This is a genomic window from Streptomyces sp. NPDC031479, from assembly GCF_055581065.1.
Window position 1 is genome coordinate 1 of sequence record NZ_JBVIKC010000012.1, and the last position, 211,015, is coordinate 211,015.

The 211,015-nt window shown below is 71.2% G+C and carries 210 protein-coding genes, 1 tRNA gene, 10 pseudogenes and 1 riboswitch; of the genes and pseudogenes, 106 read left to right on the forward strand and 115 right to left on the reverse strand.

Annotated features, from left to right (window positions below):
• Positions 1–187 precede the first annotated feature (187 nt).
• Positions 188–535, forward strand: coding sequence for a hypothetical protein (locus ACZ5D2_RS15505; protein WP_468929542.1), 348 nt, complete (start codon positions 188–190; stop codon positions 533–535).
• 115 nt (positions 536–650) lie between these two features.
• On the opposite strand, the gene ACZ5D2_RS15510 is transcribed toward ACZ5D2_RS15505, so the two are convergent.
• From ACZ5D2_RS15510 to ACZ5D2_RS15520, 3 genes are read right to left on the reverse strand one after another with little or no spacing between them, the layout of a single operon-like run.
• A complete protein-coding gene (locus ACZ5D2_RS15510) occupies positions 651–2,186 on the reverse strand; it encodes a hypothetical protein (protein ID WP_468929545.1) in 1,536 nt (511 codons plus the stop codon).
• A complete protein-coding gene (locus ACZ5D2_RS15515) occupies positions 2,183–2,518 on the reverse strand; it encodes a helix-turn-helix domain-containing protein (protein ID WP_399984336.1) in 336 nt (111 codons plus the stop codon). Before ACZ5D2_RS15515 ends, ACZ5D2_RS15510 begins: the two co-directional genes overlap by 4 nt.
• Entirely contained in the window at positions 2,515–3,252 is a 738-nt protein-coding gene (locus ACZ5D2_RS15520; protein WP_468929549.1) for a tyrosine-type recombinase/integrase, read from the reverse strand. The genes ACZ5D2_RS15515 and ACZ5D2_RS15520 overlap by 4 nt, the downstream gene beginning before the upstream one ends.
• 339 nt (positions 3,253–3,591) lie before the next feature.
• On the opposite strand from ACZ5D2_RS15520, the gene ACZ5D2_RS15525 reads away from it, so the two are divergent.
• Both ACZ5D2_RS15525 and ACZ5D2_RS15530 read left to right on the forward strand, forming a co-directional pair.
• Complete coding sequence (locus ACZ5D2_RS15525; RefSeq protein WP_468929552.1) at positions 3,592–4,185, forward strand: helix-turn-helix domain-containing protein; 594 nt, start codon at positions 3,592–3,594, stop codon at positions 4,183–4,185.
• Positions 4,186–4,218: 33 nt separating this feature from the next.
• Positions 4,219–5,486: pseudogene (locus tag ACZ5D2_RS15530) on the forward strand (MFS transporter).
• Between the two features lie 387 nt (positions 5,487–5,873).
• Here ACZ5D2_RS15530 and ACZ5D2_RS15535 read toward each other — a convergent pair.
• Positions 5,874–6,173: an HNH endonuclease gene (locus ACZ5D2_RS15535; RefSeq protein ID WP_468929555.1), complete on the reverse strand. Its 300-nt coding sequence runs from the start codon at positions 6,171–6,173 to the stop codon at positions 5,874–5,876.
• A gap of 1,166 nt (positions 6,174–7,339) precedes the next feature.
• On the opposite strand from ACZ5D2_RS15535, the gene ACZ5D2_RS15540 reads away from it, so the two are divergent.
• From ACZ5D2_RS15540 to ACZ5D2_RS15570, 7 genes are all read left to right on the forward strand, one after another.
• The gene (locus ACZ5D2_RS15540) at positions 7,340–8,440 is read left to right on the forward strand and encodes a tyrosine-type recombinase/integrase (RefSeq protein ID WP_468929558.1); all 1,101 of its coding nucleotides are present in this window, start codon (positions 7,340–7,342) and stop codon (positions 8,438–8,440) included.
• A 47-nt stretch (positions 8,441–8,487) separates the two neighbouring features.
• Complete coding sequence (locus ACZ5D2_RS15545) at positions 8,488–8,976, forward strand: hypothetical protein (protein ID WP_468929561.1); 489 nt, start codon at positions 8,488–8,490, stop codon at positions 8,974–8,976.
• A 326-nt stretch (positions 8,977–9,302) separates the two neighbouring features.
• Complete coding sequence (locus tag ACZ5D2_RS15550; protein ID WP_468929564.1) at positions 9,303–9,746, forward strand: hypothetical protein; 444 nt, start codon at positions 9,303–9,305, stop codon at positions 9,744–9,746.
• Positions 9,747–10,895: 1,149 nt separating this feature from the next.
• Complete coding sequence (locus ACZ5D2_RS15555; protein ID WP_468929567.1) at positions 10,896–11,126, forward strand: hypothetical protein; 231 nt, start codon at positions 10,896–10,898, stop codon at positions 11,124–11,126.
• A gap of 29 nt (positions 11,127–11,155) precedes the next feature.
• Complete coding sequence (locus ACZ5D2_RS15560) at positions 11,156–12,268, forward strand: zeta toxin family protein (RefSeq protein WP_468929570.1); 1,113 nt, start codon at positions 11,156–11,158, stop codon at positions 12,266–12,268.
• Between the two features lie 145 nt (positions 12,269–12,413).
• Positions 12,414–12,683, forward strand: a complete 270-nt coding sequence (locus tag ACZ5D2_RS15565) for a hypothetical protein (protein WP_468929573.1) — start codon at positions 12,414–12,416, stop codon at positions 12,681–12,683.
• Positions 12,680–13,954, forward strand: coding sequence for a zeta toxin family protein (locus tag ACZ5D2_RS15570; RefSeq protein ID WP_468929576.1), 1,275 nt, complete (start codon positions 12,680–12,682; stop codon positions 13,952–13,954). The genes ACZ5D2_RS15565 and ACZ5D2_RS15570 overlap by 4 nt, the downstream gene beginning before the upstream one ends.
• Positions 13,955–14,171: 217 nt before the next feature.
• On the opposite strand, the gene ACZ5D2_RS15575 is transcribed toward ACZ5D2_RS15570, so the two are convergent.
• A complete protein-coding gene (locus tag ACZ5D2_RS15575; protein ID WP_468929579.1) occupies positions 14,172–14,741 on the reverse strand; it encodes a GNAT family N-acetyltransferase in 570 nt (189 codons plus the stop codon).
• A gap of 9 nt (positions 14,742–14,750) precedes the next feature.
• Positions 14,751–16,037, reverse strand: coding sequence for a hypothetical protein (locus tag ACZ5D2_RS15580; RefSeq protein ID WP_468929582.1), 1,287 nt, complete (start codon positions 16,035–16,037; stop codon positions 14,751–14,753).
• A 196-nt stretch (positions 16,038–16,233) separates the two neighbouring features.
• Here ACZ5D2_RS15580 and ACZ5D2_RS15585 point away from each other — a divergent pair, with 196 nt between their 5' ends.
• From ACZ5D2_RS15585 to ACZ5D2_RS15595, 3 genes and pseudogenes are all read left to right on the forward strand, one after another.
• On the forward strand, positions 16,234–16,653 hold the full coding sequence (locus ACZ5D2_RS15585; RefSeq protein WP_468929585.1) for a hypothetical protein: 420 nt from the start codon (positions 16,234–16,236) through the stop codon (positions 16,651–16,653).
• Between the two features lie 17 nt (positions 16,654–16,670).
• Positions 16,671–16,991: pseudogene (locus tag ACZ5D2_RS15590) on the forward strand (DUF6415 family natural product biosynthesis protein); the annotation flags it as partial.
• A gap of 442 nt (positions 16,992–17,433) precedes the next feature.
• A complete protein-coding gene (locus ACZ5D2_RS15595) occupies positions 17,434–18,183 on the forward strand; it encodes a hypothetical protein (protein ID WP_468929588.1) in 750 nt (249 codons plus the stop codon).
• Here ACZ5D2_RS15595 and ACZ5D2_RS15600 read toward each other — a convergent pair.
• A pseudogene (locus ACZ5D2_RS15600) lies at positions 18,168–18,651 on the reverse strand (transposase); the annotation flags it as partial. The gene ACZ5D2_RS15595 and the pseudogene ACZ5D2_RS15600 sit on opposite strands and share 16 nt — an antisense overlap.
• 63 nt (positions 18,652–18,714) lie before the next feature.
• Complete coding sequence (locus ACZ5D2_RS15605; protein WP_331738524.1) at positions 18,715–19,296, reverse strand: TetR/AcrR family transcriptional regulator; 582 nt, start codon at positions 19,294–19,296, stop codon at positions 18,715–18,717.
• Between the two features lie 59 nt (positions 19,297–19,355).
• On the opposite strand from ACZ5D2_RS15605, the gene ACZ5D2_RS15610 reads away from it, so the two are divergent.
• The gene (locus tag ACZ5D2_RS15610; protein WP_331738522.1) at positions 19,356–19,835 is read left to right on the forward strand and encodes an SRPBCC family protein; all 480 of its coding nucleotides are present in this window, start codon (positions 19,356–19,358) and stop codon (positions 19,833–19,835) included.
• A gap of 388 nt (positions 19,836–20,223) precedes the next feature.
• Here the strand turns inward: ACZ5D2_RS15610 and ACZ5D2_RS15615 are convergent, their stop codons facing one another.
• Positions 20,224–20,982, reverse strand: coding sequence for a trypsin-like serine peptidase (locus tag ACZ5D2_RS15615; protein ID WP_331738520.1), 759 nt, complete (start codon positions 20,980–20,982; stop codon positions 20,224–20,226).
• Positions 20,983–21,638: 656 nt separating this feature from the next.
• On the opposite strand from ACZ5D2_RS15615, the gene ACZ5D2_RS15620 reads away from it, so the two are divergent.
• The gene (locus ACZ5D2_RS15620) at positions 21,639–22,172 is read left to right on the forward strand and encodes a hypothetical protein (RefSeq protein ID WP_331738517.1); all 534 of its coding nucleotides are present in this window, start codon (positions 21,639–21,641) and stop codon (positions 22,170–22,172) included.
• Between the two features lie 174 nt (positions 22,173–22,346).
• Here ACZ5D2_RS15620 and ACZ5D2_RS15625 read toward each other — a convergent pair whose 3' ends face one another.
• On the reverse strand, positions 22,347–22,853 hold the full coding sequence (locus ACZ5D2_RS15625) for a hypothetical protein (RefSeq protein ID WP_468929594.1): 507 nt from the start codon (positions 22,851–22,853) through the stop codon (positions 22,347–22,349).
• Positions 22,854–23,197: 344 nt separating this feature from the next.
• Here ACZ5D2_RS15625 and ACZ5D2_RS15630 point away from each other — a divergent pair, with 344 nt between their 5' ends.
• The 4 genes from ACZ5D2_RS15630 (at position 23,198) to ACZ5D2_RS15645 (ending at position 26,749) form a co-directional block, all read left to right on the forward strand.
• On the forward strand, positions 23,198–24,112 hold the full coding sequence (locus ACZ5D2_RS15630; RefSeq protein ID WP_331738513.1) for a phosphatidylinositol-specific phospholipase C: 915 nt from the start codon (positions 23,198–23,200) through the stop codon (positions 24,110–24,112).
• A gap of 49 nt (positions 24,113–24,161) precedes the next feature.
• Positions 24,162–24,347, forward strand: coding sequence for a DUF6207 family protein (locus ACZ5D2_RS15635; RefSeq protein ID WP_371681490.1), 186 nt, complete (start codon positions 24,162–24,164; stop codon positions 24,345–24,347).
• 265 nt (positions 24,348–24,612) lie between these two features.
• Positions 24,613–24,701: riboswitch (ZMP/ZTP riboswitch) on the forward strand.
• Between the two features lie 30 nt (positions 24,702–24,731).
• Complete coding sequence (locus ACZ5D2_RS15640; RefSeq protein WP_331738506.1) at positions 24,732–25,889, forward strand: phosphoribosylaminoimidazolecarboxamide formyltransferase; 1,158 nt, start codon at positions 24,732–24,734, stop codon at positions 25,887–25,889.
• 359 nt (positions 25,890–26,248) lie between these two features.
• A complete protein-coding gene (locus tag ACZ5D2_RS15645) occupies positions 26,249–26,749 on the forward strand; it encodes a hypothetical protein (protein ID WP_468929598.1) in 501 nt (166 codons plus the stop codon).
• On the opposite strand, the gene ACZ5D2_RS15650 is transcribed toward ACZ5D2_RS15645, so the two are convergent.
• Positions 26,664–27,242, reverse strand: coding sequence for a potassium channel family protein (locus tag ACZ5D2_RS15650; RefSeq protein ID WP_468929600.1), 579 nt, complete (start codon positions 27,240–27,242; stop codon positions 26,664–26,666). The two genes, ACZ5D2_RS15645 and ACZ5D2_RS15650, sit on opposite strands and share 86 nt — an antisense overlap.
• A gap of 618 nt (positions 27,243–27,860) precedes the next feature.
• Between ACZ5D2_RS15650 and ACZ5D2_RS15655 the strand changes: the two genes are divergently transcribed.
• Both ACZ5D2_RS15655 and arr read left to right on the forward strand, forming a co-directional pair.
• Positions 27,861–28,934: a YihY/virulence factor BrkB family protein gene (locus ACZ5D2_RS15655; protein WP_468929603.1), complete on the forward strand. Its 1,074-nt coding sequence runs from the start codon at positions 27,861–27,863 to the stop codon at positions 28,932–28,934.
• A gap of 171 nt (positions 28,935–29,105) precedes the next feature.
• Positions 29,106–29,447: pseudogene (gene arr / locus ACZ5D2_RS15660) on the forward strand (NAD(+)--rifampin ADP-ribosyltransferase); the annotation flags it as partial.
• A gap of 568 nt (positions 29,448–30,015) precedes the next feature.
• Here arr and ACZ5D2_RS15665 read toward each other — a convergent pair.
• Genes ACZ5D2_RS15665 through ACZ5D2_RS15675 form a run of 3 tightly spaced genes read right to left on the reverse strand, consistent with a single transcriptional unit; the run spans position 30,016 to position 32,143 of the window.
• Positions 30,016–30,150: a hypothetical protein gene (locus ACZ5D2_RS15665; RefSeq protein WP_331738494.1), complete on the reverse strand. Its 135-nt coding sequence runs from the start codon at positions 30,148–30,150 to the stop codon at positions 30,016–30,018.
• A complete protein-coding gene (locus tag ACZ5D2_RS15670; protein ID WP_468929607.1) occupies positions 30,147–31,472 on the reverse strand; it encodes a sensor histidine kinase in 1,326 nt (441 codons plus the stop codon). The genes ACZ5D2_RS15665 and ACZ5D2_RS15670 overlap by 4 nt, the downstream gene beginning before the upstream one ends.
• Positions 31,469–32,143 (reverse strand): response regulator transcription factor, encoded by a 675-nt coding sequence (locus ACZ5D2_RS15675; protein ID WP_331738489.1) that lies wholly within the window; start codon positions 32,141–32,143, stop codon positions 31,469–31,471. Before ACZ5D2_RS15675 ends, ACZ5D2_RS15670 begins: the two co-directional genes overlap by 4 nt.
• A gap of 194 nt (positions 32,144–32,337) precedes the next feature.
• Here ACZ5D2_RS15675 and ACZ5D2_RS15680 point away from each other — a divergent pair, with 194 nt between their 5' ends.
• Together ACZ5D2_RS15680 and ACZ5D2_RS15685 are read left to right on the forward strand one after the other, a co-directional pair.
• Positions 32,338–34,296 (forward strand): glycoside hydrolase family 9 protein, encoded by a 1,959-nt coding sequence (locus ACZ5D2_RS15680; protein ID WP_331738486.1) that lies wholly within the window; start codon positions 32,338–32,340, stop codon positions 34,294–34,296.
• A gap of 922 nt (positions 34,297–35,218) precedes the next feature.
• The gene (locus ACZ5D2_RS15685) at positions 35,219–36,160 is read left to right on the forward strand and encodes an RICIN domain-containing protein (protein ID WP_331738483.1); all 942 of its coding nucleotides are present in this window, start codon (positions 35,219–35,221) and stop codon (positions 36,158–36,160) included.
• Positions 36,161–37,654: 1,494 nt separating this feature from the next.
• Here ACZ5D2_RS15685 and ACZ5D2_RS15690 read toward each other — a convergent pair.
• Positions 37,655–38,503: an SDR family NAD(P)-dependent oxidoreductase gene (locus ACZ5D2_RS15690; RefSeq protein ID WP_331738480.1), complete on the reverse strand. Its 849-nt coding sequence runs from the start codon at positions 38,501–38,503 to the stop codon at positions 37,655–37,657.
• A 104-nt stretch (positions 38,504–38,607) separates the two neighbouring features.
• Here ACZ5D2_RS15690 and ACZ5D2_RS15695 point away from each other — a divergent pair, with 104 nt between their 5' ends.
• From ACZ5D2_RS15695 to ACZ5D2_RS15705, 3 genes are all read left to right on the forward strand, one after another.
• On the forward strand, positions 38,608–39,219 hold the full coding sequence (locus ACZ5D2_RS15695) for a CGNR zinc finger domain-containing protein (RefSeq protein ID WP_331738477.1): 612 nt from the start codon (positions 38,608–38,610) through the stop codon (positions 39,217–39,219).
• 439 nt (positions 39,220–39,658) lie between these two features.
• Positions 39,659–40,120 carry a hypothetical protein gene (locus ACZ5D2_RS15700; protein ID WP_468929614.1) on the forward strand — a complete coding sequence of 154 codons (462 nt, stop codon included), beginning with the start codon at positions 39,659–39,661 and terminating at the stop codon, positions 40,118–40,120.
• 658 nt (positions 40,121–40,778) lie between these two features.
• Positions 40,779–40,852, forward strand: a tRNA-Met gene (locus ACZ5D2_RS15705).
• A 274-nt stretch (positions 40,853–41,126) separates the two neighbouring features.
• Here the strand turns inward: ACZ5D2_RS15705 and ACZ5D2_RS15710 are convergent.
• Positions 41,127–41,531, reverse strand: a complete 405-nt coding sequence (locus ACZ5D2_RS15710; protein ID WP_331738471.1) for an STAS domain-containing protein — start codon at positions 41,529–41,531, stop codon at positions 41,127–41,129.
• Positions 41,532–41,850: 319 nt separating this feature from the next.
• Between ACZ5D2_RS15710 and ACZ5D2_RS15715 the strand changes: the two genes are divergently transcribed.
• Both ACZ5D2_RS15715 and ACZ5D2_RS15720 read left to right on the forward strand, forming a co-directional pair.
• The gene (locus ACZ5D2_RS15715; protein WP_331738466.1) at positions 41,851–43,371 is read left to right on the forward strand and encodes a sensor histidine kinase; all 1,521 of its coding nucleotides are present in this window, start codon (positions 41,851–41,853) and stop codon (positions 43,369–43,371) included.
• Positions 43,368–44,063: a response regulator transcription factor gene (locus ACZ5D2_RS15720; protein WP_331738463.1), complete on the forward strand. Its 696-nt coding sequence runs from the start codon at positions 43,368–43,370 to the stop codon at positions 44,061–44,063. Before ACZ5D2_RS15715 ends, ACZ5D2_RS15720 begins: the two co-directional genes overlap by 4 nt.
• 84 nt (positions 44,064–44,147) lie before the next feature.
• Here the strand turns inward: ACZ5D2_RS15720 and ACZ5D2_RS15725 are convergent.
• Positions 44,148–44,741: pseudogene (locus tag ACZ5D2_RS15725) on the reverse strand (phosphatase PAP2 family protein); the annotation flags it as partial.
• Between the two features lie 353 nt (positions 44,742–45,094).
• Between ACZ5D2_RS15725 and ACZ5D2_RS15730 the strand changes: the two are divergent.
• Positions 45,095–46,618, forward strand: a complete 1,524-nt coding sequence (locus ACZ5D2_RS15730; protein WP_468929620.1) for a serine hydrolase — start codon at positions 45,095–45,097, stop codon at positions 46,616–46,618.
• A 314-nt stretch (positions 46,619–46,932) separates the two neighbouring features.
• Here the strand turns inward: ACZ5D2_RS15730 and ACZ5D2_RS15735 are convergent, their stop codons facing one another.
• The gene (locus ACZ5D2_RS15735) at positions 46,933–47,601 is read right to left on the reverse strand and encodes an HSP18 transcriptional regulator (protein ID WP_331738457.1); all 669 of its coding nucleotides are present in this window, start codon (positions 47,599–47,601) and stop codon (positions 46,933–46,935) included.
• A 129-nt stretch (positions 47,602–47,730) separates the two neighbouring features.
• Between ACZ5D2_RS15735 and ACZ5D2_RS15740 the strand changes: the two genes are divergently transcribed.
• The 5 genes from ACZ5D2_RS15740 (at position 47,731) to ACZ5D2_RS15760 (ending at position 52,197) form a co-directional block, all read left to right on the forward strand.
• The gene (locus ACZ5D2_RS15740) at positions 47,731–48,165 is read left to right on the forward strand and encodes an Hsp20/alpha crystallin family protein (RefSeq protein ID WP_468929624.1); all 435 of its coding nucleotides are present in this window, start codon (positions 47,731–47,733) and stop codon (positions 48,163–48,165) included.
• A 122-nt stretch (positions 48,166–48,287) separates the two neighbouring features.
• Positions 48,288–48,683 carry a DUF2267 domain-containing protein gene (locus ACZ5D2_RS15745; protein ID WP_331738451.1) on the forward strand — a complete coding sequence of 132 codons (396 nt, stop codon included), beginning with the start codon at positions 48,288–48,290 and terminating at the stop codon, positions 48,681–48,683.
• Between the two features lie 70 nt (positions 48,684–48,753).
• Positions 48,754–49,200 (forward strand): DUF2267 domain-containing protein, encoded by a 447-nt coding sequence (locus tag ACZ5D2_RS15750; RefSeq protein WP_331738447.1) that lies wholly within the window; start codon positions 48,754–48,756, stop codon positions 49,198–49,200.
• Between the two features lie 1,005 nt (positions 49,201–50,205).
• The gene (locus ACZ5D2_RS15755) at positions 50,206–50,544 is read left to right on the forward strand and encodes a MerR family transcriptional regulator (protein ID WP_331738444.1); all 339 of its coding nucleotides are present in this window, start codon (positions 50,206–50,208) and stop codon (positions 50,542–50,544) included.
• Between the two features lie 981 nt (positions 50,545–51,525).
• Positions 51,526–52,197, forward strand: coding sequence for an ASCH domain-containing protein (locus ACZ5D2_RS15760; protein WP_371681488.1), 672 nt, complete (start codon positions 51,526–51,528; stop codon positions 52,195–52,197).
• Between the two features lie 698 nt (positions 52,198–52,895).
• On the opposite strand, the gene ACZ5D2_RS15765 is transcribed toward ACZ5D2_RS15760, so the two are convergent.
• The 10 genes from ACZ5D2_RS15765 to ACZ5D2_RS15810 form a co-directional block, all read right to left on the reverse strand.
• Complete coding sequence (locus ACZ5D2_RS15765) at positions 52,896–53,459, reverse strand: dihydrofolate reductase family protein (protein WP_331738438.1); 564 nt, start codon at positions 53,457–53,459, stop codon at positions 52,896–52,898.
• A 144-nt stretch (positions 53,460–53,603) separates the two neighbouring features.
• Positions 53,604–54,812, reverse strand: coding sequence for a phospholipase D-like domain-containing protein (locus ACZ5D2_RS15770; protein WP_331738435.1), 1,209 nt, complete (start codon positions 54,810–54,812; stop codon positions 53,604–53,606).
• Positions 54,809–55,564, reverse strand: coding sequence for a restriction endonuclease (locus ACZ5D2_RS15775; RefSeq protein WP_468929631.1), 756 nt, complete (start codon positions 55,562–55,564; stop codon positions 54,809–54,811). Before ACZ5D2_RS15775 ends, ACZ5D2_RS15770 begins: the two co-directional genes overlap by 4 nt.
• 149 nt (positions 55,565–55,713) lie before the next feature.
• Positions 55,714–56,004, reverse strand: a complete 291-nt coding sequence (locus tag ACZ5D2_RS15780) for an ATP-binding protein (protein ID WP_331738430.1) — start codon at positions 56,002–56,004, stop codon at positions 55,714–55,716.
• Positions 56,005–56,034: 30 nt separating this feature from the next.
• Positions 56,035–56,397, reverse strand: a complete 363-nt coding sequence (locus tag ACZ5D2_RS15785; RefSeq protein WP_331738428.1) for an STAS domain-containing protein — start codon at positions 56,395–56,397, stop codon at positions 56,035–56,037.
• An 82-nt stretch (positions 56,398–56,479) separates the two neighbouring features.
• Positions 56,480–56,938, reverse strand: coding sequence for a response regulator (locus ACZ5D2_RS15790; RefSeq protein ID WP_331738425.1), 459 nt, complete (start codon positions 56,936–56,938; stop codon positions 56,480–56,482).
• Entirely contained in the window at positions 56,935–58,656 is a 1,722-nt protein-coding gene (locus tag ACZ5D2_RS15795; protein WP_468929636.1) for a sensor histidine kinase, read from the reverse strand. Before ACZ5D2_RS15795 ends, ACZ5D2_RS15790 begins: the two co-directional genes overlap by 4 nt.
• Positions 58,653–59,945 (reverse strand): PP2C family protein-serine/threonine phosphatase, encoded by a 1,293-nt coding sequence (locus ACZ5D2_RS15800; protein WP_468929638.1) that lies wholly within the window; start codon positions 59,943–59,945, stop codon positions 58,653–58,655. Before ACZ5D2_RS15800 ends, ACZ5D2_RS15795 begins: the two co-directional genes overlap by 4 nt.
• Before the next feature lie 186 nt (positions 59,946–60,131).
• Positions 60,132–60,656 (reverse strand): MarR family winged helix-turn-helix transcriptional regulator, encoded by a 525-nt coding sequence (locus tag ACZ5D2_RS15805; protein WP_331738415.1) that lies wholly within the window; start codon positions 60,654–60,656, stop codon positions 60,132–60,134.
• A gap of 52 nt (positions 60,657–60,708) precedes the next feature.
• Complete coding sequence (locus ACZ5D2_RS15810) at positions 60,709–61,866, reverse strand: PP2C family protein-serine/threonine phosphatase (protein ID WP_468929642.1); 1,158 nt, start codon at positions 61,864–61,866, stop codon at positions 60,709–60,711.
• 182 nt (positions 61,867–62,048) lie between these two features.
• Here ACZ5D2_RS15810 and ACZ5D2_RS15815 point away from each other — a divergent pair, with 182 nt between their 5' ends.
• A complete protein-coding gene (locus ACZ5D2_RS15815) occupies positions 62,049–62,552 on the forward strand; it encodes a MarR family winged helix-turn-helix transcriptional regulator (protein WP_331738409.1) in 504 nt (167 codons plus the stop codon).
• A 73-nt stretch (positions 62,553–62,625) separates the two neighbouring features.
• A complete protein-coding gene (locus ACZ5D2_RS15820) occupies positions 62,626–62,751 on the forward strand; it encodes a hypothetical protein (RefSeq protein ID WP_468929646.1) in 126 nt (41 codons plus the stop codon).
• Positions 62,752–63,087: 336 nt separating this feature from the next.
• On the opposite strand, the gene ACZ5D2_RS15825 is transcribed toward ACZ5D2_RS15820, so the two are convergent.
• On the reverse strand, positions 63,088–64,119 hold the full coding sequence (locus ACZ5D2_RS15825) for a hypothetical protein (protein ID WP_468929649.1): 1,032 nt from the start codon (positions 64,117–64,119) through the stop codon (positions 63,088–63,090).
• 616 nt (positions 64,120–64,735) lie between these two features.
• Between ACZ5D2_RS15825 and ACZ5D2_RS15830 the strand changes: the two are divergent.
• The 3 genes and pseudogenes from ACZ5D2_RS15830 to ACZ5D2_RS15840 all read left to right on the forward strand — a co-directional run.
• Positions 64,736–65,080 (forward strand): annotated as a pseudogene (locus ACZ5D2_RS15830) (transposase family protein); the annotation flags it as partial.
• A 72-nt stretch (positions 65,081–65,152) separates the two neighbouring features.
• Positions 65,153–65,851 (forward strand): ABC transporter ATP-binding protein, encoded by a 699-nt coding sequence (locus ACZ5D2_RS15835; RefSeq protein ID WP_331739011.1) that lies wholly within the window; start codon positions 65,153–65,155, stop codon positions 65,849–65,851.
• A 50-nt stretch (positions 65,852–65,901) separates the two neighbouring features.
• On the forward strand, positions 65,902–68,031 hold the full coding sequence (locus tag ACZ5D2_RS15840; protein WP_468929653.1) for a hypothetical protein: 2,130 nt from the start codon (positions 65,902–65,904) through the stop codon (positions 68,029–68,031).
• Between the two features lie 144 nt (positions 68,032–68,175).
• Here ACZ5D2_RS15840 and ACZ5D2_RS15845 read toward each other — a convergent pair whose 3' ends face one another.
• On the reverse strand, positions 68,176–69,588 hold the full coding sequence (locus ACZ5D2_RS15845; RefSeq protein WP_468929656.1) for a serine/threonine-protein kinase: 1,413 nt from the start codon (positions 69,586–69,588) through the stop codon (positions 68,176–68,178).
• 220 nt (positions 69,589–69,808) lie between these two features.
• Between ACZ5D2_RS15845 and ACZ5D2_RS15850 the strand changes: the two genes are divergently transcribed.
• Entirely contained in the window at positions 69,809–70,699 is an 891-nt protein-coding gene (locus ACZ5D2_RS15850; protein WP_468929659.1) for a DUF4232 domain-containing protein, read from the forward strand.
• Between the two features lie 50 nt (positions 70,700–70,749).
• On the opposite strand, the gene ACZ5D2_RS15855 is transcribed toward ACZ5D2_RS15850, so the two are convergent.
• The 5 genes from ACZ5D2_RS15855 to ACZ5D2_RS15875 all read right to left on the reverse strand — a co-directional run bounded on the left by ACZ5D2_RS15855 (position 70,750) and on the right by ACZ5D2_RS15875 (position 74,907).
• Positions 70,750–71,283, reverse strand: a complete 534-nt coding sequence (locus ACZ5D2_RS15855) for a DUF7822 domain-containing protein (protein WP_331738393.1) — start codon at positions 71,281–71,283, stop codon at positions 70,750–70,752.
• A gap of 398 nt (positions 71,284–71,681) precedes the next feature.
• Entirely contained in the window at positions 71,682–72,065 is a 384-nt protein-coding gene (locus tag ACZ5D2_RS15860; protein ID WP_331738390.1) for a VOC family protein, read from the reverse strand.
• 363 nt (positions 72,066–72,428) lie between these two features.
• Positions 72,429–72,854 carry a hypothetical protein gene (locus tag ACZ5D2_RS15865; protein ID WP_331738387.1) on the reverse strand — a complete coding sequence of 142 codons (426 nt, stop codon included), beginning with the start codon at positions 72,852–72,854 and terminating at the stop codon, positions 72,429–72,431.
• Between the two features lie 212 nt (positions 72,855–73,066).
• Complete coding sequence (locus tag ACZ5D2_RS15870; protein ID WP_331738384.1) at positions 73,067–73,462, reverse strand: cupin domain-containing protein; 396 nt, start codon at positions 73,460–73,462, stop codon at positions 73,067–73,069.
• Positions 73,459–74,907: an MFS transporter gene (locus ACZ5D2_RS15875; protein WP_468929665.1), complete on the reverse strand. Its 1,449-nt coding sequence runs from the start codon at positions 74,905–74,907 to the stop codon at positions 73,459–73,461. The genes ACZ5D2_RS15870 and ACZ5D2_RS15875 overlap by 4 nt, the downstream gene beginning before the upstream one ends.
• 57 nt (positions 74,908–74,964) lie before the next feature.
• Between ACZ5D2_RS15875 and ACZ5D2_RS15880 the strand changes: the two genes are divergently transcribed.
• The 3 genes from ACZ5D2_RS15880 (at position 74,965) to ACZ5D2_RS15890 (ending at position 76,843) form a co-directional block, all read left to right on the forward strand.
• Positions 74,965–75,633, forward strand: a complete 669-nt coding sequence (locus ACZ5D2_RS15880) for a TetR/AcrR family transcriptional regulator (RefSeq protein WP_331738378.1) — start codon at positions 74,965–74,967, stop codon at positions 75,631–75,633.
• Positions 75,634–75,986: 353 nt separating this feature from the next.
• The gene (locus tag ACZ5D2_RS15885; protein WP_371681484.1) at positions 75,987–76,664 is read left to right on the forward strand and encodes a hypothetical protein; all 678 of its coding nucleotides are present in this window, start codon (positions 75,987–75,989) and stop codon (positions 76,662–76,664) included.
• Positions 76,649–76,843: a hypothetical protein gene (locus tag ACZ5D2_RS15890; protein ID WP_331738372.1), complete on the forward strand. Its 195-nt coding sequence runs from the start codon at positions 76,649–76,651 to the stop codon at positions 76,841–76,843. The genes ACZ5D2_RS15885 and ACZ5D2_RS15890 overlap by 16 nt, the downstream gene beginning before the upstream one ends.
• A 322-nt stretch (positions 76,844–77,165) precedes the next feature.
• Here ACZ5D2_RS15890 and ACZ5D2_RS15895 read toward each other — a convergent pair whose 3' ends face one another.
• Positions 77,166–77,675 carry an NUDIX hydrolase gene (locus ACZ5D2_RS15895; RefSeq protein ID WP_468929670.1) on the reverse strand — a complete coding sequence of 170 codons (510 nt, stop codon included), beginning with the start codon at positions 77,673–77,675 and terminating at the stop codon, positions 77,166–77,168.
• A 121-nt stretch (positions 77,676–77,796) separates the two neighbouring features.
• Between ACZ5D2_RS15895 and ACZ5D2_RS15900 the strand changes: the two genes are divergently transcribed.
• Complete coding sequence (locus ACZ5D2_RS15900; RefSeq protein WP_331738366.1) at positions 77,797–78,306, forward strand: RidA family protein; 510 nt, start codon at positions 77,797–77,799, stop codon at positions 78,304–78,306.
• 85 nt (positions 78,307–78,391) lie between these two features.
• Here ACZ5D2_RS15900 and ACZ5D2_RS15905 read toward each other — a convergent pair whose 3' ends face one another.
• The 4 genes from ACZ5D2_RS15905 to ACZ5D2_RS15920 all read right to left on the reverse strand — a co-directional run bounded on the left by ACZ5D2_RS15905 (position 78,392) and on the right by ACZ5D2_RS15920 (position 82,890).
• The gene (locus ACZ5D2_RS15905; protein WP_468929674.1) at positions 78,392–79,174 is read right to left on the reverse strand and encodes an SDR family oxidoreductase; all 783 of its coding nucleotides are present in this window, start codon (positions 79,172–79,174) and stop codon (positions 78,392–78,394) included.
• Positions 79,175–79,317: 143 nt separating this feature from the next.
• The gene (locus ACZ5D2_RS15910) at positions 79,318–80,427 is read right to left on the reverse strand and encodes a C40 family peptidase (RefSeq protein WP_331738361.1); all 1,110 of its coding nucleotides are present in this window, start codon (positions 80,425–80,427) and stop codon (positions 79,318–79,320) included.
• 76 nt (positions 80,428–80,503) lie between these two features.
• Positions 80,504–81,358, reverse strand: coding sequence for an alpha/beta fold hydrolase (locus ACZ5D2_RS15915; protein ID WP_468929677.1), 855 nt, complete (start codon positions 81,356–81,358; stop codon positions 80,504–80,506).
• A 62-nt stretch (positions 81,359–81,420) separates the two neighbouring features.
• Positions 81,421–82,890, reverse strand: a complete 1,470-nt coding sequence (locus ACZ5D2_RS15920) for an MFS transporter (RefSeq protein ID WP_468929680.1) — start codon at positions 82,888–82,890, stop codon at positions 81,421–81,423.
• Between the two features lie 150 nt (positions 82,891–83,040).
• Here ACZ5D2_RS15920 and ACZ5D2_RS15925 point away from each other — a divergent pair, with 150 nt between their 5' ends.
• Entirely contained in the window at positions 83,041–83,607 is a 567-nt protein-coding gene (locus ACZ5D2_RS15925; protein ID WP_468929682.1) for a TetR/AcrR family transcriptional regulator, read from the forward strand.
• A gap of 84 nt (positions 83,608–83,691) precedes the next feature.
• On the opposite strand, the gene pspAB is transcribed toward ACZ5D2_RS15925, so the two are convergent.
• The 4 genes from pspAB to ACZ5D2_RS15945 all read right to left on the reverse strand — a co-directional run bounded on the left by pspAB (position 83,692) and on the right by ACZ5D2_RS15945 (position 89,527).
• Entirely contained in the window at positions 83,692–84,270 is a 579-nt protein-coding gene (gene pspAB, locus ACZ5D2_RS15930) for a PspA-associated protein PspAB (RefSeq protein ID WP_331738349.1), read from the reverse strand.
• A 15-nt stretch (positions 84,271–84,285) separates the two neighbouring features.
• The gene (gene htpX / locus ACZ5D2_RS15935) at positions 84,286–85,203 is read right to left on the reverse strand and encodes a zinc metalloprotease HtpX (protein WP_331739007.1); all 918 of its coding nucleotides are present in this window, start codon (positions 85,201–85,203) and stop codon (positions 84,286–84,288) included.
• Positions 85,204–85,436: 233 nt separating this feature from the next.
• The gene (locus tag ACZ5D2_RS15940) at positions 85,437–87,677 is read right to left on the reverse strand and encodes a S9 family peptidase (RefSeq protein WP_468929685.1); all 2,241 of its coding nucleotides are present in this window, start codon (positions 87,675–87,677) and stop codon (positions 85,437–85,439) included.
• A 62-nt stretch (positions 87,678–87,739) separates the two neighbouring features.
• A complete protein-coding gene (locus ACZ5D2_RS15945; protein ID WP_331738342.1) occupies positions 87,740–89,527 on the reverse strand; it encodes an N-acetylglutaminylglutamine amidotransferase in 1,788 nt (595 codons plus the stop codon).
• 564 nt (positions 89,528–90,091) lie between these two features.
• Between ACZ5D2_RS15945 and ACZ5D2_RS15950 the strand changes: the two genes are divergently transcribed.
• Positions 90,092–90,433, forward strand: coding sequence for a HopJ type III effector protein (locus ACZ5D2_RS15950; RefSeq protein WP_331738339.1), 342 nt, complete (start codon positions 90,092–90,094; stop codon positions 90,431–90,433).
• Positions 90,434–90,582: 149 nt separating this feature from the next.
• Here the strand turns inward: ACZ5D2_RS15950 and ACZ5D2_RS15955 are convergent, their stop codons facing one another.
• Positions 90,583–90,879, reverse strand: coding sequence for a hypothetical protein (locus ACZ5D2_RS15955; RefSeq protein ID WP_331738337.1), 297 nt, complete (start codon positions 90,877–90,879; stop codon positions 90,583–90,585).
• Between the two features lie 224 nt (positions 90,880–91,103).
• Here ACZ5D2_RS15955 and ACZ5D2_RS15960 point away from each other — a divergent pair, with 224 nt between their 5' ends.
• The gene (locus ACZ5D2_RS15960; protein ID WP_331738334.1) at positions 91,104–91,742 is read left to right on the forward strand and encodes a glyoxalase; all 639 of its coding nucleotides are present in this window, start codon (positions 91,104–91,106) and stop codon (positions 91,740–91,742) included.
• A gap of 194 nt (positions 91,743–91,936) precedes the next feature.
• On the opposite strand, the gene coaD is transcribed toward ACZ5D2_RS15960, so the two are convergent.
• The 8 genes and pseudogenes from coaD to ACZ5D2_RS16000 all read right to left on the reverse strand — a co-directional run.
• Positions 91,937–92,365, reverse strand: coding sequence for a pantetheine-phosphate adenylyltransferase (coaD, locus tag ACZ5D2_RS15965; protein WP_468929690.1), 429 nt, complete (start codon positions 92,363–92,365; stop codon positions 91,937–91,939).
• Positions 92,366–92,587: 222 nt separating this feature from the next.
• Positions 92,588–93,241: a DUF7691 family protein gene (locus ACZ5D2_RS15970; RefSeq protein WP_331738329.1), complete on the reverse strand. Its 654-nt coding sequence runs from the start codon at positions 93,239–93,241 to the stop codon at positions 92,588–92,590.
• A gap of 339 nt (positions 93,242–93,580) precedes the next feature.
• A complete protein-coding gene (locus tag ACZ5D2_RS15975; RefSeq protein WP_331738326.1) occupies positions 93,581–93,847 on the reverse strand; it encodes a metal-sensitive transcriptional regulator in 267 nt (88 codons plus the stop codon).
• Positions 93,848–93,911: 64 nt separating this feature from the next.
• The gene (locus ACZ5D2_RS15980) at positions 93,912–94,484 is read right to left on the reverse strand and encodes a rhodanese-like domain-containing protein (protein ID WP_331738324.1); all 573 of its coding nucleotides are present in this window, start codon (positions 94,482–94,484) and stop codon (positions 93,912–93,914) included.
• Between the two features lie 103 nt (positions 94,485–94,587).
• The gene (locus ACZ5D2_RS15985) at positions 94,588–95,334 is read right to left on the reverse strand and encodes a sulfite exporter TauE/SafE family protein (RefSeq protein WP_468929695.1); all 747 of its coding nucleotides are present in this window, start codon (positions 95,332–95,334) and stop codon (positions 94,588–94,590) included.
• Positions 95,331–95,690: a rhodanese-like domain-containing protein gene (locus ACZ5D2_RS15990; RefSeq protein ID WP_331738319.1), complete on the reverse strand. Its 360-nt coding sequence runs from the start codon at positions 95,688–95,690 to the stop codon at positions 95,331–95,333. Before ACZ5D2_RS15990 ends, ACZ5D2_RS15985 begins: the two co-directional genes overlap by 4 nt.
• Positions 95,691–95,778: 88 nt before the next feature.
• Complete coding sequence (locus ACZ5D2_RS15995; protein WP_468929699.1) at positions 95,779–97,149, reverse strand: MBL fold metallo-hydrolase; 1,371 nt, start codon at positions 97,147–97,149, stop codon at positions 95,779–95,781.
• Positions 97,150–97,307: 158 nt separating this feature from the next.
• A pseudogene (locus ACZ5D2_RS16000) lies at positions 97,308–97,490 on the reverse strand (hypothetical protein); the annotation flags it as partial.
• A gap of 252 nt (positions 97,491–97,742) precedes the next feature.
• On the opposite strand from ACZ5D2_RS16000, the gene ACZ5D2_RS16005 reads away from it, so the two are divergent.
• Both ACZ5D2_RS16005 and ACZ5D2_RS16010 read left to right on the forward strand, forming a co-directional pair.
• On the forward strand, positions 97,743–99,809 hold the full coding sequence (locus ACZ5D2_RS16005; RefSeq protein ID WP_468929887.1) for an alpha-galactosidase: 2,067 nt from the start codon (positions 97,743–97,745) through the stop codon (positions 99,807–99,809).
• Positions 99,806–101,068, forward strand: a complete 1,263-nt coding sequence (locus tag ACZ5D2_RS16010; RefSeq protein WP_331738314.1) for an MFS transporter — start codon at positions 99,806–99,808, stop codon at positions 101,066–101,068. The genes ACZ5D2_RS16005 and ACZ5D2_RS16010 overlap by 4 nt, the downstream gene beginning before the upstream one ends.
• Here the strand turns inward: ACZ5D2_RS16010 and ACZ5D2_RS16015 are convergent.
• Complete coding sequence (locus ACZ5D2_RS16015) at positions 101,065–101,715, reverse strand: TetR/AcrR family transcriptional regulator (RefSeq protein WP_468929704.1); 651 nt, start codon at positions 101,713–101,715, stop codon at positions 101,065–101,067. The two genes, ACZ5D2_RS16010 and ACZ5D2_RS16015, sit on opposite strands and share 4 nt — an antisense overlap.
• Before the next feature lie 64 nt (positions 101,716–101,779).
• On the opposite strand from ACZ5D2_RS16015, the gene ACZ5D2_RS16020 reads away from it, so the two are divergent.
• Entirely contained in the window at positions 101,780–103,114 is a 1,335-nt protein-coding gene (locus ACZ5D2_RS16020) for a GH1 family beta-glucosidase (RefSeq protein WP_468929706.1), read from the forward strand.
• A gap of 44 nt (positions 103,115–103,158) precedes the next feature.
• On the opposite strand, the gene ACZ5D2_RS16025 is transcribed toward ACZ5D2_RS16020, so the two are convergent.
• Positions 103,159–103,596: a glutaredoxin domain-containing protein gene (locus ACZ5D2_RS16025; RefSeq protein WP_331738304.1), complete on the reverse strand. Its 438-nt coding sequence runs from the start codon at positions 103,594–103,596 to the stop codon at positions 103,159–103,161.
• A 241-nt stretch (positions 103,597–103,837) separates the two neighbouring features.
• Here ACZ5D2_RS16025 and ACZ5D2_RS16030 point away from each other — a divergent pair, with 241 nt between their 5' ends.
• Together ACZ5D2_RS16030 and ACZ5D2_RS16035 are read left to right on the forward strand one after the other, a co-directional pair.
• Positions 103,838–104,245 carry a VOC family protein gene (locus ACZ5D2_RS16030; RefSeq protein ID WP_468929709.1) on the forward strand — a complete coding sequence of 136 codons (408 nt, stop codon included), beginning with the start codon at positions 103,838–103,840 and terminating at the stop codon, positions 104,243–104,245.
• A gap of 267 nt (positions 104,246–104,512) precedes the next feature.
• Positions 104,513–105,232, forward strand: a complete 720-nt coding sequence (locus ACZ5D2_RS16035) for a methyltransferase domain-containing protein (RefSeq protein WP_331738300.1) — start codon at positions 104,513–104,515, stop codon at positions 105,230–105,232.
• Between the two features lie 98 nt (positions 105,233–105,330).
• Here ACZ5D2_RS16035 and ACZ5D2_RS16040 read toward each other — a convergent pair whose 3' ends face one another.
• The 4 genes from ACZ5D2_RS16040 to ACZ5D2_RS16055 form a co-directional block, all read right to left on the reverse strand.
• Positions 105,331–105,492, reverse strand: coding sequence for a hypothetical protein (locus ACZ5D2_RS16040; RefSeq protein WP_371681482.1), 162 nt, complete (start codon positions 105,490–105,492; stop codon positions 105,331–105,333).
• 321 nt (positions 105,493–105,813) lie between these two features.
• A complete protein-coding gene (locus ACZ5D2_RS16045; protein WP_468929713.1) occupies positions 105,814–106,458 on the reverse strand; it encodes a phosphatase PAP2 family protein in 645 nt (214 codons plus the stop codon).
• Between the two features lie 11 nt (positions 106,459–106,469).
• On the reverse strand, positions 106,470–107,078 hold the full coding sequence (locus ACZ5D2_RS16050) for a phosphatase PAP2 family protein (protein WP_468929716.1): 609 nt from the start codon (positions 107,076–107,078) through the stop codon (positions 106,470–106,472).
• Positions 107,075–107,302, reverse strand: coding sequence for a hypothetical protein (locus ACZ5D2_RS16055; protein ID WP_468929719.1), 228 nt, complete (start codon positions 107,300–107,302; stop codon positions 107,075–107,077). Before ACZ5D2_RS16055 ends, ACZ5D2_RS16050 begins: the two co-directional genes overlap by 4 nt.
• A 121-nt stretch (positions 107,303–107,423) precedes the next feature.
• Here ACZ5D2_RS16055 and ACZ5D2_RS16060 point away from each other — a divergent pair, with 121 nt between their 5' ends.
• Positions 107,424–107,801: a BlaI/MecI/CopY family transcriptional regulator gene (locus ACZ5D2_RS16060; protein WP_468929722.1), complete on the forward strand. Its 378-nt coding sequence runs from the start codon at positions 107,424–107,426 to the stop codon at positions 107,799–107,801.
• Positions 107,798–108,070, forward strand: a complete 273-nt coding sequence (locus ACZ5D2_RS16065; RefSeq protein ID WP_468929725.1) for a hypothetical protein — start codon at positions 107,798–107,800, stop codon at positions 108,068–108,070. The genes ACZ5D2_RS16060 and ACZ5D2_RS16065 overlap by 4 nt, the downstream gene beginning before the upstream one ends.
• Before the next feature lie 223 nt (positions 108,071–108,293).
• Here the strand turns inward: ACZ5D2_RS16065 and ACZ5D2_RS16070 are convergent, their stop codons facing one another.
• Entirely contained in the window at positions 108,294–109,031 is a 738-nt protein-coding gene (locus ACZ5D2_RS16070) for an SDR family oxidoreductase (RefSeq protein ID WP_468929728.1), read from the reverse strand.
• 94 nt (positions 109,032–109,125) lie between these two features.
• Here ACZ5D2_RS16070 and ACZ5D2_RS16075 point away from each other — a divergent pair, with 94 nt between their 5' ends.
• Positions 109,126–109,989 (forward strand): LysR family transcriptional regulator, encoded by an 864-nt coding sequence (locus ACZ5D2_RS16075; protein WP_468929731.1) that lies wholly within the window; start codon positions 109,126–109,128, stop codon positions 109,987–109,989.
• A 37-nt stretch (positions 109,990–110,026) separates the two neighbouring features.
• Here the strand turns inward: ACZ5D2_RS16075 and ACZ5D2_RS16080 are convergent, their stop codons facing one another.
• Positions 110,027–110,503 carry a MarR family winged helix-turn-helix transcriptional regulator gene (locus ACZ5D2_RS16080; protein WP_331739003.1) on the reverse strand — a complete coding sequence of 159 codons (477 nt, stop codon included), beginning with the start codon at positions 110,501–110,503 and terminating at the stop codon, positions 110,027–110,029.
• Between the two features lie 187 nt (positions 110,504–110,690).
• On the opposite strand from ACZ5D2_RS16080, the gene ACZ5D2_RS16085 reads away from it, so the two are divergent.
• From ACZ5D2_RS16085 to ACZ5D2_RS16110, 6 genes are all read left to right on the forward strand, one after another.
• Positions 110,691–111,821 carry an NADH:flavin oxidoreductase gene (locus tag ACZ5D2_RS16085; protein WP_331738275.1) on the forward strand — a complete coding sequence of 377 codons (1,131 nt, stop codon included), beginning with the start codon at positions 110,691–110,693 and terminating at the stop codon, positions 111,819–111,821.
• A 231-nt stretch (positions 111,822–112,052) separates the two neighbouring features.
• Positions 112,053–112,262, forward strand: a complete 210-nt coding sequence (locus tag ACZ5D2_RS16090) for a hypothetical protein (protein WP_331738272.1) — start codon at positions 112,053–112,055, stop codon at positions 112,260–112,262.
• Between the two features lie 181 nt (positions 112,263–112,443).
• Positions 112,444–112,815 (forward strand): hypothetical protein, encoded by a 372-nt coding sequence (locus ACZ5D2_RS16095; RefSeq protein WP_468929735.1) that lies wholly within the window; start codon positions 112,444–112,446, stop codon positions 112,813–112,815.
• Between the two features lie 89 nt (positions 112,816–112,904).
• Complete coding sequence (locus tag ACZ5D2_RS16100) at positions 112,905–114,323, forward strand: cellulase family glycosylhydrolase (RefSeq protein WP_331738266.1); 1,419 nt, start codon at positions 112,905–112,907, stop codon at positions 114,321–114,323.
• Between the two features lie 130 nt (positions 114,324–114,453).
• Positions 114,454–114,852, forward strand: a complete 399-nt coding sequence (locus ACZ5D2_RS16105) for a hypothetical protein (protein ID WP_331738263.1) — start codon at positions 114,454–114,456, stop codon at positions 114,850–114,852.
• 388 nt (positions 114,853–115,240) lie between these two features.
• Entirely contained in the window at positions 115,241–116,842 is a 1,602-nt protein-coding gene (locus ACZ5D2_RS16110; protein ID WP_468929740.1) for a hypothetical protein, read from the forward strand.
• A gap of 217 nt (positions 116,843–117,059) precedes the next feature.
• Here the strand turns inward: ACZ5D2_RS16110 and ACZ5D2_RS16115 are convergent, their stop codons facing one another.
• A complete protein-coding gene (locus ACZ5D2_RS16115; protein WP_331738257.1) occupies positions 117,060–118,394 on the reverse strand; it encodes an alpha/beta hydrolase in 1,335 nt (444 codons plus the stop codon).
• A gap of 113 nt (positions 118,395–118,507) precedes the next feature.
• Between ACZ5D2_RS16115 and ACZ5D2_RS16120 the strand changes: the two genes are divergently transcribed.
• A complete protein-coding gene (locus ACZ5D2_RS16120; RefSeq protein ID WP_468929743.1) occupies positions 118,508–119,113 on the forward strand; it encodes a TetR-like C-terminal domain-containing protein in 606 nt (201 codons plus the stop codon).
• Positions 119,114–119,319: 206 nt separating this feature from the next.
• A complete protein-coding gene (locus ACZ5D2_RS16125) occupies positions 119,320–119,808 on the forward strand; it encodes a GNAT family N-acetyltransferase (RefSeq protein ID WP_331738250.1) in 489 nt (162 codons plus the stop codon).
• A 118-nt stretch (positions 119,809–119,926) separates the two neighbouring features.
• On the opposite strand, the pseudogene ACZ5D2_RS16130 reads toward ACZ5D2_RS16125, so the two are convergent.
• Positions 119,927–120,502 (reverse strand): annotated as a pseudogene (locus ACZ5D2_RS16130) (S1 family peptidase); the annotation flags it as partial.
• A gap of 152 nt (positions 120,503–120,654) precedes the next feature.
• On the opposite strand from ACZ5D2_RS16130, the gene ACZ5D2_RS16135 reads away from it, so the two are divergent.
• On the forward strand, positions 120,655–122,142 hold the full coding sequence (locus ACZ5D2_RS16135; protein ID WP_468929747.1) for a competence protein CoiA family protein: 1,488 nt from the start codon (positions 120,655–120,657) through the stop codon (positions 122,140–122,142).
• A 98-nt stretch (positions 122,143–122,240) separates the two neighbouring features.
• Here the strand turns inward: ACZ5D2_RS16135 and ACZ5D2_RS16140 are convergent, their stop codons facing one another.
• The 3 genes from ACZ5D2_RS16140 to ACZ5D2_RS16150 form a co-directional block, all read right to left on the reverse strand.
• Complete coding sequence (locus tag ACZ5D2_RS16140) at positions 122,241–122,501, reverse strand: hypothetical protein (RefSeq protein ID WP_331738242.1); 261 nt, start codon at positions 122,499–122,501, stop codon at positions 122,241–122,243.
• The gene (locus ACZ5D2_RS16145; protein ID WP_331738239.1) at positions 122,501–122,737 is read right to left on the reverse strand and encodes a hypothetical protein; all 237 of its coding nucleotides are present in this window, start codon (positions 122,735–122,737) and stop codon (positions 122,501–122,503) included. The genes ACZ5D2_RS16140 and ACZ5D2_RS16145 overlap by 1 nt, the downstream gene beginning before the upstream one ends.
• A 421-nt stretch (positions 122,738–123,158) precedes the next feature.
• Positions 123,159–123,896 carry a dienelactone hydrolase family protein gene (locus ACZ5D2_RS16150; protein ID WP_468929751.1) on the reverse strand — a complete coding sequence of 246 codons (738 nt, stop codon included), beginning with the start codon at positions 123,894–123,896 and terminating at the stop codon, positions 123,159–123,161.
• Between the two features lie 309 nt (positions 123,897–124,205).
• Here ACZ5D2_RS16150 and ACZ5D2_RS16155 point away from each other — a divergent pair, with 309 nt between their 5' ends.
• A complete protein-coding gene (locus ACZ5D2_RS16155) occupies positions 124,206–124,943 on the forward strand; it encodes a class I SAM-dependent methyltransferase (protein WP_468929754.1) in 738 nt (245 codons plus the stop codon).
• Positions 124,944–125,075: 132 nt separating this feature from the next.
• Here ACZ5D2_RS16155 and ACZ5D2_RS16160 read toward each other — a convergent pair whose 3' ends face one another.
• Positions 125,076–125,654 carry a TetR/AcrR family transcriptional regulator gene (locus ACZ5D2_RS16160; protein WP_331738233.1) on the reverse strand — a complete coding sequence of 193 codons (579 nt, stop codon included), beginning with the start codon at positions 125,652–125,654 and terminating at the stop codon, positions 125,076–125,078.
• A gap of 91 nt (positions 125,655–125,745) precedes the next feature.
• Here ACZ5D2_RS16160 and ACZ5D2_RS16165 point away from each other — a divergent pair, with 91 nt between their 5' ends.
• On the forward strand, positions 125,746–126,192 hold the full coding sequence (locus ACZ5D2_RS16165; RefSeq protein WP_331738230.1) for a DUF1772 domain-containing protein: 447 nt from the start codon (positions 125,746–125,748) through the stop codon (positions 126,190–126,192).
• A 103-nt stretch (positions 126,193–126,295) separates the two neighbouring features.
• On the opposite strand, the gene ACZ5D2_RS16170 is transcribed toward ACZ5D2_RS16165, so the two are convergent.
• From ACZ5D2_RS16170 to ACZ5D2_RS16190, 5 genes are all read right to left on the reverse strand, one after another.
• Entirely contained in the window at positions 126,296–127,204 is a 909-nt protein-coding gene (locus ACZ5D2_RS16170) for a hypothetical protein (protein WP_331738227.1), read from the reverse strand.
• A gap of 4 nt (positions 127,205–127,208) precedes the next feature.
• Positions 127,209–127,583 (reverse strand): hypothetical protein, encoded by a 375-nt coding sequence (locus ACZ5D2_RS16175; RefSeq protein WP_331738224.1) that lies wholly within the window; start codon positions 127,581–127,583, stop codon positions 127,209–127,211.
• Positions 127,584–127,603: 20 nt separating this feature from the next.
• Positions 127,604–130,612, reverse strand: coding sequence for a CHAT domain-containing protein (locus tag ACZ5D2_RS16180; RefSeq protein ID WP_468929760.1), 3,009 nt, complete (start codon positions 130,610–130,612; stop codon positions 127,604–127,606).
• Between the two features lie 279 nt (positions 130,613–130,891).
• Entirely contained in the window at positions 130,892–131,386 is a 495-nt protein-coding gene (locus ACZ5D2_RS16185) for a hypothetical protein (protein WP_331738218.1), read from the reverse strand.
• A 69-nt stretch (positions 131,387–131,455) separates the two neighbouring features.
• Complete coding sequence (locus ACZ5D2_RS16190; protein WP_468929763.1) at positions 131,456–132,271, reverse strand: alpha/beta fold hydrolase; 816 nt, start codon at positions 132,269–132,271, stop codon at positions 131,456–131,458.
• Positions 132,272–132,423: 152 nt separating this feature from the next.
• Here ACZ5D2_RS16190 and ACZ5D2_RS16195 point away from each other — a divergent pair, with 152 nt between their 5' ends.
• Positions 132,424–133,329, forward strand: coding sequence for a LysR family transcriptional regulator (locus tag ACZ5D2_RS16195; protein WP_331738213.1), 906 nt, complete (start codon positions 132,424–132,426; stop codon positions 133,327–133,329).
• Positions 133,330–133,488: 159 nt separating this feature from the next.
• On the opposite strand, the gene ACZ5D2_RS16200 is transcribed toward ACZ5D2_RS16195, so the two are convergent.
• Positions 133,489–134,487, reverse strand: a complete 999-nt coding sequence (locus ACZ5D2_RS16200; RefSeq protein ID WP_468929767.1) for a tyrosine-type recombinase/integrase — start codon at positions 134,485–134,487, stop codon at positions 133,489–133,491.
• 239 nt (positions 134,488–134,726) lie between these two features.
• On the opposite strand from ACZ5D2_RS16200, the gene ACZ5D2_RS16205 reads away from it, so the two are divergent.
• The 3 genes from ACZ5D2_RS16205 to ACZ5D2_RS16215 all read left to right on the forward strand — a co-directional run bounded on the left by ACZ5D2_RS16205 (position 134,727) and on the right by ACZ5D2_RS16215 (position 136,866).
• A complete protein-coding gene (locus ACZ5D2_RS16205; RefSeq protein WP_468929770.1) occupies positions 134,727–135,656 on the forward strand; it encodes a hypothetical protein in 930 nt (309 codons plus the stop codon).
• Between the two features lie 83 nt (positions 135,657–135,739).
• Complete coding sequence (locus tag ACZ5D2_RS16210) at positions 135,740–136,426, forward strand: TetR/AcrR family transcriptional regulator (protein WP_331738204.1); 687 nt, start codon at positions 135,740–135,742, stop codon at positions 136,424–136,426.
• 161 nt (positions 136,427–136,587) lie between these two features.
• Entirely contained in the window at positions 136,588–136,866 is a 279-nt protein-coding gene (locus ACZ5D2_RS16215; protein WP_331738201.1) for a hypothetical protein, read from the forward strand.
• Positions 136,867–136,976: 110 nt separating this feature from the next.
• Here the strand turns inward: ACZ5D2_RS16215 and ACZ5D2_RS16220 are convergent.
• Positions 136,977–138,005: pseudogene (locus ACZ5D2_RS16220) on the reverse strand (PEP/pyruvate-binding domain-containing protein); the annotation flags it as partial.
• A 331-nt stretch (positions 138,006–138,336) separates the two neighbouring features.
• On the opposite strand from ACZ5D2_RS16220, the gene ACZ5D2_RS16225 reads away from it, so the two are divergent.
• From ACZ5D2_RS16225 to ACZ5D2_RS16235, 3 genes are all read left to right on the forward strand, one after another.
• Positions 138,337–138,984: a CBS domain-containing protein gene (locus ACZ5D2_RS16225; RefSeq protein WP_468929890.1), complete on the forward strand. Its 648-nt coding sequence runs from the start codon at positions 138,337–138,339 to the stop codon at positions 138,982–138,984.
• A gap of 261 nt (positions 138,985–139,245) precedes the next feature.
• A complete protein-coding gene (locus ACZ5D2_RS16230) occupies positions 139,246–139,893 on the forward strand; it encodes a CBS domain-containing protein (protein WP_468929774.1) in 648 nt (215 codons plus the stop codon).
• A 296-nt stretch (positions 139,894–140,189) separates the two neighbouring features.
• Positions 140,190–141,005, forward strand: coding sequence for a hypothetical protein (locus tag ACZ5D2_RS16235; protein WP_468929776.1), 816 nt, complete (start codon positions 140,190–140,192; stop codon positions 141,003–141,005).
• Positions 141,006–141,219: 214 nt separating this feature from the next.
• On the opposite strand, the gene ACZ5D2_RS16240 is transcribed toward ACZ5D2_RS16235, so the two are convergent.
• Both ACZ5D2_RS16240 and ACZ5D2_RS16245 read right to left on the reverse strand, forming a co-directional pair.
• Positions 141,220–141,993, reverse strand: a complete 774-nt coding sequence (locus tag ACZ5D2_RS16240) for a class I SAM-dependent methyltransferase (protein WP_331738192.1) — start codon at positions 141,991–141,993, stop codon at positions 141,220–141,222.
• 336 nt (positions 141,994–142,329) lie between these two features.
• Complete coding sequence (locus ACZ5D2_RS16245; protein WP_468929779.1) at positions 142,330–142,641, reverse strand: universal stress protein; 312 nt, start codon at positions 142,639–142,641, stop codon at positions 142,330–142,332.
• A 409-nt stretch (positions 142,642–143,050) separates the two neighbouring features.
• Between ACZ5D2_RS16245 and ACZ5D2_RS16250 the strand changes: the two genes are divergently transcribed.
• The 3 genes from ACZ5D2_RS16250 to ACZ5D2_RS16260 are packed head-to-tail and all read left to right on the forward strand — an operon-like array spanning position 143,051 to position 147,303.
• Positions 143,051–143,767, forward strand: coding sequence for a hypothetical protein (locus ACZ5D2_RS16250; RefSeq protein ID WP_468929781.1), 717 nt, complete (start codon positions 143,051–143,053; stop codon positions 143,765–143,767).
• A gap of 27 nt (positions 143,768–143,794) precedes the next feature.
• Entirely contained in the window at positions 143,795–144,400 is a 606-nt protein-coding gene (locus ACZ5D2_RS16255) for a hypothetical protein (RefSeq protein ID WP_468929784.1), read from the forward strand.
• Entirely contained in the window at positions 144,397–147,303 is a 2,907-nt protein-coding gene (locus ACZ5D2_RS16260; RefSeq protein WP_468929787.1) for a CHAT domain-containing protein, read from the forward strand. The genes ACZ5D2_RS16255 and ACZ5D2_RS16260 overlap by 4 nt, the downstream gene beginning before the upstream one ends.
• A gap of 94 nt (positions 147,304–147,397) precedes the next feature.
• Here the strand turns inward: ACZ5D2_RS16260 and ACZ5D2_RS16265 are convergent, their stop codons facing one another.
• From ACZ5D2_RS16265 to ACZ5D2_RS16275, 3 genes are all read right to left on the reverse strand, one after another.
• Positions 147,398–147,844, reverse strand: coding sequence for a universal stress protein (locus ACZ5D2_RS16265; RefSeq protein ID WP_468929791.1), 447 nt, complete (start codon positions 147,842–147,844; stop codon positions 147,398–147,400).
• A gap of 230 nt (positions 147,845–148,074) precedes the next feature.
• Positions 148,075–148,368, reverse strand: coding sequence for a DUF1330 domain-containing protein (locus ACZ5D2_RS16270; protein ID WP_468929794.1), 294 nt, complete (start codon positions 148,366–148,368; stop codon positions 148,075–148,077).
• Between the two features lie 208 nt (positions 148,369–148,576).
• Positions 148,577–149,149: a carboxymuconolactone decarboxylase family protein gene (locus ACZ5D2_RS16275; RefSeq protein WP_468929795.1), complete on the reverse strand. Its 573-nt coding sequence runs from the start codon at positions 149,147–149,149 to the stop codon at positions 148,577–148,579.
• A 139-nt stretch (positions 149,150–149,288) separates the two neighbouring features.
• Between ACZ5D2_RS16275 and ACZ5D2_RS16280 the strand changes: the two genes are divergently transcribed.
• The 3 genes from ACZ5D2_RS16280 (at position 149,289) to ACZ5D2_RS16290 (ending at position 151,595) form a co-directional block, all read left to right on the forward strand.
• Positions 149,289–149,585 carry a winged helix-turn-helix transcriptional regulator gene (locus tag ACZ5D2_RS16280; RefSeq protein ID WP_468929798.1) on the forward strand — a complete coding sequence of 99 codons (297 nt, stop codon included), beginning with the start codon at positions 149,289–149,291 and terminating at the stop codon, positions 149,583–149,585.
• Between the two features lie 328 nt (positions 149,586–149,913).
• Entirely contained in the window at positions 149,914–150,186 is a 273-nt protein-coding gene (locus ACZ5D2_RS16285) for a hypothetical protein (protein ID WP_371681477.1), read from the forward strand.
• A gap of 326 nt (positions 150,187–150,512) precedes the next feature.
• Positions 150,513–151,595 carry a 1-phosphofructokinase family hexose kinase gene (locus ACZ5D2_RS16290; RefSeq protein WP_331738180.1) on the forward strand — a complete coding sequence of 361 codons (1,083 nt, stop codon included), beginning with the start codon at positions 150,513–150,515 and terminating at the stop codon, positions 151,593–151,595.
• Between the two features lie 59 nt (positions 151,596–151,654).
• Here the strand turns inward: ACZ5D2_RS16290 and ACZ5D2_RS16295 are convergent, their stop codons facing one another.
• Entirely contained in the window at positions 151,655–152,965 is a 1,311-nt protein-coding gene (locus ACZ5D2_RS16295; RefSeq protein WP_468929803.1) for an MFS transporter, read from the reverse strand.
• A gap of 377 nt (positions 152,966–153,342) precedes the next feature.
• On the opposite strand from ACZ5D2_RS16295, the gene ACZ5D2_RS16300 reads away from it, so the two are divergent.
• A complete protein-coding gene (locus ACZ5D2_RS16300; protein ID WP_331738174.1) occupies positions 153,343–153,759 on the forward strand; it encodes a hypothetical protein in 417 nt (138 codons plus the stop codon).
• A gap of 65 nt (positions 153,760–153,824) precedes the next feature.
• On the opposite strand, the gene ACZ5D2_RS16305 is transcribed toward ACZ5D2_RS16300, so the two are convergent.
• The 3 genes from ACZ5D2_RS16305 to ACZ5D2_RS16315 are packed head-to-tail and all read right to left on the reverse strand — an operon-like array spanning position 153,825 to position 157,341.
• On the reverse strand, positions 153,825–154,865 hold the full coding sequence (locus ACZ5D2_RS16305) for a ComEC/Rec2 family competence protein (protein ID WP_468929807.1): 1,041 nt from the start codon (positions 154,863–154,865) through the stop codon (positions 153,825–153,827).
• Complete coding sequence (locus tag ACZ5D2_RS16310) at positions 154,865–156,160, reverse strand: hypothetical protein (protein ID WP_331738167.1); 1,296 nt, start codon at positions 156,158–156,160, stop codon at positions 154,865–154,867. Before ACZ5D2_RS16310 ends, ACZ5D2_RS16305 begins: the two co-directional genes overlap by 1 nt.
• Positions 156,157–157,341, reverse strand: a complete 1,185-nt coding sequence (locus ACZ5D2_RS16315) for a caspase family protein (protein WP_331738164.1) — start codon at positions 157,339–157,341, stop codon at positions 156,157–156,159. The genes ACZ5D2_RS16310 and ACZ5D2_RS16315 overlap by 4 nt, the downstream gene beginning before the upstream one ends.
• 215 nt (positions 157,342–157,556) lie before the next feature.
• On the opposite strand from ACZ5D2_RS16315, the gene ACZ5D2_RS16320 reads away from it, so the two are divergent.
• Entirely contained in the window at positions 157,557–158,417 is an 861-nt protein-coding gene (locus tag ACZ5D2_RS16320) for an alpha/beta fold hydrolase (protein WP_468929811.1), read from the forward strand.
• A 5-nt stretch (positions 158,418–158,422) separates the two neighbouring features.
• Here the strand turns inward: ACZ5D2_RS16320 and ACZ5D2_RS16325 are convergent, their stop codons facing one another.
• Positions 158,423–159,820, reverse strand: a complete 1,398-nt coding sequence (locus tag ACZ5D2_RS16325) for an isopeptide-forming domain-containing fimbrial protein (RefSeq protein ID WP_468929814.1) — start codon at positions 159,818–159,820, stop codon at positions 158,423–158,425.
• A gap of 474 nt (positions 159,821–160,294) precedes the next feature.
• Between ACZ5D2_RS16325 and ACZ5D2_RS16330 the strand changes: the two genes are divergently transcribed.
• Positions 160,295–161,284 carry a glycerophosphodiester phosphodiesterase family protein gene (locus ACZ5D2_RS16330; protein ID WP_468929816.1) on the forward strand — a complete coding sequence of 330 codons (990 nt, stop codon included), beginning with the start codon at positions 160,295–160,297 and terminating at the stop codon, positions 161,282–161,284.
• Positions 161,285–161,407: 123 nt separating this feature from the next.
• Here ACZ5D2_RS16330 and ACZ5D2_RS16335 read toward each other — a convergent pair whose 3' ends face one another.
• Positions 161,408–162,001, reverse strand: a complete 594-nt coding sequence (locus ACZ5D2_RS16335) for a hypothetical protein (RefSeq protein ID WP_331738155.1) — start codon at positions 161,999–162,001, stop codon at positions 161,408–161,410.
• Positions 162,001–162,282 carry a hypothetical protein gene (locus tag ACZ5D2_RS16340; RefSeq protein WP_331738153.1) on the reverse strand — a complete coding sequence of 94 codons (282 nt, stop codon included), beginning with the start codon at positions 162,280–162,282 and terminating at the stop codon, positions 162,001–162,003. Before ACZ5D2_RS16340 ends, ACZ5D2_RS16335 begins: the two co-directional genes overlap by 1 nt.
• Before the next feature lie 261 nt (positions 162,283–162,543).
• Between ACZ5D2_RS16340 and ACZ5D2_RS16345 the strand changes: the two genes are divergently transcribed.
• Positions 162,544–163,584: a glycoside hydrolase family 26 protein gene (locus ACZ5D2_RS16345; RefSeq protein WP_331738150.1), complete on the forward strand. Its 1,041-nt coding sequence runs from the start codon at positions 162,544–162,546 to the stop codon at positions 163,582–163,584.
• Between the two features lie 52 nt (positions 163,585–163,636).
• Here ACZ5D2_RS16345 and ACZ5D2_RS16350 read toward each other — a convergent pair whose 3' ends face one another.
• The gene (locus tag ACZ5D2_RS16350; RefSeq protein ID WP_468929821.1) at positions 163,637–164,206 is read right to left on the reverse strand and encodes a hypothetical protein; all 570 of its coding nucleotides are present in this window, start codon (positions 164,204–164,206) and stop codon (positions 163,637–163,639) included.
• A 51-nt stretch (positions 164,207–164,257) separates the two neighbouring features.
• A complete protein-coding gene (locus ACZ5D2_RS16355; RefSeq protein ID WP_331738145.1) occupies positions 164,258–165,085 on the reverse strand; it encodes a hypothetical protein in 828 nt (275 codons plus the stop codon).
• A gap of 163 nt (positions 165,086–165,248) precedes the next feature.
• Here ACZ5D2_RS16355 and ACZ5D2_RS16360 point away from each other — a divergent pair, with 163 nt between their 5' ends.
• Positions 165,249–165,851: a TIGR03086 family metal-binding protein gene (locus ACZ5D2_RS16360; protein WP_468929824.1), complete on the forward strand. Its 603-nt coding sequence runs from the start codon at positions 165,249–165,251 to the stop codon at positions 165,849–165,851.
• A gap of 50 nt (positions 165,852–165,901) precedes the next feature.
• Here ACZ5D2_RS16360 and ACZ5D2_RS16365 read toward each other — a convergent pair whose 3' ends face one another.
• Entirely contained in the window at positions 165,902–166,510 is a 609-nt protein-coding gene (locus tag ACZ5D2_RS16365) for a DJ-1/PfpI family protein (protein WP_468929891.1), read from the reverse strand.
• A gap of 149 nt (positions 166,511–166,659) precedes the next feature.
• Complete coding sequence (locus tag ACZ5D2_RS16370; protein ID WP_468929827.1) at positions 166,660–167,154, reverse strand: ArsI/CadI family heavy metal resistance metalloenzyme; 495 nt, start codon at positions 167,152–167,154, stop codon at positions 166,660–166,662.
• 86 nt (positions 167,155–167,240) lie between these two features.
• Between ACZ5D2_RS16370 and ACZ5D2_RS16375 the strand changes: the two genes are divergently transcribed.
• The 6 genes from ACZ5D2_RS16375 (at position 167,241) to ACZ5D2_RS16400 (ending at position 170,698) form a co-directional block, all read left to right on the forward strand.
• Positions 167,241–167,621 carry an ArsR/SmtB family transcription factor gene (locus tag ACZ5D2_RS16375; RefSeq protein WP_331738135.1) on the forward strand — a complete coding sequence of 127 codons (381 nt, stop codon included), beginning with the start codon at positions 167,241–167,243 and terminating at the stop codon, positions 167,619–167,621.
• Positions 167,618–168,367: an aquaporin gene (locus tag ACZ5D2_RS16380; protein WP_468929831.1), complete on the forward strand. Its 750-nt coding sequence runs from the start codon at positions 167,618–167,620 to the stop codon at positions 168,365–168,367. The genes ACZ5D2_RS16375 and ACZ5D2_RS16380 overlap by 4 nt, the downstream gene beginning before the upstream one ends.
• A complete protein-coding gene (locus ACZ5D2_RS16385; protein ID WP_331738131.1) occupies positions 168,364–168,792 on the forward strand; it encodes an arsenate reductase ArsC in 429 nt (142 codons plus the stop codon). Before ACZ5D2_RS16380 ends, ACZ5D2_RS16385 begins: the two co-directional genes overlap by 4 nt.
• Before the next feature lie 32 nt (positions 168,793–168,824).
• On the forward strand, positions 168,825–169,328 hold the full coding sequence (locus ACZ5D2_RS16390; RefSeq protein WP_468929894.1) for a GNAT family N-acetyltransferase: 504 nt from the start codon (positions 168,825–168,827) through the stop codon (positions 169,326–169,328).
• Entirely contained in the window at positions 169,292–169,861 is a 570-nt protein-coding gene (locus ACZ5D2_RS16395) for a hypothetical protein (RefSeq protein ID WP_468929835.1), read from the forward strand. Before ACZ5D2_RS16390 ends, ACZ5D2_RS16395 begins: the two co-directional genes overlap by 37 nt.
• A 78-nt stretch (positions 169,862–169,939) precedes the next feature.
• A complete protein-coding gene (locus tag ACZ5D2_RS16400) occupies positions 169,940–170,698 on the forward strand; it encodes a hypothetical protein (protein ID WP_468929838.1) in 759 nt (252 codons plus the stop codon).
• 102 nt (positions 170,699–170,800) lie between these two features.
• Here the strand turns inward: ACZ5D2_RS16400 and ACZ5D2_RS16405 are convergent, their stop codons facing one another.
• Positions 170,801–172,825, reverse strand: a complete 2,025-nt coding sequence (locus ACZ5D2_RS16405) for a transglycosylase domain-containing protein (RefSeq protein WP_468929841.1) — start codon at positions 172,823–172,825, stop codon at positions 170,801–170,803.
• Between the two features lie 285 nt (positions 172,826–173,110).
• Here ACZ5D2_RS16405 and ACZ5D2_RS16410 point away from each other — a divergent pair, with 285 nt between their 5' ends.
• Positions 173,111–174,151: a HEAT repeat domain-containing protein gene (locus ACZ5D2_RS16410; protein WP_468929844.1), complete on the forward strand. Its 1,041-nt coding sequence runs from the start codon at positions 173,111–173,113 to the stop codon at positions 174,149–174,151.
• Positions 174,152–174,367: 216 nt separating this feature from the next.
• Here ACZ5D2_RS16410 and ACZ5D2_RS16415 read toward each other — a convergent pair whose 3' ends face one another.
• Both ACZ5D2_RS16415 and ACZ5D2_RS16420 read right to left on the reverse strand, forming a co-directional pair.
• Positions 174,368–176,275 (reverse strand): ABC transporter ATP-binding protein, encoded by a 1,908-nt coding sequence (locus ACZ5D2_RS16415; RefSeq protein ID WP_468929847.1) that lies wholly within the window; start codon positions 176,273–176,275, stop codon positions 174,368–174,370.
• Positions 176,276–176,483: 208 nt separating this feature from the next.
• On the reverse strand, positions 176,484–177,263 hold the full coding sequence (locus ACZ5D2_RS16420) for an NAD(P)H-dependent oxidoreductase (protein WP_331738120.1): 780 nt from the start codon (positions 177,261–177,263) through the stop codon (positions 176,484–176,486).
• A 137-nt stretch (positions 177,264–177,400) separates the two neighbouring features.
• Between ACZ5D2_RS16420 and ACZ5D2_RS16425 the strand changes: the two genes are divergently transcribed.
• Both ACZ5D2_RS16425 and ACZ5D2_RS16430 read left to right on the forward strand, forming a co-directional pair.
• Positions 177,401–178,252, forward strand: a complete 852-nt coding sequence (locus tag ACZ5D2_RS16425) for a helix-turn-helix transcriptional regulator (RefSeq protein WP_331738119.1) — start codon at positions 177,401–177,403, stop codon at positions 178,250–178,252.
• 219 nt (positions 178,253–178,471) lie between these two features.
• A complete protein-coding gene (locus ACZ5D2_RS16430; protein ID WP_331738117.1) occupies positions 178,472–179,176 on the forward strand; it encodes a hypothetical protein in 705 nt (234 codons plus the stop codon).
• A 130-nt stretch (positions 179,177–179,306) separates the two neighbouring features.
• Here the strand turns inward: ACZ5D2_RS16430 and ACZ5D2_RS16435 are convergent, their stop codons facing one another.
• Positions 179,307–180,449 (reverse strand): serine hydrolase domain-containing protein, encoded by a 1,143-nt coding sequence (locus tag ACZ5D2_RS16435; RefSeq protein ID WP_468929852.1) that lies wholly within the window; start codon positions 180,447–180,449, stop codon positions 179,307–179,309.
• Positions 180,450–180,766: 317 nt separating this feature from the next.
• Between ACZ5D2_RS16435 and ACZ5D2_RS16440 the strand changes: the two genes are divergently transcribed.
• Positions 180,767–181,543 carry a MerR family transcriptional regulator gene (locus ACZ5D2_RS16440; RefSeq protein WP_331738113.1) on the forward strand — a complete coding sequence of 259 codons (777 nt, stop codon included), beginning with the start codon at positions 180,767–180,769 and terminating at the stop codon, positions 181,541–181,543.
• A 48-nt stretch (positions 181,544–181,591) separates the two neighbouring features.
• On the opposite strand, the gene ACZ5D2_RS16445 is transcribed toward ACZ5D2_RS16440, so the two are convergent.
• The gene (locus tag ACZ5D2_RS16445; protein ID WP_468929856.1) at positions 181,592–182,386 is read right to left on the reverse strand and encodes an MBL fold metallo-hydrolase; all 795 of its coding nucleotides are present in this window, start codon (positions 182,384–182,386) and stop codon (positions 181,592–181,594) included.
• Positions 182,387–182,476: 90 nt separating this feature from the next.
• On the opposite strand from ACZ5D2_RS16445, the gene ACZ5D2_RS16450 reads away from it, so the two are divergent.
• The 3 genes from ACZ5D2_RS16450 to ACZ5D2_RS16460 all read left to right on the forward strand — a co-directional run bounded on the left by ACZ5D2_RS16450 (position 182,477) and on the right by ACZ5D2_RS16460 (position 185,055).
• The gene (locus ACZ5D2_RS16450) at positions 182,477–183,076 is read left to right on the forward strand and encodes an ABATE domain-containing protein (RefSeq protein WP_331738110.1); all 600 of its coding nucleotides are present in this window, start codon (positions 182,477–182,479) and stop codon (positions 183,074–183,076) included.
• A gap of 125 nt (positions 183,077–183,201) precedes the next feature.
• Positions 183,202–184,140 (forward strand): NAD-dependent epimerase/dehydratase family protein, encoded by a 939-nt coding sequence (locus tag ACZ5D2_RS16455; protein ID WP_331738109.1) that lies wholly within the window; start codon positions 183,202–183,204, stop codon positions 184,138–184,140.
• A gap of 18 nt (positions 184,141–184,158) precedes the next feature.
• Positions 184,159–185,055, forward strand: coding sequence for an aldo/keto reductase (locus ACZ5D2_RS16460; RefSeq protein ID WP_331738108.1), 897 nt, complete (start codon positions 184,159–184,161; stop codon positions 185,053–185,055).
• Between the two features lie 157 nt (positions 185,056–185,212).
• On the opposite strand, the pseudogene ACZ5D2_RS16465 reads toward ACZ5D2_RS16460, so the two are convergent.
• The 14 genes and pseudogenes from ACZ5D2_RS16465 to ACZ5D2_RS16530 all read right to left on the reverse strand — a co-directional run.
• Positions 185,213–186,067, reverse strand: a pseudogene (locus tag ACZ5D2_RS16465) (NAD(P)/FAD-dependent oxidoreductase); the annotation flags it as partial.
• A gap of 44 nt (positions 186,068–186,111) precedes the next feature.
• Positions 186,112–186,519: a nuclear transport factor 2-like protein gene (locus ACZ5D2_RS16470; RefSeq protein WP_331738106.1), complete on the reverse strand. Its 408-nt coding sequence runs from the start codon at positions 186,517–186,519 to the stop codon at positions 186,112–186,114.
• A 31-nt stretch (positions 186,520–186,550) separates the two neighbouring features.
• Positions 186,551–187,126 carry a MarR family winged helix-turn-helix transcriptional regulator gene (locus tag ACZ5D2_RS16475; protein ID WP_331738105.1) on the reverse strand — a complete coding sequence of 192 codons (576 nt, stop codon included), beginning with the start codon at positions 187,124–187,126 and terminating at the stop codon, positions 186,551–186,553.
• An 89-nt stretch (positions 187,127–187,215) separates the two neighbouring features.
• Entirely contained in the window at positions 187,216–188,136 is a 921-nt protein-coding gene (gene puuE / locus ACZ5D2_RS16480; protein WP_331738103.1) for an allantoinase PuuE, read from the reverse strand.
• 48 nt (positions 188,137–188,184) lie between these two features.
• Positions 188,185–188,469 (reverse strand): helix-turn-helix domain-containing protein, encoded by a 285-nt coding sequence (locus ACZ5D2_RS16485; RefSeq protein WP_468929863.1) that lies wholly within the window; start codon positions 188,467–188,469, stop codon positions 188,185–188,187.
• Positions 188,469–188,954 carry a DUF2975 domain-containing protein gene (locus ACZ5D2_RS16490; protein ID WP_331738983.1) on the reverse strand — a complete coding sequence of 162 codons (486 nt, stop codon included), beginning with the start codon at positions 188,952–188,954 and terminating at the stop codon, positions 188,469–188,471. Before ACZ5D2_RS16490 ends, ACZ5D2_RS16485 begins: the two co-directional genes overlap by 1 nt.
• A gap of 102 nt (positions 188,955–189,056) precedes the next feature.
• A complete protein-coding gene (locus ACZ5D2_RS16495; RefSeq protein ID WP_331738099.1) occupies positions 189,057–190,448 on the reverse strand; it encodes an FAD-dependent oxidoreductase in 1,392 nt (463 codons plus the stop codon).
• A 59-nt stretch (positions 190,449–190,507) separates the two neighbouring features.
• Complete coding sequence (locus ACZ5D2_RS16500; RefSeq protein ID WP_468929866.1) at positions 190,508–191,941, reverse strand: NAD(P)/FAD-dependent oxidoreductase; 1,434 nt, start codon at positions 191,939–191,941, stop codon at positions 190,508–190,510.
• Positions 191,942–192,080: 139 nt separating this feature from the next.
• Positions 192,081–193,262 (reverse strand): MAB_1171c family putative transporter, encoded by a 1,182-nt coding sequence (locus ACZ5D2_RS16505; RefSeq protein ID WP_331738095.1) that lies wholly within the window; start codon positions 193,260–193,262, stop codon positions 192,081–192,083.
• A complete protein-coding gene (locus ACZ5D2_RS16510) occupies positions 193,259–194,431 on the reverse strand; it encodes an MAB_1171c family putative transporter (protein WP_331738094.1) in 1,173 nt (390 codons plus the stop codon). The genes ACZ5D2_RS16505 and ACZ5D2_RS16510 overlap by 4 nt, the downstream gene beginning before the upstream one ends.
• A 3-nt stretch (positions 194,432–194,434) precedes the next feature.
• Positions 194,435–195,028: a toxin-antitoxin system, toxin component gene (locus ACZ5D2_RS16515; protein WP_331738092.1), complete on the reverse strand. Its 594-nt coding sequence runs from the start codon at positions 195,026–195,028 to the stop codon at positions 194,435–194,437.
• A 222-nt stretch (positions 195,029–195,250) separates the two neighbouring features.
• Positions 195,251–196,039 (reverse strand): helix-turn-helix domain-containing protein, encoded by a 789-nt coding sequence (locus tag ACZ5D2_RS16520; RefSeq protein WP_468929869.1) that lies wholly within the window; start codon positions 196,037–196,039, stop codon positions 195,251–195,253.
• Positions 196,040–196,221: 182 nt separating this feature from the next.
• Positions 196,222–197,499 carry an MFS transporter gene (locus ACZ5D2_RS16525; protein ID WP_468929871.1) on the reverse strand — a complete coding sequence of 426 codons (1,278 nt, stop codon included), beginning with the start codon at positions 197,497–197,499 and terminating at the stop codon, positions 196,222–196,224.
• Entirely contained in the window at positions 197,496–198,035 is a 540-nt protein-coding gene (locus ACZ5D2_RS16530; protein ID WP_331738086.1) for an ArsR/SmtB family transcription factor, read from the reverse strand. Before ACZ5D2_RS16530 ends, ACZ5D2_RS16525 begins: the two co-directional genes overlap by 4 nt.
• Before the next feature lie 325 nt (positions 198,036–198,360).
• Between ACZ5D2_RS16530 and ACZ5D2_RS16535 the strand changes: the two genes are divergently transcribed.
• The 6 genes from ACZ5D2_RS16535 to ACZ5D2_RS16560 all read left to right on the forward strand — a co-directional run bounded on the left by ACZ5D2_RS16535 (position 198,361) and on the right by ACZ5D2_RS16560 (position 203,713).
• A complete protein-coding gene (locus ACZ5D2_RS16535) occupies positions 198,361–198,990 on the forward strand; it encodes an HAD-IA family hydrolase (RefSeq protein WP_468929872.1) in 630 nt (209 codons plus the stop codon).
• A 136-nt stretch (positions 198,991–199,126) separates the two neighbouring features.
• Positions 199,127–199,582 carry an NUDIX hydrolase gene (locus ACZ5D2_RS16540; protein WP_331738082.1) on the forward strand — a complete coding sequence of 152 codons (456 nt, stop codon included), beginning with the start codon at positions 199,127–199,129 and terminating at the stop codon, positions 199,580–199,582.
• A gap of 216 nt (positions 199,583–199,798) precedes the next feature.
• Positions 199,799–200,269: a MarR family winged helix-turn-helix transcriptional regulator gene (locus tag ACZ5D2_RS16545; RefSeq protein WP_331738080.1), complete on the forward strand. Its 471-nt coding sequence runs from the start codon at positions 199,799–199,801 to the stop codon at positions 200,267–200,269.
• Between the two features lie 614 nt (positions 200,270–200,883).
• Positions 200,884–201,465 (forward strand): helix-turn-helix domain-containing protein, encoded by a 582-nt coding sequence (locus ACZ5D2_RS16550; RefSeq protein WP_331738078.1) that lies wholly within the window; start codon positions 200,884–200,886, stop codon positions 201,463–201,465.
• 462 nt (positions 201,466–201,927) lie between these two features.
• A complete protein-coding gene (locus ACZ5D2_RS16555; RefSeq protein WP_331738076.1) occupies positions 201,928–202,503 on the forward strand; it encodes an ImmA/IrrE family metallo-endopeptidase in 576 nt (191 codons plus the stop codon).
• On the forward strand, positions 202,496–203,713 hold the full coding sequence (locus tag ACZ5D2_RS16560) for a DUF6545 domain-containing protein (protein WP_468929876.1): 1,218 nt from the start codon (positions 202,496–202,498) through the stop codon (positions 203,711–203,713). The genes ACZ5D2_RS16555 and ACZ5D2_RS16560 overlap by 8 nt, the downstream gene beginning before the upstream one ends.
• Before the next feature lie 44 nt (positions 203,714–203,757).
• Here the strand turns inward: ACZ5D2_RS16560 and ACZ5D2_RS16565 are convergent, their stop codons facing one another.
• On the reverse strand, positions 203,758–205,077 hold the full coding sequence (locus ACZ5D2_RS16565) for an NAD(P)/FAD-dependent oxidoreductase (protein WP_331738072.1): 1,320 nt from the start codon (positions 205,075–205,077) through the stop codon (positions 203,758–203,760).
• A 335-nt stretch (positions 205,078–205,412) separates the two neighbouring features.
• Between ACZ5D2_RS16565 and ACZ5D2_RS16570 the strand changes: the two genes are divergently transcribed.
• On the forward strand, positions 205,413–205,670 hold the full coding sequence (locus ACZ5D2_RS16570) for a hypothetical protein (protein ID WP_331738070.1): 258 nt from the start codon (positions 205,413–205,415) through the stop codon (positions 205,668–205,670).
• 605 nt (positions 205,671–206,275) lie between these two features.
• On the opposite strand, the gene ACZ5D2_RS16575 is transcribed toward ACZ5D2_RS16570, so the two are convergent.
• Positions 206,276–206,407 (reverse strand): hypothetical protein, encoded by a 132-nt coding sequence (locus ACZ5D2_RS16575; RefSeq protein ID WP_371681472.1) that lies wholly within the window; start codon positions 206,405–206,407, stop codon positions 206,276–206,278.
• Positions 206,408–206,459: 52 nt separating this feature from the next.
• On the opposite strand from ACZ5D2_RS16575, the gene ACZ5D2_RS16580 reads away from it, so the two are divergent.
• On the forward strand, positions 206,460–206,912 hold the full coding sequence (locus ACZ5D2_RS16580; protein WP_331738067.1) for a hypothetical protein: 453 nt from the start codon (positions 206,460–206,462) through the stop codon (positions 206,910–206,912).
• On the opposite strand, the gene ACZ5D2_RS16585 is transcribed toward ACZ5D2_RS16580, so the two are convergent.
• From ACZ5D2_RS16585 to ACZ5D2_RS16595, 3 genes are all read right to left on the reverse strand, one after another.
• The gene (locus tag ACZ5D2_RS16585; RefSeq protein WP_468929881.1) at positions 206,852–207,289 is read right to left on the reverse strand and encodes a hypothetical protein; all 438 of its coding nucleotides are present in this window, start codon (positions 207,287–207,289) and stop codon (positions 206,852–206,854) included. The two genes, ACZ5D2_RS16580 and ACZ5D2_RS16585, sit on opposite strands and share 61 nt — an antisense overlap.
• Complete coding sequence (locus ACZ5D2_RS16590) at positions 207,286–207,840, reverse strand: RNA polymerase sigma factor (protein ID WP_331738064.1); 555 nt, start codon at positions 207,838–207,840, stop codon at positions 207,286–207,288. The genes ACZ5D2_RS16585 and ACZ5D2_RS16590 overlap by 4 nt, the downstream gene beginning before the upstream one ends.
• A gap of 422 nt (positions 207,841–208,262) precedes the next feature.
• Positions 208,263–208,631, reverse strand: coding sequence for a hypothetical protein (locus ACZ5D2_RS16595; protein ID WP_371681471.1), 369 nt, complete (start codon positions 208,629–208,631; stop codon positions 208,263–208,265).
• 178 nt (positions 208,632–208,809) lie between these two features.
• Here ACZ5D2_RS16595 and ACZ5D2_RS16600 point away from each other — a divergent pair, with 178 nt between their 5' ends.
• Positions 208,810–210,324, forward strand: coding sequence for an immunity 49 family protein (locus ACZ5D2_RS16600; RefSeq protein WP_468929883.1), 1,515 nt, complete (start codon positions 208,810–208,812; stop codon positions 210,322–210,324).
• Positions 210,325–210,389: 65 nt separating this feature from the next.
• Here the strand turns inward: ACZ5D2_RS16600 and ACZ5D2_RS16605 are convergent, their stop codons facing one another.
• Positions 210,390–210,671 carry a hypothetical protein gene (locus ACZ5D2_RS16605; RefSeq protein WP_468929885.1) on the reverse strand — a complete coding sequence of 94 codons (282 nt, stop codon included), beginning with the start codon at positions 210,669–210,671 and terminating at the stop codon, positions 210,390–210,392.
• Positions 210,672–211,015 lie beyond the last annotated feature (344 nt).

The following is a 211,015-nucleotide window of genomic DNA, read 5'->3' on the forward strand; positions in this document are numbered from 1 at the left end:
CCGGCCCCGCACCATCGCAAGCTCCCCAGCCCTCATACCGCCAGCGAACTACCGAACACCCAAGGTGACAAGACCGGCTAACAAAGCACTACTAGGCAGTTCCGTACTGACGTGTGCGGTGCGAGGTTAGGTTGCCGACCGGCGGGTTCGCGAGCCCCCGCCGAAACACGCAAAGAAAGGACCGCCCATGCGTCGCACCCTTGCCTCAGCCGCATCTGCGATCTTCGCCGCCTCGGGCTTCCTGTTGGTCGCCGCACCCGAGGCCAGCGCTGCAACCTGCCCCACCCACAGGACGATCAACGTCCCCGGAGCCGAGGCCGAGTACCGCCTGGCTTGCACCGGCGACAACCTCCGCGTCTACGGATGGGTCAACGACACCCGGCCCGACCAGCGCCACGCCAAGCTGTACATCGAAGCGGGCAACGGCCAGGGCAGGACCGTGATCAACGACGGATGGGCAACCAAGAAGACCAACTTCAGCTTCACCTTCAAGGGGACCAAGTCTGCCAAGGCCAAGCTGAGTGTCGCCGACTGACCAGCACGGCAGAGCCTGACCCGCCAAAGCACCGCAGAGGTCGGGTGACTGTTTCCGGCATAGGGCCTTGTCCCCGAGGGGTGGACACCTGTTCGGTACTGGTGGGCTCTCGTATTCAACCTTCGCGGGTTCCTCGGGGAGCCCAGCCCGCTGGTGACCGCCTGTGATCGCCAGCGGCATATCGGCTCCAGGTCCCACCGCTCTCTCTGAGGAGGCGACTGGTGGTCTTGTCGTGGTAGCCGAGGGGGTCCGCGACGACGGGGGCGGGAAGTTCGAGGAGTTGTTGCCGGATGGCGGCGCCGCGGGCGGCTGCGACCGGGATGCCGATCTCGCCCAGGAGTGAGGACATGTGGTCGGGACGGGCTGGCCGTCCGGCTCGGCGGCCAGGGAAGAGCCAGCGGGATGCCTGATTGGTTGCGGTGTTCATGTTGTCGCGGTCCGCGATGTATGCCAGTAGCAGGGCTGGTGCGGGGACGGGAGAGGCAGGCTCCCCGAGCCGCAGAAGCGTGGTCTCTCCGTCGTGGAACACGTCGTCGACCGTGAGCTGGACGATCCGGGTCATGGGTTGCGCATAGAGGAGGACGATGACGCCGGCAACACGGAGGCGCATCGGGGTGTCTGCGTCGGTCAGCAACCGGCCGAGCGCGGCCAGGCGCTCGTCCTCGCTCAGCGCGGGGCGTCGGGAGACCTTCATGGTGGGGACGGACAGGGAGCGTGGACAACGGCGGCTCTGCCTGGCCCAGTTGAGGAAGGCCCTCAGGCCGGTTCGGCTGTGTTCGGTGTTCTCGGCGAACCAGGCGTCGATGTCGAGCTGGCCGCAGGACGAGAGGGTGCTGTCCTGGGTGCTGAGCCATCGCAGGAAGGTGGTCGCGTGCTTGATCTGCTCGGCTGCGAAGCGGCGGACGCTCGGCGTGATGTGACTCCGATCGGCCCGTTGCCGTAGGTGGGGAAGGACGTGCCAGGTCGCGAAGAGCTTGATCGTCTTAACGTGCTCGGGATCGGCGATGTCTGCCAGGTAGCCGGGCAGCCATCGCTGGAAGGAGCAGATGTACTTGTCGACGGCGGGCAGGACTCCGCTGGCCATCAGGAGTTCTTCCAGGTGAGCTGCTGCCCGCCAGGGCTGGAGTTCGTGGAAGGCGTCGTGGGTCAGAGGGATCTCGCCGAGCCCGAGCCGCCGCAGTAGCTGCGAGGCGTTTCCCGGCTGGCCGCGGCGCATCTCCAGCCAAGCCAGGCCGCTTCTGGGCTTGTCCATAGCCACCAGCAGGGTGAGCAGGGGCGTCAGCGCGGGGCGAACGCGGCCTGTGTCGTCGTCCAGGAGGGCGGTCAGCCGGTCGGTGAGGGTGCAGCGTTCGCAGAGTCGGCCGCCGAGGAGTTTGCCCTCGAAGCCGCAGCGCGAGCAGTCGAAAGTCTGGGAGAAGCCGGCGCAGGTTGTGCAGATCGCGGAGCCGTCGACGGGGTGGATTCCGGGAAGGGCCCGGTCCTGGCCGCATCCGGGGCAGGTGCCTCGTGTTCGCACCGCGCGGTCCGAGCAGGTTCGGCAGACGTAGCCGTCCGGCCAGGTGCCGGCCTTGTGTCTGCGCTGGCCGCAGCGGCAGCACTCGGCCATGTACCAGCGTTCGTACTGCTCGTCGGTGGCGTAGGGGCGGCTCATGCGTCGGGCAGGATGCGGGCCGCGCGGGGCCGGAGCTTCGCGACGTTCGAGGGCGGGGTGGGCAGGTCGCCAGTGGCGGTCTTGCGGACGCCGGCGTTCTCGGCGGTGGTGGCCACCAGGTCGGTCGGGGTGCAGGAGAGGATGTCGCAGAGCGCGGACAGGACCTGCAACGACAGCCGCTCGGGGGTGCCGGAGACCATGCGGTGGACCTGGGAGGCGGACAGGTCGATGCCACGCTCACGCAGCAGCGGCACCAGCTCGGTCGCGGTGAAGATGCGGTGCTGGGCCATCACCTCACGCAACCGCCAGGCGTACCCGACCTTGCGCTTCATGCCTGCCTCCCATTCTGAGCCCGGAGGGCGGCGGCGACGATGGCGTCCGGGTGCTGGCGCAGGGTGCGGGTACGGAAGTCCGAGGAGACGCAGGTGTAGATGGACGTGGTGCTGGCGTGCTCGTGACCGACCTGTTCCTGGACGAAGCGGGGGTCCCAGCCGTCTTCGATCAGGTGGGTGACGTAGGACCTTCGGAAGGAGTGGTAGTCCAGCCCGTCGTCCAGGCCCAGAGCTTTGCGGTAGGTGATGAAGCGGGAGTTGATGCGCTGGCAGCCGATCCGCATCCCGCGCTCGGATGGCCAGGCCGCCGGGTTGCCGTCGGTGCCCAGCAACGGGCGGACCTCGGTGAACCACTCGTCCAGGACATCGGGGGTCCAGCCGAACACGGTCAGCACGCCGCGGCGCTTGGGCGGTGAGCCCTTCTTGGCCTTGCCTGACCGGACCTGGCAGCGGCCGAACTCGCCGAACTCGGCGCCGTGCGGGTTGCGGCCGAAGTCGGCGGCGTCGAGCATCCGCGTCTCGTTGCGCCGCAGCCCGTAGGCGTAGGCGGTCTTGAACAGGGTGGCGTCGCGGAACGCCGACAGCCAGCCCTTGCGTCCGAAGGCCCTGATCCGGGCGACCTCGTCGTCGCAGTGCTCGAAGAAGGCATGCAGCTCGGCCTTGGTGAACGCGCGCTTCTTCGCGTCGGCTCGTGCACGACCTGGACCGGGTGGGTGCCGAACCACTCCTCGCACGTGGCTTCCCAGCCTGCGGGCGGCACCCTGCGGCCGTTGCGTGACCCGGACGCGGCCGCCCTCGATGATGACGACGACGGCCAAGAGGAGTAAGCCGGGCCTGGACGGTCATCGGCCCGGCCGCGCACACAGAGAGGGCGAGGGTGTCGGTGCCGAGTCCGGACACCTAACGCGGGGTCAGCCCCGGGCGACCGCCGACGCTAAACGCGTCGTCAGCGTTCGCGGCAGCCGAGCCGGCCGGGATCGGCTGGCCCCAGATCCCTACTGCGGGATCGGGTCGCCCCGCATAATTCTGAAGTAGAAATTGCGAAACTTCTGCTTCATATCTATGTTGAGGGCATGCGCCCCAAGCATGAGCCCGAGCAGATCACTGACCTGTCCCGACTGAAGGCCTTCACTGTCCCCTTGCGGATGCAGCTCTACCGGCTGCTCTACGCCGCAGGTACAGCGACCGCCTCTCAGCTCGCTGAACATGTCGGGCAGACACCGTCATTGGTCAGTTACCACCTGCGCAAGCTGGCCGAGCACGGCTTCGTGACACAGGCGAGCGGAGAAGGAACCGACGGCCGTGAGCGGTGGTGGCAGGTGGCGTCCGAGGAAGGCTGGGGCTTTCGCGACTCAGACTTCGCGGACACGCCTGAGGGGGCCGCAGCCGTCGGGGCGGTGACCCGGGGCATCTTCGACACCCGCGCAGCCCAGTACCGCGCGTATCTGGACCAGGCGCCCGCCTGGGGCAAGGCCTGGACCGATGCCGCGTTCAGCTCCGAATGGATCTTCGACCTCACTCCGGCCGAAGTCGCCGAGATGAGCGACGAACTGGAGGCAGTGGCCCGGCGCTGGCGGGAGCGCGGGAAGGCGGCCAAGGCGGCCGGCGACACCGAGGACCGCGAGCACGTATCCGCCCACCTCTACGGCTTCCCCTTCCGGCCCTGACCGGGCTGTACCCCAACGTAACGGAGCCCCGCTATGGCAACCGCAGAGACAGCCTTACCCCAAAGCGCCTCCACACCGGCCTACCGCGACGGCAACGTGCTGCGGTGGCTCACCGCGTACACCGCCTCCCTCGTCGGCGACAGCGTGTACTTCGTCGCCCTCGCCTGGTCCGCCCAGAAGGTCGCCGGTCCTACCGAATTCGGTCTGGTCATGGCCGCCGGGGCGCTGCCCCGCGCGCTGCTCATGCTCGGCGGGGGCGTGCTGGCCGACCGAATCGACCCCCGCCGGGTGATTCTGGGCAGCGACACGCTGCGCTGCCTCCTCACCCTCTCGGTGGCCGCAGCCATCATGCTGAGCGCACCAGCCCTGTGGATCCTGGTCGCGGTGGCGCTCGTCTTCGGCGCCGTGGACGCGCTGTTCGTACCCGCGATCGGCGCCCTCCCGGCGCGGATCACCAACACCGGCCAACTCGCCCGGGTCACCGGCATGCGCTCCCTGTCCATGCGCCTCAGTCAAATCGCGGGGCCGCCCATCGGCGGCCTGGCCATGGGACTCGGAGGCGCTGGGGCCGCGTTCACCGTCGCGGGCCTCCTCTTCGCCCTATCCCTGCCGCTCCTGCTGACGATACGGATACGGCCCCTGGGGGAGCACGGCCAAAGCAGCCGGAACCCGGCACCGCATGGAAGGACCTCCTCGACGGCCTGCGCTACATCCGCCGCCACCGCCTCATCGGCCCGCTCGTCGCCGCCGGCGCCGTCTGCGAGCTCGGTCTCACCGGCACCCTCAACGTCGGCATGGTCCTCCTCAACGCCGAACGCGGCTGGGGCCCTTCCGGCTACGGCTGGATCGTCAGCAGCTTCGGCGCAGGAGCCGCCGCCAGCGCCGCGCTGCTCGCCATCGCCGGTTGGCTGCCCCGCGCCGGCCTGATGCTGGCCGGGACACTGCTCGTGGGCTGCATGGGCGCGGCCACCATCGCCTTGGCTCCAACCCTATGGATCGCGGTAGTGCTGGCCGCGCTCATCGGACTGAGCGCGGGCGTCTTCGGCAGCCTGGACAACGCCTTGATACAGACTGCGGCGGACCCCGCCTATCTCGGCCGGGTCACCTCCGTCGTCATGCTCACCATGGTCGGTCTCGCACCCCTCAGCTACCCACTGGTCGGCGCTGCCATCGGAGCCTGGGGCGCCGCCCCCGTGTTCATCGGCTGCGGCGCCTTCGCCAGTCTGGGCGTGGTCATGGCCCTGACCTCCCGCGCGGTACGCCAAGCCGAACTGCCTCGCCAGCGGCCAGATGTGAGCTGAGCTTGCCAGCCGTAGAAGCGGGTGGCTCAGCTTGGAGTCCAACCGGTGTTGCTGTCAGAGGTTTTGACAGTCGGTGATCCCCGGCCGTCGCCGTCCGTGGTCGAGGTGGTTCTTGCGGGGGCAGCTCGGCTGGCTCGGCCTGGTCCCGAAGGCCGTGGCACTCTGTTACCGCGAAGTCGGGGTCATCGAGTGGATCGACTACGTCAAGACCGCCGAACTGCCGCTCTTCCCGCCCACCGGGCCCGCCCTTGTCACCCTGCCCGACCTCCTCGCCGCAGCCGCCGACGCCGGCCGCTGGACGCGGTCACCGACGAAAACTACAGATGGGTCTGCTCTGCTTCCGAGCTGCCCGCCGGATCAGCCTCGCCAGCGGGCAGCAACATCGGCTCAGCTTGCGCTGTCCAAGTCGTTGTCTTGCTCCTCGGCCAGTTGGCGCGCGTATTCGGCGGCAACCTTTTCGGATACCTCGTAGGCATGTGCGACTCGGTCCGGGCGCCACCAGGTCAGCAAGCTGTTGTTCTTGCTCCGGTTGCAGTGCACGCAGGCCAGAACCAGGTTCGATACCTCGTGCCGCCCGCCCCGGGTGAGGGGACGAATGTGGTCAACGTCGGCTCGCTCCTTGGCGGCCCGGCCGCAATAGACACATACGCCGCCTGCCCGAATCTGCGCGTACTCTTCCTCAGACACACCATCAGTCCCCGAGGCCCCGAGGATCCGCGCGCGGCGTGCCTGATAGTAGGCGCGAGAGCGGTTGGTGCGGATTTCAGGCGGAGTGCTCCTCCACTTACACGGTCCGCAACGCGGCTCCCGTCCCCAGAACGGGCTCTCGCAGTCGACACAGATGCGGTCTGTTGCTTCGCAGCCCGGACAGCGGGTGCGCGTGCTGTGCATGCGTCGGCCGCACTCGGAGCACTGCCGTTCGCGGGCCCGGCAGGTGCTGCACAAGCGGTTACCTGCTGTGCGGTGACGCCGGCCGCACCCGTCGCAGTCCCGCTCCTCGACGAGACACTGATTGCAGCGCAGCCGGTGGCCCTGGAAGTTCGCGTTGCAGGCGACGCAATGCCGGTCCGACTTCCGGCACTCCCGGCAGTAGTTGGTCTCGCCCGTGAAGCGCTCCCCGCATCCGAAGCAGTCCCGTTCGACGGTGCGGCACGGTCGGCAGCGCAGCTCTTTCCCGATGAACACCGCGTCGCAGTCGACACACAACCGCTCGACCGCCTGGCATGAGCTGCACCGAAGCATGTCGCTGACGATTTCCCGGTCGCACTCGACGCACTGACGCTTTTCCTGGCGGCACGGCTTACACAGCTTGTTGGTGCCCTTGAAGATGCGCTCACACCCATCGCTGGCGCACTCCTTGACCTTGGACTGGCACCTCTTGCAGACCCGCCCACGCCCGTAGAACTGCTCGTGGCACTGACCGCAGGTGTGCCACGTAGCAAGGCAACGGCTGCACTTCATGTTGGTCCCGCGGAACTCCTTGCCACAGACACATACGCGATCCTCGACTGGCATGCACCCCGCCCTTCTATCTGACCCACGAAGGGTGAGATTTCTCAGGGTGGTGACACTACCGCCTCAACTGCGGTCTAGCGCTACGCAACTTGGGATCGACCAGGTCTCCGATCCACGTCCGGTAGTTCGACATGGCGGGCACCAAGGCCACCGGTTCGACGGAGCGACACCCTCACAAACGACCGATTGCATTGCCGCACATCAGGGGGGTGTGGAGTTGCGCGCCCGCAAGGCGTCGAAGTGAGGCCGCCCGAGCGCCTGAAACAAACCCACAGGATAATTACAGTTATCCTGTCAGGATGCTGACACCGGATCAGGATGTACCGCAAACAGGTGAATTGACCGACACGCCCGGTTCGGAAGCGGCCCGGTCGCCCCGCTCGACGCTCTCGACGCTGCGGAGCGATCCGCGGGACCTGTGGCCCGAGCACGCGCGGAAGCTGTACGACCATCTGCTCGCGCTGTATGGCGAGGGCGATCCGTTGCCGACGCTCGCCGCGTCCTGGATCGCACACCAGCGGTCGGTGAACACGATGAAGTCGTACGCCCGCGGCTTCCGCGTCTTCGACGAGTTCGCCCGGGAGCACGGCACCCACCCGATGGCCGTCAAGTTCACCCTGGCCGACGGCTTCCGGCTCTGGCTGGAGACCACCCCGCAGTGGGTGCGGGTCAAGGGCGGCCGGCGGGGCGAGATGGCCCGCACCGGCTCCCCGTACTCGGACGCCTCGCGAGCGAACGCCCTGTCGTCGGCCTCCTCGTTCTTCGGTTTCCTGGACAAGATCAGCGACGACGGGGTGAAGAATCCGTTCGACGCCGTCCAGCGCCCCTACCTCGACCCGGACTACTCCTCGACGCCCGGCTACACCGAGCAGGAATGGGCGAAGCTGCTGGTCACCGCCCGGGACGGGCATCGCATCGCGGCGTACCGCAGCCGCACATACGCGATGCTCCTGGTGCTTTACACCTGCTGCGTGCGCATCGACTCCCTGCTCAACGCCCGCGTGGAGGACCTCTCTGAGGACCAGGGGCATCACGTGCTGCTGCTGGCGAAGGTCAAGGGCGGTGGCCGGGCGAGGAAGCCGATCCCGCCGGCCGCGTGGAACGCGCTCCAGCGCTACCTCGACGGCCGGAAGACGGGGTGGCTGTTCTGCACCGCCAGCGGCGGGCAGCTCGACGAACCTGCCGTGTGGCGGACCCTCCAGGCCCTCGCCAAGCGCGCCAACCTGCCGCTGCGCGGGCCGCACGGCACCAAGGTCGACGCGATCACGCACGCGCTCGCGAAGCCTGACGCCCGCCCCGACAAAGTGCAGCGGTGGGCAGACCACAAGGACTCGCGCACCACCCAGCGATACAACTCCCGCAAGGAGCTCCTCGACGACAGCCCCGGCTACAGCCTCGCGGCCGACGTCGCCAGCGTGCTGGCCCACGGTGTGGATTGAGACAGCGGCAGCCCCATCGCGTCCAACCAGGGGCCTAAACTCCCGGCATGAACGCTCAGATATGGACCCTGGTCGGCGTCCTGGTCGGTGCCGCTGCAGCGCTCGGTGCAGCAGCAATGTCCTCCCGTGCGGCGCGGCGCGCGCCACTGGACGCGCAGAGGCGGGACAGGCGGAGAGAGGCTTATGCAGCGTTCGTCAGCGTGGCTGCAGACCTTGCAGTCGCCTCCGACCCCAACTCTGCTAACGGCTACCGGCTCAACGGTGCGCCCCCAGACCCGGAAGAGTGGGTCCAGGAGCTCAACCGGCTTCGGCGCCTACTCATGGCCAAGTACCCTCTCGTCCGGCTCGAAGGGCCTGAGGAGGTGGAGCGCTCCGGCATGCAGGTCATGAACGCGGCCATGTCCTTGGTCATGGCCGCGGACAACGTGACGGTCGCCGACTTTCCCCGGTTCGGAACCGTAGCCGAACAAGCGGGCAAGCTGTCCGATGCGATTGAGGCGTTCCTAGTGGACTGCCAGAAGACTCTGCGGATCTGAGACCACTGATGGACGGCCCGCTGACCAGCCACCAGCATCGCGAAGGGCTTCTGAGGTGCGAAGTTTCCGCAGTTCAGAGGACTTTCACAACGGATATCGCACCTTATCCGAGGCGAGACGCGCCGTTCCACCGCTTCACCCCAGACGATGCAGGGTTCCGTTCCGGACTCCAAACGGGACTGGGCCGGTCCGCATCCGAGGCCGTCGGAGACATCTCGTACCGGCAGACATCGACAAGACGAGGACAGAGAAGAGGGGTCTCCGCTAGCCTGACTTCACGTCATCGCAGCGTCTATCTACGTTTGTTGTAACGGGAGCCCTGAGCCATGCGCATCACTGTGACCATCGAAGAGCCGGACGACGCATTCCGCACCGAGCTCCTCGCCCTCCTCGCCAAGCACGCCGCCGTCGTCGAGCTCGACACCGAGTGGACCGTGGAGCGTGCCGGCCGCTTCTACCAGGCCGTGCCGCAGCGGGCCCAGCGTCTACTCCGGGAGGCCGCTGTCAGGGACGGCTTCGTGTCGGACGAGACGCTGCGCGAGGAGCTGGACGGCAAGAACCTGCGCGGTCACGCAGGTCCACTGAAGAGGGCCCTGGAACGCGGTGTCCGCGAAGGATGGTGGCCGGCGGGCATGCAGCCGCCTCTCGCCCCGCGGGGCCCCGGCTTCGGCAAGGTCAAGGGTTACAAGATGCCGCAGGAGCTGGTCAGCACCTTCTTCACCGCCATCACGAATCCGCCTCAGGTCAACGGCAGCACCACCGCGCCGTAGCCGCTGCGAGGTGCCTCTGGTACACGAGCACCACGCGCGTGGGCAGACGGCCACCCGGAGCGCCTCGGCGGCGGCCTCCCCTAAACGTTGCAGGGTGCTCTCCAGATCCGCGCGCCCGGGCACATACCGATTTCGGCATGTGGCCCCAACCCTCCTGGGGCGCGTTGCTGTTCGACCGGCACCCCACGACAGATTCCGCCGTCATCATTTCCAGCAATCCCGGGAGAGATTCGGCGGCACTGCTGAAAATTTCCGGGCCTAATTAGTGCATCAATCCATGTACTAGGGTGGGGTGCAGTGCAGTATCGTGGGTCACGTAACTTTCGGAGCATCCGGTGAATGTGTGCCGCGCCAAGCACACACCTGAGGCCCGTCGCAGCACCTACACCGCGACGGGCCGTCCCGGAAACAGCCCCCCGGACGTGTTACTGGCACGTCCGGGGCGGCTACCCCCGGAGTGCGCGCACCAGCTGCGCGCTGTAGGCCAGCAAGGCCACGATCGGGACGGCGCCTCGTACCGCCCACCGGGCCTGAGCCACCAAGCGGCGCACACGACTGCGCCTCGGTAGCCTGCTGCCTTCTTCGTCAGGGTCCTTCACGGCACCCCTTTCTTCACCTCGGGATAGGTCCGCGGCAGCGGACCTTCGGCACGTTGCGGCTCTGCGCAGCGCGCCGAAGGGCAGCAGCAGAACGCCACCAGCCCAGAGGGTGTAACAAGGAAACGATAGCCAGTCGCGGAGCTATAGGACAGCCGAAGCAGAGAATTACGGAATTTCCGTAAAATCCGAGGGGCAGTAGATTCGAACACCCGTGGTCTGCACGCCCACGGTTTCCCTAACGGGGCCGGAGAGGGTAGTCAGGTCGGGATGCTCGGCCCACAAGGAGGCCTGCCCGGCACGGCGGTCATGGCCACTCGATGGAGTCCGCGGAACACCCAGAGGCCGCACACCAGCATCCGCCTCTGCCCCCCCCAAGAGGTCCTCAAGGCGACCTGCGGCCCGCCTGTTCACTGACCCCGCTCGATGAACTACTTTCCGCCGCCGGCATCGGCTCCGTCGCCCGCTCGCAACGATGGCACAGACAATGAGATCAAGAACTCGCACCACCCTGGCCGGACCGTCCGGTCAAGAGACTGAAGGGACTTCCCCGATGAACTCACTGCGCGCATACCTGTCCAGCTATGCAGCTGGCGAACTCGACCGCCAGGAGATGATCGACACGGTCGCGGTCTGGCCGCTGGAGCAGCCGGTCATCGACCCGGCCCACACGCTGCCCACCCACCAGGACAACACGGCCGACGTGTTGGGCATGGCCGTGCTCAACGGACAGATCTCCGAGGCCGACTACCAGGAGATCATCCGCCGTCGCCAGCAGGACTGACAGGCCCGACCACAAGGGGGATGAGAACTATGGATGTACTGAGCGATCGCTACCGGAGTGTCTACCAGCACCTCCAGGACCGCTTCACGACGGGGGATCTGGCCACCGGGCCGGCCGACACCTACGGACAGCACCACGTGAACGGCACGTGGACATTGGAGCGCCTCCGGTTACATCGCGCGATTCTGGACGAAGCGAAGGCCGCCTGCGCGGGACTGCCCGGCAAGGCGGTGCTGCTGACGTCGGGCCCGCCCGGCGCAGGCAAAGGCGCCGCCCAGGGACTGCTCCGTACCCGGCAGGGTGACGGGACCGAACTCGGCCAGGCTCTGGCCCGTGCACACGCACTGGACCCCGACGAATACGTCGTGCTGGACCCCGACGTCTTCAAGGAGGCCATCATTCGCCACGGCGGAACCCCCGTCCTGCCTCCTGACGCTTACACGCTGCCCGGCGGTCTACGCCTGGCGCCGGCCGAGCTGGCGCCGCTGGTGCATCGCGAGAGCTCATTCCTCCGCGACACCTTCGAAAGCTGGGCACGCGCGGAGGGCTTCAACCTCCTGTTCGACGGGGTCATGGCAAAATTCGACTCCACGTCGGTGATGCTCGGGAACCTGGCCCGCGAGGGCTACGCCGACCGCGTCGTGCTGAGTGTCGAAGTCCCCATGCAGACCTCACTGGAGCAGAACGCCCTGCGCTGGCAGGAGGGCCGCATCCTCTTTGACGAGGGCAGCAGCCCCTACGGCGGCCGCATGGCCCCCGAGCCGCTGATCCGCAGGTTGTACCCGTCCGACTCACCCGAGGCTTCGCACTCCGCCGCCCGCTCCAATGCCGAGCGGCTCTTCGCTGAAGGCGCCCTGACCGGCCTCATCGAGATCGATCGCGGAAGGACCGAAGAGACCTCGTCGGGCCCGCACCCCCCCGTTTTGCAGCACCACAGCGTGGAGGGCGACATGCGTGTGAGCATCGCAGCGACGATCCCGTCCACCCGGCCCTCCAGTTCGGCTGCACGGTTGCGCAGTACCGCTGGTAGGCGCCCCTCCTCCCAACAGCAAGCAGCCACCCCGCTCACCGGCCGGGGCCCTTCAGCAGCACCACAACGCGCGCCGGACAGCACCACCCAGCAGCGCAAGCGCACCAAATAGAAAACCACCTGGAGTGGTCCCTAGGCCGGAGCACGGCACCGAAGCAGGGAGGGCACGGGAGACGGACAGGCCGTTTCACAGCGTGCGCCCTCGGTGTCGGCCTTCGCACAGACCACGCGAGCCACAACCGACCACAGGAGGCTTCATGCCCAGTACCACCGGCACCGACCCGTTCGAGAACACCCCGACCGCCATGCTCTACGACGTGTTCGCCGAGACCGCCAACGACCTGATCGGGCGCTACACCGGTCTGTCCGACGCGGCCCCCAGTCCGCGCGAGCGCGAGCAATGGTGGCACCAGGCCCTGGCCGTCCGCGACGCCCGGCGCCTCGTGCCCGCGCACGACCGCGAGCAGCTCATCGCGCACATCACCCGCTGGAAGGCGGACGTGGACACCCTGAAGAAGGCCGGATGAGTGATCCCAGCGACTTCTATCTGACCGAGGACCAGCTTCAGGCCCGGTTCGACGAGCGCGTCCGCGAGTTCGTCTTCGGCCCGTACTCCCCCTCGCCCTCCAGCCGCCCCACCCTGGTCCTGCTCGGCGGGCAGCCCGCCGCCGGGAAGTCGCAGGCCATGGCCGCGGTGGGGCAACGGCACCAAGGCGGCATCGTGCAGCTCACGGGAGACGAGCTGCGCCCTCTCCACCCGCGGTACCGCGAACTCCTCGATGAGGATGCCCAGACCCGGGAGACCGCGACGGCGCAGGCGTCGGGGGCCTGGGTGCGGATGAGTATCGAGTACGCCCTCCAGCACAGGTACAGCCTGCTGCTGGAGGCGGTGTTCCGCGATCCGCAGATGACGCTGGGGACCGCAGAGCGATTCGCCTCGGCCCGCTTCGATGTCGAGGTCATCGCCCTCGCGGTCCGCGCCGAGCGAAGTCGCCTCGACGCCGTCGACCGCTTCCTGGACGGAGGGCGCTGGACGCCTCCCGAGTTACAGGATCTTGCTTACCGCATGATCCCGGAAACGGTGGCGGCCGCCGAAGCTAGCCCTTCCGTCCGACGGATCCTCATCACCAACCGCGCCGGCGCCGACCTGGATCTCAACGAGCGGGGACCGGACGGTGCCTGGCTCCGGGATCCGGCTGCCGTCCGCTCGCTGGAGGACGAGCGGGCTCTTCCCTTCCTCCCCGAGGAGGCCGCCCGGTGGCTGGCCAAGTACCGGAGCGTGGTCGTCGAGATGGCCGCCCGCGGTGAGGTGAACGACGCGAGCCGCCCCGTCCTTCAGCAGCTGGCCATCGATGCCGACACGGTGGCCGCGATGGCACACCCAGAGCCCGGCGGCTTCGTGCGGGTGAGTCACCGGGCATCCGTGCCCTTGCTGTCCCTCCTCGTCGACCCGCGCTCCGACGGGCCGCTTCCGGTCCAGCTTCTGCCGACGCTGCCCGCGACCACGCCGGGCCGGGTCGAAGCCATCCGCCGCAGCCGTCTCCCGTCGGCCGAGCGGGCCGCCGAAGACGCTGTGCGAAGCGCGCTCTCGGCCGCGCGACTCCGGGAGAACAGGGCCAAGAACCCCGGGCCCGGCGGCGCGAATGAGCGGCCCAGGCGTCCGGACTCGGGGGCCGCTCGGTCTCGCTCCACCACGGCCAAGGGCCGGGCGCCGCGTGCCGGCGGCCCAGACACCGCCGCCAGACCCGGAGGGCCGGACACCACACCCCCTGAACGTCGCCGCGGCCGCGGCCTGTAGAGGGCGCCCGCCGTCATCCTCACCCTGCTCGACGAACATCCGGGCGACTGACACTCTGGCCTCCCGGCGGGTGCGTGGGCGTCGTCACCGCCCGCACCGGCGCCGCGCGTGCGGGTGCCGACCGGCACCGCCTTCGATCCTGACCCGCCAAAGGCCCCAGCCTGCACCATGGTGTGCTCGCCGGGAGGTGCAGCCACACAACCAAGCGGGCCCGGCATTACCCTCCGGCGACGTGGAGCAGTAGCAGGTCGAACGCAGGGCCCTTGGGGGTGTTGCGGTACGGGCCGGCGTACTGGTAGCCGAGGCGGGTGTAGAGCTGGCGGCCGCGGTCGTTGGTGGGCAGGGCGAGCAGGGAGGACCAGTTCGGGGCGATGGCGGTGATGAGGGCCTGGTGCATGCGGGTGCCGATGCCGTGGGACTGCCAGGGTCGACGGACGGCCAGCTCGCACAGTCCCATCAGCCGTTCGGTGCGGGCTGGTTCGGGGATCGCTGGGAGCAGCTCAGTGCCGAACCAGTACTCGGCGGCGCAGGGGAAGGCGTATCCCATGCCTGTGGGGGTGCCTCCGGAGTAGGCAATGACCAGAGTGAAGCCCTCGTGCCGAAGGTGGCCGGTGATCTGGCGGCGGAGGGCGGGAACGGACAGCCCGGCGGTGGCGGCCTCGGGGTTGTTGACCAGTTCGGGGTGGGCGTCGGCCCAGATGTCGGCGGCCACGTCGAGCAGGGCGGGGACCTGGCCCGGGCCGTAGGTGCGGATCACTGTGTCCGTACTGGTGCTGGGGGTGGTCACTTTGTCCTCCTAGCTGCTGGCCGTGGTGGTGCGGTACGCGTCGAGCCAGTCGGCGACGGCCGGGACGGCGGTGTGCCGCTGCAGGGCGCCGGCGACGTTGTGGAGCTGGCGGAGCAACCGGTCGGAGCGGACGTCAGGGAGGTAGCTCAGGACGCGGTGGGCTGCTTCGGCGGCGGCCTCGGGCTCGGGCCTTGTCCTGACGGCATGCTGGATCGCCACGTCGCCCAGGTACAGGGCGCGGTTTCGGGCGAACTGGTCGCCGTGGAGGAGTACGGCCTGTTCTGCCCCGGCGGCGGCGCGCTCGTGCTGGTCGAGGTCTGCGCGGGCCAGGGCTTCGAGGCCGGCGAGCTCCGCGGGGGTGAAGAAGGTGAGCCAGTCGGGATCGGCTTCGGCGGGGCCTTGGGCATAGAGGTGGTGGGCGCGGACGATGGCCCGGTCGGTGGCGCCGACGTCGCCGAGCAGTGCCCAGCCTCCGGCCTCGCGCATCGCCATGAGGGCGAGCATGCGGGTGGATCCGTAGGTGCGTACGGCGCTCTGGGCGCCTTGGGCGGCGGCGACGGCCTCGCGGGGGCGGCCGGATGCCTTGGCGACCAGGGACAGACAACCGAACGCGTGGCCTTCCAGGGCGCGGTCGTCGGCGATGCGGGCCGCGGCGAGGGCTTCGCCGTACAGGCTCCGGGCGTCTGCCGGGCGGCCGGAGTCGAAGGACAGCCATCCGGCGGCGACCGACAGGTGGCCGGTGGCGATGCGTAACTGTCGGCCGGTGCGTTCGGTGTAGGTCCCGTCTTGCAGCCACTGGTAGGCGGTGTGCATCGCGGTGGACGCGGATCGGCGTAGCTGCGCCGATCCGTGCTCGGTGTCGTGGGCGTAGATGGCGGTGACGGTCCGCGTGACGGTGCGGACGTCGGCGGCCCCGATCCGGCCGGTCCGTTCCGGGGGTAGGGGCAGCAGGGCCAGGGCGGCGCCGGCGCCGTCGAGCAGGAAGTCGCGGCGGTCCACCGAAGCCTGCGGCGGGTGGCTCATCACCGCGGTGGCTGGGGCCGAGGTGGTGGTGAAGCCCAGTTCGGACATCGCGCGGCCGCTGATCCGGGTGAGGATCCGGCGGTATACGGCCCGGGGCAAGGCCACGTCGCCGTCCTCCCAGGCAGCGACCAGCCGCGCGGTGCAGCCGACGTTCTCGCCCATGCTGGCTCCGGTGTCGACGACGAATCTGGCGAACTCGCTTCGGGACATCTGAAGGTCCAGCTCGCGTACGCAACGCAGCTGGGCGTTGGGGGGATGCCGTCTGCCGGCCATGCTCCGTCTCCCGAAACCAGGGCGGGTGGGTGCCGAGACCGTACCGGCCTCGCCCTGGGCATGCCCGCCAGTTGGGTCCATTTCACCCCGCCTGGGCGGCAATTGCATCGCTCTTGCATCACTGCGACGTCGTACGCGCCGCGCGGTGACTGCTTGCGTGGACCTGGGACACGAACGTCACCTTCAGGAGGCCCTCATGCCGGACACCTTCGCCGCCTTCAGCGCCCTCGTGCCGCCCGGGGCGGGGGCGGCGCCGATCGGCTCTGTAGCGGTGTACGCCGTCGTCCCGTCCGAGGCCAGCTGCGCACAGGTACTGGACGGGCTGCGGTCCTACGCCGCTGGACGCGGCTGGCATGTTCCGGCGGGCTGCGCAGCGACGGATGTCGGCCCGCTCGGCGCGGGTCTGAACCGGTCGGGGTGGCGGCGGGTGCGGCGCGCGGTCCAGGCTCAGGCGATCACCGGGCTCGTTGTGCCGTGTTTCGCACACATCGGCTACCGGTGGGCGGACTGGGACCGCGAGCGGACGTGGCTGCTGCGGCGCGGGCTCTTCGTCATGGCCGCCGATCCCACCGAGCTGCACGTCGGGGTCTCCCCGGAGGAAGTTATCCGCCCGTGAGCGGCTACTACGGCGTCGTGCACGATCCGGAGGGGCGACTCGGGCACGAGCTGCCACTCGACCGAGAACCGCACCTGCGGCTGGCCGCTTTGGCCCTGTCCTGGACTGCGCAGTCGGTGCCGCCGGCGGCAGACACCGCTCTGACCGTGCTGGAGCTGACCGGGCATGCGCGGCTGCTGCGCGACGAACTCGCGGGCCGGGTCGAGCGGCTGCCGGCTGACTGCGAGCTTCGCCAGCTGCTCGCCTACACCTTGGGTGAGGCACTGCGTCGGCTGTCGCCCGCGGCGTCGTCCCCGTGCGGTGACCTCGCCCACGCACAGAACCGCGCCCGCCTCGTCCAGGGCCTCTACGCCGCGCTGGACCGGTTGGAGGCAGAGCACCCCGTACGCGGCTCGTGCTCTCACCCGCGGTCCGAAGCCCAAGCCCCCAAAAATCGCCCCCTCGGCGGCGGCGCGCGAGCTACGCAGGTCCGAATCTCGCACCAGCCACCGGACAGCACGGAGGGCCCTGATCAGCACAGGCGCCGATCAGGGCCCTCCGGTCCGCAGCTGGCCGTACTCAGCCCGGAGGGCCTTGCAGCCTCGCCCGTTGAAGGCGTTGAAGGGAATCGTCTGGCGGCTCGGTATCTCGTACGCAACGCTGGTCCGCAAGCTCGATCCCGACCAGCAGACCCCGGCTTCGACAGGTCGAACAACACGATCGCCGTGGCCGATCCGTGGCCGGACACCACCATGTACACGTGGTGGAACTACAACGACCACGTGAGCGAAGCTCGTCCAAGTGGACGCACTCCCGCATCGGCATCTCCCGCTAGGGCAGGCGACATGCGCGACACCGAAATGTCCAGCAAGCGGACGGGCTCTCGCTTCTCCCGGCCTGTCCATCGTCATCGCACTGAGTGCATCCGCGCTGCTGTCCGTCGGCGGTCCGGCCCATGCGGTCCCGGCCAAGGACCCTCTCCCGGCCGACATCCCCGGCTATCAGGCCGCCCTCGACGCGGTGGAGTCCACCGATGTACGCAACGCGGTCTGCCGCTTCCTGCGCACTCCGGTGCCCGTCGGCGGTGCTGGCGGGCCGGTGCAGACGATCCCCGAAACGGCCGAGCCGTGCCAGGATCTCCCGGTCTTCACGATCAGGGACCCGGTGGCACGGAACGAGATCACCCCCGGGTTCGTAGCGGGCACCGCCAAGCCGCTGCCCACCGAGGCGGTCAAGCTGACGCAGTTGGTCTCCTCGCTCAGCACCACCGTCACCGGCCGCAACGCAACCGTCGTGCTCGCCCCCACCCAGGGCGGCGGCTGGCACTTGGCGGCCATCCGCGACGGCGACAGCGACGCCGTGTACGCCGGCAAACCCACCCTGGGCATGCTGGTCTTCACCGAGCCACAGATCCGCGGCTGGTACCAGCTCAAGCTCACCACCGTCGAACCACTCAACGACGAGGCCCGGCAGGGCCTTGGCGGGCCAGGCGTCGGCGTCGCTCAGCGACTACCAGAAACTGGTCAAGGCCCGTTACGCCGACAGCGGTGAGGAATCACGAGGCCGGTCCCTGGACAGCCGCCATCGGCGATAGTGACTGCGCCACCGACGGCGGCCTTGACGCCCGACTCCTCCCAGGCCTCCCAGGCCTCGCAGGCCTCGCAGTCGTTGCGGTTTCCCGGCAGCCGCCGGCCGACAACGACGACCCGGCGGGTGTCCGCGTCGACGACCACCTGGTGGTTGGTGGAGTAGCGGTGGTCCTCGGATCACTGGGCGGCGGTGTGATCGCGAGTGGGCACGAGCGTGCCATCCACGATGACAACGGTGCCCCTTGCGGAAGCGTTGCCCCTGGATCAATGCCAGACGCGGCCCCAGGGCATCGACAGCGCGGGCGCCCGTGGGCTCCGAAACGCCGGACAAGAGCGTGAGCTGCCGCGCCGTCAGGTCGGTCCACCGGTACGCGACGACCAGTAGCACGCGGTCTTCAAAGCAAAGCGTCCAAAGACGTCCCGCCCTCACTGGGTGGAACAGCAGGTCAGCGGCACATCAACCCTGACCGGGCCCAGCCCTCTGCCACACCCTTCAGCCGAGCAGGGCCGCAGCGGACTCCTCGGCAAGGTCCTCGGCGTGCGGGGGCAGCGGGAGGCCTGCCCGCAAGGGGCGGCGGACCACCCCGAGCGGCAGGTCGATCAGGGCCAGGGCGATCCGGTCCCGGCCCTGGGGCCCGGTCAGACCGACGGCCTCGCCGACCAAGCCGAGGCGGGCGAACACCCGCTCGTTGCCCCGATCCGCGCGTTCCCGGTACTCCTCGGGCCAGCCGGCCCGGCCGAACTCCTCGGCGCCGTACAGGAGCAGCGCCGCCTCCCGCGGGTGGGCCCGGCTCCAGGCCACGACGTGCCGGGCGCCGGCGCGGGCGGCCCTGCGGGGGTCGGGGTCGCCGGCGAGCGCGGCGAGGTAGCCCTCCTGGAAGCCCTCGACGGTACGCAGCCACACCTCGGCGAGCAGCGCAGGGCGCCCCGGGAAGCGGTGGTACACGGATCCGCTGGGCGCGCCGACGGCCTGGGCGACGGCGGACATGGTGACTGCGGCCGGGCCGCCGGTTGCCGCCAGCAGGACGGCGGCGTCGAGGAGCTCGTCGGCGTCGAAGCGGGGTGGTCTCGGCATGAATCAGAGAGTACCCTCCATTTCAATTAGAGGTCACTCTCCAATTGAAGGAGTTCGCCATGCCCGTCCACAACGTCCACGAACGCCTGCTCCCGATGAAGGCGGCCGAGGTCGGCGCCCTCCTCGACTCCCTCTCCGACGGGTCGGCCGACCGACTCTGGCCGCACCGGACCTGGTCTCCCATGGAGTTCGACCGCCCGCTGTCCGCGGGCGCGACGGGCGGGCACGGCCCGGTCCGCTACACGGTCGCCGCGTACGTCCCGGGAACCTGGATCCGCTTCGCCTTCAGCGGCCCTCGCGGCTTCCACGGCTTCCACGAGTACGCCGTGCTGCCGGTCGACGACGAGCGCACGGTGCTGCGGCACACCCTGTCGATGCGGGTCACCGGAATCGCCCGGCTGAGCTGGCCGCTGGCCTACCGCTGGCTGCACGACGCACTGCTGGAGGACAGCCTCGACCGTGCCGAGCACCCGGCGCGACGCGCCCGCTGGTCCCCGTACGTCCGGCTGCTCATGGCCATCGCCCCCCAGGAGCACTGAGCTCGTCGCTTGACGTTGCCGGCCGGACAGCTCGGCTGTCTCCCACCACCGACGCCTGACTCCCAAGGGTGAAAGCAGCGGGGCGCGAGGTCGCAATCAGTCCAACCGGAGGTGTGTGGGGACTCCTCGCGGGGTGACATCGGGCCCTGGATGAGTCGTGGAGCCCGACCTCACGGTCGCCCTCAAGCAGATGTACGGCACCTGGCCGCGGACACTCGGCCACCAGACCTTCCTCCTGCTGCCCAGGGTCTTCTTCACCGACCACGCCGACCGGCCCGGCCAAGCCCGTCGGCAACGGCCCGTACACAAGCGGACTCGCGCACCAAGGGCATCGCGATGGCGATCGATCGCGACGCGATCACCCGACGCCAGCGGTCGAGCCCCGCTTTCACGGGTGTTCGGACCGGGCGAAGAGCTTGCCGGCGAGGGGCCCCAGGGCCGTGCCGTAGCTGTAGGCGTCGTCACTGCTGACGTTCACGGCGACCACGGTCCCCACACCTGCCGGATCGAGGTCGACCATGTACGGGCCGCCGCTGGATCCGACGCCCATGAGGCACGGAATCCGGAAGAACTGCGGCGCGCGCCGCGGCTGCGTGCCGGGACCTTCGCAATGGAGCACCCGGCTCGTGTAGGGATACCCGAACTGGTGGACCGGGCTTCCTGGTTTCGCGCCGAAGGCGATCCTCTGGGCTCCGACCACCGCCGAGATGCTCCGCCCGTCCGCAGCGGGGTTCATCTCCAGCATCGCCACGTCGTTGCCGTCGGCCTGCCAGTCCTCGGCCATGTGCACCCTGCGTACGGTGAACCCGCCGTGGGGGCTCTGTCCGTCCCGGTAGCCGGGCACGAAGTACAGGTTCTTGTCCCATGTCGCGGTCTGCGAGGATCCGTCGGACAGGGGCGTGCGCACGCAATGGGCCGCGGTCACGACGGTGTTCGTGCCGACGACCGTCGCTGTGCAGGCCGCGTCCTCCCCGCCCGTGACGAAGATGCGGCCGACGGTGCGGGCGACGACACCGCCCTTGTCCCATTCCGGCTGCACGAAGGCGTCGGACCGGTCGGCCATCGCCATCCCTGCGATCCCGTGGCCCATCCAGTACTGCTCGATCCGCTGCTGCTCGGCCGCGTCGAGAGCCGCCTCACGCGCCATGCTCTTCGGCTCCGCCGCCCCACCCCCGGTCGTCTTCGACGCGTGCGAAATCGGTCCGCATCCAGCGACCAGAACGAGCAGCGCTCCAGCCGCTGCCCGACTCCGAGCTCGTCTCACGGTCGTCATCCCTTCTCCACTGAGGTCAGCGCACGGTACTTCAAGGCGCTGACCAGCCCGGACACCGGGTCTCCATCCCTTCAGCCCCCGGCGCCGGTGGCGGCGCCGAGGGCGGCGTGGGCACCGTCCGCCACGGCTTCCGGCCGGGAACGCTTGGGCGGGGACCATCCGGGCGCAGGCGGCTCTGCCCTGCCGGTATCCGGCTCGAACGGGCCCCGGGAACGGGGACGACGGGGGCATGGGACGCTGACGGCGCGGTCGAGTCAAGAACCAGCCGACGTCCCGCTGCCTGAAGGACAGCCCCGCCTTCGGCCTTCGCGCCTTCTCGTGTGGCACCCGTCCCCCATGGCCCGACGGTAGTCCCGGGACGGGGGAACCGGCACCGGTGGGATCCCCTCTTGATGAGTGACCGAGGGGGGAAGTGCATGGCGGGGAAGACCGTTCCGGCAGCCGGGCGCTTGGTGGTGGCGGGGTTCCTTTGCGCCCTGATGGCGGGGTGCGGCAGCACGGCACCGGGAGGGGCCTCAGGACCTGCACCCGTGCCCTCCCTCTCACCGACCGCCGACTGCGGCCTCGACACGACGACTGACGACCCGACCGGCGGGTACGCCGGCCCGCCGACGGACGAGGAGACCGGCGGGTACGCCGGCCCGCCGACGGACGAGGAGACCGGCGGGTACGCCGGCCCGCCCACCGACCAGGAGGCCGCCGACGGTGGCGCCGGTCCGCCGACCGACGGGGAGATCGGCAACGGGGGCGGCCCCTGCGGGCCTGCGGACTGGTTCGACATGACCCGGGACTTCCAGGCCTACCTCGGACAGCACCTCACCAAGGCGGACGACGGCACCGTCTCCCAGCAGTCCGTACGCGAGACCCGTGTCCGGAAGGTGAGCGCCGTCGGCGAGGCGAGGATCACCTTTTTCTCCTACTTCACCGACGACGCCCTCAGCCGCAACGCCGCGCTCCGCCTGGCCCGGCTGTTCGCCGACTGGCGGCGCGAGGTCTACGGCGACACGGGCAAGGTGTCGGTCCGTACCACCGAAGGGACCGTGCTCGTCACCCTGACCTGGTGAGCCCGGCCATCGCGCGTTCCATGCCGCGCAGTGGTGCACGGCTCCGGCGTCCACCGCCCGGAGCCGGCGAGGCGAGGCGCCGGGTGATGAAGGCGCGGTGGGCCTCGATGGTCTCGATCGGGTGGACGGCTCATGGCGGAGTCGGGCATTCGAACTGTCCGATTGCCTGGCGGGTCACTGCCCCTGTGCCCGTGGGGTCGCCGTGGCGAGGAGACCGGACAGGGCCTCCTGGAGATCTTCGGTCTGGCGGTAGTGAAGGGCGGTCATCCCCACGTCGCAGGCCGCGATGACGTTGGCGGCGGTGCCCACCCCGGCCCTCCACGAGCTCCGCGCCCCAGGGCAGCACGGCTGGGTGGCCGCGGTGCCGTTCGGCGTGCCGCCGGCGGCGGTCGAGGCACGGACGCGGGCCGACCGCGACCGCACGGAGCCCGTACGCATCGTGGGCGAGCACCACGCCGCGGCCGCGCAGAACCGGGTCCACACCAGCCGGCTCTTGGCGTAGGTGTCGAGGGTGTTGTCCGGGGTGATCTCGGCGGCGACCGCGTCGGCCAGGTCCTCGGCCTCGGCGAGCCGGCGGGCGGCGTCGATGCCGTGCCGCTGCGCCCACCGCTCGATCAGACTTTGACGTTCGGCGCTCGGTGCGGGGTCGGGCTGGTGCTCGCCGACGACGTCGGCCGGCACCAGCGGGACAGCGGCGGTGGTGAACCGCCGCCGCGTTTGCCACCCCGCATTGCCGTTGGCATGTCATGGGCGAAACCAGGTCAAACAAGACCGTTAGCCGGACGGCAGTAAAACGTTAGCGGCCCGGTTTACGGTAGGCATCTGAGGCCATCCACTGCTTTGCGCAGCGTGATTCGGTCGAGAATTCCAATCGTGGCCGCCGTACTGATCGGCCGGGACCGCAACGCATTGCCGGCCTCGCTGATTCATCAGCTCCGGGAGCCGTGAGCCGCAGAACCCGTGCGCCTCCATCGGCGATGAGAGTGCCTTCTTCCCCATTTTCCACCCTGAATCGGAGAACATGTATGAGCCCTAATCGTCGTGACGTCCTGAAGTGGGCCGCCGGAGCCGGTGGCCTGGCTGCTGCCACCGTGCTCGGCCTCCCGAGTACGGCAACTGCCGCAAGCTGGTCCGCCCGTTCCTGGATGGGGCAACTCTCCAACAGCCTTCCCGTCACGAAGCTGACGATCCCCGGAACCCACAACTCCTGCGCCAACAGCGGCATCAGCATCGCCAAATGCCAGGACTGGGACCTGCTGACGCAGCTCAACAACGGCATCCGCTTTCTCGACATCCGCCTGAACGGATTGCAGGGCTCCTCGAACGAGATGGGCCTCTATCACGCCAACGTATACATGAACAAGCGGTTCCAAGATGTCCTCAACGACTGCGACTACTTCCTGCGGAACAACCCGAAGGAAGTAATCATCATGCGCCTCAGGAATGAGAAATCGGGAGGCCAGGAGCTCGGTGCAGAGGAATTCAGGCGCCGCTTCAACTGGTACATGGATGATCCGTCGATGCATTTCCGTCCGCTTTTCTGGACCAACCCCGACTGGCCCACCCTGGGCCAAGGTCGCGGCAAGGTCGTGCTCCTCACCGACTTCAGCCACGACTGGACCACCCTCAAGTGGGACAAGCACTGCAAAATTCAGGACGATTACAACGTCCCGGACGATGAGAAGAAGAAGGCGATCATCGCCTGCTTCGACGCAGCGTGGTTTGACCAGACCACTTCTCAGATGTTCATCAACTTCACCAGCACCGCCAAGGGGCCCATCCCCGAACCTTCCATCGGGGCCCAGAAGATCTTCCCGAGTGTCTACGCATACCTGGAGCCCAGGAAGGCTCAGCGAGCCCGCTTCGGCGTCGTGGCCATGGACTTCCCCAACTACCGCCCCGACATCATGAACCTTTTGATCGACAAGAACTTCGTCTAGAAGCTCGTAACATGATCGCGGGCGAGCCCTCGTGAGGCGGCGGTAGCTGATGCGCCTGCCGGCGAGGGCGACGAAGGCGTCGTGGAGTTCGGTGCGGCGTTCCCGGCGTACGGCGGCCGAGCTCGGGCGGCGGTGGGCCACGCCGGCCACGCCGAGCATCCGCCGTGTGCCGGCAGAGCCCGGAGTGACCGCGCGGCTGTACGCCGACCTGCGCCGCAGCGGGGAGGACCTGTAGGCGCGCCCCTCCAGGGATTGGCGGGGTCCCGGGGTGTACACCCCGGGACCCGCGTGATTCGCCGCGACTCAGCCGCCAATGTGCTGGTGCGGCACTGGGGTGCCCACGCCCGCGCGCGTGCGCGGTCAGAAGCGGGCCAGGTTCCTGACCCGCCCCGCGGGTCACGGAGTTGCGGATGTCGGATTCGCTGCTCATCAGGCCGCCTTCCGCTTCGCCTGAAGTGCGTGGGCGCGCATTTCGCTGGACAGCCGGAGGCGGTAGAGTCGGGCTCGGCCGCGACTGGCGCAGGTGGACGACCACCGGGGAGCGGCCGTATCTGTTCCGATGAGAGCGTCGACCGCCTGGGCGTCTCCGTCAGCGATGTTCCGCTGAGGAGGCCATGACGTGAAACTGCGCTACGGGATCAATCCGCAACAGAAGACTGCGCACGCCGCACCAATGACGCCCGGCAAGTGGCCGGTTCGACTGCTGCACGGAGAACCGTCCTTCATCAACATGCTGGACGCGCTGAACGGATGGCAACTCGTCCGCGAGGCCGGCCGGGCGCTCGGCAAACCGGCAGCCGCTTCCTTCAAACACGTCTCACCCGCGGGTGCTGCTGTCTCCGGGGCCATCGACGAGGTCACCACAGAGCTCTACGGCGTCGCCAACGGGGAGGTCGGCCCGCTCGCCAGTGCCTACTTGCGGGCCCGCGACGCCGACCCGAAATCCTCCTACGGCGACTTCGCCGCCGTCTCCCATCCGGTCGACGACGAACTCGCCGAACTGCTGACCGGCATGGTCTGCGACGGCATCGTCGCCCCCGGCTACGCGCCCGGCACCGTCGAGCGGCTCAGCAAGAAGAAGAACGGCCGTTTCCTGGTCATGGAGACGGACGACGCTTTCACGCCTCCGCACCAGGAGGCGCGTGAGGTCTTCGGCCTGCGCCTGACTCAGCAGCAGGACGAGGTGGAGTTGTCGTCCACACTGCTCGACCCGGTCGTGGGTGATCCGCTCCCCGACACAGCCGTGGCGGACCTCGTGCTGGGGCTGGCGGTCCTGCGCTACACCCAGTCCAATTCGGTGTGCTACCTGCGGAACGGCATGACGCTGGGAATCGGCGCCGGCCAGCAGTCCCGAGTCGACTGCACCCGTCTGGCCGGCGCGAAAACCGACACCTGGTGGCTGCGGCGTCACCCCGGCGTCCGCGCACTGCGCTTCCGGCCCGGCATTCGGCGCCAGGACCGGATCAACTGGCAGATCCGCTTCATCGAGGGCGACCTCACGCCGGACGAGACCAGGCGTCTGACGGAGGCACTCTCCACACCGGCCCGAGAGCTCACCGCCGACGAACGAGCTCAATGGATGCAACGTCTCGACCAGGTGACTTTCGTATCCGACGGTGCCCTGCCGTTCCGCGACAACGTCGACCACGCCCACCGTCACGGCGTTCAGTACATTGCGGAGCCGGGAGGATCCATCAGATCCGGTGAGGTCGAAGAAGCCTGCCGTGAGCACCGGATCACGCTGGCACGCACCGGCCTGAGACTGTTCCACCACTGACGGTCGCGAAGACGCCACGACCACCGGCCCTGACCGGGAAACCTCCGAAGGCGGCCACAGAAGACCACCCCGCGCTGACCTGGCGGCTGGCACCGGGCGCTCGGAGCGCTCGCTCGGTATTCCTGCCCCTGGTGCCTGCGGAGAGGGTGGTCGGGTCCACAGCCAGAGGCGGCACGTGGACGTACGCCATCCCGGGTAGCGCGACGAGTTGCGGGCCGGGTTGGTGCCAATGGCTCGGCCATCCGGCTGATCGGACCAACGCGCGCTCCGACAGCGGGCCGCCTCGATCGGCCGGCAGGACCTACCGGGCCCGCAGAGCATGACACCGGTCAGGGGCCCTGCCGCCGTCCTGGCGCGCAGTGATCACGGGCCTGCTGATCGCCCTCGTGATGGCCACGATCATGGTCACGACCTACGTCGAGGAAGCCGCCAAGGCACAGGGCCGGCAACTCGCCCTGAAAGTTACCAACAAGCTGCCCGAACAGGACCCGCTCGGCGTCGTCCCCGGTATCGCCGTGTTCGTACTGCTCGTGGCCCGCTACCTCGGCTCGACCCTCGCCGTGCAGCCCACCGAGACCGCGGCCGCCCGCCGGCGCGTCCTGAGTCTCATCGGCTACGCGGTCATCGCCGGCCTCGTCTTCGACGTGATCATCGGCCCGGTCCTCGGCGCCTGTCCCGTCGTCCGCCACCCGTGCCAGCCGGACGATGGCGGGGGCGGTGTCCGCTGCGGTCAGGCAGGTTGGGCCCCTGGCCGGGCGTCTTCGTCGATCCGGCTCACCGCGCCCGGCCCCCGGGAGGCCCGCCCGGCGTGGTGTTCATGCGTTCCCGTCCGCGGTGAGCCGCATCCACGATGGTCTTGATGACCAGGCCGAAGACGGCCAGGTCCAAAAGCATCTGCCCGGTGACCAGCAGCTGAGCCACCCCGGACTTGGCCGTGATGTCGCCGAACCCGACGGTGGTGAACACCGTGACGGAGAAGTAGAGCCCACTGGTGTGGGAAAGGTGCGTGCCGAAGCTGCCCGGAGAATGCGCGGCCATGGCGACGTAGGCGGCCGCGAACAGCAACAGGAAGAACGGAATGCTGACGGCCACCGCCTCGACGGCCCGCAGCGCCGGGTACCGGGAGCGGAGAATGGACCGGACCTGCAGGGCCACCAGGACGACGAACCCCGCGAGACCTGAGAGCAGGATGGCGACGGCGGTACTCTTCGAGGAGTTGTCCAGGGGCCCGACGTAATACAGGGCCACCAGCGTGGCGACCGAGACCACTACACGCAGCACGGTCCAGACGAGCCGGCCGAACAGACGCCGTGCTCGATGGTGGCCGGGGAGAGCCGCCTCGTCGGCGGTCATGAGGCCCGCCCCGGCCCGATGACCAGGACCCGCAGGGACACGCGCCGTTCGTGCCGCGCCATGCCGGATGCCACGCTCAGGATGATCACCAGCCCCATCACACCGACGAACGACAAGAGAAGACGACACCGCGTGAACCGGCGCACACTCCGGCCGACACCGACAGTTCCTCCGCAGAAGACCGCGTGGTACGCCGTCCCCGTGCCGAGCCGGAACACCCCGGTGGTGACGACAGCTCGATGCGGCAGCCTCGCAGGCCGAGCCCGCCGACCAGCAGAATCCACATCCTGAACCAGAAGAAGCCGACGGGATGCGTCGGCGGACCGCGTTGACCCGGATGCCACGGCGGCTGAACCCGACCGGGCGAGGTGATCGTGTCGCCCGCTGTAGTCCGCGCACACGTTTCCCGGCGAGGTCCTCGCCGCTGCGTGTGCTGCTCCCGACCGACGGGTACGCCCTCGTCGGCCTCACCAGGTTGTGTCTCCTGTCGGCCTGTGGCGCGGACTCGCGGCCACTGGAGCGGGGCGCCGCGCGGCGGGTGGACCCGGCCGGCAGTTCCGACTCGTGGGTGAAGTGCCCGGCACGTTTGCGGAGGATTCGACGGGACACTCGCCTGGTATGGAGGACACCCCGGCTCCCTCGAACAGGGACATGTGCGATGACAGCCGTAGGCCCGGCCCGGAAGCGGGCCCCGAGCAGCCCGCCCACGGCCCCGGCCCCGGCCCCGAACCCGACGTCGAGCACGAGGCTCCCGACGACCCCACGGACCTCCCGAAGAAGTCCTGGTCAGCGGTGCTGAAGCGGACACTGAAGGAGTTCCAGGGCGACGAGCTGGCCGATCGGGCCGCCGCACTGACCTACTACAGCGTGCTGTCCCTCTTCCCCGCCCTTCTGGTGCTGGTGTCGCTGCTCGGCGTGGCCGGCGCATCCACCACCCAATCCGTCCTGGACGACCTCCAGCGGCTGGCCCCGGGCGCCGCGCGTGACGTCGTTTCGGGCGCGGTCCGCCAGCTCCAGGGCGGTCCGGGCACCGGGTCGGTGCTGGCGGTGGCCGGCCTGATCGCCGCGGTGTGGTCCGCCTCCGGATACGTCGCGGCGTTCATCCGTTCCTCGAACGCCGTCTACGACATACCCGAAGGCCGACCGGTGTGGAAGGTGCTGCCCCTGAGGCTGGCCCTCACCGCCGCCCTGATGGTCATGGCGACGGTCAGCGCCCTGATCGTGGTCTTCACCGGCAGCCTCGCCCGCCGCGCGGGAGGCGTCCTCGGGCTCGGCGAAACGGCGGTCACCGTGTGGTCGGTCGCGAAATGGCCCGTGCTGGTACTGCTGATCACCGTCATGATCGCCGTGCTGTACTGGGCGGCTCCGAACGCCAAGGGACGCGGCTTCCGCTGGGTCACCCCAGGCAGTTTCCTCGCGCTGGTGATCTGGTTGGCCGCCTCCGCCGGATTTGCCCTCTACGCGGCCAACTTCGGCTCGTACAACAAGACGTACGGCACGCTCGCAGGCGTGATCGTCTTCCTGATCTGGCTGTGGATCAGCAATCTCGCCATCCTCCTCGGCCTGGAATTCGACGCCGAGATGAGCCGCGAACGCGCCATCGTCGGCGGACTGCCCGAGCAGGAAGAGCCGTACGTGGAGCCGCGCGACACCCGCGAGTGGAACGAAAAGGAGAAGCGGCGTGCCATGTGACCGGCCCGGAGCCGCTCGCTCACCGTGTGGCCCGGCCGCGGGCGGCGCGTCGCCGCGCCGGGATCGGGGGCCTGGCCCGTATGGAGAGCGCGCAGGCTGTCGCAGGCCGCGCACGGGACCGGGCGCCGACCCGGTATGTGATCTTGCTGTCGCTGGTGTGATCACGGCCCCGGCACAACAGCCGAGCTACAGGTCGGCGATCGCCTCACCGCGGGTTTCCGTTCCAACTACCGGCCCGACATCGTGATGAACCACATCTACTTCACCGCTTTGCGCGATGGCGCGGGACTCGCCGCCGAACTCGCCTCCGGCGAAGGGACCCCGCGAGTGTATGCCGTCGAACCGACCGGGGAGTTCGAGAACGGCCCCAACGTCACCGACAAGAAGTTCCCTGGCAATCCCACCCGCTCCTACCGCAGCAGGGATCCGCTCCTGATCGTCGGCGAGGTCACCGACTGGACGCGACAGATGCCCGAAGCTCTTCAGATGTGGCGAGACCGGCTGGCCACGATCCTCGGGCTCGCGGTCCAGAGCTGGATGTCGTCCATATCCTGGCCGCCGCCGGTGTCGTCGGGCTCCAGGTGCACGAAGTTCGAGGGGGTGGCACTCCAGGTACCGCCGAAGTCGACTCAGGGCATGCTGCGCGGCCCCGGCCGCGGGTAGGTCACCGTCGGCGGTGGTTGCTGGTGTCAGCGATGTAAGAGTCCTCGCCCTGGCTGCCGGTCACGGCCGTGACGGGCGTCGGATTGTAGGACCCGGCCGCGTCGCCCCCGTCATCCGCATACGAGGTGCCAGTCAAGGACAGGACTCCGCACTCAACGGCTCCAAGGCCAGGTTCGGGGGCTGCCTCGCACCGGCTGGATGCCGTGCGGCTCGAAGCGCTCGCCGGGCTCGGGGTGGAGTGGGCCGGCTCGTGACCCCCGCCGGGCAGGTCGGGCTTGGGGCGGAGCATGGCGGTGACGGTCTCGTTGACGGCCATGTGGGGTGGCCCCGCTGGAGCCCGCGCCGCGCGCGGTCGGGCCCATCTCTCAGTGAGAGGTGGGCTCGAACTCGTAGAAGGCGGTCTCCAGACCCTTGGTGGTCAGGTTCCGCAACGCGACTCCCCCGCCCGGGTGGTGCCTCCGTTCTCGGCGAGGCCGTGCTTGCGCAGATCGGAGAGCGCGCCCGCGTGCGAGGCGGTACGCGCGGTCTTCCGCTCCGAGGCCGTCGTCTTCATCGTGTGCCGGTAGGTCGGGTGCGGGAGCACGGAGCACCCTCACGCGGGAGCGAATGGCGTACTGATTCCTCATCCCTGGCGGGCTGTGGCAGGTGGAGTTCTGCCTGGAGGCCGCCGCCCGGCGCCGCGGCGAGGTGGGCGGTGCCGCCATGGAGGTCGGCGACCCATTTGACGATGGCGAGGCCGGTTCCGGTGCCGGTGCTGCCAGGCCCGGTGACGCGGCGTCGGAAGAGCCGTTCACGGTCCTTGGCCGGTACGCCGGGGCCGTGGTCCCGCACGACGACGCGCCCGTCGGTGACGTGGACGTGGACCGGTGTGCCGCCGCCGTGCCGCAGGGCGTTCTCGATCAGGTTGCGGACCGCCTGGGCGAGGAGGTCGGGGTCGCCGCAGACCACCACGGCCTCGGTGACGGCCGTGACGCCGGTGCTGTCGGGGAGTTCCGCAACGGCCTGTTCGACGAGCTGGTCGAGGCGCAGTGGGGTCATCTCGACCTCGTGTGTGCCGGCCTCGACCCTGGCCCGGACCAACAGGCCGGTGACCAGGCGGCCCATGCGGTCGACCAGCCTGACGGCCTCGTCCAGGGCCGAAGGTGCCCGGCTCGGCGAGGCGCTGCCGCCTTCCACCACCAGGCGCAGGGTGGCCAGCGGGGTGCGGAGCTCGTGGGCGGCCTCGGCCAGGAATTGTTCCTGCCGGTCGAGTCCCCGCAGCGCAGGTCGCATCGCCTGCCCGGACAGGAGGTGCCCGATGGCGGATGCGGCCGCCACCAGAGCCGCGCAGCTCAGGACGAGCCAGTGGATGAGCCGGTCGTGGGCGGCCTGGCTCTGTGTGGGGTCGGCTCCGACCAGCACTGCGGCGGCGATCTGGTCGTCGTCCCAGACGGGGGCAGCGGCCCACTGGGTCTCCCGGCCGCCGCTCTCGGTGGCGACCAGGACAGTCTCCTGATCGTGTTGCACCTGTTGCCAGATCTCGTCCAGGTCGGCCTGATGCGGCAGGGCGGAGCGCGGGACGGGGGTGTGGCGGATCTGGGGCCGGCCTGGTTCGGGTGCTTGGATGACGGCGAGCCGCTCGGAGCTCAGCGCCAAGTCGTCCTCGCGCAGGGCGTCAAGGTGCAGGATGCCTCGGTCGAAGTACACGGTGCGGGCGAGGCCGTCGGCCCTGCGGCTGACGCCGTTGTCGAGTTCGCTCTCGCGGGACTGGGCGTCGATGCGCACCGCCAGGACGGCGAGGATCAGCAGGCATAGGGACGTGGTCGCGGCGAAGAGCAGGGTCGTCGCCCACCGGGCGCGTTGCAGGCGCGCCAGCGCGGGGGTGCGCGGCGTCACAGCGCGTGAGCTGGATCGGCGAGCCGGTAGCCGACGCCGCGCACGGTCGAGATGATCTCGGGCGGCCCGAGTTTGCGGCGTAGCTGGCCTATGAGGACGTCGACGACGTTGGAGAGCGGTTCGGCGTGTTCGTCCCAGCAGCGTTCGATGAGGTCGGTGCGGCTGACCACCTCGCCGGCGCGCAGCATCAGGATCTCCAGGACGGCGAACTCTTTCGCGGTGAGGGTGAGCAGCACGCCCGCGCGCCGTACACGGCGGCGGGGCAGGTCGATTTCGAGGTCGCCCGCGTGGAGCTGGGGTAGGCGTGTGGGCTGCGCGCGGCGGCACAGGGTGCGTACGCGTGCGGTGAGTTCGGCGAAGGCGAACGGCTTGACGAGATAGTCGTCGGCACCATGTTCGAAGCCGGCGACGCGGTCGGTGACGGCGTCGAGGGCGGTGAGGAGCAGGACGGGGAGGGTGGAGCCCTGCTTGCGCTGGGCGGCGAGGAGGGTGAGGGCGTCGCCGTCGGGCAGGGTACGGTCCGCGATCAGGCAATCGTAGGTGTTGACCGCGAGTTTGAAGTCCGCGCCGGCGAGGTCGGCGGCGAAGTCGACGGCGAACCCCGCCTCGCGTAGGGCAGTGGTGATCACGGGGCCGAGGTCGGGGTCGTCTTCGAGGACAAGTACGCGCATGACGGGCGAGCCTAGTAGGTCGAAATGCTCTTCAACCCGGGGGTGGCGGCAGTTGCGGTGGTACGCCCGAAGTGTGGCTGTTCGAGAAGCCGGGCGGCGGAGGAAAGAGGATCACCGGCGCGGGGCGACCGGCGGGGCGGGAACCGATCGGTCGCCTCATGATCGCCTCATGAACCGGCTGACAGTCTGCGGGCATGGCAAGAATTCGCAAGCACGCACTCGGCATGACCGCGGCCGTCCTGGCCACCACCGTCCTCGCGGCGGGCTGCATCCAATCCGCGCAGGGAGCCGATGCCGACGACTCGGCGGGAGGCCCGCGGGCGGTGGTGCGCGTCGACCAGGTCGGCTACGCCCCAGCCGAAACCAAGCAGGCCTACCTGATGACCTCCGTCTCCGCCTCCAAGGCTTCCTTCACCGTCCGCGACGCGGACGGGAAGCAGGTCCTCAAGGGCAAGGTCGGCACGTCCACCGGCGGCTGGAACAGCAGGTACAAGGCCGTACACATCCTGGACCTGTCGCCTCTCACGGACCCGGGCGACTACCGGATCGAGGTCTCCGGGCCGGTCACGGCCACCTCCCCGACGTTCCGCATCGCCGCGGCGGACGAACTGTTCGGCAGACTCGTCCAGGACAACGTCCGCTTCTTCCAAGCCCAGCGCGACGGCGCCAACGTCATACCCACGCAGCTGCGACGCAAGCCCTCCCACCTGGCCGACCACCAAGCCACCGTCTACGACACGCCCGCATACGCCGACGACGAGACGGTGCTGACCGCTCCGCTCAAGCGCGTCGCGGGCCCGGTCGACGTCGAGGGCGGATGGAACGACGCCGGCGACTTCCTCAAATTCACCCACACCGCCTCCTACTCCACCGCGAGTCTCCTGCTCGCGCAGCGCACCACTCCGGCCGGCGGGAAGGAACTGGCGGCCGAGGCACGCCACGGGCTGGACTGGCTGGACAAGATGTGGGACGACCAGTCCCGCACCCTCTACCTCCAGGTCGGGCTCGGCAAGGGAGACTCCGACGACGGCAGCGGCAAGATCCGCTCCGACCATGACGTGTGGCGCCTACCGGAGGCGGACGACGCCCTGGACGTCAAGCCCGGCGACCCCGACTACCTGATCAAGCACCGGCCGGTCTTCCGTGCGGCATCCCCCGGCAAGCCGATCAGCCCCAACCTCGCCGGACGCGTCGCCGCCACCTTCGCCCTGGCCGCCCAGCTCGACGCCGCTGACGACCCCGAACGGGCCCACCACGAACTGGAGAAGGCCGCACACATCTACGCACTCGCAGACACCGACCCGGAAGACCAGCTGGTCACCGCCTTCCCTCACGGCTTCTACCCCGAGGCGTCCTGGCAGGACGACATGGAATTCGGCGCCACCCAGCTCGCCCTCGCCGGCCAAGCCCTCGGTGACGGCCGCGCCGCCGCCTGGACCAAGCAGGCCGCACACTGGGCCAAGCAGTACGTCACCTCGGACAGCCTCGGCACCCTCGGGCTCGGCGACGTCAGCGCCCTCGCCCACGCCGACCTCGCCCACCTCCTCGGCAGCAACGCCGCCGGCGCCGAAGTCACCCGCGAACAGCTCGTCGCCGACCTCAAGCGCCAGCTCGACGACGGCAGCACCCGCGCGGCCCGCGACCCGTTCCGCGCCGGCGCCGTCTACACCGACTTCGACTCCGTGCCCCACACCTTCGGCCTGGCCGCCACCGCCCAGCTGTACCAGCGCGTGACCGGCGACAGCCACTACGACGCCTTCGCCACCCAGCAGCGGAACTGGGCCTTGGGCGCCAACGCCTGGGGCTCCTCCTTCGTCATCGGCGCGGGCACCACCTTCCCGCACTGTCCCGAGCACCAGGCCGCCAACCTCGCCGGCAGCCTCAACGGCGAACGCGACATCCTCCTCGGAGGCGTCGTCAACGGCCCCAACGCCTCCGCCAAACTCAAGGACCTCAACTCCTTCCCCACCATGCGAAAGTGCCCGGAGGAACAGACCAACCCCTTCACCGTCTTCGACGGCCGCGGCGGCGGCTTCATGGACCACGTCGGCGCCTGGCAAACGGTCGAATCCGCAGACGACTTCACCGCCACCGCCCTGCTCGCCTTCACCCTCGCCGCCACACCCCATGAGGAGAACGACAAGGTCAACTGACGACACATGACCTCGCACTCCGTCGCGCGAGGAGCGGATGCGCCGAGCAGGCCGTCGAGCCCGCCGGACGCCGCTCTTCCTGTCGGTGGAGCCGCCGTGCCCGTGGTTTCCCTGTATTCCGAGCCGGCACTGACCAGACGAACGCCGCGCAGCGGGAACGCCGCCACCCGTACGCCGCCGTCGAAGAGCTGCCGGAAGCCCTGGCACCGGACGGGACCACGATCGTCGTGGGAGACCCGCGACAGATGCCGGTTCACATGTACGAGGACATGCGGTGCTCACTCTGCAAGGAGGTCGAGGTGACAGGTGCAGGCGCCTCGCTCCTGGAAATGACGCTGGGCAGGGAAGTGCGGACCGAGTACACCCTGTCCTCCGCCCTGGACGGCCGACTGGGCGGCACCGGCTCGAAGAAGGCCGCCCACGCTCCAGACGGCGTCACGAGTGGAGGGCCTGCGCGGGCCGGCGTTCGACTCCGCGGTCAGGGAAATGAAATACGCGGCCGTCTGGATGGCCGGCTACCGCTGACGTCCCACCCCGGGCACCCCGCCCACGGCCTACGGCACGCCGCGCTTGCCGATCCAGGCGGCAAACGTGAGCCGAATGGGTTCCGAATGATTCCCATGCCGACTTGCGAACCCAAAATGGAGTGAGACTCTGGAAGTGGTCCGTGCCAACAGGTAATCCCACACCAATGGTGGTCCACGTGCCCCCGCGCAGGTGCACTGTCGGGCGAGGCGAAGGGCCACCTCTACTGCGTGCCTGATTTCGTCGGCCGGGCGCCCTGGTGCATCCTCGCGGCAAATATGCTTCGACTGTAGAAGCTTGGTCGCATAGATGTGAGCAGAGCCTTACGGCCCCCCGCGCGCCGCGCTTTCCAGTATGACCCGCCCTCATGGGGCGGAAGCCAACAGCAGGTACAGTCATGACGGGAAATGAGCAGAAGAGGAACGCCTTCACCCTTCGGTCCCCGGTCAGGAATGCCGTACTCCTGGTAGGTGCCATTGCCCTTGCGGTCGCACCATGGGGCGATGCCGCAGGCTCGACATCGTCAGCCAGTAGTCGGCCTGCGCGCATCCCTGCGCGCGTCCCCGACACCTGCGTCGAGGGAGCCAAATGGCGGCTGACCACGCACGTCGACCATGTCTGCCTCGCGGCGTCACGGCAAAGCTACGTCAACTGGGAAAACTTTCAAGGCCAATTCCTACGCGATGCGAGCACCAGCAACGGATGCAAGTCGGGTTACATGCCCCGCGAGGCAGTGCCCGGGGACAAAGTCTGCGTCACGTCCGCTGAGCGGGATGAAGCGCAACGGGATGCCGAACGGGCACCCAGTTACTGGCAGGCAACGGCGGACCGTGCCATTTGGGGAAACCTTGTCCCGATCCCGTTCGTGTGGGACAAGCGTTATTCGATTCAGAGTGACTACACACGTGAAGGAAATGGTCAGCACAGACTCGCAGTGGACACCGGGGGAAAATTCGGGGATGCGGCGAGTGTGATCCTTTCGTCTCAAGGGTCGAATCACACTCGATATTGGTTCAGGACGCAGCGCACGCGGGACGGGAGCGCCTACCGCAATAGATTCGAGATTGTGGCAGCAGGCAGCGGGAAGTGCCTGGACGTGGTGGGGGCCCGGACTCATGACGGGGCTAGGGTCGTTGAATATGGCTGCACTGGTAACGCCAATCAGCGGTGGTATCTTGAGCGCCGTGCAGACAACAAGTGGCAGATTCGCAATTGGAACAGCGACAAGTGCCTCGACGCCCACAACCCGGACGTGAACAACCCCCCTCCGCAAGGAACCCATCTCCAGCAGTGGACCTGCCTCGGCAATATGAATCAGGCCTGGCGGATCCTGCTTTGACGCGGGGAAGACGGCCGTGAGGGACATCCAGCCTCGGTAGTTGCCTGGGTCGCACCTCATGGCCGCGCTGTTTTGACGAGCTGTCCGTTCTCGTAGAGGGCTGCCCGGCAGTCGAGGCGCCGGATGATGTGCCGGGACCTGCGTCAGGACCGGCCCAGGACGCGGGTGAGGCCGGCAACGAGAGTGGTGGCGAGCGGCCAGCCAAGCGCCCGCGAGGGCGGGGCGGTAGCCGTAACCCGCGACGACGTCTTGCAGCCAGTCCCAGATCTTGGTCGGCCACGGCAGCGTCGTGCGGTGGTGACGGTGTTCGGCCCGGAGCACACGCCGGGCTTCGCTGTCGTGGCCGAGGACTCGGTAGGAGGCTGCCAGTTGCTCGTAGGGCTGCGGGCGGTATTGGCCTGCGAGGTTTTCCCTGAGCCAGGACAGTCGAAGGGTCGTCGAGCGCGGAGGCAGCGGGGTGAGCCTCTGGTAGGCCAGTGCGTCCAGTTCCAGCAGGGGACCTCCTTGCGGACGGTCGAGGAGCGTGCCCACTGAGGCGCCCCGCAGGGATATGGAGCTGGTGTCAGACCTTGCGGTGTCGATGTCGGATTGCCGTAGGTCGATCCGTTGATCCGGGCGCCGGCCAGGGAAACGAACCTGCCCACGGAGAGGCCGTGGCGGCCGTTGAACCATGATCCGATCGTGAGGAGGTTCCCGTTGATCCAGCCGCCGACCCGCGCGCGGTCGAGGTTGAGGTCGATCGTGATGTCGCTGCCCTGGACCCAGACGTTGCCCTCCACCACGGCGTCGCGCATGTCCAGGCCGGGACAGCGCAGTGCTTCGGCACTGAGCTCCGGCAGAGATGATCCGCAGAGAGAGACGCTGAGACTCGTGGCGTGCCGAAGGCTCAGGACACCGGAGAAGGAACAGACCTCACAATGGATCTCGCAGTCGATGATCGCCGAGGTCAGGTCAAGCTCACCGGTCACCCGTGCACCCGCGAGACGCAGTGCGCGCACCCTTCCGGGAGGTGCGGCCGGACCGGCGAGCAGGAGAACGGCGATCACCGCCCCTCTCACCTGCCGCTCGGTGCCCCCACGTACTCCCGTTGCCCGGGTCGTCATCAGCCGCGACACCCGTCCTCAGGTCCAGCATGTCGCCGGACCGGAAGGCAGACCACAGACGGCGCTCGGGAGCAGTCCAGTCAACGGGAGGGGACGAAGTGTCGGGCTCTGGGCGGCTGGCCATGCCTTCTTGTACCGGAACCCGTCCGCCCACGCCAGGTGCCGTGCAACCACGGTCATGACGTCGTCCCTGTCTCGTGCCGGACAGCGCCCCGAGGCGGCGGCCGTTGCGTTGAGCTTGGAGATCATTTCCAGGGCTCCAGGTCGGATGGCCGTCGGCGGGGTGTGCAGTGGGCTCGGTTCGGGCGCTGTGTTCGGGCTGGGCGTGTGCGGATTGCGTCGCCGAGGGGGCCTCGGCTGTCAGCACCGAGGCCCCCTGCGGGACGTGCGATCACGCGTCGACGGCGTCGGTCACACGATTCCAGTTGTCCAGGTCTGCGGTGCGGGCTTCCAGGGCGGCGCGCATGCCGGTGGCGCTTGAGGTGCCGAGTGCCAGGCGCAGCGGGGGGTTGGGGCTGTCGACCGCGGTTCGGATGCCTTCGGCGATCCGGGCTGCGGAGGAGAACGCGGACGCGGGTAGTTCCCCGATGCCCTTGTGGACCTCGCGGACGGTCTGGTCGTAGTCGTCGAGGCCGGCCGCGACGTCGAGGTTGGACAGGAACGGGGTGGCGGTCATTCCGGGCTGGATGATCGTGACATTGATGCCGAGCGGTATGACCTCGGCCGCCAGTGCGTCCGACAGTCCCTCGACGGCGTACTTGGTCGCGGCCAGAAGTCCCACGCCGGGGTGGGCGGACTGCCCGTAGATCGAGGAGCCCTGGAGGATGTGTCCGGATCGCTGGGCGCGGAGTACCGGCAGCGTCGCGCGGAGCACGTTGAGTACGCCGAAGACGTTGGTGTCGAACACGGCGCGGACTTGCGCGTCGGAGGCTTCCTCGACGGCTCCGAAGAGCCCGTAGCCGGCGTTGTTGGCCACCACGTCGATGCGGCCGAACCGCGAGAGCGTGCGCTCCACCGCTTCCCGGACGGCCTGCTCATCGCGCACGTCTGCCGGGATGAGGAGCAGGCGGTCGCCGTGCTCTTCGGTCAGTTCTTCCAGGGAAGCGGTGTCGCGGGCGATCGCCGAGACGACATCGCCGTTCTCCAGTGCCTGGAGGGTCAGTGCGCGGCCGATGCCGGAGGTCGCGCCGGTGATGAGCCAGGTGCGGGGGCTGATCTGCTGGTTTGAAGTTCCGTTCATGTTGCGACCGTAAGCGGTTAGCTCATAACGCGTCAAGCGTGGTGGCGCTACACGTTGCCTGTTAGGCGACTTAGTGCCTCGTCTTGCTGATGTAGGGTGGGGTGATGAGCAGTGCTGCAGCCGAATCCGCGAAACCCAGTTCCCGCACCGTCATGCCCGCGGTGGAGACCGTGCTCGCGTTCGTGAACACGCGCGCGGACGGAGGCGGACGGCGGGAGCTGTTCGGGGACGGGCACTCGTTCGCGGCGTGGCTCGCGGAGCACGACGAGTTCGGCGGCGAGACCGTGGCGACCGACGCCGACGCCGCGGCCGCACGCGAGCTGCGTGACGCCCTGGTGACCCTGCTGCTCGCGCACTCGGGGGAAGAGGAGAGCCTGGGCGAGCCACTCCAGCACGCCGAGCAACACCTGCGGCGGGCAGGTGCGCTCTACCCGCTGGCGACGGTGGTCACAGCCCGTGGTGTCGAGCTGGCGTCGCCGCAGGCAGGGGTGCCAGGTGTGTTCGGAACCGTACTGGCCGCGGTGACGACCTTCGCGCAGACCGGCGACTGGGGCCGCATCAAGGCGTGCCGCAACCCCCCGTGCCATTTCGGTTTCTTCGACCGCACTCGCAACGGGGCAGGGCTGTACTGCAGTACCGGCTGCGGCTCCCAGGTGTCCATGCGCAATTACCGCCAACGGCAGCGCCGGGAGAGTGAGGCACCGCCCGAGGCGTGAGGCCGCGGCCCTACGGGTCGCCTCGAAGCCGTGATCGCCCGCGCCTGCCGGCCGCAGCATGAACATCGAGGAACGCGCAGTCCTCCTGTTCCTTCAACGCCGGCGGTGGCACCGATTGCAAGGACTGCCTGGTGCCGAGGTTCGGCCCGTATTCGCTTTCGTTGATCGGTCCATATTGTGGTGTGTTCATCATTGAAGGGTGCGCGGAACGAGGTCTCCTGACTTGCGATCAGGATCCAGGAGTGCTGGCCTTGAATTGATGGCGGCAAGTAATGACGGCATGACAACGGAAATACCGAGGGCCCGAATGCTTAGCGCTCGCTCGGCTGCGAACAGGGAGTGAAGACGAGCCTCCCTCCCGCCCCCTTGGGGAAGGTGACTGGACGCGCCGTGTGCCCGCTGGACGCCCCGTGCCGCCATCCCGCCAAGGAGGTGCACGATGACACATGTCTCTTCTCCCGGCAGCTCCCTGCACCGGATCATGGCCTTGTTCGTGACGGCCGCCATGACGCTGTCCCTCTCGGTCACGGTTACGTTCATCTCGGCGAAAAGCGCATCCGCCTTGTGTATCGCAAATGACTTCTCGGGAAGATGGCGTTCATCAGACAGCAGGCTGAGCCGCATCGATGTGTGGCCCGGAGAGGACTGCCAGCTTTACGCGAAAGCCTGGTCCAGATGCGAGGGCGACGCCTCGCATGACTGTAGTTGGAGCAGGAGGGCGAACGAGCTGCAGAGTACCCCGGACAGGAACTTCCGGTTCTTCACCCAGGGATGGAACAACGCGACGGAGGTGGTGCAACTGCACCTGAAGAGCAAGTCCCGCTTGGCGGCGTGGGACAGCACGGATTACAACTCCGGCACGAGGGACAGCTTCTGGGTACAGATGGTCAAGGACCGTTGATCGTGCCTGTCCGGTGGGGGTTCACGCAGCTCGTGACGGGGTTGGCTGTGTGGTCGACAGTTTTGCCCCGTGAACGGAGCGCGGCCGGGCCGGCGCGGTGCCGGTGGTGTGATGGTGGTCGGTGAGGACGTGGGCGACCGGTTCGAGTACACCACCACGGAGTTGATCGTGCGCATGCTCACGGACCCCCAGCACCGCTCCACCGGTCCCCGCCGACTACACGTCACATTGGTTCGTCCCCGAAGGCAGTCCCTATCGGCTTGTTCCGCGCGGGCTCAGCTGCGGGGACTCGTGTTCCAGGCATCGATGCGCAAGAAATTGAGGGCCGCCGCCGTGCACTGGTGTTGACCGTCAGGTTGCGCAGGGTTTGGCCCCGAAGGAGAGGCCGAAGTGTCACCTCAAGGAGCCCGCATCGGCTTGCCGGGCCGGCGGCAGCGGGCCGTGTCCTGGACAAGAGGTCAGCGGCCGGGACCGCCGTCGAAGGGGACCCCGGACAGGGGGGTCCTGCTGGAGAAGTTCTGGTTCTCGGTCTCCCGTGCCGAGCAGCGCACCCGCTTCGCGATCCGCCGGCCGCGCATCGTCGGCGCCGCCGGACACCTGAGGACGTCATCACTTGGCAGGAGAGGGCCCGGCGGTGCCGTAGAGTGGGGTTCACCGACGCGGGGTGGAGCAGCTCGGTAGCTCGCTGGGCTCATAACCCAGAGGTCGCAGGTTCAAATCCTGTCCCCGCTACTGAAGGCAGAAGGCCCCCGGATCCTTGAGGATCCGGGGGCCTTCTGCCTTGTCCGCCGTGTGTTGCATCAGCCGACACGGCCCCCGGCCCGGGGAGCAGGCCGGGGCCGCCATCGGGGTCGCCCACCAGCCATCCGGCATCCGCGTCTTCCTGGCCGCAGCCGGGCTGGAGAACGCCGAGGACGCCGACCTCACCGACCCCGGCTTCGTGGAATGGCGAGGCGCCGGCCCCGGGGACTGGGAACCGTCTGTGCGAGCACCGGACCCGGCCGTGTTAGACGCCGGACAGCCACCCGGCACCGAAATCCGAGGCGTCTCGTGCGCGCTGCGCCCGCTCCTCGATCAGCCGGCGAAAGCCCGCCACAGCGTACCTCTCGCCAGTGGCCGCGTGGCGTCCGCGGATACCTGCGACGTCGGCCATGAGCTGCTGGGGCTGGGGCTGCCAGCCGACGACCAGGACGCGCAGGCCCAGGCTCTCCGCCCGCCGGTGCAGGGCCAGGAGTTGCAGGAGGCCGTCGGCGTCCATGGACACCGTGCCGTGCAGGTCGACCATGAGGTCCCGCTCGGCAGAGGTGACATCGTCCAGCACCCGCTGGAGCGCAGCGCCCCCGTCCTCGTCGAGTGTCCCGTTGACGCTGACCAGGACCGTGCCGTAACGCTGGACGTGCGTGGTGATCAACGCGCTCTCCTCCCGCCGGGGCACCGGGGCCCTCGGCCTCCCCATCCTGGCGCGGCGTTCCCCGATGCGGATGCGAGGCACGCTGACGCTCCGGCGCACAACCTGGACCCTGCGGCTGTGCGACCTTGACCGCCGGTTGGCCGGCCTGACGAGGCCTTGGCTTCGCGCCGCGCCGCACCGCAAGTGCGACTGATTGCCCATCATGGTGGTCAAGCAGTCCTTGATCCGGCCTGCTCGGCAAGAGGCATGGGATCCCGGGCCTGCGGTAGTGGACCTTCGTCGGTGCCGCGGGGGCGCGGAGTTCCGTAGGGTCGCGTTCGTGAGAACACTGATCACCAAGGCCCGGGTGCCGGCACCGGTACTGTCCGCAGGCCTCTTCATCGGGGCGGTGGCGGCCGTTGGCACAGGTGTCGCCACCCTGTGGTGGGGCGTACCGGCGGCGGTCTGCGCCTTCCTCGCGGGCTGGCAGCCGGGGCGGAACCGGAGCGCGGGGGCGGCCTTGGCCGCAGTGCTCGCGGCCGCTGTTGTGGCTGTGCTGCTGGTGCCGGCGTGGCTGGGCTGGGCGAGCCGGTTCGTCGGGTTGTTGCTCGTGGCGGCGCTGCTGCCGTGGTTCGCGGGCCGGTTCCTGCGCCAGTCCCGCGAACTGGTGCGGGCCGGGTGGGAGCGGGCCGCGCGGCTGGAGCGGGAACAGCATCTGGTCGCCGAGCAGGCCCGGTTGCGCGAGCGGACCCGGATCGCGCAGGACATGCATGACCTCCTCGGCCACGACCTCAGCCTCATCGCCCTGTCCGCGGGGGCACTGAAACTGGCCCCCGGCCTTTCTGAGGACCACAGGGCCACCGCCCGGGACATCCGCGCCAGGGCGGGAGCCGCCGTGGACCGGCTCGGCGAGGTGATCGGTGTCCTGCGCGAGCCGTCGGATCTGGCTCCGGGGTCCGAAATCGGAACTGGGCTCAGCGAACCCGGCGCCGGGCTCACCGAACTCGAACGCCTGGTGGACCGGGCGGCCGCGGCGGGGCTCGACGTCCGGCTGCGTGTGGAAGGCGAAGCGGCTGCAGGTGACGCCCTGCTGGTCGTCGAGCGGGCCGTGCAGCGCGTCGTCCAGGAGGGGCTGACGAACGTTGCCAAGCACGCGCCCGGGCACCAGGCGACCGTCGTCGTCCGGCACGTCGAAGGACGGACCGAGGTCAGTGTGACGGACGAGCCGGTGTCCACCGTGTCTGCGGCCCATCATGACCACGCCGCCCGTCCCGAACACGGGTCCTGGGATTCCGCATCCGGCGAGGGCCACCGCTTCGGGCTCATCGGCCTGGATGAACGCGTCCGACTGGCCGGGGGCACGTTCACATCCGGCCCCGAGCGCGGCGGGTTCGCCGTCCGGGCCAGGCTCCCGCACCGTCCCGGGGCCGTGCCCCCGCCGCGCCGCGCCGAGCCCGATGATCCTGGTGACGTACTGCCTCCCGAGCACCACAGTGCCCGTCGCCGGCTGGGCCGTACCGCCGCCGCGGCCGTCCTGGTGCCGCTGTGCACCACCGCGTTGCTCATCGGCGGGGTGCGGGCGTGGGACACCGTGACGGCACGGCAGTCGGTACTCGCCCCCCAGGACTACGCCCTTCTGCACATCGGCCAGCCACGCGCGGACGTGGCGCCGTACCTGCCCGAGCGCCAGACGACCCGCCGTCCCGCAGCGCCCACGCCCGCACTGCAGGATGCGGCCTGCGAGTTCTACGTACAGACCGGCGACCCCTTCGACGACCGCTCGGGGGACATCTACCGTCTCTGCTTCCGGGCCGGCCGCCTGGTCTCCACCGACACCTACACCGGGAAGGCCGTCCGATGATCCGGATCCTGATCGCCGACGACGAGCCCATGATCCGCGCGGGCGTCCGCGCAGTCCTCGCCACCGACCCCGGCATCACCGTCGTCGCCGAGGCAGCCGATGGCCACCAGGCGGTGGAGCTGGTCCAGCGCCACCGCCCGCAGGTGGCCGTCCTCGACATCCGGATGCCGGGGACCGGCGGTCTGGAAGCCGCCGCCGAGATACGGAGGACCGTCCCCGGAACGGGGATCGTGATGCTGACGACCTTCGGCGAGGACGAGTACATCCTGCGGGCCCTGAGCGAAGGTGCCGCTTGCTTCCTGATCAAGTCCGGCGAGCCGGAGGAGCTGATCACCGGTATCCGGGCGGTTGCCGACGGCGCCGCCTACCTGTCACCGAAGGTCGCGGCACGGGTCGTCGCGCATCTCGCCGCCGGCGGTGCGGGCGCCCAGGCCGGCCGACGTTCCGCGGCCCGCGCCCGCGTCGAGGCACTGACGGCCCGGGAGCGGGACGTGCTCGGCTTCCTCGGCAGCGGGTTCTCCAACGGGCAGATCGCGCGCCGCCTGCGCCTGGCGGAGGGGACGGTGAAGGCCCACGTCAGCTCGATCCTCGCCCGCCTCGGCGTCGACAACCGGGCCGCGGCGGCCGTGGTCGCGCACGAGGCCGGCGTGGTCCCGGTGCCGTCCGACCGGCTGACGTACGAGGAAAGCTGACACCGCCCTTACGGCAGTCGGCAGTACGAGGAGCCACACCGTCGCCACGGCCGTTGCACCGACCGCCGTGCCCGCCAGGACGTCGTGCGGATAGTGCACCCCGACCAGCACCCGCAACAGGGCGGCCGCCCCGGCCACCGGCAGCACCAGGACCGCGAGCCGAGGACGTACCAAGATCACACCAACCGCCAACGCCACTGCCAGGGTGGCGTGGTTGCTGGGGAACGACCAGTCGCCCGGCTCGGGACACGATGCGAGGGCCGAGACCCCTGGCAGGGCCCGGCACGGACGTTCCTCGGCGACGAGGAGTTTGATCGCCTCACTGAGCCCGTAGGCGACGACCGTCCCGGCGGCGGCCACTGCCACCCCGGCCAGGCCCGGCGCGTCTCGGCGGCGAAGGGCGCTCCAGCCGACGCAGGCCATGAGCAGGCCCAGGAGCAGCAAAGTGCCCTCGCTCGCCGCTTCCAGGGCGGTCTCCGCCCAGGCCGGCCCGTCCGCCACGCTCCCGGTCAGCGCCCGGTAGGTCCTCGCCGAGAGGCCCGCTGTGACGTGCACCGGTTCGTCCGTGCCCAGTGTGCCGTCGGGTGCCGGCCAGACCACGGCCGCTGCCCCCGCCCCGGCCGACGCGACCGCCACCGGCAGTCGCCGACCCCACCCGTACCGCTTGATCGATTCCATGCAGCCGACGGTAGGAACACCGTCGGCCGGGGGCCCTGGCCGAAGGACAGCCCGGTACCCCGACGATCGTCAGGGTTGACCGGTACGGGGACACGGGCCCTTTCGGGACCGCGGGCCGACTCGCCGGAGTCGTCGGAGTCGCCGGACTCGCCGGACTCGCCGGAGTCGCCGGTCCGGCACCTGTCCCGCGGGACTCGGGCCGGATCAGCGGCAGCACGCGTCGGCCGTACCGCCACCACCGCCCTCCGGCTTCTGCGCCTGTCCTCCCCGTCCTCCCCGTCCTCCCCGTCCGCCCAGGTCGCGGCCCGGGCTCTGCCCAGGCGCCCCATGCTGCGCCAGCGTTCAATGGACGTATGCGACGTAACAGCAAGCGCAGGGCGCTGGCAGTGGCCGCCGGCCTCGCCCTCGCGGCCGGGACCGGTGCCGCCGCCGCACCGTCGCCAAGCCCCGGCGGCCTCGACGTGTCCAGGGCCCTGAACACACTGGACACGCAGGTGAAGGACGGCATACGGCGCACCGGGGTGCCCGGTGTCTCGGTGGCCGTGGTCCACGACGACAAGGTCGTCTACCTCAAGGGCTTCGGTGTCCGCAACACCGAGGCACCTGGCGAGAAGGTCGGCCCGGACACCGTCTTCCAGCTCGCCTCGGTCTCCAAACCGGTGGCCACGACCGTCCTGGCCCAGGCCCTCGGCGCCGACGGCTTCGACGACCCGCTCAAGGGCATCACTCTCAAAGACCCCTGGGTCAGCTCGCACGTGACGGCGGCCGACCTGCTCTCGCACCGCTCGGGCCTGCCCGACCACTCCGGAGACCTCCTGGAGGATCTGGGCTACGACCAGTCGTACATCCTGTCCCACCTGCGCTACGAGCCCCTCAGCCCGTTCCGCACCAGCTACGCGTACACCAACTTCGGCTTCACCGCGGCCGCCGAGGCCGTTGCCAAGGCCAGGGGTGTGCCCTGGGACAAGCTCTCCGACGACCTGCTGTACAAGCCCGCCGGGATGACGCACACCAGCTCCCGCTTCAGCGACTACGAGAAGGCGGCCGACCGCGCCCTCACCCACGTCAAGACCGCCGACGGCACCTGGAAGCCCCTCCACGTCCGCGATGCCGACGCGCAGACCGCGGCCGGCGGCGTCAGCTCGAACGCCCGGGACATGGCCCGCTGGCTGCGCCTCCAGATGGGCGGCGGAAAGATCGACGGCAAGCAGGTCATCAACAGCGCCGGCCTGGCCGAGACCCACATCCCGCACAGCATCAGCCAACCCGCCGCCGAACCGAACGCCCAGCCCGGCTACTACGGCCTGGGCTGGAACGTGCGCTACGACGACCACGGCAGGCTGCGCCTGAGCCACTCCGGCGCCTTCGCACTCGGCACCAACACCAACGTCACCCTGCTCCCCGCCGAGAAGCTCGCCATCGTGGTGCTGACCAACGGCGCCCCCTCGGGCCTCCCCGACACCATCGCCCTGAACTTCTTCGACACCGCCGAGCACGGCAAGCCCACCCGGGACTGGCTGCCCGTGGTGGCCAAGTCCTACGAAGAGCAGCTCAACGAGGGCGGCTCGGACACGGACTACGCCAAGCCGCCCGCCAACCCGAAGCCGGCCCGCTCGGACAGTGCGTACACCGGTACGTACACCAACCCGTTCTACGGGCGGGCCGCCGTCACCGCCGGCCCGGACGGCGGACTGGTCCTGCACCTGGGACCCGAGCCGCAGAACTACCCGCTCACCCACTACGACGGGAACACCTTCAGCTTCGAGACCGCCGGCGAGAACGCGGTCGGACGCACCGGAGTGACCTTCACCGACGGCCGGATGCGCGTGGAGTACCTGGACACCAACGGGCTGGGCACCTTCGAGAAGGCCGGCTAGCGCGTTTCCTTCGGAACTCGGCGCGTCTCGCCGACCGGCAAACGCTCCCCGCAACCGATGACCACACCGGCGTCGGCCCGGTTCCCCGCCCGTGAAGGAAACCCTCGTGCGCTCGCGCCGACCGGGGCAGGATCAACCTCCACGCCACTCGCTGTCCCGATGTTCACCGGCGTCGGGCACCGTGCCCCGGTGCTCGGGACCGCGACGCCGGGGTGCACGACGAGCTGTCCGAGTCCCGCAGGGGTCCCAGCCGTTTCCAGGGGCGCCCTGCCCCGCACCTGGTCCGACGTCCCACGGGAGCGTGTGCGCCCTGCCTACGTGCTGCGCTGGTCGCGGGTGTCCTGGCGGAGCTCTTCGGTCCGCCGGGTGAGGGCGTCGAGGCGTTCGGCGAGGTCGCCGGTCCGGGGCCGCAGGTAGGCCCGGGTCGCGGTCAGGGGGCGCACGAGGCGGGCGGCGTCGTTGTCGGCGAGTGCCAGGTTCAGCTCGCCGACCGCGTCTTCGGCACTGGCGGGCAGGTCGGTGAGGGCGGTGATCTGTCCGGCGAGGCGGCGCAGGTCTGCGGCGTTGTCGCGGGCCCAGGCGGTGACGGTGCGTTCGGCGGCGCGGGTGTCGCGGGTGGCCTGGACACGCTCTTCCCCGGTGGATCCGGGGGTGCCGGGGCGCAGCCGCAGGTAGCGGCGTTCGGCGGCCTGGCGGCTGGCGACCCCGAGGGGGCCGGCGAGGTCGGCCCAGCTCGCGCCCTGTCCGCGGGCGGTTTCGATCAGCCCGCTCTCCCAGCCGGCGAGCTGCTCGCGGACCTCGCGCAGCATCAGCAGGGCCGCCAGGGCCGGGTGCGGGCCCGGGTCGGGAGCGGGTGGCTCCGCGGTGATCGGCATCCGGGCGGAGGATCGCTGCGCGTCCTTCACGGACTGATCGATGGCTTCCAGTGCCGCGGCGGCGGCGAGGAAGGAAACCGGTACGGCCGGCGTGGGGCCTTCGTTCATGGGACTCTCCGTCGCTTTGTCATCCTCCAGATGACACCCTGCTTGTCATCATTTCGATGACATGCTACAACGGAAGCACGTTGAAGCGCATTGGCAGTTTCTGCCTGAACCAACTGGAGGTGTTTCGCGATGTTGATGCGCACCGACCCGTTCCGCGAGATGGACCGGATCGTCCAGCAGCTGTCGGGTACGTCCGGGACCTGGTCGAAGCCGTCGGTCATGCCGATGGACGCCTACCGCGAGGGCGACGAGTACGTCATCGCCTTCGACCTGCCCGGTGTGAGCACCGAGGCGATCGACATCGACGTCGAGCGGAACATGCTGACCGTGAAGGCGGAGCGCCGCCCGGCAGCCAGGGCCGACTCCGTGAAGGTGGAGCTCTCCGAGCGGCCCCTGGGCGTCTTCTCCCGCCAGATCGTCCTCGCGGACACCCTGGACACCGAGCGCATTCAGGCCGACTACGACGCGGGTGTCCTCACCCTGCGCATCCCGATCGCCGAGCGCGCAAAGCCCCGCAAGGTCAGCATCGGCGCCGGATCCGGCCGCAAGCAGATCTCCGGCTGAACCGTCCCCCCTCAGCCGGTCACGGAGGGCGGGAGAGCCGTTTTCCCCCTCCGGCACCCGCCCTCCGTACCCTTTCCCCCTTCACTCCTTCGCTCCTTCACCCCTTCACCGGAGGTGACGTGATGTCGATACGCAGGGAGTCGTTCCTGGCCCACGTCCAGGAACGCGGCGAGTACGCGACCCCGGAGGAAGCCGACCGGGTCGCCCGCGTCGTCCTGGCTCTGCTCGGCGCACACCTCGTCGGCACGGTTCGGGCCGAGCTCGCCGCCCGCCTCCCGGAGACGTACGCCCTGATCCTCTTGAACCCGCTGCAGGCGGCGGAGCCGCTCTCACCGGAGCGGTTCGTCCGTGCGACCGCCGCCTGGATCGAGGGCGCCACCGAGAAGACGGCCCTGTGGGACATCGGCGCCGTCCTGTCCACAGCAGCGGCCACCGCGGGCGATGTCCTCACCCGCGAGGTCCTCCTTCAGCTCCCACACGGCTACGACCTCCTCTTCGGCCACCCCCAGCCCACCTGACCACCCCCGGCCCCGGCCCGGGCCCACCCCGGGCCCGGCCGGACCTTCGCAGAGAAAGGCATGCGAAGCCATGTACGACCAGCCTCGAGCGCACTTTCCCCAGACATCCATGACGTTCGAGCAGATGCTGGAACGCGTGCGCTATGAAGGCGCCTACCCCACCCGCGAACGCGCCGCGGTAGCCGTCCGCCAGGTCCTCGCCGCCCTCGGCCGCCAGCTGACCGGCGATGAACGCGTCGACCTGGCACGGTGTCTGCCGGTTGAGGCCGCCCTCGCTCTCACCGCCTCGGTACCGGATGGCGAGCCGCTCACGGGCTGGGGTTTCGTCAAGGACCTGGCCGCCCGTACCGGCGCCACCCCGGCGACAGCCCGCTGGGACACCGGCGCCGTTCTCGCCGCTGTCACCCGCCTCACCGGGCCCGACCTCGCCGCCCGCATCGTGCACCGGCTCCCCACCGGCTACGCCCTCCTCTTCGGGCAGGCAGAACTGCGCCGCCCCGAGCCTGCCGCTGCCTGAGGAAGCCGCCACAGCGTGAAGACGGAGCGGGGCCGGCGCCGCGAGAGGGCCCCGGCCCCGCCGACACAGGGGCGCTGAACCTCGGTCCGCGTCCGCCTTGAAGCTGCCGCGTACACCCGAACGCCGGATGGTCCTGACCCGGGGAGGTCAGGACCGGGGCGAGGCCGGCTCGGGCATGGCCTCACAGGTGACGCATCCTCTGTGCGTCGAATACCTCTCGACACCACACATAAAAATCTATGCTCGCCAGAGTAGACATTAGGCCGTGGCGTGGTTATGGTTTCTCACGTAGCTCGAAGAGATCGACGGGCCCGGCAGAGACGAACTGCCAGGCAGCAGGACCGCAGTACCCGCAGTTGCAGTGCGCAGGACGGTGCGGTGACGGAGTTTCGAAGCCAGGGTGGTTGCGGGACGGCGACGGGACTGGTGACCGCACCGGGTGGCCCGCAGTGATCAGGGGCCGCCGCAGCAGTAAGGCAGTCAACGCAGTGGTTGCAGTACCAGCAATAGGCAGTAGCCAGCAGTGAAGTTGAGTGAGCAGTACCTCGGTGAAGGCGTCGGCTGCGGACGCGCGCACCGGGAGGTTCGGCAGTGGGGTTCCAAGCCAGAGCAGACGCAGGATGGGCAACGGGGCTGGCTGCCGAAACGTGGCGCTGGAAGAGGCCACGAGCAGTACGCAACACCGGCAGTACCCGCAGTTCGCAGTATCAGCAGTACGCAGTCCCCCGTTTGGCAAGCAGTTGACCACCGAGGAAAGAACGGAGGAACCAGGCGCCATCAGGATCGCCCGGACGCCACGCGAGTCCGGGTACCGCAGGACATCGATAGTGAGGTGGTCTCCGGTCAAGCAACCGCGATCCCCGCAAACCCGGCGAAGCTCAGGTCGGGCGGACGGATACAGAAGGCCGGCACGCAATCAGGGCCGGCAGATGGTGTAGCAGTTCCTTCGGGGCCCGGGAGCAACATGCTCCCGGGCCCCTCCACGCGTTCCACGAGAGAGGTTCCATGACAGCAGACGACTCGTTCGACCGTCTCGACGACGACGACTTCCCCGCCTACACCATGGGCCGGGCCGCCGAAATGCTCGGCACCACCCAGGGCTTCCTCCGCGCCATCGGCGAAGCCCGCCTCATCACCCCGCTGCGCTCGGCAGGCGGACACCGCCGCTACTCCCGCTACCAGCTCCGCATCGCCGCCCGCGCCCGTGAACTCGTCGACCAGGGCACCCCCATCGAGGCCGCCTGCCGCATCATCATCCTGGAAGACCAGCTCGAAGAGGCCCAGCGCATCAACGCCGAATACCGCAACGCTGCCGGCCCCTCGAACCCGCCGGCCACCACCTGAACGGGCCCCGGCACCCCACCACGGACAGCGATCCGCCTCCCGGCAGGGGACACCAAGAGGCCCATGCTCCTGATCGTCCTCGTCGAGCCCCAACCTGGCCGCATCCGGACCGCGCAGCGGGCGCAGGGCGCCGGCGGCCGGGATCCTGAACGGTTCTCGGGGGGACCCACGGGTCCGGCAGCAGATCTTCCGGTGAGAAGGCCCGGGTGCGCGACGAACCTGGGGTGCGGAGCCTGCTGCAGAGGTCGGTAGGTTCCGTAGTTCCCGGCGAGGGCGTTGGTGGCGGCTTCGGCGACGTCGGATCGGGGGCCGGTGGTGCATGCGGTGAGGGGGTCGTGCACTCGCTGCCCCGTCCAGTCGGCCGCGGCGACAGCGGGCCAGGAGTAGATCCCGCCGTGTGGGGACCTGGCTGGCTTCGGCGAAGTTGAGGGCGTAGGTCAGGGTTTCCGGATCCAGGACGAGCCGGAGCATGGCCACGGCCTGCAACGCTCCACCGACAAGCGTCTCGTTACCGGTACTCAGACACCGGCGAGGAGGTGGTGAAGTCCCCTCCGAACGCCGTGGTTTCGCTGGTTCACCTGGCACAGACCCTGCGCTGACCCGCACACACCACCCCTGACCGATCCCGCATCGTCAGGGCAGCCGCGCGCACCCCCACGATCACCTCGGGTATCTCCCCCACATCCCGCCCGGCCCCTACGACAGCACGCTTCGCCTTCCAGCGGACGGCCCCTGACGATGCTCTCCTCTCATGGTCCGGCCAAGGCAAGCCGAAACCCTGTGGAGCCCGCCTGCGTGGCATGGAATGCTCTTGGGTGACTGCTGGACGAAGGGAAGGTCAAAAAGGTGTACGTCCCGTCATCTGCACGAGCTCTCGATGATGACGAGCGTGAGCTCGTAGAGCTGGCACGCCGCACCATAGACGCGCATACCGACGCCGGGCCCGACGAAGACGGGATCCACACGGTCGGCGCCGCGGTCATGGCCGCCGACTACCGGATGTTCGCTGGCGTGAACCTCTACCACTTCACCGGCGGCCCCTGCGCCGAACTCGTGGCTCTGGGAGCTGCGCGGGCCCAGGGCGCCCGCCAGATGCGCTGCATCGTCGCCGTGGGAAACCACGGGCGCGGGGTCATCGGCCCGTGCGGGCGCGATCGGCAGGTCTTCGTGGACTACTACCCCACCATGCGCGTCATCGTGCCCACCCCCGCGGGGCTCAGGTCCGTGCTCGCCGCCGACCTGATGCCGCTGGTTCAGCGATGGACCCCGGAGGCGGGCATGAACGGTCTCGACCCATCGCTCTACGAAGACCCCGAGACGTCCGGTCCCCCGATCATCCGGTTCAACCCCCGCTACCTCGAAGTCGTCCGCTCCGGCGCCAAGACCAAGACCACCCGTTTCCGGGACCCGGCGCAGCTCGGCCCGGCACGGCTGGTGTTCGAGAGCGACCCCGAAGTCGTCCTGGCGGCAGAGGTGACCGGCATCAGGCACTGTCTGGTCAGTGACCTCACCGACGGGGACGCCCAAGCTGAAGGGCTGACGACCGCAGCCGAACTCCGGGAGGCTCTCAAGGGCCACTACCCGGATCTGGCGGGAACCGACGAAGTCGACGTCATCACCTTCCAGATCAACGACAAGAAGGGCGCCGCTTAGGCCGTGGACGCGCCAACGACGGCTGGGCCGCAAGGTCCCGACGAGCACTCAGGAAGCCAAGATCACCCCGCTGCCCTTCGGCTTACCTCGGTGCTGGACCACGAACATTGACGGCATCGGCGTCCGTCGCTTCGGGCAGCCCCGCCCGGAGCGACAGGCCCCTGACGACGGCGGTTTCGCCAGCTGACCGACCGCATTGCTCGGCAGGCCTCCCCTTCTGTCATCACTCTGTGTATTCGCCAGGTGGGGGCACTCCCAACAACAGGTCCCGAGGGCTGGGTACGGCGCCAGGGTCCGGTCGCAGTGCGCCCATGTGCTCGACACCCCCGCCGGGAGAACCGGAGAACTCGTCGCGCTCGCCCAGCTTGCTCGACAGGGTCATAGAGGTGGAACCTCTCTACTGAACTGCTCGGAGGGCGGGGACGGCAAGCCGGCGCTATTTTCACCGTGCCGCCGAACTCGCCAACGCGCTCGCGGTCCTGGGCGCGAGCCGGCCCAGGATGCTCGGTTACGCCGACCACGAGGTGGCCGAATCTTCCCCGCACAGGGATCTTCGGGAACTGACACCCTGAACAGGCGAGCTGAACCCGCGACCCCTCCCTGCCGGGGGCTCATGCCCGGCCGCTCCTCACCGCCCCCCCTCCAGCAGTCGACGGCGGCTGGAGGGGGCGGTGATCGTGAAGTCGCGTGACGGGTGCTCAGCGCCTCGTCTCGTACCTGGTCAGGATCACGCCGCAGGGAAGCGTCCGCGTCTCCACCAGGTTCAGGTTCACCCAGTTGTCCAGCGTGCTGAAGAACGGCGTGCCGCCGCCCACCAGGACCGGCGCGGTGGCCAGCACGTACTCGTCGACCAGCCCGGCCCGCATGGCCGCCCCGGCGAGCGTCGCGCCGCCGATGTCCATCGGGCCGCCGTCCTCGGCCTTGAGCCGGGTGATCTCGGCGATCGCGTCGCCGGTGACCAGGCGGGTGTTCCAGCCGACCTCGTCGAGCGTCGAGGAGAACACCACCTTCGACATCTCCCGCCAGCGGCGCGCGAACTCGACATGCGCCGGGGTGGCGTTGGGCTGCTGGTCGCCGGTCGGCCAGTAGGAGCTCATCGTCTGCCACAGCTTGCCCCCGTACAGCGACAGGTCGGTCGCCTGCAACTGGTCGGACCAAAACTGGAACAGCTCGTCGCTCGGCACGCTCCAGCCGATGTCGTCGCCGGGTGCGGCGATGTAGCCGTCCAGGGTCAGGTTCATGCCGTAGATCAGTTTCCGCATGGCGCCAGCCTTCCGTGAGTCGGTCTCACGCGCACAGACCGGCGCGCGGGAAGCCCATCGGTGCGCGATCTGAGCTCGTTTGCAGCAGCAGATCGAAGCCGTCCTCCTGGGGTCGTCCCCGCGCGCCTCGCAGGGGGCGCCGCCTCACAGGAAGCGGCGCAGCGGCCGGACCGAGAGTTCCCGGGCGCGCTGGAGCACGGAGCGGCGGCGCCAGCGTCCCGGAGCGATGCGCGTGCTGGCCCGGAGGTCCTCGTCGTAGTGCTCGTCGAGGGTGCGGGTGACGGCCGGGTCCATGACGGCCAGCATGACCTCCTCGTCGTGGTCGAGGGAGCGGCGGTTGAAGTTCGACGAGCCGATGAGCGAGACGACCCCGTCCATCGTCAGGATCTTGGCGTGCATCATCGTCGGCTGGTACTGGTGGATGCGCACCCCGGCGGCGGTGAGCGCCTCGTAGTGGTGCTGCCCCGCCAGTTGGCACACCCGCTTGTCGGTGTGCGGGCCGGGCAGCAGGATCTCGACGGTCACGCCCCGGCGGGCGGTGGCGGACAGCAGCTCGACGAAGTAGTCGTCGGGGGCGAAGTACGCGGTCGCCAGCCGCACGCGCTCCTCCGCCGATTCCAGGACGACCCGCATCAGCGTCTGCATGTCCTGCCACCCGAAGGCGGCCGAGCCGCGCACCACCTGGACGACCGCCGAGCCGGCCGGCTCGTGGCTCACGAAACGGTCGCGGTCGTCGAAGAGTTCGGGATGGCACTCCGCCCAGTTCTGGGCGAACGCCGCGGCGATGCCGTCGACGGCCGGCCCGCGGACCTCGGCGTGCGTGTCGCGCCACTCGTGGGGGTTGCGGGCGTCGCCGCACCACTCCTCGGCTATGCCGACGCCGCCCGTGAAGGCGGTCCGTTCGTCGACGACGAGGACCTTGCGGTGGCAGCGGTGGTTCTGCTTGAGCGGGGAGAGGGAGACGGGTCTGCGGAACCAGGCGACGTCCACCCCGGCCGTGCTCATCCGGTCCAGCAGGTCCTGTTCGATCAGGCGGCTGCCGAAGCCGTCCAGCAACAGCCTCACGCGCACGCCGTTGCCGGCCCGCTCGGCCAGGGCCTCGGCGAACCGGCGGGCGATGTCGCCCTTCCAGTAGACGAAGGTCATCATGTCGACGGTGTGCCGGGCGCCGGAGATGGCGTCGAGCATCGAGGCGAAGATCTCGTCGCCGTTGCGCAACGGACGTACGGAGTTCCCCTCGGTCGCCGCGATGCCGATGAGGCGTTCGAGGCGGCGGCGGATGCGGTGGATGCGCTCCTCGGCCCGGTCGGCGACGTCGGCCGCGGTGGTGACGGTGTCGGTGGTGGTGGTCATGACGTGGCTCCTCGGGCAGGGGTGGACGGGACGGATACGGGCGCGCCGGCGCCGGACTCCCACGGGGGAGGGGCCTGCTGTGCGGTCCAGGCGGCCAGCGCCTCGCCGTCGACGCGGACTATCCCGCAGGTGTCGGCGTACTCGGCGGCGGGCGCGGTGAAGGAACTGGTCGTCACGATGACGGCGACGTCGGCCTCGTGGACCGCGAAGCAGGTTCCGCCGAAGCGCTGGAGGTCCTGCGAGCCGACCCGGTTGTCCTCGGCGTAGTGCTTGCACTGGAGCACGACGCGTCGCCCGTCCGCCGTCGTCGCGAGGACGTCGGCGCCCAGGTCGCCCGCTCCGCCCACCACCTCCACCGGGGTGCAGCCGTCCCGTGCGCACAGGGCGGCCACCGCGTGCTCGAAGCCGTCGGCGTCGACCGCGGCGTGGTCGAGGGCGTCACACCCGACCTCGGGAAGGTCCACGGGCGCCTCCGCGTACCCGACGGGCGGCGGGCCGCCGGGCCGGCGCCGGACGGGCGCGAAGCTCCACTTCGCCAGGAGCGCGCCCAGCAGCAGCACGGCCAGGGCGGCGATCAGCGTCATCGGGAGCCTCACCCCGCCCGCCGGGGCGGCCTTCAGGAATGCGGCCACGCCTGCGACGGCGGTGCCGAGCAGCCCGAGCGCGAGCACCGCGTCGCGCCCCAGGCCCGTACGCCCCTCGGGTCCGCTGCCGCTTACGGACGCGGGCGCGTCCTCCTCGGGTGTGGTCATACGAGTTCCCCCTCTCGCCCCGGCACACCGCGGTCTGCGCACCGACCGGTGTCGGGGCGCAGACCGCGGCGGACGCCGAAGACCGTTCGACGCCCGTATGGCCGGAATCCCGGATCTCAAACCGGTAGCGGGTCACACCGGTCGGGCTGTCACACCGGGCGGGGATCTCCCTGGGAGTCGGCCGCGCCTTCGAGCGGGACGACGACCTCGATGCGTTTGCCGCCGTGCGCTGCGGGGGTGATCCGCGTGCTCCGCGTGAGGCGGTGTATCAGCGGCCACCCGTAACCGCCCCGGCCCGTCGCCGCATCGGCCGGACGGGCCGGCGGGGACGGGGGAACGGTGCTGACGGCGTCGGTGACGGCGATCCGCAGGCCGGTGCCGCCGGTGCGCGGTGCGCCGGGGCTCGTCCTGGTGTCGCTCGTAGCGGCGTGGTACAGCACCGTTCCCCTCCTCGTGGGAACGAACGCCCTTCAGCCCTCTCGGGACGGGACGATCATGACCGTGCCCTCGGCCACGCTGGGCGCGGTGGCGAAGGCCAGATCTGCACCGGTGAGCTCCAGCAGCCGGGCCAGACGGCTCGGCACGGCCCCCGCCAGGACCACCGGCCGGTCCAACGCGGGCTGCAGCATGACGCTGAGCGCGGTCGAGTCCACGAACGTCACCCCGGCGACGTCCAGGACGAACCGGGCCACACCGGGCGCTGTGGGATCCATCGCGGTCCGCAGACCGGCCACGCTGTCCATGTCGAACTCACCCGCCATCACGACGATGCGTACGTCCCCGTCGGAGCGGGTCTCGACGCGGCTGCGTGCCTCGGCGTCGTACGCGTCCATGCTGCTCACGTCCGTGTTCCCCACTTTTCCGTTCGCATTCCCGAACGATTGCGTCCTGTCACCGGCCCGGCCCCCGGCCGCCTCACCATGCGCGGGGAAGCTTGACCACGGTGACGAAGAAGTCGTCGATCTGCTGGATCGCCCGGATGAACTGGTCGAGGTCCACCGGCTTCGTCACGTAGGCGTTGGCATGCAGCTTGTAGCTGCGCAGGATGTCCTCCTCGGCCGCCGAGGTGGTGAGCACGACCACGGGGATGTGTTTCAGCTCCGGATCCGTCTTGATCCGTTCCAGGACCTGCCGTCCGTCGTACTTGGGCAGGTTCAGGTCGAGCAGGATCAGGTCGGGGCGCGGGGCGTTGACGTGCTCACCGCGGCGGTACAGGAAGTCCAGGGCCTCCAGACCGTCCCGCACGACGTGCAGCACATTGCCGATCTTGTTGTCCTCGAAGGCCTCTCGGGTCATCAACTCGTCGCCCGCGTCGTCCTCGACCAGCAGGACTTCGGCGGGGGTGGCCTGGGGCCGGTCTGCGGGAGTGCTCATCGGGGGGTTCCTTCGGTGGGTACGGGGGCGGGCGGCTCGGCACCGGCGCCGTCCGCCGCGGTCACGGCCGCGCCGGGGGCGGCGGTGTCGGGGGCGGCGGTGTCGGGGGCAGCAGCGGCGGCGGGGGCGGCGACGACGACGGGCAGGGTGAAGACGATCCGGGTGCCTTCCCGGTGCTCGGTGTCGATCCGGATGCGCCCACCCGCGTGCTCGACGATCTTCTTGCAGAGCGAGAGGCCGATCCCGGTGCCGCCGTAGGTCTCCCTGCCGTGCAGCCGCTGGAAGATGACGAAGACCTTCTCGGCGAACTCGGCCGGGACTCCGATGCCGTTGTCGGTGACGGTGAAGGTGTGGAAGCCCGGCTCCGCGTCGGGGCCGTCGGCCACGGCGACCTCGACGCGCGGAGCGCGGTCGGGCGAGCGGAACTTGACGGCGTTGCCCACCAGGTTCTGCCACAGCATCGTCAGGAGCGTCGGGTCGCCCACCACGTCCGGGAGCCGCTCGGGCCGGGTGACCTCCGCGCCGCTCTCCTCCACGGCGGTGGCCAGGTTGCGCAGCGCGCGGTCCAGGGGGGCGTCCATCGCGACCGTCTCGCGCGCGTCCTGGACCCGGCCCACCCGGGAGAAGGTCAGCAGGTCGTTGATGAGCACCTGCATCCGCTTGGCACCGTCGACGGCGAACCCGATGTACTGGGCGCCGCGCTCGTCGAGCCGGTCCCCGTACCGCTTCTCCAGCAGCTGGCAGAAGGAGGCCACCTTGCGCAGCGGCTCCTGCAGGTCGTGCGAGGCCACGTACGCGAATTGCTCCAGCTCCGCATTGGAGCGGCGCAGCTCCACCGCCTGCGCGTCCAGTTCGGCGGCGATGCGGTCGAGCCGCTCGGCATTGCGCCGCGACGCCTTCAGTTCGGCCACGGTCCGGTGCCGCATGGCCTCCACCGCACGGGCCAGGGCCCGCAGATCGGAGGGGCCGCGCAGAGGGATCTCCTCCTCGAAGGCCCCGTACGCGACGCGCTGGGAGGCCGTGCGCACCAGGGCCAGCGGCCGCAGCACGCCCACGTGGAGCAGGACGGCGAGGGCGGAGCTGGCCAGCAGGAAGGCCACGACGATCGCCAGCAGGATGTGGTCGCGCTGCGAGCGTGCTTCGCCGAAGGTGGTGCGGGCGTCGGCCTGGATGCGGTCCAGATGTGCCTGCTGGGCGGTGATCCGGCGGCGGACCTCGTCGAAGCGGTCCTTGCCGGACTGGAGGGACGGCGGGGCGGAGCCGCTCTCCACGGAGGCGATGGCGGGGGTCGCGAACTGCTCGCGCCAGGTCCGGGCGGCTTCCTGCACGGCGGCCAGGTCGGCACGTACGCCGTCGTGGTCCCCGTCGGGGACCGTCGCCAGGCGCCGGGCGGCCTCGGTCTCGTTGGCCAGACCGCGCTCGTACGGCTCCAGCAGCGCGGGCTCGTGGGCCAGCAGGTAGCCGCGGACCCCGGTCTCCTGGTCTAGCAGGGCCGTCTCCAGCCGCAGGGCGTCGCCCTGGGCGGGCAGGATCCCGTCGACGAGCCGGTTGCCGGCCGTCGTGGTGTGGGACAGGAGGGCCGCGCCGAGCGCGCCCGTGCCGACGACCATGAGGGCGAGCACGACCAGCACGCTGGTCAGCCAGACCTGGAGGCTCGGCCCGTGGCGCTCCGGGGCCCGTCCGCCGGGGGTTTCGGGGGGCTGTGCGGGAGAGGTCACGTGGAGGAGTTCCATTCGAGGTGGAGAACGGCGACGTCGTCGGCCAGGCCGCCCCAGTCCGCGGCGAGGCCCTGCGCCGTCTGGATGAGGGTGTCGACGAACGGTTCCGCGGGCAGGTCGGCGTGCTTGCGGGCGATCTCCAGCAGGCCCGTCTCGTCGAGGCGGTCGGAGCCGGGGCCGATGCGCCCCTCGATCAAGCCGTCCGTGAAGAGCATCACGGCGCCGCCCGCCTCCACGGGCACCTCGGTGACGGGCCAGCCGGGGCCCCAGCCCGGCAGTATGCCCAGGGCGGGCCCTCCCGGCACGGTGCGCAGCTCCACGCCGGCCGCGGACCGGACGAGGAATCCGGGGTGCCCGGCGCGCTGGACGGAGACGGCGTGGGTACCGGCGGGACGGGCCAGGCAGACGAGGGTGGCGAAGATCTCGGGGCTGGAGCGTTCCGCCAGCAGGATCCGCTCCAGGAGCCCGAGCAGGTCGGCGCCGCGGGCGCCGGCCATGACGAACGAGCGCCAGGCCACGCGCAGGCACACGCCGAGCGCCGCTTCGCTGGGGCCATGGCCGGACACGTCGCCGACGACGGCGTGCGTGGCCCCGTCGGGGGTCTGGACGACGTCGTAGAAGTCCCCGCCGAGCAGCGTCTGGGCGCGTCCGGGCTGGTAGCGGGCGCAGACGGTGACGGCGTCGGCCGCGTCGTCGAGCAGCAGCGGCGTGGGGAGCAGGCCGCGTTCGAGGCGCGCGTTCTCCTCGGCGCGCAGTTTGCCCGCCTGGAGGGCGACAGCCGCCAGCTCGGTGCGCTTGCGCTGGATCGCGTAGCGGATGGCCCGCATGAAGACGTCGGCCTCGACGCGACCCTTGACCAGGTAGTCCTGGGCGCCGGCGGCGACGGCGGTCAGTCCCGCCCGCTCCTCCGACAGGCCCGTCAGGACGACGACCGCCGCCTCGGCCGACACGGCGAGGACCTTCTTCAGCCCGTCCAGGCCCTGGGCGTCGGGCAGGTGCAGGTCCAGCAGGACGCACTCGGGGGCCTCGGCCTCCAGCAGGCACAGGGCGTCGGCGAGGGAGCGGGCCCGGCCGAGGCGGACCTCGACCCCGCTGTCCTCCACGAGTTCCTCGACGAGCACGGCGTCGCCCTCGTCGTCCTCGATGAGCAGGACGTACGGGGGCCGGCCGTTCCACAGCGCCAGCGAGTCGTCCGGTCTCCCGGAGGACTCCTGCCGGGGCTCGACCACCGGCGGCTGCGGTGTGCGGGCGGCCGGGGGGTGGGTCCCGAGCCCGGGAATGCTCACCATGGCGTCGCGTCTGTCCCTTCTCATCTCGGACGGCGGACGCCCGACGGACGCGTGGTTGCGTCGGACAAGCCTAGAGTGATCATTTGCCGTTGGGCAATATTTTATGAACTCAATGATTCTGTCATCCCGTGGACGGGCCCGGAACCACCCCCATGGACCGGAGGCGGCCGCCGCGGCCCCCGGACGTCAGGCGCTGTCGGGGACGGAGGCCCGGACCGCCGGTGCGGAGCAGTCCGCGGCCGCGGGCGGGGCGCCGGCCGGGTACCCGCCCGCGGCCGCCTCCCGGAACGCCTCCAGGCCCGCCACCAGCGCGTCCACCGCCTCGGGGGTCATCCGACCGAGCACCGCCGACAGCTCGCGCACCCGGATCGCCCGCCGCTCCTCCAGGAGTGCCCGCCCCTGCGGCGTGAGCCGTACCTCCACCTCACGGCGCCGGGCCGGATGGGGTGACCTGGTCAGCAGCCCCATGGCCTCCAGCCGGTCGCAGAGCCGGGAGACCGACGGCGGGCGGGAGCCGAGCACATCGCCCAGGGTCCGCAGGTTGACGCCCTCGGCGCCCTCCACGGCGAGCAGCGCCCGCAGCTGCGACGGCGATACGGCCGGTTCCACACCGTCCTGGCCCCTGGCCTGCAGTACCGCGAGGAGGTCCACCGCGGCTGCGAGGGCAGCGGCCGGGTCCTCGTGGGCGCCGGAGCGGCCGGGACGGGGCATGTCACCACTGTGCCACCGTCCGGCGCCGTAGGCCCTGTGCGCCCGGTCGCCGCTACCGCTCGCCGTCGGCCCCCGTACCGGGCCGGCCGTGCCAGTCCAGGCACACGACCAACGCGTCGTCGGTGGCGTCCACGCCGCCCCGGTACCCCGGCAGCTCCTCCAGGAGGGCCCGCGGCACCTGCGAGGGCGGCAGCAGCCGCGTGTTCATGATGGCCCGGGTCAAGGCGTGCAGGCCGTACCGCTCGCCCACGGGGGAGAGTACGTCGTAGACGCCGTCGCTCAGGAAGAACAGCCGGTCCCCGGGCAGCACCTGGAAGCGCTGGGAGGTGTAGACGGTGTCCTCGAACATGCCGAGCGGCAGCTGCGCCTCCAGCCCGAACGGCTCCACCGTGCCCCCGCGCAGCCGCCAGACCCGGGGCGATCCGGCGTCGATGACCTCGACCTCGCCGGTGTCCAGGTCGAAGCGGAGCAGCAGCGTCGCCAGGTGCAGCCGCCCCTGGTACTGGCCGTAGAGGGCCTGGTCCGCCAGTGCCGCCTGATCGGCGAGGCCGAGGCCGGCCCGCCGGGCGTTGCGCAGCGCGCTGATGGCGAGGCTGGTCAGCAGCGCCGCGTCGATGCCCTCGCCCATGCCGTTGTTGACGGTCAGCGTCAGATGGTCGGCGGAGGCCGACCAGTCGAAGCTGTCGCCGAAGATGGCGTACGCGGGCTCCAGTTGGGCCCCGAGGTCGTACTCGGGCCGGGAGCACGAGCGCCCCGGCAGCAGCTGCCACTGCATCTCGGCGGCGAGGGTCAGCCTCTTGGCCCGGCGCGCCTGCAGGAAGAAGTCGGTGTCGCGGTCGGCGACGAGGATCTCGTGGGCCAGCGCGTCGGCGATGTCCTGCAGCGGGCCGATGTGGCTCCCCACCGGCACTCCGGCCGGGTAGCGCACGCTCAGGACCCCGAGCCGTTCACCCCGCACGGTCACCGGCAGGTGCACGGTGACCCCGCCCTCCCCCGGGACCACGTGCGCGTCCTGGGCGCCGAAGGCCCTGCCCTCGGCGGTGTTGTACGCCGACACCGACTCGGCGGTGAACGGCTGTGCCGTGACGGGCTGGAGCCGCGCCGCGGCGTAGTCCGCGATCAGCAGTTCGGCGCCGGCCGCCCCGTGGTCGCGGGACAGGAGCCCCCGCACCTCCTCGAACAGCGCGTGCGGGGCGGCGGCGCGCAGCACGCGCTCGACGTGCCCGCCACTCCCCCCACTCCCGCCACTCCCGACGTCCCCGACACCCTCGCCACGTACGCCTTCACTCACCGGCCCCGTACCTGTCTCTCTCACAACTGCCAAGATGGGGGACGACGAAGCCGCCGGTCCGCCGGGGAAGGGCTGCGCGTACGTCCGGTAGGGAGTGTCACATGAGTCAGCGGTCGATCGGCTCCCCGCGGCCACCCGCCGTGTCGGCGGTGCCGGAGATGAGCGAGCTGATCGAGCTGCTGGAGGTGGTCTGGGAGCGGGGCCGGGACACGGCCAGCGCCGCGCCCGTCTCCTCCGCGCAGGCCCGGGTGCTGTTCCTCGTCGAGGCGAACGACCAGCTGAACCTCCGCGAGCTCGGCAGGCTGCTGGAGGCGGCCCCGCCGTCCGTCACCCGGCTGTGCGACCGGCTGCAGGCCGTGGGCTTCCTCGAACGGCACCCCGGGGCCGACGACCGCCGCGAGGTGCTGCTCGGTCTGACGGCGGCAGGCCGGACGTACCTCGAACGACTGCGGGCCCGCAGGCAGGAGGTGCTGGCCGAGGCGATGGCCGCGATGCCGGAAGCCTCCCGGGCCGCCCTGGCGACGGGCCTCGCCGACTTCTGCGCGGCGGTCGCGAAGCCGCTGCGGCTGCCGTCACCGGACTCCTTCAGCACCAGGACGGCCTGACGCGGGCGGGGGTGCGCAAGCCGGGCGGGCCACGGCACACCGCCCGTCGCGCCGTCCCGAGGAGGGAACCCGCATGAACATGGTCTTGGCCGCCCGGGGCATCGAGCGGAGTGGCCCCGCTCCGTTCCACGTCGTGCCCGTACCGCAAGAGCAGTCCGCAGACGTGCGGCAGGCGGCGGCGATGGCCGGGTACGGCTGAACCGTTCCTGACCCAGACCCCGACGGGCCGGATGCAGCCCGGTCTCCCCAGGGCGGCGCGCGACGATCCGGGATCCCACCCCTGCTCCTCCGGTCGTTCCGGCTCGGCTGGGGTGAGCTCCTCACCACTCCGGAGGGCCCCCACATCCGGGTGGCCCTTCCCCTCACCCCCGCTGCGGGGGGGCGCCGCCGGGGTGAGGCGGCGGGTCCCCGGCGGCGCGGCAGCACGACGGAGCAGGTGGTGTCCTCCGGCCGACTGCGGATGCCGGTTACGCCCCTCACCGCGCTTCCCCAGGTGGCTCCGCTGACTGTCCCGACCGTACTCGTGCCCGGCAGGCTACTGGATGCTCCAGCGGTGCGGATGCTCGGGATTGTCGGGGCAGCCGAATACGTTGAGCTCGCCCCAGCGGCCCACTGTGACCTCCGTGGGGCCGGCGCACCGGGGAGCGGGATGGTTCCGGTCCTCCTGCGGTTTCCAGCTGCCGCTGCCACCGTCCCACTCCGAGCTGTCGATGGTCAGCAGCAGGTGCATCGGTGCCGTGCAGGTCAGGCAGTCCATGGGACACGGGTCGGTCGCGTGCCAGGAGGCGAAGCCGCCCACGCGCCAGCCGGGCGGGATGGACAGGTCGTACTGGTAGCCGGGCGGCTCTGCCGTACTCCCGTCAGTCGTCTGCCCGGCTTCCTCTTCAAGGGTTTCCTCCCAGGCGTCGATCCGTGCGCACAGTTCCTCGGGCAGGACTCCGGCAAACGGATAGGTGACCACCTGCTCCGGGTGCAGCACACAGGGCTCGGGCACGAAGCCGTCGGCCCCGACGACCAACGGCTGCGGCGGCGCGGTCAACACCTCACCGACTTCCCACGACCGCCGCCAGCGCAGGTGCAGCTCCAGGTCGTACCGGCCCGGGCCGTGCGCGTTGAAGGGGCACCAGAACACTTGAAGCAGATCGCAGTCGCCGGGCCCCGCCGGCAGGTCGGGCACCTCCCGCCGGTACAGCTGCGCAAGGCCGATCATCGGCAGCGGGTCGGTCTCGGACGCCCCGGGGATCCGGTGCTCCCGGTCCAGCTCGCCCAGGAGCTCCCGCTCCTCGTCCGTCGGGCCGGGAGCCTGCTCGCGGGACCACGCGGAAGCCAGAACCTGCCGAGAGCGGCGGATGTCGGCCGGGCGCCGCCCGCGCCCACGCCCGTGGGCCTCGCCGCACACCGGCCACGGCTCGTCCGCCGGCCACAACATCGGACCGCCCACGGAACTGGCCGACAACTCTGGTCTGCCCGGCCGCGGGTGCAGTCGAGTCGTCGTCCCCCGAAAGGCGGCCAGTTCAGGGAAGAGCGCCTCGACGTCGAGGGGGCGCGGGGGCGTGGTCCTCGTCATGAAGGCGACCCTAGACACCTGACAGCACCGGTCCGCGAGCACCCCCGGCGGCTACCCGCATGCCGCTCCCAGACGGGTGGTGAACCGGCCGTCGGGCAGTTTCCGTGGCCGGCCACGGTCAGTCAGTGTGACCAGCCTCCCGCGCAGCGGTTCCAGCGTGGACCGTACGCCTGGGATCGCCGGAGGTCGCGCCGCCGCTACATCAGGAGGGCCTGGATCCGCTGCCGCGATGGGCACCATGCCGGCGGTGGCGGTGCGCGATGTCCGTGGCGTCGGCCACCTGGACGGGGTAGAGGTCTCGCCCGGATTGCCCGGCCCCTGATGCGGGCGGGCGAGCGGCGGGCCCGGCGTCTTCTTCCACCCGTTCACCGGAGCCGGTGGCCCACCTGAGGCAGTCACTCCCCGGCCCGGCGCCCCACGCGCTCGGCGCCGTACCCGGCCTCCGGTGGTCCACCTGGTGCTCGCCCTTGGTGCAGCCCGCGAAGGGGGCGTCGGAGGGCCGGAGTTCGCACCTGCACGGGCCGAGGTGGTCGCGGTGCCAGACCCTCGCCCAACAGTGGGCCCGCCTCGGGTGGTGGACGCCGAGGCGGCCTGAAAGTGCTGGTGGCCTGCCCCGGCCGTCGTCGTCACGCCCGGAAACGTCAACGATTCCACCGTCTTCGACGAGATCATGGACGTCTTGAGGGTGCCCCGGGGCGGCGCTGGACGGCCTCGCCGCAGGCCCGAGACGGTCATCGCGGACAAGGCGGCACGGACAGGCCGACGGCAGGCCGCCGGCCTTCGACCGAGAGCTCTACAGGGCCCGCAACGTGGTCGAACGCTGCTTCAACCGCCTCCAGCAATTTCGCGCGCGATCGCCACCCGCTTCGACAAACTGGCCACCCGCCACGAGGCCGGGGTCCACCTCGCCTCACTGATCCTCCGGCTCCGCGAACCCGCCCACGACGTGTCAGACAGAACCCAGGAGGGACTCGACCGGTGGCGGCGGTGCCCGAGCCACCACCGGTCGTGTCGAAGCCCGCAAGGAGAAGCCGTGTCCTCACCCCTTCCCGCCCCTGTCAACTCCCTCGCCGCCCTATCCGCACGGGGCCTGCGGTACCAGGTGGCCGGTCGGACCATCCTCGATGAACTGGACCTCGCCATACCGCCCGGCACGAGTGTGGCCATCACGGGACCCAGCGGATGCGGCAAGTCCACCCTGCTGAACTGCCTCGCCGGAATCGCCCTCCCCAGCGCCGGCACCGTTACCATCGCGGGCCACGACATCACCGCCGCCTCCCCCTCCCGCCGGGCCGCACTGCGGCTGGCCCACATCGGGATGGTCTACCAGTTCGGCGAGCTGTTACCCGAGCTGACCGCGCTGGAGAACGTGGCCCTGCCCGGCCTCATGTCCTCGGCGCGGCCCCGCGAGGTGTACGGGCGGGCGGAGGAGTTGCTCGATGAGCTCGGCATCGCCGGTCTGCGGACGTCTCCGACCGCCACCCTCTCCGGCGGTGAGCGGCAACGGCTGGCCGTGGCCAGAGCGCTCATCGGCTCCCCGGACGTGATCCTCGCCGACGAGCCCACCGGAGCCCTTGACGGCAAAGCCGCCGGAGCCGTCGCCGAGCTGCTGTTCGCCCTGCCCGCACAGCGACAGTGCGCCCTGGCCGTCGTCACCCACGCCCCGGCGGTGGCCGAACGCGCGGACACCGTACTGACCCTTGCCAACGGGAAGCTGGCGGGTGCCCGGTGAAGTCCGCGAGCCGCACACGCACGCGTCTCCTGTGGACGCTGGGATTGCGCATGGCCCGCACCCGGGGCGGACCGACCCACCGTGCCGCTCTCATCCTCGGCGCGCTGCTCACTTTGGTCACCGTATGGGGCGTGGTGGCCGCGCACACCGTCCACGACCGGCGGGATGCGCGCATGACCGCCCGCAACCCGGTCCCCGTCGCGGCGGAGGCCGCCCGGGCCCGCTGGTGGGAACGTCCTGACGAGCTGGGCGAACGCGTGGTCTCCGTGGTGTACGTACGGCCCCTGGACCCCACGGTCGAACCGCCTCCCGGTCTCCCGCGCTGGCCCGAGCCCGGCGAGGCCTTCCCGTCCCCTGCCCTCGCGGAGGCCGCTCCGGACCGGTACGGGCGCCAGGCCGGCATGATCTCCCACGCGGGTCTGGCCGACGGTGCCGAGCTGGTGGCGTACGTCAACCCGGCCGTGCACGGATTCTTCGACGAGGTCGGCGAACCCACCTCCTTCATCTCCGGATTCGGCAGCCGCCGGCACCACATGTTCTTCGTGAACTCCCACCAGTTCGACCGGGACATCGCCGAACTCGACCTGATCGTGGCGCTGATCGCCGGGGTGCCCGTCGTGGCCCTCGCACTGGTGGCGGCCCGCAGCCGCTCCGAGGTGCGCGAACGGCGCCTCCTGCTCCTCGACGCGCTCGGGATCCCGTTACGGGGCCGGGCCATCGTGGTGGCGGCGGAGGCCGCACGGCCACTCGGGTGGGGGATCCTGGGCGGGTGCGTGCCGACGCTGACGGTCTCGGTGACCTCGCTGGTGCTGCCGTTCACCGGCTACCCGGTCTGGGCGCAGGACCTGCGGGCCGCACTGGTGTGGCTGCCGTTGTGCGCGGCCGCCACGTTCGCCGTGCTGCTCGGGGTCAGCGTGGCCGGCTGCCTCGTCCGCCGCCGGCGCGAGGGGACGGCCCCCGCCCGCCCGGCCGCGGCCGGAGGTGGCCGGTGGCCGGTGGTGGTGTTCGTCTGCGCCGTCGTGGTGGCGGGGTGGGGGTCGGAGCACCGGCATACCGCGGGGAAGCTCGCCTTCGCGGTCGGAGCCATGGTCGCGCTGATCGTCCTCCCGTACGCCACAGCCCGGCTGGCGCGCCTCATCGGCGCGCGCCTCGCCCGCAGCGGTGGCAGGAGCGGGGACGTGGCGCGGATCGTCGCCGGACGGTGGCTCGCGGCCCGGCCGCAGGCGCTGGCCCGGCTCAGCGCTGCTCTGGTCGTCGGCCTCGGCATCATCGTCATCGGCCAGGTCATCACCACCCAGTTCGCCGAACCCGCCGAGGCCGCCCGGGCCCGCCACGACGCCGCGGGCGCCGGGCTGATCCAGGTCAGGTCCCGCAACATCCCCGCCACCGCCGACGGGTTCGTCGCGGCCGTCGGCGCCGACCGGGTGGTGCGGTTCTCACCCGACCCGAGTGGGTCCGGGTTACGACTGACCGGCACCTGCCGGAGCCTGGCCGCGCTCGGCACCGTCACGGCCTGTCCGGACCGGCCCGTCAGCATGGAGCGGGTGTTCGGCGGGCTGTCGCCGCTGGGCCGGGACGTGCTCGCATCACGGGACATGCTGCCCGCCCCGCCGGTCGCGGTGTGCGCGTGCGGCGCTCCCGTGGAAGGGGACAAGGCCCTGTTCGGGTTCATCATCGTCAACCGCGACGGCGCGGCGGGCTTGGACGCGGTCGAACGGGCCGCGTACCGGCACCTGATCGGCCCCATGACCACGCAGCCGGGCCAGTCCTGGTACCTGGGGTCGGCTGCCCAGGCGGCACAGGTGCGCTGGCTGCTGGACGTCGGGCTCCTCGGCATCGCGGCGCTGGCCGCCGCGGGTGCCCTCGGAGCGGCGGGCGTGTTCATCGAACAGTCGCAGGCGCTCGGTCCCTTGGCCGTCTACCAGACCGGACGGGCCTTCTACCAGCGGATCGCCCTGTACACCCTCGCCCTGCCGCTGATGGCCGTCGGAGTCGTCGGAGTGGGTGTGGCGGCCCTTCTGGGTGGCTTGGTGATCAACCTGGGCAAGGGCGGCTGGATGTCCCCGGGACTGCTCGGCGCCGGACTCACCGCAGTGGCCGTCTCCGGAGTGGCCGTGGCCTTGACGTGCGGGCGCACCGCTGCGGCCCATGCCGCCTCCTGGGCGCCCCAGGCCGACTGAGGCGCAACCCGGCCTCCAACATCCGGCGGGGCCTCCGTCCCGGAGCGACAGGACGGGACCGGGCCCCGAACAGCGCGACCGGAGGGCCGGCACCACCACCAGGTGGCACCGGTCCTCCAGGCATGCTGACGCCCCGCCCAGCCCTCATGGCGTCGAAGCCTCAGCGCTGTCTGACGTGCCATGCTCCGACTGGGCTCGCCGGGTTTTGGTTTCGCGGTAGCAGTACGTCGCGACCGTCAGGACAGACACCGCGTGATAGAGCAGCTGTAGAGTGTAGGGGCGGTCGTACAGGACGCCGTCGAGCCAGCGGTTCCCGTTCCACGAGCCCTGTTTCTTGATCACATCCACCACGAGGCCCACCGCGATGACCGCCGAGGCCGCGTACCCCGTCCCGCGCGTCAGCCTTTTGGAACGCGATGTGAGTACAACCGTCAGCACCAAGGTGAGCGTCATGACGACGTACACGCCAAGTCTGGTCTCCATAATGCTCAGCCAGTTGTAGAGCAGGAACAGGATTGCCGGCAGGACGAACCGCGTCGCGATGTCCACGCCCCCATGCCATACGCGACGGCGTGTCAGGGAATTCGCGGATGCCGCACCCGGCTGCGGGAGGACCTCGTTCGCGCCGGGGGTGGAGACCACCGGTGGCAGCGGAGTCGTGGCGGGCGCTGTGGGCAGGTGGGTGCGGTCGGCCGCCGGCGGCGCGGGCTCGGGTGCGTGGTCGAGTTGTCGCAGCGCCCGGGAAAGGCCGGCGGCGTCCGGGTACCGCTGGTTCGGGTCTTTCTGCAGCAGGGTCAGCAAAAGGCCGTCCCAGGCGGGTGGGATGTCGGTGGCGACCGCACTGGGTGCGGGCGGTTCCTGGGTGAGGTGTGCCGAGAGGTAGCCCACCGTGTCCGGAGCCCGGAACGGCAGCCGGCCCGTGGTCAGCTCGAACAGCAGACAGCCGAGCCCGTACAGGTCGCTGCGCGGCTCCGGGAATCCACGTGCCTGCTCGGGCGCCATGTACGCAGGCGTGCCCACGATGAAGCCCGTCCGGGTGAGACGGTCCGCGGTCGCGTAGGGGTCGGCCGCCCTCGCGATACCGAAATCGAGGACCTTCACCAGGCCGGAGGCGGTGATGAGGATGTTGGACGGCTTGATGTCCCGGTGCATGACTCGCACGTCGTGCGCGGCGGCCAGCGCGTCGCATATCTGCGCGCCCCATCGACTCGCGTCCGGCAAGGGGACGGCGCCTCGGCGCAGCACGGTGTCCAGCCCCTCGCCCCGGATCAGCTCCATCACCAGGAACGGTGCCTTGTCGTCCCCGGCGCCGGTCTCGCCGAGGTCGTGGATGGTCACGATGTTGGGATGCTGCAACTGGGCGGTGATCCGTGCCTCGCGCAGGAACCTGGCGCGTGCCTCGTTGCCGCGGCCTCCGCCGCCGGCGAGCAGGGAGATCACCTTGACCGCGACGGGCCGGCCCAGCGTCTCGTCGTGTGCCTCCCATACTTGCCCCATCCCGCCCTCGCCGAGCTGTCGCACCAATCGGTAGCGACCTCCGAGAAGTTCGTCTCGCACTGCCGTGCCTCCTCGTCTCGCACATTGCGGTCCCCGACGAACCGGCCCGATGCCGATCATGCGGGGCCCGCGAAAGCGATGCCCCGATACCCGGAAACCTGCCAGAGGGACTGGGTGTGCACCAGGCTGTTCCCAGCGGACCGGCCGCCGTGACACGGCTGTGACCGGAAGTGTGGCCTCCGCCATGGCCCGGCACCCGTGTTCCTGATGGGGTGGCGTGATGCCCAAGACCAATGCCCTTCTTCCGGTGCTCACCGCGCTCCTGCTGCTCACGGCGTGCGGCGCCCCGGGGTCCGGGACCGGCGTCACGGCCCCGCGCGTGGACGGCGTGCGGATCACCTCGGTGACCGTTCCCTCCGCCGTGCCCACCCCCGGCTCCGACGGGTCGGGCGTCGTCCACGCCGATCCCCTCCCCGGCGACGGCTCCGGAATCTCGGCCGCGTACGAGGTCACCAACAACGGCACCGAGGCGCTGGCCTACACGATCCTCTTCGACTTCACCACCGAGGCCGGCGAGGTCATGGCCAACACCCGCGAGACCGTACGCTCGGTCGGCCCCGGAGCAACCGTGCGCGGCACGGTCCGGCTGAAGGCTTCCACCCCCGGATCGTCCCGGGTGACCCGCGTCAAGGTCTCCCACGTGACGAAGGTGCCCGCCGCCGAGGCACCGTCCGCATCCGGCGAGTGTCCGCCCTCCGGCATCCGCATCACCGCCGACGACGGCGACGCCGCGATGGGGCTGCGCGTGGTCGGCCTGCACCTGGAGAACTGCGGCAACGGCGACTACGCGCTCGACGGCTACCCCCTCCTGGAACTGCTGGACCAGAACCGGTCACCCGTCCAAGGGGTCCGGATCGTGGAGGGAAGCGGCGGCATCAGCACCGGTACCGGATTCGACGAGCCGGCCCGTCCTTTGGTGCTGAAGCCGGGTGAGAGTGCCCTGTCCGGGCTCATGTGGCGCAACACCACTGAATCCGGCGATGCCGTCAGCATCCCGTACGTCAGGGTGCGGGCCGTCCAAGGCGCCGATCCGGTGACCGTGACACCCCATCTCGATCTCGGCACGACCGGCCTGCTGGCCGTCCGCGCCTGGACCCGCCCGTCGAGGTAGGGCCCCGTCCGGAATCGGCTCCGGCTCCGGCTCCGGGAAGGCCAGACCCTCTATTCGGAGAAGGTGTAGTAGAGCGCGTCGCTGTAGAAGGACCCGAAGTGTTCCTGCCAGTCGGCTCGGACCGAGGCGAGCCATTCGTCGTTCTCGCCGGCGATCGCCGCCTCGGCCTGGGCGACGGCGGCGGGGATGTCGGTGGAGACCAGGCGCTGCACCGCCGCCACCGGGTCGTCGGCCGTGATGGAGATCATTTCCCCGGTCTCCAGGATGAAGTGCCCCGCCCGCTGCTTGTCGAGGTGGGCCCTGGTCTCGTCCACGCGCCGGGAGAACTGGTCGTCGTCCTCAAGCCCCCGCCCGACCGCGTTCAGGAGGTCGCGGAGCAGGGCCGCACCCTTGTCGTAGTCCGCGGCGATACCGATCCGCGGGTTCCAGATCATGGAGGGGACGATCGTCGTGCCGTACCCGGCCATGAGCTTGTGGGCGAGCGGGACAGCCCAGTTGTGCTCGGATATGCACCGGATCGCCTGGGGGATCTCGTCGTCGGTCGGCACCGAATCGGCAGAGTAGAGGTATGAACGGTTTGCCATGTCGGCCACGCTAACACCGGGGTCCGACAGCCCCGGTGCCGTCGGCCCCGCCGTACCGCCGGCCTGGACGCCCCCCTTGAATGCCTTCGTCAACTGCGCCCGTGCGAAAGGGATGTGACTGGGCAGGGAGGCATCGCCTGGTGGCGGAATCCCAGTGGGGTGAGGCAGATGGGCCGACGGCACACGGGCGCGGAGACATTGGTGCGGCGGGGCGCCGACGGGCCGTTGTACGTGGCCGCGCAGGACGACCGCGATGCTCCGCGACACGGGGCGGACGTTCATCTGCAGGCAGAGCGCGGCGAGGTAGCCCGGACGCCGGAGGGGGACGGCCCCGGTGCGTTGGGACGGGGAGACGATGCGCGTGGTCGCCGGCATCCTGCGCGGGCAGGCGTGTGGCCTCAAGAAGACATCGCTGCGCGGTCGGCCTCGCTGCGGAGAACACAGAATTCATTGCCTTCAGGGTCCGCGAGGACGGCCCAGCCGGCGCCATCGGGTTCCCGGCGATCGGCGACGAGGGTGGCACCGAGGTTCAGCAGCCGCTCGACCTCCTCCTCGCGCGAGGTCTTGGGGCGCAGGCACAGGTGGATCCGGTTCTTGACCGTCTTCGGTTCCGGCACCTGATTGAAGTACAGCAGCGGGCCCTCCGGCAGCATCACCTCAGTCTCCAGGTCACCCGGTTTGCTCTCCGGATGCAGCGGACAGCCGAGTGCCTCGCTCCAGAACCGAGCCAGCTCATAGGCATCCACACAGTCAACCGCGACGTTCTGCACTACCGAAACCATGCAGGGGATCCTGCCTGAAGCCCCGTCCGGTCAGCAAAGTGCAGTACGGGGCTTCGAGGATCAGCCGTTCACCGGTGTCCTCCGTCACCCCGCTCTCCGGCGAGACGGTCAGGCAGCAGACGAGGATGCCGCCGTGCCAGACGGAAGGCCGGCCGGTCGGCCACACTGTGCATCGCGTGGAGCAGCAACGGCCGTGCGGTCGCAGGCGAGGTCCAGCTCCGGGGGCGAAGGCCGCCTGGGACGTCGGCCGGTCCCGGTTGCGCCGGGACCAGCCGTGGTCAACGCAGGCGGGGCCTGTTCTTCGCGTCGGACAGCGGGCGTGCGGTCCTGGCGAGGCCTGCGGAACTCTGCCGGCCGATGCCGCTACTTGAGCTCGATCACCAGCTCGAAGTCGTCGCCCTCCCGCCAGCCCGAGGTGATCATCCCGCTGGGATGCTTGTCATCCCCCCAGGCGTAGAAGTGCTCCCAGGTGACCTTGTCGCCGTACCAGTGGTTGTAATCCGTCCTTGCGTACGCCTGGACGGACTTGCCGTCGTGCTTGGTGTCCCACAGCTGGAGCGTGCCGTTGACCTGCGGCTTGCCCTTCTCCGTCCGGGTGCACTCCCGGTACTTGGCGCGGCCCCCGGTGATGTTGATCTGCTTCCAGCCGGAGCACGTGGCGGCCGTGACCGCCGCCGCGCTGTCGGTGGACCGCGCCGGCGGCGCGGCGTTCGCGGCCGGGGCCGCGGCGAGACCGCCGGCCAGAGCCAATCCGGCAACTGTGAGGACGATGCGCTCGCGTAACAGCACAACGGTTCCTTTCCGTCATACGGCGGACGGTTCCTCCATCAGGTCCCTGGTTGCCCGCCGGGACGAGACCACCGTGCCTCCTCCTGTGTCCCTCTTCAGCCGCCTTGGGGCAATACCACCCTTTCGGGAACTCTCGCACCCGGGACCTCTGAAAAGACGGCCGGCGGGAGGTGCGGACTCGATTGCGGCACGCCGGCCCGGCCACCGGCCGCTCAATGAAGGTCAGCGCGCTTTTCGAGGCGGGTGCCGTCGCGAAGGGTGATCGACATCAGGTCGCCGGGGGACTCCAGTTCCAGGCGGTGCCAGCGGCCACGGGGGACGATCACGGCGGTGCCCGCCGGCAACGGCACCATCTCCTCGGCGCCGCCAGGCCTTTCGGGGCGGAAGTAGAGGCGTATGCCGCCGGTCAGGCAGCACACCGCTTCCTCGGCCTCCGGGTGCATCTCCCAGTGGTCGGCATGGACGTCGGCGTCGGTCTCGACGTGGAACGTGGCGATCTGCCAGGCGCCGGATCCGCTGCTCGTCATCTGCCGTTCGACGGCTCGGACGTCGCCGTCGGGGTGGAAGTGCAGCGCCGAGGCGAACAGGTCGACGGTGTTGGTCGTCATGAGGGTGTTCCTTCCAACTGCTGGCCGGCGGAGACGGTGGACTGCGGGAGAGGCGTGGAGACCCGCCGGCGCGGCAGCACGCCGATCGCCACGACCGCCGCGAGCACGAAGAGGGCGGCACCGACGGCCAGGCCCAGGGCATAGCCGGCGTTGAGCGCGGCGGGGTCGGTGGCCGTGCCGGTGTGGTGGGCGGCGGCGGTGGCCAGGGCTGCCAGGCCGAGGCAGCCGCCGAGTTGGCGGGAGCTGTTCATGAGGCCGGAGGCCATGCCGGCCTCACGCGGGGCTATGCCGGTGGTGGCGGCTGCCGCGACCGGGGCCAGGACCAGTCCGGCGCCGACGCTGGTGACGAGGGACGGGCCGAGGACGTCGGTCAGAAAGCCGCCGTCCGGGCTGATACGGGCGAACCAGGCCAGGCCCGCGGCGGCCAGCAGGGCACCGGGCACCAGGGATGCGCGGGGGGTGCGTGCCGCGGTGATGCGGGTCGCCACGATGGTCCCCGCGACCAGACCGGCGGAGAAGGGAAGAAATGCCGTTCCGGTCGCTGCGGCGCCCATGCCCAGGATCTGCTGCATGTAAAGGGACACGAAGTAGAAGGCCGTGAACTGCCCGGCCGCGGCCAGGAGCACGAGCACGTTCGCTCCGGCGACCTGGCGGCTGCGCAGCAGGCCGAGGCGCAGCAGCGGTGCAGCGGCTCTCGACTCGGCTACGACGAACGCGGCCAGCAGCACGGCCGCGGCGGCGAGGGAGGTCCATGTGACCGGGGAGCCCCAGCCAAGGGTGTCGGTGCGGACGACACCGAGCACCAGCAGCCCGAGTCCGCCGGTCGCCAGGACGGCGCCCAGCACGTCCAGTCTCTCGCGCCGGGCGGGTGACTCCCCGGCGTCCCTCCCCGCCGGTACCAGCGCCAGAGCCGCCGCGACGATGGGCAGGTTGATCAGCATGACCCAGCGCCAGCCCGCGTACTCGGTCAGCAGCCCGCCCGCCAGCACGCCCAGCGCGCCGCCCGCGGCGTTCACCGCGCTCCACACCCCGAGGGCACGGACGCGCCGGGGGCCTTCGGTGAAGGTGGTGGTGAGCATCGCCAGCGCGGCCGGCGCGGCTGCGGCGGCGCCCAGGCCCTGGCCCGCGCGGGCGGCGACCAGTTGCCAGGGGGCCTGGGCCAACCCGCCCGCCAGCGAGCACAGTCCGAAGACGGCCAGCCCCAGCACGAACAACCGACGCCGGCCGTAAAGGTCGCAGGCGCGGCCCCCCAGCAGCAGGAACCCGCCGAACGTGAGCGCGTACACGTGCACGACCCACGCCAGGTCGAGCGGCGCGAATCCCAACGCGGTGCGGATCGCGGGTAATGCGACGTTGACCACGGACATGTCCAGGGCGACGACGAACTGGGCGACGGCGGCTGCCGCCAGCACCAGTCCGGGCCTCCCCCGAGAGTTTCTATACATGTAAGAAAAGTTAGCGGCCAGGCGCGCCGTTGTCGACACCTGGGAGATGATGGGGACATGCCGCAACCGTCCGCACCCCGCAAAACCCTGGGCCGACCTCCCCGGATCTCCCGCGAGGAGATCATCGAGACAGCCCGCCGCATCGTGGCGGAGGGAGGAGTGGACCGGCTGACCATGCGGCGGCTGGCCACCGAGGTCGGCAGTACGCCGATGGCGCTCTACCACCACGTCCGCGACAAGGAAGAACTCCTCGTCCTCCTGCTGGACGACTACGCCGCACGCACCCTGCACCGGCCGGAACTTCCCGCCCACCCCCGCGAGCGGGTCATCGTCGCGGCCGCCGCCGTCCACGAGGCGCTCGCCGCCTGCCCCTGGATCGTGGAGGTACTGACGGCCGACGACCTGATGTCCACGTCCGCGCTGTGGTTCGTCGAGCAGATCGTCGACGGTCTGGTCGCCTCCGGCCTCTCCCCCGACCGGGCCGTGCACGGCTACCGTGCGATCTGGTACTACACCGCCGGAGAGATCGTGGTCCGGGTGACGGCGGCGCGGCGGCGCGCGGACGACGACCGTGCGACCTACCGGGAGCACGTCTTCGCCGACCTCGACCCGCGAGAGGTACCCCGCTTGGCACAGATCGCGGACCGCTGGGCGCCGCTGACCGCCGAAGACACCTACCTGGACGGTCTCCGAGCCCTGGTGGACGGCCTCCTCGCCGCCCACTGAGACGGCCGGTGGCGTGTCCGTGTCGGAGCCTCCGCCAGGGGTGGGATCGGCGTTGGCGTTTCGGCCGTCGGTCGGGCTCGGGTCAGGCCAAGGGTGGGCGGGGCCCCGCGTCAGCACCACAGGGGCGCTGTCCGAGACGGAACCCCGACATCCGGGGCACCCGTGGACGCCGCCCATCTCAAGGGACGGAACGGGCAGCGGTGATTCCCCTCCCGGAATCGGACACTCTCCCCCGCGATCCGGCCACCCGGCGGGCCGTCCTGGGAATCGGCCACGCGTTGGCCTAACGTCCCTGCCCTGCCGCCACACCGGGCGCACCCTGCTCCCGCGGATCGCGGCACTAGGAGCTGTTCATGCGTATGTCCGCTTTGGCCACCGCAGGTTCGTCTCTCGGGCTCGTACTGGCGCTGGCGTCCGGAGCGAGCGCTGCCACCCCCGCCCCCTCTGCCGACGCCTCCGCCAAGACGGCGCCCGCCGGTACGGCCCGGCCGACCACCGGCGCCGTCATGCACTACGGCTACGACGGCGCCGGTAACACCTACCAGTCGGCGACGCTGGACCTGTCCGACCCCAGGGCCAAGGACCCCGCCAACTACCTCCCGAAGAAGCTCGTCGACTCCGCGCGGGCGATAGAAGCCGCCAAGACCAGCGGCAAGACGGCCACTCCCGCCGCGAACGCCGCCGGCGCGTTCCTGTGCACGCTGTACGTCGGCGGCCTGCGGGACTGGAACCTCGGCGACCTCCAGGGCACCACCAACCAGGACTGCTCCGGCAGCTTCCGCGTCCAGCACACCAACGGCCAGTTCGCCTGGGACAACGGCGGCTGGGCGCGGTTCACCGGCTCCGTCGTCGGGCCGGAGACCACCGCCCAGCACAACGACACCATCTTCATGGTCTGGTGTAATCACCCCGCCGGGTACGGCCAGAAGCCGTACCGCCTGGAAGCCCGCGGGTACGCGACCGCGACGGACGGCACCCAGGTCAAGGGCTATCTCCAGTACGGAGGCTCCAGCAAGTGGACCTGCCTGTAGAACAGCCGCGCAACACGTTCGGCTACGACCCGGCCAGCGGACCCGTCGACGCCACCACCGTGACCCCGGACACCCCGTCCGGCCCGGCCGGTGACGAGGGGGACGACGACGGCCCGGCGGTGATCCTGGCCCGTGCGACGGCACGACGGGCGACCCCCGCCGACGACCCGACCCACTGACGCCGGCCCCCACGACCGTACCCCCTCTGCCCGGCACGGGGAGAGGGGGCACGCGCGCGGAGGGGAGTCAGGGACCAACGCCTGCGCAGCCGCGCATCGACCACCGCGCGCAGGTCCGCCGAGCCTGGTGACAGGTCGGGGGCACCGGTTACCGTCCGGACGGGGCCGGTGTCCAGCTCGGCGTCGACGGACATCGGGCAGAAGCCGTCCAGGGCGGTCGCCAGCCACATCTGCACGCTTCTGCCTGCGCCTTCTCCGCGCGCTCGGCCGGTGTCGGCACCGTCTCGGCCGGCCGGGCCGGGTGTGCGCGGGGGGGCAGCCCTCAACCGAAGGGGTGATGCGGGGCGCCCAGGGCTCGATATCGGTCGAATGCCTCGCGGGCGTCCGGGATGAATCCGGGATGGCGGACGAGGTCTTCGAGTTCGGGCTCGGTCAGCCAGTCGAACCAGGCGACTTCCGTGGGGTCGGGCCGCACCGGTTCCGTGATGACGACCTCGTGAAGGCCCAGCCAGTAGGGGCTGATCACGCCGTCGCACAGGAACTTGAGCACGAACCGGGGAGCAGCGTGGACTCCGAGCTCCTCTGTGAGCTCTCTGGCCGCGGCTTCCTCGTACGACTCACCGACGTCGACGGCGCCACCGAGCATCCAGTTGAACTGCCCCGGGAAGCGGGAGACCTCGTCCGGGCGGCGGTGCACGAGGATCCTTCCGTCGCCGTCGCGGCACACCGTCGTCGCGACGCGGTGCAGCCACCGTTCCCGAATCGCGTCTCCACGGTCGGCGACCGCCACGACGCGATCCTGCTCATCGACCCTCTCGACCTGTTCACCCATGGGACACAGGATCGCAGGGGCTCAGGTGGCGTCCACTCGATTCCCGTACGAGGAGTTCTCCCTTCCGTCGTGGGAGCGTCGGGACTCCACAGGCTCCGCTGGGGACGCAAGGGAGAGAGCTATGACCAAGTCAAGGCGCAGGTTCGGCATCGGCGCCGTGGTGGCCGCGGTCGTGGCCGCGATGATCACCTTCACAGGATTGCAGGGGGCCAGCGCGCAGGACCAGGCGCGCCGCGGCTGGGACCACTTCGGGTTCGGGGTGCCGTGGGAGGAGTCCTACGGGTACTCGCAGGGCATCAGGGCCGGGGACACGATCTACATCTCGGGGCAGGTGTCCCATGACGCGGCCGGGAACTTCGTGGGCGCCGGCGACTTCGAGAAGCAGGTGCGCACGTCCTTCGACAACCTGGACAAGGTCCTCGCGCACTACCGGGTCCCGCGCAGCCAGATCATCAGCATGAAGATCTTCACCAAGGACCTCCGCAAGAACTTCGACACGGCCGCCAGACTGCACAAGGAGTACGTCGGCAACCACCGCACGACCGACACCATCGTCGGTGTATCCGACATGTCGGTCCCCGAACAGCTCGTGGAGATCGAGGCCATCGTCAAGGTCTCACCGCGCTCCTGATTGCTGGTGGCGACCACCGGCTACGGCCGTCTCCCCGGGCCGGTACCGGACCGGGGAGACGGCGGTGCGCGCCGGCCGTCGTGGTTCAGCCGGCGGCGATCGGACCGAGCCAGGTCCCACCCGACACGTCGATCGTCTGGCCGGTCACCCAGCGCCCCTGCGGGCCCGCGAGGAAGCCCACGACGTCGGCGACGTCCTCCGGCTCACCGATCCGTCCGAGTGCGGTGATGGCCTCCAGGCCCGCTACGACCTCCGGGATCGAGGTGTAGCCGGCGGTCAGGTCGGTGCGCACGGCTCCGGGCGCGACCGTGTTCACCGTGATCCCCCTCGGACCGAGCTCGTTGGCGAGCGAGGGTCCCATGGCTTCCAGCGCCGCCTTGCTGACCGTGTAGCCGATCTGGGTGGAGACCGCGAACCGGCTGGCCGTCGACCCCATGTTGATGACGCGCCCGCCGTCGTTCAGCAGCGGCAGCGCCCGCTGGACCACGAAGAACGGGGTGCTCACGTTGACGGCCATCAGCGTGGCGAACTCCTCCTCGGTGACCTGACCGATCGAGTTGCCCGAGCTGATACCGGCGTTGTTGACCAGGATGTCCAGGCCCTTCGCACCGTGTTCCGCCAGCCCGCGGGTCAGCCCCTCGAACAGCCGGTCCACTGCTGCGGCCTCTCCGAACCGGGCCCGCACGCCGAAGGCGCGCCCGCCCGCCCCCACGATCCGTGCCACCGTCTCCTCGGCGGCAGCCTCGTTCCCGCCGTAGTGCACCGCCACGAGCGCCCCCTGAGCGGCCAGGCGCAGTGCGACGGCCCGTCCGATACCCCGCGATCCGCCGGTCACCAGTGCGGTCTTGCCTGCCAGCTGCTCGCCCATGTCCGTACCCCTCTGCCATGTGTTCGTGCCGCGCCCCCGATGGGCCCCGTCGACGGCGTCACTCTCGTTCGGAGCGCTCACCACTCCCTCACCGGCGGCTCACCGCCTCACCGGTCGACGAAGGCGCTGCGCCCGCGTCAGCGTCAGCGGGTGAAGAAGCGGGTGGCGCCCACGTACACGCGGCCGGTGGAGCCGATGGGTTCCTCCCGGACCACGTCACCGGTTCGGGGCGCGTTGATCATCATCGGTTCGCCGTTCTTCGTCCCCGAGTAGATTCCGACGTGGGTGACCTCGGTACCGGTGGCGGGGCGGAAGGCGACGATGTCCCCCGGCTTGAGGTCCCTCGTGTCGGTGATGCGCACCCCGACGGCCGAACCGGCGGGCGGCCGTCCGCCACCCGCGTCGAACTGCGGCTGGGCGTCCCGGGGGATCGTCAGGCCGAGGGCGGAGTAGATCTGGCTGGTCAGGCCGGAGCAGTCGTAGCCGAGTCCGGAAGTGCCGGACCAGAGGTAGGGCAGACCCAGGAAGGTGCGTGCGGCGTCGACCACGTCCTCGCCGCTCGGGGAGGCCGGGACCTCCTTCAGGTCACCGGCCCGGAAGAACACACGGGCACCGCTGTGGGAGTAGGCGGTGACCAGGCCGGGCAGGGGGCCGGCTTTCACCGGGAACGCGGTGTTGTACGAGTACTCGACCGCCTGCCCCGCCCCGGCGGCCGAGAGGGCGGCCCGGGCCGTGGTGAAGCCCCGGGCCGTGGGGCGCGCGACGCGTTCCTCGTGTGTACCGGCGGGTGGCCGCCGGTGATCGGAGGTCAGCTGCCGGTCGGGGATCCAGCCCGGGTAGGCGCCCCGGCCCGTCTCGTCCCTGGGAGTGGGCTGGCCGTGCACCCATACGTGGTCCCAGAGGAGGCCACCGTGCCACACCGTCTGATCGACGGTCACCTGCGCCTGGTGGAGCGCCTGCGTCTCGCCCGCCACGTCACGACGCTCGTCCAGGGACATGGCCGTCAACCAGCCGCGGACGTCCGCGGGATTGGCGGTCGCGGGAGCGTCCACGGGCCGTACCTTCTCGGGGCTCACCCAGACCTGCGCCACCGTCACGTCGACGTAACAGGTCGGGGCGCCGTCGCACGGGCGCGTCGCGGTGGGTTGGAGGGCGCCGGACGCGACGGCCGGAGCGGTGGGGAGCGGGGCGGCAGGGGCAGCGAGGGTGAGGAGCGTCGCCGCGGCCGTCAGGAGGGTCTTCACGGAGTACATGCACCGATGCTGTCCAACATCCGTCGCCGGTGAACCCGTCCGGCGACGGAGCGGGCCGTGCTCGTCGTGCCCCCGGCTATCTCGCCGGTGCCGCGAGTTCGCCCAGCATGCGGGCGGCCGGTTCCGGGTCGACCAACCACTTGAGGTGGCTGCCCGCCAGCGTGCGGACGTCGTACGGGTTGTCCGGCGTCAGCTCGTTGCCCTCGCGGATCAGCCGGTCCTGCACGGCGAGGGGCAGGCTCGTGTCGTCGGCCAGGCGGATGTACGTCTTGGGGATGCGGCCCCATGTCTCGGCCCGTGCCCGGTCGGTGGAGGCGCCGGCGTCCAGGTTCTCGTCCGGCTGGAAGGTGTTCAGGAAGGTGAGGAACTGCTCGTCGGTGCCGTCGGCGATGAAGGCCGCCTTGAACGCCGCGAGCACGTCCGGGTCAGCGGTACGGAAGTTGACGCGGAGCAGGCCGAGTTCGCCCGGGTTTCCGACGAGCGCCGAGGCGAAGGTCGCGGGGTCGACCGTGGCCATCTCCGGCTCGGCGTAGTAGCCGTTGACGTCGAGGTCGACCGGGGCCCAGGCGGAGACGTAGACGATGCGGTCGATCAGATCCGGGCGGGCGTTTGCTGCCGCGGTGGCCGTGATCCCGCCGCGGCTGTGGGAGACGAGGATCACCGGCCCGTTCCGCTTGGCCCGTTCCAGGATCCCGATCAGGTGCGCGGCATTGTCGGCGAGCGTGACGCCCTTGATCGAGCCGGGTGCCGTGGCGAGCCCTTCGGGATCTTGTGGGGTCTGGTAGGCGTGCGTGTAGGTCGCCTGGAATCCGTGGCCGGGCAGGTCGACGGCGACCGACCGGTGTCCGAGGAGGCCGAGCTCGGCCTGGAGTGGTGCGAAGGAGAAGGAGTTCGAAAAGGCTCCGTGAACCAGTACGAACGTCGGTTGCATCTGTTTGCTCACTTTCCAAGGGGACGTCCCGGTAGGACCGGAGCAGGCGGGGGGCGTCGCTGTCAATGGCTGCTCGCGGATTTGTTGTTCGAGGTGGTGACCGCATCCGGATCGGTGTGACGTCGCCGTCCGGCGGAGCCTTCCACGGGCCCGGGCCTCGCCAGCCACAGGCCGGTGAACACGGCGGTGGCCAAGGTGACGGCGCCGGCCGCGACGAAAGCGCTGTTGAGGCCGGTCTCGAAGGAGGCACCGCCGGATTGCCGGGTGTGGACGACGGCCCCGAGTACCGCGACGCCGAGCACCGCGCCGATCTGCCGGGTGGTACCGCTGATGCCGGAGGCGAGACCGCCTTCCTGCGTGCTGACCGCTTGGATGGCGGCGCCCGTCAGCGGAGACAGGGTCAGGGCGAAGCCGGTGCCGACGGCTCCAAGACGCCACCACACGTTCCCGTAACCGGTGTCGGCGTGCACCGTGCCCAGCGCCAGCAGTCCCAGCCCGGCGAGGGCCAGGCCGGTGGTGACCACGACGCGGAAGCCGTAGCGGGCGGCGAGCCGGCCCGCGTACGGGCTGACGATCACCATGGCGACGGAGACGGGGAGGGTCTGCAGGCCGGCGCGCAGGATCGAGCTGCCCTGGACGTACACGAAGAACTGGGAGAAGAAGAACGACGAGCCCATGAGCGCGAACCCCACCACGACCATGGCGGTGTTGGACACGGTGAACAGCCGCTGCCGGAACAGGCGCAGCGGCAGCATCGGAGCGGTACGACGCGCTTCGACGGCGAGGAAGGCGGCGAGGAGGACCGCCGCGGCGGCGAAGCTGCCCAGGATCACCGGCGACGTCCAGCCGCGGGCACCCCCCTCGATCAGCCCGTAGGTCAGTGCCCCCACCGCCGGCACGGACAGCACCGTGCCCGGGATGTCGATCGCGGGGGCGCTCACGTTGCGGGACTCGCCGAGGTGGCGCAGGCCGACCAGCAGCAGGACCGCCCCGATGGGCAGATTGACCAGGAAGATGGCAGGCCAGCCGAAGGCTTCCGTGAGCACGCCGCCGACCACAGGGCCTGCGGCCAGACCGATGCCGCTGAATCCGGCCCACAGCCCGATCGCCTTGACCCGTTCTTGTGGCAGGGGATGGGCGGCCACGAGCAGAGCCAGCGAGGCAGGGCTCAGCGCCGCGGCCCCGATGCCCTGCAGCACCCGGCCGGCGACCAGCCAGCCGACCGAGGGCGCGAGGCTGCACAGCACCGAGGCGACGGTGAACACCGCCACGCCGGTCAGGTACACCCGCTTGCGGCCGAAACGGTCGGCGAAGATTCCGCCGGACAGCAGCAGCATCGCCACCAGCAGTACGTACGCGTCGACGATCCATTGCAGACCGGTCAGCTGAGCGTGCAGCCGGTGCTGCATATCGGGCAGCGCCGCTCCCACGATCGTGTTGTCGAGCAGGACCATGAATTGGCCCAGGCAGGTCACCGTGAGCAGCACGTCCCGGCTGGGTCGACCGCCCACGGCCACAGGCGATGCGGTCATGCAGATTCCTCTCGATCGTCAGTTGCGCCCGGCCACGGTCGACGCGGACGGCGATACACCTGAGCACCTAACGCAGTCGGCGACTGCGTTAGGTGACTGTAAGGAAGATCGCGACACAAACGCAAGTCATTCCTGCGTTAAGGTGAGCGCATGAGTGAAGGACAGCGAGCCCGGCGGCCCGGCGGGCGCAGCGCCCGCGTCGCCGCGGAGGTGCACCAGGCCGTCACCGAGCTGATCAGCGAGCGCGGCTACGGCAACTTCACCGTCGGCGAGGTCGCAGCCCGCGCGGGCGTGGCCGACAGCAGCGTCTACCGCCGGTGGGGCAGCCTGGAGACCCTGCTCAGCGAGGTGGCGCTCACCCGCCTCAACGCGCAGTCGCCGATGCCCGACACGGGGAGCCTGGCCGGCGACCTGCGCACTTACGCGGCCAACGTGGCCCGCGAGATCACCGGACCCGACGGTCTGGCGGTGGTGCGCCTGGCCGTCGCCCTGTCGAACAACGGTCAGCAGGGCCTGCGGGCGGGTGACGACCTCCGCGCCGAACGCATGCGGCAACTGCAGTCCATGCTCGATCGCGCCAGGGAACGCGGCGAAGACGCACCCGACGCGTTCGGCGTGCTGGACCACATCCTGGCCCCGATGTACATCCGCGTCCTGTTCGGCATGGTCCCGCTCACCCCGGACTACATCGACGGGCTGGTCGACCGGTTGCTGTGACCTCGACCCGGTCCCCGGGACCAGCCCTCGGACCCGGTTCCCGGGCTCCGTGAGGTCCGGGTGCCCCGGACTCCGGGGGCGCTGTCACAGGCCGGGGGCGCCCCAGAGCGGAAACCAGCGGTTCAGGTCCTCCTCGATGCGCAGGTCGTCCTTGACCGTGGCCTTGACCTGGAGTTCCAGCGGGTTGTCGCGCTTGTGCCCGGGCAGCGGCGCGAAGGGGTAGAAGGTGCCCCGCTTGTAGACGTAGACGAGTGCGAGGGGGCGCAGCTCGGCGTCGTGGAAGGTGACCAGGGAGCAGAGGAGTTGGGGGCCGAAGCCGCTGTCCTCCAGGGCGGTGTTCACCGCGTGCAGGTCGCCGACCAGGGCCGGCAGGCTGTCGGGGCCGCGGCGGGAGAGCAGCCAGGAGTATCCGTAGGTGTCGCGGCTGAGCTCCACGGGGTTGCCGGCCCGTTCGGAATCGGCGTCCAGGAGGTCTCGTACGTCCTGCCGGACCTGGGTGAACGCACCGCCCTCCGTGGAGGCGAAGCACACCGAGCCGACTCCGGTAGGGGTGAAGCCGATGGCTGCCTGGAGCGTGATCGCCGCCGAAGGCAGGCCGAACAGCTGGTCCAGGTCGGGCTTGACGGGCTTGGTCCGGCCGAACAGGGAATCCCAGAGTCCCACGGCCTCAGCTCCTTCTCATGGCGTCTCGGCGCCAGGTCCGCCCAGGCGTGCGGAGATCTCTGCGAGCGCCGCGAGTCGGCGTTCCAGGCTGGGGTGGGTGGAGAACAGCGTGGCCATCACCGTGCCGGCCTTGAGGGCGGGGGTGAAGAAGAACGCGTTGAACGCCTGGGCCGTACGCAGGTCCTCGGTGGGGATACGGGCGATGTCCCCGGTGACTTTCGTCAGCGCCGAGGCCAGCGCGGAGGGCTTCCCCGTCAGCATCGCCGCGGCGCGGTCGGCGGCCAGTTCGCGGTAGCGCGACAGCGCCCGGATGAGCAGGAAGCTGACGGCGTAGACGAGGGCGGAGACCGCCATGACGGTCATGAAGACGACGGCGGTGTTCTGATCCCGCTGGTCGCGTCCGCCGAACAGCTGGGAGTAGAACGCGAAACGGACGACGAGTCCGGCGATCACGCCGAGGAACGAGGCTATGGTGATCACCGCGACGTCGCGGTGCGCGACATGGGAGAGCTCGTGGGCGAGGACGCCTTCGAGCTCCTCCGTTTCCAGACGGCGCATCAGTCCCGTGGTCACGCAGACCACGGCGTGGTCGGCGTTACGGCCGGTGGCGAAGGCGTTGGGCAGGTCCATGTCCGAGATGGCCACCCGGGGTTTGGGCATGTCCGCCGTGGCACACAGCCGGTCGATCACCCCGTGCAGCCGAGGTTGTTCCTCAGGGGTGACGAAGCGGCCGTGCATCGCGTACAGCGCGATCCTGTCGGAGTACCAGAACTGCGCGGCCAGCATGGCGGCGGCGATGACGACCACCAGGACGACGGACTTGAGCAGCACGATCAGCGCGGCGATGAACACCACGTAGACCAGCCCGAGCAGGAACATGGTGACCGCCATGCGGGCGGTCAGCTGCCGGTCGGGCTCGAAGCGGCTGCGCACCGTCATCACCTCGGGATCAGGCCCTCGTCGTACAGCAGTGCCGTACCGGAATCCGCATGATCATGAGCACCGGGGCGATCAGCTCATCCAGGGCGCCCGGACGGGCCTGCATCTACTCAGTATTCTCCTATTCTCCTGGGCACGCTGCATCGCCGGGTAGGTACCGCCATCGCCCGTCTCCTCACCGAGGCCGGTCCCGCGCCTGTTCCGGCCGCTCGGCGCACCCCCGGACCTCACGGCCTGGGGTGCGCCCCGAGATGCCGTTCCAGCCAGCGGGCGGCGGCGCGTCGGTAGATGCGGCGGTTGTCGGCCCGGAGGAATTCGTGGCCTTCGTTGCGGAGCACCAGCAGTTCCGCGGGCAGCCCGCGGTCGCGGGCGGCGCCCACGAACTGCTCCGATTCGGTCGGCGGGACGTTGGTGTCGTGCTCGCCGTGGACCGCCAGTACGGGAACGCGCAACTCGTGGACGCGGCTCATCGGGGACAGGGCGCGCAGCAGCTCCCGGTCGCGTTCGGGGTGCCCGTACTTGGCGGCCGCGGACTGTGCGATCCACGGTTCCGTGCCGGCGAAGAACGTGTCGAAGTCCGACATCCCGCAAACGGCCACTCCGGTGCGGAACAGCTCCGGATGCCAGACCAGCGAGGCCATCGTCAGGTAGCCGCCGTACGAGCGCCCCATGACCCCCAGCCGCAGGGGGTCCGCGTACCCGAGCGCCACCACGTGGGCGGCGCAGTCGGCGACGTCGTCGATCGCCGCGAACCGGCCGGCGCCGAGGTCGGCGTCGACGAAGGAGCGTCCCCAGCCGGACGAGCCCCGGACGTCGGGGGCGAAGACGTCCAGACCGCGGCTGAGGAGTTCGTGGTAGAGCGGGTTGAACACCGGCCGCTCCTGTTCCTCCGGACCCCCGTGGAGGTGGATGACGCACGGGGCCGGACGGCCCGGGTCCCGGTCCGGCGCCCGGTAGTACCAGCCGCCCAGCGTCAGCCCGTCCCGGGCCCGGCAACGCAGCGGCACGGGGCGTACGGGGGGCCGGCCGGGCGGGGCCGCCTCCTCGTCGCGCGCCGACCAGGGGGCGCGTACGGGGGTGCCGCCGCCGGCCAGTTCCCAGATGCCGGGCCTGCGGAGCGAGCCCGACAGGGCCGCGAACGCCGCGCCGCGGCCCACGGCCATGCGGGTCACCACCTCGTGGGGCAGGGCCGGGCGGTGATGCGGTCCGGAGTCGCCCTCGCCTTCCGCGCCCGCGGTGGGGAGGGCGATGCTCTGCAGTTCACTGGCGCCGTGGACGTTCCAGGCGACCAGGCCCCACCGCCCGTGGTCGGGGACGGTCAGCAGGTCGAGGGCGGACCCTTCACGCTCGGCCGCGACGGAGGTGCCTTCGCAGCCGCCGTCCTCGTCCAGCCGGACCCGCAGAAGGGCCGCGTACTCGCGTTCCCAGTCGCTGCGCAGCCACAGGGTGCGCGCGTCGGGAGAGAACCGGCCGATCCACGGGTCCCCGTCGGCGACCCGCAGCGCGCAGGTGGTGCGGCCCGACGCGGTGTCCAGTACGAGGCCCTCGCGGTGGCCGCGCGGACCTCGGCGCAGCAGTGCGAACCGGCCGTCCGCGCTCATGTCGCAGACGCGCAGGGAGGCGGCCCCCGTTTCGCTGAACAGCAGGACCGGGGCGTTCGTGCCGTCCGGGTCGATGAGGTAGGCGGCCAGCCCGCCGCCCGGTGCGGGTCCGCCTCCGCCGCCCGGTGCCGCTCCGGCAGCCGGCGCCCGCCCGGCCGGCGCCCGTCCGGCATCCGCTCGGCTGTCGGCGCCCGGGGCCACGGGCCCCGTACGGGGGGCGGATGCCGGTCGGCCGGACCGGGGTGCGGCGCCGCCGCCGAGGAGGGTCGCGGATCCGCCCCGTTCGGTCCAGGCCTCCCCGGGGCCCCGCATCGGGGCCGTGGCCTCGGACATCGCGAGCCGTTCCGACGCGTCCTGCGACAGGTGCCCGGGCCCGCTGTGCTCGGCGACCGCCCCCGACGGCCAGGCGATCGTGACGGCGAGGGCGGAACCGTCGCGGGTCCAGGATCCGAGGTGCGCGGTGCCGCCCGCCTCGGCGCCGGCGAGCACGCGGCGGCCGGTCCCGTCGGGGCGCACCACCAGGACCCGGGAGTGCTCGCCGCCGCCCGGGGCCGAGGTGTACGCGATCCAGCGCCCGTCGGGGGACCACGACACCTCGGTCACCGGGTCGGGGTCGGCGTCGAGGACGTGGGCCTCGGCGCTCCGGGCCGGCCCGCTCCACAGTTGCGGGACCCCTGCCCGGTCGCAGATGAACGCCACGTACTCCCCGGTGGGGTCGGCCGCAGGATACCAGCATCCGTGGGCGGTGAGCAGGGCCGGCGGATCTCCGTGGTGGTCGTCCGGCACGTATACGGGCGCGGGTGCCGGTACGGGGACTTCCGGCGCGCCGGAAGACGGGGCCGTCGGCTTCGTACGGTCCAGGGGCATGGCAGCCTCTCTCAGCCTCTCTCCGCTTCGCCGGGGCCGCGCCTCCGGCAGACCGTCGCGGATCAGTGAATGCCGTGCGCCTGCAGCCAGATCTCCAGCGAGGCCACCTGCCACAGCGTGCCGGCCCCCCGCCTGGCACGGTGGCGGTCGGGTTCCGCCAGCAGTGCGGCCACGTGCCGCTGGTCGAAGATCCCGCGCCGGCGCGCCTCCGGAGCGGTCAGGGCCTCCCGTACGCGCGCCAGCACCGGCCCGGCCATCTGCCGGACCCCCGGCACGGGGAAGTAGCCCTTGGGGCGGTCCACGATCTCCGGGGGCAGGACCTTGCGGCCGATGTCCTTGAGCACGCCCTTGCCGCCCTGGTCCAGTTTGAGCTCGGGGGGGCAGGCGGCCGCGAGTTCGACGAGCTCGTGGTCCAGGAACGGCACGCGCGCCTCCAGGCCCCAGGCCATCGTCATGTTGTCCACCCGCTTGACCGGGTCGTCGGGCATGAGCGCGTGGACATCCATCCGCAGGGCCGCGTCGAGGGAGGTCGTGGCACCGGGGGCGGCCATGTGGGCGCGGACGAACTCCACGGAGGCGTCGTGGGCCGCGACCACGGCCGGGTCCAGCATGGCGGTGACCTCGTCGTGCGTCCGGTCGAAGTACGCGTCGGCGTACGCCGCTGGCGCGCCCTCCCGCGTGGCCGAGGCGATCGGCGGGTACCAGTGGTAGCCGGCGAACACCTCGTCCGCTCCCTGGCCGCAGAGCACCACCTTGACGTCCTTGGCGACCTGCTCGGACAGCAGGTGGAAGGCCACGGCGTCATGGCTGACCATCGGCTCGCTCATGGCTCCGATCGCGCCTTCCAGCGCGGCGGGGAGCCGGCTGGTGGGGATCACGAACTTGTGGTGGTCGGTCGAGAACGTGCGGGCGATGAGGTCGGAGAACCGGAATTCGTCGCCGTCCTCCCCTTTCTCCGCTTCGAATCCCATCGCGAAGGTGGGGAGGTCGAAACCCTCCAGCCCCTCCTCCGCCAGCAGGGCCACGATCAGGCTGGAGTCCAGGCCTCCCGAGAGCAGCACGCCGACGGGGACGTCGGCGACCATGCGCCGCCGCACCGCCGTGCGCAGCGCGTCGTACACCGCATCGCGCCACAGCGCCGGGTCCGTGCCGAGTGCGGAGTGCCGGGTGTAGGAGGGCTGCCAGTAGCAGTGGTCGTGGTGGGTGCCGTCCCGCTCCACGACCCGGAGGGTGGCCGGCGGGATCTTGCGCACTCCGGCCAGTACGGTCCTGGGCGCCGGTACCGTGCCGTGCCAGCTCAGGTACTGGTGGAGCGCGACCGGGTCGAGGGAGGTGTCGACTCCCCCGCCCGCCAGCAGCGCCGGAAGGGTGGAGGCGAAGCGGAGCCGGTGGGCGTCCTGGGTGACGTAGAGGGGCTTGATGCCCAGGCGGTCACGGCCGAGCACGACGCGGCCCGTCCGGTGCTCCACGACGGCGAAGGCGAACATGCCGACGAGGTGGTCCACACATTCCAGGCCCCACTGTGCATACGCCTTGACGAGCACCTCCGTGTCGGAGTCGGAGAAGAACCGGTATCCGAGGTCTTCGAGCCGGCCGCGCACCTGGCGGTGGTTGTAGATGCAGCCGTTGAAGACCACCGTCAAGCCCAGCCGGGCGTCGGTCATGGGCTGGGCACCCCGGTCCGAGAGGTCGATGATCTTCAAACGCCGGTGCTCCAGGGCGACCGCCCCCTGCGACCACGCGCCTCGGCCGTCGGGCCCGCGCGATTGCAGAGTGTCGGCCATGCGTTCGACCGCGGCGAGGTCGGGACGGCCGCCGTCGAAGCGCACCTCCCCGCTCAGGCCGCACATGGGGCACCTGCCGATCCGTCGGCACGCAGAAGAGTTCCCCGTACTGCTCTCGTTTCCGAGGGCCCGGCCACGTACGCCATATGTTCCTTCGCTCCCGTGCCGTTCGGCCCGCACCGTGCGGGCTGAACGGCGTCTGCCCGACCGTTCGCTCCCCAAGCCCGGGGGCCGCGTCCCCGATGGCGGGGACCGGCGTCCGCGCGCCTCGGAGGCCCCGCACGCCCGGCGGCCGACACGCCCACGGCCCTGTCCACGACGACACCCCCACTTATGCCCCGCCTGCTCACGGATCCACGCAGCCTCCGATGGACCACCCGACCGGCGCACCGAGCCGTCGGCCCGCCCCGCACTGGCACCAGCACCGCCCGACCCCTCCCTGCCACGGCACGCGACCGACCCGCCTGCGGCACGGGCCGGGGACCCGGACCGGAACCGGCTCTTGGCGGATCGCACAGACACATATCGCGACCTGCGGAGATGCCACTCGTTACCGCTGGTCTTGTGGGGGGTTATGGTCGTCCGGTCACGGACGGCGATCGGTCGTCCGTTCAACCCGGAGGAACCGACATGACCGACCTGAACACGCTGCGGGCAAGCCTTGCGTCAGGTGAGCACGAGTTCGCCGACACCCTGGCGTTCGTCGCCGCGCATTACGAGTACCAGCCGCAGGCGTTCCGCAACGGGGAACTGGAGAATGCCGCAGGTGAGAACGAGGGTTCCTGCAAGACGCTGGGACTGGCCCTGCTGGAGGGGCTGAGCGGCAACGAGGCGCTGCTGGCCTTCGGTGAGCACTACCGCAGTGTGCTGGCGACGCCGAACGACACCGACCACGCCAACATTCGCAACCTCATGGCCCATGGCCTGGAAGGGGTGAGCTTCGCCGGGCAGCCGTTGGCCCGCAAGAGCTGAACGGCGAAACCCGGGCGAGCACCCAAGGGCCACCGTCCACCACCCCGTCCAGGGCCGGTCTCGGCGCAGATACCGAGCACCCTGTGGCGTGCCGCGATGGTCCGAAACGGCCCGGACGGCAGGGCCTCGTGCGACAGCCTCCCCGGGAATCAGGTGCCAGAATTGTCGACGAACCCCACGATATCGAGATATTCGATTCTGGGCGGGACACCATAAATCCCCGTCACCTTTTCGATGATCTCCTCCGTGAAGAAGGCGCGGGCTTTCGCCTCGTCATCCCACACGTAGAAGTTCCTTGCCTGCACGCCGTCTTCGTCGAGCATGAAGCTCTTGAAGCGAAGGCCGGCCATGCCTTCGAACGGCACTCGGAGTTCGCCGGCAATCTTTGTGAGAGTTGAACGATCGAACTTGTCGGTCTGCGTGAAAGTCACGAGCACGCCGATCATCGGGCCTCCTACCGATTGGGTGAGCAACGGTCGATCGAGTGACGCTAGCGGCGGATCCTATTACACGGGGCCGGAATTTCTGGCCGCTGGGCCGCGAGTCGGACATGCGGCTCGCGGTCGGCGATCAAGGTGGAGGGGACGCCGGCGTGCGTGGCCAAGCACGTCTCGGGACCGGTCAGGAATCGAGAAGCCCCGGCCGCCGTGCAGCCCCTAGCGTGTTGGTCATGGCAACCACCGCTTCCACCGCAGCCCACACGTCCCTCGCGTCCGTCACCCTTGAGGTGGCCGACCCCGAGGCCGCCCGCCTCTTCTACAGCGCCTTCGGCGTGGACACGTACATACGCCTGCGGGCGTCCGAGGCTCATTCCACCGGATTCCGCGGCTTCACCCTGGCGCTCACGGTGTCCGGGCCTGCCACCGTCGACGGCTTCGTCGGCGCCGCCGTGGACGCCGGCGCCACGGTGCTGAAGCCCGCCGCGAAGTCGCTGTGGGGCTACAGCGGCGTCGTCCAGGCCCCGGACGGGACGATCTGGAAGATCGCGACCTCGGCGAAGAAGAACACCGGCCCCGCCACCCGCGAGATCGACGAGGTCGTCCTGCTGCTCGGCGTCGAGGACGTGAAAGCCACCAAGCAGCTCTACGCCGGCCGGGGCCTGACCGTGGCCAAGAGCGTCGGCGGCAAGTACGTCGAGTTCGCCTCCGGTCAGTCCGGCCCCGTCAAGCTGGCGCTCTACAAGCGCCGCGCCCTGGCCAAGGACCTCGGCGTCCCCGTCGACGGCACGGGCTCGCACCGCATCGTCCTCGGCAGCGCCGCCGACGCCTTCACCGACCCGGACGGGTTCGCCTGGGAGGTTGCCGCGTAGCTCGCCCCCACGCTGTCCTGACGCCCGGCCCTGTCCCACCGATCGACCGGCGAGGACGCGCCGATGTGCGGCTATCGGAGCCGGGCGGACCGGCCGGCGCCGACTCGACCACCGCCGGGAACGCCGTCCCTCGCAACCACCCGGCCTTCCTCGGCCCCGCTGCCGCCCCGGCTCCTGGAAGAAACTCGCTCACGTCATCGTTCGGGGCCTCGACCCTGCTGACTCGTCGCGGTGACGAGGGTGGAGGAGATGTGGGCCAGGGAGGGGTCAGCGGGGATGAAGAACGTTTCGACTCCGGCCAGTTCGTGGTTCATGCGGGCCATCGGTATTTCGTAGTCCAGGTCGGGAACGCCTCGGACTCCGCGGATGACGACGTCGATTCCGGCTCGGCGGCAGTAGTCGACCATGAGGCCGCCGGTGTGGGAGTCGACGGTGACGTTGCTCAAGCCGGCCGCCGCCGCGCGGAGCCGGTCCAGCCGTTCCGTGACGGGGAAGCGGCCGGTCTTGTTCGCATTGAACATCACGCACACGACGACCTCGTCGAACAGAAGGGCAGCACGCCGGAGTATGTCCTGGTGCCCTTGAGTGACCGGGTCGAAGGATCCTGGGAAGAGGGCTCGCATGATCGGAGAGAGTAACAAGCGGCCGCCCCGGTGGTGAGGTGCCAGAACAGCCAAACCACCGCGTGCGGCCGGACGGTGGGCCGGCAGCGGCCGGTGCGCCGCCGGGGCGCCACGCCGCGGACCCCGCAGCGCGGAGCGGAGCGGGATCGCCCCGCATCCACGCTGGTCGAAGCCCCAGGGCGCACCGTCGCATGCGGTTGCCCCCGGGCTCCGTATCGCCGGTCAGCCGACGATGGAGAAGAAGATCGAGCCGTCCTCGGCCCACCACCAGGCGCCCCGGCCGTCGTTCCACTCGGAGGCCCAGCTGTCGAGGACCTTCATCAGCTCCTCCAGGTCGTACCGCAGATCGGTGTCGATCCGGTCCAGCACCGCGCGGTAGGCGTCGACCGCGGGTCCGGCCTGCGCCAGCGGCCAGCAGCCGATTTCGGGTGAGCCGTCCACGGGGCCGGGGATGTGGATCCCGATCTCCGTGGGCGGACCGCTGAAGACGTACTGGTAGGGCAGCAGGTCCGCGGGGACGCCCGCCGCCTTCAACGCGTCGTCCAGCGCGGAGAAGTAGGTGACGGGGCTCCGGTAACTCGCCAGGGTGTCGGGGTCGGAGGCGTTGTGATCGATGATGATCTGGAGGGCCGCGTAATAGGCGCAGCCGGCGTACTGGGCGGTGGAGTCCGCCCGACCGGCTATCAGCCCCTCCAGCGCATCCTGCACCGTCAGTCCCCAGTCCACTCCCTGGGCATCGAGATCCTCCTGGCGGGCCCGCGCCCTCTCCCGCATATTGCCCAGACGCCGCTCTTCGTCCGCGGTCAGATCGCGGGCGGGTACGAAACGGGCGACCTCGCCGCGGTTCGCCATGCTGAAATTCACTACCTTGCTCATGGGGCCATACTGCCAACCGGCACTGACACCGGCGGTGTCGGGAGCCGTCTTCCCGTCGTCTCCCCGTCGTCGCGCCGTCGGCGACGACGTCAGGCGTCCTCGCCCGGATTCGTGTCCAAGCCGGATGAATCGGCTCCCGGGGTGGAAGAAGCCCGCCAAGATGAAGTCCCCCTGGTGCGAGGAGGCCGCGTTGACCACTCCCGAGGCCAAGGGGCCGAAGGTCCCGCCGAGCCTCCCGTCGGCCGGGGGAGGACGGCCGGCGCATGTGGGCGGTCCTGGACGGTCAGCCCCGCCGGCGGCCCGTTCACCATGCGGCCGCCATGAGGAGCTGAAGCACCTTCAGGCCAGGGCGAGGAAGAGCTTCTCCAGTTCTTCCTCGGTCATGGGGGGCCGGCTCTCGTCGGCGTTCGTCATGCACTGGCGCATGCCGCTGGCCACGATCTTGAAGCCCGCGCGGTCCAGGGCTTTGGAGACGGCGGCGAGCTGGGTGACCACGTCCTTGCAGTCGCGTCCTGCTTCGATCATGGCGATGACACCCGCGAGCTGTCCCTGGGCGCGACGCAGCCGGTTGAGGACTGCGTTCACTGCGTCGTCGTCGACCTTCACCGGTGCCTCCTGGCGTTGCGCGCTGTCCACCCATGGTACCCCAGGGGGTATCTGGTCGATGAGGTCAGTGGTCGCGGAGGGCCTCGAAGGTGGCTTCGAGGTCGCCTTGGCGGGGGCGGTTGTGGGGCAGCTCGGCGAGGAGGGCGGCCATGCCGCAGGTGTTGGTGAGGGCGGAGAAGGCCAGGCCGCCGGCGATGCCCGCGGAGGCGAGGCGGAAGGCGGGGTGCAGGCGGCCGAGGGCGAGGCCGGTCAGGACGACGGCGCCGGCGGTGAGGCGGACCTGGCGCTCCATGCTCCAGGCGGTGCGCGGGGCGCTGTCGGGACGGTGGAGGATGCCGCCGCCGTCGGTCCAGGCGTCGGTGCCTCCGGCGAGGCCGACGGCGGCGATGCCGTTGTCGGCGAGGGTCTTGCAGGCCTTCCCGGAACGGCTGCCGGAGGCGCAGACGACGAGGATGTCGCCGCGGTCGGCGGCTTCGCGGAGGTCGGGCAGGGCGCGGGTGAGGTCGTCGAGGGGGATGTTCAGGGCTCCGGGGAGGTGACCGGTGGCGTATTCGCCGGGGGTGCGGACGTCCAGGACGATCAGTTCGTGCAGCCGACTGGAGGCCTGCTGGGCGTCGAGGGTGCGGGGCTGGGTCATGGGGCGGGTTTCCTTCCTGGTGGGCGGGGCCCGCTCTCGCGGTACCCCCGGGCGTATTGATGGCGGTGTGGTGAAGGGCGCGGTGAAGGGGTGGGCCGCGAGGTCAGTGGAGGGCGTCGGCGAGCATGAGGGCGGCGACGGCCGTGAGCACGGTTGCGAAGATCCGCTGGAGGGCGGGTCCCGAGACCTTGGCGGCGAGGCGTTTTCCGTCCCACGCTCCGAGGATCGCGGCGCCGGCGAAGGGGGCGATGACCTGCCAGCGCAGCGGGGCGTGGCTGCCGGCGCGGGCGGTGAGCGCGGCGAGGGAGTTGACGGTGATGACCAGGAGGCTGGTGCCGACGGCGGCGCGCATACGCAGTCCCAGTACGGAGACCAGGGCCGGAACGGCGAGGAAGCCGCCGCCGACGCCGAGGAACCCGGTGACCGCGCCGAGCCCGGCGCCCGCTCCGACAGCCCGAGCGGGCCGTACGGGCCGAGGCTGCCGCTCGGGGCCCGACGAGCTGAACATACGCCAGCCGGCGAGGGCGGCCACGGCGGCGAACGCTGCGGTCAGGACGGGTTCGGGGACGCGGGCGGCCAGCATCGCCGCGGCCGTGGCCGGCAGGACGCCCGCGGCCGCGAACAGGGCGCCGGTCTTCCAGCAGACGTTGCCGGAAGTGGCGTGGGTGTGGAGCGCGGTGGCGGAGATGGCGGTGACGATGATCAGGGATGCGGTGGTCGCCGCGGCCGGGGTGAAGCCGAGGAGGTAGATCAGGGCGGGTACGGCCAGAACGCTGCCACCGCCGCCGAGCGCCCCGAGGGCCAGTCCGATGACGGCTCCGGCGGCGAGGGCGAGTATGAGCGTGCTCACGCTATCCGGCCGCGGCTTCCGCGCGCGTCGACGACCGGGAGCCCGGCCGACGCCCAGGCGTTCATACCTCCCTTGACGTCCACGGCGTCGGCTCCGCGCCCGGTGAGCAGCCTGGCGGCCTGCCGGGAGCGGTGCCCGGAGCGGCAGATCACCACCAGGGGCCGGTTCCGGGCGGCGGCGGGCAGGGCGGCGCCGGTGGCGAGCCGGGAGAGCGGAGCGTGTACGGCTCCGGGGGCGTGTCCGGTGTTCCATTCGGCCTGCTCGCGCACGTCGAGGAGCACGGCGCCTCCGTCGGCGGTGTCGCGGTGGGCCTGGGCGGGGGTGACGCGGGCGGTGCCGCGGCGGAAGAGGAACATCCGTCTTCCTTCCGGTTCTCGGTGTCGGGGTGGAGGGGGGTGGTGCGGAGGGAGCTGATGCGGAGGGGAGTGGCGCGGAGGGGGTGGTTCAGTTGCCGCTGGTGAGGGGCAGGCCGGCCTCGGAGGCGGCGGTGAAGGCGTCGTCGACGGCGACGACGTCCCGTCCGGCCGAGTCCAGCAGAGAGGCGGCGATCGCGGCCCGCATCCCGCCGGCGCAGTGCACCCACACGGTTCCGGCCGGGACGTCGGCCAGGCGCCGGTGCAGGTCGTGGACGGGTATGTGCACGGAGCCCTCGATCCAGCCGGTGGCCCGCTCGGAGTTCCGGCGCACGTCCAGGACCACCGGCCCGGAGTCCGCGGCCCGGGCGGCGAGGTCCGCGAAGGTGCCCCGGGGGAAGGCCCGCGGGGAGTGCCCTTCGGGCACCCAGTCACGGGGGGTGCCGGTGGTGGCCGCGGCCGGGCGGTCGATGCCGACCCGGACCAGTTCGCGCTGGGCGGCGGCGAGCTGGGCGGGTGATCCCGCGAGGAGGGTGACGGGCTTGCCCCAGGGGATCATCCAGGCGAGGTAGGTGGCGATCTGCCCCTCGGCCTCGAAGTTGAGGGAGCCCGCGACGTGTCCTTCGGCGAACGCGACCCGGTTGCGCAGGTCCACCACCCATTCGCCGGCGGCCAGACGTTCCGCGATATCGGCCGCGTCGGTCAGGGGAGGCGTCCCCAGGTCCACGGGCCGCGGGCCGGCGGCGTTGGCCGGGCCCATGTGGGCGTAGTAGGCGGGCGCGTCCTCCAGGCCGGCCAGCAGGGCGGCGACGAAGCTGTCGACGTCCTTGACCAGGGCGTCGTTGGCGGTTTTCTCCTTGCCGATGGTGGTGGTGGTGGCGCCGCCCTCGGACCGGGAGGAGGAGCAGAAGCTGCCGAATCCGTGGGTGGGCAGCACCGCCGTCTCGTCGGGGAGCTCGGCGGCCAGGCGGTGCGCGGAGGCGTGCTGGGCGCGGGCCAGTTCCGCGGTCAGCCGGGGCTCCACCAGGTCGGGGCGGCCCACCGAGCCGATCAGGAGCGAACCGCCGGTGAAGACCGCCGCGACGGCCCCCCGCTCCTCCAGGACGTAGGAGGTGTGATGGGGCGTGTGGCCGGGGGTGGCCAGCGCCCGCAGCGTGATCCCCTCGTCAACGCCCACCGTGTCGCCGTCGGTCACCGGGACCCGGGCGAAGCCGACGCGCGCACCGGCGGGCACCAGGTAGGCGGCGCCGGTCAGGCGGGCCAGGTCCAGGCCGCCGGTCACGTAGTCGTTGTGCAGGTGGGTCTCGACCACGTGGGAGATCCGCACCCCGCGTGCCGCAGCCACCGCGAGGACCCGGTCGATGTCGCGGGGCGGGTCGACGACCGCCGCGGTGCGCGCGCCGCCCGCCAGGTAGCTGCGGTTTCCGAGGCCCTCGGTCTCGATGGTGTCGATGAAGAACACGTGGTTGCTCCTTTCGGCTGACATTTACCCCCGGGGGTATATTTCGAGCGTAGCACGGGTACCCCCGGGGGTATTTTCGGGAACGCGCAGGAGGGCACGAAAAGGGGCCGTCACCCCCCTTTCGGGGGTGACGGCCCCGGACCACGCGGATCGCTCACTGGATCAGTTCGATGTTCGCCGGCGGGCCAGAGCAGTGGCCCGCCGATCGAGCTGTCGTGCGGCGTGGGCGACCCGGGGCGGGGATGCAGCCGGGTCGCCGTGCGTGCCAGCGGGGCCAGTCGGGGGAAGAGCGTGGTGACGTCGAGCGGCCGCGGCGGGGTCGTACGGATGGCGTTGTCCATGGCGGCGATGCCGCCGGCAGCCTCGGACACCGCGCATGCCGGCCACCGCGGGCGCCGGCCGCCGGCCGGCCGACACCGGGCGGCTTCCCCGGCGGCGCGGGATCCGCGCAGTGACCTCGGGCGCGCGAGGATCCCGACCCCGGTGGAGCGATCCCCCGTCTTTTCCCGACTCCGGCCCCCGTCAAGGGGGTTGGCGCCGCAGGTGCGCTCCCGTAGCATACGCGCAAAACATGAGCCCTACTCACATTGAGGCTGTGTGTGATCACCTACCATTCCGAAGCCCGCCTCTGGCTGCTGAGCACGCCCGGCACCTCCTACGCCTTCCGGCTGGACGCCGACGACGTCCCCCGGCACGTGCACTGGGGCCGGCCGCTGACACTGGAGCAGGCCGTCGCGGTCGCGGCCTGCCTTCCCGCCGAGGACCCCGGCGGTGACGACCCCGGCGGCGAGGAGTACGCCGTCGAGGGCGGTCTGCGGTTCGGGGCACCGTCGTTGACCGTCCGGTTCGAAGACGGCGTGCGCGGCTTCGAGTGGCGGTTCGTCGCGCACAGGGCCGAGGCCGGCCTGCTCACGCTCTCCTTCACCGACCGCGTCCGCTCCCTGGGTCTCGACCTGCACTACCGGATCCGGGACGGCCACGACCAGGTGGAACGCTGGGCGGTGCTCACCGCGGACGAGCCGGTGGACGTCCTGCGGTTCGACTCCGCCGCCTGGACCCTGCCCGCCCTCGACGACTACCGCGTCAGCCATGTGGTGGGCGAGTGGGGCAGGGAGTTCCAGCTCCGGCGCGACCGGGTGCCCATCGGGGAGACGGTGTTCACCAGCCGCCTCGGCATCACAGGACGGCACGCCGGACCCTGGCTGATGCTCGACGCGCACGACGCCGCGGAGGAACACGGCGAGGTCTGGAGCGCGGCCCTCGCCTGGAGCGGCAGCCGCCGGATCACCCTGCGCCGCGACCCTTACGGCCGCGCCTCCTGGACCGGGGGCTTCGGCCACGAGGGCCTGGTCTGGAAACTGCTCCCCGGAGAGCGCCTGGAGACCCCCGTCTTCACCGGGCTGTACGCCCCCGACGGCTTCGGCGGCACCAGCCGCCGCTGGCACGCGTACGTCGAAGGCCAGGTGCTGCCCGCCCGGCCGGCCGAACGCCCGCTGATCTTCAACTCGTGGGAGGCGACCGAGTTCGACATCAGCGAGAAGCAGCAGACCGAACTGGCCGAGCTGGCCGCGGGGCTCGGCGTCGAGATCTTCGTGGTGGACGACGCCTGGTTCGGCGCCCGCACCGGCGACACGGCGGGGCTCGGCGACTGGTGGCCCAACCCCGACCGCTTCCCGAACGGCCTGGGCCCACTCGCCGACCACGTGCGCGCGCTGGGCATGGGCTTCGGCCTGTGGGTCGAGCCCGAGGCGGTCAACCCCGACAGCGACCTCTTCCGTGCACACCCCGACTGGATCCTCTGCCAGGACGGCCGTAGGCGCACGCAGGGGCGCAACCAGCACGTACTGGACTTCGCCCGCCGCGACGTCCGTGAATGGGCGGTCGAATGGCTGGTCAGGACGGTCACCGAGCTGGACGTCGCCTTCCTCAAATGGGACATGAACCGCTCCTTCAGCGAGGCGGGGCAGCCGGGGGCCGCCGACCCCGACCGGGTCTGGGTCGAGCACACGCGCGGCGTCTACGAGGTGATGGACCGGCTGCGTGCCGCCCGTCCCGACCTGTACCTGGAGTCGTGCGCGGGCGGCGGCGGGCGGGCCGACCTGGGCGTGCTGGCCCGCGCCGACCAGGTCTGGGCCTCCGACAACACCGACGCCGCCGAACGCGTCGCGATCCAGCACGGCCACTGCCAGCTGCTGCCCGCCCGGACCATGGGCGCCTGGGTCACCGACAGCCCGAACGGCTCCACCGCCCGCCCGGCTTCGGTCCGGTACCGCTTCCACGTCTCCATGGCCGGGGCCATGGGCATCGGCGGCGACCTGCGCAAATGGAGCGAGGACGAGCTGGCCCAGGCCCGGGCGCTGGTCGGACAGTACAAGCGGATCCGGCCCGTGGTGCACGGCGGAGCCCTCTACCGCCTCGGGCATGACGCCGTGCAGTACCTCACCGAGGACGAGGTCGTCGTCTTCCGCTTCCTGCCGTCCGGGCTGAACCGCACCGTCGCCCGCACCCGGCTGAAGGGCCTCGACCACCGTGCCCGCTACCGGGACGAGGACACCGGGGCCGTCCACGAAGGCGCCGTCCTGCTCGGCCACGGCCTCCCGCCCCTGTTGGCCTTCGACTGCACGAGCGAGCTCGTCCACCTCAAGAGAGTGCCCCGATGAGCCTCGCCCCGGCACGGCCCGAAGCCCTCGCCGAGCCGACCCGCAGGGTCGGCCCCGGCTGGATCCTCCTGTACGTGCTGGCCAACACCGGGATGTTCATCCCGATGCAGGTGCCGACCACGTTCCTGATGCCCGCGCAGGTCGCCCAGATCGATCCGGCGGGGAAGGTCGGCGCCTACGCCTGGGTCAGCATGATGGGCGCGATCTCGGGAATCGTGATCGCGCCGCTGGCGGGCGCGCTCTGCGACCGCACCACCGGCCGTTTCGGCCGCCGTCGGCCGTGGATGATCGCGGGCTCGCTGGCCTGCATGGCGGCACTGATCTATACCGGCGTCCAGACGACGGTCGCCGGGATCACGCTCGGCTCCCTCGTACTGTCCGCCTCCTTCATGATCATTGGTGCCGGGATCGCCCCGGTGATACCCGACCGGGTCCCCGTCGCGCAGCGCGGTGTGGTCCTGGGCTGGGCCACGGTCCCGCAGGCCGGCGGTCTGATCGCGGGCGGGCTGCTGCTCGGACTCCTCACGGGCTTCCCCGCGCAGTACGTGCTGATGGCCTCGTTCCCTCTGCTCATCACGCTGTTCGCGGTCGTCATGGAGGACCCGCCGCTTCCCCCCGACCACCGCGAGCCGTTCTCCCTGCGCGCGTTCCTGGACGGCTACCGGATCAGCCCCCGCAGGCACCCCGACTTCGTCTGGGCGATGAGCTCCCGGTTCATCATGGGACTGGGCTACGGCCTGGGCACGCTCTACATGCCGTACTTCCTGGACGACGTCCTGCACTACGAGCAGTTGTTCCCCGGCCGGTCCACCGAGGACGGCCTGCTCATCGTGGTCGGCGTCAACTGCGTGGCCACGATCTCGACGGTCGTCCTCAGCGGCTGGCTCTCGGACAGGCTGGGCAGGCGCCGCATGCTCGTCTGCGTCGGCGGCCTCACGATGGCCGTCGCCGCGATCCCGCTCGCCCTGTCGCCCACCTGGACCATGACGCTGGTCTCGGCCGTCATCCTGGGCCTGGGCTACGGGGTGTACCTGGCCGTGGACACCGCCCTGGTCACCGAGGTGCTGCCCGCCTCGGCGGACCGCGGCAAGGACATGGCCCTCGCCAACCTGATGGCTTCCCTGCCGTACGTCCTGGTACCCCCGATCGCCTCCGTCGTGCTCGGGGATCTGGGGGGCTACCCCTCGTTGTTCCTCTGCTCCGCGGCCATGTCCGCGCTGGGCGCGGTACTGGTCTGGAAGGTCAGGGGCGTCCGCTAGTGCGCTTCCCGACGTGTCGCGAGCGACCGGACCCGATCGTTCAGGTAGCTGTTGAGGACTCGTTTGCACTCGGCGATCAGCTGGGGGTCGCCCTGCGGATCGGTACGGAAGGCAAGTCTCAGCACGCCGTCCGCGCATTCCAGGGCCACCCGGATGGCGATCCCCAGTTCGGCGTCGTCCTGGACTCCGGACCGGGACCCGATCAGCGAGCGCAGCCGGCCGGCGACCGCCGTGTTGTTGTCCAGGGCCGGATCGAGGGTGTGGTCCCGGCCCACCGCGCCGAAGTCCACCACGCCGAAACCGGTGACGGTCCGGCGCATGGCGACGTACTCCTCGACGGCCACCTCGACGACGCCCGGGACGTCATCCGGCTTCTCACGCTCCAGCCGGACCGCGACCCGCTCCAGGAAGGCCTCCAGGTTCCGGGCGGCGAGCGCGCCGATCAGCCCCTCCCGGTCGGAGAAGAACTGGTAGAGGGTGCCGATGGACACCTCGGCCCTGCGCGCCACTTCCTTGGTGGTCACAGCGGCGTAGCCGACCTCGTCCAGGAGTTCGGCGCAGGCGTCCAGCAGCCGTTCGAAACGTTCGGCGCTGCGCTTCTGCACGGGCTGGCGGCGCAGCGACCCCGAGTTGCGATCTTGATTCACCGTTCCATCATCCCATCGAGCGGGCTAACATGAGCAGTACTCACATTTTGGGAGGTTGCAGTAGATGAAGCTGGACCATCTGCCGACGGACTTCGTCTGGGGTGCCTCGACGGCGTCCTACCAGATCGAGGGAGCCACCAAGGAAGACGGCCGCGGACCATCGGTCTGGGACACCTTCACCGCCCGCAGCGGTACGGTCCGCGACGGGCACACCGGTGACGTGGCCTGCGACCACTACCACCGGTACGAGGAGGACCTGGCGCTGATGGCCGACGCGGGCCTCACCGGCTACCGCTTCTCCATCGCCTGGCCCAGGATCCGGCCGACCGGCAGCGGCGAGGTCAACCTCCGGGGCCTGGACTTCTACGACCGGCTGGTCGACGGCCTGCTCGCACGCGGCGTCGAGCCCGTCCCGACACTGTTCCACTGGGACCTCCCGCAGGGCCTGGAGGACGAGGGCGGCTGGCTGAACCGCGACACCGCGTACCGCTTCGCCGAGTACGCGGCCGTCGTGGCCGACCGGCTGGGCGACCGCGTCCAGAAGTGGATCACGCTCAACGAGCCGTTCATCCACGCGGTCTGGGGCTACGGCCTCGGCGTCCACGCGCCGGGCCGCGCCCTGTTCCTGGACTGCCTGCCGGTCGTCCACCACCAACTGCTCGGCCACGGCCTCGCGCTGCGGGAGCTGCGGGCACGCGGCCTCCAGGTGATGATCGCGAACAACTGCACCCCGGTCTGGGCCGCCTCGGACGCCCCCGCCGACCGGGCCGCCGCGCAGGCCTACGACAACCTCCACAACCGCCTGTTCAACGACCCGCTCCTCACGGGCACCTACCCCGACCTGTCCGCCTACGGCGCGGACGCCACCCTCGGCGGCTCCGTCCGGGACGGCGACCTCGACCTGATCTCGGCCCCGCTGGACGCGCTGGGCATCAACTACTACAACCCGACGCGGATCCAGGCCCCGACGTCCGAGGGCCTGCCGTTCGAAGAGGCTCCCATCGAGGGCTACCGCCGCACCGCCTTCGACTGGCCCGTGGTCCCCGACGGCCTACGGGAACTGCTCGTCGGCCTCAAGGAGCGCTACCCGGACCTCCCTCCGGTCTACATCACGGAGAACGGCTGTTCGGTCGAGGACGTGGTCACCGCCGACGGCACCGTCCCCGACCTCGACCGCATCGACTACCTGGACTCCCATCTCCGGGCCATCGACACCGCCGTGGCGCAGGGCGTGGACGTCCGCGGCTACTTCACCTGGACCCTGATGGACAACTTCGAATGGGCAGAGGGCTTCCATCAGCGCTTCGGTCTGGTCCACGTCGACCATGACACCCAGGTCCGCACCCCGAAGGCGTCCTTCGCCTGGTACCGCGACCTCATCCGCGCGCAGCGCGGCTGAGCCGCCGGTCGGGCCACGGCTCGCCGGTGGGGCGCGGTATCCGCTCACACAGTAGGGGCGAGCTGCTCCCGCACCCATTCGGGTTCGGGGTTGGTGTGCGGCCGACCCGCCACGAAGACCGTCGGCACGGTCTCGTTGCCGTCGTTGGCCGCCCTCACCGCTGCGGCTCCCGCCGGGTCGCTCCAGATGTCGACCCAGTGCAGCCGGCGGGCGCTGCGGCCCAGCCGGATGCGCAGTCGTATGCAGTACTTGCAGCCCGGACGCCAGAAGACGACCGGCCGGCCGTCGGCGGCGCTGCGGCGTTGCGCCTCCCGCGCACCGATCGACCTCGGGAAGATCAAGGGCGAGTTCATGCCTGCGAGCACCAGGAACCCCGGCAGGAGTGCTGCGGCCGTGCCGGGGTCCCCCTTGGCGATCAGGCCAGTCGCGACGACTGAGCCGCAGAGCACGAGCAGCATCGGCAGGATCCAAGCGCGCATCATGGGACTCAGGCTATCGATGAGCCGAAATGCCCTCCGAACCAGGCCGCTCACCCGGGTGCACGGCGCAAGGCCAACGCCCGGAGCGGCGCCTGGACATCCTCACCGCCGTGGCGCGTCGCGATGGCCCAGGAGCCGGCCGCCTGCGGTGCCGGGCGGAAAGACTTTCTCCGGCCGTCTGTCACATTCCCCTGCCGGGATCCGTCAGTGAGGTACCGCTGACCGACAGATGGAAGGACACACCATGCTGACCAACGTCATGTACGTGACGCTCTACGTCACCGATCAGGACCGCGCGCTGAGGTTCTACACGGAGCAGCTGGGCCTGGAGAAGCGCATCGACTTCCCCAACCCCGGCGGGCGTTTCCTCACCGTGGGCGTCCCCGGCAGCCCCGTGGAGATCCTCCTGTGGACGCACAGTGCGGCGGCGGGGCAGCCGGCCGAGCCGGTACCGGGCGCCACGCCGGGCCCGGTCATCCTGGAGTCGGACGACCTGCGGGCGGACTTCAAGGTGTTTCGCGACCGTGGTGTGACCTTCGACCAGCCGGAGCCGGAGGACTACGGATTCGGCGTCCGCATCGAGACGGCGGACCCGGACGGCAACCGCATCTCACTGCGCGAGCGCAGCCGCGCAGGCAACGGCAACGGCTGACCGTCCGTGAAGCCGGTGTGGCGGGCACGGCCCCCGCCTGCCACACCGGCTCGGACCGATGACGGCACGTAGCGAATCCGTGATGGCGCCGGTCGATGCATGGTCCTCCGGACGCGCGGCGCGGGCGGCGCGACCGCCCTCTCGAACATCCCCGCGAGGCTGGGGCGGTCGCCTGCCGGGTAGCCAGCAGGCACGGCGGAACGCGATGCGCCACCCGCCTCACACCGAACACGCAGGCCGCACACCGCACACCGCGAGGAGCCCCCCATGACCGTGTCCGACCGCTACCGCGCCTCTTGGGACGGCTTCTGGGAGCAGAGCTCCGGTGAACCGGGCGAACCCTTCTGGGACGCGGACCCGGCCCTGACGGCGCGGCGCGACCTCGACCACCTCGCCCCGTACGCCGACCACTCCCTCCCGGTCGCCGACCTCGGGTGCGGCAACGGCACCCAGACCCGTTTCCTCGCCACCCGCTTCGCCGGCGCCGTCGGAGTCGACCTCTCCGCCGCCGCCGTCGCCCACGCCCGCCGCGCCGACCCGGACGGCGCGGCCGCGTACGAACAGCTCAACCTCGCCGACCCGGTCCAGGCCGGCGACCTGCACGAGCGCCTCGGCGACACCAACGTCTACATGCGGGCCGTCCTGCACCAGAGCGACCCGGAGGACCGCCCCGCGGTGGCCGCCGCGGTCGCCCGGCTGGTCGGCGCGCACGGCCGCGCCCTCGTCCTGGAACCGACCGGCGAGGCCAAGGACGTCATCGCCGCCATCGCCGCCCGGCCCGGCGGCCCCTCGCCCAAGCTGCGCCGCGTCAAGGAACACGACCTGCGCCCCGGCGAGGTCGCCGAGGGCGAAGTCGCCGCCCTGCTGCGCGCAGCAGGCCTCACGGTCCTCGACGAGGGCACGACCGCCCTCGCCATGAGCGAGACCCGCCCCGACGGCTCGCCGGTGGAACTCCCGGCCCGCTGGTTCGTCGCCGGGCGCCCCTGACCCGGCGGATCGCGGAGTCGCCGCCGGTGGCCGGCCGACGTGTTGCCGTGCGCGCCGCAGCCATGGCCGGTACCGGCTGGTGCGCGCCCCCGCGCGGCTCAGGCGGCCCGGGCGGCGGGAGTCGGCGGCGCGGGCGTGTCGGCGCGGCTCACCTGGAGGTATCCGACGAGCGCGGCGATCGGGACCACCAGGGCGAGGCTGACCGCGCCGGTCCCCCACCCGAGCCCGTCGCGCGTGGTGGGACTCCCCTGCTCGGGCACGCGCGGGTTCCGCCGTGCCGCTGTCCTGCTGTCCGCCTCTGCCCTTGCCATCGACGTCCAGCCTCCCGGCGCCGATGGGGCGCCGTGCCGCTGATGCCGGTGTGCGGGCAGGCGTCGGCCACCGGGCACCCCGGAGCCGGGCGGCCACCCGAACCGATGTCTACACGACTGCAGACGAGACTGCTCGGCTCACCGCCACCCGGGCTAGGGCTGTCGGCGGCACCTGGAAACCGGCGCAGAGCAGCACGAGTTCCAGCGGCGGGGCAGGCGACGACGGCGACGGCGACGGCCCGGTCCAGGCCGCCACCACATGGACGGCGATCACGCCCGGCCCCGTCCGACCCCGGCGTCCACGGCCATGGCCGCGGCGAGCCAGGTGAGGGCGTAGAGCCAGCCGCCGAGGACATCGGTGGGCCAGTGCACGCCGAGGTAGACGCGGGTCAGGCCGACCGTGACGGCCCAGCAGGCGAACAGGACCCAGCCGAGCCGGGCGGCGGCGGGCGAGGCCGTGCGCCACACCGCCCAGGCCAGCAGGCCGGCCACGAGCGCCGAGGTGGTGGTGTGGCCGGAGGGGAAGGAGAAGCCGGACGCGTGCGTCACCCGGTCGACAACGGGCGGACGCGGCCGGGCCACCCCGTACAGGACGGCGTAGCGCATGCCCTGGACGAGGAGCAGGAACCCGAGCGCGCCCGCGGCCGTCAGCAGCCGGCCTCGGACGCCCCGGCCCCAGCCCGCGACGAGCCCCGCGGTCACGGCACACAGGTACGGGACGGGGCCGGTCCCGGTCGTGGTGACGGCCCGCGCGAAGGCGACCGCGGCGGCAGGACGGTGCTGTACCGACCAGCGGTGCACGCTCTCGTCGAGTGGGTACGGGCTGCCGTGGCGGGCTGCGACCAGAGCGGTCAGCACGGCGAACAGGACGGCGCACAGCACTGCGGCCAGGCCCCAGCGGGTGGCGCTCCGCACGGCGGGGACCCTCACCGGGGGGCGACCAGCGGCCTGAGCGGCGAGCTGCGCAGCCGCTGTACGAGGGGGGTCGCGCGGCGGGCCGTACGGGTCAGCAGCCAGGCGACCACCGCCCCGACGACCAGGCCGATGACGGCGTCGTGGGGGTAGTGGGCGCCCACCCAGACCCGGGAGAAGGCCATCAGCAGTGCGGCCGGCAGCGCGATCGCCGCGAGCCGGCGGTCCGTGACCCAGAGGGCCGCGGCCGCCGCGGCGGCGATGGCGGCGTGGTTACTGGGGAACGACCAGTCACCCAGGGGCGGGCAGGCCTCCAGCGTGACCGCGTGCAGGGTCCGGCAGGGCCGCTGCTCCCGGAAGAGCGATTTGATGCCGGTGTCGGCGAGGAAGGCGATGACCACGACGAGGGGCGCTGCCAGCGCCCTGGCGGTCCTCGCCGGGTCGGCCGCCGCCCGGGCGCGCCACCAGGCGGCCGCCATCAGTACGGCGAAGAGGGCGAGGCCGTAGTCGGACCAGGCGGTGACCAGCCCGTCGAGCCAGCCGGGGGCCCGCTGGGCGAGGCCGGTGATCCAGGTGTACAGGTGTCCGTCGACGGCGGGGCCGTCCAGGGCGAGCAGGCTCAACGCGAGCCTCCGTTCGAAGTGCGGGGACTCCGCCGACGGATGACTTCCACGGCGAGCGGGGCGAGCGGGGCGAGCGAGATGAGGACGACCGCGACGCCGAGGGCACCGAAGGCCGACAGGAGGGAACCGGCGTCCAGCAGGTTGTCGGCCTGCGGGCCCGGCTGCGGGCCGAGCGCGCGCGGGCCGAGCGCCTGCGGCGCCGCGGCGAGAGCGGGCGAGGTCATGTCAACAGCTCCCATGGGGTGAGAGGAACAGGATCCGGTACGACGCCCTGCCGACTGGCGGCTACAGTTCCATAGACGGTCTACAGAACTGTAGACGATCGGTGTCTGGAGCAGCGCGCCCATGGGCGACAGGAACCCGGAGCGGCGCGCCGCCGGCGAGCTGGAGGCCGGCCTGCCGGCGGCGCTCTGGGCGGCGGACGGCCCGCTGTCCCCGGGCCGGGTCCAGGAGATGATGGGCGGGTCCCTCGCCCGCACGACCGTGACGACGGTCCTGTCCCGCCTGTACGAGAAGGGCGCTGTGACCCGGAAGCGGTCCGGCCGCGGGTTCGTCTACGTTCCGACCGAGGACGCCTCCGGCCTCACCGCCCGGCGCATGCACGCCGAACTGGCGAAGGACCGGGACCGCGGGGCCGTACTGAGCCGCTTCGTCTCACAGCTGAGCGGCGAGGACGAGCGCCTGCTCCGCGCCCTGCTCGACGGGGAAGGGGACCCGGCGTGATCCACATCGCCCGGCTCCCCCTCCTCGTGCCGTTCCCGGCCGCACGGGCGGGCAGGCGGCCGGGCTCGCACCTGCCTCCGCGGCGGGCGGTCCGGCTGCTGACGGCGACCGCCCGCCCCACCGGCCGGGCCGCTCTCGCGCCCCGCGCCTCCTCCGCTGCCGGCCGTACGTGTCCCGGTCCGGCCCTGCCCGCGACCGCCGAGCCCGTTCCCCGCCGCGTCGCCGCCCTCCTCGGCCACGGCACCGAAGCCGGGACGACCCGGCCCTGACGACTGCCAGCGGGCCGGGCATGAGGAGCGGGCCACCGACGCCTACGGCCCGAAGCCCGACGTCGACTTCACCCCGCCGCGCGAGCAGGACCTCACCACCGCCGGTCTCAGCCGGGCCGCCTGAACAGCACGGCCCGGCTGGAGAGATCAGGAGGGGATGCGGGCGCACCCGGCACGTGAGGCCGTTCCTCGTACCCGGTGGCCGGGCGTCGGCGTCCGCAGGTCACCAGGGGATGGCGCCGTCGTCTTCGAAGAACGAACCGGTCGGGCCGTCGTCGGGAAGCGTGGCGAGCCGGATCGCGATGGCTGCGCCCTGCTCGGGGGTGCGGGATCCGTGGAAGCCGGTGAAGTCGGTCGCGACCAGGCCCGGGCAGGCGGCGTTGATCAGGATGTCCGTCCCGGCGAACTGCCGGGCGTACTGCACGGTGATGGCGTTGAGGTACGACTTCGACGGCGCGTAGGCCGCCATGATGGGGCCGATCTCGATGTTCGGGTCCGCCTGCCGGGTCAGGGAGGCGACGCCGCTGGAGACGTTGACGATGCGCGGCGACGTGGAGCGCCGCAGCAGTGGCAGCATCGCGTTGGTCACGCGGATGACGCCGAGGACGTTGGTCTCCACGACCGTGCGGACCACGTCGAGGTCGAGCGCGGTCGGGTCCTGCACCCACCCCGGGCCGGACTCTCCCGAGATCCCGGCGTTGTTGACCAGGACGTCCAGGCGCCCGGCCTGCCGTTCGATCAGTCCCGCGGCATCGGTGACACTGTGGTCGCTGGTCACCTCCAGCGGCACCCCGAACGCGTCCACCCCGGCGGCGCGCAGCTTCTCCACGGCGGTCTCCAGCCGGGCCCCGTCCCGGGCTCCCACGCCCACGCGGTATCCGAGGGCACCCAGACCGGTCGCGATCTCGTACCCGATTCCCTTGTTCGCGCCGGTAACCAGCGCAATCTTCGTTTCGCTCACGACATTGATGCTCACTCAGCGACGGCGACGCGACCAATACCGATAAGGCGTCCAGTGATACTCGTGGGGTATCACTGGGGAGTACGCTCCGGGCATGGACACCCTGGAGACCCGCGAGCTGAGGTACTTCGTGGCCGTCGCCGAGGAACTGCACTTCGGCCGCGCCGCGGAGCGGCTCGGCATCGCCCAGCCACCGCTGTCCCGGGCGGTCCAGCAGCTCGAACGGCGCCTCGGCGTCTCGCTGCTGGACCGCAACCGCCGCGGCGTCTCGCTGACCGGCGCCGGAGAGGTCCTGCTGCACGAGGGTCGCGCCGCCCTGCACGCGACCACCGCCGCCGCACGCCGCACCCGTCGCGCCGGTGGCGCCGATCATCCGGGTGGCGCCCGCGATCGCCTGGTGCTGGCGGTCAAGGCCGCCGCGTCTCAAGAACTGCTGAGGAAGCTTCTCGACGCCTACGCGGCCCAGCCCGACGCCGCCGAGATCGAAGTGCTGCCATGCGGTATCGGCGAACAGGAAATACTGCTGCGCGACGGCCGCGCCGACGTGGCACTGATGCAAACGCCGTTCAACTCCCTCGCCGGGTTCGACAGCGAGGAACTACTGACCGAGGGACGGATCGCCGTCCTGCCCGCCGGGCACCCTCTCGCCGCGCACAAGACCTTGCGCATGGCCGACGTCACCGACGTCCCTGATCTTCCGCTCGCCCGCTGGCCCCGCAACGGTGCCTACCCTCCCGGCTCCGGCCCCGAGATCCGCGACCAGACCCAGCTGGCCCAGCTGATCGCCCTCGGACGCACCGCGGCCATCTGCCCCGACTCCTCCCACGCCTGGCTGTGGGCCGAACACACCGCCGTCCCCCTCACCGACGCACCCCCCGTCGTCACCCACATCGCCTGGCCCCCACACAGCCGCTCCCGCGCCCTCGCCCAGCTGATCCGCACGGCCAGCCGGCTGTGACCCCCGGGAGGAAGCGGTCGCGGGTCGAGGGTTCCGGCTACGCGGGCGTCGCGGATTCCCGCGGGACCGGCGGATGGCAGGCGGCGCGGGTGTCGTCTTCCTCCGTGCGCGGCCAGTAGCGTCCTTCGAGGGCCTCGGCGCTGCGGTTCAGCCGGACCAGGACGTCCTCCAGTTCCTGGACCTCCTCGGGGGACCAGCCGGCGACCACCCGGGCCAGGCAGGACTGGTTGACCTCACGGTCTGCGGCGAGGCGGCGCCCGCCCTCGGCGGTGATGCGCAGCTTGCGGGCCATGCCGCCGTGCGGGTCCGCGACGCGCTCGGCCAGTCCGCAGCGCAGCAGTGCGGCCGTCTGGCGGTTCACGGTCGAGGTGTCGAGCCCGAAGGCCTCCGCCAACTGTCCGATGGACATGGGGCCCTGGGTGTCGATGCGGCTGAGCAGCAGGTACGCCGACCGCTCCAGACGTTCGGGGTCGCGCTCGCGCCGGGCGAGCACCTGGTGCCGCGAGAGCAGCATCAGTTCCCGCTCCAGTTTCTCCAGCACTGCGCCTCCCGCTCCTTCCGGCGCTCCATTATCGCCGACGCGAGGGCCGGTGGACTCTGCCGGGCCCCTACTGGGCCGCAATATGCATGATACATAACATGTGTACTATGCACTTCTCGTTGCCACCCCGACGAGCCACAGCCTCAACCGGAGGATCCGCATGACCGTCACCACGTCCACCGCCTCCCGCGCGGCCGAGATCCTGTCCCGGCCCGTCACGCTCAACGGCCTGACCGTCCCCAACCGCATCGCGATGGCTCCGATGACGCGGATGTTCTCCCCGGACGGCGTGCCCGGGGAGGACGTGCGGGCGTACTACGCCAGCCGGGCCGCCGCGGGCGTCGGCCTGATCGTCACCGAGGGCACCTACGTCGGCCACGACTCCGCCGGGCAGAGCGACCGGGTGCCGCGCTTCCACGGCGAGGAGCAGCTGGCGGGGTGGGAGAAGGTCGCCGCGGCCGTGCACGAGGCCGGCGGCACGATCGTGCCCCAGCTGTGGCACATAGGCATGGTGCGCAAGCAGGGCGAGGCCCCGTACGCCGACGCGCCCGCCGTCGGCCCCTCCGGCATCCGTGTCGACGGCACGGAGGGGACCGGCAGGGCGATGACCCGCGCCGACCTCGACGACGTCATCGGCGCGTTCGCCGACGCCGCGGCGGAGGCCGCGCGGATCGGCTTCGACGGCGTCGAACTGCACGGCGCCCACGGCTACCTGCTCGACCAGTTCCTGTGGGAGCGGACCAACCGCCGCACCGACGCGTACGGCGGCGACGCGGTGGCCCGGACGAAGTTCGCCGCGGAGATCGTGGCCGCGGTCCGCGAGCGCGTCCCGGCCGACTTCCCGGTGATCTTCCGCTACTCGCAGTGGAAGCAGGAGGCCTACGACGCCCGGCTCGCGCAGACCCCGGAGGAGCTGGAAGCGATCCTGGCCCCGCTGGCGGCGGCCGGCGTCGACGCGTTCCACGCCTCCACCCGGCGCTACTGGCTCCCGGAGTTCGAGGGCTCGGACCTGAACCTGGCGGGCTGGACCAAGAAGCTCACGGGCCGCCCGGCCATCACCGTCGGCTCGGTCGGCCTCGACGGCGACTTCATCCGCGCCTTCGTCGGCGAGGGTGCGGCGCTCGGCGACATCGACAACCTCCTGGACCGCATGGAGCGCGACGAGTTCGACATGGTCGCCGTCGGCCGGGCGCTGCTCCAGGACCCGCAGTGGGCGGCGAAGGTCCTCGGCAACCGCTTCGACGAGCTGAAGCCGTACGACGCGGCGGCCCTCAAGTCGCTCAGCCGGTAGCCGGTGGCCTGTGGCCGACATCCGTCCGGATGCCCGGTTTGGATCACCGGCGCGCGCCTATCCGGGTCACTTCCGGCCGCCCCCCGAGCGGGAGGCGCTCGGTGGGGGTAGGTCGTCCGGCGCAAGGTGACCTTGGGATCCATGAGGAGATCAGCCATGTACGCGGTGATTCGGCGGTACGAAGGAGTGACTGACTCAGCCGAGGCAGGACGCCTGGTGGACGAGGGATTCGTGCCTCTCCTCCGCCGGGTCCCCGGTTTCGTGGCGTACTACTGGGTGGATGCCGGGGACGGAGTGATGGTCTCCACCGGCGTCTTCGCGGACCGGTCCGGGGCCGAGGAATCGGTCAGGCAGGCGGCGGACTTCGTGAGGGACAACCTCGCGCCGCTGCTCCCCAACCCTCCTCAGGTCACGGCCGGCCCGGTCGTGGCCGCCGGGTAGCGACCCGCGAAGCGGGCCGCTGGATCCCACCGCCCGCACTCCGACGACCGTCGGCCCGGTCGGGCCTCGCACGCGGGTGGGGCCCGACCGGCGAACCGCGTCGTGAAGCAGGAAGAGCGGTCGTGTCAGGACGACGCCGCCGGCCCTCCGGACTTCGAGCGGGCGGTCCTCGCCGTCATGGGTGCAGGACGAGACGGCCGGCTGCTCGCCGAGGGCCGCGGCGATCTCCTCCACGGTCAGCCGCGAGCGCAGCCTCCCTCACCTGCGGATGGCCGTCCTCGCAGAAGGCCGCGATGCGGGCGTGGAGCGCCGGCCGTGCCGCACGGGCGGCGGCCGGATCCCGCGCCGCGCCGAGACCGTCCTGGACGTCCTCGACGTCCTCGACGTCCTCGACGTCCCGGCGGGCGATGTCGGCGAACGTTGCCAGCCAGGTCAGGAGTTCCGCGCGCAGCGGCCGCCGGCCTGCCCGGCGCAGGCCGGGGAGCGCCGACCCGCATGGGCGGCCGGTCACAGCAAGCGACCGATCACGGCCACGTTGCGCCAACTCCCTTGAACCACTGTGAACTTGACGCACTCACCAGTAACATCCCGACCGGCCGGTAACCCGCCGCCCCAGCAGCCGCCCGCGAAAGGGTCTCCTGCATGCGCTTGACCTCCCGTGTCGTCCCCGCCGCCCTCGCCTTGGCCGCCCTCCTGCTCGGCGTCCTCCCCACACAGGCCCAGGCCCGCCCCGACCGCGCCCCCGACCGGGTCACGGTCGGTGACCGCACCTTCATCGCCGACGGCCAGGGCCGCGCGCTGCAGTGGCGCGGCTTCAACCTCTCCGACAAGAGCAGCCGGGGCACCGACGCGTTCGCCGACATCCACGAGAGCGACCTCAAGGACATGGCCGCCCGGGGCTTCAACCTCGCGCGCCTCGCCTTCTTCTGGGACGACCTCGAACCCACCCCCGGGCACTACGACCGCGGCTACCTCGCCAAGATGCGCCGCATCCTCGACTGGGCCGACCGCTACCACGTCAAGGTCATCCTCGATGCCCACCAGGACGTGTACGGCCCCCACTTCGGCTCCCGCGGCGTCCCCGACTGGGCCACCCGCGACGAGGGGCTGCCGTTCACGCACATACCGGACGACTGGTTCTCCGAGTACTTCGAGCCGTCCGTACAGACCGCCTTCGACCACCTGTACAAGGACGCCGACCTCCGCGCCGCGCACGCCCGCATGTGGATGACGGTCGCCTCCGCCCTGGGCCGGCACCCGGCGCTGCTCGGCTACGACCTGATGAACGAGCCGTTCGCGAAGTTCCTCGAAGGCGAGGACCTCCCCGCCGCCGCGGCCCGCTTCGAGGCCACCGAGCTCACCGAGATGTGGAACCGCCTCGCACGGGCGATCCGCCTGGTCGACCAGAAGTCGTGGGTGTTCGTCGAACCGACCGTCATCGTCGGTCTCGGCGTCCCGACCCGGATGGGCCGCATCGACGACCCGCACGCCGGCTACGCGCCGCACTTCTACGAGACCGCGATGGAAACCGGCGGCGACTACGACCCCGACGGCACCTTCATCCCCGCCTACGAGGCCGCGATCAGCGACTACCCGTCCCGTAACCGCATGCCGGTGATCGTGGGGGAATGGGGCGGCAACCCCTACGTTCCGCACGCGAGCCGGTTCGTCAACGACATGACGGCCTCCCTGGACCGCTTCTCCAGCGGCTGGACGTGGTGGCAGTGGTGCCGGGGCGGCGGCTACTGCTTCCTCGACCAGACGGGCGCCGTGAAGCCCAACGCCCAGCTGCTCGTCCAGCCGTACGCGCGCGCCGTCGCGGGCGACCCGCTCCAGTTCGCGTACGACCCGGCCACACGCACCTACACGCTCACCTTCCGCACCCGCGACAACTCGGAGGGGCCCACCCAGATCACCGTGCCGAGGGACACGTACCCGGGCGGCCACCGGGTCGACGTCCAAGGCGGCAAGGCCAGTTGGGACGACCACGGCCAAACCGTCGCCGTGAGCACCCGCGGCAGGGCCGGAGCCACCTACAAGGTCACGATCAGCCCGAGGTAGCCCACCCGGTCCGCACGCGGCCGACGGTGTCATCCTGGCCGGTTTGCGGCCTGGACGGTACGGGCGGGGTGGGGTTCCCTCGTACACCGACCGGCCCCACCGGGGGGCCGGAAGGAAACGGGGAAACCTCATGGCCCGTTCGATCAAGGCACTCGCCGCGCTCGTCATGGCTGGGGCATCCGTCCTCTGTGCTACCTCGCAGGCGTCCGCCGACCCGAACCCCAACCACACCGGCTCCGCGCCGCAGTGGATCCGACTGAGCACCAGCCACTCCGTGGGCGTCTACACCGCCCCCAACGCGGGAGCCGGCAAGTACAACAACATCACCCTCACGCCGGGCAGCGACTGGGTCTTCGCGGACTGCTGGGTGGCCGGCGGGTCCGTCGGCAGCGACGGCAACGTCTGGTACCGCACCACCAGCGTGTGGCAGAACAACCAGTCGGTCGGTACGGGGGTGACCTGGACGTTCGGACCGTACGTGGACGGCGCGGCGCAGTTCCACAACGTGCCCGGCCTCCCCCACTGCTGAACCAGCCGGTGGACGCACAGCGGCCCGCGCACCGTTCCCGGTGCGCGGGCCGCTCTGTCAGCCCGAGGGAGCCGTCCGGGTCCATGACGACTTCACCTCGCGGTCATTTGCCCTGATCATCCCACTCGTGCGGACCTCGACCAGAACACCCCGATTCAACACGTTCGGGCGATGACAAAGTGTCGCAACTTCTCAAAGATCGGTGCTCCGCGGCCACGAAGCAGACACGAGTCCGCAGGCGGCTACTGGCCGCAGGCACGGGGTCTGGGCTGGTCGGGAGACCGAGGTTCCCGGCATTACGGGGACTCACAACACAAGAGGGACTGCGTTGAAGAGAAGAACTGGCCGAGCGCGGCTGTTCAGGGCACTTGGCGCTTTCGGCACCACGATGGCGCTGTGGTCCGTCGCGATCGCCCCCGCCGCGACGGCGAACGCGAATCCTGCCGGACCACCGACCACCACGCACCACGTCCAGCCGACGTACCGGCCGGGAAACATCACGAAGTGCCCGGCGGGAACGACGACGTTCATCAACACGTCGAACCTGACGCCGGGCAACCAGAGCAAGAGCTACTCGAACGGACCCACCTTCTTCACGGCGACGGTCGACGCAACGGGCACGTACCTGAGCTTCACGACGAACTCGCCGGGCTTCACGGTCTACGTCAAGGGCACTGCGGCCTACGACACCTACGACTACACGGGTACGCCGGGTCACCCGAACCATCCCTCGGACACGGGTCTGCACGCGCCGTTGGCCCGGAGCGGGAAGCCGGCAAAGATCAGCCACTATCTGGTCTGCGGCCAGCCGGCGTCCCCGGTGGTCCCCCAGGGATCGTGTGAGGCGTCGGGGTCGCTGTCCGCATACGTGAACGGGTCCAACGTCACCGCGTACGTCCCCAAGGGGGCGTGGAGCAGCACCGCCACCGGCATCGACGTGGTGAACGTCGAGGGCAGCAGCATCACCAACACGCAGATCCCCACCGGTACCGACGTCATCAACTCCATCGCGACGAACTCGGTGACCGGACAGTCCGTGGCCACGGCAAACAACAACCACGTCTACATCCTGAAGGGCACCGGGCTCGACCCCAGCGTCTCGCCCAACCCCCTGACGGATTCGGGCACAGGGGTGATCAGCTTCTCCGGAGGGTCCGCGACGAGCACCGGCGTCTCGATCGACGCCGTGCACAACAAGGCCCTGATCGGGCTGAGCATCGCAGGCCAGGCCGGGTTCCAGTTCCTCAACCTCGCGACCAACACCTTCGAGGCCCCGTTCACCACGCAGGACCCGGGTGGGCAGATCTCCGAGGACCCCCTCATCGATCCCGTCCGCAACCTCGTCCTGTCCCCCTCGGAGGACAACAACTACGAGATCGTGAACGTCTCGAACAGCACCTCGCCGCAGTTCTTCGAGCACCCGGTGACCATCGCGGGGGAACTCGATTCCGCTGCGGAGGACTGCTCCACCGGCATCATCCTGTCGCCCGCGGAGTTCAGCGACCCCTCGCAGGTCGAGATCGCGGACATCAGCACCGCCGTCTTCACCCCCGGCTCGCCCGGATCCTGGACGGCGCCCGAGCAGGTCCAGACGCTGACCGGATCGAGCCTGAGTGCCGGAGCGTCCGCGGCGTCCGTGGCGCAGGGTACGCACACGGGTGTCATCACCGGAGAGTTCGGTGGGGACGGCCTGACCGCGGTCGCGCTGCCGACGACATCCGGTACCGGAGCCATCCCGGCCATCGGCAACTGGGTGACCTGTGCGACCGGCGGGGGCTTCTCCATGGGATTGGATCCGCACACCCTGATCGCGTACCAGTCTCCGAACGGGGGACACGCCATCGCCCTCATGGTCAATGACGGAGCGACCCAGATGGTCGCGGTGGACCTGACCAAGATGCTCGACGGCACGACGGTCCCGGCAACGGGCAACGTCTGCACCGGCGGCACCCTGCCCGCGACGGCCGAGACCTTCATCGCCCTGCCGTAATCGGCTCCCGCACAGCCGGAGGCAGGAGAGCCGGCGAGACCGTGGGGGTGTTCAACCCCCACGGTCTCCCGCTTCCCCCACGCCGCGCCGCGTACCCGCCCTGCCGGCCCGACCGCTGCGGCCGCGACGTGAGCACCTCGCCCGGCTCTGCACGGCGGCTGGTCACGGGCTCCCCGGACCTCACCCGGCCATGGCCGGCGACGGGGGCCGCACGTCTTCATTCGTGGTCGCGCAGGAAGGCGGGGATCTCGTCGCGGGTCGGGTGGTTCGGCAGCGGTGCCGGCTCGTCCTGAAGGAACGCGGTGATGACGGCGGCGGCTCGGTCGTCGTTGCCGTCGAGGCCGTTCCACATGTGGTGTCCGACTCCGGGCATGTACTGCGTGCGCTGGATGGCGGGGTCATGGGTGAGGATGGCGGTCGCCCATTGACGGACCTGGGAGGAGCACTCGGCGATCATCAGCATCGCGGGGGTCCGGGACTGCCTCAGCCGCGGTGCGATGGAGGGCGAGTCCTTGACCGTCTGCTGGACGCGGAGGCTGGCGGCGGGGCTGAAGGAGAAGTTCTGTGCGGTGTCCTCAACCGGGATGCGCTGCGCGTCGCGCGCGCAGTAGGCGGATGCGGTGTCGCTGCCGAGGTCCGCGGCGGTGAAGGCGTTGTCGCCTTCGGCCTGGCCGATCAGTCCGGTGTCGGGGGTGAGGAGGCCGAGTCGCATGAGGCCGAATGCCACGGCGTAGCGGGGGACGTGCGTCGATCGCGGGCCGGTGACGGCCGGTGCGAGGCCCCGTGCGGACGCTCGGCCCTCGTGCCCGGTGATGTGGGCGGTGGGGCCGTCCATGGGGCCCGGCTCGGCGATGACCGCCCGGTGCAGGCGTGCGGCGACGCCCGGGTCGGCCAGCGCTCGGGTGAGCACGACCCCGCCCGAGGAGAATCCGAGGACGTCGACCTCGCCCTCGTTCAGGCGGTCGACGAAGGCGCCGAGGTCGCGGACCGACCTGGAGATCGTGTACTGGCCCATGGGGAGCAGGTCGCTTCGTCCGCCACCGGCCTGTTCATAGGCGTAGACGTCGTAGCCCTGACGAGCCAGGAGTTGCAGGAACCGGTGGTCGAGCACCGAAATGCCCCGGACCGGACCGCCGTTGAGGTACACGAGCGGGACGGGATGCCGCGGGACGGAACTCGCGGGCGGGTAGTGGTACACCGCGACCCGGCTGCCTGTGGTCAGGCTCCAGTGCTGCACGGCCACGAACGGCGGGGCCGGCGGGTACCGCCGGGCCGTCGGCACGGTCGGGATGCAGACCGCCGCCGTCAACGCCGCCGCGACGACCACCGGCAGGAACGGCACGAGCCGCGCCGGCCACGTGCGGCGCCGCCCCCACCACGCGGCGAGGACGGCCGCGGCTCCGAGCGTCGTCAGCCATGCGACGAGCCCGGAGCCCGCCCCGTCCGTGAGGGCGATCAGTACGAGGAAGACTGCGGCCGGCGCCACGACGGCGGCCGGGGCGAGCAGTAAGCGTCCGGTGAACCGGACGAGACGTATGGCGGACGGGGACACGGCGGACCTCCGACAGTTTCGGAACGCTGTTTCAAAACGACGTTATCAGAGAGGGTAGGCTGCAGGCCGTGGGTAGACCGAGAACGAACGACGAGGCCGTCAAAGAGCGGCTCGTGGCGTGCGCGACCGAATTGCTCGCCACCCGTCCGCGGGCGTCGGTCACGGTCCGCGCCGTGGCCGCTGCCGCCGAGGCGTCGACGACGGCGGTGTATTCCTTGTTCGGCGGCAAGGACGGGCTGATCGGTGCGGTGCGCGACAGGGCCGTCGCCGGCCTGTTCCAGGACCTGTCGGCGGTACGGACCTCCGCGGATCCTCTCGCCGACCTCTACGCGCTGGCCGTCGCCTACCGCTGCTGGGGGCGCGGACACAGTCACCTGTACACGGTGCTGTTCGGTGGCGTGCAGTCCTTCGACCCGTCGGGGGAGGTCGGAGCCGGTGATCCGATCCGTCCGCTCCTCGCGGCGATCGACCGCGCGCTGGCGGCGTCCGTCCTCGTCGGCGAGGCGACGTCGATCGCCCTGTCGGTCTGGGCCACCCTGCACGGGCTCGTGACCCTCGAACTGGCCGGTGCCCTCGACGCCGTCACGGCCGAGGCCGCATTCCGATCGACGATTCACGCCACGTTGCGCGGATGGACGACGCCCGACGACACCTTCGGTGTTCCGCGGCCTTCGCCAAGCCGAACCGGCGCCTTGAGAGGACGTGCCGAGCCGGTATGACCGCCTCGTAGTCACCTGTCGTCCCCGTGCTGCCCCCGGACGGCCGTACCTCGCCGGCGCACGGACCCGGTCGGGAGCGCAAGTCCTTCCGGCTTCCGGCAGCGGCGGGCTGCGGGCGGTGGGGCCGGTCCGAAAATCCTTGGACGGCACGGGACCGGCTTGCTGGAATGGGAGACGGCCACTGTCGGAGTCGAAGGGATGCGGCGATGACCGAGATCAGGCTGCACCTGTCGGTGCGCGGCCTCACCGACGCGGACCTGCCCGCCTGCGGCTGGGCCGGCTCCCCCAAGCACGTGCGCGAGCTCGTCCACCAGATCCGCCGCGCCGAGGCGGGCGAGATCGACTACCTGGCGGTGTGCACGCCGGTCGGGCTCCCGGTGGCGGTCGGCGGCATCGACTACACGGTCAAGCCCGGCGCCGGCACGCTCTGGCAACTCGGCGTCCACCCGGCCCTGCAGTCCTGCGGGATCGGCACGCTGCTGATCCGCTCCGCAGAGCAGCGGATCGGCGCCCGGGGCCTGACCCGCGCCGAACTCGGCGTCGAGGAGGGCAACCCGCGCGCCCGCGCCCTCTACGAACGCCTGGGCTACCGCGCCTTCGGCCGCGAGCTCGACTCCTGGGACACGGAGGCCGAGGACGGCTCGCTCCAGCGGTACGAGACGGTGTGCACGCTGATGCGCAAGGACTTGACGTGACGCTGGACTTCGCGGCCTTCACAGCCGGCGCGCCGGCTGCCCTCGACTGCCACCCCGACGGTTGGGAACCGCCCGCCCCTGATGAGCGCGTGGGCTGCTTCGGCGAACGGCTCGTTGGGGACGTCCCCGGGGCGCCGGGACCCGAGGTGGCTCCCATGAGCTCCCACCGACCATCCCGGCCCTTCTGGAGCTGCGGCCCGCCGGAGTCCCCGAAGCACGCCATGGCCTCGGGCACACGGCTGATCGTGCACAACCGGGTCCGGTCCGCGTAGCCGGGGGCGCACTCGGCATCGGTGCCCCTGCGCGCGTCGAGCTCCTGCAACCGCTCCGCGAACTTCAGCTCGGTGTCGGCCGTAGTGCCGAATCCCAGGATCCGGGTCGGGGTGCCGGGCCGCCCGGCCCGCTCCGCGATACGGACCGGCTTCTCGGTGACCGGGCGGTCGAGGCGGACCAGCGCGAGGTCGTTCTTGTTGGCTGCCTGCCCGTCGCCGTTCACGTAGGCGGGGTGGACGACTATCCGCTCGATGGCCCGGACGGTTCCCCCGGACTTCCGCTCCTCGCTGCCGATCCGGACAGTGCCGTCCAGCTCAATGCCGTCGCCCTGCACGCAGTGGGCCGCCGTCAGCACCCACTGCGGATCGATCAGCGACCCCCCACAGGAACCGTCGTACAGCCCGTACTTCGGGGCCGACTCCACCGGCATGCGGGACCGCCCCGACGGGTCGGCGTTACCGCACAGCTCAAGGAGTGTGCCGTCCACTTCCGGCCGCTTGTCCGAAACCGGCGGTACCGGCTGTCAGTGCAGGCCGCGAAACTCTGAAGTGATCACCGATGGGGGGAGGGCGGATGGCGTTCCGGGCCGTGCACGCCGAGTGGGGAACCGTGTTCGCGCACCTGCCGGATCTGGGGTGCGGGCAGGCGTGGGAGGCGGTGTGGAAGGTCAGGCCGGCGGCGCCGATCTGCTGTGCCGAGTGCGGGCATTCGATGTACGCGAAGACCTCCGAGCGGGGCCTGCGGTTCTTCGCGCACGCGCCGCACGCCCCCGACTGCGAGATCGCCCGCCAGGGCGAGTCCGAGGCCCACCACCTCCTCAAGCTGGAGCTGGCCGGCGCGGCCCGGCAGGCCGGAGCACACGTCGAGTTGGAGGTCCGGGCGCCGGACGGCTCCTGGCGGGCCGACGTACTGGCCGGCGATCCGGCCGGAACGTGGCACATGGCCCTGGAAGCCCAGCTCTCTCCGATCACCGCTGCGGAGATCACAGGCCGCACGGAGCGGATGGACGCACATGACGTGACCTGCTGCTGGTTCAGCGACCGTCCCCGCCCGCCCTGGCTCGGCGCGGTCCCCTCGGTCCGGCTGGTCGCTGCGGAGGGCGGCATCGCGGTCGCCGAGGGCCTGGTGAAGTTCACCGGTTCCGCCTGGGAGCCGGCACCCCAGGTACCCCTCGCCGACTTCCTGCGCTGGGTGTTCACCTGCCGGATCGGCCCGCACCCCCCGCGGGCGCGGCTGCGCCATCCGCAGCGGCAGCTCGCCCAGGTCTGGACGGCTCCGCAGTACATCGCCGCCGAGGACGTCTACCTGTGGCAGGAAGAGGAGCGGCAGCGCCAGGACGAGGAGAAGCGGGCGCGGTTCAGGGAGAAGGCGGCGCGCAGGCGGGCCGACATCGACCGGAAGAACGCCGCCTCGCGCCGGGCCGCGCTGGAGCGGGCGGCGTCCGCCGAGGCGTACGTACGCCGGACGGACCTCGGGCCCACCGGGCAGGCGCTGCACGAGAAGCTGATGCGCCGGCCGGGCGTGGACGGGGCGATCCGGTACCTGGCCCGTGAACACCAGGTCCCGGTGACGGTCGGGATGAGCGCTGCCGAGCTGCGGTGGGGCGGTGGGACACCCCTGATCGGCCCGGACGGCACCCCGGTCGCGGTGCTGTCCCCGGTGCCACGACTCGTACGAGGGGAGGCGTTCCGGCTGCTGGCGGGGATGCTGCTGCTGTTCGAAACCGCCGCCGAGCAGCAGCGTTTCGACCGCAGCACCCGCCGCCGCAAGGTCCCCGTCGACGGCTGGCGGATGGAGCACCTCCGGGCGGCGCCCACAGCTCCCGCGGACACGGCGGACACGGCGGTGGTACCCGCGCCCCGGAAGGCGGGTCCAGGCCGGCCGCGTCCGACGGGCGGGCCGTGCTCCTGCGCGGACCCGGAGCTGACCGCGGTCATCCTGGGCCAGATCCACCCGGCGGAGCCCGCCCGGCAGATGACCCCCGCCAGCGCCGTCTACACCGCCTCCTGCCGTTCCTGCGGGGGCACCTACGACAGGCCCTGGCGCCGCCGCACCACCTGACCTCGCGGAGGACGAGGCCGGTCACCCGACAGCCTTGTCGGCCGCCCTACGGGCGGGCCAGGTCCGTCCTCGTCACGATGCCCCGCAGCGGCCCGTTCTCAGACCTCGATGTACGCCACGACCACGATGGTGCGCAGGGCGGTGACGAAGTACAGGACGCGGACGCCTTCGAGTTCGTCGGCGTACTGGCGCAGCCGGGGGCCGGCGCTGTCGGCGGGTATCGGCTCGCCGGCCTCGGGGTCGACGGAGATGACGACCAGGGCGCGGTCCAGGGCGTGGATCTCGGCCTCGCCGGTCAGGTCCTCCAGCTGCTTGGCGGCGGAGTCGGAGAAGGCGATGCGGGCGCGGCGCGGGGCCATCAGGCGACGGCCGGGCGCTGCGCGGCGAGGCGGCCGAGGTGGGCCTCGCGGAGCTCTTCCCAGGGCGTGCAGTCCTCCACCGCGGGCAGACCGTTGGTGGCGATGTCCTCCAGGACGCCGGCGAACCGGTCCGCGTCGGCCCGGGTCTTGGCCGCGTACGCGCGCACGGCGTCCGCGGCGGCGGGCTCCAGCTGTTGCCGGGCGGCGGTGTCGGCGAGGGCCGGCTGTTCGCTCATCGATGGCTCCAGAGACGCGGAACTGGCGTGTCCCACCACAGTATCGCCCGGTGCGCGAGCCGGGATCCGCTCTGCCGGATCCGGTTCGGTACGCCGTGGATACGGTCAGGTGCGCCCAGGATGTCCCGTGCCGCTCCGGCACGGCAGACGCCCTTGCCGTCGGCAGTCACCCCACGGGCAGCACTTCCGGTGACCGCGTCCGGAAACGGCGAGGCCCGCGCGGCCGGCCCGGTGCCGGGGCGGGGGCTTCCGTCGTAGGGCTGGTTCTGCGCGGCCCGGAGCGGTGATGCCGAACGCCTTGCCGGGCTTCGGCGTCCACGCGTTTGCACGGGATGCCGAACGAACGTGCGGCGTCCCGTGAGTTGGAGGGACTGTCAGTGCGCGACGCCGACCAGGACTGGCACCGGCCTGTTTGCCTGGGTCATGCCCCCAGGTCCTCCGTCACGGGCAGGCACTCGGCGAGCAGGTCGACGACGTCGCGCCAGGCTCGCTGCGCGTGCTGTCGGTGGTAGCCGACGCCGGGGACCACGGGGTGGTCGACCGTCGGGTGGTGGAAGGCGTGCAAGGCTCCGCCGTAGACCGCGAGGCGCCAGTCGACGCCCGCGGCCTGCATCTCAGCGGTGAACGCGTTCCGTTGCGCGGGCGGCATGATCGGGTCTTCCGACCCGACCCCGGCCCACACCGGGCAGCGAATGCGCGCCGCCTCGCCCGGTCGGCCCGTGGTGGTCGCGTTGACTGTCCCGATCGCGCGCAGGTCGACGCCGTCGCGCCCGAGTTCCAGCGCGATGGCGCCCCCGGTGCCGTAGCCGACGGCGGCGATCCGGTCGGGGTCGGTCCGCGGTTCGGCGCGCAGCACGTCGAGCGCCGCGTGGCCGATGCCCCGCATCCGGTCGGGATCAGCTAGCAGGGGCATGCAACGGGCCAGCATCTCCTCGGGGTCACCCAAATAGCGCCCGCCGTGAAGGTCGAAGGCCAGCGCCACATACCCCAGCTCGGCGAGAGCATCGGCCCGGCGGCGCTCGACGTCGCTGAGCCCCATGCCCTCTGGTCCGAGCAGCACCGCGGGCCGGCGGTCGACACCGGCCGGGAGCGCGAGGTACCCGATCATCGTCAGACCGTCGGCCGGGTACTCGACCGTGCGCGCCGTAATCTTCGTCATGATGGGACTGTAGTGATCGTCGAGCCCGGTCCGGCCGGTGTTCTGCCGCCGGCAGAACAGCACGGGTGCCCCTCTGGAATACGGGACGGGCCCGGCGCTCGGCTCACCGTGCCGGGCGAGACCGGGCTGCGCCAGGATCGCAGGCTCTGGGCGGTCTCTTGCAGGGGTGAGCAGGCGAAGCGGACGGAAGCGAGGTCGTCCACGTCGAGTCGGAGGCTCAACATTCGGGCCAGGCTGAATCTCTTGGCCTGCCGGTGATCAGCTGATGAGATCCGGCTCATGACTGCTTCTGCTTCGGGACCGGCTCCGTTGACGGCGACGTACGACCGCATCGGGATCGGGTACCAGAACATCCGCCGGGCCGATCCCCGCCTGGCCGCCCTGATTCACCGGTCGCTGGGCGGGGCTCGCACGGTCGTCAACATTGGCGCGGGTACCGGCTCCTACGAGCCGGAGGACATCGAGGTCACCGCCGTCGACCCGTCACAGGTGATGCTCGATCAGCATCCGGGCAGCAGGAAGGTCCTGGCCGGAGCGGAGGACCTGCCCTTCGAGGACGGCGCGTTCGATGCCGCGATGGCGGTGATGACGGTGCAGCACTGGCCCGACCTGCGGCGTGGACTCGCCGAGATGCGCCGGGTCTCTCGTCGGCAGGTCCTCTTCACCTTCGATCCGTACCATCTGCCCGAGCTGTGGCTGATCGAGGATTACCTTCCGGAGCTCCGCGAGTTCGAACAGGCCCGCTTCACACCCCTGTCCACCGTGGTGGAAGCACTGGAAGCGCACACGGTGCTTCCCTTCCCCATCCCGCACGACTTCACCGACGGCTTCCAGATCGCGTACTGGCGGCGTCCGGAGCACTTCCTGGATCCCGTTGTCCGACAGGCGAGTTCCACCTTCGCCCAGATGCCCGCGTCGGTGGTCGAGCCGGCGATCGAGCGGCTGCGCGCGGACCTGGCTTCGGGGGCCTGGCACCGCCGACATGCCGACCTGCTGGGGCAGGACTCTGTCGACTACGGCTATCGCGTGCTCATCGCGGGGCGGTGATTCCGGCACGGTGCGGCGTATGGGGTGGGTAGCCTCCCCGGCGTCGCCACCGGATCCCCGGGCAGCGCCGGTTGCCGTGGGCCGGCAGCCGGTCCGCGAGGCCCTGGCCGCCGGACCCGCCCGGACGGTGCGTCAGACCACGGCGAGCCGGTCCACGAGCAACTCCACCCTCCGCTCGGCGTCACCCGGCGGCAGCCGTCCCGCCCGGGTCAGGGTCGCCAGCCCGTGCAGGGACGCCCAGAACACCTCGGTGAACAACGCCGGGTGGACGCCGTCCCCGGCGACCTCGCCGAGGCTCTCCAGCAGGGCGGCGAAGGCGTCCTTCAGAGGCTCCGGGGTGTCCTCCTTCGCGAACGCCAGGCCGCCGTCGAGCTGGAACATGGCGTCGTAGACCGCCGGGTTCCGTTCGGCGAAGCCGAGGTAGGCGCGGGCGAGGGAGGCGACCCGGGCGCGCGGGCCGTCCGTGGTGGAGGCCGCGGCCCGCAGCGCCGCGGCCATCTCGGCGGCGCCTTCGAGGGCGACGGCACCGATGATCTCGCGCTTGCCGCGGAAGTGGCCGTAGAGGACGGGCTGGCTGTACTCGATGCGCTCGGCGAGCCGGCGGGTGGTGACCGCGTCCCAGCCCTGCTGCTCGGCGAGTTCACGGGCCGTCGCCACGATGAGGCGCTCGCGGCCCGCCCGCTCGCGCTCCTTGCGTTCCTGTACCGACATGATCCGATCCTAGCACCGCTAGACATGCGAGCGGCAGTAGTACTAGCGTTGCCTCATCATCTAGCAACGCTAGATCCCAGGAGGGGTCATCATGCTCCATGCACTTGAGGTCTTCACCACCGTGGCGGTCGGCGTGATGGTGGGAGTGGAGTTCTCCGTCGCCTTCTTCGTCAACCCGATCCTCGACGGCCTCCCCGGGGACAACGGCCTGCGCGGCCGCACCCACGGGGCCCGGCTGCTGGGCGCCGTGATGCCGTTCTGGTACATCGGCTCGCTCGTCCTCGCCGCCGTCTGGGCCGTCGCCGGACGCGACCACCACGGCGCCGGCCTCGTCGTCACCGCCGCCGCGTTGCTGATCCTCAGTGTGGTCATGTCGATCCTGCTGCTCGTCCCGATCAACAACCGGGTCAAGACGTGGACCGCCGACGGCCTGCCGGCCGACTGGAAGCAGCAGATGAACCGCTGGGACCGCTTCCACTACGTCCGGGTCGCCGTGATCATCGCGGCCTTCACCCTGCTGGTCACCGCCCTCGCCTGAGCCCGCGGGCCACTGGGCCGTCAGCGCCTCAGCGGCCGCAGGGCCGCTTTCCGCGCAGCCCGACCGGTACCCGGTACCCGGTACCCGCGTGCACGGCGGCAGGCTATGCGCCCTTGCGGAACAGGCGGTTGAAGAGGAGGCCCACGCCGGGCTCCCAGGTGGGGCCCGGGGGCACGGCGATGCCCACCTCCTCGGCCAGTTTCCGCAGGTGGACGTCGACGGCGGCCTCCACCAGCCCGGCGTGCACCGCGGCCGCCCCCCGGCCGCGCCGCCAGGCGACGAGGCCGGCGGCGGCGCCCCCCACGGCGGCCGGCCACCAGAAGCAGCCGAGCACCACGTAGCAGCAGGCCCACACCGATCCGGCCACCTCGGCGTCGAACCGGGCCCGCGTGGACCGCAGCTCCGCCCTGACCTCCTCCGGCAGCACCAGCCACAACCCGGGCCAGCAGGCGGCCAGGTCGATGCCGTACTGGCCCCGCAGGCGGCTCTCCACCCCGGCGAACCGGTCGCCGGTGTACGTGGGCCGGGCCGGTGAGGAGAGCCCCATCCGGTCACGGCGGGCGGTGAGGTCCGCGATCCGTCGCCGTTGCGCGTCGTCGCGGTCGTACGGCGGGTTGTCGCCGCGGATCCCGTCGATCTGCCGCTGCAGGTCTCCCCAGAGCCCCGCCCGGCGTGCGGTCACCCGCCGGGCCAGCCGGCGGGCCGGTCGTGGCCAGTCCCCCGTCCAGACCCGTACGGCGCCCTCGCTGCACACGCGGACGGACATCCCCATGGCCACGGCCACGAGGAAGGTCACCGCCACCGCCGCGACCTGCCCCACGACCGGCCAGTGCGCCACCGTCGTCGCCCAGTGTCCGGCCTCCTCGATCAGGAGACCGGCGTCGAGGGCACGGCCCTGGCCGAGCACGGCGGCGCAGGTGCTCGCCCCGACGAAGAGCAGCCCGGGCAGCGCCAGGGCGGACACCCACTTCTCGGCCAGTTTCTCGCCGAGTTGGTCGAGTACGGGGGGCATCCGCTCACGCCTCCAGGACGCGCAGCGGCTGGTCCCGCAGCCGGCAGCGCCCGCCGGCCGGTACGGCACCGCCCGGCTGCCGGATCTGCCTCAGGCCGCACCAGCCGTCGGGGCACAGGTAGACCTCACCGGCGGGGTGCGGTACCGGTCCGGGAACGCCGCCCTCGCCCTCCCCGCGCGTCGTGCCCGTGGCGCCGGTCAGTACGTGTTCCGGGATGCCCAGTCCGGCGATCGCCTGCCGTACGGTCGTCGTACCGGCGCGGACGGCCTGCGCGGCGGAGCGGAGTTCGTCGCCCCGGCCTTCGGACGCCATGACGTCGTCCAACCATGACATCGCCGCGCAGAACGCCGCGCGCAGCGAACGGTCCTCTTCCTGCATGGCCCTTCTCCCGTTCGTCGTCACGGTCCGCTGTGGATGACCGACGCCCAGAACAGCGGGTCGTCGTAGTCGCCGTGGGCGCGCAGCTCGGCGACCGCCCGGTGCAGGGCGTACGCCGGCCCGGGGCCGTCCGGTGCCGCGAGGTTCCGGTAGACCGCGCGGGCCAGGAGCGGCCCCATGGCGTCCTGGACCGTCCACAGGCTTCCGATCACGTGCCGGTAGCCGCACAGCTGGAACGCGGATGCCACGGAGATGACTTCGTCGGCCAGCTCCTCCCCGGCGGCCGCGCTGTGGCAGGCGGACAGGTACGCGAACTCCGCGTTCGGCAGCCGCTCGGTGGCCAGTGCGCGCAGGGTCAGCTCGCCGCCGGACAGCAGGAGCCGGCTGTGCGAGGGGTCGCCCGGGTCCCGTACGCCGTGACAGGCCAGGTGGGCGTGGGTGTGCGTGCGCAGCGCGGCGAGCACGGCGTCGGGTGTGGCCTCGGTGTCCCGCAGCCGCTGTCGGCGCCCCGGCATTCCGCTCGCCGCCTTCAGCTCGTCGTCCAGGGCTGCCAGGCGCGGGTACGCCTGACCGGCGGCGTCGACGGCGACGGTCAGGAGCGAGGCCCGGTCGGGGGACGGGGCCGGCCGGGAGCGCGCGTGCAGCAGGGAGCCGAGGGTCGGGACGTACGAGGAGACGACCCGGTCCTGGACGTACGCGCCGTCCTGGTCGAGGAGGGCCGCGTGCAGCGGCAGCAGGGACAGCACCCCCGTCGGGCACCACCACAGCCGTGGCAGGGGGTCGCCGGGGCGCGGGTTCCCCCTGAGGCCCAGCCGGTCGAGGACGGGGCCGGCGATGTGTACGCCCAGCCATCGCAGGGTGTCCTTCATGGCGCGGTCCTGCAGGTAGCGCTCCGGGCCGGGGGTCGCCCGGTCGACGAGCGCGGCGACGGCGGTGTGGAAGGCCTCGGCACGGGCGGCGATGTCGTCCGCCGTGACCTGCAGTGGCAGATGGTCCAGGGTCACCGGGCCGCCGTCGGTGGAGGGAGTCAGCAGCAGGGCGAAGCAGGCCGGCGGCGACACATTGATCACGACGACCGGCCCCTGCGCCGCCGCCTCGCGCAACTTCTCCCAGGCGGGAGGCTGTTGGAAATCCTCGAAGTCGGTCAGGGCCCGGATCTCCTCCACCAGCGAGTCGAAGTCGCCCGCCGACTTCCGGCGCTGCCGTGGGCTGCGGTGTGATGCCACCAGCTCGGCGCAGACCCGCTCGAAGCGGTCGGCGAGCCCGGAGTCCGCAACCCTGAGGTCGTCGTGCCGGCCGCGCAGCTCCAGTGCCTGGGCCAGCAGGACGCCACGTCCCTGTTCCAGCCGGACGAGCGCCTCCCGCACCTCTCCGGCCCTGATCGATACGGCCGCGGCCACGGTGGCGAGGGAAGGCAGCTCGCGCAACCGTGCTTCCTGCGACTCACGGCCGAGCGCACGGCCTGTCAGCTTGGGCACGAGATCGCTCAGCGCCAGGTCGAAGGCGGTGCGGGACCTTTCCAGGGCGCCCAGTTCGGCGGCTCCCATGCCCCACAGGGCGGCGCAGTGCAGCCGACTGCGGATGTCCTGGGCGGGCGCCAGCGCGGTGGCCTCGTACTGGTCGACCGCGTCGGCCAGGTCCTCGATGTCACCCAGCAGCCGGGCCCGTGCGTGCAGGACGTGCCCCAGTTCCAGCCGGGCCATCAGCTGGTTGGGGCCGGCGTCCGAAGGGTCCCCGGCGAGCGGCCTGAGAAGCCTCTCGGCCGCGTGGAGGTCGCCGGGCTCCTCGGTGTGCGTCCCGCGTTCCGACAGGGCCACGGCCAGCTTGACCGCCATCACGGGGTGGTCGTGCTGGGACGGCGGTGTGGCCGACACCGCGAACGTCAGATCGTCGATGGCCTGCGTGATGTCGGCGAGGTCGTGGTGGCGGCCGAACCGTGCCGTCAGGACCGCGGCCCGGTTGGTGAGCCGCTGGGCGTGGTGGGGAGAGGCGGCCGCCCGTGCGCCGGCGGGATGGTGGACGGCTTCCGCGGCGGCTTCGAGGTCGGCGGCCTGCCCGAAGGTCTGGTACCGGTCCAGACGGGCCAGGCCCAGGAAGGAGGACGTCGCGGCAAGCGTCTCGTCGTCCAACCCTGCGTTGTCGGGGGTGGTCCCGAGAACGTTTTCGAGGACGGCGATCGACGCGTCGAGGTCGGCGATCTCGCCGATGAGCTCGAAGCGCATCCGCAGTACCTGCCCCAGTTCGGCGCGGCGCCGGCTGCGGTACGGCTCTTCTGCCCGCGGCGCGTCGACGGCCGCGCGCAGCATGTCGACGGCCCGGTCGAGCCGCTCCCGGCTGCCGTCCCGCATGTATGCGCTGACCTCGGCTTCCGGGCTGCCGTCCGGATGCTCGGCCGGCGGCTCTTCGGCCAGCGCCTGCCTGAGCCCGGCCAGCATCCCGGGGCGGAAGGGGTCGCCGTCGGGCAGGGCGGCGAGGGCCCGGCGCATGTGGTCGAGCCCCGCCCGCCGGTACTTCCCCGGCTCGCCGGCGACACCGGCCATCGCCAGTACGGCCGAGCCCAGGTTGAAGGTGATGTGGGGCTCGGACGGCGTGCCCTCGGCCTCCTGCCGCGCCCAGAGGAGGCACACGGTGGACGCGGTGATGCCTTGCTCGTGGCCCTCCTCGACGCTGCCCAGGAACAGGGCGACGCCCACGGCGTGCACGATCTCGTACACGGGGGCCACTCCCCGCGGATCCCGCTCGTGCAGCTCGCGCAGGTGCTCGGGCACGAGCTCGGGCCGGACCGCGTGCACGACGTCGAAGAGGAACCGGGTGGCGTTCAGGTTCCACTCGCGCTGCTCCTCGGGCAGGTGGCGGGACCGGGCGAGGTAGTAGCAGGCGGCCAGGTAGACCTCGTCGAAGGCGAGGTCCCCGGCCGCGACGGTCTGGTCCGGCGTCAGCCGGTCGCGCACGTCGTAGAGCGTCATGGCGACGTTGTAGTGCGTGCGGCCGGCCAGCACGCTGTCGCGCGTGTCGGACGACCACGGCACGGGTCCCTCCGGATCCGACATCGCCTGACGAACCGCGGCACGCAGACCCGGATGTAACGCCATTGCCGTTCCCCCGATCACCCGCCCGCATCGGCTCCTGCGGTGACGGCAAACGGTAGCGAGCATGGGGCTGGGGAGGGGCCCGAATGCTGAAAAATCTCCCTTCGAACGCTCTTCGAGAGGCCCGGCCGGCGGGCGCTCCGCCCCCCGGCGGCACCGGTCACGCCGGTGCGGGCCCCGTCCGCCCGGGACCGGCCCGCGGGGTCCACCACCCACCCGTCACCGGATTCCGCGTCGGCGCTTCATGTACGAGGAGGTCACGGCCGTCATCAGCACGGGTATGGCGGCGAGCGGGGCGAAGAGGAGGGCCCAGACGACCCGGGCCGGACCGTTCGAGAGGTACGTGTGGCTCTCGACGGTCAGGGCGACCACAACCTGCCACAGCGTCACCGCGACCAGGACGGCTGCGGCGGTGCAGGCCGTCACGGCAAGAGTCCGGGAGCGCAGCAGCCGCGGGCGGTCGCTCACGAGCAGGAGCGGGAAGAGGGCGGCCAGTTCGGCGAGGACGGACAGACCGACGACGTACGCGATGCCCCACCCCGGGATGGCGTAGACGTCCCGCAGGACCTCGTCGCTGTAGCCGACGTAGACCCCGGACGCCATGGCGATGCGCCACAGGCCGGACGGGAGGGCACACAGGGCGATGGCATGGGCGGCACGGCGGGCCCAGACCGGCGCGGCCGCGGGAGCACTCGGAATGTCGGTTGTCGTCATGTCCAGATGCTGCCTGCGGGCATGCCGGTCTCGCGTCGCCCGGCAGGACGACGCCCGGCCTCGGCCGGCTCATCCCCGAGCCGACGAACCGTCCCCCGGAAGAATGACCGGCACCGATGCGAGGGCGGCGCGCAGCGCCGCGTTGAAGCGCTCGGGCTGGTCCTGCTGGGACATGTGGCCCGCGTCCTCGATCACGGTGAGCCGGGCCCCCGGGATCAGTGCCGCGCACTCCCGCGGCACCTCCGGCGGGACCTCGGTGTCCCGTTCGCCGTGGAGGAAGTGGACCGGCACCCGGATCCCGCCCAGGCGGGGGCGCGGGTCGTAGTCCGCCTGGTCGGCAACGAGCCGGTCGATGAGGGGGGTGGAGTCCAGGAGCCGGCGTACCGTCCGGTCGATCACGGCCCTGTCCGTCCCAGGCCGGTACCAGTGCGGCACGAAGGCGGCCAGCGCGCGGGCCCGGTCCGTCCGCAGGTCGGCCAGCAGTTCGGCCATCGCCTCCCGCATGCCGTCCGCCGCGAAGTGGTGCACCCCCGCGTCGACCGGGATCACGGCACCGATCCGCCGCGGCGCCGCCAGCGCGGCCTCCAGTACGAACGCCCCGGCGATCGACGAGCCGATCAGCACCGGCGCATCGAGTTCCAGCGCGTCCAGGAACTCCAGGGTGTCGTGGGTGACATCGGCGATGGTGTAACCGGTCGTGGGCCGCTCGGACCGGCCGCACCCGCGCCAGTCGACGGTGATCACGCGGTGGTCGCGGCCCAGGTCGGCGGTCTGTGCGTCCCACACGCGGCCACTGGTGCCCCAGCCGTGCAGGAAGACCAGGGGGCGTCCGGCGCCGTGGTCCTCGTAGGAGAGGCCGGTTCCGTTGACGTGCGCGACCGGCATGACGGTCCCTTTCCGTTGTGCGGCCCGGTGTCCCGGCGCCGTTCGTGAGGCCGGAGGCCATTCCAGTCGGGGAGGGCGTTCCGTCCAACGCCTGATCCGTACCTAGACTCATCGATGATCGCGATGAATCGGCAGGAGGGCGGGAGGTACGCGTGGAGCTGCGCCAGGTCCGGTATTTCGCGGCGGTGGCCGAGGAACTGCACTTCGGGCGCGCCGCCGAGCGGCTGCACATCGGCCAGCCGACCGTCAGCCAGCAGATCCGCCGGCTGGAGCGGGAGTTCGGCCTGGAGCTGTTCGACCGCACGACGCGTACGGTGACGCTGACCCGCGCCGGGCAGGTGTTCCTGCCGTACGCACGCGCCCTGCTGGACACCGGACGGGCCGCATCCGGGGCGATGGCCGGGTTGCGCACGGAGCGGGACGCCACGCTGCGGGTGGGTACCGGCACCGGCCTGGGCCGCCGGCTCGGGGAACTGCTGTCCGACCTCGCCGAGCGCGCGCCCGCCCTCCTGGTGGAACTGGTCGGCGTGCCCCTGACGACGCGTCTGGGGCAGGTCCGGGACGGGGAGCTGGACGCGGCCTTCGTGCGGGGCGCGGATCCCCGGCCCGGCCTGGAACTGCTGCCGCTGTGGGAGGAGGAGCTCGTCGCCGCCCTCCCCGCGCGCCATCCACTGGCCGCGGGGGCCGACGTGGACCTGGCGGACCTCACGGGCCCGGCCGGGCTGCCCCTGCGGATCGCCGCGCGCGAGGAGAACCCGCCGCTGGTGGACGCCGTCACCGCGGCCTGCCGGGCGGCGGGCTTCGAGCCGGTCCCGGGGCCGCCGTTCACCAACGACCAGGACACCCTGGCCGCCATCGCCGCGGGCCGCCCCACCTGGACCGTCTACTACGCCGCCCAGGCCGCGATCCAGCCGGCCCCCGGGGTCGCCTTCCGCCCCTTCACCACCCCCGCACCGACCGTCCCGACCTCCCTCGCCGTCCGGCCCGGCCCCCCGTCCCGCGACCTCGCCGCCCTGCTGGACGCCTGCCACCGCCTCGACGCGGGCGACCGCGGGTAAGGCCCCGCGGAACGCGGAATGCGGGTGTCCTGCCGGGTCGCGCCCGCGCCGCAGCGGGCGGGTCGGCAGCGGGCCGCCGGCACCGGGGCTGCGAGCGCTCGTGGCCGTGACCCTGCTCCTGGAGTTCGGCGCGGCACGGAGCCGGTCATCGGGGAGCGTTCATCCGGGGCTCGTGGAAGTCGGGGTGCCGTCTCCCGCGTCGTGGGTGAGGACGCCGTGGCGGAGCCGGTGGAGCGTCCAGCCCTCCAGCGCGTCGAAGTCATCCGGCCCGGCGAGGGGGTTGGCCAGCAGTCGCGTGCTCTCCTCGAAGATCTGTTCCGCCCGGCGGTAGGACAGTCTGGCGCGGCCGGTCGTCGGGCAGGTGTCGGGAGCCGGGGTGCGGGCGGGGGCCTTGCGGTAGGTGAGGAAGAGCGGGCCGTGGGTGCGTCCGGCGATGAGCCGGGGCAGGAGCCGGGCGGTGCCGGACCGCCAGTGGATCCACCCGGGGGTGCCGCCCTTGGAGACGACCCGGCCGCGCTGGTCGGCGGGCGACAGCTCCTCGACGTTCAGGCACAGGATCTCCTCGGCCCGTGCGGCGCTTTCGTAGAGCAGCCGCCAGAACGTCTTCTCCCGTAAGGACGACTCCAACGCCCACAGGGCGGCGATCTGAGGCTTCGACAGCGCCTTCGTGCGGTTCGGCGGTGCCGGGCGCCGTTCGACCCCGATCGTCGGGTCTGCCTCGATCCAGCCCTGGGCCTGCCACCAGCCGATCGCTTTGCGCGCGATGGACACTTCGCGGTTGACGGTGTCGGCGTCCATCTCGTCCGCCCGCGCCGCCGCGAGTTCGGCGAGTACGGGCGGCAGCCCGGGGTCGTCGACTGCCGCGAGGTCGAAGGGCGGGGGCGTCGCACGGCGGCGGGCCGGCCCGGTCGGGGCTCGTTCGCCGCGCAGCATCCAGCCCCAGGTGGTGAGCGAGATCCGGTAGATCCGTACGGAGGACTCCGAGATGCCCGCGCCGGCGAGGTACCGCTCGACTGCCGACGCGTACGTCCGCGGTGGGACGGGCAGCGGCGGCTCGGCCCGGGGACGCGGCACCCGCGACGCGATCTCGCCCTCGGTCTCTGTCTCGGTCTCTGTCTCGGTCTCGGTCTCCGGCACGGCCGCTCGTTCGATCGCCACCCGTCCGCCCTTCCGGTCCTCTCGCGGTGAATGTGCGCACCCGGCCCCGGGCGAGAATATCGGCGCTGCCGCAGTAAATCCGGTGTTTACTGCGGCAGCCACTGAATACTCACACCAAGTCCGGCTTTCCTTGGCGCACTTGACTGGAAGTCGATCTTAAAGGTGCGCTACTTTCTAAAGGCCCTTTAGCTCAAGGGTTTGACCGCTTGAGCAGTTGACCCGGATACGGGGAGGAAAAGATGGTGGAGCTCGGGATCCTGGCGGCGGCAGCGGTCGGCATCGCGGGGGACTTCCTGGCCGGAGTCCTCCAGAACCTGGCCGCCGGTTCCGTCGCCGACCTGGTGAAGCAGCGCCTGCGGTCCACGGCTGACGGCGCGAGGGTGCTGGAGCGGTTCGAAGAGGCTCCGCAGGATTCCGGGCGGCGGATGGAGGCCGCGAGCCTGCTCGCCACCTCCGCTCGGAGCGACGCCTCGTTCGCGCGGGAACTGGACGACGCGGTGAAGCTCTACCAGCACCACACCAACCAGGGCACCGCCACCTCCGGCTCGTCGCACCACCAGGTGAACATCAACGGCGGAGGCATCAGCGGGAAGAACGCCCAGGTCGCCGGCGGCAACATCGACAGCAGCAGGAAGCGCACCACCCGCATCGGCTTCGGGGCCTTCGCCCTCCTGGCCGTCGTACTCGGCGGCTACGGCGTCACGCAGTGGGTCGGCGGGGACGACGGCGCCGGCCCGGGACCGGTCGACGCGCGTGGTGGCGGCGGCAGCCTCATCTCCGCGCGCAGCGTGGCATCCATCGGGGCGGACCCGGGGGAAGGCGGCGTGAGGGAGACCTGGGACGCGTTCGGCGCTGCGATGAGGGACCGGGACTTCGCTCGCATGTGCGCTTTGTACACCCCGGAGGCGCGGCAGACCCTGGAACAGGCGAACGGAGACTGCACCGCGTACATGGAAACGGCCTCACAGAGCTCCGACGCGGACTTCCTGGCGGACGGTGGGCGCAGGATGCTGGTGAAGAAGGTGCAAGTCAAGGGAAAGGAGGCACAAGTGACCCTGAATCCGCAGGGAAAGCCAGAGGACGTCAGCTATGCCTTCATGGACCGGTTCGTGGACCGTTGGCGGATCTCCGCCAAGGACCACCGCGCCGAATTCTCCGACGAGGAATGACGTAGCGTACTCCCCGGGGTCGAGGCGCGAGGAGAGGCGAGCGGATGGCGGCATCAGGGCGTCGTGAACGGCTACGGGCTCAGATGTCCGCGGAAGTGCGCTCCGCCGCCCGTCAGGTCATCACCCACCAGGGCGTCGAGGCCCTCACGCTGGCCGAGATCGCCCGGCGCGTCGAGGTCACCCCCGCCGCCCTCTACCACCATTTCGAGGGCGGGCTCCCGGAGATCGTGTACCGGGTGGCGGATGACATCGTCGACGATCTGGTGAACGAGCTCCAGGCCGCGGCCCTCTCCCACCCCGCGGACAATTTCGCGATGCGGATGATCGAACCGGTGCGCGTGCTGCGGCATTGGGCCATAACGCACCAGCCCGAATTCAACCTGCTGTTCGGCACACCGGCCACGGCTGCCGGCGACGCTCACCGCGAGCTGACCAGCTCCTGGGTGCGGCGGCTCGCCGGCCTCTGGGGTCCGGTCTTCGTGCAGCTGTGGGCGGACCGCCCGTTCCCGGTCCTCGCCGAGGACGAGATGGATCCGCGCTTGCGGCAGCAGATGCTGGACTACCGGGCGGACACCGGGGTCGACCTTCCCCCCGGCGCGATGGTGGTGATGCTGAGCTGCTGGCGGTCGCTCTACGGCCAGATCGCGCTGGAGGTCTTCGGGCACTTCGCCCCTCTCTTTTCCGACCAGGAGCCCATGTTCGAGCTGCTGATGCAGGAGCTGGTGCGTGGCATGGGCCTCGAAGGGCAGTACGAGCCGCCGACGCGATGAGTCCGCGGCCCGGAACGGACACCGTCGCAGGGGCGAGGCCGAGGAGACGTAGGTCGTGTCTGGCCCCGGGATGCGGCTGTGGATGTGGATGTGGATGTGGATGCGGTTCGCCGCTCGTGATGAGCGGGCGCCGACACCACCCGTCACAAGGAGGCTGAACGATGTCCACGTGGTTGATCATCTCGGAGGAGACGAGCACGGCCGATGGAGCGGCACCGCATCGGCAGATCAGGCTCGTTCGAACCATCAACGGCAACAAGACCCGGGAACAGGCGCTCGTCGAGTTGTACGACGTGGCCAAGAACCACAAGCCCGACTCGCTGAAGGGCGCGTCGACCGTGGTGGGCCGCGACGGCGACGGAACGTTCTGGGTGCTGGCGAAGAACAGCAGGGGTCAGGCGTCCTGCAACCTCCGCCTCATCGAGCAGATACGCCCCTGAACCACCGTCCCGTCCCCGACACCTGCCGGCTACGGCAGTCACCCTTCCGCCGTCGAGGGGTTCGCCTCCGCCGGCGGACCGGTCAGCGGTGCCTGGACGTCCTGAGGCGGGCGTTTGCCGACATGGGCCTGCAGCATCCACAGCGTTCCGCGTTCGACGGTGAACTCGATGTCGCACCGGTCGTCGTACCGGTCCTCCAGTCGCTCCATGCAGTCACGCAACCGTGCGTGGGCCCCGGGGGCGAGCTCCGCGAGTCGCCCGAGCGGCACGGTGTCACGCATCCCGGCCACCACGTCATCGCCTTGGGCGTTGGGCAGGTAGCTCCCGTACATGCCCCGCCTGCCGGTGGCCGGGTCCCTCGTGGAGGCGACGCCACAGCCGGAGTCGGGGCCGAGATTGCCGAAGACCATGCTCTGCACGCTCACCGCGACGCCGGGGTCGGGGAGGTGACCACGGCGACGACGGTGACGGCGCCCGTGCGGCCGTGCACGCTCTGCCTTCCACGACGCGAAAGCAGCCAGGACCGCCCGCCGCAGCTGTTCGGCCGGATCCTGCGGGAACTCTTCACCGGTCCGTTCCGCGATCAGGTCCTTGAACGTCTGTACCAGTCTGATGAGGTCCACCACGTCGAGCCGACCGTCGTCGGCCACCGCGTGTTGTCGTTCGACACGGAGAACGACTTCCTCGAAGAGCGATGTGTCGACTCCCATGACCGTGCTGCCGAACATCTGCACCAAGCGACGGTAGGAGTCCCATGCGAACCGCTCACTTCCTGGTGCGACGCCCAGACCGAGGACGGAGAGGTCGTTGAGGCCCACGTCGAGGACCGTCTCCGCCATGCCGGGCGTCGAGGATCCGGCTCCCGTGCGGACGGAGAGCAGCAGGGGATCGCTGACCCGTCCGAGGCGCTTGCCGACGTTCCGTTCCAAGGCCGCCAAGTGGTCCGCCATCTGGGCGGCCAGTTCCGCGGGCGGCTCACCCGTCGCGAGGAAGACGCGGCAGGCTTCGGTGGTGACGGTGAAACCGGGGGGTACGGGGAGCCCCATGCGGGTCATCTCGGCCAGACCGGCGCCCTTGTCGCCCAGCAGTGCGGCCGTGTGCGGGCCGCCCTCGGCGAAGTCGTACACGTACCGCTGCATCGCAGGTGTCCGTCCCTTCCCGTACGGTCGCGGTGGCCGATCGCCCGCTCGTGCCCACCATCGCCCCTCCGGGCACTTCCGGCATGGGCCGGTCGGGCTCCGACGAGGGCCGGTCGGCCCATCCCGACCCGCGGAGCGGCGCCGCAGACTGAAGGCGGATCCGAATGGAGGGCCGTATGCGTACACCGTTCGGTCCGGCGCCGTCTCGCCGGATCTGCACGTGCCCGGCAGGCAGCCGGCCGTGATCGAGAGCCTGGGTCCCGGCGAGCTGGTCGGCTGGTCGTGGATGTTCCAGCCCCTTTTTCCCCCACCGGAGCCCTCGGAGTCCGTCATGCCCGCAACCCGGTACACCGTCAGCGACGTCATGTCGCACACCGCGATCGCCGTCGGCCGCGAGGCGTCGTACAAGGAGATCGTCCAGTTGATGCACCAGTGGAAGGTCAGCGCCCTGCCGGTGCTGGAGGGCGAGGGCCGCGTGGTGGGCGTGGTCTCCGAGGCCGATCTCCTGCCCAAGGAGGAGTACCGGCGCGACGAGCCCCCCAGCCACACGGAGCGCCTCGACGAAGCAGCCAAAGCCGGCGCCGTACTGGCCGAGGAACTCATGTCCAGCCCCGCCGTCACCGTCCACCCTGACGCCACCCTCGCCGAAGCCGCGCGCATCATGGCACGCAAGGCCGTCAAACGGCTGCCGGTCGTCAACGGTGTCGGAATGCTCGAAGGCGTCGTGAGCCGCAGTGACCTTCTCACGGTGTTCCTGCGCCCCGATGAGGAGATCGAAGCCGAGGTCCGCCAGCTCGTCCTGGGCGAGCTGCCCCTGCCTGCCCATGTCGGGTTCAGCGTGCTGGAGGGTGTGGTCACCCTCCAGGGACCGCTTCGGGACCGGGCCCTGGTGCCGCTGCTGGCCCGCGCGATCCGGGCGGTCGAAGGTGTGGTGGACGTACGCCTCGCCCTTGACGGGGAGGCCCGCGCGGCGGCCTGATGCCGGCCGGCTGGAGGCTCCCGGCCGCTTTGATGGGGCGGCACGCGCGCCGTTCGCCCCCCGGCGCACACCTGGGCTCGGTGCCGCACCGGTCGCCGTCATGGCCCATGGCTGAACCCACACGAAGGCTCCCGATCGTGTGGTGCGCGGCCCCGAGCCGCTTCTCCGCCTCCTCGCCAGGAGCCGTCAATCGGCTCATGTGCGGGCAGGACGACATGTCGGTCAACGCCCAACGAGCCACAGAGCGGTAGGAGTAGACGGGTGAGACATCGAGAAGTAGGCGAGCTGATGACGCGCGAGGTCGTGACGGTACCGGGGAACGCGCCGTTCAAGGACGTCGTCCGCGCCCTCACCGAGCACCGGGTGTCGGCCGTCGCCGTCGTCGACGGCGCGGGACACGCCCTCGGTGTGGTGTCGGAGGGCGACCTCCTGCCCAAGTCGGCCGGTCAGGGCGACTTCCCGGGCATCCTGCCCGAGCCCGACGCACTGGAGCGCGAGAAGGCGGAGGGCACACGGGCCGAGCAGCTCATGTCGGCTCCCGCCGTGTGCGCCGGATCCGACTGGACGGTCGCCGAAGCGGCCCGCCTCATGGAGGCGCAGGGCGTCAAGCGGCTGCTGGTCGTCGACGGGGCGGACAAACTGGTGGGGATCGTCAGCCGGCGCGACCTCCTGAAGATCTTCCTCCGCGACGACGACGACATCCGCCACGAGATCACCGCAGACGTGCTCGACCGCACCCTGCGCCAGGAGCCCGGTTCCGTCACCGTCGAAGTGACCGACGGCCGGGTCGAACTGCACGGTGCGGTGCAGTTCAAGAGCCTGATCCCGGTGATCGAAAGACTCTGCCGCACCGTCGACGGAGTGGTGGGGGTGACACAGCACCTCGCCTACGCGGTCGACGACATGTGAACCCGCACCGACCGGCAGCTTCCGCGCGGTACCGGCACAGCGGCCCGTCGCGGAGATCTGGGCCGCCCCGGGCACCCGCACCCCACGGTTCCCGTGCCCCGTCAGTCCACCCGACGCGCACGTGCCCCGGAAGGCCCGGCAGTCCCTCCGGACGGGGCCGAAGGTCCCTTTCCGGGGGACCGGCCGGCACCGGCCGCGCGTAGCGTCGGCCCGGACGACGGTCAGGATGCCGGTGTTCGTGCCTTTGCGTGACACCCGGGCACGACTCTGACTCGTCCACGCAATACCCTCAGCCCGTGACCCACAGCCGTAGCCGCAGCCACAGCCGCAGCCAGACCGAGCAGCCTCGCCCCGCCGGGCTCCCTGCCTTTCAGACGCTGCTGGACAGCACGAACTGGGCGTCGCTCGCCACGGCCTGCGGCACGGGTGAATCCCTGCCGGCGGCGCTGACACTCCTGACCAGCCCGGACCCGGTCATCAGGGAGTCCGCGCTCCAGGACGCGCTGGGACCCGTAACCCATCAGAACAGCATCTACGAGGCCACCGTGCCCGTGGCGCTCTTCGTCGCGGCGATCCTCGACCACCCGGCCATCACGGCAGGCGACCACTGCCACGACGCCACGACCCGCCCGACCCTCGTGCAGCTCCTCGACTGGCTCGGTGGCACCGCCTACGACGCCAACGACGAGTGCGTTGCCTTTGACGAAAGCCTCTACGGTGAGGGATGTCTCGATGAGTTCGCGGAGATGCGTGCGTTCAGGGACGCACGGCCGGCGATCTTCTCCGCTGTTCAAGCCCTTCTCGGCCATGACGACGCGGACGTGCGCCACTCCGCACTGATCGCTGCCATTCCCCTGATAGAACACCCCCTCCTCACCCAGCACCAGGCCGATCTGGCCGGCCATGCACGACGTCTCCTGGCCGCCAGCACTGACCGACATCATCGCGACCGCGTCCTGGACGCGCTGAAGGCATGGGGTCACGAGACCAGGGGGTTGGAGAACACGTCCGACATCGCGGCCCGCGAGCACTATGCCCGCCTGAGAGCCGCACGCGCTTCCCGGGACGGCGACTGGACAGGCGGCGGCTACAGCGAAGACCCGCCGTTCTGACTCAACCGACGGCGCCGGAGGACGGGGGCCATCCCCGCAGGCCAGAGGACGTTCATCTACGACGACGCGGACCCGGACGCCTGCCCGGACTTCCGCCTCCAACCGCGCGAGAAGTGACCGGAGCAGCCGGCCCGGTCGAGCCCCGGGGAGCGTGCGACGCATCGCTGATCACCGCCGCCTGACGTGGAGCGGCTCCGCGTACGGAGCAAGGTCCCTACTCGCCCGCGCGGGCCACAAGCAGCGGCTGGAAGAAGCCCGTCTCCTGTGGCATCCGCCACTGGGGGTCGACGAACCCGGCCTCGGCTGCGAGGCCGACCAGCCGGTCCCGGCCGAGTGCCCAGTAGGTCGTCCGGCGGACCTGGACGCGCCATTCTCCGCCTGCCGGGAGGAGTTGGAAGTGCTCCAAGTCGTAGTGCTCCCCGTCGTCGTGCCAGTGCCAGAGCTGGAAGGTGACGGTTCGCCCCCCGCCGTCGGCTTCGGCGACCCCGGAGACTTGAGGAGGCGTCGATGCCGGACGATCGCGCAGCAGGTCGTCGTAGGGCCGTGTGCTGATCAGCAGCCGGCCGCCGGGGCGCAGGACTCGGCGCATCTCGGCCAGGGCGGCGTTCACATCCTGCTCCGTCAGCAGGTGGGGCAGCGAGTTGTCGGCGCAGACGACCGTGTCGAACTGGCCATCGGCAAACGGGAGGCGCCGCATGTCGGCGGCGGCCGTGTGCAGGCTCAGGCCCCGGCGGGCGGCCTCCCCGGCAGCTCGGGCGGCGGCGCGGGGGCTGATGTCGGTCCCGGTGACCCGGTGCCCGCGCAGCGCCAGGCCGATGGCCTGTGTGCCGATGCCGCAGGAACAGTCGAGCACCGCCGCGCGATCCTGGTCGATCAGTGCGTCCAGGGCGTCCCCCTGCCGACGGATGCCCGCGTCCCAGTCCGAGTAGATCAGGTGGTAGTCGTCGGCCAGTTCGTCATAGAAGTGCGCCACCGATGTGTCAGGCATGACCTGAGATTACCGTGCCGGATTCCCTGGAGGCGCTGGTCGCCGTGGTGATCGGCACGAGCGTCCTCGCTGACGACAGTGCCGTAGTTCCCCGTGAACATCTGCGAACGTGCTGATCACCAACGGCTGTTGACTCACCGACCAACGCTGCTGCCGGACGTGAACGAAGCCACTCCCGGAGAAAACCGTCAAGAACATCGCCTCGCGGCTCTCCGTCAAGCCCGGGGTGGAGCAACGCGTGCAGGCGGCGTTGATCGCCAGTCCCGAGCGGACACCGCCCGGCCGGGGTGCGGCCCCGTCCGGGCAGGAGGAGCCGTCCGCGGGCCCGTCCGCGGTTCAGTGGTGCGGGACGACGGCGACGGGGCAGGCCGAGTGGTGGAGCAAGACGTGGGCCACCGACCCGACCCGCGCGCCGCCCCGTGCCGACTCGCGGACCCGTCGGCCCACGACGAGCAGCCGGGCGTCCGACCCCGCGGACAGCAGTACGTGGCCGCCGCTTCCCCTCTCGACGTGCGTGACGACGTCCACCTCGGGATACCGCAGGCGCCACGTGTGGGTACTCAGAATCCGTGTCATGTTCTCGCGAGCGATGACCTCTGATGAGCACTTCTGACGCGGTGCTGAGAATCCCAGGGCTGGAAGGGGCATGAGGACCCTGTTGTGCTGACGTATCTGGCAGGTGCGAAGCTCCACGGTTTGCCTGGCGGATTGGGGTCGATTTCTGGTTCAATCCGACCGACGAGACAGAGTCGTTCCTCTGGGGGGTGTGCATGACTCCGTCGTGTGATCCGGCTCGTGTGAGCCGATGAACGACCTGTCAACGCCGATCGCCCGCGGAACTCGGGCTCTTCTCGCCCTCGCTGAACATCCCGGAATGTCTGGCCCGGAACGCCCCTCGCGCCGCCGCCCGCGACTGGGAGTGGACCACTCTTCCGGCAGACACACTCGCAGAAGTCCTCGGAAGCCAATTCGCGTGGGATCCGGTGTTTCCGTCATCCAGCATCCATGTCCGCGCAGGGATGTACCAGACGTGGCCTGAACAGTGAGAAGAGCAAGTATGACAGCGAACCTCCCGCCCGCAGACGTAGCCGCCGGCGCCCTGGCCCGCGCTTGGGCGACCGGTGATCGCAGAGGAGAGGCACGGGCCCTGAGCGACTTAGGCACGGTGCTGATGGAGGTCGGCCGGACGAGCGAAGGCAGGTACCTGTGCCGCCTGGCCGCAGGTCTCGCCGAACAGCTTGGCGAACGGGAGGTCGAGGAAGCGGCCCTGAGCGCGCTCGGCTACAGCCGAGCACGGCTTGAGGAGCTCGGGGAACGGTGGCGCGCCGTCTTGTTGGAAGGCGGTGACGAGACCGAGCACTTCCCGAGTCTGGCCGCTGCACGCTCTGATGAGTCCTACCGGACGGGCCGGCACCCCGACGACGCCTTTCGGACCACCGAGTCCACGGTCGTCGTACTCGCCTCCGGATTCGTTGCTGTGAAGTTCCTCGGGCCGTTCGTGGAAGCCTTTGCCACAAAACTGGGCGAACGGTTGGGAGAGTCGGCAGTGGCCGCCGCCGGACGGCTACGACTGCTGTGGAACCACAGGGACGGCCGCGGGGACCTGGATGTGCTCACGCCCGGTGCGCAGCGGACGACCTTGGTTCTTCCCGAGGACTTCGACGACGCCGCGCGGCTGGGGGCCATCGAGCTGGATATCAGCGCAGACGGCATACGGGGAGCAGAACTGCACTGGGACGCCGCGACCGGCACGTGGACTCCGGCGAACGCGTGATCGGACGACATGGAGACAGGGGTACCGATGCGTAAGTGCGACAGCTGCAACGCAGAGACCGAACGAGCCCACAGCTACTCTCTGACGACCGCGAAAGTAGTGCTGTCGGAGGCTTACTGGCGTAACCAGTTCCGAGTTGCGACCGACATCGTGCGTCAGTTCGGCGGGGCCGAACGCGCTCTGGCCGTCTTCTCCGCGCTGATCGGCCAGGTCGCAGGCAGTGCCACCCCCTGGTTCATCTGTGAAGACTGCAGCGAGCTTTTCGCCTTCGACCGTGCCGCAGCGCGTGAGCATGCCCTGCGCGGTACCGTGCCGGAGCGTTCGGGTGCGGTCGACCCCGAAGACTGCGTCCAGTTTGCCGCAGCTGCGTGGGAGTACGTCTTCGGGCGCTGGCCGGCCACCGTCCAGCAGCCGACGGTCGGCGACACCTGTGACTTCTGCGCGAAGAAGATCTATCGGGGAGAGCTTGTCGGCCAGATCGAGGTGGGGGTGACCGAGCGGTACCTGGCGTCCGGTGTCCTGGACGGCCCGCCGCTGTGCCCGCCTCGCGAGGGCCGGGGCAGCTGGCTCTCGTGCATGGTCTGCATGAACCGCGTCGTGGCCAGGGAGGACCGCGCGGGGGGTGGTCGGTGAGTGCCGACCTGGCTCGCTCCGAGGAACTGTTCGAGCAGGGCAAGGGCCTGTTCTTGCGCGGGCAGTACGCCCGCGCAGCGCAGTTGCTGACGACCGCAGCCGAGCTGACCCCGACCTCGGTCGGCTGCCAGTTCCTGCTCGGCGCCAGCAGGCTCAACAGCAACGACGTCGCGGGTGCGCTGTATCCGCTGGCGCTGTGCGTGTACTTCGAGCCTGGCCACGGCAGCGGCCGGTTCGCCCTCGGTATGACCCTGCGCTACCTCGGCCAGCCGGAGCAGGCGGCCGTCCATCTTGCGTACGCTGCGTACCTGGGAAACCTGCAGGCCCCAGCGACGCTGACGCAACTCGGCCTGGCGCACTGCCCGGACTGCGGCGGCCCGGTCACTCCGGAGACTGCCCGCTGCGACACCTGCGCTGGCATCCCCCGACCCATCAGCCCGCCCCGCCCGCGCACATGGTCATGGACCCACCTGCGGGCCGACGACTTCCGCTCGCGACTTTCGCTGCCATGCGAACAAGTGGCCCAAGTCGCTCGTGGACACCTAGACCGCTACGTCCAACAAGGCAATCCCCACAACATCGATGACGCCGTCACCTACCTTGAGCTTGCCGCCGCGGCCGCTCCCAATGCTGAACGCCCCCTCCGGCTCACCGAACTTGGTAGCGCCTACCGCCAGCGCTCCGCCTGCTATGGCTTGCCCGCAGATCTCGACCACGCAATAGACTGCCACGAGCAAGCCCTCGACCTGGCCGACGCCCACGCCGCCGAGCGGGTGATGATCCTCGCCAATCTCGGCCTGGCCTACGGAGCCCGAAACGAGCTCAGCGCGGTCGCCACCGACCTGAGGCGGGCGATCGAGTGCCTGGAGGAGGCGATGGAGACCCCGACCCAGGACCCGGACCAACGCCTGGCAGTAATGGCTAACGCTGGCGCTTTCTACCAGCGTCGTTTCCAGTCCGACAGCGATTCAGCCGACCTCGCCCGTTCGATCGAGCTGCAGAACCCCGTCGTCGACACAACCCCTCCCGACCATCCCCGCTACGCCGGGCGTATGGCCAATCTCGCGGTTGCCTGTGCGGCACGATATGAGAAGGACGGCCAGAGGGCCGACCTGGACCGGGCCCTGGACTTGGCCGACCGGGCTGTCGCCGCGACCCCCGGCGACAGCCCGGCACTGCCGATCCGGCTGTCCATTCGCGGCGGCGCCCGGTTACACCGCTACCTGACCGATCGGGAGAGCGGTGAACTCGACCGCGCGGTAAAGGATCTGCGGCAGGCCTTGGACGTCACGCCCGACGGTCACCCGCAGGTAGCCCCCGTAGTAGCCCAGCTCGCCAGAGCGCACCTCGTCCCCGACGCGCACGTCCTGGCACCAGACCGTCAGACGCTGGAGGCGTGGGAGGCCCGGCTGCAGTCGGCGCACGGCGCCTCGCCGATGGCACGGGCCCTGGCCGGACGCAACCTGGGCACCCTCGCCAACGCCTGCAGGCAGTACGACCTGGCCGCGCGGGTGCTGGACGTCGCCGTCAAACTGATGCCCGCCGTACCGTTGCGTGGAACTAGCTGGACCGACCGGGAACGCCGGTTCGGCGAGCACCGTGGGCTGGTCAGCCAGGCATTTGCCGCACACTGCGCTCTCCTCGATCCGCTCCGAGCCGTTCAGCAGGCCGAACTGGGCCGCGGTATGCAACTGGCGACCGTACTCGACGCACACGACGACCTCACCGACCTGGACCGTGAAATCCCGCAGCTGGCACGTCCGTTCCGGCAGGTCCGCAAGGAGCTTGCCCGTTCGTCAGCGTCCCAGTCCGTCCTCTGGGACCGCTATGAGGACCTGATCGCGCGAATACGAGAACATCCCGGATTCACCCGGTTCCTGATGACACCTCGGGTGGAGGAGCTGCGGCGGGCAGCGGCCGGCGGGACGGTCGTTCTGGTCAACTGCGGCCGGGATCGGGCCGACGCCATCCTGATCAGATCCGAAGGAGACATCCAGCAGGTGCCGCTGCCCGGGCTGTCTTCCAGCGACGTCGAGGCTCAGGCCGGGTCGATGGTCGACTCCGCGCACACCGGGAGAGGCGACCGCACGATGGCGGACCGGCTCGCCTGGCTGTGGGACACGGTCGTACGGACCGTAAGGGAGGCCTTCCCGGCAGGCAACACCCCACATCGGGTCTGGTGGCTCCCCATCGGGCTGCTCGGTCTGTTCCCACTGCATGCCGCCGGACATCCCGGCCGCCTCGGCGCACTGGATGCGTTCGTCTCCTCCTACACCCCGACGCTGCGGATCCTCGCGCATGCCCACGGCCGTCCCTCGGAGGCAGCGCGGCGCCAGCTGACCGTGGCCTTGTCGAACACGTCAGGCTTGCCCGGCCTGCCCGGCGCCCTCGCCGAAGCCCTCGACCTGCACCACCGCCACCCCGACCAGCCGCCGCTGCTCAACCAGGACGCCACCATAGGACAGGTCGCCGCCGGATTATCCACTGCCACCTGGGCGCACTTCGCCTGCCACGCACTGGCCGACTACAGTGCCCCCTCGAACGGCGGGCTGTGCCTGAGCGATGGCGTGCTAACGATCCCCGAGATTAGCCGCCTGACCCTGGCCGACACCCAACTCGCCTACCTGTCTGCATGCTCCACCGGGTACCGGAACCTGGAACACGTCGATGAATCGCTCAACCTTGCATCTGCCTTCCAGCTGGCCGGATTCCGCCACGTCATCGCAAGCCTATGGCCGTTGAACGACAGCTTCGGCGCGGTGGCGTCCCGCACGTTCTACGGCGAGCTGTCCGGCTCTGCCGACGACGCGCCCAGAGCTCTGCACCAGGCGACGCTCGAGCTGCGCCGCCAGCACCCCGACCGACCCGATCTGTGGGCCTCCCTGATCCACAGCGGTCCATGAGTCAGATTGAGTGTGGATCTTGACCTAGACCGTTGTGCCACACCGGTCTATGGCTCCATGAACTGCGGTTTTCGCTTCTGGGGGTGTGGGATCGTCATTGCGAGGGCAGCCCGTGTCCGCCGGCACATATGACGCGGTGCCGATCTTCCCAGCTCGGAATGATCACACTTTCGGGTGATCGAAAATGTGCGGGGCCGTTCGTACGCCAGTGCCCGTGCAGCTGTCCTGCGATCAAGGTCGGTTGCACGGGCACTGGAGGGGATGGTGGATGTAGAGGTGTGTTCGGCTCCCGGATGTGACGGCCATCGTGGCCCAGCCGCACCCGAGTAGTGCGTCTGCCCCTTGTGCCAGCGGGGTCCTGGACGACCGGGGCGGCGAGCGGCTGCCGCTGCCAGGCGTGGACGACGTGGACGCGCAGGTCGCGGAGCGCGGCTTCCCGCGCGGCCCAGTCGGCCGCGGCCCGGCTCTCGGGGGAACCGTCCACTCCGACGACGAGGGTGCGTTTCACGGGTCTGTCTTCCGTGCTGATGCGCGGGGGCATCGGGATCGGCCGGCGGAAAGGTGGTGCACGGGTGGCGCGGGCCCGGGGAAGGACCGGGCGCCACCGGGATTCACCTTCCCCGGGCCGGGAGGGGCGCGGAAGGACCGACCGGCCCCTGCACGAAGGCCGGTCCTCCCCTCCCGGCCCGGACCTCGTCCCGTGAGTCGTCGTCCAGCACCGTGTGCGTATCAGGTGACGGATGCTCAGCGATGGCTGGCTGGGGCCGTCGGTCAGTCGATGCCTTCGATGATGCGGAAGTCGCGCTCGACGGCGTCGGAGAGGACCACCAGCGCCTTCTGGTAGGCCTCGCTCTCGTATGCCGCGACGGCCTGTTCGAAGCTGTCGAACTCGATCAGAATGACACGTTGCGTGTTTCCGGCCTCGTGGGCGACGACTCGACCGCCACGGGACAGGAGCCGCCCGCCCCCCGCCCGGACAGCCGGGCCGGCCAGCTTGTCGTAGGCGGCCAGCCTCTCAGGGTCGGATGTGGCGCGGTAGACACTGACCCAGTAGCCCTTGGCCATGGAAACCTCCTGTGTTCGGTGTGAGAGGACGTGCTGATCCGGCCTGGTCCGGCTCTGCCACCCACGGCTGCCGGTTCGCGTCCCGGCGATGTCTTCCTCAGCGCCCCGGGCGCCTCCGGCGACCGGGGAACGTGCCGGAGACGGATACGAAGGCCTCCCGGTCGACGGGGTCGGCGATGGCGGGCATTCCAGCCCGTCCCAGGGCGCCTCATCGAGTGCGGGGCGGGAAGTCGGCGAAGCGTGGTGCGCCGGGCTCGTGCGGAATGCGAGCGGTGCGGGCGGCGAAGCTGACGGCGTGATACCACCCACACAACAGGAGCAGGTCGAGCAGTTGGGGCTCGTCGAAGACCGAGGCAAGCCGTGCCCACAACGCGTCATCGATGTCGGAGCACTCATGCAGCATGTCGACGGCGAGAATGAGCAGCCGTTCCGGCTCGGATGTCCAGCATTCGTCGGCGGGACCGCCGTGCACCAGCGAAGTCGCCTGCTCGCGAGTGAGGCCGACTCGCTCGGCGAACGTCACCATGTGCACGCCCCACTCGTACTCGCAGCCGCACAGCGCGCACGTCCGGTCGATGACGATCTCGCGTTCCCGCATGGTCAGCGTCAGCTGCCGGCTCAGCTCGTAGCGACCCCACCCGTGCATGGCGCCGGCCATCGGAAGGTTTCTGGCGAACATCCGGAACAGCCCGATCGGTGGGGCCTCTCCGGGCATCATGCGCGCGAGCAGTGCGCCGACCTGGTCGGTATACGGCGGTTCCAGCAGGGCTATCCGCGACATCGCTCTCCCGTCGAGCTCGTTTCGAAATTAGAAACGCCGGGGTGGATGCTAGTGTTTCTAATAGCGAAACGCAAGGAGACGTATGCCAACGCCGCGCCCAGGAAAACCGGTTCGTGGATCGACGACCGGCCGTCCGATCATGGCCGCGATGGACCTGTTCGGCCGCCGGTGGGCGCTGCGCATTCTCTGGGAGCTCCGTTCGGGCCCACTCGGCGCCCGCGCGATGCTGGCACGGTGCGAAGGCCTGTCATCCAGCGTCCTCTACCAGCGGCTCCGCGAACTCGTATCGAGCGGGATCATCGCCCCTTCGGCCGATGGCTACGAGCTCACCCGGCTGGGGACAGAACTCATTCACGCCCTCCGTCCGCTCAACGAATGGGCCGCCACCTGGGCGCAGGAGCAGGAACACCACGATCAGGAGCCCACGGAGACCTGAAGATGACGCCCAACCAGGTCGGCAGCGATGTGACAGCCCCCGACTCGTGGACACATGGGCTCACTCGACCTGCGAAAACCTTCTGTCGCCGGCTCGTCGCCGCGTAGCGGGGTGAAATCGATGTCCAGGCGGGCATCGTAGGCAGCGGGTTCGTCGTGGGGGTCGTCTCGGAAGCCGGCCTGCCGGCCAAGGCGGAGGGCACCGGCGCCTCGCCCGCCGTGACGGCGGGCCGGCGGATGACGGTTTCCCCCGTCACTGTGCCCGGGGACGCCCCCCCATCGCCGGCGCGGCACGTCTGGTGGCGACCGGCCACTTCAGGCGACTGGCGGTGGTCGACGACGACGGCCGGCTCGTCGGCGCGGTCAGCCGTGGCGACCTTCTGAAGATCTATCTCCGCCCTGGCGGCGACATCGTGACGCGGCTGGTTCCCGCCGGATCAGCGAACGTACAGGGGCATGTCGGCCACGGTCTCGTCCGGCTGGAGGGCGAGGTGCCCGGTGCGGTGGTGGCCGAGGGACTGGTGCGCGCCGCGCGCACAGTGCCCGGGGCCGTGGACGTCACGTCCCGGCTGCACTCGCGGGCGCCGGTCCGACGGCGCTGACGGCGCCTTCCGGCCGCGTGCGCGGCCCCGCCGGAAGCCCCGGCCCGACGGGAAGGACGCCCGCCCATCGGCCGGACCGCACCGGGTCGCATCCACCCCCTCGGCCGCGCGACACGCGCCCTGGTCGAGGTCAACGGCCCGGAGGGCCGGATACGGACACCCCGCCGCCGCACACCATCAATGCCGTGCTCGACCTCGCCGCAGCCCGTCGCGCCCGCCTCATCCGCCGATCGCAGCGATGAGCAGCCCGTGCGGCCGAGGTGGGCTCGCCGCCTGACGGCAGGCACGTGAGGTCAGGCTGTTCCAGTATGGAAGTCGGGTCGGACATGTTGCTGTCCACGGAGGTGAGCGCGATGACGCTGCCCAGACGGCGTCGGACCGGCGGCCCGGCGGAGGCGGTGGTCGGCAGCGCGTGGGAACAGGCCGCGATGTCCCAGGGCGCCCCCGAGCGGGGCCGCGAGCCGTCGGTCCTCACCTTGACGCTGAATCCCACGGTGGATCTCTGCTGGGAGGTCGGACGCCTGGAGGCCGTCGACAAGAACCGTGCCCGGGTCAGGTCCGTGGCCGCGGGGGGCGGAGGGATCAACGTCGCCCGTCACGTCGTGCGGCTCGGAGGACGAGCCACGGCCATCCACACCGCCGGAGGGGAGGTCGGCCTGCGTCTCGGCCGGCTGCTGGACGAAGAGGGCACCGACCACATCGCCGTCGACATCGACGAGGACACCCGCGAAGCACTCGTGCTGGTCGAGGTCCGGACCCGCCGCAGCTATCACGTCGTGCCGCCCGGCCCGCAACTGCGCGCCCACGAGGGGCGTCGGTGTCTGGAAGTGCTGGAAGGGGCCGTTGGCGGTCGCCCGTACGTCGTGGCCAGCGGCAGCCTGCCCGGCGGCTTGCCCGACGACTTCTACGCGGCTGTCGCCCGCCGCGTCAAGGCAGCCGGATCCCGGCTGATCCTGGACACCTCGGGGCCCGCGCTCCAAGGAGCGCTCACGGAGGGCGTGTTCCTCCTGCGATGCAACCGGAGGGAGGCCGAGAGCATGGCAGGCCGGGCCATCCGTGGCTTCGACGACGCCCGGGCCCTCAACGAGCACCTGCTCACCACGGGGGCTGCCGAGATCGCCGTGACCACCCTCGGAGCGCTGGGCGCGTTGTGCTCGACCGGCCGCGGCCACACCAGGCTCTACGCGCCGCCACTGCCCGGCGAGCCGCTGAGCGATGCCGGGGCGGGAGACAGCATGGTCGCCGCCCTCACCACGCGGCTGGCCGCCGGTGACGATCCCGTCAGCGCGTGCGCGTTGGGCGTGGCCACAGCCGCCGCGGCGATGCTCACCCCCAGCACCGAGCCCTTCGACCCGGACGTGGCCCGGTCACTCCGCTCACTGGTGAGGACCAGCACCGACTGGCGGTGACCCTGCCGAGCATGCCGCCCGCGCGCCTGCGGTACGGGCGACCTCCTCGGCCGGCCGTCCTACGCGGGCGGGGTCGGCGACGGCGATGTGGTCGCGGGGGTGGCCTCGGCCTTGAGGTTCCGGGCCGAGCCGGTCCGGGCCGCCGGGGCGTCCAGACGTAGCAGGCTGTAGCGCCGTTGTACGACGGACAGGCCCGCGACCGCCGTTCCGAGGACGAGCCATCCGGCGGGTCCGGCCGCCATCACGGCGCCCGTCAGCAGCGGCGGCCCGGCGGACTTCTGTACCGACTGTGCCATGCCCGCCACCCCCAGGTAGGACGCCCGCGCCTCCCGGGGCGCGAGGGACACCGCCAGCTCCCAGGAGCTCACCGACCGCACCAGCTCCGCCAGCGTGACCAGGACCGCCACCGCCAGGAGGACAACCGAGGCGGTCCAGGCCCCGCCTCCCGTCGACAGCACGAGCAGGGCGCAGCAGGCGAACATCGTCAGCCCGTACAGGCGGACCGCGCCCGCCGCCTGGCGCGGCTGCTCGACCCTGGCGGACACCCGCAGTTGCAGTACGACGACGAGCACGGTGTTGATCACGAGGAAGGCCGGGACCAGCGCGTGGGGTGCGTCCGTGTGGTGGACCAGCCACAGCGGCAGCCCCACGTTGAGGAGCGAGTCGTCCAGGTTCATCGGCATGTCCAGCAGGACGAACCGCAGGTATCCGCGGTCCCGCCACGGACTCGGACCGGGCTGCCGCCGCCCGGTCGGTCCGTACCCCCCTTCCCGCCCCTCCCGACCGGCCTCGGCCTGGCCGGCCGGGCTGCCCGTGCGGGCCCGCGCCTGCGGGCGGCCGCCCGCCTCCCCGGTGCGCCACACCAGCGTGGCGGCCGCGACGAAGGACAGGGCGTTGGCGAGGATCAGGGCCTGGTAGGCCTCGCGGCTGCCCACCGCGAGGCCGATCGCGGCCAGGCCCGCGCCGAGGGCGTAGCCGGCGTTCGCCGAACTGCGCGACAACGCCTGGTAGGTGGCGCGCCGTTCGCCCGCGACCCGGGTGGCGAAGAGCATCTCCAGCGTCTTGGCCGCCCGGTCGCCCAGGTTGGTGAGGGCGACCACGAGCAGCAGCGCTTCGAAGCGGGTGACGACGAGCAGCGCGCACAGGGTCGCCAAGCGGAGCAGATGACAGCCGATCAGCAGCGAGCGCACCGGGAACCGGCCGGCCAGGTGACCTGCGAGCGGCGAGCCGGCGATGCCCGCCACTCCGGCCGTGCCGAGCAGCAGGCCCAGCTGCCCGGCGTCCAGCCCGATGACGAAGGTGAAGTACAGGACGGAGGCCGCGGCCCACACTCCCGAGCCGGTCCGGTCCAGCAACAGGGCGAGCAGCATGATCCGTGCGGGGCGGCCCCCCGGCGGCCGGCGCAGCTGTGCCAGCAGGCCGGCCTCACCCCGCCGGCCCGGCCCGCCCTCTCCGCCCCGTCGGCCCCGCCGGCCCCGTCGGCCCCGTCGGCTCTTCCCGCTCCCCCGGCCGTCCCCGCCCCGCCACATCCCGAGCCCCGTATCCTCAGCAAAAGTATCTCGATGTCGAGATACCCGACGCCGGCCAGCCTGCCCGAGATCAATCTCGACGTCAAGATACTTACGGTGCCGTACAACCGGTCCGACCAGGACCGGACCGGTCGGTCCCCGGGCTGCCGGCTCCCTGCCCGTCGACGGCGATACGGCCGCCGTGTGGCGCGCGGCAGGACCTCTGCCACCATGGCCCCATGGACGCACCGACCCGTGGCGCGTGGCTCCGCGCCGGAATCAGCCGTGACGGCGGCCCGCTCGAAGAAACCGGGCACGTCGTCTGGCTCCAGAGCGGCCCCCTGTACGCGGACAGCCGCGGCTTCGCCGGGAGTACCTCCTACGACGGCGAGCAGGTCACCTTCCACCACGACGTGGGCTCCCCCGGCCACGACATCGGAACCCTGCGGCCCGAGGGCACCCGCATGATCGAAACCGGCACCAACCTCGACGGCAGCACCTTCCTGGAAGTCTGGACGCCCCTGCCCGACAGCGACGGCCCCGCCGGTTCCTGGCTGGCGGCCGGCACCCAGACCGTCCGCGTGGGCCGCCACGTCGTCCACGTCGACGCCGCCGCCCGGGGCACCCACTTCACCCTCCCCGCCGACCTCCCTTAGCCCGTCCCCTCGAAGGCCCGACCTCCCTTGGCCCGCGCCTTCGAAGGCCCGCGCACCCGCGCCGGTCAGAACTCCACGGTGACGAAGCCGTCCTCGTCCGCCGCGGCGGGTTCGACCACCCGGTACCCGAACTCGTCCTTGAGGGCGGCCAGGTCCCAGTTCGCGGCCCGTTCGCGGTAGTTGAAGACGAGGTCCTTCGCCTCCCCGCCGTGCTGGAGGATGCGGGCGACGGCGATGTCGTCCGGGTGTCCGTGGATCTTTCCGTTCGTGGAGATCAGATAGCGGCCGCAGTCGAGGAGGCCGAGGAGATCGTTCGAGATGTTGTGGGCGCTGCCGTGGTGGGCGACCTTCAGGGCGTCGATCCGCAGGCGCCCGCCCTCGGCCTCGGCGCGCGGGCGGAGCGAGGCCGCCAGGCGCCGGTCGTCCGCGTCGCCGGTGAGGACGATCCGGGTGCCCTCGAACGAGAAGAGCAGACCGATGCTGGTGCGGTTCGTCGCGGAGCCGTCGCGTTCGAACGGCGCGGCGGCCAGTGCGGCGACGTCGACCGCGCCGAAGTGTTCGATGCCGGGCACCGGGTGCCTCTCCTGGGGATCGACTCCCGGGATCAGGCCGGCCTGCGCGCACTTCGTCTCCCACATCGGGATCAGCGCCTCCAGCAGACCGCGGTCCGGCGCCAGCACCTCCATCGTGGAGCCGTCGTCGAACCAGGTCAGCGGATGGCCCACCTCGATGCTGCGCCCCTGGAACGCCTTGTTCCACGGCAGGTGCCGGGTCATGAGCGTGGTCGTGAGCATCTCTCCTTCCACCGCGCCGAAGACGTCGCGGTCGTGGAGGTGGTCGAAGCCGTTGAACCACACGTCCCCGAGCGCCACCGGCTCCTGCGCGTCTTCGAGCAGCGACAGCACGCCGAGGATGTGGTCCTGGTCGACATGGGTCACCACGAGCACGTCGATCGTTCGGTCCAGATCGGCGAGGAGGGGCTTGATCCGCTTGTAGGTGTCGTGGCGTCCGCCGTCGACGAGGACCCGCCGGGCGAAGTCGGCGTTGCCGTATTCGAGGAGCAGGCAGTCGCCGTCCTCCGCGGGCAGCATGCTGAGCCGGATCATCACGTCCTCCTTTGCCGCAGGTCGAGGATCAGGAACGGCTCGCGCGTATCGACCAGCCAGGAGAGCCGGCGCGCCTCGTCGAGGCGGCGTGCGCACTCGGGGTCCTCGGGGAAGGCCGCGAGCCCGTCGGCGAGCCAGGAGAGCCCGAGCGTGTAGAAGGGGATGCCGCGGTCGAAGGCCTCGATCAGCCCGTCCCGGCCCCGCCGCACGTCCCGCCGGTCCCCGGAGGACCGGCGCAGCAGGCGTACCGCCCGCAGGATCGCCCCGTCGCCGAGCCACGGGAACCCGTCGGCCAGCCGCTCCAGCCAGGGGTCCCAGCGCGTCTCGCCCGGCGTGTGGTCGGTGCCGATGAGGACGTAGCACCCGGCCGCCGCCGCGAGGGGGTTGTCGGGCTTGGAGTAGAGCATCGCCTCGACGTCGGTGAAGAGCCGGGCCGCGGTGTCCAGGGCCCCCTGGGCCAGGTACGCGAGCCCCGCGCCTACGTCGGCGTCGCGGACGGACACGGAGACGGCGCTGCCGGTCGGGCTCTGCCGGAGGTTGACCAGCACCTCGGCCTCGGCATCGCCCCACGGCAGGGGAAGGGTGACCAGCCGTACGGACCCGGCGGCCTCCACGACGAGGAACTGCCGCTCGCCTACCGGCCCGCCGGGAGCCCCGACGGGGCCGTTCGGACCGAACCGGTACAGCGGCGTGACGGCTCCTCCGGCGTCGAAGGGCGCCGGCTGGACGCGGGGTCCGCCCGAGCCGATCGATCCGGCGACCGAGGTGCCCGACGGGGCCTGTGCCAGGTCCAGGATCGACGCGAAGGACCAGCGTGCGGGCGCGGAGTCGCCGATCCAGGTGGCGAGGGCGGTCAGGTCGACGGCTCCCCCGGGTACGGCGCCGTCCGGGCGGGAGGCGGTGGCGACCATGGAGCGCGAGGCGACCGACTCCGCGAGCGGGCTCCGGGCCGTGCCGTGGTAGACCCCGCCCGGCTCGATGTTGCCCATGAGGTACTGCCAGGCGTGCGTCTCGTAGGGCGAGTCCGTCATGGCGAAGTCCACCGGGGTCTCCTGGCCCTCCACCGCCACGGCGCTCTGCGTGAGCACCAGCCCGGAGGGCAGGGACGCCGACACGACGTAGCGTCCCGGTGCCACCGGGTAGGGCGTGGGGCTCGGTGAACTGCCGCAGGGGATGAGGACGTCGTGCCGGGACGAGCCCGTGAGGTCGGCCGAGCGGATGTCCCCGACGATCACGGCGTCGTCGGGCTCCCCGCCGGGCGGCAGGAGCAGCCTGATGGCGAGTACGGCACTCACGGCCGGGCCAATCGGAGGTGGAACAGGGGCGGGCGGGCGTCGAGTTCGTCCCTGCGTACGTCTCCGGGGCCGAGGACGGCCTCGACCTCGTACTGCCCGAAGGGCAGGAGCAGGGACCACTCGGTGAGGTCGGGTTCGTCCCCGGCGGCGGGGGGCGGGCGCCGCCGGTCGTCCTGCCCCGGGTGCCGGCAGGCGAAGTCGGCGAGCGCGTTGTCCGTCTCCGGGACGCAGCCGATGTACACCGGGACGATCGGGTCGCCCGGCAGCTCGTGGAAGACGAAGTCGAACGACTCGGAGTTGACGGGTACGGCCGCGTTCACGAGGGTACCGGCGAACGCGGGCTCCCTCATGAAGTGGCCGATCGCGTGCGTCAGGGTGCCCGTGGTCACCCGCCACACGCGGCCTTCGGTGTTCTCGCTCGCGGCGCCCTCCACGCTCTGCAGCAGGGCGGAGGTGAACAGGCTGGCCTCGCCGGCCCGCCCGAAGGTCTCCTCGCCGTGCAGGGTCGCGTAGATGACGGCGTGCTCGCGCGGCACGAACCCTTCGGGCCGGAACATCTCGTTGCCGTCGATCGGGACCCGCCCGAGCGAGGCTCCGCCCACGGTCCTGCCGAGCGCGTCGGAACCGGCCCGGCAGGCGTCCACGAAGAAGACCTGCTGGCCGGCCCGGCAGCTGTTGAGCCCCCTCTTCAGTCCTTCGAAGTGCAGGGCGCCGTTCATCGGACTGTTGAGGTCGGCGAACATGTCCTCGGCCAGGAGGGAGGTGTCGAACCCCAGCGAGACGCCGTGGCCACAGAAGTAGAAGACCAGGCGGGCCTGGTCGTGATCGCCGCGGTCCTTCCACTCCAGGACGGCGGCCACGATGTTGTCGATGGTCGCGGCTTCGACGGCGTGCTCCGCACGGGTCCGCGGATGGACGAAGGGGCCGGGTACCTCCTCGCCGAGCAGGAGTGCCAGGCTGCCGAGCGGCCTGCCCCCGTCGTGGTACCTGTCGATCATCCAGGTGGCGAACCGGCGCGCCGAGAGGGGCGGCGAGGTCAACTGCCGCATGCCCGTGGCGCCCGGATGGGTCGTCGGCGAGGCCCCGCCTTCCAGGTGCGTGTACGCCCCGATCCCGATGACGAGCGCATGCGTGGACGCGGGCCCCGCGTTCTCGTCGAGGTGCACCGTGAAACCGGCCATGGGACCCTCCGCGGCGCGATGCATCGGCAGGCCAGCGCGAGGCTTTCCTCTCATTATAGGAATGGGCGCGTCATATGTCCCCCGGAGGCCCTCGGAGGCCCTGGCGGGCAGGAACATCGTGGTGCGCCTCAGTCGGAGGCGGGCAGGTGGCTGCGGGTCGGGGCGCATCGGATTCCCGGTTGGCGGAAGGCCTCCGGCCGGACATGATCGGGGGCGTGATCCTTTCTCATGACGCGGCCGGTTCGGGCCCTGCTCTCGTCCTCCTCCACTCCGGCGTCTGCGACCGCCGCATGTGGGACCCGCAGTGGGAGGCCCTGCGGGCCGTCGGATACCGGGTGGTCCGCGCCGACCTGCGCGGTTTCGGCGAGACCCCGGCCGGGGCGGGCGACCACGACCCCGTCGCGGACGTGTGGGAGTTGCTGGACTCGCTCGGCATCGAGCGGGCCGCCCTGATCGGCGCTTCGTACGGAGGCAAGCTGGCCCTGGCCGCCGCCGCGCGCCACCCCGAGCGGGTCACCGCCCTGGCCCTGCTCGCCTCCGGCCTCCCCGGCCGGGCGCCGAGTGCCGAACTCCGCGCCTGGGGCGCCCGGGAGGACGCCCTGCTGGCCGCGGACGACCTCGACGGCGCGGTGGCCCTGAACGTCGACACCTGGCTCGGCCCCGACGCCACCCCAGAGACCCGCGCGGCGGTCGCCGAGATGCAGCGGCACGCCTTCGGGGTCCAGTCGGCCGCCGAAGCCGCCGCCGCGGCCGCCGCCGAAGCCGCCGGCCCGGCCCGGCCCGAGGCCGACGCGGCGCACAAGGCGGACGCGGCGGACGCGGCGGACGCGGCGCAGGAGACCCGGCAGGCGGCCCCCGAGTTCGACCTCTCCGGGATCGCCGCCCCCACCCTCGCCGTCGCCGGCGCCCATGACTTCGCCGACCACCGCGAGATCGCCGTAGACCTGTCCCGGCTCCTCCCGAACGCGCGCCACCTGGAACTCGACTGGGCCGGCCACCTCCCCTCCCTGGAGCGCCCCGAGGAAGTCACCGCCCTCCTGGTGGACTTCCTCACGGGCGCCGGCGTGACCGCCTGACAGCGCTACCGCCGGCCGGCGCAGGGGTCGCAGCAGGAGGGGGCAGGTTCGACGCAGACGCTGACGGTGTCGGTGTTGTCGGTGGTGTCGGGGTCCTTCTCGTTGGCGGTGGCCGTGGCGGTGTTGCCGATCAGGCCTGCCTCGGTGGCCTTGGCCCGCAGCACGAGGGTGGCGGTGGCACCCTCGGCCAGGCCTCCCGGCCTCCACAGCCCGGTGGCCGGATCGTAGGTTCCGGGGCCGTCGGCGGACAGGAAGGCGAGGCCGTCCGGGAGCCGGTCGGTGACGGTGACGCCGGTGGCTCCGTTCGGACCGGCGTTGCGGACGGTGACGCGGTAGGTCACCGTCTGGCCGACCGTGACGGTCGTCGCGTCGGCCGCTTTCGTGACGGTCAGGTCGGCGGCCGGTTTGACCTGCGTGACCTGTTCGTTGGAGGTGGACGTCAGGGGTTCCGGCCTGTCGCCGAGCCGGTTCTCGTACGAGGCGGTCGCGGTGTTGCTGATCTGCTTTCCGCCGGCGGCCCGGTCGATGGTGACCCGGTACTCCACCGTGGTGCCCGCCGGCACCGTCTCGGTACTGGGCAGGCTGCCCCCGTCCACGGCGGTGGCGCCGTCGCCGAGGCGGAAGACGACCTTGTTCGCCGTGCTGTCGTAGTGCGCCTGGTCGTCGCCCTGGGCATCGCTCTTCGCCCCGGCGTTCGGGCCGTCGAGGATCCGCAGGGAGCCGGGCAGATACGTCGTCCCCGGCGGGATGGCGTCGGTCAGGGCGAGGTTCTCCGCCGCGCCGCCGCCCTCGTTCCTGGCGGTGATGCGATAGGTGACGACGTCCCCCACCTCCAGTGGTCCCGTGGGGGCGGCGATCTTGTCGAGCACCACGTACGGGGCGGTGCCGAAGAAGATGCCGTCCAGGAAGTTGCCGATGCCGCGGTTACCGCCGGCGGCGGAGATGGAGCGGAACGCGAAGCGCGTCAGCGTCTGGCCCGCCGGAACGGTATAGGTGCCGGTGTAGTAACCCCAGGCGGTGTTGCCGTCGGTGAAGCGCCGCTGCTCCACCGGGGCGCTGGGTACGCCGATGTCCAGCGCCATGGTGTCGTCCCCCTGGCGCCCGCGGTGGTACAGCCGCCAGTACAGCTTGGTGCCGGGGGTCGTCGGCAGGTCCTGGTAGAGCGTGGAGACCTCGTTCGCGTTGAGTTCGGCGAACTGGGTGCCGTCCGCCGCCGGAACTCCCTGGAATCCCGAGTGCCACAGTTCGATCCGGTGATCGGAGGCGGTGGTGAGCCAGCCCGGGACCCGCTTGGGCGCCTGCGTCTGTGAGGAGTCCGGCAGGATCTCCACACCGGCCACGACGGGCTGCTCGAAGCTGCCGTTGGCCAGGGCAACCCGGAGCGGAGCGGGAGGTGTTGCCATGTTTCTTCCCTTCGATTCGACGCTGCCGAAGCGCACCGCCGATCGGCCTCGACTGCCGAGTGCCGTGGCGGAGCGGAATGCTCCGCAAGGGCATCGCATGCGGCTGAACACGTAAAGTGACGAATGGAGGGGCCCGGCCAATCCCGCGCGGCGGGTTTGCGGGATCCGCTCCCCGGAACGGCTCCCGCCGCGCCGTCATCCATGACGGCTCGGGCACACCGCCCCCGCCACACCCGCCTCCCGGCCCTCTCCCGCCCGCGCCGTCATGACCGAAAACCCCCGTCAATCCTCTTGCGATCGTCCCACTTGAGGGTGAATCGGACATCAGCGAAATTGACGCTCCCCGCACGACGGCACCAACCACCCCGGGAGGCCTTCGACCGAACTTCATTCATCATGCATTTATCGCGTGCCACCATGTGCCTGGTCGGATCGATCGTCCGCTGCGGCAGACGGACACGAAGGAGTACGTCCTTGAACAACGACCTCGGGCGCGGTGCCGGACCAAGGGTGTTACGGGCACTGGTCGCCGCCCTCTGCGGGATCGTCGGTACCGCCGTGCTCGGCGCGACCCCGGCGGCGGCAGCCGATCAGCGTCACCCGGTCTACGCCATCGCCCACCGCGTGGACACGCTGGCCGGTGTGGACGCCGCGCTGAAGCACGGCGCCAACGGCATCGAGATGGACGTGTGCGCGTGGTGGAACCCGAACGAATGGCGGGCGTATCACGACTGTTCCTCGGCCGGTGACAACCGGCTGGGCCCCAGCTTCGACAGCATGGTCGACCGCATCGTCTCGAACGCGAACGCGGGACGCCGGCTGTCGCTGGTCTGGCTGGACATCAAGGACCCGAACTACTGCGGGGAGCAGGAGAACCGCGGGTGCAGCGTCGCCGGACTGCGCGACAAGGCGCAGCGGCTGACGGCTGCCGGGATCCAGGTGCTCTACGGGTTCTACGAGTACCACGGCGGCGGCACCCCGGACGTCGGCGGCCGGGGCTGGAAGAGCCTGGAAGGCAGGCTCGGCAGCCTGGAGGGCATCACCTCGACCGGCACCCGCGACCAGGTCCAAGGCGCGTTCAACCGGTCCGGTTCCGGATTCCCGGCCGGTCACCGGGTGATGGACTACGGCGACAGCGACATCACCAAGGGGTTCGGCAACTGCACGGAAGCGTCCTACAACACGTGCGCGGAACTGAAGAAGGGCGCCGGGGACCGCGACGCCGGCCGACTCGCGGCCACGCTCTCCTGGACCACCACCTACAACGACCCCTGGTACGTCGACAAACTGCTGGGCGACGGGCGCGTGGACGGCATCATCGCGGGCTACGGGGCCTTCACCGGAGTACGCGAGTACGACGACAGCTGGCAGTGCGCCAACGCCGTCAGCCTCGTCCGTGACTGGGTGAACCGCCACGGCGGCACCCATCGCATGGCCACCGCCGGCGACCGTCTGTTCGGGTAGGGCGGGGCACCGCCGGCCGCACCGGTTCGCGCCGCCCGCGCCGCCCGCGCCGCCCGCGCCGGATCACCACATCGGGCACGGGCGGCGCGGCGCTTTCCCACAGCACCCAGAATGCCGCGGTCCTCAGGTGCCGGGGTTGACGGGCCGCTTGTAGTACCGCCACGGGAACCATCCCGCGCCGACCGGAATCCATCCTTCCGACTCCATCCGCCGGTGTCGCGCGACGGAAGGGAGCGCGACCCGACGGTGCTCCCAGGGATGGGCGGAAGCCTCCACCTCATGGTAGAAGGGGCCGTAACCGACCATGTGCCAGCCGTCGCGGCCGGCCTCCTCCAGGGCCGCCATCTCGTCGAACGCGGTCAGCCCGCTGAGCGTGCGGCGCTTGGGGGCGTTCGGTCCCCCGCCGGGCGGGGCCGACGAACCCGCTGCCCCGGCCTTGCCCGAGAAGCGTTGCTGGGCGGCCTGGCGGCTCACCCCCAGGACGCGGCCCACCGTGTCCCAGCTGTGCCCGGCGGCCCTGGCACCCTGAACGGCCTCGCGCAGGAGCCGGCTCGACTCCTCGCAACCGACGCGCGAGGCGTCCACCAGGCGCAGGTACCCGTGGGCGTCGTGTTCGAGAGAGTCGGCCAGCCCTTCGGGTGCGCCGAGCACGGCCGCGGCGATCCCCTCCCGGATCCGGTCGATCTCCGTCGGATGGAGCAGCGGTTCATCGCTCATCAGCGCACCCCTGCAAGGGGTTCGAGGGCGTCGAGGACTTCCTCGTCGCGGCGCGCCCGGTCGGCGGAGTCACGTGCCGCCGCCCGCGCGGCCAGGCCGGCGGTGCAGGCGATGAGCGCGAGGCCGGCGACGATCAGGGCGACGGTGGCGTAGGGGCCGAACCGGTCGCCGAACATCACCGCCACGGCCGGGAGGACGACGGCGAGCGGCAGCACGCCCGCCATGGACGCGGTGGCGGGAAAGGCGACCCGGCGCCGGACCTTCGAATTCAAGATCAACATGCGTCAAGGAAACCTTGACATCGCCGACTTGTCAAGAATCCCTTGACGTCGAGCACGGCCACCCCCGCCCCGGCCGGCGGACGCGCCGCCCACCGGGCCCGTCGCCCTCCGCGCCGGGAGGGGGTTTCACCCGGTCGGGCCGGGCGGGGCGGCGGGCCGGCGCGAATGGCCCAGTTTCGGGTCATCGGACGGGCAGCTCGTCGGATGGGATGCCTAATGTCGGTGCGAGAGACACCCGGTCCCGAAGCGTGTGGAGGCAGCATGTCCCGTCGAGGCCGCCGGCTGGCGGGAGCCTGTGCGAGTGCGATCGCCGCCGGCCTGCTCGTCACCGGAGTCGCACTCACCACGCCGCCGCGCGCGGGTTCCGACGGCGGCTCCGGCAACGGGGTCGCGGTGGGCGCCTACCTCCACTACGGCACGCCCGGCGTCGAGAGGATGCAGGAGCTCTCGCACTGGCTCGGGGGCACCGAGCTTCGCGCGGGCCACACCTACCTGCCCGGCGACACGTGGGCGAACATCGAGGGGGCTCCCGATTCCCTGCGCAGCTGGGCGCGGTGGCGCCGGGAGAGGGCCGACCGGCTGTTCGTGTTGAACGTGCCCATGTTCGAGCGCAACGAGCGCCGCGTCCCCGACGCCCGGGTCGCCGAGCTGATCCGCTCCGGCGCCCGCGGTGAGTACGACCACCACTTCCGGCGGCTGGCGAAACGTCTGGTCGCCCTGGGGGTGCCGGACACGGTGATCGTGCTGGGCTGGGAGATGAACGGCTTCGACTACACCCACCGCTGCCGGCCCGACCCCGAGAACTGGAAGAGGTACTGGCGGCGCGTCACGGCTGCCATGCGCTCGGTGGAGGGCCAGCGGTTCCGTTTCGACTTCGCCCCCAACCGCGGCGGTGACGCCATCGCCTGGACCAGGTGCTACCCCGGCGACGACGTGGTGGACATCATCGGCATGGACAGCTACGACCAGCCTCCCGGCCACTCCTTCGACGAGCAGGTGACCCAGCCCTACGGGCTCCAGAAGCAGGTCGACTTCGCGAAGGCGCACGGGAAGCCGATCTCCTACCCCGAGTGGGGGCTGTTCCGCAACGGCGACAACCCCGAGTACATGGGGCGCATGCTGGAGTGGATCGAGCAGCACAAGCCGCTCTACCACAGCATCACCGACTACTGCCCGCACGGCGTGTGGCAGTGCACCCGGAACCCGCACTCCGCACAGGTGTTCCGGGACTTCCTCTCCGCCGACGGAGACCGCGACCGGACGTTCGGCTTCGACGGGGAGGTGGGGACGAGGCGCTCGTGACGCGGGTGGCCGGCGCGACGGAGCTCGCACGGCGGCGCTCGCACGGCGCACGTCAGCTGACGATCTGATCCCCGTCGGGTATGTCCTCGACCGTGACGAGCGTGCGGGACGTGCCGAGCACCCGCGCGACCTCCCGGGCGAGCCCCTCGGCGTCCGGGCCCGACGGGACCGGCACCCGCTCCCCTTCGTCGTACCTCTCGATCGCCTTCACGAAGTAGCTCGGGTGCCACGCGCCGACGGCCCCCTTGACCTGGACCGCGGTCACGCGGCGGGCGCCGACGCGGTCCTTGAGCGCGGCCAGGACCTCGTCGGACCGCAGTTCGCCGGGTACCTGGAACAGGCCGGCATGAGCACCGACAAGACCGCCGTCCCCCAGACGTACGGTCACGGTGAGGCAGCTGGTGACGCTCGGATACGTGATCACGCCCCCGGGGGCGACCTCCTTGACCTGCCCTTCCGTGATGGTCGCCCGCTCCGGCGCGGCCGGGCCTCCCCCGGGGCGGGAGCCCGCGCGGGTGGGCTCGTACGGGGCACGATCGGCGGCTGTGGCGGGTGAGGTGAGGGCCGCTGCCCCGGCAAGGGCTACTGCGAGTACGGCGATGGCACGCTTGAGTTCGATCACAACCTTCGCAACGTCCGCGGCGCGCGGAAGGTGCCTCGATTGCCTTCGGGCTCACCGGGGAGGCGCCGGCCGGGCGGCGGCAGCCGGGCGGCGGGCGCCGCGGGGGCGGCCGCGGTTGCGGCCCCGGCGGGTCCGCCGGCGGCTCACCCGGAGCCAGGCCGCGGCCTCGGGGTCGCGCGCCGCCAGCTCGGTGAGCGCCGGATGCACGTCGTTCGGGGCCGCCCCCGCGCCGGGGTCGGCCTCCCTGCGGTTGGCGTCGCGGAGCCTGCCGTACCCCACGAGGACGACGATCTGCGCGACCAGCGCGAACCAGGTCGCGGTGGCGGCCGTACCCTCCACCGGCCCGTGGGGGTCGGTCCGGATCAGGGCGACGGCCGTCACCACGATCACTGCCAGCACGGCCCACACGGCCGGCGCGGCCAGCCGGTCGGTCCCGCCGGGCCTCACCGGAAGGCGGGACCGGAGGCGGTCGCGGCAAGCGGCGTGGAACTCCGCCCGAGCGGTGGCGAATTCGGCGTCACGCGACACGACGTTGCCCAGGGCGACGGGCGCCGTGCGCCGGCGCAGGGCGGCGAGCAACGCGTCCGGGAGGGGGTGGCCCGCGTCGGCCCCCGGGTCCGCGCCGGCCGCTGTGACGGCGAGGTTGCCCCGGTGGTTCACCGTGGCCAGCCCGTCGAGCAACAGTCCGGCCGCGGCGGCCTGGACGTCGTCCCCGAGCGACCAGCGGCCGACGGCCGCGTGGTAGGGGTCGACCGGCGCGGGACGCCGCCCCGTGACGACCCGCCACCACCTGCGTCCCTGACGGGTCCGCAGGCCGAGCATCCCGTACAGCAGGGCCGTGACGGGCAGTACGACGCGGGCGAGTCCGACGGGGTCCACGCACCGAGCGTAGGCGGCGCCGCCGGGCGGCGTACATCCGATATACGGGGACGGGCACCGGCCGGACCCGGTCCGCCCGGGTGAATCTTCGGACCGCGTTGTGCCGAGTACGGGCCTCTCCGCCGGTCTAGCCTGCAGACCCATCGTCCCGGAGGAGCGGCAGATGACCGATACGACGACTCTCGACCTCGGACCGCAGGCCGGGATCGTGGCCCGTCTCGTGGCGGGCGTCCCGGACACCGGGCTCGGGGGCCGGACGCCCTGCCCGGCGTACGCGGTCGGTGACCTGCTGGGCCACCTCGCGGGCCTCGCCGTCGCGTTCCGGGACGCCGCCCGCAAGGACCTGGGCCCCACCACGGACACGGCCCCCGGTGCGGCCGCACCCGCCCTGCCCGCGTCCTGGCGCGCGGACCTTCCCCGGGTCCTCGACGAACTGGCGGAAGCCTGGAGGGATCCGGCCGCCTGGACCGGCATGACCCGCGCGGGCGGCGTGGACCTGCCCGGCGACATCGCGGCCGTGGTGGCCGCCGACGAACTGGTGATTCACGGTTGGGACCTGGCCAAGGCCACCGGCCAGGAGTACGTACCCGATCAGGCCGCGTTGCGCGCCTCGCACGAGTTCCTGCTGGCCGCCGCGCAGGACGAGAGCCGGGGCGGGGGCATCTTCGGAGCCGTCGTGCCCGTACCGCAGGACGCTCCGCTGCTGGACAGGGCAGTGGGGCTGAGCGGGCGCGATCCGGGCTGGACGCCACCGACCTCCCCGTGAGCGGAGGCCGACGAGCGCGCGACGGCGCCGGCCGCGGGGCCCACGGAGCGTCAGCGCAGGGCGCTCTCGCCCCTGTGGACGGCGCGCAGGGAGCGTTCGACGGTCTCCCGCTTCTCGCCGACCGGAGCCACGTAGTCGATGACGTCGCGCGCGGCGTCCTCCCCGAGCGTCCGGACGACCACCCAGGTGGCGAGGTACTGGGACGCCAGGCAACCGCCCGCCGTGGCGATGTTCCCCTCCGCGTGGAACGGCGCGTCCAGCACGGTGACGCCTGAGGCTTCGACGTAGGGCCGGCTCGTCATGTCCGTGCAGGCCGGCATTCCGTCCAGCAACCCGAGCCGGGCCAGCACCAGGGCGCCCGAACACTGCGCGCCGATCAGCTGTCGCGAAGGATCCAGCACCAGCCTGGAGATCAGGCGGTCGTCGGCGACCACGTCCCGCGTCTTCACTCCGCTGCCGATCAGCACGACGTCGGCTTCGGTGACGAACTCCATCGGGCGCTGTCCCGTCACCTCGACGCCGCCCATGGACGTGACCACCGGTGTCGGCGTCGTGATGAAGGCCTCCAGGCCGTCCTTGCGACACCGGTTGATCAACGCGGAGGCGATGAAGCTGTCGAGCTCGTTGAACCCGTCGAAAGTGACCACGGCGACCTGCATCACAACTCCCTCGCGCACGGTGTCGGATCTTGAGCCTCCCCGGCCCACGGCTCCGGGTCGAGGGCCAATCGGCGGCCGGTGGCACGCCTTCCGCCCCTCTGCTTCCGCTCCGCCGTGCTTCCGGCATCCCGCGGCGGGCCGACGGCCGATCAGCCTCCGCAGGCGCAGCCGGCCGCGGCCTCGGCCGCTGCCGGGGTCCGGGCGGCGTCGGGGGACTGTCCGTCCGCGGGGTCGCAGCAGGCCCGCGGCGCGCTGTCGGCGCTCTTGCCGAGGGTGGCGGCGTCGGCCTTGACGACGTACACCTCCCACGGCTCCCGGCCGGGGCCGGTCACCCAGACCTTGTCCTGGAGGGCGTAGCAGCAGGAGGTGTCGTTCTCCTCGAAGGTGGCCAGCCCCGCCTCCTTCAGGCGGGTCGTGGCGGCGGTGACGTCCTCGGTGGTCGCGACCTCGACGCCGAGGTGGTCGAGGCGGGTGGGCTCGTCCGCCCCGCCCTCGATCAGGACGAGCTTGAGCGGCGGCTCGGCGATGGCGAAGTTGGCGTAGCCGGGGCGGAGCTTGGCCGGTGTGGTGTTGAAGAGCCTGGAGTAGAAGGCGATCGAGCCCTCCAGGTCGGCGACGCGCAGGGCGAGCTGGACACGGGACATGGCGGTCTCCCCTTCGGCATTCTGTTTCGACGTCTGTCGATATAGAAGACGTTGCCACTGGATTAGATAGCTGTCAACATAGAGGCATGTCGAAACAAGCTGGCCTGCCGCTGCTGGGGCAAGGCGATGCGGCGTGCTGTACGCCGATGGTCCGCGAGCCGCTGGGCGATGAGGCCGCAGCCGGGCTGTCGCGGATGTTCAAAGCGCTGTCGGACCCCATCCGGCTGCGACTGCTGTCGCTGATCGCCTCGTACGAGGGCGGTGAGGCGTGCGTGTGTGACCTGACCGGCCCCTTCGACGTCTCCCAGCCGACGATCTCCCATCATCTGAAGGTGCTGCGCGAGGCGGGACTGGTCGGCTCCGAGCGGCGCGGAACCTGGGTGTACTACTGGGTGATCCCCCAGGCCCTGGCCCAGCTGTCCGCCCTGCTCGAGGTCCCCGCCGCGCCCGCGAAAGCGGGCACGTGAGCACCTCGGCGCCGCTGGCCCGACGGGCGGCGGTCGAGGCGGCCGGTACGGCGGCCCTGGTCGCGGTGGTCGTGGGCTCCGGGATCCAGGCCACCGAGCTGACCCCGGACGTCGGCCTGCAGCTGCTGGCCAACTCCCTCGCGACCGTCTTCGGCCTCGGCGTGCTGGTCGCCTTCCTCGGCCCGGTCTCCGGCGCGCACTTCAACCCGGTCGTCACGCTGGCCGCCTGGTTCACCGGCCTCCGCGGCCGTGACGGACTCACCCTGCGCGAGGTCGCCGCGTACGTCCCGGCCCAGATCGCCGGGGCGATCGGCGGCGCGATGCTCGCCGACGCTATGTTCGCCGAGCCGGTCATCGCCTTCTCCTCCCACGAGCGGTGGGCCGGGCACCTGTGGCTGGGCGAGGCGGTGGCCACCGCCGGGCTGCTCTGGCTCGTCTTCGGACTGGCCCGGACCGGCCGGGTGCACCTGGCACCGGTTCTCGTCGCCTCCTACATCGGCTCGGCGTACTGGTTCACCTCGTCCACCTCCTTCGCCAACCCCGCCGTCACCATCGGCCGCGCGTTCACCGACACCTTCGCCGGAATCGCCCCCGGCTCCCTTACGCCGTTCATCGCCGCCCAACTGCTCGGCGGCGCCCTCGGCCTGGGCCTCGTCGCCGCCTGCTTCGGCCGGCCGCCCCGCACCCCGACGGACCAGGCCGTCCCTGCCGCCCGCCCTGCCGAAGAAAGCGCGCCGACCTCATGAGCACCCCCACCGTCCCGTCCGTCCCGTCCGTGCTGTTCGTCTGCGTCCACAACGCCGGCCGCTCCCAGATGGGCGCCGCCTTCCTCACCCACCTCGCCGGGGACCGGGTCCAGGTCCGCTCCGCCGGCTCCGCACCCGCCGACTCCGTGAACCCGTCCGTCGTCGAGGCCATGGCCGAGGCCGGCATCGACATCTCCTCCGAGATTCCGAAGGTCCTCACGGTGGAGGCGGTGCGGTCCTCCGACGTCGTGATCACGATGGGCTGCGGCGACGCCTGCCCGTACTTCCCCGGCAAGCGCTACCTGGACTGGACGTTGACCGACCCCGCGGGACAGGGCGTCGCGGCCGTCCGCCCGATCCGCGACGAGATCGAGCGGCGCGTCCGCGGCCTGCTCGCCGAGCTCGACGTCCCGGCATCGGCGTGACCGCCGCCGCGGGGGGCGTACGGGTCGAGCCGATGCGGCCCGAGCACGCCGGGCAGGTCCTGGCGGTCTACCGGCTCGGCATCGACGACGGCAACGCCACCTTCGAGACCTCCGTGCCGACCTGGGAGGCGTTCGACGCCGCCAAGCTGCCCGAGCACCGCCTGGTCGCCCTCGACGGCGCCGGCCGGGTGCTGGGATGGGCCGCGGTGGTACGGGTCTCCGACCGGTGCGCCTACGCCGGGGTCGTCGAGCACTCCGTCCACGTCCACCCCGACGCCCGCGGCCGCGGAGTGGGCCTGGCCCTGCTCGACGATCGAAGAGCCGACGCCCACAGCAGGTCACCGGCGCGCGTGAGGCCGACGACGCGGTTCAGCGTCGTGTACACGAGCCGCTCCAGATCGGACCGGCCCGGGCCCTACGCTGAGCTGGGCACGATCGAGCCGAACATGTCCTGGCGTGAGGGGGGAACGGGTTGGGCAGGCAGGAGAGGTACCGCAAGGTGCTCAGACCGCTGCTGGGGGCGGGGCTGGAGGTGATACCCGACGCGGTTCCGGCCTCGGCGATACCGCATGTCCTCGGGTACGAACGGGAGAGGCACGTCGGCGGCTTCTTCGTCGAGTACGAGGACCCTCGCCTGGTGCAGCGGCTGAACGACGGCTGGTACGAGCTCGCCGTGTCCGCCGGTCTGCTCGACGAGAACCGCGAATTCCTGATCATGTTGCCACGGGGCACCTGGACGGCCGCGGAAGACCGCAGGCTGCGGCACAGGATGCCCGTCTGGCACCGGGTCCGTCTGCTGGACCGGTGGGACGTCATGGGGGCCGGGGCGGCTTCGTTCCTCGGCATTGGCGCCGGCCGTCCCGGCTTCGCCATGCTGGCCCTGGACAACGGCGTCTGGCTCATGGCGGACACGTATGAATCGGGGGTCGGCGTGTACGCGGTACGCGACCCCGCTGGTTCCCCGGGGGTCCTGCGCGGCTTGGAATGGCTCGCCGCGGAGGACGTCTACAGGGACCCCGAGTTCCGACGTGAAGTCGCCGCCTGGCTGGAGCAGCGGCGGCAGCACTGACCGACCGGCCCGGGGACGGCCGGGCCACCAAGCCCCCTTCGCGCTCTGTGTGGACCAGGCCGCCCCTAGGATCGCCTGATGATCAGACAGCCGCGTCCGCTTTCCTCCTCCGTGTCCTTCGACGTGGCCGACGGACACGGGGTCATCGAGGTGACCGGCGACAACGGTGGCAGCCTGCTCCTGCTCGCGGGTGATCCGGGGTTCCTGGAAGCCGGCGACGGCTGCGGCAGCGTGGGCTGGCTGGCGGCCCGCGCCGGTACGGGCGGCCCCGGGCTCTCCGAGGTCAAGTACCTCACCGAGTGGCTCAGCGTCCCCGGCCTCGTCCCCGACCCGCGCACCGGCCGAGCCGAGCCACCGGATCCGGAAGCCCTGCGCCCGCTGCTGTCACTGCTGTCCCCCGGGCGGTACGTGATGTCGGCCGCGCTCGCTCCGCACGACCTGCGGGTGGTCCACCCGCGCGCCCTCCGGGTCGAGAGCTGGTACGCCGACGAGGAGCTCGCGCTGGTGACCACCGACGCGTGGCCGCCCCGCGACCACCGGGCGGTGCGCCGCTACCGCGATCGCATCCGCGCCGGGGGCGGCCTGCCGGCACTGGTCGCGCTCTTCCCGACGGCCGAAAGCCGGGTGGGCTACCTCCTCGACGGACACCACAAGCTCGCCGCGTACGACCAGGCGGGGGCCCGTCCTCTGGTCATCAGCCTGGCCCCCCAGGTGCCCCGCCCCTTCCCGCACGACGACCTCGACCGGGCCCGGGCGGCTTTCTCCGACAGCCGGCCCCGGCATCAGGGCGACCCGCTGAGCAGGGTCCTCTCCTCCCTGCGGGCGGACTTCGCCTGACACCGTGCCAAACGGCCGTTGTCATTCCCCGCCGCGCTTCGTCGCTGGGCGCCCCGTGCCGCGAGGCCGTCGCGGGCGGTCCTGTGGACCGCCCGCCGGGTGCTACGGCGTGGGGGGCGTCGCCGCCTCGTTGTAAGCCTTCCAGATCAGCGGCGGGAAGGCGCTGCCCCGCTCGGAATCGGGGCCGCCCACACCCTGCATGGGCAGCAGTCGCGGTACGTCGGGCTTCGTACGGAACATCGCGACCGACGTGCTCAGTTCCGGCGTGGCGCCGATGTACCAGGCAGAGTTCATACGGTCGTTCGGACCGGTCTTGCCCGCCCAGGACGGCGGGCTGGTCCCCCAGCCCTTCGGCGGTCCGACGGCGTTCGAGCTCACCTGGCGGAGCGCCGCGCCCACGGTCGAGGCCGTCTCGGAGCTCATGGCCCGCCGCGGTTTGGGGTGGCCCAGGCCGTCCACCGCGACGCCGCTGCGTTCGGCCCTGACCACCGAGTAGGGTTCGGTGGCCCGGCCCTGGTTGACGAAGGTCGTATAGGCGCTGGCGAGCCGGACGGCGCTGGGGGTGGAGGTTCCGATCGAGAAGGTCGGCTCCAGCTTGGCCATGCTCTCCTCACGCAGTCCCGCCCCGACCGCGAGATCCTTGACGTTCTTCAGCCCGATCTTCTTGCCGCTCTCCACGAACGGCGTGTGGTCGGAGTTCACCAGGGCCGCGTGGAGGTTCGTGGGTGCCGTCGGCGCGTCTGTCGGCCTGGGCTTCGGGGGGTCCTGGTCGGCGCCCTCCGCGGGCCGTTGCCCGCCCTCGTGCTCCTTCTCCATGGCGGCGGCGTACACGAAGGGTTTGAACGCCGAGGCCGCGGGCACGCCCGAGGTGTCCGCGTTGTTGGTGAAGTGCTCGATCGCGTCGGAGCCGCCGTAGACCGCGACGATCGCTCCGTCCCTGGGCCGTATCGAGGCGGCGCCGACCTGCACGTACTGGTCCTCCGCGCGCTGCTTCGGGTCCAGTCGTTGCGCGCACACCTGCTCGACGGCCTTGGTCAGCGCGAGCACCTTGTCCTTCTCGAAGGTGGTGTGGACGCTGTAGCCGCCGGAGGCCAGGTCCTTGTCCGTGATCCCGCTGCGGCTCTTGAGGTACTTGTTGGCGATGTCGACGAGGTAGCCGATCTGCCCGGCCTGGCTGGTCGGCTTGACGGGGGACTTCGGCTCGGGGAAGACCGTGTACTTCGCGCGTTCCTGGGCACTCATCGAACCCGTTGCGACCTGACGGTCCAGGATCCAGCTCCAGCGGTCCTCGGCTCGCCGGCGGTTCTCGGCGCTGAGGGACGGGTCGAAGCTCTCCGCGCCCTTGAGGACAGCGGCCAGCAGGGCGCCCTGGCTGGGGTTCAGCTCACGGGCGGGGATGCCGTAGTACGCGTACGAGGCCGCCTGGATGCCGTAGGCGTCCCGGCCGAACCAGGAGGTGTTGAGGTACCCCTCGAGGATCTCCGACTTGGGCCGCTGGTTGCTGATCTTCAGGGCCAGGAAGAGTTCCTTGACCTTCCGCGCGACGGTCTGGTCCTGGCTCAGATAGGTGTTCTTCACGTACTGCTGGGTGAGCGTCGAGCCGCCCTGGGTCTCCTCGCCCTTGACGATGTTGACGGCGGCCCGGCCGATGCCGGTCACCGACACCCCCGAGTCGGTGTAGAAGTCGGCGTTCTCCGCCGCGATGACGGCGTGCTGGACGAACTCGGGCACCTGGTCGAGCTTCACGTCCTGCCGGTTCACATCGCCGACGCTCACCATCCGGCTGCCGTCCGCCCAGTAGTAGAGGGTGGCCTGCCGGCGCGCGGAGTCGTGCGGGTCCGGGATCTCGACCTGCAGGTAGACGGCGGTGAAGAGGGCGGCGAGGGCGCCGGAGAAGAGCAGGAACAAACCGGAGGTCAGTTTCCAGGACGGTGTCCAGCGCCGCCATCCGCGCCGGCCGCGCCTGGGGAAGTCGATGAGGCGGCGACGCGCCTTGCGGGCCGCTCTCCTGCGGCTCTTCGCTCGGCCCGCGGCGCGCCGTGTGCGTTTCGGACCTTCCGTCCGCTCCGGTCCTCCGGTTTCGTCCCTGGTACCTCGGTCCGCGCGGTGTTTGCGGGGCAGCCTCATGGGGGATGCGGACCTCCTCGATCGCGAACCGCCACCTCGGGGGCGGTGACGGATTCGACCGAGAAGATGATCAATCCACCTTCGGGGTTGGGCCGTTCATGAAATGTTCATACACGGCACGGGGTTCAAGGCCTGCAGACCATCGACTCGTCTGTTTGATGCCGGTTTGACCGGGGGTTCGATGCGAGCCGAGCGGCGGCGTCGATCGGGAAGGCCGCGCGGACCGCCCTCATGATCACGGTCGTTAGACTCCCCGGGTTCGCACGTGTGGTGTCGGCCCCGCCGTTGACGGAGGAGTTCACGGATCGCGTGGTCGGCGAGTGGAGGATTGCTGCGATGCCCGAAGACCAGGCGATGGACGATGACCGGTGGTCCGGGTGGCCCGATGCGTGGGCGGGCACGGATGTCGACATGCGCACGGTCGTGAGCGCGATCCCGCGGGAGGTCAAGGACGGGTTCGAGTACGACGAGATCCCCTGGCAGCGGTTCCCTCATTTCTACGGCTCCGGCGAGGAGATTCCCGGATTCCTGGCGACGCTCGCCTCCGGGGACGCCGAAGACACCGAAGCCGCCGACAAGGCTTTGCTGCGGCTGTGGGACGGTCTCCAGCATCAGGGCAGCACGATCGCGGTGGGAGCACTGGCGGTGCCGTTCCTGCTCCGGATCGCGGTGGCCGGATCCCCCGGGCTCCGCGCGGCAACCCTACGCCTGGTGGCCGAGATCGGGCGATGTCAGCACCACGGGGACGGATCACGCGAAGGCCTTCTCGCCGTCGCCGAGGATCCGTCGATGACGGAGGGCACCACGATGTGCCCGGTGGACTGGACGATTCAGGCCGCTCGCCACGCCGTCACGGTTGACCTGCACCTCCTGTTCCCTCTCCTCCCCGACCCCGATCCCGACGTCCGCTCCGCGACCGCCTTCGTCCTGGCGGTCGCGACCGGCGAGACTCCGCGGATCGCCTCGGCCCTGCGCCGCAGGCTGGCGGTGGAAGACGATCCGGTGGTCCAGGTGAGCCTGATCCTGGCGATCGCCCAACTCGCCCGCGAACACGGGGATGAACACGCTCGGGCGTGGGCACGGGACGTGTGGTCGGATCCCGACCGCTCGCCCGAGATGCGTATCGGCGCCGGCCTGGCCTGGCTGTGCCTGGCCGACGACGACCCGGCCCCTGACGAACTCCACGCCCTCCTGACCGACCCGAGTACCGATCGACTCAGCGATCTGCTCCAGCGGGTGCCGTGGCTCCCACCGGTCGACTCCCACAGCGGCCTGCGCCGCTGCATCCACGAAATGCTCAGGCCGGACATCCCCTGGAGCGCTTGACGGCCCTCCGCCCCCGCGGCCGCCGGCCGGCGGCGCTCGGACGACCCCGGCCTCGGGGTGCGGGGCCGGGGATCTGGGACCCGACCGTCGGTTCCCTCGTCGGCTCCGTCCCGGACTCGCGGACCGCGCACCAGGGCGTCTCCAGCGGTCCGTGTTCCCGCCCGGCGATCGTCTCGATGTACTGCGCGGGCGGCAGCGATCCGGGCGGTGTCGTGTTCACGCGGTGGTCTCCTTCGGGGTGCGCTGGCCGGGGACGGTGCGGTCGTTCTGCAGTTCGAGGAGCTCGCGGAAGAGTCCGTTCGCCCTGGACAGTTCGGCGAAGGTGCCTTCCTGGACGACCCTGCCGTGGTCGAGGACGACGATGCGGTCCGCGACGGCGACGTTGGCGAGGCGGTGGGTGACCAGGACCACGGCGCGCTCACGGGCGGCCCGGCGCAGGTTGGCGAAGATGCGGTGTTCGGCGCGGGGGTCGAGGGCGGAGGTGGGTTCGTCGAGGACCAGGAGGGCGGCGGGCCGGTAGAAGGCGCGGGCCAGGGCGACGCGCTGCCACTGGCCGCCGGAGAGTTCGGCGCCGTTGAGCCATTCGCGGGCCAGGAGGGTGGAGAGGCCCGCGCGGAGTTCGCGCACGACCTCGTCGGCACCGGCCGCGGCGGCGGCTTCCCAGACGTCCTTCTCGTCGTCGCTGCGCGGCTGCCCGAGGGTGATGTTGTCGCGGGCGGTCATCGGCCAGCACGAGAAGTCCTGCGGTACGAGGGAGACGTGCTTCCAGGCCGCGTGGGGGTCGAGCGCGGTCGTGGGGTGCCCGTCCCAGGTGACCGTGCCGGCGGTGGGGAGGTGGAGGCGGGTGAGGAGCTTGGAGAGGGTGCTCTTGCCGGATCCGTTCTCGCCGACCAGGGCGACGATCTCGCCGGTGCGGACGCTGAAGTCGATGCCGTCGAGGGCGTTCCTGTCGGCGCCCTCGTAGCGGTAGACGAGGTTCTCGGCGCGGATCTCGCGCGGGGCGCCGGGGACGACCTCCCCGGCGGTGAGGCGGTAGCCGCCGGTCTCCTCCAGGAACGTCGACCAGTCGTCCATGTACATGCCCGTACGGAAGATCATGGCGGCGTTGCGGACGACGCCCTGGACCGAGCCGGTGACGGTGCGCAGCGCGAGGACGGCGGTTCCGGCGGCGGCGACGGTGAGGTGGCCGGTGGCGAGGAGGGCGACCAGGACCCCCCAGACGACGGCGGAGGCCAGGCCGCCGCCGAGTGCGCCGAGGAAGGCCATGCGGGCGCCTTCGGTGACGGCCTGGCGGTGTACGGCGGTGACCCGGTCGGTGAGGTGCCGGTACTTGCCGAGGAGGAAGGGCGCCATGGTCCCGGCGCGGACCTGGTCGGCGGAGTGCCGGTCGGCCAGGTGCCAGCGCAGGACGCCGATCATGCGGCTGTGGCCGGTCGTCTTCACGGCGGCCAGGTAGGTGACGCGGGCGCTGTGTACCTGGGCGATGCCCTGGGGGAGGCTGGCGAGGACCAGGAACGGCAGGAGGAGGGGGTGGAGGGTGCCGAGGACGACGGCGCCGGCCAGGAGGGATGCGAGGGCGGCGAGGAGGTCCTGGCCCTCCTCGATGATGTCCTTGGAGACGACGGCGCCGCGTTCGGCGTTGTCCCACCGGTCCTTGAAGCCGGGGCTGTCGTAGGCGGCGAGTTCGCTGCCGGTGGCCGCGTCGAGCAGCATCAGCTCGTACTCCTGCTGGAGCAGGGGCGAGATGCGGGAGGACAGCCACGTGACCACGATGTAGAGGGTGGCCCTGATCCCGGCCGCGGCGGCGAGCACCGCGACGGACGGCCACGCCTGCCACAGCCGGTCGGTGATGTTTCCGGAGGAGATGAGCGCGGTGATCGTCGAGGTGGTCGCGAACAGGCCCAGGGCCGCCGCGATGCCGGAGACGACCTGGCAGGACAGGAGCCCGGCCACGGACGCCCGGTCGACGCGCCACGCGATCGACAGGGAGCGCTTCATCAGGTGCGGGAGACGCCGGGCCATGTGGCGCAGCGTGATGTACTTCGCGGCCTCCCAGCGGGTGTCGCCGTCCCACGAGAAGGCGATCTCCTCGTCCGCCCGTACTCCACTGTCCTCGCCGGTCATCGGATACGCCTCCGTGAGTGAGGGGGAGGGTCAAGACTCGGTCCGGAACGGGTCGTTCGGAAGACCTCGGTACGGCGATCACCCGAAGGTGTCACCGTCCGAGGTCATGCGTGGGCGGGCGCGGGCGGGCGTGCGCGGGCGGTCATGCGGCGTGGGCGCAGGACCGGTCCCGGGTCTCGCCCGGAAGCGTACGAGCGCTGCCCGGCGGTCAGCCGCGCACGTGCAGCCCGAATCCCGAGCGGCCGGCGGGCTCCAGACCCTCCTTCAGGTGCAGCGAGGGGATCTCGTAGTCGCCGAAGTTCTGCTTCCGGAACGCGATCGGCTCGGTCGACTCCAGGGTGAGCAGGCGCCGCTGCCAGGCCTCGGCGACGGGCGCGTACTCCTCGTCCGTCATCCTGTCCACGCCGTACAGCACGAACGGCGGCAGCACCTCGATGCCGGGGTAGTAGAGGATGCCGTGGTGGATCGGGAACAGCAGGTCGTCGATGGGGCCGTTGATCCCGCGGGCGGAGTAGTGCGACTCCGGGCCGCCGACGGTCACCGACAGCAGGGCCCTCCTGCCCGCGAGGGTGCCTTCGCCGAAGCGCTCTCCGTACTTGGTGTCGCTGTGCTCGCCGACGCCGTACGCGAAGCGGTAGGTGAACACCCGGTCCACCCAGCCCTTGAGGATCGCGGGCATGCCGTACCACCACAGCGGGAACTGGAAGACGATCGTGTCGGCCCACAGCAGCTTCTCCTGCTCGGCGAGGACGTCCGGCGTGAGCGTCCCGGCGTTGAAGGCCCGGCCCGAGTCGAGGGCGACCCTCAGCGGACTCGACGCGGCGGGGCCGTAGTCCGCGGCGTCCACCACCGCCTTCCAGTCCATCGCGTACAGGTCGCTCACCCGCACCTCGTGCCCGGCGGCCTCCAGGGTGGACACCGCGAGGTCCTTGAGCGAGCTGTTGAGCGACTTCGGCTCGGGGTGGGCGTGGACGATCAGCGTCTTCACGGGAGCTCCTTCGGATCGGATGCCTCGATCCTGGGCGCCGCGGCGCCCGGCGTTCAGGGGCTCCTCTTCCGTCGGACCGGGCTTCCTGGTATTGGCAGGGCCACCTTCACGGGCATCTCCGAGGCCATACTGGGGACATGGACGATCTTGCGGGTTTCCTGCGGACCAGGCGTTCCCGGGTCGATCCGGCGGCCGTCGGCATACCCGCCGACAGCCGCCGCCGGGTCGAAGGGCTGCGCCGCGAAGAGGTCGCGCACCTGTCCGGGGTCAGCGTCGACTACTACGTGCGCCTGGAGCAGGGCCGCGCGACCCAGCCCTCCGAGCAGGTCCTCGACGCGCTCGCCCGCGTCCTCGGCCTCGACGAGACCGAACGCGGGCACCTCTACCGGCTCGCCCGGCAGCGCCGGCGCAGCGCGAAGTCGCCGGGCGGGCGGGTCCGGCCGGAACTGCTGCGCGTCCTCGGCCTGGTCACCGGCGCACCCGCACTGATCATGGACCACCGTCTGGACGCGCTCGCCGGGAACCGGCTCGCCGGGCTGCTCTTCGGCCGGCCGATGCCGGGCCTGAACATCGCCCGGCACATCTTCCTGGAGGAGGCCGAGCAAGGCCTCTACGCGGACTGGGAGACATGCACCCTCGACGTGGTCGGGCACCTGCGCCTGGCCGCCGGGAAGTACCCCGAGGACCCCCGACTGGCCTCGCTCATCGGCGAGCTGGCGATGGGCAGCGAGCGCTTCCGCCGCCTCTGGGCCCGCGCGGACGTGCGCGCCCGCACGCACGGACGCAAGGCGTACCGGCATCCGCTGGTCGGACTGCTGGAACTGCACCAGGAGAACTTCGCGTTGCCGGACGAGTCGGGAGTGGAACTGCTGGTCCTGTCCGCGGCCCCCGGCAGCCCCGCCGAGGACGGGCTGCGCCTGCTCGCGGGCCTGGGCGCGGACAGCGGTGACGCCGCGTATCCCCCGGCGGACGCCCGGCTCCGCGAGTAACCCGACGAGCGCCCGGCCCGGCGGCTGCGGACGCTCTCGGAACGGCTCACCGGCGTGCGCTACCCGTTCGCCGCGACCGGGTCTCCCGGAAACGGGTGATCCGGGAAAGGGTGATCCGGGAAAGGGTGATCCGGGAAGGGCAGTCCGGAAAAGAGGCCCGGCGCAGCCCCCGTTAGTGTCTGTGGTCGGATGCGAAGGGCCGGGGAGTGTGAGGTGGGGATGAAGATTCATCGTCCGGGGCGGCCGGAGGACCTTCCGGAAGCGGGCCTGTTGTGGGCGCGGTGGGCCGCGCTCGCCGCGGTGACCTGGGACGCCGAGGAGGAGAAGGAGACCTTCCGGCGCGGGTACTGGCTCGCCGGCAGTGCCGGTGGGGACGGCCGCGCCTTGCACTACGACGACAGCAGCTGCAGCCGATGGGTGCTGGTCCGGGCCGACGGCGGCCGGGCGGTTCTCTTCGGGCAGGACGATTCCAGCAAGGTCGGGCGGTACGAGCCCGCGATCGACCTCCTCGCCGGGGCGCCCGGGTGGGTGCGCCGTGAAGTCCGGGACGACCTTCTGGTCCAGGGAAGGATCGAGTGCGTCTACTGGTTCGAGGACGGTTCCTGGCACCGTGCGCCGTACCCCGACGACCTGGGCGACGACGGGCTCGACTGCGGGATGAGCCATCTGTCGTCGTCCGACCACGCCGTCGAGGCGATCTGTGCGCTGTTCGAGTTCGACCACGAATACGAGGGCGCCGTGGAAGCCTGCGAGCTGTTCGTCGAGCACGCGGAGCGGGGCACGGCCACCACCGAGGTCGTGCGCACCTTCGCCGACGAGCTCGTCCGGGTCCATACCGAGTACGACCTGTCGCCGCCCTGGATCCCGATCGCCCGGTCGGAGACGGACATCGCCGCGATGACCGCCCTGATGCGCCGGAGGTGACTCCGCGGCGGGACCGCGGCGGACGTCAGGCTCCGCGGCGGGACCGCGGCGGACGTCAGGCTCCGCGGCGGGCCCGGCCCGGTACGCGGAGCTCCGGGTACCGGGTACCGCCTACGCCGTCCCGCCGCGCTCAGCCCGTCGGCCGGTCCGCCGCGGTCCGCCCGTCACAGAACACCTCCCTGACGAGCCGCCGCTTCACCTTCTCGAACGCCTCGACCGTGGCGGCCAGGTCGAGCTCCGCGTCCCCGCAGGTCACCGAGCCGGTCAGGGTCCTGCTGCCGTCGGGCGTGCTGTACATCAGCGCCGCCCAGCCCCAGAACCCGCCGTTGTGCTGGAAGATGGTGCCGCCGTCGTCCGTCTCCTCCGCGAACACCCCCAGGCCGTAGCCCATCTTGGGGTGCGGCGTGCGCATCTCGGCCAGCAGCGGGGCCGGCAGGAGCCGGCCTCCCATCAGTGCGGAGAAGAAGGTGTGCAGTTCACGGGTGGTTGAGATCATGTCACCGGCGGCGGAGATCCAGGAGGGGTTGAAGCGGGTGGTGTCGGCCACCGTCCACCGGCCGGCGTCCTCGTACCCGTAGTAGCCGTGGGCGTGCGGCTCGGGGATCTCCGGTGAGGCGTCCGGCACCACGGTGCCCGTCAGCCCGAGCGGATCCAGGACCAGCCGGCGCATCTCCTCGGCGTAGGAACGGCCGGTGGCGTGCTCGATCAGCAGCCGGGCCAGTACGTAGTTGGTGTTGGAGTAGCTCCAGTCCGCCCCCGGTGCGAACCGCGTCGGCCGGGACAGCGCGGGCCGTACCAGCTCCTCCGGCCGGTAGGTGCGGGACCGGTTGTCCATCCACTCCTTGCCGATCCCGGGGACTCCACCGGGCACGACCGTCCCGTCCTCGTAGACCTCTCCGGTGAAGCTGAACAACCCGCTGGTGTGCTGGAGCAGCATCCGTACGGTGATCCGTCGGTCCAGTCCGAAACCGGGCAGGTGGTCGTCCGCCGGGGCGTCCAGCCCGATCCTTCCCTCCGCGACCAGCCGCAGCACCAGGGTCGCCGTGAAGGTCTTGGTGATGCTGCCGATCCGGAAGTGCCCGTCGGCCGGTGGCGCCTCCGCCCCGCCCAGCTCGCGCACCCCGGCGGTGCCGACCCATTCGCCCCGCTCGTCGTTCACGCGCAGCTGCACTCCGGCGAAACCGGAATCGACGATCTCCTGGATGGCCTCGCGCAGCTCGGGGCGGTCCGGCCCGGCAGCGGTGGTCTCGACGGTCTGGAGGGACTCGCTCATGGTCATTCCTCATCTCGCGGCAGTAGGTGTCCGGCACGGCTCGACGGCGCGACGGTGGCCCTGCCGGCCACCGGCCCGGCCCCGTCGAAGCGGCCATGCGAGGAGCGTGCACCCTGACCCAAGGTCAACCTCAAGCCCTGTGCGGACCTTGGGGTCACCGGCACCGATCGCACGGGTGAGGGGATCCGAACGGACGCGCGCTACCCTCGCCCCTGGGACCGCCCGCGGCCCATGACCGCGAGGCGGGCGTACGGGCCGCCGGCGACCACGGCCCCGCCCCGGGCGGGGACCCTACGATCCGGAGGTGCACCGAGCCGATGGCAGACGGGCTCACGATCGGTCAGGCGGCGGCGTACGTCGGCGTCACGATCAAGACGGTGCGGCACTATCACCGGCTCGGCCTGGTCGCCGAGCCGGAACGCGACGGTTCCGGCTACCGACGTTACGGGTCGGCCGACCTGCTGCGGCTGGTCCAGGTACGGACGCTGGCCGGGGCGGGCGTGCCGCTGGCCGAGGTCGGTGAGCTGCTCGACGCCGGTCCCGAGCGGTTCGCCGCCACCCTGGACGACGTCCGCCGTCGGCTCACCGAACAGATCGAGGACCTGACCGCCCGGCGCGACACACTGCACCGGCTCGCCCACGGCGACCGGGCCCTGCTGCCCGACCGGGCCTGCGCGGTCCTGGACGGACTCGCCGGTCTCGGCTTCGGCGCCGACTACGTGGCCACTCAGCGGGAGGCGTTGGTACTGGCCCGGGCGCTGGTTCCGGAGGTCTTCGACAGCTTCCTGACCCAGCTCGAACGGTGGCTCGACGACCCCGCATGGATCGAGCTGACCAAGCGCGGCCGGGAGGCGATGTCCTGGGATCCGGACGACCCGCGGATCGACGCACTGGCGTCGGAGCTGGCCGACAGGCTGCTGGCCGAACGCGAGCGGCTGGCGATGCCGGACGGGTTCCGGAGCCGGTCCGACACCGCCTCCCGGTACGGACTGGTCAACCACCACCGGGAGGAGGGGTCGCCCGCCCTCGTCCGGCTGAACGCCCTGGTCGAGGCGAACCTGCGCGCGGCCGGCATCGACGTCCCGCGTCAGTGAGGGCCGTCCGGCGCAGGAACCCCGGCGGTGGGGGGTGCCCCGTCCGGATCAGGCGGGCCGGCGCCAGTCCGGGTCCAGGCGGTCGGCCAGTCCGGCGGCGGTGAACGCGGCTTCCAGTTCGGCGTGGCCCTCGGTGAAGTGGGCCCAGCTGTCGCAGTGGACGGGCACGACGCGGCGGGCGCCGAGGATCCGGGTGGCCTCGGCGGCCTGGGCGCTGTCCAGGACGATCAGGCGGCCGTCGAAGAGCACGGGGAAGCGGGGGGCTCCGGCGAAGAGCACGGCGGTGTCCACCGGGCCGAAGCGCTCGGCGATCTCCCCGACCGCGTCGAGCGATGCGTTGTCGCCGCTGACGTAGACGGTGGGCAGTCCCTCGCCGGTCAGGACGAAACCGATGACCTGGCCGACGATCGGCTCGACCTCCTCGCGCGCTCCGGGTCCGTGGACGGCGGGTACGCCGGTCACGGTGACCGTGCCGCCGCCGGGGCGGTCCAGCTCGACGGATTCCCAGTCGGCCAGGCCCCTGGCCCCCTCCCCGAGGCGCTTTCCGCCACCGGGGGTGGTGAGGGTGAGCGGCACGTCGGCGAGCAGGGCCCGGCCGGAGTCGTCGAGGTTGTCGGGGTGTTCGTCGTGCGAGAGCAGGACCACGTCGATGGCGCCGAGGTCGCCGGGGGCGGCGGCGGAGGGGGCGGTCTTGGTGAGCGTCGTGCCGGGTACCGGGTAGTCGCCGGGGCCGTCGAACGTCGGGTCGGTCAGGAAGCGCAGGCCGCCGTACTCGAAGAGGGCGGTCGGGCCGCCGAGGACGCGGACGGGGAAGTGGTCGGTCGATGCGGGCACAGAGGACACGGAGAAAGCACCTCACGGATAGATTCGATTTAACCGTGAAGTGACGGTAGCCGTTTCTCACGGATGACCGCAAGCCGTAACATGAGGAACATGAAGGAGTCCGTACGGGAAGAACCCCTCGTGCCGCCGGCCCAGGGCGAGCGGGAGCACCTCTCCCTCGCCCTCGCCAACAGCGCCGTCGCACGGCCCGGCGGGCACACCATCGATCTCCTGGGGACTCCCGCACAGGCGAACCTCTGGCTGACGGAACGCGGCCTCGCCCCGGCGGACGCGGGCATGCGGGAGATGTGCACGGCGCAACTGCGCGCGCTGCGCGAACAGATCAGGTCGCTGTTCGCGGCCCGCGCCGCCGGGCTCCCCGCCCTCCCCGCCGCCGTCCGGGCCGTCAACGACGCGATGACCCGCGTCCCGACCGCCCCGCTGCTGGCCTGGGACGACGAGAACGGCCCCTACCGCGCCACCACCCACCCCACCACCGCGATCGTCGACCACGCCCTGGCGGCCCTCGCCGCCGACGCCGCCGACCTCCTCACCTCCCCGGACGCCGAACGCCTCACCGCCTGCGGCTCCGCCCCCTGCAACCGCTACCTGCTGCGCCACGGCCGCCGCCACTGGTGCTCCACCCGCTGCGGCGACCGGGCCCGCGCCGCGCGCGCGTACGCCCGCCGCGCCCAGGCCGGGGCGGAGTGACGCATCCGCCCGACGGGCCGGCCGCCGGGCCGCCGGGCCGCCGCACATCGGTCAACAGCATTCCTTAACACCCGTGCAGTAAGCGGCCACTTCTGCTGAAGACGCCAGGTGCCGAGGATGGGGGCATGCAAAGGATCTGCGTCATCGGCGGAAGCCGATACTTCGGAAAGCTCCTGGTGGAGCGCCTGCAAGCCGACGGCCACCAGGTAACGGTGATCAACCGCGGCTCCACCCCGCCGCCCGCCGGCGTCGAGCACCTGGTCGTCGACCGCGACGACGAGGCGGCCCTCGTCGCCGTACTCGGCGCCCGCACCTTCGACGTGGTGGTCGACCAGGTCTGCTACACCCCCGTGCAGGCCGCCATCGCCGCCCGCGCCTTCGCCGGCCGTGCCCGGCGCTACGTCATGACCTCCACGATCGAGGTCTACGACCCTGCGGGCGCCGCACTGCCGGACCCGGCGGGCGCTCCGGTCCCGGAGGAGCACGTGGACCCGGGTGCCTGGCCGGTGGCCCCGGACCTGCCCTGGCACGACGAGGCCTACCTGGAGGCGCACTACGCCGAGGGCAAGCGCCAGGCGGAGGCCGTCTTCACCCGCGCCGGCGGCTTCGCGTTCGCCTCCGTACGCAGCGCACACGTACTCGGCGGCGGGGGACGGGAATTCACCGGCCGACTGGCGCACTACACCGAGCGCATCGCCCACGGCGAAGAGATCACCGTGCACGCGAGGGCACTGCCCACGGTGTTCATCCACTACGCGGAACTGGCCGGCCTGCTGCGGTGGGCGGCGACCGGCAGCGATTTCACCGGCCCGCTCAACGCCTGCTCCGACGACCTGCTCGACGTGCGCGACCTGGCCGCGACCGTCGCCGCGCAGACCGGCCGGGAGCCCGTCTACCGGACCGCCGCGGCCGGAGAGCCCGCCTCCCCGTTCTCCTTCGACCGCCACTACGCCATGAGCAACGCCCGCGCGAAGGAGCTGGGCTTCGCCTTCTCCCGCACGGCCGACTGGCTGCCCGGCGCCGTCACCGAGGCCCTCGTCGCATCCGCTGCCCCCACCACCTGAGGAAACAGAGCCACCACCATGCGGTACCGAACCATCGGGAACACCACCGTCAGCGCCATCGGCCTGGGCGCCATGCCCCTGTCCATCGAGCACCGACCGGACGAGGCACGGGCCATCGCGACCGTCCACGCGGCCCTCGATGCCGGCATCACGCTCATCGACACCGCCGACAGCTACCACTGGCACGCCGACGAGACCGGGCACAACGAGCTGCTCATCGCCCGCGCCCTGGCCCGCTACGGCGGTGACACCTCCGACGTCCTGATCGCCACCAAGGGCGGCCGAGGGCGGCCGGGCGACGGCAGCTGGACCGTCACCGGCGGCCCCGCCCACCTCAAGCGCGCGGCGAAAGCCTCGGCCGGGCGCCTGGGCGTCGACGCGATCGGCCTGTACCAGCTGCACAAGCCGGACCCGGCCGTGCCCTGGGCGGAGTCCGTCGGCGCCCTGCGCGAGCTGCTCGACGCCGGCGTGATCCGCGCCGCCGGGATCTCGAACGTGAGCACCGGCCAGATCCGCGAGGCGCACGAGATCCTCGGCGACGGGCTCGTCTCCGTCCAGAACCGGTACTCGGCCGCCGTGCGCGACAGCGAGCCCGAAGTGCGGCTGAGCGCCCGTCTGGGCCTGGCGTTCCTGCCCTGGAGCCCGCTCGGCGGGATCTCCCGCAGCTCCCTCGACGGCCCCTCCGGGCAGACGTCGGCGGACACCGCCTTCCACCACATCGCGGCCGAGCACGGCGTCAGCCCGCAGCAGGTCGCCCTGGCCTGGCTGCTGGCCCGCTCCCCGGCGGTGATCCCGGTCCCGGGGGCGAGCCGCCCGGCCTCCGTACGGGACTCGGCCCGCGCCGCGACGCTCAGGCTGAGCGCGGAGGAACTGACCCGGCTGGAGGCTCCCTGCCGGCCGTACGCGTCGAACTGACCGGGCGGCTACGCATCACCGTGCTCACCTCGCGGCCCGCCGGGGTGACGCGGCAGCCAGGTGGCCGGTCCGCCGGCGCTCCCACGACCGCACCTCGTCCGTCGGGGTCGATCCGTCCTGACCGTTGCGGTCACCACGCGTCGATGACCGGCGTCGGGCGGACGTCCCCGTCCACCATCTGGAAGATCGCGTCACGCCTCCCGAGGCTGATGTGGTTGCCGTGGTACTTCAGCCCGGTGGTCGGGACCTCGCCGCCCGTCAGGCGCGCGATGATCGCGTCGGTCGCCCGCATGGTGGTGAAGCCGGCCGAGGCGCAGGACATCGGCAGCGGCCGGCCGTTCTCGCCGATCGCGTAGGCGCAGTCACCGGCGGCCTAGACGTCCGGGTGCGAGACCGAGCGCATGGTCCGGTCGACGGTGATCTGGCCGGTCCCGGCGACCTCCAGGCCGGCGGCGGCCGCGATGGGGTGCACGGCTAACCCGGCCGACCACACGGTGACGTCGGCCGGGACGGACGTACCGTCGGCGGCGATCGCCCGCGTCGGCTCGACGGCTTCGACGGCGGTGTGCTCGTGGACGGTGATGCCGAGCCGGTCGAAGGAGCGGCGCAGGTGACGGCGGGCGTCCGGGGAGAGCGAGGCGCCCGGCTCGCCACGGGCGGCGAGCGCGACCGAGAGATCGGGCCGGGACTCGGCCAACTCGGTGGCCGTCTCGATGCCGGTCAGCCCCTCTCCGACCACCAGCACGGTGCCGCCCGCGCCCAAGGCGGCCAGGCGTTCTCGCAGCCGCAGTGCCGAGGACCGGCCGGTCACGTCGAAGGCGTACTCGGCCGCGCCGGGGACGCCGTGGTGGGCCACGGAGCTGCCGAGCGCGTAGAGGAGCGTGTCGTAGGCGAGCTCGCCGTCGCCCTCCTCACCGGCCACGGGTCCCCGCGTTCGAACGACGGTCACGACGGACTCCTGCACACGCGGGAACTCGACGGAGAAGGGTCCGGCCACGGGTGCGGCGGCAACACCACCCGATCGCCACACTCGGATGGCGGTACGACCCGCGGCCGTCACGGTGCGGGGACACCCTCATCGCGGGTCGGGCCGGCCGCGGCCATGATGGCCTGCCAGGGGGCGGAGTCGAAGATGAGCGTGATCGCAGTGATCCGGCCGTCGTGGAGGCGGAAGTGCTCGGCGGTGCGCTGGGTTATGCCGACGGCCGGGGCGGTGTGGATGTCGTAGACCAGGGTGGCTTCGGTTTCGCCGTACAGCTCGCTGATCAGCTCCACGCCGGTGACGATGCCCAGGAGTCCGTCGAGTCCGTCCAGGTGGCCGGCAGGGCTGTCGGAGGTGATAAACGGGCTGCGGAAGAGGAACCCTTCGCCGACCCGGGCGGCGGCCGCCGCGACATCGCCGCGGAACCGGGCCTCGTGGTAGGCCCTGACCGTCTGTCGTGTGGGTGTGTCGGTAGTGGTCATGCGGTACTCCGTCTGGTCGGGTCGCGTCGGGTCAGGAAGCGGGCTGGTCGGGCCGGACCGTGTTCAGGTACTGCTCGATCCGGTGCTGGTTTTCCACCAGGCGCAGACACAGGTGCCTGAACCGGGCGAGTTCGTCCTCGGTGAAGCCCTGGAAGACGGCGGACATCGCGCGCTGCGTCGGCTGACGGAACGCTTCCAGCCAGTCGCGGCCTTCCGGTGTGATCCGGGCCCGGACCGACCGGCGGTCGTGCCGGTCCTGGACCCGCTGCACCAGTCCGTCGCGCTCCAGCGTGTCGACCAGGCCGGTGACGTTGCGGGAGCTCACGCCGGCCGCGCGGGCCAGTTCGCCGATGCTCAGCCCCTCTTCGGTGGCCGCGCTCAGGCGGGTCAGGACGTCGAGGGCTCCTGCGCTGAGACCCCGCCCGCCCGCACCCTGCGCGCGCAGCCGGTCGACGGCCTGCGAAGCCGAACGGACGGCCGCGGCCGCCTCCAGCGCGAGCGAGCCGCCACCGAGCGCGAAGGCGCCCATGGACGCCCGGACACCGGGGTCGTAGAGGAAACCGTCGGGGTCACGGGACAGACCCTCCGAGTTATGTACGTGCTTCATAATGAAGCAGCACTTTATCTCCCCCGGGGGCGTCACACCAGCCCGTGCTCCCCCGGACCGGCGCCTCCGGGAGGGGTGGCCGCGTCGGTTCAGGGCTGGGGCGGGTGCGTGGCGAGCCAGTGGCGGGCGATCTGTTCGCGCGTGGCCACCCACGCGCCGCCCCGCCGCGCGACGTGTTCCAGGAAGCCGTCGAGGGCGCGGATGCGGCCCGGCCGGCCGATGATGCGGCAGTGCAGGCCGACGCTCATCATGCGCGGCCGGTCGGCGCCCTCGGCGTGGAGCGCGTCGAAGGTGTCGACGAGGTAGGCGAGCATGTCGTCGGCGGTGGTGAAGCCGTGGACGATGAGGAACTTGAAGTCGTTCGCGTCGAGGGTGTACGGCACCACCAGGTGCGGGCGTCCGGCCGCTTCGGCGTAGAACGGCAGGTCGTCGGAGTAGTCGTCGGAGTCGTAGAGGAAGCCGCCCTCCTCGGCGACGAGGCGCCGCGTGTGGGGGCTGGTGCGGCCGGTGTACCAGCCGACCGGCCGACGGCCGACGAGCCGCTCGATCGTCGCCACGGAGTGCGCGATGTCCGTGCGCTCGACGTCCTCGGGCACGTGGCGGTAGTCGATCCAGCGCCGGCCGTGGCCCGCGACCTCCCAGCCGGCGGCGCCCATCGCCCGTGCCGCGTCCGGGTTGCGTTCGAGCGCCTGCGCCACGGCGTACACGGTGACCGGCGCGCCGTGCGCCGCGAGGGTGCGGGCCACGCGCCAGAATCCGGCGCGCGCACCGTAGGCGAACAGGGACTCGACGTTCAGGTCACGCCCGCCGACGACGGGCGGCGCGCCGACGAGTTCGTGAAGGAAGCCCTCCGAGGCGGGATCGCCTTCCAGGACGTTCTGTTCACCGCCCTCCTCGTAGTTGAGGACGAGGCTGACGGCGACGCGTGCGCCACCGGGCCAGGCGGCGTGCGGCGGCTCGGCGCCGTAGCCGACGAGGTCGCGCTGCTGCTGCTCGGACACGGGCGGCACCCTACCGCCGATGGCGCATCGGGCGCGGAACTCCGCCCCCGGGGCACGTCATTCGTCCGTGGCGCCCCCGGCTTCCTCGGCGCCCCTGGCGTCCCCGGCTTCCTCGGCTTCCTCGGCTTCCTCGGCTTCCTCGGCTTCCCAGCGCAGCAGGTCGCCCGGCTGGCATTCCAGGACCTCGCAGAGCGCGGCGAGCGTCGCGAAGCGCACCGCCTTGGCGCGGCCGTTCTTGAGTACCGCCAGGTTGGCGGGCGTGATGCCCACGCGGTCCGCGAGCTCCCCCACCGACATCTTCCGCCTGGCCAGCATCACGTCGATGTCGACGGCGATCGCCATCAGATCACCTCGTCCAGCTCGGCCTGCATCCGCGCGGCTTCCACGTCGCGCGCGACGGCCTGGGTGAGCAGCATCCGCAGCACGAGCACGATGAGTGCGACGCCCAGGATGGCCACACCGACCCCGCCCATGATGACGGTGACACCCGGGTCCTCCCGCTGACCCGGCGCATTGATGATCGTGACCGCGAACCACACGAGGGCGGCCGCCACGATCGCGCCGATCACTCCGTCCACGTACCGGAAGGCGGCGTGGGAGAACACGGTTCCGCGTCGCACCATCGCCACCAGCCGCCATACGCAGACCAGGGCGACCTGGGCCGACAGCATGCCCAGGATCGTGATCACCCGAAGCGGGGTCAGCGGGAGCGACCCGTCCTCGGGATCGGTCGCCAACGCCCACACCATCATCGCCTGCACGAGCACGGTGCCGACGAGCACCACCGCGAGCACGGCGCGCAACGCACCCACTGCCAGCTTTCCCATGACCCACCCTTCCATCGACTTACGATCTGAATCTATCGATTTTCGATAGATGAGACAAGGTCTGGGACGGAGGGCGGGCGTCATGGCGAGCACGCGAACGGTTCAGACGCTCTCCTTCTCGGCGTCACTCAGCGGAGGGCCCTGCAGAGGGGGCAGCTTCCGGCCGAAGAGCATGGGGACGAGCATGTCCGGGGAGAACAGGCGGGTCGCGGGCTTCTCCAGGCTCATCACGTCCAGGAGGGCGCCGAGGGCACGCGGGCTGCGGGCGCCCGTTTCGACGGCTCGGTCGACGTAACGGGCGAGGAGCTTCTCGACGGCCTTGGGCGGCGTGTCACTGGCGCCGGGGTAGAACGCGTCCTGCCCCACGGCGAGGTCCCACGCTCCGGCGACGGGCCGGGCCGCGGACTGCTGTACGCGGCGGGCCGTGCCGGGGGCGGTGAGGCCGGCGGAACGCAGGACTCCCCTGAGGGCGACGGCACACTGGGCGGCGACGGTGAGGCCGTGCCCGTACACGGGGTTGTATCCGGCGATGGCGTCGCCGAGCACGGTGAAGCCGTCCGGCCAGGCACGCATCTTCTCGTAGTAGCGGCGCTGATTGGCGGTGCTGCGGGTGGTGGCGATCCCGCCCAGGGGTTCGGCTTCCTCGATGAGTCTGCCGATGACGGGGTCGCCCAGGCCGAGGGCGAAGTCGACGAAGGCGTCCGGGTCCTGCGTGGGCTCGCCGCCACGGGTGCCGGACAGGGTGACGATCCACCGGCCGTCCTCCACGGGGAGGATGATGCCTCCCCGGCCTGGTGTTCTGGCCGGGTTGGCCTGCACGTTGACCAGGGGGAAACCGCCCACCGTCGCCGCGGGAGCCCGGTACACGCGGGTGGCGTAGGCGACGCCCGCGTCGACCTCCCGTTCGGTGACGGGGGGCAGACCGAGGTCCACGAGCCACGACGGGGCGCGGGAGCCGCGGCCGGAGGCATCGACGACCAGGTCCGCGGACAGGGGCCGTACGCCGGTACCGGACCGGATCCGGACGCCGGTGACGCGGACGGCATCACCCTCCAGGCCCTCGGCGACGGCCTTGTCGAGCAGGCTGATGCGCGGATCCCCGAGCACCCGCTCGCGCAGGGCGTGGTCCAGGAGGTTGCGCGAGGAGACGAGGTTGCGGTGGTGGGTGGACCTGAACCGGCGGAACCAGACCTCGTTCGGCGCCCGGGAGACCATGTCGCCCATGATGTGGACCAGTCGGCCCCCGCGGGCGACGATGTCGACGGTCAGGCCGGGCAGGAGCTCTTCGAAGGCCCGGACACCGCCGCTCCACAGGAGGTGCGCGTGGCGGGCCTGCGGCACGCCCTTGCGGCCCTCGGGTCCTTCGGGCAGCTCGTCCCGCTCGATGACCGTGACGTCGGCGAACTCGCTGAGCACGGACGCGGCGAAGAGGCCGGCGGCGCTCGCGCCGATGACGACGGCGGTGGGCCGGACGGGGCTGGATATCTCAGGCATGGGGGGTCACGCTTTCTGCGGTGGTCTTCCTGGCGCGCGGGATTGCCCTCGCCTCCATCTCAGTTCGGGCCGGCGGTCCGTACGAGTGTCAGCTCCCGGTCCGTCAGGGGCGGCGCGCTCAGGGGCGGGCGCAGCGGGCCGCGCAGGGCGCCGAGGAGGACGCGCGGCTTGACCAGAGTGGTCAGGGGGGCCTGGAGGGAGGTGACGTCGAAGAAGTCCTTGGTCATGGTGAAGCTGCCGCAGCAGGTGTTGAGCAGGCGGTAGGTGTAGCCGGACAGGACCTTGTCCTTGCGCGTCGGGGTGCTCTGGCCGCTCCCCTGGGCTCCCGGATAGAACACGTCGTGCCCGAGTGCCAGGTCCCAGGCTGCCGCGACCGGTCTGGCCATGGCCTTCTGGACCCGTCGTGAGAGCCGGGGCGCGTCGACCCCGTGGGCCGACGCGAGATCGCGGAGCGCGAGCGCGGCCTGGGCCGCCACGGACATGGCGTGCCCGTAGATGGGGTTGAACGCCGCCAGGGCGTCGCCGAGCACGACGAACCGTTCCGGCCAGTCCCTGACGTTCTCGAAGTAGCGACGGGTGTTGCGCGTGCTGCGGTTGACCGTGACGTCGGTCAGCGGCTCCAGGCCGGAGATGATCTCGCCGATGACGGGGTGGCGCAGTCCGCGGGCGAACGGCTCGAAGTCCTCGTTGACCGCTGTGGGCTCGCCTCCCCGTGTTCCGGCCGCGGTGACGATCCACCGGCCGTCCTCGATGGGCAGGATGCTGGCGCTCTGCCCGGGGCGTGCCGTCCGGGGGTCGGACTGTACGACGACCATGGGGAAGCCGGCCGTTCCTTCGGGTGCCCGGAAGACCCGGCTGGCGTACGTCAGGCCGAGGTCGAGGGAGCGCTCGGGGGCGGGCCTGACCCCCAGCTCCGCCAGGTGCCGGGGGGCCCGCGAGCCGCGCCCGCTCGCGTCGACGACGAAGTCGGCTTCCAGGGCCGCTTCCCGGCCGTCCGCCCCCCGGGTGCGCACGCCGGTGATTCGGGCGGCGGTGCCGGTCAGGCCCTCGACGCGGGTGCGCTGGAGGACGGTCACCCTCGGATCGGCCAGCACGAGCTCGCGTACCACGTGGTCCAGCACGTCACGGCTGCAGGCGATCAGGAAGGCCGTTTCGGCGCTCCAGCGGCGGAGCCAGCCCTCGGCGGTGAATCCGACCATGCCGGTGGGGATCGGGATGCGGTTCGCGCCGGCGGCCATCCACCGGTCGGTGACTCCCGGCAGGAGGGCTTCGGCGGCGTGCACCCCGCTGCTCCAGAACATGTGCGCGTGGCTCGCCTGGGGAAGTCCCTTGCGGGGGGCCGGGACGGCCGGCAGTTCGTCGTTCTCGACGATGAGGACCTCGTCCACCGCCTCGCGCAGCGCGGCAGCCGCCAGGGTGCCGGCCAGGCCGCCACCGATGACGACGGCCCGGCGCCGTATCGCCGCCGTGGGGGTGTTGCTGGGGTGGGTCATGTGACTGCTCTCTCGCGGGCCGCCGAGGGGCGGGTGCCGTCTTGGTCAGGGGAGCGGGGCCACCCGGCCCCGAACCGGACGGATTCCGTGTGCTCCGTGTGCTCCGTGTGCTCCGTGTGCCGGACGCGCCGGCGAGTGGTCAGACGCGGTCGGAGGTTCGCTCGAAGAGCGACGGCCGCCCGAATTCCCGGCTGCCGGTCCGGTCGGGAACGGCCAGGTCGCGCAGGGCGTCCGAGAGCCGCACGAGTTGTTCGTCGTCACCGGAGAGCATGCTCTCCAGGCTGCATTCCCCCGGGTCGGCCCCGGTGCCGCGCAGGGTGTCGAACGCCTCTGCCACCATGGCGACGTGGCGTGCCGCATCCGGTTTCAGCCCGCCGGGGAACGCGTCCGCGTGTCCCTCGTCCTCCGCCCGGCGGTCGAGGCGGGACGCGATCAGCCGGAGGCCGTCGCGGATGTCGCAGGTCCGGCGCAACTGGCGCTTGCCGAGCGAGGAGCCCCAGGGAATGCGCACCAGTTCGTACGGGGTCACCGCGCGCATGGTCAGCCACAACGGACGCAGACGCCGGTACTGGGACCACCGGCGCCACAGGCTCATCACGCACTGGCTCGCGGAGGGCAGGGCGAGGCCGACGCACTGGAGGAGCGAGGCGAGTGAGGAGACCGTAGGGGCGACGGTGGTGCTGACGCCGTCCCAGTCGTGGCCGGCCCATCGTGCCCCGATGGCCGTGAGCTTGCACGCGACGTACACCAGGCTCAGGACCGAGCCGGTCATGATGAGGAGCAGCCCGGTCCGCAGCAGCCCCGGGACCTCGCGGGACCAGCGCCAGCACAGGCGGGCCAGGACCAGGTTCGCGAGCCCGTAGGCCAGTACGCACAGGACGACCATCTCCCGGACGTACGGGGTGGTGGCGTAGTAGGTGTCGAAGTCCCGGAGACGTTCCTCGGACGCGTCCCCGAGGGCGAACAGGGTGAACTGCGTCGCGATCAACGTTCCGTAGACGCCGACGCACCAGCGGGTGGCGGCCCGGCGCCGGTCCCGCGGGCCTCCGCGCCAGGTGATGGTGAGGTTGATGAGCGCGGCGCTGGCGGCGGTGACCGTGCCGTAGACCAGCGGGACCGAGAAGTTGGGGATGCCCGTGAGCGCGTTCACCTGGGAGATCGTCGGCGGCGCCGCGAAGAAGAACACGGCGGCGCCCAGCGGCAGGAGCAGGGCCACGGAACGGACGAGGGGATCGCGCCAGTGTCTGACGAGTGCGGGCGCCCTCAGGGCGAAGGCGACCGAGAGGACGCCGACGAGAAGGTAGAAGTACACGGTGGTCATGCGTGCTCCCTCTCCGGCGCCGGCCCGCCCGGACCCCCGGAGAGGATCCGGGCCAGCGCGTGCGAGATCCGTACCAGATCGCGCTCTTCGCCGGGTTCCGTCTGAAGTTCACGGGAGGACGCGATCACGTGGCGCTCGGGGTCGGCGCGCAGCGCGTCGACGGCGGCGACGACCATGACCGCGTCCGCGCCCGCGGCGGCGTCGTCGTCGGAGGCCCCATGGGCCAGCGCGTCGGAGAGTGCGCGGGCCCGCAGGGTGAGGTCGAAGTAGGGGTTGAGGGTGAGCAGTCCGTCGTGGATGCCCGATTCGCGGTGCAGCCGGCGTACGCCCACCGTGGAGAGCAGCGGCATCCTGACCACCGCCGTGGTCGGCGTCAGCCCGTGCAGCAGGCGTGACAGGGTGCCCAGCCGGCGGTACCGGGTCCAGTCCCGCCAGGGTCCCTTGAAGCGCTGCACGGCGAGGGGGAGGCCGAAACCGAGGAGGATGAGGCAGAAGGAGACCGTGACGAACGGCCGTGCCACCTCGGTGCTGAGGACGTCCCAGTCCGTTCCGGCCCATCGGGCGCCGACGGCCGCGAACTTGCACACGTCGAAGCCGAGGGTGCTGGTGTAGCCCGCGATCAAGAGGGCCAGACCCACCCGCAGCTCCCTGGACACATCGCTCAGCCAGCGCCGGCACAGGGACGCCATGATCAACGCCGCGGCGGAGTGGCCCACCAGGTAGAGCACGATCATTTCGCGGATGTACGGCGTGTTGGCGTAGTAGGTGTCCAGGTCCTCCAGCCGTTCGACCGGGGCCTCACCGAGGGCGAAGAGCGCGTACATCGCGACGGCCAGGGCCGCGTAGGTTCCCGCGCACCAGCGGGTGGACCGCCGGATGCAGGCGGGCGGGCCGCCTCGCCAGTTGATGATCAGGATGATGCCCGATCCACAGCAGGCCATCAGGAGCGAGTAGAGGAGGGGCGCGGCGAAGTTCGGCACGCCCGTGATCTCGTTGACCTTGACGATCGTCGAGGTGGCCCCGAAGTAGAAGACCCCCGTGGCCGTCAGCAGGAACACCACCACGGCCCGGAGAAGGGGATCGCGGGTGTTCCTGCGCAGGCTGGGGAGCCGGACGAGGACGGCCACGGTCCCCAGCGCCGCCGGAATGAAGAAGGCGAGATCGGACATGGTTCAGCCCCGTATGCCGTGGTGGCCGAGCGCGGCCGCGATGCGGCCGGAAGTCGTACCGCGGTCGAGTACGGGTGCGTCGGGCGCGGCCAGCAGGTGCCGTACAGCGTGTGCCAGTTCGAGGCCGTAGCGCTCGGCGGCCTGCTCCTCCCCCGCGTGCTTCCGGGCGGCGGCCCTGTCCTGCTTGAGGAGGGCGGGACTGTGTCGTCCCGCGACCGCCAGGGCCGACTCGACGACCGCTTGTAAGTCGGCGTCGTGGCGCAGGAGGCGAGCGGCCGCGGAGCCCTCGGTCACGTGCAGGTGGCAGTGGCCCAGCTCCAGGTGGCGCAGCTCGTGCCCGGTGATGACGATCTGGTGTTCGGCCGCGGTCTTCTGTTCCACGACGACGAGGTCCCGCTCGCCGAGGTCCAGGGCGAGACCGCTGGCGGTACCCGGAGGGAAGGGCGTGGTGCGGAACTCGATCGTGCGCCCCCGGCGCAGCCCCATGGCGTCGCAGAGCGCGCGGCAGACCGCCTCGGCCGGAGCCGGAGACTTCAGGTGTCCGATCCCGTCCGTGAGGGCGCCGACGGACCGTCGTATCTCCCGCTGCTTGAACACGTGTCTCTCCCCTGCTCCTGCCCGTGCTCCTGCTCCTGGCGTTGCTTCCGGCCCGGGCCCCGACCCTGTTCCGCGACGGGCGGGAGCTCGCGCCCTGGCGGATTCCACGCGGCCGGCCCGCACGGCCCCGGTGCAGCGGCCGGCCGCTCCACGAACCCTCCGTGCCACGACCGGGGAAGGGCACGGCCCCCGGGCCCGCCGGCGCGAAGCGGACGGCGCACCTCAGGACGCATCGCCGGGCGAGCGCCGGTTCCCTTCGGCGTTCTTCGCGGGGTTCTTCGCGGAGTTCTTCGCGGAGTTCTTCGCGGAGTTCCCGTCCTGCCCGCCGGCGTGCCCGTCCGCGTGCCCGCCGACGTTCCCCTCGGCCGCACGCTCGTCCATGTACTCGTCGAGCCATTCCAGCAGCCTGGTGCGCCCCTGGTCGGTCAGCAGGGCCGCGCGCAGCGCGATGCCGTCGACGCCGTGCCGCTCGTAGAGACTCGGCCGCCGGGGGCCGGCCGGGGCCGCCGCCAGGACGCCGCGTTCGCTGTGCTCCCGGTACTCCAGGAGCAGCCCCTTCTCGATGACGGCCAGGACGCAGCTCAGCGCCTCGGCGTCGTCCGACTGGAGGAAACCGGCGGGCCGTTCGAAGAACCGTTCCAGCCGGGAGCAGTGGTCCATCGTCGGGCGGCGGTCCCCGCCGAGCAGCGCCTGTACCTGTTGCCGGGAGATGCCGCTCTGCCGGGCGATCTCCCCGTGCGAGAACTTGCGGCCGTTCTCCTTGCGGTACGTTTCGTGGAGCAGGTCGAGCCGCTGCCGGAACCGCTCGTGGATGTCCGGCTCGCCCGCCGGCCGCCCCTGGAGCAGCGCTCGTACGACGTGGAGCGGGACCCCGGAGGCGCGGTGCAGTTCCTCGGGATCCAGGACCTCGTCCCGGCCGCGGCCCAGCTTGGCCCCCAGGTCGACGACCCGGTCCACGACGGTGGCCAACTGCGGGGCGGCCACGGGCGGTACGGAGAAGGCTTCTGTCACCGGCTGGTCTCCCCACGTCGCGCAGGACGCCTCACATCGGCACCCTCGTCGAAGCGCCGGCGCAGCGGCAGTTGCCGAACCGATCCTGCCACAGCCGTGGCAGGCGATCCATGGAACTTCGGCCAAACCGCCACGGTCGTGGCAGGAAGTCGACGGCCGCCGACTCCCCCGCCGGACGCCGATCACCGCCGAACGGGATCCCGGGATTCCAGGTGATCCGGATCGTGGGCCGGGGCGGCGGCGCGCAGCGCCGCCTCGACCCGGCGGTTGCCGGTCATGGTCGACGTGACGGCGGTCATGGTGAGGAGGAGGCCGGCGGCCGCGTAGAGGGGGGTGCGTACGTCGTAGGCGGTGGCCAGCCAGCCGCCGAGGAAGGCGCCGAACGGGGCGGCGCACATGGCGAGCATGCGCGAGGTGGAGGCGACCCGGCCCATCAGGCGCGGGGGGACGATCGCCTGTCGGAGGGAGGGAGCGAGCACCATCGTGGCGCCCATGCCCGCTCCGCAGACGGCGAGCGCGAGGCCGGCGACGTACGGGTTCGGGGCGGCGGCGAGGCCCAGGATGGCGAGTCCCTCGACTGCGGCCGTGCAGGTCAGCGCGGTGCCCGTGCCGAGTCGCCGGCCGAGGAAGGAGGCGATGCCCGCGCCGAGCAGACCGCCGGTGGCCTCCGCCGCGAGGAGCAGGCCGAAGCCGAAGGTGTCGATGCCGAGACGGTCGTGCGCGAAGAGGGCGAGGACGGTCTCCACGGCGAGGAAGGCGATGTTCCCGACCGCCGGACGCAGCGCGAGCCCGAGCAGCAGCTGATTGCGGAACACGTACGAGGTGCCGGCCCGCGCCTGTCGCAGCAGCGATTCACGGGCCTGCGGTACGGGCCGGGGTGCGGCGGGCAGCGACCGTACGAGCAGTGCGGAGAGCGCGAACGACACCGCGTCGGCGAGCAGCGGTACCGCCCTCCCGAGTGCGAGCAGCGCACTGCCCGCGGGCGGCCCCGCGAAGCCGGACGCGGCGGTCTGGGTACCGCGCAGGCGGGAGTTGGCGCGCTCCAGGAGCGCGGGGTCGCGGCCGAGCAGATCCGGCAGATAGGCCGTGGCGGCCGTGTCGAAGAAGAGTCCGCCGAGGCCGAGCAGGAAGGCGACTGCCGCGAGCAGCGGAATGCTCAGCGCGTCGAGCGCGGCCGCCGCCGCCGGTATCGCGAGCAGCACGGCACGCGCCGCGTCCGTGACCCACATCGTGCGCCGGCGGTCCCACCGGTCCACCAGTGCACCGCCGAGCACCCCGAAGAGCAGCCACGGCAGCGTTCCGGCGGCCGTGACGACGGCGAGCGCCATCGGATCCCGCGTCAACGTCAGCGCGAGCAGCGGCAGCGCGGCGTGCGTCACTCCGTCACCGAGGGAGGACACCGTCTGCGCGGTCCACAGCCGTCCGAAACCGGTCGGCAACTTTCTGACGTCTGAGCTCACTTGGCGTTCCCTTCGGCCTGTCGGCGCGGTGCCGGGTGAAACAGTGCGAAGACGAGTGACGCGTCCGGCAGCGAGGGGTCGGACAGCTCCCGGTACTCGTCCGCCAGGGCCTCCAGGCGCGCCCCCAGCTCAGCGAACTGCTCCTCGGTGAGCCGCAGATGCGCCATCCGTACGTGCCGCTCGCCGTCCGGCGGCGAGGCCTCCAGGTCCGCCACCGCGTGCCGCATCAGCACGTCCGGCCCTCCCTCGCCGGGATCCGGCAGCACGATCGCCCGCGCGGCCATCGCGTAGTACCGCTCGGTGACCCCCCGGACCTTCCGCGTCCGCACCACCTTCACCAGGCCGGCCCGCTCCAGCAGTCGTACGTGGTAGCTGGAACTCCCCTTCGCGAGACCCACCCGCTCGGCGATCTGCGTGATCGTCGCGGGCTCGAAGCGGAGCACGGCCATGATCCGGTGGCGCGTGAGATTGGAGACGGCGCGCAGCTGCTCGTCGGTGGTGACGTGGAACGTCTCGGGAAGGTCGTCGGTAGGCATGCCCCTAATGGTCAACAGTTCTTGACCATTAGGCAAGGGGGTTTCGTTCGAAGTTCGGATTTCCGCGACCGGCGGTCCGACACGTGAGCCTTCGCTCCGCTCCTCCGGCAGTCGGACCTGCGGGTTGCCGATGCCTGACTACGAGTCAGACACTTGGTACGGTATGGCCCGGTCCTGCCCACTGATCGAACAGACCCTCTCCGCCCCTGCGGCGGTGCGCCCCGTCGGTCAGCCGCGGCCGATGACTCCGCGCACGGCCCACCGCCGGCGCACGCAGCGGTCGCCGGGGCCGGCACCCGATCCATCACCAACGCTGGAGTTCCGCATGTCTCACCGCACCGGTCTCGTCCTCGATTTCGGCGGGGTGCTCACCACGCCGCTGCTGCCGGCGGTGCTGGCCTTCGAGCAGCGCGAGGGACTGCAGCAGGGCGCGTGCATCAAGGCGCTGTACATGGACGCCGAAGGAGTTCGGCTCACCCACGAGCTGGAGCGCGGCACGGTCAGCCAGACCGAATGGAACGAGGCCGCCGCCCCCAGGCTCGGGGTCTCTCCGGACAATCTGATGGGCCGGATCTTCGCCGACCTGCGACCGGAGCGCACCCTGATCGACGCGGCCGCAGCAGCGAAGCGGGCCGGGATCAAGGTCGGCATCCTGTCCAACTCGGTCGGGCTCAGTCCCTGGAACCTCTACGACGGGTACGAGCTCGAAGCGCGCTATCACAGCGTGGTCATCTCCGAGTGCCACGGGATGCGCAAGCCCGACCCGGAGCTGTTCGAAGCCATGCTGAAGCTGCTGGGGCTCTCGGCCGACGAGTGCGTCTTCGTCGACGACACCGAGGAGTACGTGCAGGCGGCCGAGAAGCTCGGCTTCGCGGGTGTTCACGCGCAGCAGCCCGACCAGACGGTCTCCCGACTCGAGGCCCTGCTGGGCGTACCCCTGACCGACGCGCACTGAACCGCCCCGGCCCGTCCCGGCACTTGCGTGGTCCAGCGGCGCACCGGGGCGGGCTCCCCCGAACCTGTTGCCAGAGTCGATCCTGGTGACGCTAGGGTTCCCACCTGTCGGCTTCGTACAGGGAGGGGCGCGAACCGTGGACACTCACGTACAGACCCGTGTTTCGGCGTACGCGATCGCGGTGGAGGACGGCCGGCTGCTGATGATCCGGCTGTCGGACGCCTCGCCGATCTTCACACCGGGGCTCTGGCACATGCCGGGCGGCGGCATCGACCCGGGCGAACAGCCTGTGGAGGCCTTGTCCCGTGAACTCCGGGAGGAGACAGGGCTCGAACTCGCCGACGCTCGACTGCTCGACGCGCGGACCTACGCGGTTCGGCGCAATGGCGTGAGCTGGAGCCTCACGGCGTTGTTCTACGCCGTCGCCCTCAAGGGCGGGACGCCGACAGTGACCGAGATCGACGGCTCCACCGACGCGGTCGCGTGGATGCCACTGGCCGACTTGCAGGACGACACCGTGCTGTCACCGGCGGCCGCCGACGCGCTCCGCATGCTTGAGCACGCCGAAGGCGCCGGTCACAGCACTCGTTGAGGACTGCGGCCGGCACGGTTGCCTCGTAGCGGACCGCGAGCATTTCGCATGGCGCGGCGACTGCTCCCTGGCGCCCCGCGAGCCGTCCCGAGATCCGCGTCCATGACATCCGGAAGATCACGCACTTGACCTCGACCGAACGTGAGGTTCTACGTTCTCCCCAGGACCTGCACGGCACGCAGACTCCACACCCGAAGCACCAGGAGGGGACAGCCCATGACGACCCAGCAGCAGCTCTCCGACGCCGAGCTCGCCGGGCAGCCGGCCGCTTACTGGACCGGTGTCGCCTATGAGGCGCTCATCGCCTTCACCCGGGCGCGGCAGACCGAAAAGGGCTACACCCAGCCCCAGTTCTGGCTGCTGCGCAACCTGTCGGAGAACGACATCTCGCCCGACGGCGAGGGGATGGCCCTGCCCGAGTTGTACAAGGCCATGGCCTCCTACATCCGGCCCGAGGACGACCTGGCGGCAGAGGCCGAGGTGCTCGTGGAGCGCGGCTGGCTGACCCGGGACACCGAGGACCGGCTGTGGCTCACCGCGGAGGGGGAACAGGCCCGCGTCGACCTCGCACGCAACGGCCCCGCGATCCGCGCCGTCCTTCACGAGGGCATTGACGACGCGGACTACGTCACCACGGTGAAGGTGCTCATGCAGCTGATCCGCAACGCGGGCGGAACGGCCGCCTGACGGACCGTGGACCCGGGCACCTCCCGGCCGCCACCCTGCGCGGCCGCAGCGCGGAGCCCGTGGCCGGCCCGTATCCGGTCCCCGATCGCGCGGAACCGCCGGAGTCGGTGGTGCCGCGGTTCCGCCCCTGCGGGAAGAGATGCCGTGCGCCGCCCTCAGACGTCGGATCGGGGCCCGAACGGGCTTCCCGACCCGGGTTGCGACCCTCCCCCGTGGGGATCGCTGCCTTCGGGCGGCGCAAACAACCAGCCATGAAGACCCCTCACCTCTCGGGAGGAGCCCGGCCAGCTGGCGGCATGGACAAGATCCTGCTGCACCCTCCGCCCGGTGTCAACAATAGTTTGCACATGACGCCAACTCGGAGGCGGAAAAGGGCTCTTGGATGCCGGTCTGGACCTGGAATCGACTGCTGCCACGGCTTGCCGGTTAGACTTGATGCGGCCAGCATGCAGTTCGAGTAACTTCTCGCAGGGGCGCCCGCCGCCCCGAGTTCTGCCAGTGCGGCGGCGGTTCCCTCGCCAACGCGGCGGAAGCGGTGATGATCACGGCAGTCACCGTGCGGCCGGACAGGCCGTCACGGCGACGGTCACTCGGACGTGGCAGGAAAGGGATCGATGAGCGGCACGGGCGACCAGCGGGCGCTGCTGATCTCAGAGCGTCTCGACTTCCTGTTCGCGCACATCTTCCCGCGGGGCTCCGAGCCCCAGTCGAACGCCGCCGTCAGTCACACCACCGGCGTGCCGCTTGAGTTGCTGCAGGCCCTGCGGGCGGGCGAGCCCACGGGGGAGACCGTCGAGGACGACCCGTTCATCGGCCGGCTCGGGCACCTGCTGAAGACCCGGACGACCGACGAGGGCAAACCCCACACGCAGACGGATGTGGCCAGGGCGTGCGGAAAGTCGCGGATGTGGCTCTACAACCTGCTGGAGGGAAAGAGCAAGCCCAGCCTTGAGTCCACGAAGCTGCTCTGCAAGATCTTCAAGGTGGATCCGTCCTTCTTCACGGATGACCCCCTGGAGGCCCTGGCGAGGCACTTCGGCATCGAGGCCGGCCCCGCGTTCTTCACCCTCCCCGACACCGACGCCCTGGTACAGGAGACCAAGGACCAGGTGGAACTCGTGGCGCTGCTGCGCGAGGCCGGCGCCCCCGCGGTCCTCAGCCGCTACCTCGGGACGTTGCCCGGCTCCCGGGACTGAACGGTTCGCTCCGGCCGCGGCCTCCAAGGCCGCCAAGGCCTCGGCCGGCAGGCTCAGCGGCCCGCCCGGGAAGCCGCCGCCGGAATCATCCGGTTCGTTCGCGATTGCCCCTCCCCCAAGGCTTTCCGATCCAGGAAGTACGCCAACCGGAAGCCTGTCCCACTTGATCTCGCTCGCAATGAACGTACAAGCTACTCACTGTGACTCTCCAGACGTGGGCACGCCATCCCTCCGGCGCTCCCCCGACGCTGGTCAGGGCGGTCGCCCGCCGTGGGGTCGGACGTCCGTACCGCGGTGCGGAGAGCCGGAGTCAGCGAGCGGAGCCCGGCTCCGGGTCAACTGCGGCGCACGTCACCGTCGGCGGTCCATGGGCGTGGGACCACGTACGAAGAATCCAGCAGATTCACGAAAGAACCGGGGCATGCGTCCCATGTGCTGTGGTTTTTGCAGAAGGGGTAGACCGTGGCGGGAATCCGGGAGACCGTCGGAATCGTCTCAGAGACGCTCCGGGAGATCCGCACCCTCCGCAGATTGCGCAACACCTTCTGCTCGCAGCTCGGGCTGCCGGCCCACCCGACCATCGACGAGGTCGTATCGGCCGTCTCCGACCGCTGTGGGGTGCCGATCCGGATCATCCACCTCCCTTTGAAGTACCCGCTCACGGGGGGACTCCTGCGGGGACCCTCCGAGCTCATCATCGTGGTCGACAAGGACTCGCAGAGCATCCTCCAGAACTTCGTCATCGCCCACGAACTGGCACACGCCTTCCTCGGGCACGATCCGGAGACAGCGGGGCATGACCTACAGGACGAGCTGCTCGCCAGCCTGGCTCCCGCCCTCAACCCCAAGGTCAGCCGAATGATGCTGGCCCGCACCTACTTCGACGGGCCCGAGACGACACTGTCCTGCGGGCAGACTCCGCCCGAGCGGGAAGCCGAAACTCTGGGGCGGCTGATCGTCAGCATGATCACCAACATCAGCGGCGACGCCACCACCTCGGTGAGCTCCGCCCTGCGTCACAGGGGGACCGGTGTCTGAGGACGCTGCGAACATCGTCTACCTCACCGTCGCCGCGATCGGGTTGTGCACCACCTCCGCGAAGTTCGTCGCCTGGCAGCGGGAACGCTCACCCGCGCTGCGGCTGATCGCCATGTGCTCCGCCTTGGGGGTGGGCGCCTTCGTGTTCGCGACGCCCGTGGTCTACCGGGGCATCGCGGACCTGACGGGCAAACAGAACCTCGCCGAGCTGCTGGTCTTCCTCTGCATCCTCGGCTTCTTCGCCCACACGCACATCATGTCGCTGCTGTGGCGCCCTTCCCCGTCGAGCGCGACCGGCCGCAACCCGCTGACCGGGCCGTTCGTCGTCTACGGCCTCGTCGTGGGTGCCCTGATCACCGGATTCCTCGCCGCCGGGCTCGACGACGCACCGCACCCGCTGGACTTCAACATCACCTACGGCCGGGACCCCGGCGCTCTGGTCATGCTGGGCGCGTTCCAGCTGGGCCTCGGCTACGCCTCGGTCTCCACCGCCCTGCGGTTCCGTCACAACGCCCTCTCCTCGCAGGACGATCCGAGGCTGCGCCGGGCACTGCAGCACATCGCGATCGCCACCTGGTTCATCGCCGGGTACGTGGCGTGCGTCGGGCCGGCCACCGTGGCCGACGCCACGGGCTGGCGCGGCCTGGACCCCCTCCACGGCCTCGGCCCGGTCTCCGGCACGATCGGGGCCGTCATCATCAACTGGGGGTTCTCCGGTGCCGCCATCGCCACGTGGCGCGCGGACCGGCGGGACTACCTGGCGCTGGCCCCGCTGTGGCAGCTGACGCGTCGCGCCGACCCCCGGATCACTCTGACCGAGCCCAATCCGGTGGCGCAGCTCGGCCTGCTCTACGTACGGGACTGGCACCTGATCACGCGTATGGCCGACATCCTCAGCGGTATCCGCAGCCTGCACCCCTACCTCGGCCATGCCCCCGCCGACCGGGTCCGCGAGGCTGCCGCCGGCACCGGCTGGTCGAAGGACGACGAGCGGGCCGCGGCCGCCGCCGCCGTCCTCCTCGGGGCGGTGGCGCTCGCCGAGGACGGAGCCGGCCGGGTGAGCGGCAGGGGCATCCCGCTGCCGGGGTCCGAGCTGGAAGCGGGTGCCCAACGCGCCCACCTGGTCCGCATGGCCCGCCTTCTCGACCACCCCGAGGTTCTGGCGGCGGCCGGAGTGGACAAGGACGGGCGGCTGGTCTCCAGCTCCTAGCCTCCTGGCCTCCTGGCCTCCTGGCCGTCCCGGTCGTCCCCGTGTCACCGGTCCCGCCGCGCGCACGCCATCGCGACACGCCACAAGAACCGTGGCGCCTGCAGATCGGCGGGACGCCTGCGCATGTTGACGACGTCGAGGAACCTCTCGTTCACCCACGCGTCCGTCGTGGAGGCCTCCTCCACCCATTCCGCCATCTTCCTGGCCATTCCGTAGCCGCGCGGATAGGGACCCGTGACGTGCGGCTGAGCCAGGTCGGACAGCGTCGAGACCTCCCATGCCGCGTTCACCACGACCCTGATGTGGTGGAAGTAGGCGCGGGCCGGCGCATGGAGGTCGCCGCCCTTGCGCAGGTACGCGGCAAGGCACGACGCGTGCAGAAGGGCACTGGTCATGCCCTGCCCGTACACCGGGTTGAAGGAGGCCACGGCATCGCCCACGACGAACAGTCCTCCGGGAAGGCGCTCCACGGCCCACCAGCGCCTCCGCGAGGAGTGCGCCATGCCGTACGTCTCGACCTCGCCGATCAGCTCGCACCGGTCGGCGACGACGCCGAAGGGGCTCGCGTCCATCTCCCTCATGCGCCTGCGGAACTCGGCGGGGTCCCGGGTCGGGCGCTTCCCGGCGTACGCCGCTATGACCGCCATCCACTGGCCGCCCTCCACCGCGGCCATGGCCCCGGTGTCCGACTGCTCGGCGGTGCCGCTCGCGGCGGCGGGCAGCTGGTGCGCCACGCGAACGTCGGGAAGTTCCGTTCCCCTGCGGAAGCGCGCGGTGGCGTAGCCCAGATCGATCCGCATGCGGTCGACAGGGGGTTCCGGCCACCCCTCCTCCCGGAGCCAGGAGGCCAGCCGACTCGACCGGCCCGTGGCGTCGACCACCGCGTCGGCCGGCAGCACGTGCGCTTCGCCGGAGTCGGCGGCGCGGACGCGGACGCCGACCACCCGCGTGCCCCGAATGTCCAGACCGCAGGCCTTGCCCACCCTCACCGTGACCCCGTCGTCCAGCAGGGTCCGGCGGCGAACGTGCTCTTCGAGGAGGCCGCGGCTCACGCCGATCAGCTCGTTCCCGGGAACGCTGACCTTCCGCCGTCCGTTCGAGAAGAGCTGGATCTCGCTCCCCGACCCGAGGACCGCGCCATCGGCGACCAAGTCCTTCGACAACCCGGGAAACCAGCGTTCGGCCTGCGTCCGTCCCATGTCGAGCAGCGCATGGAGCTGCCCGCTCTGCGGCACACCGCCCCTCGCGACCGTCGCGGCGAGTCCATCGGGCTCGACGACGGTCACCCGTTTGCCAAGGCTCCGCAGGGCCCGTGCTGCGGCCAGCCCCGCGATGCTTCCCCCCAGGACGACTACATGCTGCACGTGCTCCCCCTCCTTCATCGACTGCCCTCACCGTTGGAGAACCCGGGCACGGCCCCGGCACAGCACCCTAGGGCCGTTCTGATCAACGACCAATGTGAGCAGTCGGCTTGGTTGGCGAGAACACGATCAGAAGATCCACTCGGTGAGTCCTGCGGCCTCACGGTGCGGGCAGGGCGCAGGTGGACCGGCCTCCGGCTCTCGGACCGATGGGAGCAGCTCGATCACGTGGAGCGGTACCTCGGAGGGCCGCGCGGACGGGTGGCAACGGTGGCAGGCCGCCGGGGCGTGCCCGAGGCTCGTTGACGGGGACGAGTACGAGGGAAGGGCAGCGCCCCATGCCGGAAGCCGACGAGGAAGGCCTCACCGCGCGCCCGATCCGCACGGGGGACCAGGATCGGAGCAGGGCCGAGCGCCTGAAGAGTGCGGTCATGCGCACCCATCTGCTTCCCGCGTTCCTGGTCCTCACCGTCATGATGGTGGCCCTGTGGCTCATGGGAATGCCGTTTCTTCAGGCCCTGACGATCTCGACCGCGGTGAAGATCGTGGTGGCCCTGCTCGAACTCCGTCGGGTGCCCGGTTCTCCCGGGAGCTGACGCACGCGGCTGTCGGCAGCCGCACGTGTCCCGCGAGCTGTCGCCCCAGCCGCTGATCGCCGGGGGGACTCGGTTCACGCCGCGTCACCGCGGCGCTCCACCGGCCCGGCGCGCCCCTCGGGGCCGAATCAGAGCGCACGGGACCCGGCTCCGGACGGGCGCCGGTCCGGTCGTTACGGCAGTCGCCTCAGCGGGCGCATTCGCCGCCGCCCGTACCGTTGGCCGGGACGGCTCGGCACGGTCCGGTGTGCCCGTCCCACGGCCGCTTCGGCGGCCTGGTGGCGCCTCCGCCACCGCCGCCGGCTGCCGTCACCAGCCGGGAGGCCAGGTCCAGGGATCCGGAACGGACGTCCGAGCCACCCCACCGCCGCCGCCGTGGACGGAGTCCGAGGACCCGCCGGTACCGCCGCCGTTGAAGCCGCCGGGACCGGGAGCGCCGTCCGACCCGACTCCGCCCGCGCCGCCGACATTGACCTGAAGTGCCTGGCCCGGCGTGACGGGCAGCGTGCCGACGACCTCGGCGCCGGCACCCCCGGTGCCCCCGGGGTTCGGGGCTCCGGCCGCAGCCCCTCCGGAAGCACCCCGGGCATCCACGGACAGCTGCGTCACTCCGTGGGTACGGTGAACGTCTGGGGCGCCCCGGTATAGTCGAACGTGCACACCACCTGGTTGCCGGTCTGCACGCAGCCCTGGGCGGCGGCCGGGGCGGCCAGGAGCGGAACGAGGGCCCGCGACATCCCTGTTGCCAGGAGGGTAGCTTCGGTGGCGGCGACGGACGGGGAAGAGGGCATGCGGACTACTGGTGTCGAGGTCTTCTCCTGTGCCGTGTGCGGCGCCGGGCTGTCCCTGCCGGTACGTGAGGTGCGACCGCCGGCGGAGGACGAGGGCTGGACGCCGCTCGACTCCCCCGTGGACCCCTGCCCGCCCAGAATGGCGGCGGGCACCTTCGCCCGCGACCCGGAACCGGGGCGCATCACCTGGGGCTCGCCGCCCAAGGGCTTCCGTACGTCCCGCGCGGGGCACGGGCCAGGGGTGGACCTGCTGTTGAGCCCGGCCGACCTGGTCGGAACCACGAAGATCCTCAGCCGATGGGGCGGCTGCTGCGGGCCGGGCGGGCACGAGGGGGCGAATCTGGCGTGCGCGGGGTGTGGGGCGGAGGTCGGGCTGTGGATCGGTGACTGCTACACCTGGCTGGAGGTCGTCCTCGACGGGCGCCTGGTCAGGCGTTCCCCCGCGGCTTGAGCACCTCTTCCTCGGCCCGCCGGCCGTCGCGGCCCTCTCCCCCGCACCGCGGGGCCCCCGGCGGGCTTCCGGTCCGGCCGGGGTGCGTGAACGGCCCCCGCAGGCTCCGCGACCGTCAGCCTGCACTGGCCGTCCTCGCAGGAGCGCTGCAGTCGGCCCCGCGAGATGGTCTGCATCAGGCCGATGGTCCAGCACATCGGACAGCCGCGCAGTGCCAGCACGCCGACCGGCAGGAGCAGCAGGCTGACCGGGCCCGTGGCCGGGAGGAGCGCGAGCGAGGCGATCAGACTGCCGAAGCCGATCAGGCCGCGGAGCAGGTGGCGGGACAGGGACGGACTCGCGAAGTCGGGGCCGTCGGCTCCGGTGGTCGTCGTCATGCGGGGTCTCCGGTCGTGGGTCGGGGTGTGGCGCGCAGGGACTGCTGGACGGAGGTGCGAGCGCGGTGCAGGCGCGATTTCATCGCCGCGGTGCTGAGGCCGAGCGCCTCGGCGGCCATCCGTCCGCTGTAACCCTGGATGTCCCGCATGATCAGCACGCGGCGCTGCTCGGCCGGCAGAGCGGCGACGGCGGCCGCGACCCGGCCCGCCTCGATGCGCTGCAGGACCACGTCCTCGGCGGAGCTCACGGCGGCATCCGGCAGGGGTGCGTCGGACCGCATCGTCCGCGCGCGCCGCAGGCACTCGTTGCGGACGATGCGGAACATCCACGAGGCCAGCGCGCCGGAGGCCCGTAGCGTCCCGATCTTGCGGTAGAGGATGATCAGGGCTTCCTGCGCGGCGTCCTCGGCGTCCTCGGGAGTGGCGCAGAGCGAGCGGGCGAATCGCCGTACGTTCGGGTGCGAGCCCGCGACCAGAGCGGTGATGGAGTCGACGTCGCCGCGCTGGGCGTCGACGACGAGCTGTTCGGCGGGCCAGGACGAGTCAGCCACGGGCTTGCTTCCGCTTGCGCGTGACGAAGTAGACGCACGTGCAGAGCAGCACGGCTCCGGCGGCGATGACGATACCGATGAGCATGAAGACCTCCTGTTTCCCGGTCCGACGTTTGTCGGCACACGTATAGGAGGCGCGTGCCCGCCGAAAGGATTCGGTCCGTCCCGGGAAATGTCGATCGCGCCGTGCCACCGGGTCGCCTTCGGCACGGGGGCTCCGCCCCGGACCGTTTCCCGGGCCCACGATGGGCACGGGTGCGGGGGGGTGCGGGTGCGGGGGGGGTGCGGGGTGCGGCCTGGGCCGGCCCTGCCGGATGCCCTGCGGCACCAACGGCTCACGTCAGGCGTGCCGGCTGTCCGTCAGGGCTCCGCGTCCCGCAGGACGTTGTGATCAAGTACCAGATCCGCTTCCGTGGCAGGCCTCAGGCCGACCTGCGGCGCATGGCCCGGCGAACCAGGTACAGGACCACGATCAACACGATGACGACGAACACGACGATCAGCAATTTCGAGAAGAGCCCGCCCTTCTTCTTCTTGCTCTTCTTGCTCTTCTTGTTGCCGGTGACGGCCTGGACCCGGGACGACGTCGGTGCGCGGAGACCGGCTGCCACCCCGGCTCCCGCCAGGAGGGAGTTCTGCGCCGGCGCCGTGGCGGCGGGAGCCTGCCGGGCCGCCGGTACGGCCGCCTCCGCGGCTGCCGCCGGGCCCAGCAGCAACCCGGCGAGTATGAAGAGCGGTACGAGTACCGCCGCCGTTGCCGGACGCTTCCTGGGACTGCTGTTGTTCGTCACTTTCTCCCCTGTTCTCGAACGCCCTGACCTCCCGGTGGAATCCGGACGGCCGGGGTACTGGAGCATCGTCGACGAGTTGGACCGCCGCGGCAAGGACATGGGAGCGTGACCCTGTCGAGCGCTCCTGACCGGTTGCCCCGTCGTCACGCTGTCACACCCTCCGCGTAGAGTCGGAGGAGTGGATCGAGACGACGCCCTTCACCCGACGGACACCACCGAACTGCTGCGCGGTGTCCACGCCCGGCTGCTGCCCCTGGCCGCGTTCACTCCCGAGCTCATGGGGGCCATGCGGTACGCCCGTGTGGTCGCCGACGGGCTCGTCTTCGCGTACGCCCTCGACGGACCCACCAGCGTGCGCATCCTCACCGACAGGGACGTCGAGCGTGCCGGGCTCCAGGAACTGGGGCAGGCGGCGTACGCGAACCTGATGCGGGTACCCGTCGAGTACGCGGAAGTACTCACCGAAGAAGGGGTACGACTGCACTCGGTCTACGGCGACTCGCACTTCATCGCCGCCAAGGCCCTGTTCCTGTCCGAGACGGCCCGGCAGGTCACCGGTGAGCCGCTCCCGGACACCGGCGCCCTCGTCGTCGTGCCCAGCCGGCACAACCTGGTGTTCCACCCGATCAGCGACGGATCCGTGGTCGGCGCGGTCAACGCCCTCGCCTCCTACGCGGTGGGCGCCCACGAGGACTCGGGGCAGGGGGCCCTGTCGCCGCAGGTCTACTGGTGGCACGCCGGCGGCCTGACCTCGCTCACGGTCTTCGACGAGGAGACCCGCACCTTCTCCCTGCAGCCCCCGCCGCAGCTGCTCGCCATGATGAAGGGCCTGGTCCGGCTCGACGGCGCCGGCCGGATCGCCACCCGCACCGCGGACAAGGCTCCCGACGTCGACGAACTCGCCGAAGCGACCGTCGAGTCGGTGCGGCGTCTCGCCACGGACCCCGCAGGGCTGGGCGGCGCGTTCGGCTCCGCCGTCGCGCTGGCCCACGCCCGCTGCGTCGAAGACCCCGACGCGGCGGGCATCGACACGTGGGACGCCTGGGCCACCTCGGTGCAGCTCGGCTCCGCGCTGTTCACCGGCGCGCGGCCCCAGCAGTGCCACCTCGGCGAAGAGCGGGTCGGTCTGCTGCCCGCGACGCCCGCCGACCCGCCCGCGGATGCCCGCGCCTGGCTCGACGCCCTGTACCTCGCGATCGTGTGCCGCCAGACGGACCGGATCGGCCGGCTGTGCGCGGTGCCGCCGGCGCGGCTGCGGGAGGACGACTCCGTCGACGCGTACGTCCTGCACTGGGTCGACACCCTGCGGGCCTACTTCTCCCGGCGGTCCATGGACGAGGTGGTGGAGAAGCTGCTGGCCACCATGGAGTCGTCCATGCCCGAGCGCCTGACGCACGCGCCGAAGGACTTCGTGAACCGGGTCGACTACCAGCCCGTCGCCCTCTTCCACCGCCTCGTCGCGGGGGACCCCGACGCCTTCGCCGAGACGCTGGCGGAAGCCCTCGCGGAGCACGTCGGGTACTGGGCCGGGTCGGCGGCGCCGCGCGCCGGGCTCGCCCTCGGGCCTCTCGCGATGGCAAGCATGGCCTACGAACGCGGATTCCCCGTCGACCCGAAGCAGCCGTGCCTGCCCGCCTACCTGCTCGACGGGAAGCGGATCGAGGACATCCCCGAATCCGGGGACCCCTCGTAGCCGTGCCGTAGGGGGCACGAACCGGAGCCGAACCGGAGCCGAGCCGACCCGGTCCAGGAGTCCGGCTACCCGAAGGGGTGTTGGCCGGCGATGGCGATGAGCTGGACGTCCATCTCGTCGGCCTGCGCACAGAGCATGCTCGCGACCGTGCGCATCGTGCCCACGTCCAGCCTGTCCCGGGTCGCCTGGCCCTCTGCCGTCCACGCGAATTCGCCCGACTGCGCCTGCAGGTCGAACGCCCGCGCCATGTCGCGGAGCATCGCGGTGACGTCCTGCACGGCCATGTACAGCTGCCCGTCGGCGCCCCGCCGCACGGGCGTCTCCGCGTCCGTGTGCCGCCAGCCCATCTGCCTCACCCCACTGAGATCAAGCCCCACCAGGCGGTGTGTCCCCTGCCCGGTCCCATCTTGCTCTCACCGGCGCCATCGGCGAAGGGATTCGGACGGGATGCGTGTCCGGGGCGACGGTACGGGGCGCGCCGCTTGCGACGACCGCACCCCCGCCGGCGAGTACCCGGGCCATGGCGGCGCCGGTCCCGGTCCCGGTCCCGGCGGGCTTGCCACCGCCACCTTCCCCGTGCGCCGGCGACCCCGTCGGGGTCGCCGGCGGAAGAGGGGGGGAGGGGGGTGGGGGTGGGAGGGTGTGGTGTAGGTTTTCCCCAGCGGGGGACATCGTCTTTTCCAATTCGGTG

What these genes read in the sequence shown, in the direction of transcription:
- ACZ5D2_RS15505 (WP_468929542.1), top strand. Translation starts at nt 188, where the DNA reads ATGCGTCGCACCCTTGCCTCAGCCGCATCTGCGATCTTCGCCGCCTCG.
- ACZ5D2_RS15510 (WP_468929545.1), bottom strand. Translation starts at nt 2,186, where the DNA reads ATGAGCCGCCCCTACGCCACCGACGAGCAGTACGAACGCTGGTACATG.
- ACZ5D2_RS15515 (WP_399984336.1), bottom strand. Translation starts at nt 2,518, where the DNA reads ATGAAGCGCAAGGTCGGGTACGCCTGGCGGTTGCGTGAGGTGATGGCC.
- ACZ5D2_RS15525 (WP_468929552.1), top strand. Translation starts at nt 3,592, where the DNA reads ATGCGCCCCAAGCATGAGCCCGAGCAGATCACTGACCTGTCCCGACTG.
- ACZ5D2_RS15545 (WP_468929561.1), top strand. Translation starts at nt 8,488, where the DNA reads ATGAACGCTCAGATATGGACCCTGGTCGGCGTCCTGGTCGGTGCCGCT.
- ACZ5D2_RS15550 (WP_468929564.1), top strand. Translation starts at nt 9,303, where the DNA reads ATGCGCATCACTGTGACCATCGAAGAGCCGGACGACGCATTCCGCACC.
- ACZ5D2_RS15555 (WP_468929567.1), top strand. Translation starts at nt 10,896, where the DNA reads ATGAACTCACTGCGCGCATACCTGTCCAGCTATGCAGCTGGCGAACTC.
- ACZ5D2_RS15560 (WP_468929570.1), top strand. Translation starts at nt 11,156, where the DNA reads ATGGATGTACTGAGCGATCGCTACCGGAGTGTCTACCAGCACCTCCAG.
- ACZ5D2_RS15565 (WP_468929573.1), top strand. Translation starts at nt 12,414, where the DNA reads ATGCCCAGTACCACCGGCACCGACCCGTTCGAGAACACCCCGACCGCC.
- ACZ5D2_RS15570 (WP_468929576.1), top strand. Translation starts at nt 12,680, where the DNA reads ATGAGTGATCCCAGCGACTTCTATCTGACCGAGGACCAGCTTCAGGCC.
- ACZ5D2_RS15580 (WP_468929582.1), bottom strand. Translation starts at nt 16,037, where the DNA reads ATGGCCGGCAGACGGCATCCCCCCAACGCCCAGCTGCGTTGCGTACGC.
- ACZ5D2_RS15585 (WP_468929585.1), top strand. Translation starts at nt 16,234, where the DNA reads ATGCCGGACACCTTCGCCGCCTTCAGCGCCCTCGTGCCGCCCGGGGCG.
- ACZ5D2_RS15605 (WP_331738524.1), bottom strand. Translation starts at nt 19,296, where the DNA reads ATGCCGAGACCACCCCGCTTCGACGCCGACGAGCTCCTCGACGCCGCC.
- ACZ5D2_RS15610 (WP_331738522.1), top strand. Translation starts at nt 19,356, where the DNA reads ATGCCCGTCCACAACGTCCACGAACGCCTGCTCCCGATGAAGGCGGCC.
- ACZ5D2_RS15615 (WP_331738520.1), bottom strand. Translation starts at nt 20,982, where the DNA reads ATGGCGCGTGAGGCGGCTCTCGACGCGGCCGAGCAGCAGCGGATCGAG.
- ACZ5D2_RS15630 (WP_331738513.1), top strand. Translation starts at nt 23,198, where the DNA reads ATGAGCCCTAATCGTCGTGACGTCCTGAAGTGGGCCGCCGGAGCCGGT.
- ACZ5D2_RS15635 (WP_371681490.1), top strand. Translation starts at nt 24,162, where the DNA reads ATGCGCCTGCCGGCGAGGGCGACGAAGGCGTCGTGGAGTTCGGTGCGG.
- ACZ5D2_RS15650 (WP_468929600.1), bottom strand. Translation starts at nt 27,242, where the DNA reads ATGACCGCCGACGAGGCGGCTCTCCCCGGCCACCATCGAGCACGGCGT.
- ACZ5D2_RS15655 (WP_468929603.1), top strand. Translation starts at nt 27,861, where the DNA reads ATGGAGGACACCCCGGCTCCCTCGAACAGGGACATGTGCGATGACAGC.
- ACZ5D2_RS15665 (WP_331738494.1), bottom strand. Translation starts at nt 30,150, where the DNA reads ATGAAGACGACGGCCTCGGAGCGGAAGACCGCGCGTACCGCCTCGCAC.
- ACZ5D2_RS15675 (WP_331738489.1), bottom strand. Translation starts at nt 32,143, where the DNA reads ATGCGCGTACTTGTCCTCGAAGACGACCCCGACCTCGGCCCCGTGATC.
- ACZ5D2_RS15680 (WP_331738486.1), top strand. Translation starts at nt 32,338, where the DNA reads ATGGCAAGAATTCGCAAGCACGCACTCGGCATGACCGCGGCCGTCCTG.
- ACZ5D2_RS15685 (WP_331738483.1), top strand. Translation starts at nt 35,219, where the DNA reads ATGACGGGAAATGAGCAGAAGAGGAACGCCTTCACCCTTCGGTCCCCG.
- ACZ5D2_RS15690 (WP_331738480.1), bottom strand. Translation starts at nt 38,503, where the DNA reads ATGAACGGAACTTCAAACCAGCAGATCAGCCCCCGCACCTGGCTCATC.
- ACZ5D2_RS15695 (WP_331738477.1), top strand. Translation starts at nt 38,608, where the DNA reads ATGAGCAGTGCTGCAGCCGAATCCGCGAAACCCAGTTCCCGCACCGTC.
- ACZ5D2_RS15700 (WP_468929614.1), top strand. Translation starts at nt 39,659, where the DNA reads ATGACACATGTCTCTTCTCCCGGCAGCTCCCTGCACCGGATCATGGCC.
- ACZ5D2_RS15720 (WP_331738463.1), top strand. Translation starts at nt 43,368, where the DNA reads ATGATCCGGATCCTGATCGCCGACGACGAGCCCATGATCCGCGCGGGC.
- ACZ5D2_RS15730 (WP_468929620.1), top strand. Translation starts at nt 45,095, where the DNA reads ATGCGACGTAACAGCAAGCGCAGGGCGCTGGCAGTGGCCGCCGGCCTC.
- ACZ5D2_RS15735 (WP_331738457.1), bottom strand. Translation starts at nt 47,601, where the DNA reads ATGAACGAAGGCCCCACGCCGGCCGTACCGGTTTCCTTCCTCGCCGCC.
- ACZ5D2_RS15740 (WP_468929624.1), top strand. Translation starts at nt 47,731, where the DNA reads ATGTTGATGCGCACCGACCCGTTCCGCGAGATGGACCGGATCGTCCAG.
- ACZ5D2_RS15745 (WP_331738451.1), top strand. Translation starts at nt 48,288, where the DNA reads ATGTCGATACGCAGGGAGTCGTTCCTGGCCCACGTCCAGGAACGCGGC.
- ACZ5D2_RS15750 (WP_331738447.1), top strand. Translation starts at nt 48,754, where the DNA reads ATGTACGACCAGCCTCGAGCGCACTTTCCCCAGACATCCATGACGTTC.
- ACZ5D2_RS15755 (WP_331738444.1), top strand. Translation starts at nt 50,206, where the DNA reads ATGACAGCAGACGACTCGTTCGACCGTCTCGACGACGACGACTTCCCC.
- ACZ5D2_RS15760 (WP_371681488.1), top strand. Translation starts at nt 51,526, where the DNA reads ATGGCCGCCGACTACCGGATGTTCGCTGGCGTGAACCTCTACCACTTC.
- ACZ5D2_RS15765 (WP_331738438.1), bottom strand. Translation starts at nt 53,459, where the DNA reads ATGCGGAAACTGATCTACGGCATGAACCTGACCCTGGACGGCTACATC.
- ACZ5D2_RS15770 (WP_331738435.1), bottom strand. Translation starts at nt 54,812, where the DNA reads ATGACCACCACCACCGACACCGTCACCACCGCGGCCGACGTCGCCGAC.
- ACZ5D2_RS15775 (WP_468929631.1), bottom strand. Translation starts at nt 55,564, where the DNA reads ATGACCACACCCGAGGAGGACGCGCCCGCGTCCGTAAGCGGCAGCGGA.
- ACZ5D2_RS15785 (WP_331738428.1), bottom strand. Translation starts at nt 56,397, where the DNA reads ATGGACGCGTACGACGCCGAGGCACGCAGCCGCGTCGAGACCCGCTCC.
- ACZ5D2_RS15790 (WP_331738425.1), bottom strand. Translation starts at nt 56,938, where the DNA reads ATGAGCACTCCCGCAGACCGGCCCCAGGCCACCCCCGCCGAAGTCCTG.
- ACZ5D2_RS15800 (WP_468929638.1), bottom strand. Translation starts at nt 59,945, where the DNA reads ATGGTGAGCATTCCCGGGCTCGGGACCCACCCCCCGGCCGCCCGCACA.
- ACZ5D2_RS15805 (WP_331738415.1), bottom strand. Translation starts at nt 60,656, where the DNA reads ATGCCCCGTCCCGGCCGCTCCGGCGCCCACGAGGACCCGGCCGCTGCC.
- ACZ5D2_RS15815 (WP_331738409.1), top strand. Translation starts at nt 62,049, where the DNA reads ATGAGTCAGCGGTCGATCGGCTCCCCGCGGCCACCCGCCGTGTCGGCG.
- ACZ5D2_RS15820 (WP_468929646.1), top strand. Translation starts at nt 62,626, where the DNA reads ATGAACATGGTCTTGGCCGCCCGGGGCATCGAGCGGAGTGGCCCCGCT.
- ACZ5D2_RS15825 (WP_468929649.1), bottom strand. Translation starts at nt 64,119, where the DNA reads ATGACGAGGACCACGCCCCCGCGCCCCCTCGACGTCGAGGCGCTCTTC.
- ACZ5D2_RS15840 (WP_468929653.1), top strand. Translation starts at nt 65,902, where the DNA reads ATGGCCCGCACCCGGGGCGGACCGACCCACCGTGCCGCTCTCATCCTC.
- ACZ5D2_RS15850 (WP_468929659.1), top strand. Translation starts at nt 69,809, where the DNA reads ATGCCCAAGACCAATGCCCTTCTTCCGGTGCTCACCGCGCTCCTGCTG.
- ACZ5D2_RS15855 (WP_331738393.1), bottom strand. Translation starts at nt 71,283, where the DNA reads ATGGCAAACCGTTCATACCTCTACTCTGCCGATTCGGTGCCGACCGAC.
- ACZ5D2_RS15860 (WP_331738390.1), bottom strand. Translation starts at nt 72,065, where the DNA reads ATGGTTTCGGTAGTGCAGAACGTCGCGGTTGACTGTGTGGATGCCTAT.
- ACZ5D2_RS15870 (WP_331738384.1), bottom strand. Translation starts at nt 73,462, where the DNA reads ATGACGACCAACACCGTCGACCTGTTCGCCTCGGCGCTGCACTTCCAC.
- ACZ5D2_RS15875 (WP_468929665.1), bottom strand. Translation starts at nt 74,907, where the DNA reads ATGTATAGAAACTCTCGGGGGAGGCCCGGACTGGTGCTGGCGGCAGCC.
- ACZ5D2_RS15880 (WP_331738378.1), top strand. Translation starts at nt 74,965, where the DNA reads ATGCCGCAACCGTCCGCACCCCGCAAAACCCTGGGCCGACCTCCCCGG.
- ACZ5D2_RS15885 (WP_371681484.1), top strand. Translation starts at nt 75,987, where the DNA reads ATGCGTATGTCCGCTTTGGCCACCGCAGGTTCGTCTCTCGGGCTCGTA.
- ACZ5D2_RS15895 (WP_468929670.1), bottom strand. Translation starts at nt 77,675, where the DNA reads ATGGGTGAACAGGTCGAGAGGGTCGATGAGCAGGATCGCGTCGTGGCG.
- ACZ5D2_RS15900 (WP_331738366.1), top strand. Translation starts at nt 77,797, where the DNA reads ATGACCAAGTCAAGGCGCAGGTTCGGCATCGGCGCCGTGGTGGCCGCG.
- ACZ5D2_RS15905 (WP_468929674.1), bottom strand. Translation starts at nt 79,174, where the DNA reads ATGGGCGAGCAGCTGGCAGGCAAGACCGCACTGGTGACCGGCGGATCG.
- ACZ5D2_RS15910 (WP_331738361.1), bottom strand. Translation starts at nt 80,427, where the DNA reads ATGTACTCCGTGAAGACCCTCCTGACGGCCGCGGCGACGCTCCTCACC.
- ACZ5D2_RS15915 (WP_468929677.1), bottom strand. Translation starts at nt 81,358, where the DNA reads ATGCAACCGACGTTCGTACTGGTTCACGGAGCCTTTTCGAACTCCTTC.
- ACZ5D2_RS15920 (WP_468929680.1), bottom strand. Translation starts at nt 82,890, where the DNA reads ATGACCGCATCGCCTGTGGCCGTGGGCGGTCGACCCAGCCGGGACGTG.
- ACZ5D2_RS15925 (WP_468929682.1), top strand. Translation starts at nt 83,041, where the DNA reads ATGAGTGAAGGACAGCGAGCCCGGCGGCCCGGCGGGCGCAGCGCCCGC.
- ACZ5D2_RS15940 (WP_468929685.1), bottom strand. Translation starts at nt 87,677, where the DNA reads ATGCCCCTGGACCGTACGAAGCCGACGGCCCCGTCTTCCGGCGCGCCG.
- ACZ5D2_RS15945 (WP_331738342.1), bottom strand. Translation starts at nt 89,527, where the DNA reads ATGTGCGGCCTGAGCGGGGAGGTGCGCTTCGACGGCGGCCGTCCCGAC.
- ACZ5D2_RS15950 (WP_331738339.1), top strand. Translation starts at nt 90,092, where the DNA reads ATGACCGACCTGAACACGCTGCGGGCAAGCCTTGCGTCAGGTGAGCAC.
- ACZ5D2_RS15955 (WP_331738337.1), bottom strand. Translation starts at nt 90,879, where the DNA reads ATGATCGGCGTGCTCGTGACTTTCACGCAGACCGACAAGTTCGATCGT.
- ACZ5D2_RS15960 (WP_331738334.1), top strand. Translation starts at nt 91,104, where the DNA reads ATGGCAACCACCGCTTCCACCGCAGCCCACACGTCCCTCGCGTCCGTC.
- coaD (WP_468929690.1), bottom strand. Translation starts at nt 92,365, where the DNA reads ATGCGAGCCCTCTTCCCAGGATCCTTCGACCCGGTCACTCAAGGGCAC.
- ACZ5D2_RS15970 (WP_331738329.1), bottom strand. Translation starts at nt 93,241, where the DNA reads ATGAGCAAGGTAGTGAATTTCAGCATGGCGAACCGCGGCGAGGTCGCC.
- ACZ5D2_RS15980 (WP_331738324.1), bottom strand. Translation starts at nt 94,484, where the DNA reads ATGACCCAGCCCCGCACCCTCGACGCCCAGCAGGCCTCCAGTCGGCTG.
- ACZ5D2_RS15990 (WP_331738319.1), bottom strand. Translation starts at nt 95,690, where the DNA reads ATGTTCCTCTTCCGCCGCGGCACCGCCCGCGTCACCCCCGCCCAGGCC.
- ACZ5D2_RS16010 (WP_331738314.1), top strand. Translation starts at nt 99,806, where the DNA reads ATGAGCCTCGCCCCGGCACGGCCCGAAGCCCTCGCCGAGCCGACCCGC.
- ACZ5D2_RS16020 (WP_468929706.1), top strand. Translation starts at nt 101,780, where the DNA reads ATGAAGCTGGACCATCTGCCGACGGACTTCGTCTGGGGTGCCTCGACG.
- ACZ5D2_RS16025 (WP_331738304.1), bottom strand. Translation starts at nt 103,596, where the DNA reads ATGATGCGCGCTTGGATCCTGCCGATGCTGCTCGTGCTCTGCGGCTCA.
- ACZ5D2_RS16030 (WP_468929709.1), top strand. Translation starts at nt 103,838, where the DNA reads ATGCTGACCAACGTCATGTACGTGACGCTCTACGTCACCGATCAGGAC.
- ACZ5D2_RS16035 (WP_331738300.1), top strand. Translation starts at nt 104,513, where the DNA reads ATGACCGTGTCCGACCGCTACCGCGCCTCTTGGGACGGCTTCTGGGAG.
- ACZ5D2_RS16055 (WP_468929719.1), bottom strand. Translation starts at nt 107,302, where the DNA reads ATGACCTCGCCCGCTCTCGCCGCGGCGCCGCAGGCGCTCGGCCCGCGC.
- ACZ5D2_RS16060 (WP_468929722.1), top strand. Translation starts at nt 107,424, where the DNA reads ATGGGCGACAGGAACCCGGAGCGGCGCGCCGCCGGCGAGCTGGAGGCC.
- ACZ5D2_RS16075 (WP_468929731.1), top strand. Translation starts at nt 109,126, where the DNA reads ATGGACACCCTGGAGACCCGCGAGCTGAGGTACTTCGTGGCCGTCGCC.
- ACZ5D2_RS16080 (WP_331739003.1), bottom strand. Translation starts at nt 110,503, where the DNA reads ATGCTGCTCTCGCGGCACCAGGTGCTCGCCCGGCGCGAGCGCGACCCC.
- ACZ5D2_RS16085 (WP_331738275.1), top strand. Translation starts at nt 110,691, where the DNA reads ATGACCGTCACCACGTCCACCGCCTCCCGCGCGGCCGAGATCCTGTCC.
- ACZ5D2_RS16100 (WP_331738266.1), top strand. Translation starts at nt 112,905, where the DNA reads ATGCGCTTGACCTCCCGTGTCGTCCCCGCCGCCCTCGCCTTGGCCGCC.
- ACZ5D2_RS16105 (WP_331738263.1), top strand. Translation starts at nt 114,454, where the DNA reads ATGGCCCGTTCGATCAAGGCACTCGCCGCGCTCGTCATGGCTGGGGCA.
- ACZ5D2_RS16110 (WP_468929740.1), top strand. Translation starts at nt 115,241, where the DNA reads ATGGCGCTGTGGTCCGTCGCGATCGCCCCCGCCGCGACGGCGAACGCG.
- ACZ5D2_RS16125 (WP_331738250.1), top strand. Translation starts at nt 119,320, where the DNA reads ATGACCGAGATCAGGCTGCACCTGTCGGTGCGCGGCCTCACCGACGCG.
- ACZ5D2_RS16135 (WP_468929747.1), top strand. Translation starts at nt 120,655, where the DNA reads ATGGCGTTCCGGGCCGTGCACGCCGAGTGGGGAACCGTGTTCGCGCAC.
- ACZ5D2_RS16140 (WP_331738242.1), bottom strand. Translation starts at nt 122,501, where the DNA reads ATGGCCCCGCGCCGCGCCCGCATCGCCTTCTCCGACTCCGCCGCCAAG.
- ACZ5D2_RS16145 (WP_331738239.1), bottom strand. Translation starts at nt 122,737, where the DNA reads ATGAGCGAACAGCCGGCCCTCGCCGACACCGCCGCCCGGCAACAGCTG.
- ACZ5D2_RS16150 (WP_468929751.1), bottom strand. Translation starts at nt 123,896, where the DNA reads ATGACGAAGATTACGGCGCGCACGGTCGAGTACCCGGCCGACGGTCTG.
- ACZ5D2_RS16160 (WP_331738233.1), bottom strand. Translation starts at nt 125,654, where the DNA reads ATGTCGGTACAGGAACGCAAGGAGCGCGAGCGGGCGGGCCGCGAGCGC.
- ACZ5D2_RS16165 (WP_331738230.1), top strand. Translation starts at nt 125,746, where the DNA reads ATGCTCCATGCACTTGAGGTCTTCACCACCGTGGCGGTCGGCGTGATG.
- ACZ5D2_RS16170 (WP_331738227.1), bottom strand. Translation starts at nt 127,204, where the DNA reads ATGCCCCCCGTACTCGACCAACTCGGCGAGAAACTGGCCGAGAAGTGG.
- ACZ5D2_RS16175 (WP_331738224.1), bottom strand. Translation starts at nt 127,583, where the DNA reads ATGCAGGAAGAGGACCGTTCGCTGCGCGCGGCGTTCTGCGCGGCGATG.
- ACZ5D2_RS16185 (WP_331738218.1), bottom strand. Translation starts at nt 131,386, where the DNA reads ATGACGACAACCGACATTCCGAGTGCTCCCGCGGCCGCGCCGGTCTGG.
- ACZ5D2_RS16190 (WP_468929763.1), bottom strand. Translation starts at nt 132,271, where the DNA reads ATGCCGGTCGCGCACGTCAACGGAACCGGCCTCTCCTACGAGGACCAC.
- ACZ5D2_RS16205 (WP_468929770.1), top strand. Translation starts at nt 134,727, where the DNA reads ATGGTGGAGCTCGGGATCCTGGCGGCGGCAGCGGTCGGCATCGCGGGG.
- ACZ5D2_RS16210 (WP_331738204.1), top strand. Translation starts at nt 135,740, where the DNA reads ATGTCCGCGGAAGTGCGCTCCGCCGCCCGTCAGGTCATCACCCACCAG.
- ACZ5D2_RS16215 (WP_331738201.1), top strand. Translation starts at nt 136,588, where the DNA reads ATGTCCACGTGGTTGATCATCTCGGAGGAGACGAGCACGGCCGATGGA.
- ACZ5D2_RS16225 (WP_468929890.1), top strand. Translation starts at nt 138,337, where the DNA reads ATGCCCGCAACCCGGTACACCGTCAGCGACGTCATGTCGCACACCGCG.
- ACZ5D2_RS16240 (WP_331738192.1), bottom strand. Translation starts at nt 141,993, where the DNA reads ATGCCTGACACATCGGTGGCGCACTTCTATGACGAACTGGCCGACGAC.
- ACZ5D2_RS16245 (WP_468929779.1), bottom strand. Translation starts at nt 142,641, where the DNA reads ATGCCCCTTCCAGCCCTGGGATTCTCAGCACCGCGTCAGAAGTGCTCA.
- ACZ5D2_RS16250 (WP_468929781.1), top strand. Translation starts at nt 143,051, where the DNA reads ATGACAGCGAACCTCCCGCCCGCAGACGTAGCCGCCGGCGCCCTGGCC.
- ACZ5D2_RS16255 (WP_468929784.1), top strand. Translation starts at nt 143,795, where the DNA reads ATGCGTAAGTGCGACAGCTGCAACGCAGAGACCGAACGAGCCCACAGC.
- ACZ5D2_RS16265 (WP_468929791.1), bottom strand. Translation starts at nt 147,844, where the DNA reads ATGCCCCCGCGCATCAGCACGGAAGACAGACCCGTGAAACGCACCCTC.
- ACZ5D2_RS16270 (WP_468929794.1), bottom strand. Translation starts at nt 148,368, where the DNA reads ATGGCCAAGGGCTACTGGGTCAGTGTCTACCGCGCCACATCCGACCCT.
- ACZ5D2_RS16275 (WP_468929795.1), bottom strand. Translation starts at nt 149,149, where the DNA reads ATGTCGCGGATAGCCCTGCTGGAACCGCCGTATACCGACCAGGTCGGC.
- ACZ5D2_RS16280 (WP_468929798.1), top strand. Translation starts at nt 149,289, where the DNA reads ATGGCCGCGATGGACCTGTTCGGCCGCCGGTGGGCGCTGCGCATTCTC.
- ACZ5D2_RS16290 (WP_331738180.1), top strand. Translation starts at nt 150,513, where the DNA reads ATGTTGCTGTCCACGGAGGTGAGCGCGATGACGCTGCCCAGACGGCGT.
- ACZ5D2_RS16295 (WP_468929803.1), bottom strand. Translation starts at nt 152,965, where the DNA reads ATGCTGCTCGCCCTGTTGCTGGACCGGACCGGCTCGGGAGTGTGGGCC.
- ACZ5D2_RS16300 (WP_331738174.1), top strand. Translation starts at nt 153,343, where the DNA reads ATGGACGCACCGACCCGTGGCGCGTGGCTCCGCGCCGGAATCAGCCGT.
- ACZ5D2_RS16305 (WP_468929807.1), bottom strand. Translation starts at nt 154,865, where the DNA reads ATGATCCGGCTCAGCATGCTGCCCGCGGAGGACGGCGACTGCCTGCTC.
- ACZ5D2_RS16315 (WP_331738164.1), bottom strand. Translation starts at nt 157,341, where the DNA reads ATGGCCGGTTTCACGGTGCACCTCGACGAGAACGCGGGGCCCGCGTCC.
- ACZ5D2_RS16325 (WP_468929814.1), bottom strand. Translation starts at nt 159,820, where the DNA reads ATGGCAACACCTCCCGCTCCGCTCCGGGTTGCCCTGGCCAACGGCAGC.
- ACZ5D2_RS16335 (WP_331738155.1), bottom strand. Translation starts at nt 162,001, where the DNA reads ATGAGCGATGAACCGCTGCTCCATCCGACGGAGATCGACCGGATCCGG.
- ACZ5D2_RS16340 (WP_331738153.1), bottom strand. Translation starts at nt 162,282, where the DNA reads ATGTTGATCTTGAATTCGAAGGTCCGGCGCCGGGTCGCCTTTCCCGCC.
- ACZ5D2_RS16345 (WP_331738150.1), top strand. Translation starts at nt 162,544, where the DNA reads ATGTCCCGTCGAGGCCGCCGGCTGGCGGGAGCCTGTGCGAGTGCGATC.
- ACZ5D2_RS16360 (WP_468929824.1), top strand. Translation starts at nt 165,249, where the DNA reads ATGACCGATACGACGACTCTCGACCTCGGACCGCAGGCCGGGATCGTG.
- ACZ5D2_RS16365 (WP_468929891.1), bottom strand. Translation starts at nt 166,510, where the DNA reads ATGCAGGTCGCCGTGGTCACTTTCGACGGGTTCAACGAGCTCGACAGC.
- ACZ5D2_RS16370 (WP_468929827.1), bottom strand. Translation starts at nt 167,154, where the DNA reads ATGTCCCGTGTCCAGCTCGCCCTGCGCGTCGCCGACCTGGAGGGCTCG.
- ACZ5D2_RS16375 (WP_331738135.1), top strand. Translation starts at nt 167,241, where the DNA reads ATGTCGAAACAAGCTGGCCTGCCGCTGCTGGGGCAAGGCGATGCGGCG.
- ACZ5D2_RS16385 (WP_331738131.1), top strand. Translation starts at nt 168,364, where the DNA reads ATGAGCACCCCCACCGTCCCGTCCGTCCCGTCCGTGCTGTTCGTCTGC.
- ACZ5D2_RS16390 (WP_468929894.1), top strand. Translation starts at nt 168,825, where the DNA reads ATGCGGCCCGAGCACGCCGGGCAGGTCCTGGCGGTCTACCGGCTCGGC.
- ACZ5D2_RS16400 (WP_468929838.1), top strand. Translation starts at nt 169,940, where the DNA reads ATGATCAGACAGCCGCGTCCGCTTTCCTCCTCCGTGTCCTTCGACGTG.
- ACZ5D2_RS16405 (WP_468929841.1), bottom strand. Translation starts at nt 172,825, where the DNA reads ATGAGGCTGCCCCGCAAACACCGCGCGGACCGAGGTACCAGGGACGAA.
- ACZ5D2_RS16415 (WP_468929847.1), bottom strand. Translation starts at nt 176,275, where the DNA reads ATGACCGGCGAGGACAGTGGAGTACGGGCGGACGAGGAGATCGCCTTC.
- ACZ5D2_RS16425 (WP_331738119.1), top strand. Translation starts at nt 177,401, where the DNA reads ATGGACGATCTTGCGGGTTTCCTGCGGACCAGGCGTTCCCGGGTCGAT.
- ACZ5D2_RS16430 (WP_331738117.1), top strand. Translation starts at nt 178,472, where the DNA reads ATGAAGATTCATCGTCCGGGGCGGCCGGAGGACCTTCCGGAAGCGGGC.
- ACZ5D2_RS16435 (WP_468929852.1), bottom strand. Translation starts at nt 180,449, where the DNA reads ATGAGCGAGTCCCTCCAGACCGTCGAGACCACCGCTGCCGGGCCGGAC.
- ACZ5D2_RS16440 (WP_331738113.1), top strand. Translation starts at nt 180,767, where the DNA reads ATGGCAGACGGGCTCACGATCGGTCAGGCGGCGGCGTACGTCGGCGTC.
- ACZ5D2_RS16450 (WP_331738110.1), top strand. Translation starts at nt 182,477, where the DNA reads ATGAAGGAGTCCGTACGGGAAGAACCCCTCGTGCCGCCGGCCCAGGGC.
- ACZ5D2_RS16455 (WP_331738109.1), top strand. Translation starts at nt 183,202, where the DNA reads ATGCAAAGGATCTGCGTCATCGGCGGAAGCCGATACTTCGGAAAGCTC.
- ACZ5D2_RS16460 (WP_331738108.1), top strand. Translation starts at nt 184,159, where the DNA reads ATGCGGTACCGAACCATCGGGAACACCACCGTCAGCGCCATCGGCCTG.
- ACZ5D2_RS16470 (WP_331738106.1), bottom strand. Translation starts at nt 186,519, where the DNA reads ATGACCACTACCGACACACCCACACGACAGACGGTCAGGGCCTACCAC.
- ACZ5D2_RS16475 (WP_331738105.1), bottom strand. Translation starts at nt 187,126, where the DNA reads ATGAAGCACGTACATAACTCGGAGGGTCTGTCCCGTGACCCCGACGGT.
- ACZ5D2_RS16485 (WP_468929863.1), bottom strand. Translation starts at nt 188,469, where the DNA reads ATGGCGATCGCCGTCGACATCGACGTGATGCTGGCCAGGCGGAAGATG.
- ACZ5D2_RS16490 (WP_331738983.1), bottom strand. Translation starts at nt 188,954, where the DNA reads ATGGGAAAGCTGGCAGTGGGTGCGTTGCGCGCCGTGCTCGCGGTGGTG.
- ACZ5D2_RS16495 (WP_331738099.1), bottom strand. Translation starts at nt 190,448, where the DNA reads ATGCCTGAGATATCCAGCCCCGTCCGGCCCACCGCCGTCGTCATCGGC.
- ACZ5D2_RS16500 (WP_468929866.1), bottom strand. Translation starts at nt 191,941, where the DNA reads ATGACCCACCCCAGCAACACCCCCACGGCGGCGATACGGCGCCGGGCC.
- ACZ5D2_RS16505 (WP_331738095.1), bottom strand. Translation starts at nt 193,262, where the DNA reads ATGACCACCGTGTACTTCTACCTTCTCGTCGGCGTCCTCTCGGTCGCC.
- ACZ5D2_RS16510 (WP_331738094.1), bottom strand. Translation starts at nt 194,431, where the DNA reads ATGTCCGATCTCGCCTTCTTCATTCCGGCGGCGCTGGGGACCGTGGCC.
- ACZ5D2_RS16530 (WP_331738086.1), bottom strand. Translation starts at nt 198,035, where the DNA reads ATGCCTACCGACGACCTTCCCGAGACGTTCCACGTCACCACCGACGAG.
- ACZ5D2_RS16535 (WP_468929872.1), top strand. Translation starts at nt 198,361, where the DNA reads ATGTCTCACCGCACCGGTCTCGTCCTCGATTTCGGCGGGGTGCTCACC.
- ACZ5D2_RS16545 (WP_331738080.1), top strand. Translation starts at nt 199,799, where the DNA reads ATGACGACCCAGCAGCAGCTCTCCGACGCCGAGCTCGCCGGGCAGCCG.
- ACZ5D2_RS16550 (WP_331738078.1), top strand. Translation starts at nt 200,884, where the DNA reads ATGAGCGGCACGGGCGACCAGCGGGCGCTGCTGATCTCAGAGCGTCTC.
- ACZ5D2_RS16570 (WP_331738070.1), top strand. Translation starts at nt 205,413, where the DNA reads ATGCCGGAAGCCGACGAGGAAGGCCTCACCGCGCGCCCGATCCGCACG.
- ACZ5D2_RS16575 (WP_371681472.1), bottom strand. Translation starts at nt 206,407, where the DNA reads ATGTCGCGGGCCCTCGTTCCGCTCCTGGCCGCCCCGGCCGCCGCCCAG.
- ACZ5D2_RS16580 (WP_331738067.1), top strand. Translation starts at nt 206,460, where the DNA reads ATGCGGACTACTGGTGTCGAGGTCTTCTCCTGTGCCGTGTGCGGCGCC.
- ACZ5D2_RS16585 (WP_468929881.1), bottom strand. Translation starts at nt 207,289, where the DNA reads ATGACGACGACCACCGGAGCCGACGGCCCCGACTTCGCGAGTCCGTCC.
- ACZ5D2_RS16605 (WP_468929885.1), bottom strand. Translation starts at nt 210,671, where the DNA reads ATGGGCTGGCGGCACACGGACGCGGAGACGCCCGTGCGGCGGGGCGCC.